Here is a 230686-nt window from a genome sequence, read left to right on the forward strand (position 1 = left end):
TGGTTTCTTTGTGTGGCCCAAACATCACTTTTCCTTCAATATATTGGGGCACCTTTATTCCTGCCAAGTCCATACTAGTAGGCATTATATCGATGAGGCTCACTAACGTATCGTTGCTTTGATTTGCTGGTATTCCTTTACCCCATACGATAAGTGGTACGCGTAAACCGCCATCATATAACCATTGTTTATCGCGCAGCATGGCTCTGCCATGATCACCAAAAATAAATACTATGCTGTTATCAAGTACACCGGCTTCCTCTAGTTCATCAAATAATCGACCTACTTTTTTATCAACCGTTTGCACGGTTTCCAAATAAAGTGCCCAATCACGCCTTGTGATATCGTGATCTGGATAATAGCTTGGTAATTTAACGTCTTTTGGATTGATGGGATCATCAGGGTCGGCTATAAATGTTCGATGTGTCTCACTATAATTAATTTGGGTAAAAAAGGGTTTATCAGCATATTTTTCTTGGTAGGTTTTCCAGGCTGATTTATCTAAAATTTTAGTGTCAATGGGAGCGTGAGTATAAGCTCCTCCCGAATATTTTACCTCACCGTCTTGGGCATCAAATGCGTTCACCGTAGGTGTGAAATTAAAATCTGTTTTTTGCTTTGGTCCCATTAACAAGCTTACATAACCTGCGTCACGCATATATTCGGATACCATTCTCACATCTTTTGGCAAAGTGTAGTTATCGCTTAAGTGACTTCTATGGTGCTGTGCGCCAATACTAGTGGCATGCATACCGGTAAAAATTGCTGAGCGTGCGGTAGAGCAAACAGCCGCGGTGGCAAAGGCGTTGGTATAGCTAACGCCCTCACTAGCTATTCTATCTAGGTTGGGGGTTTTTACTGCCGGGGTGCCGTTGTAGGCTAAATCTAATGAAATATCTTCCAATACCACCCAGATGATATTCGGTTGCGTAGCCGACGGATGAGTCGACTTCATGTTAGAGGCCCCTTCGGTTGCCGAAGAAGTATTTGAGATCAGTAAAGATAATAGGATAAGAACATATTTAGTTGATTTCACTTGTTGCTGCTCCTGATTCTAAGCGGGTCTGGCGTGCTTCTATGCTTCGCATTATTTGCTCCATTTCGTTTACCTGTTGCGGAAGTTTCTTGGCAAGGTTCGTGTTTTCATGAATATCAGATACTAAGTTGAATAGTTGAGGCGTGTTCATTGTACCGGGATCAATGTTTTTCTTTTTTACGACGAAGCCGGCATTTTTATCTGTAGCTCGTATGTATTTATAGCTTCCGTTTCGCAGTGAGAGGGTATGGGGGGTTTCTTCTATTAGCGTTTTTCTTGCGGGTAAGTTCGGGTTAAACATTGCGGCCAAATAGTTTTCGCTATCAATGGCTTCTTTTTCATCAAGCGTTAAACCGAGTAGGTCGGCGATAGAAGCATAAATATCGATTTGGCTTATTAGTGAATCACTCACCCCTGCGCTGATTTTAGATGGATAATGTACAATGAACGGAACGCGTGTTCCCGCTTCATATGCACTGTATTTACCACCTTTAAAAGGACCATTGGCTTTGTGTTCACCGATTAACGCTAATGCGTCGTCATCGTAGCCATCGGTCAGCACCGCACCGTTATCAGAGGTAAATATAATAAGGGTATTATTTAATAGGTTATTCGCTTTTAAATGTTCAACAACTTGGCCGGTAATCCAATCCATTTGCACAATGGCATCACCACGCACGCCCATAGTCGTCGCGCCTTTAAATCTATCATTCGGTAAGCGAGGAACATGAATGTCATGAAATGAAAAGAATAAGAAAAAGGGGCTGTTTTTGTTATCCGAAATAAAGGTATTGGCCTTTTTAGTGGTTACTGTAGAAAAGTCTTCATCTATCCATTCAGCTGACTTTCCTCCCGCCATCCAGCCTATTCGACTCACACCGTTGATAATGGTTTGACTATGTTGAGTATCTGCTTGCTGACGTAATAAGTCAGGGCGCTCATAGCCTGTCGGTCTGTTACCGATTTTCTTGTCGTAATTAACATAAAGAGGATCATTCTCATCTAGGTTCACGACGTTATGATTTTCCAGATATACGGAAGGCACCCGGTCACCCGTTGCAGGGATTAAAAAGCTGTAGTCAAAACCAATTTCTAAAGGACCGGGTTTAACGTCCGTGTTCCAATCCACCGGGGCCGTATCGGCGCCTAAACCAAGATGCCACTTACCTACGACGCCCGTTGTATAGCCGGCTTTTTTTAATAATTTGGGTAAGGTGGGTTGGTCGGGCGAAATGACCATAGCTGCGTCGCCCTTTAATATTCGTATGTTTTTTCTAAAGGCATGTTCACCTGTTAACAGCGAGTATCTAGAAGGTGTGCAAGTCGCTGCTGAACTATGGGCGTCGGTAAACTTGATCCCATTAGCGGCCAACTTGTCGACATGTGGGGTTGTGACACTTTTTGCGCCATAGGCGCTTACGTCTCCGTAGCCTAGATCATCAACATAAAATATGACGATGTTTGGTTTGGGTACTTCCTCAATGTGTGTCAGGATATCTGCAAATGCGTTTGAGCAAACGCTTAGCACTGCAATGCCAGATAGGATAAAAAATAATTTTTTCATTTCGGTAATTCAATCCAGTTAAGTCACCCGTTTTGATTGTGACCAAGGCGAAACATATTTATTCATTCACATTACCACTACTCTTACTTGGGGTAAATCGTTGTCCTCATTGTTAACCATATTTATTTACATCCTAATTTCTATCAAAATACTTCAATTAACTGATTTAAATTGGTTTTATCTATATTTGGAAATTCGACAATAATAAAATGTTAATTATTTTTGTATTCAAACTGGCAGTATGTGATTTTTTATGTGATATTTGGGGTATCGTTGTCCCTTGTCTGTGAACTAGACTCGCCCGCAATTCGTTAAAGAGGAATTATGAACATAAAACGTATTTTATTGGTTGGTGGCGCATTATTCGCGTCTGTTATGGGGTTATCAAGTTGCTCAAATCCTGATAGAGAAATTACGACTGACACTCAAACGAATGATGTGACGAGTGAAAAGCGCCCAAACGTCGTTATTTTCTATGTCGATGACCTAGGGTATGGCGATATAAGTAGTTATGGTATGACTGCCATAGAAACACCAAATGTGGACGCTTTAGCTGCTGAGGGCATTAAATTTACTGATGCTCATAGTACTGCTGCCACATGCACTCCCTCAAGATATTCAATGTTGACGGGGCAGTATGCCTTTAGAAGCAATGCGGCGATTTTACCCGGCGATGCCCCCCTTATCATTGACCATACTAAGCCAACACTCCCTAAAATGTTTCAGCGAGCCGGTTATACAACGGGCGTAGTAGGTAAGTGGCACCTAGGACTTGGCGATGGTTTTGTTGATTGGAACAAAGATGTTAAGCCGGGGCCCATTGAATTAGGGTTTGATTACAGCTTTTTGATGCCTGCTACGGGCGACCGAGTACCTACCGTATTTCTAGAAAATCATAACGTGGTTAACTTAGACCCCAATGATCCCATAACCGTTAGCTATGAAAAAAGAATTGGGCATAGGCCTGTGGGAACAGAATCTCCAGAGACTCTTAAGCAAACCGCTGATCTGCAACATAGTGCAACCGTTGTGAACGGTATTAGTCGTATCGGCTGGATGGCAGGAGGTAAATCGGCCGAGTGGGTAGATGAAGATATTCCGCTGGTGTTTACAGACAAAGCTATTTCGTTTATTCAGGAAAATAAAGACCAGCCCTTTATGTTGTACTTTCCGTTTCATGATATTCATGTTCCTCGAGTGCCAAACAACATGTTTGCCGGTAAATCCGGTATGGGGCCAAGAGGCGACGCGATTTTACAAATGGATTGGATGACAGGGCGTATTGTTGACGAACTTAAAAAACAGGGTCTATACGACAACACGTTGATAGTATTCTCAAGTGATAATGGCCCAGTAATGGATGACGGCTACAATGACCAAGCCGAAGAGTTGCGGGGCGATCATGATCCTGCTGGTGGATTTAAAGGTGGCAAATACAGTGCTTATGAAGCGGGCACACGTGTTCCTATGATTGTTACTTATCCAAACGGCTTGATTCAAAATGGTGAAAGCGATGCGTTGCTCAGTCATATTGATTTATACGCCTCATTTGCTGAGTTAATTGGCGCGAAGTTAGAAAAAGGCGCAGCATTTGACAGTGTCAACGTACTACCGGCGTTACTGGACAGCCGTGCAAGTGCGCGAAAGGAAATGCTCGAGGAGTCCTTTACCTTGGCACTTAGAAACGGTGATTGGAAATACATAGAGCCGTTTAATGGCCAAACACCTGATTGGTTAGTGAACAAAACAGCTATAGCTAATGGTCTGCAAACGTCAGCGCAACTTTTTGATTTATCGAAGGACAAATTTGAACAAAATAATGTAGCCGAGCAATATCCCGAATTGGTGGCTAAATTTCAAGCTCGTTTAAATGCAATCAAAAAGTAATAGAAGACTTAAGCGTACTGGTCTTTGTAATATCTGAAAATCAGCATTTGGATTCGTTACAATGCTTTCACTAGAAGTTCATTGTCGGCACCAAGTGCTGAGATTCGCACTGCTATATTTAAGGTGAAATATTCTATTATCGGTGATGTATAGACAGATGGAACCCTACAAAATAAAAGAAGGTTACACGATCATTTTTAAAAGCAATATTTCCCTGTAGTATCGGCTCTTTAATTTCCCTGACAGTAAAGCGGATAGGTGTAAAGCTATTTGCAATAATGCGTTAGAGAGCGTTTAGGTTCTAGCTAAACAAGACGAATAATTTTGACAAGGATATAAGCAGTTGAACGTGACGACGTGGCATGCAGTACGTACAAAAAAGGTAAAATTTTACGCTTTATTGTTTTCTTTTATGTGGGCTGCACTTTTCAGCGGCTACAGCGCTGCGGCGGATACACGTATTGGCTCTGTTGCTTCGAAAATTGAAGCGCCACATTACGTTGGCGCTCAAGCCTGCCAAAGTTGCCATGAAAGTGAATATGAGCAGTGGCAACAGTCCGATCATTTCAAAGCCATGCAAGAGGCGACCAAAGACAGTGTTTTAGGCGACTTCAAAGATACTGACGTTGAGTTTCACAATATAAAAACGCGCTTTTTTGTCGAAAATGGTCATTACAAAATCACCACCACCAACAAACAAAACAAAGTTGAAAGCTTTGATGTGCCTTACACGTTTGGTTTTTATCCTTTGCAGCAATACTTAGTCGATGTCGGTGAGGGAAAACTGCAAGCGTTTAATATTGCCTGGGACAGTCGTAGCGAAGAAGAGGGCGGTCAGCGCTGGTTTCATTTACAACCGATTGAAAAAATCACCCCAGAGCACCCATTTTTTTGGCAGCGTCATTTTCAAAACTGGAATAGCCGTTGTGCCGATTGCCATACCACAGATTTAAAACGTAATTTTGAACCGAAAACCAATGTATTCAACACCCAATTTAGTGAAGTGAATGTGGCCTGCGAGAGTTGCCACGGCCCCGCAGGGCAGCATATTGAGCTGGCAAAAAGCGATACCTTAACGCCAGAGCGATCGGGGTTTACTCAGGTACTGCCAGCAGTCAAAAATTTTGCCTTTAGTGTGGGCAATCCTATCGCCCATGCCGATGGCAAACCGAATAACAGTGAAATTAACGTCTGTGCTCGCTGTCACTCCTTACGCACACCGCTGAGTCATCCATTTTCTGATGCAGACGCCAAGCGCGCTTCCCACAACCAGAATTATCAAGACAGCCATGATAAAAACGCTGATCATCCGAGCGCTTTGGCTCAAAACGCCAAGCCGCCTCAGCAAAGCTTTGTGGATGACAACCGACTCGAGTGGATCCGCGGCCCGTTTTATCATGCCAACGGCAGCATCAATGAAGAGGTGTTTGTGGCAGGCTCGTTTATGCAAAGCAAGATGCAACATGCCGGCGTAACGTGCTCAAATTGCCATAACGCTCACACAGGGAAAGTGAAAATACAGGGCAACGGCCTGTGCTTGCAATGCCATCAGGCTGAAACCTTTAACAGCCCAAAGCATCATCACCATACCCCGCAAACAGACGGAGCGATGTGCGTGAACTGTCACATGCCTGAAAAAACCTATATGGGCGTAGATGACAGACGGGATCATAGTTTTTTAATTCCTGATCTGAGCTTTAACAACGCAGCAAGTGAGCCGCAAACCTGTTTGGCCTGCCATGACAAAGACGACAAGCATTGGCGAGAAGCCAGTCAAAAAGTATGGGGCAGTAATAGCAAGCACAACGCATGGCAAACTGCTCGTCAACATGTGCAAAATGTTGCACCCCAGGGGTTGGATGAAGCCATAGCGTTTATTCAAAACCCGGATAACAGCCGCTTACGCCAAGCGTCTTTATTGGCTGACTTGAGTCAATATCGCTCCCAGCAAGGGGTAGATATTGCTCTTGAGAGACTTGAAAGTGAAAACACCTTATTGCGCCGAGCAGCCGTTGAGTCTCTTGAAATCCTCAGCCCACAAGCACGTTGGCAGGTGTTGAGTGCAAAACTGAATGAGCCCAGCAAGTCGGTACGTTTCGAAATGGCCAGGTTATTAGTGGATAGCGTGGGGCAGTTGTCACGCGCTGATAAAGCTAAACTGATGCCACTTCTAAATGAATATCGTGACATGCTTGAGCTGAACGCTGATTCCCCTATCACTCAACTGGCCATCGGTCACTTGCATACCAACCTTGGTGATATGGCTTCGGCGGAGCAGGCTTACCAAACCGCTTACAAAATCGAACCCAGTTATATACCGGTGTTAATTCAGATTTCTGAGTTTTACCGCCAGCAAGGTCAAGATGAAAAAGGCGCGGGGTATTTAACGAAGGCACTAAACGTTGAGCCTAACAATGCCCAAGCCAACCATGCACTAGGCTTATTTAAAATTCGCCAGAAACAGTACGGGCAAGCCTTGGCGAACTTAAAAATATCGGCACACAGCGATGAAGCATTGCCGTCTTTTGCTTATATTTATGCGGTTGCCCTTGATCATCAAAGCCACACCAATGTGGCCATCAGTGAATTGGAAAAGGCACATCAGCGCTGGCCAGATGATGCGGATGTGCTAAGTGCACTCATCAGCTATTTAAACAAAACGGGCCAAACGGAAAAAGCGCAGCAATACCAATCTAAGCTGCAAGCGTTGCAACAATAGGGTCAAAGTTGAGCAGAGACGAAGGGATTGATTTATTGTCTTTTAGCGATGCTTTTGACCTCTTTTCGCTTTGCGAGGACAATGGCAAATCACCCCCTAAAATAACGAAGTGGTCATAGTACTAAAAAATATTAGTCAATCTGATGCTAAAACAAATTCGTGTTCTTCTCATTAACACTAAGAAAGCGCACCGTAAGATTATCAACTTTACTCTGTCACAAAAGTCTGTCACATTTGTATTATACGAACTCAACAGTATGGGTTCTGTGGGCTGTAGCGGTGTGGAGGGGATTCTCTCTCCGCCAAATAAAAAAAGCCCCGCTGTTTTTCAGCGGGGCTTTTTTTATTTGCTCAGCGAAGCTGGCAAACCCAACAGACTGAAAGAAGCCTTGATTTTCATCCCTGAATCACGCGGAACCGAGTCATTCTGTTTTAATCTGCGGTGCGATGGGAGCAATGAGTCGAGGGAAAGCAAAACCACGGCTGCGCTGTTTCAAAAAAATGCCAGAGATACACTCCGCAAAAAATTTCATCTAGCCGACTTTATATTCCTAGTTATTTTCCACAGATGCTTATATTACGTGCTCTGTGGAGGCATTGTTGTTATGTTGGCTGTCTTTATAATTGTCTTTGTAATTTCAAGTCAATAGACTGACAGACCTCGCTGGAGCGGGGTCTGTCGTGGTGAGGCTTGTTATCAGACCTGGCGACGACGGCTAAATCCTAACCCCATGAGTCCAAGCCCTAATAGTACCAACGTAGTCGGTTCGGAAACAGTCACCGCATCACCGCCACTACCGCTGAAGCCTTTGCTGCCAAAGTCGTTGCGGCCGGTGTTGTTGTCAAAGGCAGAGCAATCATTGGAGATGGTGTTGGTATCCATAGTCACCGCAGCATTCAGCGCGATGGCCCTGCCGCACAGGATCGATGCAGATGTGTTCAGGGTAACACTCAAATCCGCGATAATGTTTCCTGCAAACACAGTGCTGCTGCCTAGCGTAGCGGAACTACCTACCTGCCAATACACGCCGTAATCTGAGTTACCCGCTCCATTTATCAGATTGACACTGGAAGCACTTGCTGTTGTGAGTGTGCTACCGATCTGAAACACCCAGAGTGCGTCGGCCTTATTTTGGGCATCTAGAAAGAGCTCTCCGGTCAATTGTGCCATTGAGGAAAATGAATAGACCCCTGGGGTCAGCGCATTTGAACTGTCGTAATCGCCCAGATCAATGCCACTCAAGTCGCTGGTGGCAGACAGACCTGAAAGCGCATTATATGCTTTGAGGGCGTCAATCTTAGCCTGCTGGGCGGCGCCGTCCGTTAGGTGCTCTGCTCCAGTTAGTGTGACGCTCTCTCCGCCGGTGTAGGAAGTGCCCGGGTAAAGACCCAGATCACCCCAGAGGGTGGTCGAACCGGTATTGGTTACCGTCGAGTCACCTAAAACGGCAAAGTTCTCTGCCGAACCCAGAATGGGCGCTGCCATTACCGGAGAGGCGACGCAAAACATACCCATTACCGCCAATGCCGCCGCCGACGACTTTATCCGCCCGCTGTCATTACTTCTTGTCAGCATAGTAGTAAGAAGGTGTGCTGTTAACTCTATGGTTTGACTGCAATATTCGTTAATTTTTTTCATTTTTATTCCACTAATTATCACTGCACAAAAATATTGTGCTGTGATTGGTTGGCAACAAAAGACATTCTTTTGCCGAAAGATTAGGCTCTCTTATGCGGACTTAACGGACGATGCTGAGCACGGTGGCGGAGACAAAGGCATTAAGGTTTAACGTAAGTATATGACTAACCTAATTGCATTTTTTATGACCAGCTGTAAAGCTTTCTACTATCTCGCTCAATGCATAATTTAAGCCATAAAATATAACTAACTGTTTATGTTGAAAAATATTTAATTTAATCTAAATTTTAATGGGAGTAGAAAGCGGTGGTGTAAAAAAAACTGACATTTCAATGTTCATGAGTCGGTTACCAGATTCATTATAGGATAAAACCAATATTTCAAGCATAACCTGGGTTCCAAGTTAGATATTGCTTACTGATATTGCAATTAAGCGTTGACTTGATCGCAAACGCCGCCGTTTCCGTACTGATAATTATGCTTAGGCTAAACAAAACGAAGACAGTAAAGTGCAGCATCTAACTAAATACGAACTGGCCAATATGGCAGCCCAATACCGGGCACAATTGATTAACAGCTTATCGGGATCCACAATAGTGCTGGCCAAACCAACTTTGCTATATTCAGCTCAGTTGCCCACCTTGGAGCGAATTTATAATACATATATGGAGGGCCCACTCCCGTTAAGGCAATGTTAAACTGAGCCACCTGCATGAGGCTTTTTTGTTTGCCCTGCGAAGCTGGCAAACCCGTCCACTTGAAAAATAGTGGAGCCACCCTGACTAAGGGAAAGGGTGGCAAGGGCGCCACTGATTAACGGTGGGGTGTTGTATGCCATAGGAAGTTGGCAATACACAGCGAAAGCGAACCTGTTGCGACAGTGTCGGTGGGTTAGCGTGCAAAACAGCGCGATACCCGATACCCAATCAGACCAACATTGTGTTTGAGGGTGGGATGGCCAACAGGGAGTCATTACAAGGTTACCACAACAGTAACTGGGGAAGCCTGGTATTGTTTCCAGTGCGACTGGAATTCTATATTCAAGAAGTGATTTAAGATATAGATTGGTGTGAATTGGCAGATGAGCCGTATACGAGATCCGAACGTACGGCTCTGTGAGAGGGATGAGGCAGTAACGCCTCACTCTACTCGATATTTCCCGAGACGGGAGAACTTGATTTGAACTCTGTAGTTCGACAAAAGTTTCGGGAAAACTTTTGAACATGCGTAGCATGGCTTACGAAATAGGCGAGGGCATGGATAGCCCAAGTACTAAATGTCTGGAACATTTAGCACCGCCGAAGGCGCCCGCAGGGGCATGCACATGTATGCGCTTGAGTGAATCTCTCTCGGGGCATGGCAATCAGCTGTGTCCAATTAGTGCACCAAATCAGCGGGGCTTTTTTATTTCTCTGTATCGTCCTGTTAATCACTGACTCTTGGTATCACACCACTGTTTGGGGTCTAACAAATAACACTGTTTAAATTGTTCGTATAGTTGAGGATGTTGGCGCTCCAGCTGATGTGGTTTCTCAAAAAATGTTTCAGACACTACGGCAAAAAATTCGGCAGGGGAGGTCGCGCCATAGCTGTCAACTACATCGTCAACGCCATCCGCCAGCTTCTGTTGTTGCACGCTAAACTCGGCACCTAATACCTCTGACCACTGTTTATATTGCTCTGCAGTAGGTAATAAGGGCAGACCATCCATTGCCGCATTTTCTTCATCTAATTTATGGGCAAATTCATGCATCACCACATTGTGACCATCACGACTGTCTCTTGCCCCTTGGAGTACGTGATCCCAAGCCAGTACTATTGGACCTCGTTGCCAGGACTCTCCCGCCCTGGCAGTGGTACCGGTAATTTGTAACATGCCTTCCATTCGAGTACTGCTGGCCACATAGGTATCGGGATATACCAATATGCTGCGAAAACCAGGATAATAATTGCCAGGGCGGTTAAGGATCAACAAACAAGCCTGAGCGGCAATTAATATTCTGATTGTGTCGGTTATTTCGAGGCCATTTCGACCAATGATGTCCTTTTCATTTAAAAATACCTGAATATGGCCAGCTAACTTAAGTTGTAACTCATTGGGTAAACGCAAATACAACGGAAATTCAGTTTGCAATATACCCAAGTACTCGGGCGCTAATGGCTGCGCCCTTAATTGACAGCGTTTTAATTCACGCTGTTTTGCCTTGCGTTTATCCAGGTAAAACCAAGTCACCCAGACCAAAATGGGTAAACTCAGTAAAAAATATATCAGGCTTTGGCGCATAGAGGTTCTGGCGGTAATTTAAGGTCAGGCACTAGCTTATCAAGTTATGATATTGGGGGCTTGAAGAAGTTAATTTTATATACGAATGTTCGCGTTACGCAGCGTGCTTGAGTTACAGAAGTTAAATCTACGATTATTTTGGCTGGATGATTACACGACGTGCTTTGTAGGGGCACCGTTCTTAACGCGGCTGTCTTTGACTTGGTATTGCGGGGGTATCATCAGGTAAATAATTTTCTGAAAAGATCGAGGTCGGAGCTAAAGGGTACGGCTCTATCTAGTCGCTCGTTCAAATATTCTTTGAGTATTTTTAGGTTAGTGATGTCATTAACCATTGCCAGGCAGTCTTCTGAAATTTCTTGCCGTTCAGTAATCATAGACTTAATATTTTGTGCGGTGGCTTTTTTACTACGCCCCGATAATTGTTGCCACACCATGCCTTCTGGTGTGATCGGTGATGACATTTGATAGTGTTCACGTTCCAATAACTTTGCACGTTGGTGCAGTAACTTTTCTATGGCTCGCAGCGTAGAATCATCAAAACTGAAGTCGGTGTCGTCGCAATGTTGTTGATACATTAATAATAAGGCAAAGGCATCGTTGGCTTTGCGTGCTGCTGATAGTTGTTGCATCAGTTCATGTTTTTCGGCTTTTTTCTCATTATCGATTTCTTTATCAGGATGGAACTTGGCGGCTAAACGTTTATAAATTTTGTTCAGTTCGCTGCGTTTAAACAGCTTATCCAGTGCTAGCTGTTCACGTTTGCTATGGCCAGTCGGGTCGGCGTGAGCAAAGGGCTCATCCTGCCCATCATAGCCCTCACTGTCTTGGTCAACAAACATCAACTCTTCATCTTCCAACTGTTGATGCATGCGGTCGACGTATTGTTGCAACTCACCGGGATCTTTGGCAACTTTGCTGAGTTCCTCGTCGGTAAGTTTCAGATCGCCACCAAACAAATCTTCTAACATCAGCGCTAGCTGTTGCAGGTTTTCTGCATTTTCTTCAAAGGGATTTCTGTCAGTTAATATTAATAATTGTTGTTGCAACGTGTCTCGCAAGTTTTCTATATCAATATTTTTGGCAAAGGGATTGGATTCAATAAAATTCAGTTCTTGATTGATCCAATCCAATAGCTCCTCGCGGTGCATTTCACTCAAAGATTTACGTGATACAAAAGGTAGCAAAGTGGTGATTAAGGCTTGTACCTGAGTACACATCTCTTGCTCGTAGGGCAGTACCTGCGACTGAAACTCTTGATATAGCTGCGTTAATTTGTTCTTCTTGGTGTTGTTCTTTTTATGGCTCTTTTCAATTTTTAGCCAAAGTTTTTTGATTGAAGTAACAAGTGTTGAGTCGCCAGGGTTGTCTGTTTGTTTGGTTGTTACTAAATGTATAGCCAAAATGCTCCCACCTTTTTAAGAGTAAATAGAAGTGATAATAGTGCGAATAAAAGGTGGCAATGGCAGCTTAGCTGCCTCTTCAAGATGATATTGCCAAGTGTTTTGATATAGTGATTTTACCATCTGAACCTTCTGCTTGGAAGCCAATTGCCCCCGCAGATTCTGCCCCCCAAAGATTCTTAGGCTAGTCCGCCTGCACATCAACCACGATGCGGCCGCGCACTTTACCTGCTAATAGCTGGCTTGCGGTTGCTACTACTGTGTCTAGTTTGATTTCCTTGGCGATGTTGTCAAACACACTTGGCTCAATGATCTCGCCCAAGCGTTGCCATGCTTCTTTTCTGTCGGCAATGGGCCGCATAACACTGTCGATGCCCGCTAGGGTCACACCGCGTAAAATAAAGGGCGCAACCGTTGCAGGGAAATCCATACCCTGGGCTAAACCGCAGGTGGCTACTGTACCGCCATATTTTGTGCTGGCACACACATTGACCAAGGTGTGGCTACCAACAGAATCGATTGCCCCAGCCCAGCGCTCTTTGGCTAATGGTTTGCCGGGCTTTGATAACGTATCCCGGTGAATGACTTCACTGGCACCGAGTGATTGCAAGTAGCTGGCTTCTTCTATTCGTCCGGTTGAGGCAACCACGGTGTAACCCAGTTTAGCGAGTATCGAAATCGCAAAACTGCCAACACCGCCATTGGCGCCCGTAACCAGAATTTCGCCTTTGTCAGGCGTGACGCCGTTTTTCTCAAGTGCGATCACGCATAACATAGCCGTATAACCAGCGGTACCGATGATCATAGATTGTTTTGGCGTGAACGCCGTGGGCAAAGGGATGAGCCAATCACTTTTTAAGCGTGCTTTTTGGGCTAATCCGCCGCAGTGGGTTTCACCTACGCCAAATCCATTTTGGATCACCACATCGCCAATGTGGAACTGACTGCTCTGGCTTTGCTCGACTATGCCTACTAAATCGATCCCTGGGATCATAGGAAACGCGCGAACAACTGGGGCTGTACCGGTTATGGCAAGGCCATCTTTGTAATTCAGCGTACTGTATAAGACGTTTACGGTGACATCGCCCTCAGGCAGAATGTTATCGTTAATGTCTTGCAGCGCAGCGTGATACCCTTGCTCGTCTTTATTAATTAAAATGCCTTTGAACATATCCTCTCCAATTTAGACCGGTCGTCTATTATTAGTTAAAAAATTTTTACTTAGGTAACGTTTGTAAAAAATATTGAATAAAAAGCCGCAATGGCTGGGCGTTTTGAACTAGCTTGGCGCGGCTGACTGCGCCTTCCCAACTGATCCAGAATAACTCGGCTAATTGTCTGCAATCTGCACTGCGTGCCACCTCAGCGCATTCTTGTGCCTCGATTAAGCAGCTTTCGACTCGTTGTTGCCAGCCTACAAATATTGCCGTTAACTGACCACGAAAACCTGATGGCAGCGCATCGACTTCCTGGCCTAAATTACCCACTAAACAGCCACGCTTAAAATCATGTCGTGTCATGCCCTGTCCGGCGTCATCTACAAAGTGCTGGAGTCGCTGAAGAGGGGAGTAGTCAGTATTTAAAAGATGCATATCTAATTTGGCAGAAAAATACGCATCGTAATGAGCAATAACGGTTTCGCCGAAAGCTTCTTTACTGGCAAAGTAATGATAAAAGGAGCCTTTAGGCACACCGACTTTTTTTAAAATTGGCTCGATCCCCGATGAAGCAAAACCGAACTCCGTCAGGTGCTCTAAGCCGCTGCGGATAAGCTCAGCTTTGGTATCGTAGTTTTCGCGAGCCACTTTGGGCGGGCGTCCACGTCTTGGTTTTGTCGCTAAGGTCGTCATGTGATTATATTAGACCGGTCGTCTAGCAAATTGCAATGGTTATTTTTTATGCACCTGATAAATTGCAAAAATCCCACCTTATGCGGCGCGATAAACGCTATATTAAACTAACTAAATGTGATCACCGTTTTACCGCTCTTGATGCTGGGGTGTGCGTCATTGAATGTCGCAGCACTAAAACCGCTAAAGATTTGGGTTGACTTGCTTTTACTGTTTCACAGACCCAGTTGAGCCGTGATTTATGCTCGAACCCTGTTGTAAAATCCGTGCGGTAATAAAGTTGTGTTCTTTTGAGTCTTAAATTTTTAAGCTGGTTGTTTCGATGAATTTACTTGAGTAGCTGATTACTTTGGCTGCCTGTACAGTTATATATAATTCAGCAAATAAAGACTAGGCGCAGCAATGGTAAATCAACACATTGGCGAGTTGATACTGAGCGAGCAACAGATCCAAGATGGTGTATTAAGTGTCGCTCAAAAACTCAACTGCGATTTCCAAAATGCAGTTATTATCACGGTTGTACCCGGTGGTATTATTTTCACGGCGGATTTAGTACGCAAACTCACGTTTGATATTTGCATGGACTACATTTCGTGCCCCCATACACCTGGTGATAGCGTTAATCAATCCGACATTGTGTTCCACGAGAACACTAAGTTAAAGGGGAAGAATGTCATCATGATTGATGATGCTATCGAGTCAGGCGGCACAATGAAACGTCTTGTAGAGTACATATCTAGTCACTATGAGGTTAAGTCGTTATCAATCGCAACGTTGTTTGTTAAGCCTAGTCGCGTTGATATTCCATTCTCTCAATATTATGCATACGAAATGCTTAATGATGATTTATTAGTGGGATATGGTCTTCCTTGGCAAGATAAATATTAGAAATATTTCTTACGTTTCCAAGTTGCTCAAGTAAGTTTGGGTTATTGCCACTGCGCCGAATATGAACGCAGATGTGTAAAATGAAAGTGTGCTGACGAACAATCATATTCACACCGTGTGACGTAGTCGTTCAGGACATTTCGGAGGCAATATGTTGCAGCAATATTATCGTAAATCAGAGCATCAACGGGCACGTAACAAATAGTAGTTACCTAATTTCAGTGAAAGAGGTTCCAGATTGGTTGATTTTACGCATCGAATAGCAACAGTAGCTGATATTGCCGAGATAACCGCACTGATGCGAATCTCAATCCAGGAGAACATGAAGTCATTTCTTTCGCGAGCGGAGATTGAAGCAGCGAAGGACACCATGGGCATTGACTTGACCTTGATTGAAGACCAGACCTATTTCATTATTGAAACGATGCAACATAATCAAAAAATTATAGTGGGTTGCGGAGGCTGGGGAAAACGAAGAACCCTTTATGGCGGTGACCACACCTCTGGACGAGACGATTCTTACAGCGATCCTACGGTTGATGCCGCCCGCGTTCGAGCCATGTATACCCACCCGTCATGGGTTCGCTGCGGGATCGGAACACTTTTGCTTGATATTAGCGAAATGGCTGCCAGGGGGGCCGGATTTAAAACAATTGAACTTGGCGCCACAATACCGGGAGAACCTCTTTATCTTGCTCGAGGGTACAAAGAAGTCGATCGAGATACGCATATCACTACCAACGGTTCCAAAAGTATTGTGATCAAGATGGAAAAGAAGCTGTGATAAAAGGCGTCAACTATACATGTCTTTATATTATTGTTTAGGCCAGCAAAAAACTAACCTGATATAAATAATCGGGGCCAGAGTAAACTTGCTAAGCCATAGCGCTGAACATAAAATACTGACTGTAGATACAAGAGGCACAAGATACAACTGCACCCCCTTTACGCGTTTATTGGTAAGGAGGTGCACCACCAATATTTAATATCTACGCCTTTCTGGCTTCAAGCGTGGCACTGCTTTTGATGTTTTTTCTGGGCGCAAACGCCCGGAATACAAACCATACGAAGGCAAATACACCGACACTGAACACGATATCACCCGGCACCCGCGCCCAAACCAAAGCCTGCATGGTCGGACTTTGAATAAACTCAGCCGAGCGAGCGAAGGAATACCCGTATTCGATGCTCATGTAGGTCTGGAGTACGCCTTGAGGTAACAACGACAGAAATGTCATCATGGCAAGACCGATGTTGAGCGACCAAAATGAAATTTTAAGCAGCTTTTGATTCCACAATCCTGTATTGGTAAGGCCGCGCATGCAGTATAGCGTCAAACCCAATCCGAGCATCCCGTAAACACCAAACAAGGCGGCATGACCATGATTTGCTGTAGTGTTCAGGCCTTGCATATAATACAGCGCAATCGGCGGATTGATCATAAAGCCAAACAGTCCCGCGCCAATCAGGTTCCAAAACAACACGGCGGCAAAGAACATGAAGGGCCAGTGGTAGTTACGCTCCCATTGTACCTCATGTTCGACCTTGTATCGTGTATAGGCCTCAAAGCCGACGACAAGTAAGGGAACCACTTCAAGCGCCGATATCATCGCACCAACAGCAATAACCGAGGTTGGCGTTCCGCTGAAATACAGGTGATGGAACGTGCCGAGTACTCCACCGAACAGGAAGATTATGGTAGCGAATAGCACCATCACCGTCGCCGTTGATGTGCGCAATATGCCCATGCGTACAAATAACAAAGAGATAATGGCAGTGGCAAACACCTCGAAAATGCCTTCAACCCAAAGGTGAACAACCCACCAACGCCAATATTCCATAATCGAAATATGGGTGTGCTGTCCCCACATCAGGCCAGCGGCGTAAAGCAAACCAATTGCAATGGCCGATACAAGCACGAGGTAGATCAGTGACTTTCCGCCTTTTTGCTGCAAGACCGGCCATAATCCTCGAACGACCAGCCCAACCCAGAGAAATAGTCCGATAGTTAGGTAAATCTGCCAGAACCGGCCAAGGTCGACAAATTCATAACCTTGATGCCCAAACCAGAAGTTCATCGTCAGATCGCTAAAGAAACGGTGCACCGCAGCCCATTGTCCCGCAAACGAACCCACGACTATGATCAGCAGGCTGAAAAACAGGAAATTTACACCAAAGCGCTGAAATTTGGGGTCTCGGCCACCCAACATGGGCGCGACATATAGACCTGCGGCAAGCCAAGCGGTTGCGATCCAAAGCACCGCGAGCTGCGTGTGCCATGTGCGCGTAACCGCATAAGGCAGATATTCCGCAAATGGCAGGCCATAAAGACCCTGGCCTTCGACCGCATAATGTGCGGTGACGATACCGAGCAATACCTGGCTCAGAAACATGGCGCAGACGATCCAGAAATATTTTGCAGTTGCCCGCATCGACGGAGTAATAACCGCACTATCTAATATGTCGGCTTTGGCTATGCCCTCTTCGGGCATTATTTGCTGCCGCCAGACATCAAATTGTTTTGCGTAATAAGCGATAAGCGCACCCGCTGCAGCAAGCAGCAGGATAACGGACGCAATACTCCACATTAGAATTTCAGTGGTCGGCTTATTACCCACCAGCGGTTCATGGGGCCAGTTGCTGGTGTAGGTAATGTCCATGCCAGGGCGATTGGTGGTCGCGCCCCACGCGGTCCAAAAATAAAAGGCAGAGAGCTGTTTTGCTTCCGAATTACTGAGCAGACCGTGAAGGGGGAACGCATAATCGCGACGCAGTTCCAGTGACTCATCGTCGCTGCCTTCGTACAGGCTGACATAATGTTTTTGGACTCGCGCTATGGCCTCAGCGCGCAAGTCGCTAACGGTTATCGTGCCCGTTGCAGGATCATAGGTATTGGTGCGCATCTCATTTTGCAGTGCAGCTTTTTGCAAAGCCAAATCCTGCGCCTGTGATAGGCCCGTAATGGGCGTTTGCGTTAGGAGAGCAAGCAGGGTTTCGGCTTCCCGGTGGAGCCAGTCCGCACTCCAGTCGGGGGCGAGATAGCTGCCATGGCCCCAGATAGAGCCTTGTTCCATGCCACCAATGGATTGCCAGACATTTTGGCCTGTTTCGATGTCGTCACGGGTGTAAAGCAACTCGCCGGAAGACGATTTAACGGCTTGTGGTATAGGCGGTGCCTGCTGGTAAATTTCTGCTCCGAGGAACAGCAAAATACCGAACATCACAACCATTCCTGTGATCAGTATTATCCATAAGCGTTTTATGCTAAAAGTCTGTTGATAGGTTTGCATGACATCGTCTTCCTGTGCGTCAAAATAGTTCGTAGGCGTCCACCAAAGAAACCGAAAATTATTGCAATGCTTAAATGCCAGCAAAATCTGGGGTATCCACACTATCTTGCAGAAGACTTGTGCTTGAATTGGAGGGCTGTACCCTAGGGCGATGTAAGTGAGGCGGCTCGATAAAAAAAGCATCAACGCTAATATCGCCCAGGCTACAAGCGGCCCATCAAAAAGCCCTTCACACAGGCAATTATAAAGACCATTCCTGATATAGGCAAAAAATTAACCACCCCCATCGTAATTCCTGGCTAACTTTTATCTTGGAAGACGATAATTCGGTGAACGAATATCGGCCCTAGGTTACCGGAAATATTAAAATGTCAAAGCCAAACCTAAATCAAAAAAGTACGCACTTACATTTTAAATCTGGTAAATATCTTTTAGATAAATGCTTAGTTTAGTTATTATGATCGCTCTTATTTATTTGTCATTTTACCTTTAGGCTATTATGCAACTCATTGAAATTAATAAAGTGCGTTACCGAAAACACTTAAATATTGTAATAGCTGCGTGTGCCGGAGGTTTGGCAATGGCTAGTTTAGCTATTTCACAAACGCTTATTGCTTTATTTCCTGATGAAAGTGGCAGCCATTTCCACTGGAACTTGCTGGGGGTTGTTATTGCAAGTTTGACGATCGGTTGGTTACTTAATCAATACCGTACTCACGATTTTATGACCGAAGTGGTTTACGTTTGGGAGCTCAAACAAACGCTTAATAAAATAAACCGCAGAATGCTTAAACTTAAAGCCGCCGGGCGTGAAGGTAATGCTAATGCTTTATTAGCTATCCAGTACAGTTATGCAGGTTCACGCCTATTATGGCAACTAGACGATAACACTATCCTTATGGATGAGTTAGCTATTGATCAAGCAGAGCTTAATAGCCTGGCCGCACAGTATAATTTAACCCTAAATCCAGATGATTACGACGAGCGTATCTTAAAGCAATTTTAAGGCCTCTAAAAAATGCTAGAAAACTGCGGTAATTAATTGGATAAGAACAAGCTCAAAAGTTAGCTACTCACTCACTGGTTAGTGCGTTACAACAATGAATGCCTAATATGGCGATCGGTGTTGTACCACCCAAACAAATATTGAGTACGGCTTAAAGAATTTATATCTGTAACTATTGCCTAAAATAGGGGGGGTACGCTTAGCCTTTGGCGCCAATAAATCGCAAGTAAATATGTCATTGTCAGGCCTAAAACGCATCCAAAGAAGCCCAGTTAAAAAACTGGGCTGGGTTAAAAAATACTCTGGGTTATTTCTTTGCGCGCTCAGCGAAGGCCTTAATATTGATCTCCGCTACTTTCTCCCAGGCTTCATTAGGCACCAAGACTGACATGGCGTAGTGGGCGATTTTCCAGCTGCCGTTGTCGTTTATCAGCACGCCAGTTCCGCGAAAACGGCCCCGTTTTTTTGACACGGTTATCTCGTCGAACCAGGCTAAGTTTTGCTCCTCTGAGAAATTAACGTTTCGCTCGACGGATCGGTAGGTCCATCCTGTACCACCTGCAAATCGCTCTGCTACGTACTTATCTAAGGATGTGGGCCGCGACCAGCGCTCCCAGTCGTCGGTCCCCATAAATACGCCAGTGTTAGTAAACGAGTTAAGGTATTTATCTAAGTCTGCTTGGTTAGCTGCCTCATGCAACCCATCCAACAGCTGATTTACTTCTATTGTGGCCTGTGTCTTGGTTTGAGCAAACAGGCTCAACGAGCAAAGTAGCCCAATAGCGATGACTACGAGTGAAATTTTCTGCATTATTAACTCCATTTATTCTGTTGAAAAGGCACATGCTATGGCCTGCTGCCCCATGCGTTTAATTGAATAACTTAAAATCCGCCTCTGAATGTCACACCTACGGTGCGCGGCGTGACACGAATGCTCGCGGGTGGGTCAAAGGGTGGGCGGCCAATTGCACGCACAACGCCGTCGTCATCAAACAGGTTATTGGCGAACAGGGATATTTCGTAGTCTGAAAAGCGTACACCTAATCTTAGGTTGGCGATGGTGTACGCATCCATTTTGCGATAATTCGAATTATCTTCACTAAACTCCGTTGAGCGATCGTCTGTGTATTGCACATTCACCCACCCAAACCCTTCTAACTGCGCATTAATTGGTATGGCATACTCTGCAGAAGTTGTGAACGAGGTTTCGGGTACGAAAGGTGCTGCATCCCCTTTTTTCGCATCCAGGTTAGGTACGTCGGCATCAAGGGTGGTATTGATATAGGCGGCACCGGCGGAAAGGGTTAATCCGTCAATGGGTTTTACGGTCACTTCAAGTTCAACGCCCTTGCTGGTGGCATCACCCACATTTTCCTTAAATCCAAAACCACACTCGAAACTACGGCTGGTTTGCATATCACGCCAATCGATATGGAAATAGGTGGCGTTGTAGCTAACCGTACCTTTGGCATCACTGCCTTTTACACCCACTTCGTAGTTCCATATTTCATCTGGGTCGAAGAAGCGGGTATCACCGCCCTCGCGCTCTACTTGGGCCAGCTCGTCAGCACAAACCGATGCCGGAATGGCCCCATTAATCCCACCATAACGAAAGCCTTTGGCGGCCTGGGCATAGACTAAGTTGTCGCGGTTTACATGATAAGCCACATTCAATTTAGGATTGAAGCCATCAACGCTGCCTTTGGGCCGCTCATCGCTATTCGCTTCGCCATTGAATAAGCCCGATTGATAGAACTCGATTTCTTGTTCCCAGTTGAAATAGCGCAGACCGCCGGTAATCGAGAAATCGCCGATATCGTAGTAAAGCTCGCCGAAAAATGCGTAGGTTTTAACGGTTAAATCGTCAAAGCCGTAAAACAAGTGATCATCTGGCGCCCCGAAAGCGGAGGAGGGCACACCTAATATGGCGTCGGCACCTGGCACGGGGAAGGTGTTTTCATAAAACAGGTCTTTTTTGTCGGTATAAGCGCCCACTGTCCATTGTAAATCACTGTCTGTGGTGGAGCTTAAGCGAAGCTCCTGCACAAATACTTCTGAATCGGTTAAATCAACGAGCTCATGGGGCGTGATACCTGGCGGTAGGGCGGTTTCAAACAATAAGTCCAGTGAGCGAGGATTCACGATAGACCGGTCAAAATAAGAGGTGGAGCTGACTAATTCGGCCCATTCTAAATCGTATTTTACGGTTAAGTTTCCCACATCCATTGTGTCGTCATACCCATCGAAAGAAGGGTAATCACGCACGAAAAGAGGCGTTGAATCAATATCTACCGGACGGCCGTTATCCGAGTAGTCATGGTGTAAATAACTCAAGGCAATGCTTAACGCATTGCTTGGAATGTATAAAGCGGATACTTTTGCGCCTTTTGACTTTCCGTCATTAAGATCTTTTTCACCCGTTAGGCTGTTATCTATATAGCCGCCATTATCCAAGTAATAACCACTGACACGCACAGCCAGTTCGTTGTCAATGATAGGTACGTTTACTAACGCCTTGATGGAAGCGTTTTGACTGCCGTGAGCAATGTTTGATGCGCTGGCCTCATATTTACCTTCAAACTCAGACAAATTGGGATCGTTTGACACCATACGTACCGTACCTGTCATTGAGCCCGCTCCAAATAACGTACCCTGTGGGCCGCGAAGCACTTCAACTCGTTTCAGATCAAACAGCGCCAGTTCTGGATTCATGCCACCCATTGAAATAGGTATTTCGTCTAGGTAAATCCCAACCGTTTCTTGGTTTTGGGTGTCGTTATCATTGCCCCCGCCGTTTGCCACGCCGCGAATAGATAAACGTGTGCGCCCAGGGCCATTTTGATAGGCGGTTAGGCTTGGTACCACGCCTAACAAATCAGTGAAATCGCTGGCGCCTAGGTTATTAATCAGATCTTCGCTGACCACATTAATGCTAATTGGCACGTCATTCATTGACTCTGAACGTTTACGAGAGGTAACGATCACCCGTTCATATTGGGTGCTTTGTTCTACTGTAGGGGATGTATTCTGTTGTGCGTTAAGCGCTGTGGAGCTGACAACCGAGGCGACGAGCAGTGCGATACGAGTTCTTGAGAACGTTATGGTGCTGACGGTTTTATGTGGGTGACTCAATGTGTGTGCGTAATCCATGGTGATATGCCCTATTATTGGTCAAGGTTGAGTAACTTTTATTGCTTTTAAAAATGAAAATATCTGAACGAGAGTGGGGTTATACAGAAGCTAATTAGCCAGCAAAAATCGCACAATATCCTAAGTGCCCGGGAGCCGACTAAGCTTTATACTCCTGATCTCAAGTCTTGGAATACTTACTCCTTATACGGTTTTGGTCAATACTAACCTGACACTTTCTTTTCAGATATTTCGTATTTAAAGTTTTAGTGAAGGTAAAATATTTGGGTTCAGAGTCAATATTATACCCCCTGGCCACAAGCGTTAGCATGCTTGCCGCCAGACGTTATTACTTTGGTTCTCTGCAATTATGTTTTTGCTGCATGTAAAGCTGGTCACCGCAGCTTTACAATAACAACAAATCGGGACCAGATTGGGGTGACGCCCAAGTATATCTGGCACAGCTTTGAAAAAACCATATAAAAAACATACATGGGAGTAGTGTGAAAATGTCCTTTGGACAAACTGAGGTGTTTAAACACACCAGTTTGTCGTTAGCTAAATTGTTATGTTTTACAGGGAGTTTTGCGTATGTACTTAAAAATTATTCAATCAATACTTTTAGGGATACTGACTTCACACTTCCGAGTTCTCCTGAAGATAGAAAATGGAACAAAGCTGCGGCTTTGCGCCACTATAAAAAGGTGATATTACAGAACAAGAAGTTGAATACGTGCTCTGAGCCATTGAATACCCATATGCTTTAAAAGAATGGCATGCCGACAAACAGTGGGCTGAAGGGAAAATAAGTACAGCCGAGTTCGAAAAAATAATAAAAGACGCAAAGTATATTGGTAAGGAGAATAATACACCCGGTTCAAGGTAGACGCGCACCACCTTTACTCGACTACTGGTAAGGAGGTGCACCATGAATGTCCATTATTCACATGTGTCTGTTTTCGGGCGTTGGGATGTTTTGCATAGTTTGGTATTAACTATCCAATAGTTACATTTCGTAAAATGCATCCACTAAACCACCTACTTTTACGTCAGAGACTATGGCGTGGCTATTAAGAAGCGCTTCGACAGCGGCTCTGTCTTCTTCTGTGGCATTGCCATAGCGTTCTGATGATGTAACAGAGCCTTCGAATGACTCGCTATCGTTATCCAGACTAATATAGAGTTGTTTTTCATTTACTAATTCTGCAAAGCTGTTAAAGAAAAGCTCGTACTCTTCTTCTGATGCTTCGCTTAACTTACAGCTAAACTCAAAGCCTAAGATAGCCCACTCATCTAAATACAATTTTTTTCGAATACGTCTATTTCTGGTTGTTTTTTCTGACATTATATTACCTGTAAAAGTTAAAAAAGATTAAATCATCACTTCTATCCAGTTTCCAATCATCGAATCTAAGTGGTTTTCGAGCGCATACTAGCAGCTTTTGTAAATTCGTTCTGAAAGAAAAATAACAGGCGTTGGGTGTTGCGCTATAATGCCAAAAATGACCAACTATGTCGTATTAATTTAGCTTTAACTCATCGCCACTTTAACCAAAGATATTCCCATGAATAAAAAAAAGAAATTAACCCAAATACACCAGAAACGAATCAAAGCCGCCAAAGCTAAAGGTAGCGGTAATAAAAAGGCCCCTTACATTTCTAAGGCTGAAAGGGCAAAGCTAGAAGAATCCATAGAGTTGGAAGCTGAAGGTACCCCCAAAGTTTAACTTCATGCCATTTATGCTTTATCCAAGATCAGCGGAGTAGCCAGAGTTGACGTAAATTCTATACTCTCTACACAGGAGCCCACGCTTTAGCATACCAGCCCCAAATACGATGCAATCAACCTGTTATAACCAAGTAACCTTGGTTGCAAAACGTTGCTCGGGTGTTTCCATAGGTATCGGGGGTATTACCCATGTAAACGTGCACGCCGCTTAGATAGAGTCTCATCACACTAGTTTACTCCGTCAGCACCTTTTGCCCTGTTTTCAGGGTTTTTTATGTGTCTGTACACCCCTCATCCGCGCTTTTATTCGAGAATTAATTCATTTTTTAGGGGTAACTACCCATTTCAGATTAAAGCTTCGCCGGTAATAGTGGAGCGGTCTTCATTACTTAGAGTTATTCCCGATGAAATTACTAACTAAAATAAAAACCTTAACCCTAGCCGTATCGTTATCCCTTCCGGCGTCTTACCTTCAGGCAAAAACTTTTGATGCGCAGCTGGCATCTAAAATCGCCCAGGCCGATAGCGAACAACTGCATCAGGTTATCGTTACCTTTGATAATGATGGCGCACCTAATAAAAGCCAATTGCATGCTTTGACTGCCCTGGGGATCAATGCCGGCGTGAGCATGCAAAATCTGCCGATTGTTGGTGTGCTGGCAACTAAATCTCAGGTAGAAGCGGTTTACGCACGCAACGACGTGGTGTCGGTGTGGAACAACGACGAACTAACCTTGGAAAATTTTGAATCAACTAAAATTTCTGGTGCCCGTGACTTACGTGCCGATGGCAATTTGCGCAACAATGGTATTCCCTACTCAGGCCGCGGTGTTGCTGTGGTGGTTAACGACTCAGGCATAGATGGCAATCACGGCGATTTGATGTTTCCTTCTCACGTCAAACAAAATGTGCTTGGCCAAACCAATTTACGCAGTTTCAGCGGTATATTACCGATAACTTATCAAGAAAACGTGTCGAACACCGACATAGGCGGTGGTCACGGTACGCATGTGGCAGGCACGGTAGGCGGCAATGGCGCGATGAGCTCAGGCAAACATACTGGTGTAGCACCAGGCGCGGATATCATTGGCTATGGCTCGGGCGCCGCCCTACTTATACTTGACGCCTTAGGCGGTTTCGATTACGCCTTGACCCATCAGTACCAATATAACATTCGGGTGATTTCGAATTCATTTGGCAATACTGGTGAAATAGGCATGGATTTTAATCCCGATGATCCCACCAATATTGCCACCAAACAATTAGCCGACAACGGCATTATTACCGTGTTTTCCGCCGGCAATTCAGGCTCAGGTGAACATTCGATTACCGGAAACTTTAAAAAAGCCCCATGGGTGATTACCGTTGCCGCAGGAGATAAAAAAGGCCAGTTGGCTGATTTTAGTTCCAGAGGCGTGATTAATGGCCAGCCCAAGGAAGTTGAAATCGATGGTGAAACCTTTATGTGGGAGGACCGCCCAACGATTACTGCCCCTGGCGTAGATGTGATTTCGGCTCGTGCGTCTACCTCCAGTTTAGGCGGGTTAAGTGCGCAAGATGATGCCGACATGATCGAACCGCAAAATCTGGCCTATTATACCGTTTCTAGTGGTACATCCATGGCAGCGCCACATATCTCCGGTGTTGTAGCGTTGATGCTAGAAGCCAATCCCTCACTGCAATGGCAAGACGTTAAACGTATCTTGCAAGAAACCGCTACCCCAATGACCGGCAGAGAAGCCTGGGAAGTAGGCGCTGGGTATGTGAATGTCCATGCTGCGGTCAATGCTATAGTCAATGGCGAGGAGGTGTTTGGCGATACGGTCAAATTGAATCGAGATTTCAACGCTCAAGCGATTGTGGTTGACGGTGATCGTCTAACTTTATCCACCACCTTTATGCCGGTAGGTGATTCACCTGTAACACCCTTTACTGTTGGGGCTGACGTTTCGCTGGTGGTCGCCAAAGCTGTGATTGAAACCGGCTCTGCTTTTGTGTTGGAAGATCCGGCAGGCAATCAGTACGGTTCAGGCATTGGTCTTGAAGGTTTAGGCTCCAGGGTTGGTACAGTGGCACCGGGCATGCCTGGTGAGTGGAAACTATACTCCCGGGGTATTGGTTCTCTCAGTGGACTTTCTGTCGATCCGGCGGGCGTCACCAATGGTGTTGGTGCGCCAAGCACAGTGGATGTTGATATTCGGATGCTGGAAACCATAGGCTATGAGGGACTTGATGATGTTATGGTCCATCCCGCCGGCCCATTTGCCCAGTATGTGGTTAAACGCCAGCTGATGGATTCTACTAAAAGCGGATTTAAACCGGACGCAGATCTTAAACGGGTGCAACTAGCCGATATCCTTACGTTGTCAGCCAGCGTTCGTCAGACCCTCAGTGGTAATCAGTCTGATTATAATGACGTAGATTCCACGCACGCGGCGGCGGTTAATTCCGCCACGTTAGCAGGCGGCATGTTAGCCGATTTAGATAGAACGGATGCGCCGCTGATGTTGGACGATGGTTCATCTATCTTTGGTGGCAACGACAATGTACTCCGTGAGGAACTCGCTTATTCGCTAGTGCAATCAATGGGCTTACAAGCCAATGCCCAATCGTTCGATACCAAACAAGACGTAACCGCCATTGTATTTGGACAAGCGATTAAAGTGATCGATAGCGACACTATCAGTCCTGAATTAAAAGGCTATGTGCAACAAGCGCTGGCGTTAGGATTGCTTAGCGTAACAGTAGAAGTAGAGCAGGGACCTTACGATTTGGAACCTACTTTTGTGGCTTACTTTAATCCGCATTCTGCGATTACCCGTGGTGAAACGGCTGTGGCACTGACCAAGTTAGACTGTCTGCGTTAATCGCCTTAATTTAATCCTAGCAGGTTATTCCAATAGGCCGGCTTTGCCGGCCAATCTTACTAACTCTGCCGAACTGTTGACTTGTAATTTTTTATAGATATTACTGCGATGGTTTTCTGCCGTTTTCAAACTCATGTCTAGTAACTCAGCAATTTTCTTACTGGTATTTCCCGCAGTGACTAAAAAAAACACTTCGCGCTCTCGCCTGGTCAACACGGTGATGGGGTTGACATACTTGGCCTGGGCCAGCGGTGAGTCTTGCTCATTTGTGGGCATCGGAAACACACTTTTACCCGCAGCCACCAACTTGATTGCGGCGATCAATTTTTCGCTCGACGTTTCCTTTAACACATAGCCCAGCGCACCCGCGTCGCGCATCGCCTCAACATATTCCAGTTCATCATGCATGGATAATACTAAGATGCGGCTTTCAGGCCGTTGGGCCAACAGTTTATCAATGGCCACTAAGCCACTCATGCGGGGCATTGAAATATCCATGATCACGAGATCTGGCGCAAGCTTTAACACTTGGTTGATGAGTTCGATCCCGTCACCACATTCACCAATCACGTTGATATCTTTTTCGGCAGTCAATACCTGGATTAACCCCTGACGCATGAGGACATGATCGTCAGCGATCACAATGGAAATACTCATATTGAAACCGTTAAAGTAATTCTCGAACCCTTATCGACCTTAGAATAGATAGTTAAATCCGCATTAAACGCCTGGGCTCTATCTTTCATACTGTTCAGACCAATACCTTTCTCAACCTCTTTATGCGCAAAGCCAAGACCATTGTCAATGATATCCAATCTAATTGTTTGGTGATGGCTGGATAACAGTATGCGTGTTTCTGAAGCCTGGGCATGTTTGATGATGTTTACCAGCGCTTCTTGAGCAATCCTAAAAATCAAGATACTGATATCTTTGGGCAGCACCAGGGTGCAATCAAATTGGCATTCGTAATGGTAATCTTCATGTGCAAATAAGCTTCTGCATAACCATTTAATCGCAGGGATGAGACCTAAGTCGTCCAGGATGGTGGGACTCATTAAACGTGATACCTGTCGAACATCTGACAGGGCCATTTCAGCTAATTGCGCCAGCTCTTGAAATTCGAGTTGAGTAAAGCTGATACTTTGTAAGCGTCTGGTCAAGCCGGTAAGCAGTTGGCCTACGCCATCATGTAATTCACGTGATAGTTTGGCTTTTTCTGATTCTTGCTGCGCCCATAAGCGTTTGGCGAGCAGGTTTAAGTTGTGTTGCTCTTCGTCTAGACGCGCTTGCAACAATGCTTGCTGTCGCTGCACTTGGGCTAATAAATGTTGTGTGTTTTCAGGGTTCAAGGTAAAGCTCCTGATATGACTTGGCCTGCTCCTCAGTCAATTGTTTGATCCACTCTTGCAACAGGTCTTGTTGTTTCAACTGGGCTTTTTGATCTTCGAAAACTTGATAATACAGGTGGTTTCGCCAATATCTTGGATGGGATACAAGTTGTTGGTGCAAAGACGTTCGGGCGCCAACTTGGGATGATTTAATAAACAGTAAATTCATGTATTGTTGGTAGTAAATAGGTTTAACTATTTGCTCTAATCGCCCCATAATTGGGCTGCTGAGCGGCAAGCTCAACCTTTCTTGAATATCCAACAAAATTTTCATTTCGGTGATCACCGGAATATTGGCGGTTTTGATTTTTTCCACAAATTCGATTGGCTCGCTGGATAAAAGCTCAGAGGTCACGACATCATAACTAAACACTAGCCACTTCAATAATGCCTGTTGTTCAATCATAGTGGCCGCTATGGTACTTTGGGCTAAGTCAATCTGTGCACGCAGGCAGGATAAATCTGCTGTTCTCAAACAAATTTCCCCGTGCCACAAATATATCTCCGTCAGGGCTCTGCTGTCGTCAGTCTGTTTGGCAATCTTCTCAGCACTGGCCAGATTTTCCAGGGCATTTTTCAAGGCACCATCGGCAAAGTTCAAAAAGCTATATAACAGTTTATTGATCATCAATTCTTGCTTTTGGCTGGGATCAAGCTGCTGGGAAACTTCGGCTAAATAGCCAGTAGCGGTTAAGCGATCGCCTTTTACCAGACTCAATTGAGCAAGATTCTGCAAGGTCCGTTGCAAGTGAAGTTGTTCATTATTTTTGCTAAATAGCGCTTTTGCCTGCTGCCAATAAATATCCGCCAAAGAATAATCACCGATTAAAAAATGCATATAAGCCACATTGCTCATACTTTGGGCTTGCTCAATGCTCCCCCCTTTGGCCGTGCGGATGTCTAGACCCCGTTTGTAATAGTTCAACGCCCGAGCATACAGCCCTTGCTCCTCATGTAAAAAACCGAGTGTATCGTACACATGTGCTTGTTGAGTCTTATCACCCACGACATCAAGGAGCTGTGATGCCTCCTCCAAGGCAGCTTTGGCCTGAATGAACTGGCCATTTAAAGCATCCAGATTAGCCAAATTGGCTAGGGATTTAACCCGTTCGAGGGGAAATTGTTGTGCGTCGAATATGCCTAGAGCTTCCTGCAAGTACTTTTCGGCGGTGTTATATTCTGCCAGTCGTAAGTAGGCTACGCCAAATGCGTTTAATACCAGGCCTTCTCCGCTCGGATCTTTATTTTTTCTATATAGGACTAAAGCCCGCGTCAACTCATTGTCAATGGCACTTTGGGTTTGTCCTGACAGAATTTTCAGGCGGGCTAACTGAAACCACAATTGCGCATTATTCGGCGTCAATTCAGCTGCTCGGTGATAATCGGCTATGGCTAATTCATAATCGTTTGCCCATTCGTAAATTTCTGCGCGCTTGGCCAATAAATCGGGTCGTTCTGGAAAAGCATCCGTCAATTTTTGTATCGCCTGGCGGGCTAACGGCAGATTGTTACTGATCTCAGCCTCCAGTAGACGACCGCTAAGCAACCAAAAAGGTGACTCGCTGTGCAATGCAAATAGCGTTTGCAGATTATCTTGTGCGGATTGGATGTCACCTTGTTGCCATGCTTGATATGCCGCCCGATACCAGGCCCCGGCTGAGTCGGGAGCGTATCGGGTTAGATTATTATGCATGTTTAGCAAGGCGTCAGGGTCATCAGCATTAAGCCCAGGCGCAAGTGCACTCAATCCTGATAATAGCGATGTGGCTTCAGATTGGTCAAATGGCTGGGATAACTGCAATTCAAATTGCTCAAACATACCTAGGGCAAAGTCAGCTAAATCTTGCTCCAGGGTGTTAGCATTAATGCTGCGGGTTAATTCAACGATGCTGATATCCCCAGGCATTGAATGAATACTCGCGTGGATTAAAAAGTCCTTTGCTTCGATATGATTGATGGTCAGTATTATCATCGCATCCAAGCCAAAAATGGTGGCCAAACTAATCCTGTCTTGAGGCACTGAAACCGGCTGCAAGGCAAGGTTATGGATGATTTCTTGGGTTTGATGACCGCCAATGACGGATAACTGGGGGTTGGTTTGCAGCGGGATTTCAAGTAGTTCAACCAAGCCATTGAGAAGTGGCGAATTACCGTCATGAACGATTGCGATTTGAATCGTGCTGATGGGTAAGGCCCCCGCAGTCGTCGACGACTGCTGCTGTTGCCATAGGATCCACACTATTACACTTAGCAAGATCAACAGCCCTAAGCCAATTACTCCATAGACATGCTTTGGGCTGCTTTTTTGCCCGTGATAAAAGTCATTGGCTTGACTTAAGCTGGGGCGCTTGGCTTGGTTAGGATGGCAAAGCTGGGAGACAAAATTGGCCTGTTTTGCCTGCCACCAACGCCCGCGAAGTGAAAAAGCATCTAGGGGCATATTCGCCAGCATTAATTGAATTATTTTGCCTGCGCTAAACAATTCTGATTGCACACTGGACTGGCCGGCATAGATAACTTCTGGGGCCGAAAAATCGTGGTGACCGCTAGTTTGCAACTTATCGTTTTTAAATTGGCCAATACCAAAATCGATAAGGCGAAGATTATTGTTTTCATCAATTAGAATATTGTCGGGTTTAATGTCCCCATGCTTGATCCCGGATGCCTCACATGCGCTTAACGCACTGAATAATTGCTCGGTCCAAAGACGGTATTCGTTTCTTGAAATCGGTTTTTCGAGTCGCTTGATCAGGGCGACACCCTTAATCAGCTCCATTGTAAAAAAGACCAGCCCTTGATCCTCAAACACATCATGGATACGAATAATATTTTGATGTTGTAAACGACGGGCAATCAGCACTTCATTGCGGATAGAGTCCAGCTTAGACGGATTATCTAGCGAGGTTTCTATTACCTTGATGGCTATATCCGTTTCCAATAATTGATCGTAGGCATGATACACATTACCTTGTGCGCCACTGCCGAGCGGTTCAATTATGTTAAAACGTTGAACCAAAATAGAGTTGTTTGCAAGTTGTGAGGCTGAGCGCAATGGATGGGTTGCCAGATTTATGCTGTTCGCTAGATCTTCTGTGTGATCGGTCAACTAGTCACTCCAGTCGATTTCTCACCAATGTGAGCATTAGTAATTACAAGCTAGAGAGATATTATGTTCTATAGATTGAAATAACAAACGCAATGATAGGATATTGGCAAACGACTCGACAAATTTAATATCAACTTCAGTGAAAAATTGGCGGCCCTGGGTGTTATCAGCATACAAAACACCAATGACATTATGGTCAGACATGATCGGTACACACAAAGCCGCTTGAATGTTGTTGCGCACCACACTGTGTTGCGATGCCAGGCTTGGGTCGTTTTGAATATTGCCGATAGCAAGGGCGCGCTGCTGGTCAATACAACGATGAATAATAGTCTTGCTGCCACTGAAACTGTGATCTGCCATCCATGCTTGAAAGCCCAAACATTGTTGCAGTTGTTTATCTTGGTCGACCAAAATCAGTGCCGCCCGCTCACAACCCAACGTTTGTAGCAAACAATGGCGAGCAGAATCCAGCAACGCGTTACTCGAGGCGCATTGACTAAATTGTTTGGACATTTGCGCAATCTGGTGCTGGCGCCACATCTTCTGATTGTCTAGGGCGGTCAACTGATGGTGGTTAAGCTGCTTAAATTGGCACGATACGGGGCCTAGCTGCAAGATATGCTGAGCCGTTAGCGGCAAACTCGTGATGCGTTTACCTTGGTGGTAACAGCCGGCACTACTGGTATCTTGAAGTGACCAGATGTTGTCGTCGTTAGCGCTCAAGGTGGCATGGGCGCGAGATATTTGTGGATGGTTAATCAATACATCGGCCTGGGTTGACCGGCCAATACTATAGGCATTACCTTCGAATAGAATATGTTCGGCCATCCAACCCGAATCAAGTGAAATGTTAACCTGCATTGGCACGGTAATGTCCTTGTTTAAATTACTACAATAGCAAAATCAAATGACCCTAAGACTGTATCTCAAGGTTTTAAGACGGGTCAGTAACTCACCTTGCATATTGAGTAAATCATTCGAAGAGCGCCACACATTGCTCATCTGGTCGCCTGTTGCGTTTTCGGTGATGTCGATTAAGCTTTCGGTAGCTTCTAGGGCAGCGGTGTAATTGCCCGCCAATAGTGCGTTTTGAAGCGTGTTAAGGCTGGTTTGAATAGACGCCGCTAATATTGGTGTCACCAATTCACTGTGGTCATTAAATAGTTGGTTTAGCTGGGAAAACGTATCCTCTATCATGTCCACATTACTGCGCTCGTCAAGCAAGATCATAAAGTCTGAGAAACTACCAGTGTTACCACGTGCACGGATACTGCCTGCGGAGACCATTGAAGTAATATCTTCGAAACTGTCATTAGCATGGGATCTAAAAAGCCTGGCTGGCATAGAGGCGTTATATGCCACTGACTTGGTATAAATTTCCACCGAGGCTAACCCTTCAAAACCAAATCCACTCATTGCGTTGGGACTGATTGAAATGATCACCGGAAAAGCGGGGATCGCTTTGATACCTGCAGAGGTGAGCCGATTTGTTACCGTGCTCGAGTTTACATCAACCAAGGTGGCGCTAATGTCTATATTGTCAGCGCTTAAGCCGATACTGTTTTCAAATTCCATGATTAAATCAACAGCAATCAACTCGGTGACTTGCAGTTTTGCTTGCAGAATATTGTCATTTATTGAAACTGCAGTAGGAGTAACAGTTTGCGCAATTGATACTTTAGTCAGCATCGCAACAAATAAAAAACCATAAAATTGGCGTAATGTTAGTGGCATAATTTTGCACCTTATTATTGTATACTTTCGAGTCAACTTATCTTATTCAGACCGCTACAGCAATAGCGGCCTGACTTTCGTTACCGACTCCCGGCAACCGGCTACCTATTACTGGTAATAATTAAGATAAAGTCGAGAGGCAAGTTCTGCGTAATGAGCGCGCGACACCGATTGTGCCGGTTCAAAACGTGCTGATAATCTTGGTGCCAAATCAAATGGTCCTTGTTCTATTGAAAACGCCACGTTTATCAGTGATAGATTAATTGCAAGTTGCACATAACCTTTCATCTCATCGGCAATCTGGTCCTGATCGGCCAACACAATCTGCTCACCTTTATAATCAACGATTATGTCGTTAGCCGGGTCAAAGCTGGTTGCTGCATCTTGTACTCCAAGCATTTGCACCAAACTATAGGCCAGGTCTGACTTGCTCATTTTAGCAAATGAGTTCGCCTTGTTATTTGTCGTTAACAGGACCGGGTTTTGATTACGATTGTTATCTTTAAGCGCACCACCTTTAGACGACACCGCCTCTAGGTATGGCTTATCTAATGTGGAAGCGCCGCTCAGTTCTAGTTGGGGTTCATTCAGCAGATCGCGATATTGTCTGACCGCACCACCCATCACCGCATAGCGTGCAAAATCTTTGCGACGTAACACGCTATTCGGAAAGAAGCTATTATTACCCAGTCCGTCCATAAGCCTCTCGCTGACCGCAAATTCAATCGCGCCTTGTTGTGGGTGGCCGCCTATATCGTCTAGTCCGTCGAATCCGTCGCTGACTTCAAACGCGACTGTTACATCAAAAAACTCAGGTGCTCCTGGTCCATTGGTCAAACCAAGGGGATCAGCATCGGTGCCAGATAAAGAGGTTAAGCCATACACATAAATCCCCCAAGTACCCGCCATACCCGGCGCAGAGACTCGCATGTCCTCTGTTAATACTGGAGTGGAAAGGTTACCAAAATACTCGGTACCATCTGGTGCCACTAGGACCAGTTTGGTCAGGTTAGCAAGAGTACTGGTTGAGGCCTTAACAATGACTGTACCTTCAGTAACCTCAAAATACTCCACGGCTGGTTCACCTACTGGTGCATAAAACAACTCTAAGTTTTCTACACGTTCGCTGGTGTAAACACTGGCGTTAGCATTAAACTTTTTATTTTCTAAATTATTAACAGTCACTTTGTGATTCGTATCATAATCTAGCGCCGCGGCCACCGCTGAGCGTGCGTTCGCATAGCCCGCGCCAACCTCCCACCTTTCGTAACCCGGCATGTTGGTGGCAGTTTCTTGCAGTAAACGTTTAATCGTCAGATTGTCGAGACTTGGATTCGCTTCAAGCATTAAAGCGATGATCCCAGACACATGAGGTGTGGCCATAGAAGTACCAGAAATCATGGTGTAAAAGGGCAGATTTTCTGGCTCTATCGCGTCTATATCCGCTTCGCCTCCATTGGCGGCTAAATTGGTCGTCGCGCGGGTAGATACAATATCCACCCCAGGGGCAACGATACTGACTTCATTATTATATTGCCAGGTTGTGCCATCTGGCATAGTAAAATCGCCGCTCTCAGATTTTAAACCGCGAGATGAAAAGTCGGCGAGTTTGCCAAATTTATCCCCAGCACCGACAGATAAACCCCATGGTATTTGTGAGTAGGGATTATTAGTGTCTTCGCCTGAGCCACTGTTGCCCGCAGCAAAAACACTTATTATGCCCAGTTTATGCGCCTTATAGGTAGCCAATGAAACTGGCCCTTTGGGCTCATACTTGCCACTTGATCCCCAAGAGTTGCTAATCACTTTAATTGGGCTGTTGTAGCTATAAACATTGTTAATCGCAAAATCAAAACCGCCAATGGTGTCTAACAGGAATAGTCCGCCGCCAGACCCATAACCGATTATATCTGCGCCAGGTGCTGCACCCACGTACTTTCCGTTGGACATAACACCACTGCCGGCAATCGTGCCAGCCACATGGGTGCCATGGCCTGAGTTGCTGTCGGTGTTAACTTGCCCTTTTAAGCTAGCTCCGTCGGTAATACCAGTTAAGCTAATCACCGATGCGTGGGTCAACCCTTGGACGTTTTCTACCACGGTATCACCAAAAAGCAGATCTTGATGGGCTGCATCAATCCCTGAGTCATTGACCATAACGGTGATGCCTTTACCGGTGAATTTAATCCCGTTGCGTTGTTCGAAATCGGCAGTTTGTAGATCTGCAACACCGGTTATCTGTCTAGCGTCGGCGTTAAAATACTCCATTTTGCGATTCGCAAAAATAGATTGAATATCGGTGAATTTAGCCAGCGCTTCAATTTGTTGTTTAGTGGCTAGCAAACCGATAATGGGCAATGATTTAAATTGCACACCTTGGCTAATCCCAAGAGACAAAATTTGACTTAGCTGTGCCTCTGTTAGCGGGGCTAATTGATTGTAGGTCACCACGGTCATCACCGGTTGAGAATCATTTAACGTGGGTAACGATTGGGCTAATTGATCGCCGATTAACGCGTCGGCATGCGCCGCGCAAGAGAGGCTTAACATGGCGGTAGCAATGGCTGTCAGTGTGCGTTTTTTCATAATAGTGTGCAACCTTGTGAGTTGTTTAAATTAGTTAATGTCACCCTATACTGACCAGTGTTTTGCTGAACGAATATAGGGGGTTCACCCTATATTTCAGTGCAATAACAGAAACTAGTCTAAACCTCTTTTACCTAGGAGAGCCTCAAACCAAAAAATAGACTGGGATATTAAGATTGATAACAATTACTACTTGCTGTGCTCATGCTGTACATTGATTATTTAAACGGATCAATACAGTTCTGGCCACCAAGCGGCTTATGCCGCCAAAGGCCAGAGTCGATACTGCGTGATATATGAAAAGTCACTAAGCTGTGGCCAAATCATTAGTGATTTACGTTTGACGGGGTCCGCGTACCTTTTACTTCAGAGCCTGGGCTGCCTCGATTAGATCCATAGCCCCCTTTGCCTCTCTAGACTCAAGCAACTCGTATGCCTGGCGCAGAGCCTGAATCACTTTTGGGTCTGTGTGTTTAGAGACTGCTAAATAAAAATCTTGCTTCATCTCAGGCAAAGCTATATTAAAGTTAAAGTCTTGCAGAGAACAATTAGCCATAGCGCAATAAGAATCAATCATGATTTTGTTGGCGGGCACTAAGTCCATGCGACCTTTAAATAGATCATCGTAAGTGGCTCATCGTTGGAATTTAGGCGCACCCATCAAGGTATTGATGCCGGTTTAGGGCATTTGAACATTGCGGGTCAAAACATGGCATTTGACGAAGGATTGTTACTTTGGTATGTCGACAATGCGTATAACGATAACTGGGTAGGGGTACATCCAGGTGACAGTTTCTTAGGTGTAGTTGATGCAGACCGCCATACCAATACCTGGAGTGGTAAATCTGCAGCTTCAACCCGTTATCAAATCCATGATGCGGGTCGTAACGTGCCTAACTATGGTTTGAAAATTCGCGTGGTTTCACAAAGTGCGGATAAATCTGTTGGTCAAATCCTTATCTATAAGTAAAAACTCGATGTTTGACTAATACGAGTTAATAAAAAGCGCTGATTATTCAGCGCTTTTTATATGTAACTAACCCCAGCTCTTAGCGCTAAGACGCTTGCGTTGAGCAGGATTACCTCCCTGTTTCCCGCGAGTTTGGCTTGGCAAACCCCCGATTGTTTATTTGCCTATTTTACTTCGGTTTTCTACCATTTATATCCTAGCAAATTAGCATCACTTTGCTTCTGAACCTTGTCTTGCTTTTGTATTTTTAAAGGCCCATAAAACCTCTGTCTTAATTGTTGGGTGACTAGTTAATTAATTGATATGTAGGGATAATAATATATTCTAAATTCTATTTTTGGTGAACTATATACCGCTTTACCCTTCCTTTGATGGTTGACTGCCACAGGGCCAACCCAATGGGCGATTTCTTTGGTTTAGATGACTTGAATACCGAAAATCCTGCCGACGTCTGCGGCATGATAGGCTTCTATAAAGGCTGGATGTCCGATTTCGCCCATTGGTACCAAAATTTGTCTGTGACAAAATCCTTGGCAAATTATTCAGTTGGTTAAGCTGTTTCCTGGATATCCTGAGTTAGGGTGTCCAAAACTTCATATAGTGTAAAACCCACTTCGGCCCTAGATTTACGCTGCATTAATCACTACTTTGGGAAAAGATAATATGAATGTACTGCCCTCTCCCAGGGTTGAGGTAAGTGAGACGCTGCCGTGATGTTTTTCCATCGCGGCTTTAACAATGCTCAAACCAATGCCGGTGCCTTCCCCCCTGCCAACCTTCTGAAATATGTTAAATATTCGTTCAAAGTTGCTTTCTTCTATCCCGATGCCGTTGTCCTGGATACATAACGATACGCTATCATCTCTATCTTGGGTATAAACTCGCAGTATTAATGGGCGCGAAGGGTCTCGATAGCGGACGGCATTGCTAAGTAAATTCATCACACATTGTGACAAGAGCGTTTTATTCGCATTGATTGGGTGTAGCAGTGAGGCAGTGTTGAAGGTCGCTTGAATATTACGATTATGCGGAGCCAGCCTCTGCCATTGATTGTCTATGACGGTCTGGGTATCTATCGCCTCCACATCATGATCCACTTTCATTACGCGGGACAGTGCCAACAAATCATCTAGTAATTCTCCCATGTGTTTGGCGTTATCAGCGATGCGAATAAGACGATGTTGCTGTTTTTCCGAGAGGAGCTGGGAAAGCTCATTATACAAGGTTTGCGAAAACCCGCCTATGGTAACCAGAGGTGCCTTCAAGTCATGGGATACGGTGTACACAAACTGTTCAAGTTGTTCGTTGCGCTCCGTCAATTTGCCTGACAATTCCACTAATTTGGCAAAGGTTTGCTCTCTTTTGCGGTTCGCTTTTTTCAGTTCCAATTGCGCCACAACTTGTTTGGCAATGATTTCAAGCTGCCTCTTTTGCTCATCGGCCAGGTGCGACGGCTTGTTGTCAATGACACAAAGAGTGCCCAGACGTTGCCCTTCCGGTGTGATCAAAGGTGCGCCTGCGTAGAAAATAACCTCGGGCGGACCGGTTACCAGGGGGTTGTCAGAAAAGCGTTCATCATTGCGACTGTCTTCTATTTCAAAGACCGTTTCACTGTGAATGGCATGGGCGCAAAATGCCCATTCCCGTGGTGTCTCGCTAACGGCAAGGCCATGATGTGATTTAAACCATTGTCTTTTGTCATCTATCAACGAAACTAGCGCAATAGGTGTTCCGCATATTGTTGAGGCAAGTTCGGTTAATTGGTCAAATGCTTCCTCCTCCTGGGTATCCAATATTTGATAATCGTAGAGTGCAGCGAGACGCTGAGCTTCATTTGCAGGAATGTCGGAAGAGATCATGTTGGTTTTGTCCTCACTTGGGTAACTAATGGCGCACTTTGGGGGTACTAGCAGCATAGGTTTTGGATTTTAAATATAAAAAACACCGGACTTACAAATTGTCTACATATCGTGGCGCAATGGGGTAAATCGGGTTAAAAGCCAAGGTTTAAAAGAACGCTGACGGAGTTTATGTAACTTCAGGCTTCAGACAAACCCAAAGTGTATTTTAGTGTGCCAAGGCTTGCTCTACTTAGCAATATTTAATACCTAAACGATAAAACATGCAGCCGGGTAGTCTGCGGCTCGTCTATTGCACGAAAACCGTAAATTTCTTTAGCAACTAGATGTAGGTTGCCACCTGCCACAATAAGGTAAGATTCCTTACCTGGCTGCTAAGGCCAGGCATGCATGAAGTTGCAACAATAGGATGTTCGTTTACAATACAGCCACTACAATCAGGTCATTCCCGTTTGTTACTTACTGGTCTGAAGTGACACCATGAATATTTAACACGCATTTTTAGGCAGCAGGATCAGACATTTGAACATTCTTATTATTGAAGATAATCAAGACCATTTTGAGCATATCGAAGATGCTTTGGCTGCCATAAATGAAATTAACGTCAACATTACGCGAGCAGAAACCCTCGCTGTGGGAGTTCACCAGCTTAATAGCGGAAAATTCGATATATGTCTGTTCGATTTACAATTGCCTGATTCGACCGTGGCGCAAACTATTAGCTGGTTAAAGTCTGACAGTCATAATACGCCGATCGTCACCTTAACCTCATTCAACAGCATTGACGTGGCGAGAGATTTGCTGGAGCACGGCATTCAAGACTATTTGCCTAAGAGTGAAATAACCCCGTCGTTGCTCTATCGAACTTGCCGCTATGCCATTGAGCGTTGGAAACACCAACGTGAATTAGAGGATTACAATCAAGATATGCAGGCGTTTTGCGCCAGTTTATCCCATGATTTTAACAACCATTTAAATAGCAACATGATAGTTTCGGAGCTTCTGAAGACCAAGCTTAACCTCAGAGTTGGGCTGGGCGAAGACGAACTAAAATTATTTTCACGCCTGCACAAGAATACTAATACCATCCACCGCTTAGTGACGGATCTGCAGCAATATCTGTCAATTGGTTATTCTGAACGAGAATTTAAAACCGTTGATCTAAACAATACCCTTGCTGAAGTTACCCAGTCATTTCGTGATACAACCCAAAACCATTTTAGTGTGAATATAGAGGGGAAACTTCCAGTTATAAAAGGTAACGCAGCGTTAATTCACCTGTTGTTTCATAATTTGATTGGCAATAGCATTAAATTCAACGAAAAAGCCCCGCAAATTGACCTTTCGGTACAGGAGAGCCAGAGCCATTTTCGTATTATACTGCAAGACAATGGCATCGGCTTTGATCAAAAAGATGTACAAAAAGTGTTTTCACCTTTTGTCAGGCTAGAAAATGAGGATAAATTTAGTGGTTCAGGGTTAGGTTTGAGCATAGTGAAGCGGGTTATCGAACACCATAAAGGCGGCATTCATATTGATTCAGAAATCGGCAAGGGTAGTACATTCACACTTGTTTTCTCTAAGTAGAGAGATATTGAGTTGGAGATAACTACACTAGGAAAACATGTTACCGAGACAAAAAATGAAAAATATTAGACCTATATTTGCCTTAATGGTCGAAGACAATCCGGACCATGCGGAGCTAATGATTGATGCGTTTGAGGAGTTTCATATCAAAAATTGCATCCATCATGTTATGGATGGGGTTGAGGCAATCGCCTACTTGAGAAATGAGGCTCCCTATGAAGATAAAAACAAATATCCACGCCCGGATATAATTTTTATGGATATCAGAATGCCTCGTCAAGATGGTATTGAAACCTTAAGTATCATAAAAGATGATGAAAAAATTAGCGATATCCCGGTTGTAATGGTCACCACGTCAGACACTGCAGCAGAAGTTAAAGAATGTTTCAGTTTAGGGGCCAATGGCTATGTGACCAAGCCATTTCAATTCGAAGAATTTTCAAAAAAAATGAAAGAACTCAATTATTATTGGGTAATAACATCAGAGTTACCTCACTAAGTTTTTCAAGGGCAGCGTAAACTACCTACACGCCCTCTGTCTTGTTTTTACGCTAACATGCGCTGGACATCAGCCACTCGGTGCGCAGCAAATTGATGGGGGAGCAGACCTCGTGCATATTGCGCTGGGTTGGCATACTCAACAGCACTTTGTTCATCTTTTTGGTAAAACTCAAGGTGTCGTTCTAAAAATGCTTTACCGGCGGCGACACCCACACGGTGATCGTGGCGAAGATCCCTGTCGGTACTGCCCAATAACTTACTTTGCAGTTTTTCATCAGCAAAAATTTGTACTATTTCTACATCTGCTGGTGGGTTGGCGATAAATGCTAGCTCCTGCTGATATGCTTGTTCATGGCGCACCAAATAATCAATCGTTTTTGGGCAGTAACCTGATACACAAATCCAGGATCTTAGTTTATGTACCCAAGCTGAGTGTGCTTGAAAGAGGGCATTGACGGTACGGATCACCACTATTTTGCGCGCGCCGCGGTTATAGGCTTCTCGCACGGGTAAGGGCGCGGCAAGACCACCATCAAGATAAAAGTCAGCCTGAGGCTGTGCCTCATCGTGATCGTCAATCTCGTCTGTTTGATTCGCTGCATTGGCGGTTAACCAGGGGGTTAATTTAACCCCATGTTTATATAAAAACGGCAATGCGCTTGACGCTTTTAGCAACTCGCGCCATTGATGGGCATCGCCCGTTGGACTTAAAAAGTACGGGTTGCGGTCTCTGGCATTGGTCGTGGTAATAAGCAACTGGCGCTGCCCCAATGTTTCCTTAGCGATTTTGAAATCGATGGCGCGGTTGGCTTCTGTTGTTTTGTCAAAATACCAATCTAAATCAATGATGTGTTTCCCTACCAAACCTCTGCGTAACTGATAAAAACGTTTATGCCGGGACAAGCCACGAATTAAGCGTTTGGCATAGCCTTTTTGGCGGGATAAAAAACTGGTCAAATTTTGTGAGCCGGCTGAGGTGCCAATAAACATATCAAAGGGATCAAACCCCTCATCTAGCCAAGCATCAAGTACGCCAGCGGTGAATATCCCTCGCTGACCACCACCTTCCGCTATCAGCGCCATGATAGGCTGCGTACCATCGTTAGGGTTAATCTGTAGGGGGGGTACTAGGGACTTCATGGTAAACCTGCTCGTTATGTCTGTTTGAATAAGACCAGTGTAAAGAAGCACGTATGGATTAGATAATTGATAGAACCAATCGCCTTAATAGGAAAACTTCAGCAACTTAGCAAAATACACCAGCTAACTGACGGATCTGTGAAAGAGGTTAATCAAAAACACTTGGCGACAAAATTCCACTGCTAACCATCTGTTTCAAAATCTCGTGGCACTTATCTTTGATAGTGTCGCGTAATAAACGTGCCGCTGGAGTAATTGACTGTCTGCTGGGGAATACCAGCCAAAGCTCATTGGAGGTTGGAGGAAAGTCACTCATCACGGGCACCACTTTGCCCGTCAGTAACTCTGTCGACATATCTAAACAGGATTTAACCGCTAAGCCCTTACCGGCTATACACCAACGGCGCACCAGATCGCCATCGTTGGATGCGTATTTGCCCTTCATCTTAATTTTCAATTCACCATCGTGGTGTGAAAACACCCAGACGTCATGGATGATGTCTTTAAGTTGATAAAAAAGTCCATTGTGCGACGCCAGATCGTGGGGGTGTACAGGTGTACCGTTTGTATCCAGGTAATCTTGGGTAGCACATAAAACCCCAGGTACATTGCAAATTTTAAAGCCATACATGCTTGCGTCTTTGGGCGAACCGTAGCGCAGCGCTAAGTCAACCGAGTCACGATAAAAGTCGATGTTACTGTCGCTGATGTTGGCCCGTAGACTAACCTCGGGATACTTGTCCATAAACTCGTTTATCCAGGGTAAAACCAAGTTACGGCCAAGATCAGACGACAAACCAATACGTAGCTCCCCATCAATAATATCTACGTCGCCTTTAACGTTCTGTTTAGCCAACTCAAGGGTGTGCAAAGCTTGCTGGCAGTGGGGAAGGTAGCGCTCTCCGGCAGTGGAAAGACGCAAATGCCGAGTAGTACGGATAAATAAATCTACACCTAGAGTGGCTTCAACCCGCTTAAGTGCAGCACTGGCGGTCGCTGGCCGCATATCTAAACTTGTCGCTGCAGCGGTAATGCTGCGAAACTCGGCCACTTTGAGCACCACGTATAGATCTTCTAGTAACATATTATCTAATATTTTTTGTTAATGTTTCAATCATTATGCTGTTTAAGGGCAGTAAAACAAGGTCTATGATCTACTCATCAACTTTGAATACTCAAATTTACCCTAACAAGGACACTATTATGAAAGCTATCGGTTATACCCAATCACTGCCTATCAGCAATCCTGAATCATTGATCGATTTAACACTACCTCAACCTATTGCCACGGGCCATGATTTACTGGTCAAGGTTAAAGCCATTGCAGTCAATCCAGCGGATTATAAAGTGCGTTTAAATATGCCGCCCGCACCGGGTGAAAGCAAAGTTATCGGCTGGGATGCCGTTGGCGAAGTGGTCGCTGCTGGTGAGTTGACGAGTGAGTTTGCACCAGGGGATATGGTTTATTACGCCGGTGATATTACGCGCCAAGGTGCAAACGCAGAATACCAATTAGTCGATGAGCGCATTGTGGGGTTTAAACCTAAAAGCTTATCGGATCCACAAGCCGCTGCTTTGCCACTAACGGCCATTACCGCATGGGAAATTTTGTTCGAACATTTGGCCATAAAACAACAGTCTGCGACCCTCAAAGAGAAGTCTGACGAGATCATTCTGGTCGTTGGCGCTGCAGGGGGAGTAGGTTCGATTTTAGTGCAAATTGCCAAAGCAGTAACCGGTGCAACCGTTATTGGTACTGCGTCACGTGAAAGCTCAAACGCCTGGGTGAAAAAATTAGGTGCAGACTACGTTATTGATCACACCAAGCCATTAAAGGCACAAATTGAAGCGTTGAATATTGGTCAGGTAACCCACGTGGCAAGCTTAAACAGCACAGATGCTTACTTTGAAGCCTACACTGACTTACTCGTACCTTTTGGCAAAATCGCTATGATTGACGATCCACAAGCTTTAGATATAACCAGCTTAAAATCAAAGAGCTTGTCGCTACATTGGGAATTTATGTTCGCCCGCTCAATGTTTCAAGCTGCTGATATGCAGGAGCAAGGTGTACTGTTAAATCGTGTTGCAGATTTGGTTGACCAAGGTTATATCCAGACTACGGTAGGTCAACATATGGGAGCGATTAATGCACAAAACTTGCGTGCAGCCCATGAAGCATTAGAGACCGGCCGGTCTATCGGCAAGATAGTGTTAGAAGGTTTTTAATACACTCGGGTTCAGGTTCATTGCTTAATGTATGACAGCGCACGGGGCTTAGCTAAGCCAAACGGGAATTTAACTATTAACCCGGCAACCTAGCGTAAAAACTGAATGTAAGATGGCTTGAGCAGGAAATTAAGCCACCTTATTGTAATTTAACCACATATAAATAACAGTAATGACTAAAGGCACATAACATGACTAAATTAACCATTTTGGCAAACATTATCGCAAAACAAGACTAAGTCGATTTAGTGAAAAGTGAGTTACTCAAACTCATTGACGTGACAAGGGCTGAGAAAGGTTGCCTTGATTATGCGTTACATCAAGACAACGAAAACCCTGCACACTTTATGTTCTTTGAAAATTGGCAAACCCGTGAGTTATGGCAGCACCATATGAACGCCGACTACATGGCCGTTTATGGCGAGGCAGTTGATGGGGCCATTGAGTCATGGACATTAAACGAGATGAGCCACATCGCTTAGTCAGCAAACAGACGTTAATTATTTATTATAGGTACGAGGCGTTTAACGGTCTTGTTCTGATGAACAACAGGCAGTACTGGCCAATTAAATTTAGAGATAATCCCAATGCTCCTTGATACCCCCATTTGTGATTTTGGCTACCAAGCCCCAGATTTTACGCTGAAAACCCCAACAGGTGAATCCTTTACCATGAGCGAGCAATTAGGTGACAAAGGATTATTAATAGCCTTCATTTGTAATCATTGTCCCTATGTTCAGCGCATAGGAGAACGACTCGCTGCTGATACACGCGTGTTAATGAGCGAAGGCATTAACGTATTGGCGATAATGTGCAACGATTATCAAGACCTGGAGGCAGATTCACCGGCAAACATGCAGCGCTTTGCGCAAAAATACGGTTTTCTTTTTCCTTATTTAGTGGATGAAGACCAGTCAGTTGGCAAGCAATACGGTGCTGTATGTACACCGGATTTTTTTGGTTTTAACCCTAAAGGTGAATTACAGTATCGGGGTCGATTAGATGATGCCCGAATGGGTAATGCTGAAGACCGCGTACCTGAGCTACTCAATGCCATGCGCATGATCGCGAAGACTGGTCAAGGGCCAAAGCAACAGACACCCAGTATGGGCTGTTCCATTAAGTGGCGTTCGTGAGGAGGTCTGGGGTAAGAGCAAAACGTTATACCCGCGATATTGGCTACCAAGCTCAAAGATCAGCATTCGAACAAGAAACATCTTTGAATGTAATCAAATCGGCAAAGTGAAAGGATCTGTAATGACAGGGGACTTTGATAGACTGACGTTATCCGGGTTTAACAGGAGGGAATGGCAATGAATCTGAGCAGAAGAAAATTTATAGCAACCAGCGCGGCATCTTTGGCTACCGCTGCCGTAGCGGGTGACGAGTTTAGCGCGATGGCCTCGCAAGTCGGTTCGACGCAGTTGATCCATAGTGTCTATTTTTGGTTGAAAAGACCCCAGTCAGAAGTTGACCGCAACGCCCTGATAGCGGGTTTAAAAACCTTGGAACAGGTGCCTATGGTAAAATCCCTGCATGTGGGCCTGCCAGCTAATACTGAAAAACGCGATGTGGTTGACAATAGCTTTGATGTGTTTGAACTGATGTTTTTCGATGACCTGGCTGGGCAAACTCAATATCAGCAACATCCTGTGCATCTGGCGTTTGTGGAGAATTGCTCACATCTGTGGGATAAAGTTGTAGTACACGATTCACTTACGGTCTGAATTATACTGATTGGCATTAACCCCCTATATCGTGCTACGCCATCTGCATGTTTTAATGCCCGGGTATTGTCTGCTTGGTCAGTAAGGCTGGTTATGAAGCCAGGGCGACAGATTTTGCCATTTATATTTAAATACACCGCTTTTGTACCCGATTATTAAAATTCGAATATGCCACGCAAATAATAAAATCCGCCATTGAGGCCAATGGGTGCTGTAGTCGGGTAGAGTGAGCCTGCAACGCTGGCATACGGGTTAATGTCGGGGCGATTATCAAACAAATTTTTAGCGCCGATTGACAGCCGTAAAGCGCTGGTAAGGGAATAACTCAGATCAACATCCAAAGTAACTTCAGCCCCGGCATTAATGTCATAACCCGCTGCGGCATTGAGGTGGTCTTCGTAATAACCAGAATAATAATTAAGCCGAAAATTACTACTAAAACGTTTAAAACTTTGTTCAAAGCTCAAATTTGCACGATGTTCTGGAAGGTTGTCTTCAATCATCTTGATACGTTGTGGGCTTAAATTACTGGCCATTATTAACCCGCCATTTGGGCCTGTTTGTGGGTATAAGTTAACGTGCACAACCTTGGTATCGGTCCAATTGTAAGTGAGAATAAGGCGGGTACGGGCGTTGAAAACAAACGTGTCGTAGTGCATGACTAAATCCAGCCCTTGGGTGGTGCTGTCAAAATCATTGGTGAAAAATTTGGCACTGCCATAACTGATCGCTTCGTTAACACCTGCATCAAGCAGAGCTTCAATGTCTTGTAAGCTTAGATGGAGGGGGGAAGTGGTACTGATCCGGTCTTTTAATTGAATATTGAAATAGTCCAAGGTGATGTAAAAATTGTCACTGGGTTCGCTGACCAAACCAAAACTCACATTGATGGATTTTTCGGCTTGCAAAGGGCTGGCTCCAAGTTGCACCGAAATGGGGTGGGTAGGTGGCAAGGTGGCTTGGTCCTCTAAACCTTGGGGTGAGAACGCTGACGTCACATTGACGATATTGCTCTGGCCGACTGTAGGGGCCTTAAATCCACTACTGACTGAACCTCTGAATGTTAACTTGTCATTCATGGTTTTTAAGGCTGAAATTTTACCATTAACATTTTCACCAAAGTCACTAAAGTTTTCATAACGAACCGCCAATCCAAATAAAAACGCTTTGCTCAGGTGCATTTCAATATCGCTATAAATTGCCCAATTAGCCCGTTGCCATCTCCCGGCCGATTTGGGGCTGTAACCGGGAAAGCCATTAGAGCCAACACTAAAGCCCTGGGATAAACCCGTAACGGGATCAAAGGCAAATTCACCGATAGCGTAAGAGGCCAGATCTCCGACTTTTTGACGATAGGTTTCCTGTCGCCATTCCATTCCGGTAGCAAAATTCAGAATGAATTCATCACCTAAATCAAAGGGCTTAAATAAATCGAGATTTATATTGTGCTCGTACTGGGCCGCTAAACCGGGAGAAAATGTGGTTGGGGAAAGATTGCCCAGTGATGGATTGACCGTTTGACTGAGGGTATAGTCGATTTCTGAATAGCCCAACCCCAAGCTGAGATCGTAAGACCAGTTTGTTTGGGTTTGCCCTTTTAACCCTGACACCCAGGCGGCATCACTCATGGTGCCACCAAACTGTGGGGTAAAACCACCGGGGAATATTTCATTAAAGGCAAAACAATTTTGACCAACTGGCGTTGAGTTATCGGCGATAAGCCCATAATTAGCATCGTCTAATACATTATCATCAACCAGGCTGACTGGCGGGCAGCTTATGCCTTGGCCTAATCCATCCAGGTCGGCTACCAATAACTGTGGGGGTTGGCTGCTCTCCCCAGCCTCCTTAAATAGCCCCTGTCGGTCGTGGGGGTTACGATAAAAAAAACCCCCTTCGATTTTGCGTTGTGCGAGGTTTGAAAATGTATAAAACTCATTCTGCGGGTTGAGTTGATAAGCTAAATTGGTGGCGAATTTCACATCATAGTCAATGGTCGGAATGCCCCAGATTTGGGCAGGGTCAGCAACGGCAGTATTGCCTGCATTAATTAGCACAAGCGCGTCTTCACGCTGCACACTATTGCTGGTGCCAGCTTGTTGTTTATATTCAACACTGAAATGGGCAAAGCCGCGGTCATTTAATGATAAACCTACATTACTTTGAATTTGCAGTAATTCACCATCACCTTGGCCGTAGGTGCCAAGACGGGTTTCAAGGCTTCCTCCTTTATCGTCATCCTTTAAAACAAAATTAATTACCCCGGCAATGGCATCAGACCCATACTGAGCTGCAGCACCATCGCGCAAAACTTCAATTTGCTTGACCGAAGAGGCTGGGATAGTGGATAAGTCCACACCTTGAGCGCCATCTGACAAACCACCGCCTAAAAACGTAATGGCGGCTGAACGATGGCGCCTTTTACCATTGATCAAAATCAAGGTATGGTCAGACGCCAAACCTCTTAGGTTCGAGGGCCTGACAAGCATAGATGCATCATTAATAGGTTGGTCATTGACATTAAAAGAGGGAATGAGTGTCGCGAGCATCGAATTCATATCCGTCGACCCCTGGCGGGTAAATTCTTCAACGCTTAAAATATCCAGGGGTACGGGAGAATCGATAGTCGAACGTGGCGTAGAACGGCTTCCCACTATGGCAATCTTCTCTAGGCTGTTAGTATTTTCTTCAGTGGTGTCATCATTGTTCAGTCCGGTCTTTGGCTGCTGTGAGGCGAGCAGCCTAATAGCCCTTACACTAACATTGCCATCGTCTTCTTTAACCGGATATAAGTTGGTGCCTTCGAGTAATTTCACTATCCCTAGCTCGAGACTGTAGTTTCCTTGCAGCTCATTGGCCATTTCCAACTCGGCTAATTCGATTGGGAAAAGCAGGGTAGTATTGGCTTGCTGAGCAAAAAGAGTGAGTGCCTTATCGGCCGGTTGCCGTTCAATATTGAATGGGTATAAGATCTCTGCCGATACATAACTTGAAAGGAATAATAATATGATAAAAACAACGCGCATATTTCAGTCAATAATAATCGGGCAGGATGGACAATTTATTGATACTAACATGATTTTGGTTAATTCGAATATGACTGCAAAGTTCGTCCTTGTAACTTTTTGCAGCAGGTAAATTTTACCCTGAAGAGGACAACAGAATCGTCTGCTCGTCTAACTTCTGATAGGTAATATTAAAGTTGTTTTTTAGGGCTGATAAAAGCCCATCGATGTCACCCGCCTTAAAAAAGCCAGCCACACGTTTTTGTTTAACCTCATCATCAGCGAGTTCAAAGTTAACCGGCATATAACGACTTATTTCGGTTAGTGCCTCAACTAAAGGTTCACCGTGGAATACTACTATCCCTTGGCGCCATGCCAAATCATTTTGCATTTGCTCTAATGATATAGCGACCGATTGGGCGGAATGCGAGTCAACCTTGGCTTTTTGCCCCGCGTTTAACAGTGTGCCGCTACCTGCAAGGGGGCTAGACTCACTGCTCAATGTTGTTTCACCATTATTTTGTTGGGCATTTTTGAGCAATACTTTGCCCTCTGTCACCAGCAATTCAAAGCTGTCATTATCGACTAACTGCATATTAAATGCAGTACCTACAGCCGTAACAGTATTCAGGGCCGCCGCTACAATAAAAGGTCGGTTTACATCATGGGCGACATCAAAGTGTGCTTCGCCTTTGATTAATTGTATATTTCTGGCGTTTTCTGAATAGTCAATTTGCACTTCTGAATCGGTATTCAAATAGACCACAGAGCCGTCTGACAAGGTGACGGGTTTTTGTTCACCCACTGCGGTTGTAAGCGTAGTCAAAACATGACCGCTGTTATGAGTCGCGCGTTGATCTAAGGATAACCAACTTACTGTCGTTACCATCAAAAAAGCGATGCTGGCGGCCATGGACCACAGCACCTTATGATTATTGGTGCGCAGAGGTCGTTTGTCGATGCGTTCAAGGGGCATCAGACCACTGAGTTCATTAAGTACGCTGAGGTCATCCCAGGTTTGCGCCATTTCAAGTAAAAACTGGCGGTGCGATTCATTGGCATTGGCCCACTTTTGCAATTCTTGCTTTTCACCTGGTTTCAAACCGCGATCTATCCGGCTGATCCATTCACTGGCTTGTTGCTGGATCAATATTTTACTATTAAATATTTTAATATTGCTCATTATCTTCTTCCCTGACGTCGCGACAATTTTATTGGCGTTTTTGTGCCCGTTTGTTGGCTTGGTTGCTCGTTTAAGTTGTGCAGATAAAGGGAACATTGCAATAGACCTTTTGCCACATGTTTTTCCACAGTACTTTGACTGAGCGCACAGTGCACCGCTATGTCTTTCTGGCTCATGCCATAGACTTTTTTCATCAAAAACACCCGCTTAACTTCAGGTGACAGACTATCCGTGGCGCGGCAAAAGTCTAAAAAACGCTCTTTGCTTTCAACCTGTTTTTCCAGGGTTTGACTGGTTAAATTTGCCGGTAGTGCGTCGATATCGTCCAGTGACTGATTGTGTTTCTCAGAGGCCTTGGAGACATGATTGAGGGCAAGATTACGAGCGGTTTTTAACATGTAAGTGCGTTCGAAGCTGATCTCATGCTGTAACTCAGCCTCATAACTTTTAATAAACGTTTCTTGCACGATATCTTCAATATCATCACGTTTTACAATGCGCCCGATGACCCGCTCTAATTGGCTTTTGCATTGCAGATAGGTGGCTTCCAGGGTCGAGGTTCTGTTCATCTCAGTTTCACTGGGCATCTGAGGTCGAGGGCAAAAATGCTTGTAAATGCGCTTGGTAGGGCATCCAATCTTTTTTAATCGAATTCATGATGGGAGATCTTGCCTCTATGTTGCTTAAGGTGGTGATGGGCGATTGAACATGTTTATCACTTAAGCAGGCATTATCCCAGTCAATACCGCAAAAGGCCAGCACGCTCTGCATCGTTTGCTGTTTGTTATCAATGAGTTGTTCATAACTGATATCCAATATAAAACCGGGAATGGCGCTGTGCCAATGACGCATCAAATCCAGGTAGTATTCTTGGTATTGTTTGAATTGAGCTAACGAACAAAAGTAAGGCTCACTTTCGGCAAAGTAATTACGAAAAACAGAAAAGGCTACGGCAGCAGGATTGCGCTTGATATGTACCACTTTAGCCTTTGGAAATAATTTATAAATCAATCCGATAGACTGAAAATTGGCCGGTAATTTATCAGTTACAAATGGCTTATTACGGGCGTGGCGATTCAGTGCATCTAAGTAGATCAGCGCTGCCTGTTGTAACTGTTGATCTGATAAGTCCAACATGGAATGGGGGTAATGTTTGCCGTTTTGCTGAAATAAATAGTGGTCGACTTCCCGACTTAAATAGGGCAATTCTCCGCCCGCTGAAATTTGAGGGTGCCTGGCTAATATTTGTTCTAACAAGGTTGACCCCGAGCGCGGTAAGCCGACGATAAAAATGGGCGTAATTTCACCTTGAACAACCGGTCTTCGCTGGGCGAGTAGGGCACTTGTGGCCACGGCCTGGGTTTGGGCAAAAAAAGTCGTGAGCTGCACGGTGGTAAATTCACAACTTTGCTGTTGTAAATGGTTCGCCTTGACAAAGTGTTGCCAGGCGGCTGGATAATCTTGGGCAGCATGGCAGACACTACCCAAGGCATAATGTAAAACCGTTTGTTGCGATTGGTCGTTATTTTGGCTGCTCAACCGCTGCTGCAGTATTTTAATATCTTGTTCAGTGTGCCGCTTTAAGCGGACTAATTCGAATAATACCTGGGATGCCATTGGCCCTGAATCTAAGGGCAACGCGAGACGCAATGCGTTTGCTGACGAGTCGAACTCACCTAGTATCAGATGCTGTTGAGCTAATTGATACTGCACCTGGGCAGAATTTGGAAAAGTCGTCTGTGCGTAGTTGAGCACCGTTAAGGCATCTTGTTCAGCGCACTCAGCGTTAAATGCGCTGGCTAGCTGGGTTAATGCCAAGGGCGATTTAGGTAATAAGTGGCATGCTTGGGTTAGTAATGAAACGGCTTTGTCAAATTGATTCACCGCCAGCGCAATATTGCCTAAACCTAAATAAGCGGCGCCGTTAGCCTTATTTTTGGCTAAAAGCGACCGGTAAATAGATTCGGCCTGTAAAAATTGACCTTGAGTGACTAAGGCAGCTGCTTGTTGTAAGGATGACAAAATACCTGACCTGACAAAAGAGAGTATTAGGAGTTGAAAAAATAGCCTTGTCGTGGTGACAAGGCTATGGATTATTTCTAAGCGAGCTTAGAAATTGTAGCTTGCTTTGACATAATAAAAACCACCATTAAAGCCAAATGGAGAGGTTTCGTAATACACCCCCCCCCAGTTGTTTGGCGTTAGACCCTCGGCTGTCAGGCCTGGGGTTTGTTGTATTCTTTCAGCCTCTTGGTCAAAAATATTCTGTGCCCCAACCGATAGCGTGATGGCATCGTTGACAAAGTAGTTGGCTTCTAAATCAACCGTTACTGCTGAATCAGCGGTAATAGCTGTGGCATCATAATCTACGTGTACACCCTGGTATTCGCCATAATAATTAAGACGAGTAAAGAGCGAGAAATTTTCATATGACTGGGCCCAGCTTAGGGTTGCACGGTGATTAGGTAAGTCTTCTTCCAAGCGTTTTACTTTAAAAACACCTGTGATGTCAGAGAATTTAGTGACTTCAGTTTCATTCCAGTTGTAGGCCAGGCTGAATTTTGAACTACCGGCCAGTAAATCGGCCGAGTAACTCGCAACTACATCAATACCTTGAGTAGTGGTATCAAAATCATTGGTAAAGAAACTAACTTGTTGCAAGCTTGCTGCGTTAGCTATGCCTGCCGCAACAAGGATATCTTTATCCTCTTGAGTTAGATTAATTTTATCAGATTGGCTGATACGATCTTCAACTTGGATATTGTAATAATCGAGGGTAAAGAAGAAGTCACCCGTGCGATATACGCCACCAAAGGTGTAACTTTTTGAGTCTTCAGGTTGTAATTCACTACCACCTAGTTGTACCGAAATGGGGTTAGTCGGTGGTAGCAATGCAGAATCTACCAGTTCGCCGCCATCTAAGTTGGTTTGCACGTTACTCACGTTGGCCTGACCTACTGTCGGAGCACGAAAGCCTGTGCTAAGTGAACTACGTACTGAAAAGTCCTCAGTGACATGCCACTGTGCTGTTAACTTATAGTTAGTGGTTGAACCAAAGGAATCGTAGTCTTCAAAACGCAAAGCCGCACCAAACAGCAGGTTTTCAGTAACGGGTGCTTCTAAATCCACATAAGCCGCATAGTTGCGACGGGTAGAGATACCGCCATCAGACGGTTTGAAACCAGGGAAACCATTGGAGCCAATACCAAAACCTTGTGAGGTTAACGGGCCTGCTGTGAATGAAGCTTCGTCACCGACTACCACCTCAAACGACTCTTCATGCCATTCCAGGCCACCTGCGAGGTTTAACGGATTATACATGCCCATTTCAACGCCCTTAACCAAGTCAAAGTTAAAGTTTTTCTCTAGCTGAATATACTTACCCGGTTGAAAATCCCTTGGGCTAGCGGGACCCATAGACGCATTAACCGTATTAAATATTGCAAAAGTAGATTCACTGCGACCCACAGTGCCACTTAAATCATAAAAAACTCCATCTGCAAAGCCGCCTTTAAACTCGCCTTTGGTACCTATATTTAATGAGGTATCGGTGATATTGCCACCAAAATTAGGCGTGAAGCCTTCAGGAATAGTTTGGTTAAAAGCGAAACAGTTTGCTGCAGTTAATGAGCCTAAGGCAGTTTGATCAGGTATTCCATCTGCTCCTATTTCTACAACAGGACAATTCAGTTGTTGATCAAAGCCTTCCAGTGACCCTACGAGAATAGTCGGTGTAGCGTTATTCCATGCTTCTTCTTGAGCTGTTAGAACATCAGGATCTTCGTCTCTTGGTTGGCGAGTAGCAACACCATCAACATTACGAATATTTCCACCGTAAACGCCGCCCCGGGTATTTGGATTACGGTAATAAAATCCCCCTTTTACATCACGTTCAGAATAGTTACCAAACATATAAAATTCTTTGTCGTTGCCTAAATCCAGACCCACGTTGCCAAATATTGAGATATCGTCATTTATTTCGGGCGAGCCCCAGATTTGCGCTGGATTGGCGACATTTAGACCTGCAGCACCAAAAGCAGCTGCGTCAGGGCGCTGCACACTACGGCTCGTGGCATCAGCGTTTTTATACTGGAAGCTTAAATTGGCAAAACCATCTTGCGTCAGTGGCAGACCGATGTTGCCAGCTACTTCTGTGGTGGCACCGTCACCTTCGTAATATTCACCGTGACGGGCCGTTAATGAGCCGCCGTCTGCACTGTCTTTTAATACAAAGTTCATTACGCCGGCAATGGCATCAGAGCCATATTGAGCCGCTGCACCATCGCGCAATACTTCGACTTGTTTCAAGGCAATGCTGGGGATAACTGAAATATCCGGGCCTTGTGCACCATCGTTTATACCACCCCCTAAAAAGGCGATAACCGATGAACGATGTCTTCTTTTGCCGTTTAATAAAATCAAGGTGCTGTCGGCGGGTAAACCACGCAAGTTAGCGGGGCGAACCAATGAGGCTGCATCACTGATAGGGTTAGTGTGTACGTTTAAGGATGGCACGGTGCCTTTGAGAATTTCTAACATATCAGTATTACCTGACTTAGATAATTCTTCTGCACCAATAATATCAATAGGAACAGGAGAGTCAGCAATAGAACGAGGTGCTGCTCGTGAACCCACCACTGCTATTTTTTCTACGTTGGCCTCATCGTTAGTTTGTTGAGCATTGACTGAAGTGACCACTGTGGCGCTTAGTGCGGCCGATGTGGCGATAACAAAACGAATATTTCTCGCTAGTTTGGAAATTTGTGTTTTCATAAGTGTTTCCGATTTTATTTTGTTTTTATTTAATGTATTGATTGCCAATCTATAAATGGGAGACCCGTTGGCTCGCAGTTTAATGGGTTAATTTTATCTGTGCCCTGTACTAAAACTTTTTTAGCAACTACTAGGTATACCTATCTAAATAGTTGTAAACAATAGATTTTTCCAAAATAAAAAATATAATTATTTTGATAGAGGATTTGCCTTTGTCACCTGTCTATATAAGGTTGGCGGGATTTTTCTGCAGATAATTTAAGGGCGGATCACAGCGATCTGTACAAGTCATCATCGTTCATATGGTAACCAGAAAGTTATGGAGTGTGAAACAGGATTTTGGCATTGTGTCACAACTTAAAAACAAAACTGAAATCACGATAGGGATCCTCGATCTGGGTTTATGCTGGATCGGCATAGACAACAAAAACGAGGCTGGCACCATAAGTTCGCAGAGACAGTAGTGATTGAAAAAATTGGCCCAGAATCAGTGCACTTTGAAACTCAGGTTTAACTGCGGCCTCAAGTGTGCATTTCATGGCTGCGGCTTTTTTTTAGAATTCAGCAAGCCGTTTCCTATGGCTTGCCGAGGTTATATTTTTGAATTTCACGGGCAATTTACCCTCAGGTGAAAGCCCGCTTTGGTGTGGGTAGCCGGGCACAGAAGTGGCTCGTTTGTGTGACTTACGACCTTTAATAAACAGCTGTTATCAACTCTCGCTGGTAGTGATCGGGTGCCCTAGCTTGCGCCATTGTTCGATGCCACCTGCTAGGGAAAATACTTTGCTAAAACCCATTTGTTGTAATGAATGGGCAGCCAGGGCAGAGCGGCTACCCGTGTGGCAATATAACAAGATGTTTTGCTCGGCTAGCCAATCAAGTGGCTGGGGCTGCTGTTGACAAATTGTCATATCAGCTAGTTTAGCTTCTAATAACCCCCGGGGGATCATCTGTGCTCCTGGTAGTATACCTGTCTGATATTCTTGAGGCTCCCGCACGTCGATTAACACAGGATAGTTTTTCGTTGTTTGAATATAGGTATCAGGGCTGATCTCAGTGACACCTTGTTTTAGCTGTTGAACGAACTGCTGATAACCCAATACTTTGCTTTGCATAATTTTTACCTCATTATAAATTGATCGACAATTAGCCAAATACTTAACGCGACCAGGATCACAGCAAATCCGCGTTTAAGCTGCTGCTGTGGTAAACGTGCTGCGAGCCTTTGGCCTGCTAACACAGCTATGGCCCCAATGCCCGCCATAGTGAGAATAATTATCCAATCTAAGGTGGGAGACTCATCACTTACGCTTATGGCTAGAAAAGCGGTTATAGCGTTGATAACAATAAGTGCCAAGCTATTGGCGACGGCTGTGGTCATGCTCACACCGGCAAAAACCACCAGAGCGGGTACGATCAAAAACCCGCCCCCCACGCCGACAATACCGGTTATTAAACCCACTGCGGCCGCGGCGGCAAGCAGGGATAATGTGCTGGCCGTCGGCGCAGAAGATGACGTTTTATTGCGCAGCATTTTAAGCGAGACGATCAGCATCACGGCTACCAGTAATAGGGTTTGACCTCCGGCTGGCATCCACATACCTAGCCGCGCACCAAGTGCTGCAAAGGGTAGGCTTACTAAGCCAAAACTAAGGATTAGGCGCTTGTCTAATTCACCTTTACGATAAGCTTGAAAAGTGCCGACTGAGGCAATAAGCCCTACTATCATCAATGAGCTGGTGACAGCCGTTTTCTCATCCATGCCCATGATCAAGGTTAGCGCAGGCACCGTTAATATCGAGCCTCCCGCACCCAATAATCCCAAACTTAAACCGATTATCACGGCACTTAACAGCAACATTAGTAACATAAGGTTGTACAAATCTTTATTAATATCTTATATTGCGAATATACGATACTTTAGGTGAAGTAGGCAAGGAGTTAATCATGGCGGTTCAGGTTAAGGTGTTTTTTCATGAGGATACCGGCACGTTAAGTTACATAGTGGTCGACAGTCTTGGGCAGCATGCTGTGATTATCGATAGCGTATTGGATTTTGATGTGGCGTCAGGGGAGGTAAAACCCGAGTTTGCCGACAGTCAGTTGGCATTTATCCGCGACAAGCAGCTTAAGCTAGTGTGGATCCTCGATACGCACGCTCATGCCGATCATCTTAGTGCTGCGAATTACTTGCGCTCACAAACGGGCGCCAAAACCGTAATTGGCCGTGGGATCACCGAGGTACAGGCACGTTTTGCGCAGACCTTTAATCGAACCAATAGTCAACCTGACGAGCAGCATGATTTTGATTATTTGTTGGAAGAGGGTGAAGAACTTGCTTTTGGTTCGGCGTCATTGTCTGGCATATGTACTCCTGGTCATACTAGTGACAGCCTCAGTTACCTGATTGAAGACAATGTATTTGTTGGCGATACCTTGTTTATGCCAGATGGGGGGACGGCACGTTGTGATTTCCCCGGCGGCGATGCAGAAACGTTATGGGATAGCATTGCCCGCCTGCACGGGCTACCGGATCATTATAAAATTTGGGTATGCCATGATTATCAGCCGGATGGGCGTGAACTGCGTTATCAAACCACGGTGAAAGAAAGCCGTGAATCGAATATTCATGTGCATAACAACAGGCCTAAATCCGAGTATGTCGCATTACGCAATAAGCGTGATGCAACACTTGGCGCACCCAAGCTGTTATATCCGTCTTTGCAAGTGAATTTGTGGGGCGCTTCTTTGCCTGAATGTGAAAGCAATGGTGTTCGATATATTAAAATCCCCCTAACGGATAGGGTGACTTCAAGAGTAGGAAAGTAATCTGATGGAAAGTATTTATCTGCAGGCGTTTATAGGCGGGCTGCTCATAGGTGTCGCATCCTTAATGCTAATGCTATTTAACGGCAGAGTTGCAGGGATATCCGGCATAACCCACAGTGCGATCACTTCATTAGCGTCATCCAATTGGTGGCGTTGGTTGTTTTTGCTCGGTCTAATTTTAGCGCCGTTGTTAACCTCACAATTTGGTTATGGATTACCCACTAGCATCCCGGTTGGTTTAGCGCAGCTGGCCATCGCCGGGTTGTTAGTCGGTGTTGGTACTCATTATGGTTCGGGGTGCACCAGTGGTCACGGAATATGCGGCATAGGCCGGTTATCTAAGCGCTCAGTGGTCGCCACTGTAACCTTTATGCTTAGCGCTATCGTTACTGTCGCGCTTGTCAATCACCTAAGCGGATAGCGGTCATGAAATATAATTTAACTGCGTGCATTGCGGGTTTACTGTTTGGCGCGGGCCTGACGATTTCAACTATGGTCGATCCAGCTAGGGTACTGGGATTTTTAGACATATTCGGGCATTGGGATCCCACTTTAGCTTTTGTCATGTTAGGTGGGGTTACAGTCTACTTGCCCGGTTACCATTTTCTGGTCAAGCCTCGTCAAACCACGCTGTTAGATGGCCCCTGCCATATACCGCAAAAAAAGGCCATAGATAAACCGCTGCTTATCGGCTCGACGTTGTTTGGGCTTGGTTGGGGGCTAAGCGGTATTTGTCCTGGACCTGGATTAGCCAACCTTTCCGGCGGTTTGCTATCCATTTGGGTCTTTGTCTTATGCATGCTGCTTGGTATGCTAGTGGCGTCCAAGTTAAAATAAGCACTATCAATGACAATGCAAGACATGTACGCCAACGCTGAAAAGGCCTCGGTGATGTTAAAGGCCATGGCAAATCAGCGTAGACTGATGATTTTGTGTTTGTTAAACGACGGGGAGCGTTCGGTATCAGAGTTAAACGCACAGATAGCGATCCCGCAATCCAGCCTATCACAGCACCTCGGCCAGTTGCGCCGAGAAAAATTAGTAACGACAAGGCGTGAAGCGCAAACTATCTATTACTCACTGGCCAGCGTGGAAGTGAAAGCGATCATTGCTACACTTTACCACGTGTATTGCGCCCCAGAGTAAACAAGATGAAACTGTGCATCTCTATCGGGCATTAGCGCGTTTTTAGCCGATAAATAAAGCGCCACCAGCCTGGCTTTTCGGTATTTTTTCACATTTTACACATTCCCAACTCCCGTTTTTTTCAATGAACTTTTTGTCTCTTCACATTTGTCACAGGGTATGTTGCGATCCAGTACTGTTTACCTTCTTAGCAAGTTTACATATTAGATTTTCATGGGCTTGCCAAACTGCCTCATAGCTTGGTTTGGCTCCGTCAACTCAAGAAATGCTGTGGTAATGAAGTTTAGAGGCAAGTTGTCTGGTCTCTTGGGAAGGTTGGTTTGCCATTTTTTGGTTATGATGCCTGCCACCCCAGGGAGCAATTTCCCCTGCCTCAGCGTTTTGAAATACCTGCGGCCATTGCCGATCTTTTATTGAAGCAGCGCAATATGCTTAACGTCGTGACGTTTTGCTGATTCAATTGATTGTCGTAGGCCTGAGAGGCAAAAAAAATGCCGCGCTTGTCTCCTTCAAGATTTGCGGCGGTATCGTTCGCGGGAAGGGCTATTTACTGACCGCAAAGGTGTCTTTATTTTGTTCGACTTTGTCGGCTATTTCGTCCAGCCGCTTTTTGTTGGCGGGAGTCATTTGGCGGCGCAAAAGTTCTTGTAAAAAACTGACGGTGGCTATGGTTTTATGATGGGGCTGCTGCGCCTCAACCAGGCTTTGCAGCAGATTCAAACTAAAGGCGACTTCTCGCGGGAACAACAAATAGGCTTGGTAAAAATGCCCCGTGGCTTCCGCATAGGCTTTCTTCACGTAGCGTTCCAGACCTGCTTTATTAAACGCCATGGCTTCAGGCTTGTGTTCACCGATATCTTCTTCACTTTTTGTCACCAGCATGCTGGCCACAGCTGCTTCGTTGCCATCGTCCAGGCTTTCTAACCTGGCTTTACAGGTCTCCAGGATCTCTTGTGCTTTTGCATCATTACCTACACCTTTGTTGGCAAAAATAGCATCAGTCATCATGGTAATATCGGCACCGTCGAAGTCCTCCATGCCGCTCTTGCTGAGCAATTCCCTGGCACGCTCCATGTTGCCGGCCAATACCGCCGCGGCAGAGTACAAATAATCCTTTTTGATGACCAGCTTCTGATCCAGGTTTTTGCGCCCCGCCGAACCAATTAAAAATTTGGCGGTTTGCAGGGTGTTTTCTCTTTCGTTGGGTTTTTGATTCTCGGCTTCTTGCAAATAACAGCGGGCCAAATCTAACGAAAGTTCGTCATAGCGTTCACGAATACTGCGGTTAGATTCGCGTTTTTTCTCGAGTAACTGGATAGCTTCATCGCTGCGCTCTTGGGCTTGATAGATATAGGCCTTGAGTCTGGCCGCAGAAACCGACATTTCGCCTTCTCTTATTTGGTCCATATAATCTTCGGCTTTAGCGTACTGGTTATTGTTGATACTGATCCGAGCCAGCCATTCACTGGCTTTATCACTGGTGAGTTGGGTTTTGGTTAAATCCAGCAATAACTTTTCGCTTTGTCCCAGGCGTCCATCCAGATATAGGCTCTGGATCAGCCCCCATTTGGCCCAAATTATCTTGTCTGAGCCAAGCAACACGTCCCGATAGACCGCTTCAGATTCTTTAAAACGCTTAACCTTGATTAGCAAACGTGCCTGTAATTTGATCATTGAGCTGCGCAATCGTGGTCGGCTGTTGCGCTCTAACATGTGTTCCAGCTCGACTAACGCCCGCTCGAATTCCCCTTCGTCCATCAGCAGAAATATGGGCATCAGAAAATGTCTGAAGTTCAGACAGCCAGAGATGTTTTTTTCGATACTGCGAATGGTGTAAGGCTTAACCACCAGAGCATCGGGGTGAACATCCACAATCTGCCCAACTATCATGGGGAGGCGGTCGGATGTAATAAATATAATGCTGGTAGAGCTTTTCAGCAGCCCTTGTTCCTGTAGCTCTTGTACGACTTCAACGCCATTTTTGTTTGGACCCAGGTGGTAATCCATTAATAACAAATCGACCCTGCGCAGCTTGACATGGGCCTTCAATTCTCGGCCATTGCTGAAACAACCGATTTCGGTGAAACCCATTTCAGTGAGGTGGTTACGTAGGTTGATCCGCGCCATTCCGTTGTCTTCAACGATGGCGACCTTGATGTTACTGTACGACATAGGGAGTGTTAACTAATGCGAAGTTTTTTTGACTCATAGTCAGTAGCATATCAGGGGTCGGCCAAGTTTTATAAAGATTTTGTGTAGGCATGGTCAATCTCACTGCAATAACCTGTTAATTGGCGGTAATGTATACAGAAGTTGTCACAGTAGCGATAATTTTTTTTGCATGACGTTAACGTAAAGGTTAATTTATTTGATAGGCTTGCTAATACATTGTTAACAGCTTTGGTTGGTTGTAAAATCGAAGCGCCACAGTTTAGGTTTCCTTATGCAAAATGTTCCGCTGCTAATTAATGGTGAGTTTGTCACCTCTGAGTCACAACAGTTTATTGATGTAACCAACCCAATAAACAATCAGCCTATCGCTAAGGCTCCCTGTGCCACTGACAGGGAAATAGGTGCTGCCGTTGCCAGTGCCAAAGAGGCTTTTTTAACCTGGCGAGAAGTACCTGTATCTGAACGGGCTCGGGTGATGATGCGTTATCAACAATTGTTGAAAGATCACCATGATGAGCTGGCCACTATTCTCAGTAGTGAAACCGGCAAAACCTTTGCCGATGCCAAAGGAGATGTATGGCGAGGTATCGAAGTGGTCGAACAGGCCATGAATGTGCCTGCTATGATGATGGGCGAAACCGCTGAAAACGTCGCCAGGGGTATAGATACTTACAGTTATATTCAGCCCTTGGGTGTGTGTCTGGGCATTACCCCTTTTAACTTTCCGGCTATGATCCCCTTATGGATGTTCCCCATGGCTATCGCTTGTGGGAACACCTTTATTCTTAAACCTTCGGAACAAGATCCCCTTACCCCTACTCGTTTGGCGGAGCTGTTTATCCAAGCCGGTGCACCAAAAGGGGTACTTAGCGTGATACACGGCGGCAAAGAGCAAGTTAACAAACTGCTTAATGATCCGGATATTCGCGCTGTGTCTTTTGTCGGCTCGGTACCAGTAGGCCAACATGTATATAAAACTGCCACCGATAATATGAAGCGCGCCCAGTGTTTTGCCGGCGCGAAAAATCACTCAGTTATCATGCCCGACGCCAATAAAAATCAGGTCTTAAATAATCTGGTCGGAGCCTCCGTGGGCGCCGCGGGACAGCGCTGCATGGCAATCTCTGTGGCGGTCTTTGTTGGCGCAGCCCAAGATTGGATCGAAGAATTAGCGGGGTTACTTAAAGAAGTTAAACCCGGCCTGTGGGACGATGAGTCAGCAGGTTATGGGCCACTTATCAGTCCACAAGCCAAAGCCAAAGTATTGTCTTTGATCCAGCAAGGTAAAGACGAAGGCGCCACCTGTTTACTCGATGGCAGCGATTTTAGCTTGCCGGGTTACGAGCAGGGTAATTGGGTTGGGCCAACGATGTTTAGCGATGTCACCGAAGAAATGGTGATCTACCAGCAAGAAATTTTTGGGCCGGTGTTGTGTTGTATGCGGGTCGATACCCTCGAAGAAGCGATCGCCCTGGTTAACCGTAATCCTTACGGTAACGGTACCTCTATTTTCACCGCTAGCGGCGCCGCGGCACGTAAATACCAACATGAAATCGAAGTGGGGCAAGTGGGTATCAACGTACCTATACCGGTGCCTTTACCATTTTTCTCTTTTACTGGCTGGAAGAATTCTTTTTACGGGGATTTGCATGCGTACGGCAAACAAGCCATACGTTTTTATTCCGAGACCAAGACTATTACCGCCCGCTGGTTTGAAGACGATATCCCCAGTGGCCCTAATATGACCATTAGTTTGAAATAATACAGGAGCGACCATGAACTTTGATATGACCCAAGACCAGATCGCCTTTGCTGATGCTGCCCGGCAGTTTGCCGAGCAGGAGTTGGCACCTCATGCAGCCAAATGGGATCGCGAGCATTATTTCCCCAAAGAGGTGATCCAAAAAGCCGGCGAGCTGGGCTTTTGTGGTTTGTATACCCCTGAAAGTGAAGGGGGCTTGGGCCTAAGTCGTTTGGATTCATCGATCATTTTTGAACAACTGTCTATGGGGTGTACTGCCACAGCAGCTATGATGACCATTCACAACATGGCCACCTGGATGGTAGCCACCTGGGGAACAACACAAGTCAAGCAGCAATGGTGCCCCAGCCTGGTTACGGGTGAAAAATTGGCATCTTACTGTTTGACTGAACCGGGCTCTGGCTCCGATGCGGCGGCGCTGCGCACCAGTGCTAAGCGCGAAGGGGATGAATATGTCTTAAATGGCTCCAAAATGTTTATCTCCGGTGCCGGTGAAACGGAAGTATTGGTTGTTATGGCCCGCACCGGCGTGGCTGGCCCTAAAGGTATTTCGGCATTTTTAGTCCCCGGGGATGCCAAAGGGGTGATCTATGGCAAAGCGGAAGACAAGATGGGCTGGAATGCCCAGCCAACTCGCCTGATCACCTTTGATGAGGTGCGTATTCCTGCGGCGAATCTTCTGGGGGAAGAAGGGCAGGGATTCAGTTTTGCCATGCAAGGTCTGGATGGCGGGCGCATTAATATCGCCACCTGTTCCATAGGCACGGCACAACAAGCACTGAATACGGCCAAGGTCTATATGCGGGAGCGGACCCAATTTGGTAAACCTTTGGCCGCTTTTCAAGCCTTACAGTTCAAGCTGGCGGATATGGCCACTGAATTAGTTGCCGCCCGGCAAATGGTGCGTCTGGCAGCGTTTAAACTGGATAATAAAGATCCTGAGCGCAGTGCCTATTGTGCCATGGCCAAACGTTTTGCGACCGATGTGGGGTTTGAAGTGTGTAATCAGGCTCTGCAAATTCACGGTGGTTATGGTTATATACGAGAGTACCCCTTGGAGCGCCATGTGCGTGATGTACGGGTGCACCAGATACTTGAAGGAACCAACGAAATCATGCGTATGATTATCGGCCGGCGCCTGTTAGCCGAAGATGCGAACGATATACTCTGATTAACCCGAAGCACCATTAATCAAGGAATGTTGAATGTCAGATTCTGTAACCTTTTTAGAAAGACAAACCAGCTGCAAAAAAAAAATCGGCCATGCCAGCCTTAATCGAACAGAGGCGCTCAATGCGCTGAATCTGGATATGATCCAGTTGTTGATGCCGCAACTGGTTGCCTGGCAAAAAGATCCTGCTATCAGTGTGGTGATCATCGACGGAAGTGGTGAAAAAGCCTTCTGTGCCGGTGGCGATGTGGTCGCCATGCACACTGCCATGAAGCAAAGTCCAGGGACCATGCCAGACTCACTGCAGTCGTTTTTTACCCAGGAATATCAACTGGATCATCTGATCCACACCTACAGCAAACCAGTGGTGGTGTGGGCCAATGGCATCGTAATGGGGGGGGGATTAGGGTTGTTAAGTGGTGCCAGCCACAGAATAGTTACCAATAGCTCGCGCCTGGCCATGCCTGAGATAAGTATAGGTTTATATCCGGACGTGGGGGGCAGCTGGTTTTTGAACAATATGCCCCCGGGCTGTGGACTGTTTTTAGGTTTAACCGGAGCGAGTATCAATGCCGCCGATGCCTTATACGTAAACCTGGCAGACTACTTTGTAACTGACAGTGCCAAAGAGCAGTGGTTAGCTCAACTGGCAAATACCAAATGGAGTGACGACTCACAGACTAACCGGGCCCAGTTGAGCATACTGTGCAGCGAAATTCACCTGCAACACCAAACTGACTTGCCCGATGGTAATATCAGCCGCCACCAAGGGCTTATTACACCCCTGGCAAGCATGCATAGTGCCGCAGAGGTGGCCACGGGTATTCTTAAACTTGATGCCACTGATGACAAATGGTTGTTAAGGGCGCAACAAACCCTCAAAGCCGGATCGCCGATCACCGCCAACCTGGTGTTTGGCCAACTGCAAAAAGGCCAGTCTATGACCTTGGCGGAATGTTTTCAAATGGAGCTGGTGTTGTCCTGTCGCTGCGGTGAATTTGGTGAATTTCAAGAAGGGGTGCGCGCCTTGCTGGTGAACAAAGACAATAACCCTGTTTGGCGTTACCCGTCTATCGAGGCCGTACCTGCAGAAGTCTTGGTTTGGTTTTTTGCTAGCCCATGGCCAGACAGTGAACATCCATTAGCTAATTTGGGGAGATAAGGAATGAGTATGCAAATGTCAGAATATAAAATTGCCTTTATTGGTCTGGGTAATATGGGTGGTCCCATGGCCCTGAATTTGATTAAAGCCGGGAGCCGTGTCACCGTTTTTGACCTTCTCCCCAGTGCCATGACACAACTTGCAGAGCAGGGGGCTACAGTAGCTGAATCCGTTGAGCAAGCCTGCCACGGAGCCGATGTGGTGATTTCCATGTTACCTGCGGGGAAACACGTGCAAAGCCTGTACTTAGGCAATGCGCAAAGCGGCCAAAGCGGTTTGATAGCTCATCTATCGCCAGGCACCTTGGTGATCGATTCTAGCACCATAGACGCCGCCACTGCCGTAACTGTGGCCAAAGCCCTGACCGAAAAAGGCATAGGTTTTGTCGATGCACCGGTGTCCGGTGGGACGGCAGGTGCCGCCGCAGGGACCTTGACCTTTATTGTGGGGGGAACCGAGGACGATTACCAAAAAGCCTTGCCGGTTTTGCAGGTGATGGGGAAAAACATCTTTCATGCCGGACAAAGTGGCGCCGGGCAAATTGCCAAAATTTGCAATAACATGTTGTTGTCGGTGCTGATGGTAGGCACGTCAGAAGCTTTGCAGATGGCCATAGACAATGGCCTGGATGTAAAAGTGATGTCGGACATTATGCTGCAAAGCTCTGGGCGGAATTGGACCTTGGAGCTGTATAACCCTTGTCCAAATGTGATGCCCAACGTGCCATCATCCAATAATTACCAGGGTGGTTTTATGGTGGACCTGATGCGCAAAGACCTGGGGCTGGCCCTGGACACCGCACTTAAGAGTCATTCCAGTACACCCATGGGGGCCATAGCGCAAAACCTGTATAACATGCATAGCATGCAGGGCAATGGTAAACGGGATTTTTCCAGCATTTTTGAAATGTTTTCCCAGCAGAAAACAAAATAACCGTCGTGAAAAATACGAATGTAGATTAAGGGTTAAACACTATGCAGTTAAAAGATAAAGTTATTGCAATTACCGGCGCCGCTCAAGGCTTAGGCCGAGCCATGGCTCAGGAATTCGCTAGCCAGGGGGCACACATTGCCCTGATTGATATGCAAAAAGATGCCCTGGAAACGGCGGCAAGGGAACTTAGAGAATTGGGTGTCAAAGCGGAAGTTTTTGTCCTTAACGTAACTGATGACGCCGCGGTAGAAGAAACCTTTAACCAGATAGCTGCCACATTTGGCCAGCTTAACGGTCTCATCAACAGTGCCGGTATCATGCGCGACGCCATGTTGCTTAAAGTCAAAGACGGCAAGGTTGTCAGCAAGATGTCTCTTGAGCAATTTCAAAGTGTGCTGGATGTCAATGTAACCGGTACTTTCTTGTGTAGCCGGGAAGCGGCAGCGCAAATGATCGCCAGCAAAAGCGAGGGAGTGATCATCAATTTGTCGTCTGTTTCCCGTGGCGGCAATATGGGACAAACTAACTATTCAGCCTCTAAAGCTGCAGTGGCCACTATGACAGTCTCTTGGGGGAAAGAGTTGGCGCGTTTTGGTATTCGCACCGGTTGCATTGCCCCAGGTCTCGTAGAGACCGCCATGGCCGCCCAGATGCGTCCTGAGATGCGCGAAGCGTTTGTCAACACAGTGCCACTCAAACGATTGGCCGAGGTTGAAGAGCTGGCTCATGCGGCAAAATTTATTTTTGAAAATGACTATTTCACCGGCCGTACGTTGGAACTGGACGGTGGCAGCAGGGTGTAATTAATTAGTCAGTCGGGCATGCGCCCGGCTTTATAGCCAAGTTACTTCTCAATACCTATTTTGTAATGGCTTGGCTATACAGCAGATTATTTTAGGGGTTCGCCGAAGCGGAACAGTTGCCCTTCTCCTGGCTTCATCTGCTGCCATTTTTCGTTACAGGTAAGTGGTTCGGTTGCAATGATGGTCACCACATCATGGGCCGTGGTTTCTTTAGTAAAATCGATATCAACGTCAATATCTGACAAAGTGGCGCTGCCAAACGGTGCGCGGCGGGTGATCCACTGCAATTTAGTCGAACAAAATGCCAGCAAGTACTCACCATCACTAATAAGCATGTTGAATACACCAAGCTTGTGTAAGTTCGCCGCTTCGCGGCGCAGAAAATTAAAGGCTGACAGGCGTTTACTGGGGCGATTAGGGTAGCGTTTATCGAGCTGACTTAATAAATAACAAAATGCCCGCTCGCTATCAGTGGTACCGACGGGTGGAAAGCGATCCACCGGCAAACGGGTATACCCTTGCAACTGGCCGTTGTGGGCATAGGTCCAATTGCGTCCCCACAATTCACGGCTAAAAGGATGGGTGTTTTCCATGGCTATGCGCCCACTGTTGGCCTGCCTGACGTGGGCAATCACCGCTTTACTTTTAATGGGATAATCGGAGATGAGCCGGGCAATTTCAGACTCATAACTGGGCAGGGGGTCTTTAAATATACATGAACCTTTGTTTTCATAAAAGGCTATGCCCCAGCCATCCTTGTGTGGCCCGGCCCGTCCGCCGCGCTCCCGTAAGCCTTTAAAACTGAAACAAATGTCAGTGGGTACATTGGCTGACATGCCCAATAATTCACACATAATTAATCCTGAATAACCTCGATGCCAAAGTAGGCACCATATCTAATCTGTGGTCAGTGAAATGATCATCCCTACAGTCTTTGTAAGGGTTAATTAAGAACCCTAAACAGGCCGTGGTCTATTTCCCCAGCGCGACTCTTTTAACCGATGTTTTACAGTAAAATTACTATTTTCGTTAAGATTTTGTTGTTTGTGTTACAGCGGTTTGAGCCACCTGTAAATTATCATATAAAGCAAGCTAACTAACGAATAAGGTTATTGCATAAGTATAATGAACCTGTTTATCTATGCGGGTTTTTGCTCGTAATTCAAAAAATGCTCAGTTCATTCCGTTCCTTTTGGGAGTCGAGCTTAGCCGTTCGCTAGTGATGTAGAGCAAGCTCTTCTCCCCTTATTTACATATTCAGTTAGGACAAAAAATGGATCGTAATTCCGCCACCACTATCGTTTTTATCGGCTTTTTTTTACTGGGTATGGTGTTTATTTTATGGGGAATTTTACTGCCTGATTTAGCACGTAGCCTGAATATGGGGGATTTGGTTAGTGGCATCTTTTTTACCCTCATTTCAGTGGGCATGATAGTGGGCGCTATAATTGGCGGCAAATACGTGCAGAAGTTTGATTTTTTGTCGTTGTTCTCCGGATTACTGGTGTGTGTGGCGGTGTTGCTCTTCGGCCTGTCTTTTGTGCAACATTGGATTTGGCTGGTCTTAGGAGCCTTTGTATTAGGGATCTTCAGTTCCAGCTTGTTCACTATTGGTCATACTCTTATTGCCCGTCTGTATGTCAAAAAACGTTCAACTATGATGGGCCTGATGGATTTTATGTTTAGTCTGGGTACCTTGGCAGCCCCATTTTACATTTCAGGACTTTATCTGATTGAACAAAACTGGCGTTGGCCCTTGCGTTTGTTGTCCGTGGGACTATTAATTCTGGCTGGATATACTTGGTATGCAGCCCATCAAGGCAAGAAGTTGGTAACCGAAGTTGCAGCGGAAAAAAATCGCCAGAGTTTGTCATACCGGGATGTGATCAAACAGCCCGTGTTCCTGTTTCTGGCATTAGCCGCCTTGGGTTACGGTATGGTTGAGTTTGGCAATGGCAACTGGTTTGTCAGTTATGCGCAAATAGGCCACGGTTTTAGCGGGGAGCAGGCCCGTCTGGTATTTGCCTTTTTTAGTGCAGGTATGGTGCTCAGCCGTTTGGGCTTTTCAATCTTGTTATACTGGGTTTCCAGCCACAGATTAATGTTAATTCTCGCTACTGTGATGGCAGTGGGGGCGTTTGTGATTAAATTTGCCAGCGATCCGGTGATGATGTCCTGGGGGAATTTCCTAATTGGTTTGGGTTTGGGGGGGCTATTTCCCCTTATGCTCTCCTGTGCCATGGATATCGACAGTGACAAAGGGCCGTTAATTTCCGGGGTGTGTGTCATAGGATCGTCTATCGGCGTGCAAACCGCCTCTTTTGGCACAGGATTATGGGCGCATTTTGCGCCCATAACGACGGCATTCTGGATGATACCTATTGGGGCTTTGTGGTTGTGGTTGATGACCTGGTATTACAGTCGCCACGTTAAACGGCAACTCGCTGTTAGCGAGGCAGATAAGGCTCATGTCTAACCCGCGTGTGGCGATACATGCTTCAATAATAACTAGCATTCCCCTCGATTTAACTCTGCTACACTAGCGTCTTTTTTGCGTGAGAGAACTTATGTGGACTTGCCCCGCTTGCCAATTACCGTTAAACCTAACGGAGCGCACCTATAGTTGTGTAAACGGGCATAGTTATGACAGGGCGAAAGAGGGTTATGTGAACCTGCTGTTAGCTCAGCACAAACGCAGCAAAGAGCCCGGTGATAATAAACTGATGGTTAATGCGCGGCGGGCTTTTTTAGAGCAGGATTATTACCAGCCCTTGGCCTTGCATTTGGCCCAGCTAATTGACAAATACCCGTTCGCTAGTGAGTTGGCGTTATTTGATGCTGGCTGTGGGGAGGGTTATTATCTTAATGGCATTATTGGCGCATTGCGAACCCTCAAAGCCAGATCAGTCATAAGCGGTGGGTTGGATATCTCCAAGATTGCGGTACAAAAGGCCGCCAAAAAATACCCTGACAGCCACTTCGCTGTCGCCAGTAGCTTCAACTTACCTTTGGCCAGTGCCAGTCAACAGGCGGTGATCCAGATATTTGCGCCCAGCAGTGAAAAGGAGATACATCGGGTGTTGGTCCAAGACGGGATCTGGATACAAGTTAATCCTGGGCCGGATCACCTGCAACAGCTAAAAAAATGCATCTATGACGCCCCTGCCGAACATAAACCCATGGCCTGCATACCAGAGGGGTTTAGTGTGGTGCATGACGGCGAGCTGAGTTTCAATTTTATCCTCAGTAGCTCGCAAATGCGCCTTAATTTATTGATGATGACACCCTACTACTGGACCGCTCCTAAAGACAAGGTAGAGGTGATTTTGGCCACTTTGGAACAGGTCAAAGCCCATTTTTCAGTTAGGGTGTTACAAAAGGTGACGGGTAGCTAATACCCTCAATCCTTGAAACAGCTTGTTTGTTGGCTACACTCATTTGCCGCTGTCATGAAATTTCAATGACTCTGGGTATAAAGGCTATTGCGCACATGAGTTTCAAGTTTGCCCTGAGTCGCCCGAAAATGCGCCTCAATTTACTGATGATGACCCGCTATTCATCTACTGGACCGCTCCTAAAGACAAGGTAGAGGTGATTTTGGCCACTTTGGAACAGGTCAAAGCCCATTTTTCAGTTAGAGTGTTACAAAAGGTGACGGTTAGCTAATACCTATAAAAAAGGCAGCTAACGATTAAGCTGCCTGATGAGGGGGAAAGTAATTTTTATTTGCTAACGGAAAAGCTACTCAAACGTTTAATCGCCTGACTGAGCAATGCCGTCTCGAAAGTAGCAAATTCTTCCTCTCCCGTTTGCACATTAAACACCCTGGTGGTGCCATTATTCAATACTTCAATACGTTGCTGATGTTGCATCACTATGACCTTACGGCCTTGAGTGGTAACTGTCCAATCCTGGGTTGTATTTTGCAGATCCCTCCCGGTACTGTATGCCTTTTCAGATGCACGACACCCCAGCATATTCAACAAGGTCGGGGCGAGATCTTCGGTACTTGAAAATTCGGCGACCAAAGGAGTATTGCTGTATAAACGCCTTTGTATTTGGCTGTCGCCATTTACGTTTTTAACCAATAACACCTGATATTGCTGCAAAGTTTGCGCACTGAGTAAGCTATTGATTTGTTCGGCAGTCGCAAAGGCAATACCAAGTTGGGTTTGCTGCGCGGCTAAATTGGCAGCGAAAGTCTGCCAATCTTGCACGAACCCCCGGATACTGTCTTGTGTAATGGCTTGCTCAGAATACACATGCACGTTTAGCCCCAAGCCTCTAGGTAAATCCAGCAGGACAGGTGTTTTGCTGCTTATAGCGGGATGATATAACTCGGGCAAACCAAATAGCAGACTTAGTTTGGCCGCATCGACAGAGGACTGACCGCCCAAATGAGGGCTGCTATAAACAAAGCGCGAGGCTGTGGCAATGGGCATTGTGTCACTCTGCACCAGCATCAATACCTTACTTGCGGGTGATACCGAGCAATAAATAGGTGACAAGGGGTAACGTATGTTTCCCATGTTTTCGTTAAACTGCAGTTCTTTACGCTGTTCGTAGTTCTCCCGGTCCAGCAAATTGTAGCGTGACATCAGAGTTTTAGCCGTTGCCGGGTATGACAAGGGAAACAAGTCATCCTGCTGCACTATGGGATGGTAAAGGTTAGCATCCGCCCAGATATGTAGGGCATGGCTACTAACAAAACATACAATAAAGAAACTGCTGATGGGCAAGGCCAGTTTATACTTTTGTAAGCGGCCAATACGTTTCCAAATGGCGTTAGCAATGATCAGTTGGGTGGATAACCAGAATACAAACACCAGTAGAAAAAAGCCCCATTTCTGCCAGCCGAAACCGGATATGGCGTTGTTGGCTTCATTGCGGATCAGGTGAGCGGAGCCCAGACTTAGATGCACACCGTATTTATTGTACAACAGCGCATCTAGAGCCAAACACGCCAGGGCTATGGCGGCCAATAACGCGCTCACACCTTTGACCGTTCTGGCACTGGGTACCAGATAACACAAAGGCAAGATAAAAATAATAAAACCAAAGAAGGTCAAAAAGCCAATATGGCTAATCCAGTTAGTAAATAGATAAGTCACACCCAGCAGGGTTTCCGGTGCCGGTGAGTTAAATATGTATATGGTGGCGATAGCAATGGCTAGCAACATATTGATCAGGGCAAACCAATGGCCCCAATTAACCAGCTGAGTAACTAATTTGCGCCTGGGTGTTTCAGTTAATATCATGAATAATTCTATTTAGCATTGATACTTTTAAGCAGCACTTGTGTAAACTTGTCGGCCATTTCACTGCGCTGATTGGCGTTGACTTGCTGCATAAAAATATTGGTTATGACATTGCCTAGGGCCATAAGGGATAAATCGCGGCTGGCCTGGTTTTTTTCCAGCGCGACAATGATGTCATGCATGACGGTTTCAAACTGTGTATCGGAATATTTTGAGTTTTGAGGCATGGTTTTTCTCGTAGCAGTCGTGGCGAGATAGTAACAATGGTCTGGATAAATTGCGAGTATAGCGAAAACTCCTCGGTTAAAAAGCAGTAAATCAATGACAGTCGGTGTAGTGAACAGACGTTTTATCTTATTAAGTGAGGTAAAACCCCAAGTAAGTTATTTTTAAGGAGGCAATGTGAGTGCATTAATTCATCATTTTGTGGTGCATCAACTGGCGATTAACAACCAACAAGAGTTACAGCTGATCCCCCGTCAAACCTGTTTTGACGTGACTCCGGCCATTGAAGATTTGGCCCAGCAAATTAACCATGCCTTTAATACCAAACCCGGTAAAGGGGTGGGAGGATTTGTTGAGGATGAACAGGCTGCCGTTGCACAAGACGATGAGCCGTCAGGTGTGGCCCCTGCTCACTTTAAAACCCGACTAAAAGAAATGCTGGGGGATCCAGAAACCTTCGTGCAGTTCAGTATCGACAGCTGCCAGATGCTAAAAAAATCGCTATTGGAGATGGGCAGCATAGAAACCGGTTTTGTGATTTTCAGTCACTACCAGTTTCTGGCCACAGATTATTTGATGATCGCCATCATCAATACCAAGCAGCACGTAGAAATTAATCGAGAGCTGGAGTTAACCAGCAGTGATCATCTGGATTTGGCCAGGATGCAGTTGGCAGTCAGAATCGATCTCACCCAGCTTGCAGTGAGTCCCGAGCAGCAAAGATACATCAGTTTTATCAAAGGCCGTATGGGGCGCAAAGTGTCAGACTTTTTTATGCACTTTTTGGGCTGTGAAGAGCTGGTGGATGTGAAACAACAGAATAAACAGCTGCTCAGTTCAGTCGACGAGTTTTTAGCTTCGGAACAGCTCGATCCTAATGAAAAAAACGAGTCGCGCAAGATAGTATCCCAATATTACAAAGAAAAGCTCGATCAGGGTGAAGACATTCAACTTAAAGAGTTAGCTGATAAGTTGCCCAAAGAAGACGAAAGTCGTGATTTTTATCAATTTGTTAAAAGCAGCGAACAGCCTATTGAAGATCAGTTTCAGGCGGATCGCAGCGCCCTTAAAACCTTGGCTAAATTCAGCGGCCAGGGGGGCGGCGTATCCCTCAGTTTTGAGCGAAAGTTGCTCGGTGACAGGATCAGTTATGATGCAGGTTCTGATACCCTGATGATCCGAGGAATTCCGCCAAACCTTAAAGATCAGCTGTTAAAGTCCCAAAAATAGCAATCCATATCAGGAAGTTGGCTAAGTGCTTTTCACCGGGATTACGGTTATGTCGATTGGTATTAATACATGATTAAACGTTAGGTCCAAGATATACTAATCAGAGGCGCACTGAGCGCCAATCCTGGGGTTTTGACAGACTCCCCAGGGCAGTGATGACAACCAAGGTAGCTAATTAGTTTTATGCAATTATTTGTTAACGATTTAACCGTAATGGATTTCTCCTATTTATGCCCCAAGCGAGGCATGGTGGGCGAAAGTTGGATAGTCGATGTCATTTTGGACGGTGACTTAAATGAAGAAAGCATGGTGCTGGATTTTTCCAAGGTTAAAAAACAACTGAAGTATTTGATCGATCAATACGTAGATCACAAATTGTTAGTACCTGTTGAACATCCATACAGCCAACTTGTACATGATCAGAAAAACGAGCGAGTAAGTGTCGATTTTATGCGGCCAAACGGCCGTTCTATTCACCTAGATTGTCCGTCTGAAGCATACGCTTTTGTGTATGCCAAACATGTGACCATGTCGTCGGTTAGTCAATATTTGAAACAGGTGATTGCCACCCACCTGCCGGAGAATGTCATAGGACTTGAGCTAACGCTGCGCGCTGAAGTAATCGACACGCCTTATTATCACTATACTCATGGTTTGAAAAAACACGATGGTAATTGCCAGCGGATTGCCCATGGTCATCGCTCAAAAATTACCATTATTGAAAATCAGCACGAAAGTAACGAATGGCAACACTATTGGGCGGACAGATGGTCCGATATCTATATTGGGTCAACTGAAGACGTGGTCAGCCAAGAGCAGGTTAATTTTAACGTGCAGGAAGTAGATTTCGCTGAACATTATTTGTTTGCCTACGGATCGTCCCAGGGCTGGTTTGAATTGGCGATCCCTAAAGCGGAAGCGGAACTGGTGGATACGGATACCACAGTCGAATGTTTAGCCCAGTTTGTAGCCGACGAACAAAAACGTCTGGTACCTGAAAGTGAGTTTAGGGTGCTGGCATTTGAGGGTGTTGGCAAAGGGGCGATAGCCAATGCGTAATGGCTGGTTGGCGCTATTGAGTGTATGGTTGTTGCTGTCGGGTACGGACCTGGCCCTGGCCCAACACACCAGCGATGAGTTGGTTTTGCGTGGGCAACTGACCCAGGGCAGCCTGATCCGCGGTGTTGCCCCCACGGGCAGTCAGTTATGGCTCGATGGCCAGAGTTTAAAAGTAGCACCTGACGGGTTGTTTGTCTTTGGTTTTGGTCGCGATGCGAAACTGAGTCATCGGCTCAGGTGGCTTGATGAACAAGGCGTAAATCACACCCAAAATATTGAACTCAGTCCTCGTAAATACGATATTCAGCGTATTGAAGGTTTGCCCCAAAACATGGTGTCGCCTCCCAAAGAAGTATTGGAACGCATTCGCAGTGACAATGTTCAGGTAGCCCAAGCACGCAGTTTACGTGATGAGCGTACGGATTTTAGCGAAGATTTTATATGGCCAGCAACCGGCCCCATCAGTGGTGTGTATGGTAGCCAGCGGGTGTTAAACGGTCAACCCAAGCGCCCGCATTATGGTGTGGATATAGCCGCCTCAACAGGCACCCCTGTATACGCCCCCGCCAGCGGTGTGATCAGTTTGTTTGTGCCTGATATGTATTATTCCGGAGGCACTATGATCATCGACCACGGTTTTGGTGTGTCTTCTACTTTTTTGCATCTGAGCAAGGGCCACGTTAAAACCGGCGATATTGTCACGCAAGGCCAACTGGTAGCTGAAATTGGAGCCACAGGCCGCGTGACTGGCGCCCATTTGGATTGGCGCATGAACTGGGAGAAGCAGAGACTTGATCCGGCCTTGTTGGTGCCTGAGCGTCACTCGGTGGACGCTGACTAATTAAGTCTCACCCGGGGACGCTAACTACTTGAGCGCCACCCACTGACACTAATTCATTTCCCATTAAAGCTTGGGTCGAATTACGCGATAACCTTAATAACTTAGCCAGTCATTAACGGATCACCTGTTGCTCGACGGACAAAATACTAGCCATAGTACCCACACCTCTCCTGTGAGTAGTCAACTCGACCTGGAATTTTGTGGGTCACTCAACCGTGCATCTTCTCAGGGGGCCAAGTTTGCGCTGCTGCTGAGCATGTTACAGCAAAATTACCTGGAAAGGCCCAGCGTCGCACGACCAAACAATGCCCGGCAAGACGATAGCCCGCCTACAGATGATATTGCTGGCCTATCTTTATATCCTAAAGTGCCCCTCAGTGCCCGTATTCAGGATTGGCAATACGCCGATACTGCCTCAGCGATCATGCACAATGATGGCATTAAAAGTGCCCACCTGTGGTTGGCGATGCATCCCCAGCCCCTGTCTTTACACAATGATGTCTGTGTGATCGATGAAGATGTATTGGCAAACTGTGATATTCATACCCAGCAACGGCATAAAAATGATGTTGAACTGGAGCAGGAAATTGAAGTGGATGAAACTGGCCTATACGATTTACTACAGCAAATCGGTCTGGACATGCAAAATGCGGCCTAATGTAAACAGAATAGAAAAAAATATACGGATTGCCATTGGACAATCCGCTACATTAGGGCAAATTAACCGTCCTGGTTGATTTGGCTAATAAGTTGTTGCAATACAGCGTCTGCCTGGTCTGCGTCAATTTGGCAAGTGCCTGCATTTTCGTGGCCCCCACCATTATATTGCAAACACATTTGGCCGATATTCGAACCTGAGGTCTTATTCAAAATAGATTTGCCGATTGCAAATACGATATTTTGTTTTTGAAAGCCCCACATCTTATGCAGGGATATATTACATTGGGGGAACAACGCATAAATCAGAAAGCGGTTGGCGGCATAAATGGTTTCTTCCTGGGTAAGGTCCAGGACCACCAAGTTGTCTTCAATTTTTGCACAGCGTTGCACTTGATCCACTGCCAACTGGCTATGTTCACGATAGATTTTTATCCTCTCCTGTACATCGGGAAGCTGAATGATTTCCTCTACGCTAAGATCCAAACAGCAATCGATGAGCTTCATCATCAGGTCATAATTAGAAATGCTAAATTCACGGAAACGGCCTAAACCGGTGCGAGCATCCATTAAAAAATTCATTAGATCCCAACCGTGGGGATTTAAAATTTCCTGCTGATTAAAATTAGCCGAATCGCCTTTGTCCACAGCCGCCATTAATTCGGCAGAGATCTTGGGGAACTGTTGTGTGCCACCAAAATGTTCAAACACCACCCTGGCCGCCGAAGGAGCCTTAGGATCGATAATATGGTTGTCGTGACTGTCGTTGCGCAACACTTCGCTATGGTGATGATCAAAACATAAATGGCAACCAGCCACATAAGGCAGGTTGGTGAGGATATCTTTGTCGGTGATCTCAATTTTGCCATCTTGCATGTCTTTGGGATGAACAAATTTGATGTCATCGATCATATTCATGTCTTTGAGTAAGGCGGCGCAAACCAGGCCATCAAAATCACTACGGGTTATCAGTCGAAAACTATTATTAGCCATAAATACTCTTTTTAGGTGGTGCCCAGCCTCCAGCTTAAAGGCATGTTGATTAAGAGTACATGCAACTTTTGCTGCAAATAATATTATTGACCCGGCCACCGGCTTGCATCGTGCGGTGTACCTCGTTTAAAGATAATTATTTCAGAAGATGAAAAATATAAAGTTTTAGCCTAACTAAACTTTTTCAGTACTGGGGGCGACTAATGTAAAGACAGCCTAGTGAACTGTCGTATGTCCCTTTGGGCCGCTCATGATTTTTCATGTCTGCGGCTTTTTTATGTCTGAAAATAATGCGTTTTGGGGCAACATCAGAACCCATAAAACAAGCTCTGCGATATAGTTGTGGTAATTGATGCATTCAAATGTAAACGTATCACCCCTAATATTAGTTCGACATAGGGACAACTAATTGAAAAAAATCCTGAGCTATATCACTATGTTGTTGGTTTTTAGCACTGCGCATTTTGTCCGAGCTGAGAATACTAAACACTATGACGAGTTCATGCAGGTGGTTGAGAATTTCAGATTGGCATTGGTTGAAAAAGACGAGCAAAAATTTGTCGATCTTTTTTACCACAAATCCGTGCCCTGGATTGGAATTACCGGGTTAAAACGAACAGGGAATTTACCGACTAATAACGGTGAGCAACTGGGGAATCACTTGAGTTTTATTGGCTGGGTGGTCAGTACACCACAACAGATAGAAGAGAAATTCTGGGATATCAAGATTCATACCGACGGCGATGTAGCCTCGGTGTATTTTAAATATAGCTTTCATAAAGACAACTACAAATCAAACTGGGGTGATGAAAGCTGGCACCTGATCAACACCATGCAAGGCTGGAAAATCAGTTCGGTTATTTATTCGATAACCGATAATCCCGAGCCCAAAAAAGAAACACAATAAGCAGGGTGCTTAAGCACCCATAATTCTGAAACGGCCAAAGTGTGAAACCGTTAATAAGGAGCAGTTATGTCGGCAGTGATCGTGCATTTTGCATTGGAAAAAGAAACCAAAAACAGCGTACGTTACAAAGAAATTCCAGAAGAGGGCAAGGCACCCATCATGGGCTCTATCTATGTGCAAAAATGGTTTGCTGGTGCCACAAAATCCCTAACCATCACCATTGAGAAAAAAGACTGAACCGTGCTGGATAATCGACATATAATAATATTTGATGGCCTATGTAACTTCTGTAACGGCGCCGTTAATTTTATTATCAAGCGGGATCCCAAGGGCCTGTTTGCCTTTACCCCTATGCAGTGTGAGTTTGCCCGGCAGCTGTTGAGTCAGTACAAGATTGAGACTGTTGATGTAGATACGTTTGTATTGATTAAAAACGGTCAATGTTTGGTTTTTTCCACTGCTGCTTTAGAGATAAGCAAAGATTTAACCGGTCAATGGTATTTGTTAAATGGTTTTCGGCTGGTGCCTGCCTTTATCAGAGACGCAATCTATAAAGTATTTGCCCGTAATCGCTACCGGCTGTTTGGCAGGCAAGCCACCTGTATGCTGCCATCTAATGACGTTAAATCACGATTTATCGGTATCTAGGCATAAGGTTCACCTAAAGTATGGCTATTTAGCTTGCACAAGTATTTTGTTTTGGCTTTAAAATTCGCGGTCAGTTTGTTATATTCTCGCCGCTTTTTTACCCAATCCCATTAACTGCTCTGGATTTACGATCCGGCTCGCATAGGCTGTACTTTATGACAAATGTTTCAACCTCTAACACACAGTATGTAGTATGTGCTTTATATAAATTCACCACCCTTGAAAATTTTCAGGAGATGCGTCAGCCATTGCTAAGCTTTATGCAAGACACTGGCATAAAAGGCACCCTGTTGCTGGCTGAAGAAGGTATTAATGGCACGGTGTCTGGTACCCGTGAAAGCATAGATGCGTTGTTAACATGGCTAAATCAGGATCCCCGCATTTCGCCTATTTCCCATAAAGAATCTGTGGATGAAACCCAGCCATTTCACCGTACTAAAGTAAAACTCAAAAAAGAAATCGTCACCATGGGAGTGGAGGGAATTGATCCGCGTCGTACGGTGGGCACCTATGTTAAACCTGCCCAATGGAACGCTCTAATTTCGGATCCTGATGTGACGGTTATCGATACCCGTAATGAATATGAAATCGAGATCGGTAGCTTTCAAAACGCGATTAATCCTAAGACGGATTCCTTTCGTGAGTTTCCCCAGTACGTAAAAGACAACCTGGATCCCAAGGTAAACAAAAAAGTGGCGATGTTTTGCACAGGCGGTATACGCTGCGAAAAATCTACTGCCTATTTAAAGGAGCAGGGTTTCGATGAGGTGTACCATTTGGAAGGTGGCATTCTTAAGTATTTAGAAGAAGTCCCCAAAGATAATACTCTGTGGCAAGGGGACTGTTTTGTGTTTGATAACCGAGTGGCGGTCGACCACGATCTGCAAAAAAGCGAATATGATCAATGTTATGCCTGTCGCTTGCCGATCACCGAACAAGATAAACTCAGCCCTGTGTTTGAGTCAGGAGTGAGCTGCCCCAAGTGTCACGGCAAGCATTCAGAGGAACAAATTAAACGTTTCAAAGAGCGTGAAAAGCAAGTTAATCTTGCTCGAGGGCGCAATGAAGAACACGTAGGGGAGGAAGCCGCTAAGGCAATTAAATTACGCCGCCAACAAAAGGCTGCTACGCGGCGGGCCCAGCGCACCGCAGCGGGGAAGAGCAACGGCTAACTCAGGCTTTGTAACAGTGATTGGTAGACTAACGTAGACACATAGTTGTAATAAACGTTAAACTCTCTGCAAGTTAACTAATGTGAATTAAGCATGTCAGAACAAGCTCAGTTAGCAGCAGAAAAGGTTGCTGAAATTCGTAAAGAATTTGATTATTTCGATACCGACAGTAATGGTCAAATAGGCATTGCCGAATTTATCGAATTGTTGACCATCTTATCGCCTAAGACCAAAGCCAGTCACGTTCAAGAAGGGTTTGGGCTTATCGATAAAAATAATGATGGTTCTATTGATTTCGACGAATTTTTAGAATGGTGGCAACAATCCTGGTGGGAATATTAGCCCTGATCCAGCAGTTCACGTGCGCTAAAAGCAACGCTGCGTATCATAAAAAAAGCCCAGGCGCCGTGCTGGGCTTTGTTGTATCTGTCTATTTGGGAATTATTCTTGTTTGAAAGTCAGCCCGGCGTATTGGCTTAAACGGGTGATGAGTTTATCACCCATGGCTGGCGCTGTGGTCCAAATACCACCTGGGGTGTCTGTAGCATCCATAAGCAGACATAATGCACTTTGGACAATCATGCGCGAGGTCGAGCCATAACCCGGGTCAAGTTCCCCAGCAACACTGACCTTAAGGCTTTGCCCAGCTGTATTGATGCCCACAAATAAAATATCGTAAAAACCTGCTTCCCGCTCTGCCTGGCTTGGGCCTTCCCCGGGTTGTGGCCCGCCTTCTTTCATCATGCCTTTATCATTAGCCACGGCATTGGCGATCTTTTCGCCTTTGTCACCGGGGCCGGTCATCAGCATTTCGTCATATACAAAATCCTCACCGTATTGATAGCCCAGCAGAGCATTGCTGCGATGAACGTTGCGGGTGTTGATTGCCGCCATCACAAAGGGGGCTACCCAGGTATTGAGTTCTTCTTCAAAGTAGGGTTTGTTCCCAAACGGCTGGGCAGGGCCGGTAAAACCAGGGGTTAACGAAAAGGGATTAAGCAGTAACTGCATCAAAGACGGGTCTTGTTTGGCAGCGGCCAGGGTTGCTTTTAGACTGGCAGCCGTGCCGCCGGAAAAGGTGCCTTGCATCCTGCGGACTCGCCCTTTGACTCGGGTAAATACAGCCCCCAGTTGCTCCTTAGCCAGTTGTTGCAAGTGATACACCCCTAAATCGAAGGGGATAGAATCGAAGCCACAAGAAAACACGACGCGCGCGCCACTTTTTTTAGCTGCGGCTTCGTTGGCATCGATCATCTGGCGCATCCATACCGGTTCGCCACATAAATCCACGTAATCGACTCCTGACGCGGCACACATGGCGACCAGTTCTGAACCGTATAACTGATAGGGCCCGACTGTGGTAAGCACCAGTTTAGTGGCATCTACCATAGCTTGCATAGAGCCTGCGTCACTGGTGTCGGCCACAACCAGCGGTGTAGCTGCAGGAGCGCCAATTTCGTCACGCACCCGAGCCAGTTTATCTGCGCTGCGCCCGGCCATGGCCCAACTAAAACTGGTATCACCCGCATAGTGGTTAACTAAATATTCGGCCACTAAACGCCCGGTAAAACCCGTGGCGCCGTACACTACAATATCGAATTTTTTTGCAGTACTCATTTTATTGCTCTCATGCCATTTGCGAAGCATGAATAGTAAAACCCCGGAAGACACTATTCACTTTATTTGCTTGATGGCTAACTATAGTACTTGTTGATTAAGAGAAGTTTGCATAAGTGCTGTGCGGAAAAATTCTGCTTTGGGCGTATCTCCTGATGATAAAGGCTTGTCCATACACCTTGGAAACGCTAGCCTAAACACACAAGAATGTCATCAGGACGTGGTATGAACGAAAAAACAGGAGTAGCCGATAGATTGTCGTGTAGCCAGTGTATGGAGCAAAAAGAGTTGGGCTTCGATTTTACTATGGCCTTTCAGCCTTTGGTGAACATCAGAAGTCGTGAGGTGTTCGGTTATGAAGCCTTGGTACGGGGGCTAAATAACGAGTCGGCCTTTTCGGTGATTTCCAGGGTTGACCAAAACAACCTGTATTTATTCGATCAGCAGTGCCGAGTAAAAGCTATAGCCTTAGCGGCTGACTTACAGTTAGATACAATATTAAGTATTAATTTTCTGCCTAATGCGGTTTATACACCGGAACGTTGTATTCGCACCACGTTGGAGGCGGCGAAAAAATACAACTTTGCTACCAATAAAATCCTGTTTGAATTTACCGAAGTAGAAAAAATTATCGACAAGCAGCACGTTAAGCGCATTGTCGAATGTTATAAATCACTGGGGTTTCTTACTGCAATTGATGACTTTGGTGCAGGGCATTCAGGGTTAGGCTTGTTGGCTGATTTTCAAACTAATATTATTAAATTGGATATGAACCTGATCCGCAATATCAGCTTGGATAAAATCAGGCAATCGATTGTCATCAACTGTCTAAATATGTTTCGCGATCTGAATATTACCGCCCTTGCCGAGGGAGTAGAAACGCTCGAGGAAGCAAACTGGCTGTTTGAATCAGGGGTTGACCTAATGCAAGGCTATGTTTTTGCCAAGCCAGGTCTTGAATGTTTGCCTGGGGTTGATTTTAGCGATTTTTAACCTAAACATTGAGATTAAAAATGAAAAAGCCGGAACTACTTGTCCCGGCTTTTATGCAACGTAAGCTAAATATGTTTTAGCTCACTGACAATATTTTACACGCGTTGGTGCCACCCACAGTTTCCATTGCATCGCCGTAGGTCATGATAAACAAATCACCGGTTTCCAGCAGACCTTTGTTTTTCATAATGTTGACAACATCATTTTTTAACTGGCCGGGATCGCTTCCGCGAGAATCAAAAAATACCGGTTCTACTCCACGATACAGCGCCATGATATTCAATGTGCTCTCATGACGTGACAAGGCATAAATCGGCAAGGTCGTGGTAATGCGTGACATTAACCGTGGTGTACTGCCACTTTCCGTCAGCGCAACGATGGCTTTAATCGTTCCTAGGTGGTTTGCGGCGTATACAGCGCTAAGGGCCAATGTCTCGCTCACCGAACTGAAGGTCTCATCAATCCGGTGTTTGGATATTTTGATGCTCGGGTGTGTTTCGGCACCGATACATACCCTGGCCATGGCCTCTACCGTTTCTACCGGGAATTCGCCAGCAGCAGTTTCAGCCGATAACATCACCGCGTCTGTGCCATCGAGTACGGCATTGGCCACATCCATGACTTCGGCACGAGTTGGCATAGGGCTGGTGATCATTGATTCCATCATCTGGGTGGCCGTGATCACAACCTTGTTGAGTTGGCGTGAACGGGCGATCAGTTTTTTCTGTACACCCACCAATTCGGCGTCACCAATTTCCACGCCTAAATCCCCACGGGCAACCATGACCGCATCAGACGCTTCAATGATGTCGTCAATGGCTTCGTCTGTCGCCACGGCTTCTGCACGTTCTACCTTGGCACAGATCATGGCATTACAACCTGCCTGTACCGCCAATTTGCGTGCATAGTGCAAATCGTCACCGCAACGGGGGAAAGACACCGCCAGATAATCTACGCCAATAATAGCGGCAGTCTTGATGTCTTCCTTGTCTTTTTCCGTTAACGCTTCAGCAGATAACCCGCCGCCTAAGCGGTTTATACCTTTGTTGTTGGACAATTTACCGGCCACAGTCACCTTAGTGTGCACCTTGTTGCCTTCAACTTCGGTGACCTTAAGCTGAATTCGTCCGTCATCCAGCAATAGCAAATCACCTGCAGATACGTCATGGGGCAGGGCTTTGTAATCTATACCGACCGATTCTTGTCCGCCCTCATTAGTGCCCAAATCAGCATCGAGTATGAACGTATCCCCTATCTTAAGTACGATAGAACCTTCCTTGAACTTGGCGACGCGAATTTTAGGGCCTTGGAGATCACCTAAAATAGCCACGTATTTACCCAGTTTCTTCGCAACCTGACGTACCTTGTTGGCGCGCTCAATGTGATCCTGAGCAGTGCCATGGGAAAAATTCATGCGCACTACATTAGTGCCTGCGCGGATAATAGCTTCAATCTGTTCGAGTGTGTCCGTTGATGGACCGAGGGTGGCTAATATTTTTGTTCGTCTTAACATAGGTTAATCGCTCTGGTTGTGGCACAAACTAATTTAGAATTGCAGGTGGACATTATATTCTTTCGTTTTTGCTAAGTGCGGCCTTATATAAGCCTTTGATGTTTTTTCCAAGAGAAGATTCCCTACTTTGTGCTCAATATCCTGATAAAACCTTTTGGATTCGGGTAAAGGCATCGCTCAAATTCTCATCGGCTTGACATAAAACCGCACTAATTGACTGAATACTTACTGTTTTGTAATTTTATTACAAAAATACTAGCCGAATAAGTCGTTAATGTGAAATTTTTTAACAAAAAAACAGCCTCGAGACTCAATTTTATTTAAGAACGGGTCTATGTCTGAAAAATACTCCCTCAATCGTCGCGTTTATCGAACCGCGAGCCTCGCAACGTATCTTTGACCCGTTTTAAATTTTCCCGGAATTTAGTTCCCCGGCGTAAGGTAAAGCCAGTGGCCAGTATGTCTATCAAGGTGAGCTGGGCGATACGTGATGCCATGGGCATATACATGTCCGTATCTTCAGGCACTTCCAAGGATAAAACCAGGTTGCACTCTTTTCCCAGGGGGCTGTCTTTTGAGGTGATACCCACTACGGTCGCGTCGTTACTTCTGGCGATCTGGGCGATTTCTACCAGACTTTTAGTGCGTCCAGTGTGAGAAATCAGTACCACTACGTCATCTTCACATGAATTCATACAACTCATGCGCTGCATCAGAATATCTTCGAAATACACTATGGGAACATTAAATCGGAAGAACTTGTTCAGCGCGTCATGGGCAACCGAGGCGGAGGCTCCCAAACCAAAAAAGGATATTTTTTGCGCCTGGGTGAGTAAATCGACTACCCGGTTTATGGTATTGATATCTACCGACTGCCTTGCCACCTCTAAAGAGGCCATGGTGGATTCGAAGATCTTTTTGGTGTATTCCTCTGGCCCATCGTCTTCTTCGACATGACGGTTTACATAAGGTGTGCCGTTGGCCAGACTCTGCGCTAAATGCAGTTTAAAGTCAGGATAACCCTTAGTATCCAGACGTCGGCAAAAACGGTTGACTGTGGGTTCACTGACATCGGACATTTTTGCCAGAGTTGCGATACTGCTATGGATCGCCGTTTGCGGGTTAGCCAAAATGACTTCGGCTACTTTGCGTTCTGATTTACTAAACGCGAGCTTATGTTGAGTTATTTTTTCAAGAATATTCATACGGCCACTGAAATCTTAATTATAATCTGCATTTATTTCACTAAGAATAACACTGTCGCTACTAGTGTGGGTACAGTTCTTGTAATTTTTTAACAAAAACACCCACAATTTAAGCAACTTAAGGGGCTTGGGGGGCCAAGATTGTGGTGGTTCGTCGTAAAAAGTTGTAATTTTACTACACTTGTTGTTAACTGTGGGCAAAGATTAGTAATGATTGAAGTGTTATTATTAGCCTAAGTTGAATCAAATATTCTCATTAATAGTAGGTTAAAGACAATGGCGTTAGATAATTCATCCAAACCGTGTGACTTCGTTTTATTTGGTACCAAGGGGGATTTGGCCCGTCGTAAATTGCTGCCGTCTCTGTATCAATTGGAAAAAGCAGAATTAATGCATGCCGAGACCACCATTTTGGGGGTGGCCAGAGATGAAATCAGCCTGCAGGACTACGTTGAGCTGGTCAAAACGAATATTGAGCAATTCTCTGATGAAAAATTGTGTGATGAAACCTGGCAGCGTTTTTCCGCCAAGTTAGATTATGTCTGTGTCGACATGAAAGACATCGACAGTTATAAGGTGTTTGCAGAACATGTGAACACCAGTCGCACTATGGTGTGTTATTTTGCTACCCCGCCATCGATATTTGGTGACATCTGTCGTGGTTTAAAAGCCGCCAATATAATTGACAAGAGCATGCGGGTGGTCCTTGAAAAACCTATTGGGCATGATCTCGCATCTTCCAAAGTCATTAATGACCAAGTGGCGGAGTTTTTTGATGAAACACAAATTTATCGTATCGATCACTATCTGGGCAAAGAAACCGTACTTAATCTGATTGCCTTACGTTTTGCCAATTCGATTTTTGCCACCAATTGGGATCACAACAGTATTGATCACGTGCAAATCAGCGTTGCCGAGTCGGTTGGTATTGAAGGGCGCTGGGGCTATTTTGATACCGCCGGCCAGATGCGTGACATGGTGCAGAATCACTTGTTGCAGATATTGACCCTGATTGCCATGGAACCTCCCACTACTTTAGATGCAGACAGTATTCGCGGCGAAAAACTCAAAGTACTTAAGGCATTGCGTACCATTGACTCCACTAATATTCGGCAAAAGAGTGTGCGTGGGCAATACATAGGCGGTTTTGTCAAAGGTAAAGAAGTCCCCGGCTACCTCGATGAGCCTGATGCTAACCAGCGCAGTGAAACGGAAACCTTTGTCGCCCTTAAAGTGGATATCGATAACTGGCGTTGGGCCGGGGTACCGTTTTATTTGCGTACGGGCAAACGCCTGCCCAACAAAACCAGTGAGGTGGTGATCTATTTCAAACGTCAGCCCCATAACTTGTTTGAAGAAAGTTTTTCCGAGCTCCCACCCAATAAACTGACCATACGTTTACAGCCCGATGAAGGCATTGAAGTCACCGTTATGAATAAGGTGCCTGGGTTAACCGAAACAGGTGCCATGGATTTACAAAAATCCCGTTTGAACTTGAGCTTTTCCGAGGCATTCAAAGATGATCGTATTGCCGATGCATACGAAAAATTGTTGCTAGAAGTTATGCTGGGCAACCAGACCTTATTTGTCAGCCGTGATGAAGTGGAATTTGCCTGGAAATGGGTCGACAGCATCATTGATGCCTGGGATCACAGCAATGAACCCCCTGAGTCTTATCAAGCTGGCACCTGGGGCCCGGTAGCGTCAATTGCATTGTTAGCCCGTGAAGATCGTGCCTGGTACGAAAGCAAGATAGGGAAGAAATAACATGGCTTTAAAAGAAACAAATTTTCAATCCGTAGATGAACTCAATAACACCTTCGCCCAGCGTATTGTCACTATTCTTCAAGACGGTATCGCCCAAAATGGCCGGGCAAGTTTGATTGTTTCAGGTGGACGTACGCCCGCAGCCTTGTTTGATGCTCTGTCCAAAGCTGATCTGGCCTGGGACAAAGTTGATATAAGCCTGGCGGATGAACGTTGGGTGGAGACAAACGACGACGCCAGTAACGAAAAAATGCTGCGCCGGGAGCTGTTGAAAAACAATGCGCAAAAGGCCAACTTTGTTGGACTTAAAACCGCCCATGGCGATGCTAAAGAGGCAGTGGATGAATGCACGGGGAATCTGGCAAAATTGAAAACGCCTTTTGACGTGCTCATTTTAGGTATGGGTGAGGACGGCCATACGGCTTCGTTGTTTCCCTGCTCAGAACAAATCCATCAAGGCCTGGATATGGGCAGTCGTCGCACTTATATTGCCGTGCAGCCCACCACTGCACCTAACCAGCGCATGTCTTTGACCTTACCAGCGTTATTGAACAGCAAAAATATTTTTCTACATCTGACCGGTGTGGCTAAAAAGCAGGTATTGGACACAGCAATCAAGGGTGGCGACGAATTCGAGATGCCCATCCGTGCGGTCATCAATCATGCCCAAGTCGAATTGATGTGGGCGCCCTAGGAGATATTTATGAATTCATTGATCCAAGACGTTACCGAACGAATTATCGAGCGTAGCCTAAATACGCGCAAAGCTTATTTAGCTAAAATTGAACAGGCCCGCCTCAATGGCCCCCACCGCGGTGTGTTGTCGTGTGGCAACCTAGCCCACGGTTTTGCTGCTTGCGGTAGCGAAGATAAAGCCGATTTACGCAGTATGACTAAATCCAATATAGCTATTATCTCGTCCTATAATGATATGTTGTCGGCGCACCAGCCGTATCACGACTATCCACAGATTCTAAAAAAGGCTATCAGCCAGGTGGGCAGTGTGGCCCAGTTTGCCGGTGGCGTTCCGGCCATGTGTGACGGCGTTACTCAAGGTAATCCAGGCATGGATTTAAGCCTGATGAGCCGGGATGTGATCGCGTTGTCTACTGCGGTGGCTTTGTCACACAATATGTTTGATGGCACCTTGATGATGGGTATTTGTGACAAGATCGTCCCGGGTCTGTTGATAGGCGGCTTGAGCTTTGGCCACTTACCTACGATTTTTGTGCCCGCAGGTCCTATGCCTTCAGGTCTTCCTAACAAGGAAAAAGCCCGGGTTCGTCAAGCTTATGCCGAAGGTAAAGTGGGTCGTGCGGAATTGCTTGAAGCCGAGTCTCAGTCCTATCACTCCGCCGGTACCTGTACGTTTTACGGTACGGCCAACAGCAACCAACTGGTGGTGGAAACGATGGGCTTACATTTACCTGGCTCTTCCTTTGTCAATCCAGGTACTCCCTTGCGCGAAGCCTTAACGGATGCTGCCGCCAGACAAGTCACCCGCATCACGGATCTGGGTGAAGACTATCGTCCTATCGGACACATAGTGGACGCCAAGTCGATAGTAAATGGCATAGTCGCTTTGTTGGCGACCGGTGGCTCAACTAACCACACCATGCACTTAGTCGCGGTGGCTAGGGCGGCAGGTTATATAGTCAACTGGGATGATTTCTCAGATATCTCAGATGCGGTTCCCTTGTTGACGCGTATTTACCCCAATGGTTCAGCGGATATTAACCACTTCACCGCTGCAGGCGGCATGGCGTTACTGTTCAGAGAACTACTTAAAGGCGGTTTATTGCACAATGATGTAAAAACCATTTGTGGTGATGGCCTAGAGCGATACACCCAAGAGCCGATGTTGGAGCAGGGCGAACTGGTTTGGCGTGATGGCCCCACTGAGTCTTTTGATCCCCAGGTAGTAGCCAGTGTTGAAAACCCCTTTAAACCTGATGGTGGGTTATCGGTATTAACTGGGAATCTGGGCCGTGCGGTAATGAAAACCTCGGCACTTCGACAGCCCCATTGTTATATCAAGGCGCCTGCGGTGGTATTTGAAGATCAGTTTGAACTGGCCGCAGCGTTTAAAGCCGGTGATTTGGATAAAGACTGTATCGTAGTCGTGCGTTTCCAAGGCCCCTCGGCCATAGGTATGCCAGAATTACACAGCTTAACCCCACCTCTGGGGGTGCTTCAGGATAAAGGTTTCAAAGTGGCACTGGTCACCGACGGACGTATGTCAGGCGCATCCGGTAAAGTGCCCGCAGCCATCCACTTGACTCCGGAAGCCTTGAAAGGTGGACTGATCGCCAAGATACAAAATGGCGATATGATCGAGTTAAATACCAAAAGCGGACATATTACCTTGTGTGTTGACAGCGCTGAACTTGACAAGCGCCAGGCCAAAGTAACAGACGTAGCGTCCCATCAAATTGGCATGGGTCGTGAGATGTTTGCTGGCATGCGCGCTGCGTTAACGGGTGCCGAGCAAGGCGCATGTTCATTGTTCGTTGGACAGGAAGAAAACTAGTGGCTAATAATTTTGTGGCTGATATTGGCGGTACCAATATTCGCCTGGGACAAATTGTTGACGGTCAAGTCTCTGAGATTAAAAAATATTTGTGTGCCGACTTTGCCACTATTGGTGACGCTATCAAACAATATTTTAGCGAGTTCCCTGCTATACAGTTTACCGCGGGTTGCCTGGCGATTGCCTGTCCTGTCAGTGGTGATTTGGTCAAAATGACCAATCATACTTGGGTGTTCTCCACTAAAGCCTTGCAAAACGAACTGGGTTTGCAGTGGATAGGGGTGATCAATGACTTTACCGCGGTGGCCCACTCCCTGCCAAAACTCAGTGCCCACCAAAAGGTTCAAATTGGTCCGGGCCAAGCTGAGCTTACTGCTAACATCGCGGTGTTTGGCCCTGGTACGGGTTTGGGTGTCAAACACTTAACCCATATCGACCAGGGTTGGCAGTCTTTGGATGGTGAAGGTGGTCATGTGGATTTTGCCGCTGTGGATGAAAATGATATTGCCATATTACGTTTTTTGACCGCTAAGTTTGGCCATGCCTCCGCCGAAGAAGTCATGTCAGGGCGCGGCATAGTGCATATCTACCAAGCACTGGCTGCCCATCAAGGGCGACCGATGGAGTTTGACAATGCAGCAGATATCACCACCCGTGCTTTGGCCAACAGTTGTGATTTGTGCGCGGCGACATTGGCGCAATTTTGCCGAATTATGGGCAGTTTCGCCGGTAATTTAGCGTTAAATTTATGTACCCGAGGTGGTGTGTATATTGGCGGCGGCATAGCCTCCCGATTTGTGGACTATCTCAAGCAGAGTGAATTTCGCCAGCGTTTTGAAGCCAAAGGTCGGTTTCAAAACTACGTAGCCACTATACCCACTTACATTATTACCGAGCCCGATCACGGTTTGATTGGCGCTATGGCTTATTTAGAGCAGCATTACAAAGGTTAGATGCAATGACAAAAAATTGGAAAGTTTCTTCAGAAGAGGTTTTTAGCCAAGGCCCTGTGGTCCCTGTATTGGTGATCAAGGATGTGAAACATGCTGTGCCTTTGGCAAAAGCGCTGATTGCTGGCGGTATTCGCGTATTAGAAGTCACCCTTCGCACCCCGGCTGCGTTGGCCGCTATCAGTGCTATCGCTAAGGAAGTGCCTGATGCCTTGATTGGAGCGGGTACAGTGACAAATAGAGAGCAACTTAAACAAGTGCAGGATGCAGGTGCGTTATTTGCAATTAGCCCTGGTATGACTCCGGATTTGTTGGCTGCGGGTAATGAGGGAAACATTGCCCTTATTCCTGGCGTCTCGTCTATCTCAGAGCTTATGAAAGCAGTTGATTTTGGTTATACACATCTTAAGTTTTTCCCTGCCGAGGCCTCGGGTGGCATTAAAGCCTTAAAAGCCATAGGTGGCCCATTCCCAGAAATCGCATTTTGCCCCACAGGCGGCATCAGCCCAACCAACTATCTGGATTACCTCGCTCTGCCAAATGTCCGTTGCGCTGGAGGTTCATGGTTAGCCCCGGATGATGCAGTAGAAGCCGGTGATTGGGCGCGTGTTACCGAGCTCGCTAAGCAAGCCGTAGCGGGTGCTGCTTCCTTGAAGTCTTAAGTGAAATCAGTCTTAAGGAGGTCACCTAAAGGTGGCCTTTTTTATGCCTCAATTTTGTCATATGGTGGGCGGCTGTCCGCCATAAGACGGTCCAGGGCCCGCTGGGCTTTAACTGGCTGTTCCATGTCTGTTTCTTCCAGCATTTCACATTCATCACTGAGCATTTGCTGGATAGTCACGGGGTAAAATTTACAGTCATCTGGGCGGTCAAAATAAATATCGCAGGTATAGATTTCCTGATCAGGCACTTTACGCAAAAATGGGCACAGGGCGAGTTGTTTGCCGTTTTCAGGGCTCATCCAAATGAGTCCATTTTTAACATATTCGGCTATATCAGGGCGGAATAACTGCCACATATCTACTTCGCTATCCGTTGCCGATAAACCGCCATTGCTGTATTTGGTACAGCATTTTCCGCACTGGGTACATTCTTTCATGGCGACCTGAGGCTAATAGAGAGCTGGCCCAGATTACAACAATAAGCCTGTTGAAGTAACCCGGGTGTACTTTCAGTTGGGTTTACAGTTGCAGCATAAATACTTTGGAGTTGCGCTGAAAATTGTACAGTTGTTTTTTCTTGGCGGGTAAATCATCCAGGCTGGCGAGCACAAAACCTTGTTCCTGAAACCAATGTGAAGTGACAGTAGTTAATACAAATATTGAGTCCAGGCCTTGTTCGGCTGCTTGTTCCTTGATGGCAGCCAACAGACGTTCGCCGCGGTTTTTACCTCGGTAATCCGTGTGGGTCGCCACGCAAGCTAGCTCACCACAGCGTTCTTCCACATAAGGGTAAAGCGCCGCACAGGCTATCGCCATACCGTCACGTTCAATCAAGGTAAATTGGCCTATTTCCCGCTCCAATATCTCCCGGGAACGTTTAACTAAAATTCCCTGTTCTTCCAGGGGGTTAATCAAGTTCAAAATGCCACCCACATCATCTATGGTCGCAGTGCGCAGCTGTTCATAATAACTCTGGGATATGAGCGAACCTGCGCCGTCCCGGGTAAACAGTTCCTGTAGCAGTGCACCGTCTTGCTGGTAACTGACACAATGACAACGGCTGATACCGAATTCCAGGCTACTGATTATGGCCTGGAGAGTCTGTTTTTCTTCGTTAAAATGAGTTTGTTCCAGCATGGGGTAAAGTTGATTCAATTGAATGTTTCGTAATAAACGCCCGTCTTCATCCACTATGCCATCCTTTTCGGAGAAAAAAATCACCTTATCGGCATTCAGTGCTTTAGCGGCACTGGTGGCCACATCTTCATGACTTAAATTAAATACCTCTCCGGTAGGGGAGTAGCCCATGGGCGGCAGCAATACGATCGAGCCATCGTCCAGATGATCAGTTATGCCGGTAACATCAATACGCCTGACCAGGCCGGTATGTTCGAAATCGATACCCTCCCGCACGCCAATCGGCATAGCCACCACCAAGTTGCCTGAACAGACCCGTATATGCGAACCGTGCATGGGCGAGTTGGATAAGCCCATAGTCAACAAGGCTTCGATTTGTGATCGCACTGAGCCCGCTGCATCTTTGACACATTCCAGCGTTTGTTTGTCAGTAATACGCAGCCCGTCTTCGAAGCGGCCAACCAGGTTGCGCAGAGCTACCCGTTGATCGATTTGAGGCCGGGCCCCATGTACTAAAACCAGGCGTACCCCGAGGCTGTTAAGCAAGGCGATGTCGTGAATGATATTGGCAAAATTACTGTCTTCAACCGCTTCTCCGCCGAACATCAGAATAAAGGTTTTCCCTCTGTGCGCATTGATATAAGGGGCGGAATTACGAAATAATTTGACACTGTCGTTGTGTGAAAGTACCACCTGGTTTCCTTATGTTTAGCTTTGGCTAATAGCCAGTTCGGCTTGGGCTTTTTTCAAAGCCCCGAGTACAGGTGTTATACCTGTGCCCCCTAGGACACTGCGTTTGTCGACTAAATATTCAAGCTGTAATACGGGGTACACATCTTCTTCAATCAGCTCCGAAAATTCCTTCAGTTGGGGAATAGTCAGCTCTTCAATGGCTTTTTTCTGCGCCAAAGCTGCTAATACAACTTGACCTGAAATATCGTGAGCGGTGCGAAATGGGATCCCTTTGGCCACCAGATAATCTGCCAATTCGGTAGCATTGGCGTAACCTTCCCGGGCCGCTTTAGCACAACGCTCGCTATCGAGCGTGATACTGTCGAGGACTTCACACGCGATGCATAAACAGATATGCCATTGATTGGTAGCATCAAACAGGCCTTCTTTGTCTTCCTGCATATCTTTGTTGTAGGCTAAGGGCAGTCCCTTCATGGTCACTAACATGGCTTGTAAACTGCCAAACACCCGACCACACTTGCCGCGCATGAGCTCCAGGGCATCAGGGTTTTTCTTCTGTGGCATTAAAGATGAGCCAGACGTGACCGCATCACCCAACTGAATAAAGCCGGCTTCGCCGGAGTTATAAAAAATCAGATCTTCGGCCATGCGTGACATATGCATCATGCTGGTACTGGCGACAAATAATAATTCCAGCACATAGTCACGATCCGATACTGCATCCAGACTGTTTAAGCAGGGACTGGTGAACCCTAACTCTTCTGCTATCGCCTGGCGATCGATGGGATAAGTGGTCCCTGCCAGTGCGCCACTGCCCAGTGGACATTGATTTAAACGCACCTGCAGGTCCTGTAAACGGCTGATATCCCGCTTAAACATCTCCACATAGGCTAAACACCAATGGGGGTAACGTACGGGTTGCGCACGTTGCAGATGGGTGTAACCGGGCAAGATAACCTGCTGGTTTTTGTCTGCACTACCGAGTAAGGAGCCAATGACATTTTGTAAATCCAGGATCAACAAATCCACATGTTCCCGAGTCCACAAACGAAAATCTGTGGCGACTTGGTCATTACGGCTGCGGCCTGTGTGTAATTTACGGGCGACGTCACCTAGCTGTTCGATAAGCGTCGCTTCCACAAAGCTGTGAATATCTTCTTCGCTGCTGGCATCGAAATCTAGTTGACCGGTTTCTGCCTTAGCCAGCAAACTCTGCAAGGCCTCTTCCAGTTGTTGTTGTTCATCCTGGGTTAAAACGCCTGCCGTAGCTATCGCCCGCGACCAGGCTATAGAGCCGCGGATATCCTGGCTGGCCAGTACCCGGTCAAAGGGCAGTGAGTCATTAACTGTGCGAAACATGGCACTGCTACCATCTTGAAAACGCCCGCCCCATAAACTCACGAGTTTGACCCTTGGCTGTTTTTTACTGCCTGAGCTTTGGCATTCAATGCGCCAATGCGACTCGATAGGCTATATAAACGGATAAAACCTTCAGCATGACTTTGATCGTATACATCGTCAGCTCCAAACGTGGCGAAGTCTTCCGAATATAGACTGTTAGGCGAACGACGTTGGGTCACGGTGGCCTGGCCTTTATAGAGTTTTATCACTATGTCCCCGGTCACCTTGTCGGCCAGGCTGGCAGCACCGGCTAACAGCGATGCGTTTAACGGCGTAAACCAGCGACCGTCATACATGACATGGGAAAATTCCAAGCCTATTTGTTCACGGTATTTTAGGGCGGCTTTGTCTAATACCAGGCTTTCCAACGCTTTGTAGGCTGCCACCATAACTGTGCCCCCAGGGGTTTCATAACAGCCACGAGATTTCATGCCGACTAAACGGTTTTCGACGATATCAATTCGGCCAACACCGTGGGCGGCGGCTAGGGTATTCAATGTAACCAAACACTGATAGGGGCTAAGGGCTTCACCGTTAACTTCAACCATGCGGCCTTGCTCGAAGCTAACTTCAATACGCTCTGGGGTATTGGGTGCATCTTCTGGGGCTACTGTCATGGTCCATACTTCTTTACTTGGCTCACACCAAGGATCTTCTAACTCACCACCTTCGTGGGAGATATGCCATGCGTTGGCGTCCCGGCTATAAATTTTAGTTGCTGAAGCGGTGGTTTTAATATCGCGCTCAGCCAAGTAGTCCAGCAAGTCTTCACGAGAAACCATGTCCCACTCACGCCAAGGTGCGATCACGGTTAGTTCAGGGGCTAGGGCAGCGAAGGTCCCTTCGAAACGTACTTGGTCGTTACCTTTACCGGTACACCCGTGACATAGAGCATCGGCACCGACTTTGCGCGCAATTTCCACCTGGGCTTTAGCTATGATGGGACGGGCCATTGAGGTACCCAACAGGTATTGGCCTTCATACACCGCGCCCGTGGTGATAGTGGGGTAAATATAGTCTGCAACAAATTCTTCTTTTAAATCGACTATATAACATTCACTGGCGCCGGTTTTGATAGCTTTTTCCCGCAAGCCTTCTAGCTCTTCATCGCCTTGACCTACATCTGCGGCAAAGGCGATGACTTCACAATCATAATTTTCCTTTAACCATGGGATGATGGCAGAGGTGTCGAGACCGCCGGAATAGGCAAGTACTACTTTTTTAATGTTTTTCTTGGTCATGATGATCCCTAACTAATATTTTCAAATTGGGTTAATTGGCATTGCCTAACAGATGCACCAAAATGGCATTTTGGCCGTGCATTCTGTTTTCTGCCTGCTGCATTAACAAAGATTGGGCTGAATCTATCAGGCTGCCACTTATTTCTAAATCCCGGTGGGCGGGTTGGCAATGCATGACGTACTGGGCACCTGTCTTGTGCATCATTTTTTCATCTATCTTGAAGTCACTAAATGCTTCTTTGATCGTCTCAAGTGGCGTGTCATCACCCATTGACAACCAGGTGTCGGTATAAATCGCATGGGCACCTATGGCGGCGTCAACTGACGTGCTAACAACCAATTTACCACCATTTTGGGCCGCTTTTTCTTGGGCTAGCAAGATGATGTCAGCATCAACTTCATAACCTTGTGGGGTAATCACTATTACCTCGCAACCCAGGGTGACCCCCATTATCATCAAGGAATGGGTAACATTGTTACCATCACCCAAGTAGGCCAATTTGACCTGACGTAAATCAGCGAATTGTTCAGACAAGGTCAGATAATCCGCAAGTGCCTGACAAGGATGGTACAGATCACATAATGCATTGATAACCGGGATTTTAGCTGATTCGGCGAGCTCAACCAGAGTTTGATGGGAAAAAACCCGGGCGATTATGGCATCGGCCCAACAGGCTAAGTTTTTACCCATGTCTGCGTTGTCTTCCCGGCCAACGAGTCTACTGGATTGACTATCCAAATACACCATATGTCCACCGAGTTTATGAATGCCGATGTCAAAGCTCACCCGGGTGCGCAGCGACGGTTTTTCAAACAGGGCGACGATAGATTTACCCGCCAGGGCGCTGCTGTATTGATGTGGATTGGCCTTGATGGTTTTGGCCAAATCAAGCAGGGCATACAGCTCTTGGGCTGACCAATCTTTAAAACTAAGAAGATCCTTTTTCATAGGGTTCCTTGGCTAAGGTTAGGGAAAATAGTGGTGCCAACAGGTTCACCAGCGAGTAAACCTAAAAGTTGCTCCGGTACTTGCCAGCTGGCGATGGTAATGGGGCGTTGCAAACTAGTGGCTGCGTCCAATGCCGCTGTCACTTTTACCTGCATGCCGTCGGTAATGATATCCTGATTGATCAAATCTTGTATATCTTGGGCGGTTAACTCCTCGATCAATATTTTATCCCCATCCAGTACCCCGGATACATCTGATAGCAGCATGAGATCTGCTTGCAACAGTTGGGCTATCACAGTAGCGGCCTGATCGGCGTTAACGTTAAGCAGGTTACCTTGTTCGTCTGCACCAATCGAGCTAATGATAGGCAGCATCTGGGCAGCCAGTAACAGGTTCAACATCTTGGCCGAACCGGGCCGGGCAATCCCTACCGCACCTAGCTTAGGGTCGAGTTGCTGACACGAAACCGAGTGTCCATCAGCTAAACACAAACCCACGGGATCGAGTTTGGCCCTAATGGCAAAAGCGCACAACTGCTTGTTGGCCGTACCTGCCAAAGCACCGGTAATATAGGGCATATGTTCAGGTGGTGTAACCCGTAAGCCATCGACTTTCTCACTGTTTAGTTGCAGTGCTTGTAATAACTGTTCAACCATAGGCCCTCCGCCGTGCACTACCACCACAGGACGTTGCTGTTGCAATTGGCCAATAACATCGAGCAACTGCATGGCTGCCTTGGGTGCCTGCATAAAGGCTCCGCCCACTTTTATCACTAATGGGGTCATTGTCTACTCCCGGCGGCTAACCCCAGATGACTGGCAAAACCAAAACGCAAATTTGCGCACTGAATAGCCTGGGAGGCGGCACCTTTTAATAAATTATCTATGGCGCTGCACACCACCAGATAATCGTTGTTTTGAGCAGACTTCCAGTGTAGATCACAAAATGGCGAACCGACAACGTCATCCAGTTTGGGCCAGCCAGGTAACAGCCGGATCAGGGGATTGTTTTGATATGCTTCAGCGTAGGCCTGGTTAACTTGCGCCGCAGTGGTGCCGGACACCAATTTCACGGTAATGGTGGCTAAAATTCCGCGTTTGAAATTGCCCAAATGGGGAGTGAACATCACCTCTGTGCCCAGGCATTGGCTGATTTCCGGCTGATGCCTATGACTATGTACGCCATAAGCTTGCAAACTCACTTCACAAAAACTGTTGGCAAGAGCGGCTTTGCGCCCGGCCCCCGTAACCCCGGATATGGCATTGATGATCGGCTGATGAGCCGGGTCCAGCAAAGCATTTTGCTGCAAGGGTTTAAGGGCAGTTAGTGAGGCCGTTGGGTAACAGCCGGGGACTGCGATCAGATTAGCGTTGGAAATTTGCTTGGGGTACCAGTCGGCTAAACCATAAACTGCTTGCTGAAGACAGGCGGCATGTTGGTGTTCAAAGCCGTAATACTGGGAAAAAGTCTGCGCATCTTTAAGACGAAAGGCCCCGGACAAGTCCAACACTACGGCTTTGCCGCCAGTTAAAACTGGCATCCAGTCATGACTGGCTTCATGGGGCGTGGCCAGGAAAATGAGATCCATTTCGTTGGCCAAGTCAGCCAGGCGCTCATCGGTAAGAGGGAGTAATGGTAGCGATAGTTGGCCAAACAAGTGGCCGTGTAATTCACCAAGGGTTTTACCCGCATCCTGACTTCCCGCCGAGACGTAAAGTGCGGCCAGATCAAACTTCGAATGGCGACTAACAAGAGCGGCTAATTCGGCACCAGTATAGCCACTGGCACCCACAATACAGGTTTTGATCATAAAACGAATATCTCTGCTAATGATAAGTTGCTTAGTTTACTAAACAATAATGACACAAATAAAAAAACACCTTTTGCCTTTACTTGTTAACCAAAGGCAAAAGGTGAGCTATACGCAATCAGACGTCGACTTATCGTCGATACAACATGCTGGCGAAGCTAGGCAGGGAATCAAATTGTGGCGAAACTGAATTCATGTGCGTTATAAAACCAATTTAAGCTAAGATACGGACAATTCAGGTCGTCTTGATAATGCTAAGCACCTAAATCATGTTAGGTTAAAGAATGCCATGTGTTATATATTTATGCAATTAATATGAATAACTATTATTAGGTTTATTATGCCATCTTTGTCTTTTATAGAATGTTTTGAACGTATTATAGCCACCCCTACTATTAGCGCCTTTGACCCGAAATTGGATGAGTCTAATCGTCTGCTTATCGACATGCTTGCGGGCTGGTTTACAGATTTTGGATTTAACATAAGTATTCAGCAAGTTCCTGGGGCGCGAAATAAATACAATATGTTGGCTAAATTAGGCACTGGAGAAGGGGGTTTGTTGTTATCCGGTCACTCGGATACTGTGCCATTTGATCAAGATCGCTGGCAAATGGATCCCTTTAAAGTTCGCCAGGCCGATGAACGTTTATACGGCTTGGGCAGCTGTGATATGAAGGGTTTTTTTGCATTTATTTTAGAGGCGCTGAAGGACTTACCCCTGAATAAGCTTAAAAAACCGCTATACATACTGGCCACCGCTGACGAAGAAACGTCTATGGCGGGTGCGCGATTTTTTGTCGAGCAGCAGTTGATCAAGCCGGATATGGCAATTATCGGTGAGCCCACAGAACTAAAACCCATATACAAACATAAAGGGCATATGGGGCACAGTTTAAATATTACAGGGCAGGCAGGACATTCGAGTGATCCTGCCAAAGGTGTTAATGCCATTGAAATTATGTATCAAGCTATTGGTAAGTTGTTGGCGTTAAAACAGCATTTAGCCGAACGTTATCGAGATGACGACTTTAGCGTGCCGGAAGTGACCATTAATCTCGGACATATTCATGGGGGTGATGGTGAAAACCGCATTTGTGGCCATTGCCAACTGAATTTTGATTTACGCGCCATACCGACCCTTAGTGACGAAGAGGCGATTGCTTTGATTGATGAAACACTTAAGCCTCTGATGAATAACTACCCGAATCGTATTACCCGTGAGCTGATGTATGCTACGGCCCCCTCTTTTGGTTGTAGAAACGAGCAGGGTATTTTGGAACTCGCCAAATCCCTGACTGGATTTGATCCCGTCAGTGCCAACTACGCCACTGAAGCCCCTTTTATCAATCAACTCGGCTGCGACACTATAGTGCTGGGACCCGGCAGCATTGAACAGGCCCATCAACCTGATGAGTTTATCGACTTACACTATATCGACCCCACAACGACCTTGCTGCGTAATTTCATTAAGTCGGTGTGTTTGTAAAGTCGAGGTCTGCGTGCTCAGATTAACCGAGCGTGGGTGAATATGTCATGGAAGTGACATACCAGAAACACTAAATTTGTAATTATAATAAGTAAAGGTCAACAGTATGCAAAAAACCATTGCCTTAGTGGCGCACGATCACATGAAACCTGAGCTGGTCAGGTGGGCTCACGAGCATAAGGTTGAGTTAGCCAAACATAATCTGGTGGCCACAGGCACCACAGGAGGGTTATTGCAGCAAAGTTTGGCTTTGCCAGTGCACTGCTATAAAAGCGGTCCTTTAGGGGGGGATCAACAGATCGGCGCCTTGATTGCTGAACGCAAACTGGATTGTTTGATCTTTTTTTGGGATCCCCTTAATCCAGCACCACATGATCCCGATGTTAAAGCGTTATTGCGTCTGTGTTCAGTATGGAATTTGCCCGTGGCTTGCAATACATGCACTGCAGATATGCTGGTTACCTCGCCCTTATTTATTGGCGAGGTATATCAGCGTGTCGTACCAGACTACTAAGCTGTTTAATGATCTTCGGATTTATGTTTACGCTTTTTCTGCTCAGAGCGTTCTTGCATAAGTTGCCATTTGTTTTGCTGTTCAGGGGTGAGCAAAACCCACAGAGCATGTTCATTTTCGGCTTTGAACATCGCGTGTGTTAGCCAATCTTGCTGATAGTTTTTTTGCAAGACTTGCCAATCATTCTGAGATAATTCATCTGCACCGATAATCTCGGTTAATGCCTGTCTGAAAGTTTGTTCGGCCGCCTTATGTTCAGTCTTATAGGCTTCCATCTTTTGGTGATTATTTTTGACCTCTGCCCATTGTTGCTCCGTTAAATCGAGTTTTTTGAGATGTTTATGCAAATGCCGTTTGCCACCTTGTTTGTCTTCCTGTTGGCCAAGCAATTGCAAAAATTGTGGCTGTTGTTTTGGCGTCAAGGCTAACCAGATTTGATGTTTGTTTTGAATGTTCTGCCACCTACGGTCGCTGTTGGCTGCCTGGTGCTTTTCCAGTGCCGCTTTCACTGCATCTTGATCCCAGCTTGCTGACTGCACTAAGGAGCGTAGATCTTGATGGACGTCCTTTAAGTCCTCGCGATAAAGGGACTTATCTCCGCTATTCTGTTTTAATAACTGGCGGATATCCTGGCGTTGTTGCTCACTCAGATCCAGTTGTTTTAGGATCTGATGTAACTCGCCAGCGGGGCGATGCTGAGGTTTAGCCCATACTTGGGTGCTGAGTATCATGGCCATAGATAAGGCCAGAGGTTTAATCAATGATTTTAAGTTTAACATTTGCGTTTCCTACACAGGGTTGAGGTCACTGGGGTATTTAGAGCTTACGCCTTGCAATGCAAAGAAACGCAAGGCCTATGTAAAGATTATGTAAACCATGGGCTATGGTAATGCACATTGTTTATTATTGCGCTCAATCTAATTGGCTGCAAAGCAGAGTTATCAAGGGTAAACGATATGCAAGAAAAGTCTTTGTTGTTGATTGATGATGATCAGGAACTTACCGTGTTATTGCAGGAATATTTGTCTCCCCAGGGTTATCAAATCAGCATCGCCAGCGACGGTGAATCAGGTTTGGCTTTGGCAAAATCTGGTCAACATTTTGATTTGATTATACTGGATGTGATGCTGCCCAAATTGGATGGTTTCGAAGTACTGAAACAATTACGCACCAGTCACTTCACCCCTGTGTTGATGTTGACCGCTAAAGGTGATGATTTTGACCGGGTGCTCGGCCTGGAATTAGGCGCCGATGACTATTTAGCCAAACCCTTTAATCATCGGGAGTTATCTGCCCGGGTAAAGGCGATAGTGCGGCGCATTGACATGCAGGCTATGAGTCACCAAAATCAACTTCAACAAGTTCATATAGATGATGTAATACTTAATGTCGGCGCTCACCAAGTAACCTGCTCTGGGCAAGTGCTGGAACTGACCGGTACTGAGTTTGCAGTTTTGCATTTATTGATGAGTCATAGCCCCAACTTAGTGCGTAAACAGGTTATCAGCGAACAGGTACTTGGCAGAAAATTAGCGCCGTTCGATCGTAGTATCGATATGCATGTGAGCAATCTACGCAAAAAATTAGGCAAATTTAGTCAACAAGAGAAGATAAAAACCCATAGAGGCGTGGGCTATCTGTATTTGGATCAGCCATGAGCTGGTGGGTTAGGCTCAACCCGATACGCAGCCTGTATGGGCGTATTTTTTTGTGGTTCTGGTTGGTGACGATTATTATGGTAACCGGTGCTGGCTGGATAGTTAAAAACCTTACCACTGCCAATGAATATCAACCCATTGGCCAAAAGCAGTTAAGGTCACTGCAAACAACCCGCCACACTTTGCAACGCATATTGGCCAAACACGAGCCGGACGTGGATATCAAACGTCAGCTTAAACGCTTTGGCCAGCGACATGATATCAACCTGCTCCTGCTCGATACCCAAACCAAAAAGCTGGCATATGCGTTTCCCATGCCTGGCCCCCCGAAAGACAACCCTTTTGTAGAACTAATCGGGCAGGAAAGCCCTCTTAGCATAAAGACTCATTTTGGCGAATTTTCCGGGCCGCTAGCACTGACTATCGATGCACATAGTTATCAATTATTTGTAGGTAAACGCAGACCAGTGGGGTTGGCGGGCAGACTGCGTGGCGAGCCCCCCTTGTTATTAGTGGCAATTGCGCTGTTAATTAGTGGGGTACTGTGTTTTTTAATTGCTTGGTCGCTCATTAAACCCCTGAAACAATTACAGAAAGCGACACGGAAAATGGCTGCGGGGGAACTTGGTTACCGGGTGGGCTCGGCCAGTACTCGCCAAGATGAAATCGGCCAGCTAGGACGTGACTTCAATCACATGTCACAACAGCTAGAGAACCTACTTAAAGGGCAAAAACAGTTATTAGCTGATATATCCCACGAATTACGTTCACCCCTGACCCGCATGCAATTGGCCATAGGCATTGCCCAGCAGCAAAATGCACCCCATTCTCCCAAATTATGCGCCACGACCCTGATCAGGATTGAAAAAGAGGCCCTGCAAATTGAGCACATGGTGTCACAGGTACTGACCTTATCCCGATTAGACACCGAGCTGAGCAAACCCATCAAACAGCAATACGAGTTACATGAGTTACTTGCTGGGGTATTCCAAGATTGCCAGTTTGAAGCCCAAAGTATGGGTAAAGAAGTGCGCATGGATTGTCCCAGTGGGCTGATGTTACAAGCAGACGGTGACTTACTGGCCAGCGCATTTGAAAATATTCTGCGTAATGCAGTCAAATATGCCCAAAAGCAGGTCAATATCTTGGTTAAACCGCTCAACGAGCAAGTAGAAATTGTCTTTAACGATGATGGACCAGGGATCCCTGAACCGGATTTGCGCAAAGTTTTTGTTCCTTTCTACCGGGTATCTAGCGCCAGAGACCGGAAAAGTGGTGGCGTGGGACTGGGGTTGGCCATTGCTAGTCGCGCTGTACAGGCTCATCACGGGCAGATTGTTGCGCTCAACCAAATAACAGGTGGTTTGCAAATTAGCATCACTTTACCTATCACTGCCAACATACTGGGTTAATGTCATGCGAGCGCTAAAATAAGTACTGTTCTCAATGCTCGTTATGGCAGGTTTTTCTGCTAACCTAAGCGCCTATTTTAGCTTTCGTTTGCCCCCACATGACTAACCACTACCTGCTTAGCCAAGAGCGCCAGCTGTTGCAAGATTACCAAGGGCGGATCCTCCCGCTAATGCGTAAATTGCATTACGGTGAATTTATGGGCGCTAAAAAAGTGAAAATAGTTTACGCATTTTTACTGCACCCAAACCCCGTAGGCAGTGTGGCAATTTGCGCGGGCCGGATTGAGTGTCTGCTTAAGTATCAAGAAGTCATTTACGATCTTTATCAAAACGGTTATTCGGTGTTTATTCATGATCACCGTGGTCAGGGGTTATCAGGGCGCATGACCGACAATCCGCATATGGGATATGTGGAGGACTTTGCTGATTACGTAACGGATTTTAAACTCTTTTATGACGCTGTCATTAAGGTCAAGAGCCAATATCAACCACAATTATTATGTCACTCAATGGGGGGAGCCATAGGTGCCTTGTATATATTTGCGTATCCACAAGATTTTCAACAGGTAGTGTTTTCTGCTCCCATGTTTGGCATTCGTCCAGCCATGCCAGCCTGGTTGGCCGTAGGCCTGATCCAACTTAATCAACTGATGAATACCTTTTATGGTAAATCCACAGGTTATTTTTTCGGTCAAGGAGACTACCAGAATATCCAGTTTTCGGATAACCAACTGACACACAGTGAGCTGCGTTATCGCCTATTCAGAGAAGTATATGAAAGTCAGCCCCAGGTTAAACTCGGGGGCGTAACCTACCATTGGTTACAAGCCGCAAATATTGCCATGGATAAAATTGAGTCTCTCGCCGGGACATTTCCCGTCCCGGCTTTGGTCATTCAAGCTGGCGCTGATGAGGTGGTTGATAATAAACGTCAAGACAGAGTGACGGCCCGTATGGCACATTGTCAAAAGACAGTGATTAGGGCAGCCAAACACGAACTGCTGATGGAGGAAGATCAATATAGAACGCCATGCCTAGAAGCGATCCTGGATTTTTTTACCCAAACATCATTAAAGCCTGAAGTTTAAAATAGCGGTAGATCCAGCTATACTACAAAGACACTCAGGTTAGCGTGTAACTCTGTTACCCGTTTTGCTATGTTGCTATTGGCCTCGGCCGTGGCTTCGGCCCCCTCAGCTGTTATCTGAGCTAAGTTGCTAATATTTAACAGGTTTCGGTTGATTTCTTCGGCAACAGCAGATTGTTCTTCAGCTGCGGTGGCGATTTGCATATTGAGATCAGATATTTCCCCTACCGCATGGGATGCTTCCAAAAAGGTTTCACTGGTGTCACTACTTTTAAGCAAACACAGCTCCGCACTTTCGCTACCTTTACGCATACTTTTCACTGCATTGTTGGCTTCAGATTGCAGCCGTTCAACCAAGTTTTGAATATCTACCGTTGAGGTTTGTGTGCGCTGAGCTAGCGAGCGCACTTCATCTGCTACCACGGCAAAACCACGCCCACTTTCACCGGCTCGGGCCGCTTCAATGGCTGCATTTAAGGCTAACAAGTTAGTTTGAGCAGCAATACCCTGAATAGACTCCAGTACACTGCCAATGTTATTGGTTTCTTCCACCAGGTTTTTGAGCACTTGGCCGGCTTCAGTCACTTCGTCAGACAACCTTTTGATAATTTCCTGGGTTTCTTGTGCCCCTTGCTGTCCTTCAGTTACGCGTACTTTTACCCGTTCGGTCACCTCTGCCGCATGGCTGGCACTTCTTGCAACATCCTGAGTGGTGGTACTCATCTCTGTAACTGCCGTGGCCACCATTTCTGTTTCAGCACGCTGTTTATCAACATTACGCACCGTTTCACGCATGATCGTCATGGCGGTTTCTGACGACTCTGCTAACACTTCGGCTTGGGAATTACTATTCGATATCAGCGTTCTTAATACACCCATAAATTTATTAAAGGCTCGCGCGACGTCTCCCGTTTCGTCAGTTGCTTTTTCGCTTAACGAGACCGTTAAATCACCGTCGCCATCCGCAACTTCCCTTAAACGTTTTACCAAGTAATTGATTGGAGAAGTAATGGAGCGGCTGATAATGTAAGGCAAGATAATACCTAACAGCAGTGCGATGGCAAAAGCGCCTATGATCCACTTAATGCCTGATTTTTCGTCATGCTCGGCTTGTAATGAGGCTTCCAGGGTGAATTTCTGAATCTCTGCCAGCAAAGTTACTAGTTTGTTTTCCAGTTCATCTTCCAAGCCTTTGATAAAACTGGCTTGCTCGATCATTTGATCTCTTTGCCCAGTACTGGCGAGTGCCAATACGGTATCAAATTGCCCTATCACCTTGCTGTAAAGTTGTGCGATGTTTTGCAGCTCAGACGCAACATGTTTAAACTTTTTTTTGCCCTTTTCCGAGTGAAGCTTATTGATGGCGCGGGTGACAAAAATTTGGGTTTCTTCAATCTCCTTTTCAATTTTGCCGCTTAGTTCCACTACCTTGGCTTTGCGCTCACTAAAATGGGCACTTGCCCCCTCAAAATTTTGCTCAGCTAACAACGCCTGAAAAAGTGCCCGTTCAAATACTATGGCCTGTTCTAGTTGGTGTTCGGTAATTTTAGTGACGGATCGGCTAAGAGGAATATCTTCTTCGGCGATATCCACTAGTTCCACCCCAATTTTAGCCATCTGGTTAATGGCAATGCCCCCCATGATGATCATTAGTAGAAGTTGACTAAAGCCTAATAGATATACCTTGGACGAAATTTTAATTTTTGAAAGCATATAAATTAATCCTTGTTCGCGTATCGCCAGTTTTTACAACCGGTTACTATTTTTTGGCTAAAACGCCGGTGGTTATTCAAAACGGTCTTATAAAAGTAACACCCAGCACAAAGACTTCGTCACCGTCGACAAAATCGATTGCTAGTGTTGGAGCTACCCCAAAATCGCCCAGGTGAAAATCATAACTGGCACTTACCCGATACAGATCTTCTGAATGCGGGTGAGCCCCACCAATTTTTTCCTCACCAAAACCCAAGCCAAAACGCACTTTGGCGTTTGGGTGATAATATAAAGAGCCCAGTTTTACCGTTACACCATCTTCATGATGGGCTTCATCGGTTTTTTCATAAACTGCCCCCAGGCCCCAATGATGATTGAATTTATATTCATATTCGAATCCGTAGGTAAATTCTGTTTCATCTTGGGCGTTTGTGAAGCCAACAAATATACCGGGGATGTGATGAGCATCACCGGCCGCTAGGACGACGCTGGTTGATGACAACAATAGAGCTGAAAAAAGAAGTGAGTGGGTGGTGTTCATGAATATATCCTTGCCATTGCACGGTTATCACGCAATTTATGGTGAACCAATTTGTTGATATTTATAAATTAATTCAAAGCTACCATGGGTAATGTTGAAGGATATTGTAACAATATATTTAGGGTCCCCAATATTATCCAATAGTCTACAATTCAGTTTCTAATGAATTTGCCGAGAAATTATTAGGCTGCAATCCTGATTAATTCATCATATGTGCAACAGTTTTGGTAAGATCGCCTGATTAAGCCTGATCAAATTAGTTCGTTATGTTAGATATTGTTTTATACCAACCTGAAATCCCACCCAATACCGGCAATATTATTCGTCTGTGTGCTAATACCGGTTTTGCGCTGCATTTAATCGAACCTTTAGGTTTTGACTGGGATGATAAGAAGGTCCGCCGGGCCGGCCTGGATTACCATGAATTTGCCAAAGTTCAGCGTCACGCCTGCCTGGAAGATTACTTAACGTCATGCAATCCCAAACGGGTATTTGCTTGTACGACTAAAGGTACAAATTTTTTTGCTCAGGTGAGTTATCAGGTGGGAGATGCATTATTGTTTGGTCCAGAAACCAGAGGCTTGCCTGCAGAGGTTATTAATAGTTTACCTGTTGAGCAGCGGGTTCGTATTCCCATGTTGGCAGATAGCCGTAGCATGAATCTGTCAAACGCCGTGTCAGTATTTGTTTATGAGGCCTGGCGGCAGTTGGACTTTGCCGGAGCAGTATAGGGGGCGGAACTAACCCCGGATGTTTTATCCAGGGTTTGTGTGGTCGAGCCAAGCTGCCAGCTACAGGTGTGGGAAAAGCGTGATCAGATAAATTCAAACGCATCGCCGTACAGATTATTTAATAACAAGCCTTGTTGATGAAACTCTTCTCTGGCTACTCCAGCCATTTCAAATCGACCTGCAATATATACCTGGTAGGGTTCCAGGCTAACAAAATCTGTTAATACGGCTTTATGTACCCAGCCAGTTCTGCCGGCCCAATTGACTTCGGGGATTTCCACCACCGGAATAAAACGAAAATGACGATGTTGTTTGTCCAGGGCGACCAGCTCTGTATAGGCGTACATGTCGGCCAAGGTGCGGGTTCCCCAATAAAGGAATACGGGCTCTTTTAACGGCTTACTCAGCAGTTGCTGTAATATGGCATAGGTATACGAAAAGCCGGTGCCGCCAGCGAGCAGAATAATGGGTTTGACTTTGTCGGCCCGCAAAAACGCCTTGCCGTGGCCACCATCTATATGCACTTTACCTTCGTCGTGCATTTTTTGCAGGACTTGGGCAGCATAATTATTGCCAGCATCCACACCTATATGCAAATCAAGCCGGCCATCCTCTCTTGGGGCATTGGCGATAGAAAAAGGGCGTTTATCTTCTTCCGTCATGATCACCCGCAGATATTGACCTGCGGCAAATTCTACCGCGTGCTCCGGGTTAAGAATGACGCGGCTGACGGTGTCTGTAAGAGGTTCAATTCTTTCCACCTTACAAAAAGTTTTTTGCATAGTTAATTTCTGCTTATCGCTCAAAGTTTATTAGGTACCATTATATATCTGTGCTTAAAATCAATCTTATTGGTCAAGGACGTGCTCCCACTTAACGCTAAATAACTTTGATATTCAATAACAAGCAATATAGGCTCAACTTATTGATTATAAACATCTGGCCGCCAAGTTACGAGCAGCATAGTCAACCACTGTTGAGTCTTTTTAATAGAAGGCCTATGTGATACATGCTTTTTTCCCAATAGCCAGTCAGCTAAGATTAGATTAATCGTACTCATATTGCTGTGTTGGGGAGCGCAATAGCATAGCTGGCCGGGGTCTGCCGCGTTATAAACAGTTTATTTTGACTGGATGACGGGCAAGTGCACAGCCCAGATGATCAAGTGGCGGGATACAACAGCATTAAAAAAGAGCAAAACGGTTGTGTTTTGGCAAAGAACTATCACACTCCAAAGGGGGGAGTGAGTGACCAAAGCCTGAATATATTGGAGGCCATACGTCAGATACGGCAGCAAACCTGGGTGGATAATAACGCTACTTTGTTGCAATTAGCTGGTGAATTAATAAATTCGGTTATGCTGCTAACCGGCAAAACCCAAACCAGCACCGGCGAAAAGTTACACCATAAAATATTTTGGACTAAAAAAAGGCCAAAAACAGCGTGGGCCAGCATTGGCAAATACGTCAAGATGACGGACAATCTTGATCCACCCTGTTTGACGGTTTTGTACATCAGGCTTGAGCAATACTGCCCTGGCAATAATTTATAAACATTAGGAAATTATATGACTTTTACCCCGGAAATGGCTGCAGAGTTCGAACTTTTAGTAAAATTTCCCACCAAAAGCCTGATGCAAGGCTTAAAAGTACACCAAGATGCTGATCCCGATGTTATTGCCGCCGCCCAGCGACTGTTTGGCAAAGGCATTGTCACCCAACCTGATGGCGGTTACCTCACCGACCTAGGTTATGATCTTATTGAACATGCCCAGATAGTGCACTCGGCTTTGACACAAAAATAGGTCATTGGGTGGCTGTTGCCACGCAAGTAAATTTAATCTTGGCCGATAACTAGATTATTCTATGTTTATATGACATTTATATGAATTCATTACTTCATACTGTGGCACTGCGTGTTATCGCGCTGTTTGGCGTAACCACTTTGTCATTCTCGACCTTGTGTGCAGAAGAAATCAAAGCGGTGCAGTTATACTCCCAAGACGAGTTGTTGCGCCTAATCAACCGCAATGAACATTTGACCCGAGTCGTGTTAGATGATTGTCAGTTGGTGCAGGATATTGAAGCCCGGGCCCAAACTTTGAAAATTCCCGCTTACCAGTTTTTATGGGGAGACATGTTAGCCTGGGGCGTCTGTGTTGAGGCTGAGCCCGAGCGGGGTATTGAGTTTATGCGCCAAGCCGCAGAACAAGGACTTCCCGAAGGTTTGGAGCAACTGGGACGTTATTATGCCCAAGGCAAGCTAGTGCAGCAGGACAAATCCCGTGGGGTGGTGTATTTGCGGGAAGCGGCGATATTGGGTAATCAAAAAGCCCAAATTGAGTTGGCCGAATTATTTATTGCCGGTTATGGCAGTCCCTACGATTACGAAGATGCCTATCATTGGTTATATAACGCCATTAGTGCAGATAAAAAGACCCACGCAAAAATTGCGCATTGCATGACAGAACTTGAAAAACTTATGCATCCCAAAGCGGTACGTAAAGCCCGTCGGCCTCTGGAAAGTTAGTTATCACCCTTAGTAAAAAGCCGATTGTGCACTACCGTTCGTTTTGCCCCCCCAGGCATCATTATCGAATTAAGCGTTTTTAATTGAGCCAGCTTAGTTATACTAGGCGCTGAATTTACTTTACCTGGAAACGCCATCACAAATATGAGCGACGATCCCTTTTACCAACGCGAAAAAGAAAAATACGAAAAGCCAGTAGCGAGTCGAGAATACTTGCTTGAATTGCTGACAAGCACCGACAAACCCCTGTCTTTTCTTGAGTTTTGTCATCTGTTGAACGCCGAAGACGAGGACAGCCGAATTGGTATTCAGCGTCGCTTGCGTGCAATGGAGCGTGAAGGGCAAGTTGAATTTACCCGTGACAAGAAATACGCCAAGCTTAAATTAGCTGAGTTGATAAAAGGCCGGGTAATTGGTCACAGAGACGGTTTCGGTTTTTTAAAACGCGAAGATGGCGAAAAAGACTTGTTTATCCATAACGCGCAGATGTCTACCGTACTGCACGGCGACATAGTGCTGGTTAAAGAAAGCGGAACGGACAATCGGGGGCGGCGCGAAGCGCGTATTGCTAAAATACTTGAACCTCGCACAGAACCCATAGTGGGGCGTTATTTTTTTGAAAATGGTCAAGGTACGGTGATCCCCGATGACAGTCGCATCAATCATGAGATCAATATACTGCCTGAATACACTAATGGTGCCCGTCAGGGGCATATAGTGGTAGTAGAAATCACCCAGCGTCCCAGGCGCAGAGTAAACGCCATTGGTAAAATTATCGAAGTACTGGGTGAGCATATGGCACCGGGTATGGAAATTGATATGGCGTTACGCACCTTTGAACTTCCCCACACTTGGCCCAAAGGTGTGACAAAACAAGTCAAGGATTTAACCGAACAGGTTCCTGAGCAAGCCAAACTCCATCGCATCGATTTACGTCAATTACCCCTGGTGACAATAGATGGAGAAGACGCTCGTGATTTCGATGACGCGGTATTTTGTGAACCCCTGGAAAACGGTGGATGGCAACTATGGGTGGCCATAGCCGATGTCAGTCATTATGTACGTCCCGGCACAGCACTAGATAGCGAAGCCCAAAATAGGGGGAACTCGGTGTATTTTCCCGAGCAGGTGATCCCCATGCTGCCCGAAGTCTTATCCAATGGATTGTGTTCGCTTAATCCCCAGGTAGACCGGCTGTGCCTGGTATGCGAGATGACCATTAATAAGCAAGGCGTGCTGCAGGAACATCAATTTTATGAAGCGGTGATGAACTCCAAAGCGCGGTTAACCTACACTAAGGTTTGGAATATTCTGCAAGGTGACGAAGAGCTGGAAAAACGTTATGCCCAGCAGGTGCCACACCTGAAAAACCTACAAGACATGTACCGTACTTTGAAGCGCCGACGCAACCAGCGGGGGGCCATAGAATTTGAAACTCAGGAATGCAAATTCATATTCAACGCCCAACGCAAAATTGACCATATAGTGCCAGTGACCCGCAATGATGCCCATAAGCTCATCGAGGAATGCATGATTTTGGCCAATGTATCTGCGGCCAAAACGTTGAGCAAACATAAAGCCGAAGCTTTATATCGTATTCATGATGAGCCTGATGCCGACAGACTGAGTGCATTTCTAGCCTATTTGGCTGAAGTTGGCATTAGCCACAAAATTGGCAAAGAAGCCACACCACAAGATTTCACCGAGGTAGTGGAGAAAATTCAGGGCCGAGCGGACCAGGAACTGATCCAGACCATGTTATTGCGCTCTATGAAACAAGCGGTTTATAACCATGAGAATATCGGCCATTTTGGTCTGGCATTAGATGCCTACGCGCATTTTACGTCACCTATTCGACGTTACCCGGATCTTGTGGTTCACCGGGCATTAAAGGCGATCATCGACAAACAAAATCAGCGTAAAAGCCAATCCGGTGGCAAAGCTTATTCGGCAGAAGAAGTGGAGGCACTGGGCGAACAATGCTCAATGACCGAGCGTCGAGCAGATGACGCCACCCGTGACGTGGCGGACTGGTTGAAATGTGAATTTATGCTCGATCATGTGGGTGATACCTTCCAAGGAGTAATAGCCTCAGTCACCAATTTTGGTTTTTTTGTGCGTATTACCGAGTTTCATATAGATGGTCTGGTGCATATTACTGCATTGGATAATGACTATTATCGCTACGACGAAGTGAAACAGCATTTGATTGGTGATGCCAGTGGAGTGGTTTATCGTTTAGGTGATGCATTGGAAGTCAAAGTTGCCTCAGTCAATCTAGATGAGCGGAAAATTGATTTTGTGTTAGCCGCACCGCCACCCAAGGGCAAACGAGCAGCCCAGAAAAAGCCCCCAGCCAAGAAACGCAGTCGCAGTAAGAAAGCTGCAACCGGCGATAGTGACAGCAAAGAAATAGCCCCGGGCAAAGGAGCTCCAGGTAAAGCTGCGCCCGGTCGCAAACCTGCCAGTAAGCCAAGTGGCAAATCCCCTAGTAGAAGGAAGAAGTAAGCATGGCTCAACAACATGAATGGTTGTATGGTATTCATGCCCTTGAGGCGGTGATCCAGCGTGAGCCGGAACGTTTGCTCGAATTGTATATTCTCAAAGGACGTGACGATAAACCGATCAACGATATCGTCAGTCAGGCCAGACGTTTTGGTATAGCTGTACAGTTTTGTCAGCGTAAAACCCTAGATGACAAAGTCAATGGCGAGCAGCATCAGGGCATCGTTGCCAAAGCCAGGCCGGGTAAACAGTTTGATGAAAGTGATTTGGATCGCATCATTAAGGATAGCAAATTGCCTTTTTTGTTGATCCTCGATGGTGTCACGGATCCGCACAATTTGGGTGCCTGTTTACGTACGGCGGACGCCGCTGGCATAGACGCCATAGTGGTACCAAAAGACAATTCTGCCACCCTGACCCCAGTAGTACGTAAAGTCGCCAGCGGTGCGGCAGATCTTGTGCCCTTGGTACAGGTGACAAATCTTGCCCGGACCTTGCGCGAGTTACAAGATGCGGGGGTGTGGATAGTGGGTACGGCAGGCGAGGCAACCCAGAGTCTTTATGATTGTAAGATGAAGGGACCTATCGCCCTGGTAATGGGGGCAGAAGGCAAGGGTATGCGCCGTCTAACCCGAGAACATTGCGATGAACTGATTAAATTACCCATGGCGGGCTCAGTATCAAGTTTGAATGTATCTGTTGCAACCGGCATTTGTTTATATGAGATAGTCAGGCAGCGCGGGTAGAGGACTTATTCTAATCCCACCAATTATATACAGGCCAAAAGGTTGGAGGACGCAGAAGATTTAATTTTACTTTGATAATCCTCTAGCCTGCCTCCTTTTTTAAGTTCCATCTATGTTTCAAGCGTATTTTTCTTTGTTGATCGATCACGATTAATGAATGCGTGTATTGCATGCGCATTCATCCCTATTCATTGTTAAAGACAAGGTTTTCAAAATGCGGATTGGCTTTGATCGCGCGCATTGTTTTTAGCGACAACAAAGGGAGCAACAATGGTCGACGGCCTAGGTTTGCTCTAAATTCAAGGGCTTCGCCTTTATCTTTAGTCACGATAGTGGTTACCGGCACCCCAATATGACGGGTACCATCTTTTAGCATTAGTTCTACTTCGATATGAAATAGACAGGCGATTTCCAGGTAGTCATGCAAATCGCACTTTAGGATAGTTTTATTCATTGCTCTGTGCCCAGTGAATCCTATAAGGGTAATACATAATGCCCCTGGCTTTTTATTATCGACTGAACCTCTGAATTAGCAATTTCGCTGTGGCAGAACTGACAAGAGTTTGTCGTAACTTGGATGGACTCGATCCCAAGGCTTTTTAAATATTGGTTTGCATACACCTTTACGCGCGATTTGTGCTCATCATCAACCAGAATATCGAAGTGCAAGTACTGACCATTAATGGTTTTTACATGTGTATCATAAACGTGTATTTTCATTGTTAACACCTAGATAGAATTTATTTCCAATAATTGTTTGCAACTTGATGGCTACCATATGTCCTGCTTGCATTAGTAGCGCCGGACTTGGACCGTATAGTGGCCTCAATTTTTGACGTATGTCAGCGCTAGGCTGAATGGCGGCAATGGTCTTTTGCGCTAGTTTCATCGCAAGTTCACGGCCCTTAGCAAGGCTTGCCGTTCGTAAGGTTGACATATGCATATCTCCCCAGGGTTAGATAATCCCCCTTAGCACAATTTAGGAAAGAGCTTGGCTGCTTAGTAATCAGTAAGCTGTTTCGACATGACAGAATAAGGCAAACTTAAGTCACCCGACAGCACATCGTATACTTCGTTAACACGTAGTACCGGCCCATCGCCAGACGCATCAACCTGCATACCAGCTGTCACACCATCAAAGTTGAATTCTGTGACTCCATTTACTCTTTGCACTGGCACAATTACTCGTAACAGAGTGCCTTGGGCATAAGCGTGGAAATTAGGCGAGTCCAAATACATCGCCATGGGCGCAGTAGGGGGCAAATCTGTTGCATCGAACGAAGATGGTACTGACAGACCTGCAGCAGAATCATCATCGGCTACTAATGCAACCCAATGTGTATGGTACACAAAGCCATCATCCTGATAATCGCTGTTACCGTTTTCGTCCCATAATGGTGTGTCATCAAAATCGGGGTGGGTAGTCACAGCGAGTGCCAATGTGGCATTGGAGATGTTTTTAAAGCCCACGTTTTGAGGAGAAATAGTGGTAGGAAATACATAGCCCAAAACAGCTGCGCCGTTAACTTGGCCTATTGCTTCCACCGTTTTTGTTGCTGCATCTCCAAGGGTTTGCATTGAAAATATTAGGCTATCTATTTCCGCCAAGTAATCCACGCTTGTACCCACTAGAGCAAGGCTATCAGTCTGTTCACTCATCGTCGCTTCTGGCCAGTTACTTTGTGCAACAAGCTCGCTTTGTTCGACGATAAGGGGAGAAGACATTTGACTATAAAAACGTTCTACTTTTAGCAAAGGTGTGGTGCCACTGGCATCAACTTCTAAATAGGCTGTTAATACTGTGGAAGTGAAATCTGTGCGACGTTTAACTGCATTTGCCGGTACAATTACCAGTAACTTCGTGCCTTTTTCAACGATGGTGAAGCCTGGCGAATCGAGATACATAGGCATCGGTGAGGTGGGGGTTAAAACAGAAGATTCTGTTGCCTGCACCACAGCTAACCCTTCACCCGCGAGTTCGTTTTCTTCCAGTACGACCCAATGCGAATGATAGATAATCCCATCATCATCGTACAACTCGTTATTATCTTCATCCCAAAGGGGCGTATCATCAAAATCGGGATGGCTGGTTATTGCTAAGGCGACCTTACCGTCAACATCGCCATAACCAATGTCGGCTGGGCTTAATTCAGTCACGAAAACGTAAGCCAAGACTGGCGCGCCATCAACTTGCCCTACAGGCATTGGGGCAATGGAAGCCGCATTAGCAATGGTTTCAATGGAAAAAATATAGGCATCAAGCACAGATTCGTATTTTACCTGAGCGTTAACAAGTTCAAATGCCTCACCAGCATAAGCTTCCCCAGGAAGCTTGGAAACGGGGGGGGGATCTCTAAAATCTGAACTGCATGCACTGAGCAACACAATTAAGCTGCTAATAAAGATCGCATATTTAATGTTAGTCATCGCGGGAAACCTCTATATATTGAATTAAATAGTTTCGATTCGAAACAATATAGGAGGTTGAAAGCTACTTGTCAATAAGGTGTTTAGTCGATACTATATTGTTCATGAAAACACATCTTATATATAAAAATGTAGAGCGGCTCGGTGAGTTATTAAAAGTTGGTGCGCGTAAGGCGGGGGCGGAACACGGATTGCAGCCCGTGCAATTAGAAGTATTGCATTACTTGGCGAACTGTAATCGATTCTCAGATACGCCGATGGCAGTCACTGAGTATCTCGGTCAAACCAAAGGTACGGTGTCACAAACGATCAAAATACTGGAAAATAAAGAGCTTGTTGTTAAGGTAGCGGATGGCAAAGATAAACGGATATCCCATTTAAAGGTCACGCAAAAAGGGCGAACTCTGCTTGAAGAAAACATTCCAACCCGGATGTTTACTAAGGCATGTAAATCTTTGACAACCGTGCAACAAGCAGAGATTACCTCTTCACTTCAACAACTCTTGGTTTCCGTAATCCAATCCAACAATATGAAATCTTTCGGGGTTTGTCGCTCCTGTCAGTACAACAGTAAATCCGCCGACGGTGGGTATTTCTGTAATCTGGTCAAAGAACCTTTGACTGACAACGACGTGACACTGATCTGTAGGGAGCATGATAACAAAGACTAAAATATAGGGGACAACGTTAAATAGTAGAGGTGATGCCTTTGGCAATACATTGGGGCGTTCGGTGCCTATTGCACAAGTTCAAGCCAGCAAGCATTTCACTAGGCAGAAGGTCCAAATATTCTCAAAATGATTAGTAGAAATGTTTAACCAAATTCCAAAACAAACGACACCGACTAAGAATTTGGATGAATATTGAGCTGCATTCGCTTAACTTATTGTTATCGATTTAGCAAATAAATGGGTAACCCGCATAGTTGTTTGACCTACAGCCCGGCAATCGTTATAACCTTGTTAGTTAAATGTAGGTTTATTTATATTGGGAGATAATATGTCGTTAGAGACCCCCTTAGAGATGCTTTACCACTGGGAAGATACGGCATCGCAAACCGTGTATTTGCACCAGCCAGTTGATGGGCGAATTGACAGTTTTACCTGGCAACAAACGGCGGATGAAGTACGTCGTGTGGCCGCAAGTCTAAACGCCATGGATCTGCCAACCGGCAGTCATATAGCGTTACTTTCAAAAAATTGCGCACAGTGGTTTATTGCCGATCTGGCTATCATGCTGGCTGGGCATATTTCTGTGCCTATCTATTCTACTGCGGGGGGGGAAACTATTCGTTACGTGCTGGAACATGCCCAGTGTGCAGTGATCTTTGTTGGCAAGTTAGATAATACAGCCGAACAACTGGCCGCAATTCCCGATAATGTAGTGAAATTGGCCTTCCCCTATCCTGACATTATCGCCGATAAGACGTGGTCCGAGCTGCTTGCCAGTGAACCTTACAATGAACGACCAGTGCCGAACCTTGCGTCTGTTATGACAATTATTTATACGTCGGGTAGTACGGGAAACCCCAAAGGGGTGGTGCATACCTACGCCTCGATATGCTGGGCGGCGAAAAACTCATTAGACGAACTAAAAGTGGGTGCGAATGACCGCATACTAAGTTATTTGCCCCTGGCCCATATTACCGAACGGGTATTAGTGGAAATGGCCAGTTTTTATTCAGGCATGCGAATTGACTTTATTCAGTCATTGGAAACGTTTAATCGGGATATTTGCAGTACTAAACCTACCCTATTTATATCTGTTCCCAGATTGTGGACCCGATTCCAAATGGGGGTGTTGAGTAATATGCCCCAGAAAAAGCTCGATTTTTTATTAAAGATCCCCATTCTGAATAAACTGGTTGCACATAAAATTCGCGCTAAACTAGGCTTGGATAAGGCGAGGTTGTGCGCCAGTGGTTCGGCACCCATATCTCCGGCGACCCTAAAATGGTTTTTACAGATCGGCGTGCAAATATCCGAGGGCTGGGGCATGACAGAGAACAGTGCTTACGGCACTTGTTGTGTACCCTTTAGAGTAGATAAAATAGGATCTATTGGGCGTGCCTATGAGGGCGTGGATATTCGCATAGGTGCAGATGGGGAAATTCAGGTCAAAGGCCCATGCAACATGTTGGAATACTATCTTGAACCTGATAAAACCGCTGAGGTATTCACCGAAGACGGTTATTTGAAAACCGGTGATAAGGGCTCAATTGATAGTGATGGTTACATTAGAATCACCGGGCGTTTGAAAGAAATATTCAAAACAGCTAAAGGCAAATATATTGCGCCTGTGCCAATAGAAGCAAAACTGATGGGTAATTCACTGATTGAACAGGTGTGTGTGACTGGCGCCAAGTTGAAACAACCTATAGCTTTGATTGTTTTGTCACCGGATGCTCACAAACAGGATAAAACCCAAACGGAAAAAAGTTTGCTCGAGACTTTGTCGATGGTTAATTCAGAGATGGAAAGTCATGCCATACTCGACCGAATAGTGGTTATGCGTGATGATTGGACGGTGGAAAACGGGCTTCTAACACCGACCTTGAAAATCAAACGTCATCTTGTAGAAGAAAAATACGATGTGTTGATTAACGACTTAAGCGATGGGAAATTGGTCTACCAGTAATCCCCTCAATGCCCCTAACGCCATCTTAGTGTCAAGTTTGTAAAGATAGCGTAAAGGGGCGAACTTCAATTTAATTTCATCTTCATAATGGCTTCCCCACTTAAGCCTGATATGGATGTAAAATGCATAAACAATTAATTCACTCTTCTCTTTTGTCACTTACCTTAATGTTAAGTGCATGTGGAGGATCAAGCTCAGATGATTCCGCAGATAGCGATGCCTATCTACAGTTTTATAATGGTTCGGCAAATAGTGCATCTACTACTATGAGCCAAACCGATGAAAGTGATCTGGGGTCGGCTACCTATAGCGATGCCACTAGTGTATTTACCCTTGACAATGGCTCGACAGATCTGGCCTTTTTTAGAACCGATGCTGATGATCAGGAAGTCTTGATTGAAGAGCAGCAGGTAACATTACGTAACGGTGAAAAGTTGCTGGTGGTACTCAGTGGGGATTATGAATCACCATCTTTTAATGAATACCGGATTATACGTGAGGAGCTGGACGATCATTTCAGACTGTTAGTTACCTCAGTGATACCAGATGGCAAAAGTTACGATCTATATATGAGCGATGCCGGCGCCCCCTTCAGTGCCGCCAAGTTACTAGGGACCGTCAACTACCAAAGCCTGGATGAAGTGGCTTATTGGGATCCTGATCCCGTTAGCACGGATTTCGATGAAGGCGAATATGTAATTTATTTTACCGAAGTCGGGCAACAAACCCCTATTTTTGAAAGTCCTACCATAGACTTTGCCTATGCCACTGAATACGTGCTGGCCTTACGCACAACCACCGGCGCCATTCGGGGTAATCTGGAAATTGATCTGGTAATTAACTCATCCTTGGTCACCAGTTATGCCGACGCGGACGCATCCGCCCAATATCGCGTTTATAACAGCCTGGATAATCTTGGCTCAGTGACCTTATCATTGGAGGGCAACGGCGCGAGCGGCGAAAGCATTAAAATGTTGCCCAATACTATGAGTGAGTTTACGTCTGTGGATTTTGGCGACTACCGGCTGTCGGCGCTAACCAGTGAAGAGCCGACCCTAGCCTTTAATAATCGCCTGGTTACTCTCAATCAAGGGGAAAGTAAAGCCATAGTTATTTATCAAGACACCGAGAATAAACTGACCTCATTGTCCTTTACCGAAAGCTCATTACCCCAGGTGTTTGATCATCAGGTGCAGGTAGCAAATCTGGTATCAGATTTTTTCGATGTAGATTTCTATTTTGTGCGTAAAGACGAAACCATTGAATCAGCTGAATACAGGGTGTTGGGGCTGGATTATACCCAAAGCGGCAGGATCACCCTTCCCAGCGACTATTACGAGCTTATCGCTGTGTATGATGACAATAAGGATACCCAAGTATTGTTGGACAGAACCGAACTGCTGGGTATAAACGAAGAGACAAACTATATCATCACTGTCGAAGCCAGCACTGATTCACCGACCGGATACCGCATTGCGTTGTTGCATTGAGGGCTAACTTTCTAAGGTCTTGAGTCATTCCGGTCAAGCAAAAGGCACTGGGCAAATATTGTCTGGTGCTTTTTGGTATCATACCCCACGTCATTGCTTCGCCATACCAGCACTTTGCGGGGGGTATTCTCGTCTCATCCTGTAGTTAACATCCTGATTAACCGCGTTTATTTATCTAAACGGGGTGTTGGGTCTTGTTGCCAGGCAAGAGTTTTGGTTTTTTTGTAAATGCACCTATCGCAGCCGTGTATTTTCTGTTAGTATTTCGCGCCCTTTTAACTGGGGTATGTATAGAAAAGCAGCAGTATTACTGCTTTTTACAGCTAAACGACTCGTAAGAGTCTTAATTAACCGCGGAGCACTAACATGATCCAAATGCAAACTACCCTGGACGTAGCCGATAACTCGGGTGCTCGCAGGGTTCAGTGTATTAAGGTTCTTGGTGGCTCGCATCGCCGTTATGCACATATTGGCGACATCATTAAAGTTACCGTTAAAGAAGCGATTCCTCGCGGTAAAGTTAAAAAAGGTGATGTGCTAAATGCAGTGGTGGTGCGTACTAGAAAAGGCGTTCGTCGTTCTGATGGATCTTCGATCCGATTTGATGGCAACGCAGCTGTTTTGCTTAATGCAAACAAGCAACCGATTGGTACGCGTATCTTTGGCCCGGTCACTCGTGAGCTTCGTGTTAATAACATGAAGATAGTCTCACTGGCCCCTGAGGTACTATAAGGAGTCACGATAATGGCTAGAAAAATTCGTCGTGATGATGAAATCATCGTATTGGCAGGTAAAGACAAAGGAAAACTAGGCAAAGTGCTTAAAGTTCTTCCGGTAGCTGACCGTCTAATCGTTGAAGGTGTGAATTTGATCAAGAAACATCAGAAACCTAACCCTCAATTGGGTGTTGCTGGTGGGATCATTGAAAAAGAAGCATCAATTCACGTATCAAATGTAGCGATAGTTAACCCTAAAACGGGTAAAGCTGATCGCATAGGTTTCCGTTTTGAAGATGACAAGAAAGTTCGCATTTTCAAATCTGACGGTGAACTGGTTTAATAATTGGAGAGTACGATGGCGAAACTGCATGATTTCTATAAAGAAACAGTAGTAGCGGAACTTGCAAAGCAGTTCAACTACAAAAGCGTCATGCAAGTCCCTCGGATTGATAAAATCACTCTAAACATGGGTTTAGGTGAAGCGGTAGCAGACAAAAAGGTGTTGGAAAATGCAACAGCTGACATGCAAGCAATTGCTGGTCAGAAACCTATTGTAACTGTTGCTCGCAAATCTGTAGCGGGTTTTAAAATCCGTGAAGGTTATCCGATTGGCTGTAAAGTAACCCTACGTGGTGAACGTATGTGGGAATTCTTTGAACGTTTAGTTTCAATTGCAATTCCACGTATCCGTGACTTCCGTGGCTTAAATCCTAAGTCATTCGATGGTCGTGGTAACTTTAGCATGGGCGTTCGTGAGCAAATTATCTTCCCTGAAATCGATTTCGATAAAGTGGATAAGATACGCGGTATGGATATTACTATCACTACTAGCGCTCAAACCGATGCGGAAGCACACGCTTTATTAAGCGCGTTCAGCTTCCCATTTAAAAAGTAAGGTGTAGGGTTATGGCAAAAGAATCAATGAAAGCGCGCGAAGTAAAACGTGCCAAGCTAGTCGCTAAGTTCGCCACTAAACGTGCAGAACTTAAAGCAGCTATCAGCGATGTCAACACGTCTGACGAAGACCGTTGGGACGCTGTTCTTAAGCTACAACAACTACCACGTGATTCATCTGTTAGCCGCAAACGTAATCGTTGCGCGATAACTGGTCGTCCACATGGTTTCCTACGCAAGTTTGGCCTAAGCCGTATCAAGTTGCGTGAAGCAGCGATGCGCGGCGAAGTGCCTGGCTTGAAAAAAGCCAGTTGGTAAGGAGTAGCTGATATGAGCATGCAAGATCCTATCGCGGACATGTTTACACGCGTTCGTAACGGCCAGATGGCCAGCAAAGTTTCTGTCACTATGCCTTCATCTAAATTACGTGTTGCTATTGCGGCCGTATTGAAAGAAGAAGGTTATGTGCAAAGTTTCGCTGTAACTGGTGACGTTAAACCTGTTTTAGAAGTGACTTTAAAGTATTTCGAAGGCAAGAAAGTTATTGAGAGCATTGAGCGCGTAAGTCGCCCTGGCCTTCGCATCTATAAGAAAAAAGATGAGTTGCCAAAAGTATTGGGTGGTTTAGGTGTAGCTATCGTGTCTACCTCTAAAGGTGTGATGACTGACCGTGCAGCGCGTAAAGCGGGCATGGGTGGTGAAATCATCGGCTACGTAGCGTAAGGGGATAGTAATGTCACGTATAGCAAAAGCTCCTGTTGACGTTTTATCTGGTGTAGAAGTATCTATCGCCGGCCAAGAAGTCACAGTAAAAGGTAAAAACGGTACACTAGTCCGTGTCTTTAATGATGCAGTGGAAGTGACCCAGGAAGAGAAACAACTTAAGACTTTACCTCGTGAAGGTAAAGCCAATGGTTGGGCTCAAGCTGGTACAGCTCGCTCACTATTAAATGCCATGATACTTGGTGTATCTCAAGGTTTTGAGAAAAAACTGCAGTTAAATGGTGTTGGTTACCGTGCCCAGGCACAAGGTAACAAACTTAATTTAACCTTAGGTTTCTCACACCCTGTAGCATACGAAATGCCTACTGGTATTTCGGTTGAAACTCCTAGTCAAACTGAAATCGTCGTCAAAGGCGCTGATAAACAGTTGGTAGGTCAGGTTGCAGCTAACATCCGTGGATACCGTCCGCCAGAGCCTTATAAAGGTAAAGGTGTTCGATACGCTGATGAAGTTGTGCGTCGTAAAGAAGCTAAGAAAAAGTAGGTAGGTGATACGATGGATAAGAAATCAGCTCGCTTGCGTCGCGCTACTCGTGCACGCAAAAAAATTAGTGAACTGGCCGCGCATCGCTTGGTTATTAACCGCACACCACGCCATATATATGCCCAGTTAATCGCTCCTTGCGGTTCATTGGTATTGGCGGCGGCTTCTACTGTTGAAGCAGATCTTCGCAAAGCCCTTAAAACTACGGGTAATGCTGAAGCTGCGGTAGCAGTTGGTAAAGCGATTGCAGAACGAGCTATCGAAAAAGGCATTAAGAGTGTTGCTTTCGATCGCAGCGGTTTTAAGTATCACGGTCGAGTTAAGGCATTGGCTGATGCTGCTCGTGAAGCAGGTCTTCAGTTCTAGGAGTTAATTATGGCTAAAGTAGAAGTTCAAAACGGTGAACTGTTAGAAAAGCTAATTGCCGTGAACCGTGTCTCTAAAGTAGTTAAAGGTGGTCGTATCTTTAGCTTTACTGCTTTGACAGTAGTAGGTGACGGTAACGGTCGTGTTGGTTTTGGTTACGGTAAAGCACGTGAAGTGCCAGCTGCAATTCAAAAAGCTATGGAAAAAGCGCGCCGCAATCTTGTGGACGTTGATCTTAATGGCAACACGCTACAGCACGCAATTAAAGGTCGCCATTCTGGCTCAAAAGTATATATGCAGCCTGCATCTGAAGGTACCGGTATTATTGCCGGTGGTGCGATGCGTGCAGTACTTGAAGTCGCTGGCGTACAAAACGTACTTTCAAAATGTTACGGATCAACCAATCCAATTAACGTTGTGCGTGCAACTATCAATGCGTTGACAGAAATGACATCGCCTGAGCAAGTTGCAGCAAAACGTGGATTGTCTGTACATCAGATTTTGGGGTAATTGGACATGACTAAGATGATAAAAGTTAAGCAAACTAAAAGCTCTATCGGTCGCCTTCCTAAGCATAAGGCAACTCTTACAGGTTTGGGTTTACGTCGCATCGGTCATGTTCGTGAATTAGAAGATACCCCTTCTGTTCGTGGCATGATCAACCGTGTATTTTACATGGTTGAAGTAGTGGAGGAGTAAAAGATGCATTTGAATACTCTTGCTCCTGCACCTGGAGCTAAAAAATCTGGTAAACGTGTGGGTCGTGGTATTGGCTCAGGTATCGGCAAAACTGGTGGCCGCGGTCACAAGGGTCAAAAGGCTCGCTCAGGCGGATCTGTTAAGCCTGGTTTTGAAGGTGGGCAAATGCCAATTCAGCGTCGTCTACCGAAGTTCGGTTTCACTTCACGTAAATCTTTGGTTTCTGACCAAGTTACGTTGAGCGAAATTGCCTCTGTAGAGGGTGATGTGGTTTCACTTGAAACTTTAAAAGCAGCAGGTCTTGTCAAAAAAGAAATGCGGTTTGTGAAAGTTATGAAAAGTGGCGACATCTCGCGTGCGGTTACTATAAATGGTTTGAAGGTTACAAAAGGCGCACTTGAAGCAATTCAAGCCGCCGGCGGTAAGGTAGAGGAATAAGCTAGATGGCTAAACCAGGATTGGATTCAAGCGCTAAAGGCGGCTTGAGTGAGCTTAAATCAAGATTGTTGTTCGTACTGGGTGCGATAATTGTGTTTAGACTCGGCTCATATGTGCCTATTCCTGGTATCGATGCAGCTGTGTTGGCCGACTTGTTTGACCAACAGAAGGGTACCATCGTAGAAATGTTCAACATGTTCTCCGGTGGTGCACTTGAGCGTGCATCGGTTCTTGCCCTGGGTATAATGCCTTACATTACGGCTTCTATCATCGTTCAGTTGCTCACAGTGATGCATCCGCCGATGATGGAGCTCAAAAAAGAAGGCGAAGCTGGTCGTCGTAAAATCAGTCAATACACACGTTATTTCACGTTAGTGTTGGCTTCTTTCCAAGCAGTTGGGATTGCGACGAATTTACCTAACCTGATTTCCGGGTTGGTGATAAATCCAGGTTTCGGTTTTTACTTTACCGCTGTAGTGAGTTTGGTTACCGGTACCATGTTTTTGATGTGGTTAGGTGAGCAAATTACAGAGAGAGGTATCGGAAACGGTATATCTATCTTGATCTTCGCTGGTATCGTGTCTGGTCTACCTACTGCCATTGGCAATACGATAGAACAGGCACGGCAAGGTGACTTGAACTTGTTATTCTTGTTGTTAATAGGTGTGATAATTATCGCCATCACGTATTTTGTGGTATTCGTTGAGCGTGGGCAACGACGTATAGTCGTTAACTATGCAAAACGTCAGCAGGGCCGTAAGGTGTTTGCTGCACAAAGTACCCATTTACCATTAAAGGTGAATATGGCTGGGGTTATTCCACCGATTTTTGCATCAAGTATTATTTTGTTCCCAGGCACCATAGCCAACTGGTTTGGTCAAAATGAGTCATTGTCTTGGTTACAAGATGTGGCTTTGATGTTGTCTCCTGGACAACCTCTGTATGTGATGTTTTACGCTGCGGCGATTATCTTCTTTTGTTTCTTCTATACCGCGTTGGTGTTTAACCCTCGTGAAACGGCAGATAACTTGAAGAAGTCAGGGGCTTTTGTGCCTGGTATTCGTCCTGGTGAGCAAACATCTCGCTATATAGATAAAGTAATGACTCGGCTGACACTAGCTGGCGCGCTTTACATAACCTTTATTTGTTTAGTGCCTGAATTCATGTTGATTGCCTGGAACGTGCCGTTTTATTTCGGCGGAACCTCACTACTGATTATGGTAGTGGTAATCATGGATTTCATGGCGCAGGTGCAGACTCACTTGATGTCACATCAATATGAATCTGTTCTTAAGAAAGCCAATCTTAAAGGCTATGGTCGTTAAGATGGCATTTTACGGAGTGATGAAATGAAAGTTCGTGCATCCGTTAAGCGGATTTGCCGCAACTGCAAAGTCATTAAACGTAACGGCGTTGTTCGAGTGATTTGTAGTGAGCCTAAGCATAAGCAAAGGCAAGGCTAATCAGATGGTTTGCGGAAATGCTAAATACCTTGGTATCCGCAAACCTTTATTTGCAATTTAGTCGTTGGGTAAGTATCCTATCGGGCTTTTTAGGCCGACGACAATAACTTAAGAGGAGTACTGTTAATGGCCCGTATCGCTGGCATTAACATCCCTGAGCATAAGCATGCGGTAATTGCTATCCAAGCAATTTACGGCGTAGGCATTACACGTGCACAAAGCATTTGTGAAGCAGCTGGTGTTGCAGAGACAACCAAGATTAAAGATCTTGATGAGACACAAATTGATAAATTGCGTGACGAAGTTGCTAAATTCACTGTAGAAGGTGATCTTCGTCGTGAAGTATCGATGAGTATTAAACGTTTGATGGACCTAGGTTGCTTCCGTGGTATACGCCACCGTCGTAGTCTTCCTCTACGTGGTCAGCGCACTAAAACTAATGCGCGCACCCGTAAAGGTCCTCGCAAAGCAATTAAAAAGTAAGCGGGGAATATTATGGCTAAAGCTCCTACTAAAAGCACGCGCAAGCGCGCAAAACGTCAAGTTGCAGACGGTATGGCTCATATTCATGCCTCTTTCAACAACACAATAGTGACTATAACCGATCGTCAAGGCAATGCTTTGTCATGGGCGACGTCAGGTGGTTCAGGTTTCCGTGGTTCACGTAAATCTACTCCATTTGCTGCTCAAGTAGCAGCTGAACGTGCAGGTACTGCCGCTCAGGATTACGGTTTGAAAAACCTTGAAGTGTTCGTAAAAGGTCCAGGTCCAGGTCGTGAATCTGCGATCCGAGCTTTGAACGCTGCTGGTTACAAAATCACTAATATTACCGATGTGACGCCTATTCCTCACAACGGTTGTCGTCCACCGAAAAAACGTCGCGTTTAATCGACGGACTGTTGGAGAAAGATAATGGCAAGATATTTGGGTCCAAAACTCAAACTTAGCCGCCGTGAAGGAACAGATTTGTTCCTTAAAAGTGGCGTTCGAGCAATCGAATCAAAATGTAAAATAGATAATCCTCCTGGTCAACATGGTGCCCGTCGTGGCCGTTTGTCAGACTATGGTGTTCAGTTGCGTGAAAAGCAAAAAGTACGTCGTATGTACGGTGTATTGGAAAAGCAGTTCCGCAATTATTATAAAGAAGCAGCACGCCTTAAAGGCAACACAGGTGAAAACTTGTTACAGCTTTTAGAGCAGCGTTTGGACAATGTTGTTTACCGCATTGGCTTTGCTAGTACTCGCTCTGAAGCGCGTCAACTAGTTAGCCATAAAGCTATTTTGGTTAACGGTAAAGTTGTTAACGTTCCTTCTTTTAATGTTTCTGCTGATGATGTTGTATCTGTTCGCGAAAAAGCGAAAAAGCAAGCTCGTATTACGGCTGCGCTTGAACTTGCAGATCAACGTGAGAAACCAACTTGGATTGAAGTAGACAACAAAAAAATGGAAGGCACATTTAAACGTGTTCCTGAAAGAACTGATTTGTCTGCTGATATAAACGAACAGTTGATTGTCGAACTTTACTCTAAGTAAAGCTGAAAGAAGAGAGGTAACAATGTCGGGTTCTGTAACTGAATTCTTAAAACCAAGGTTAGTCGAAATTGATAACGTTTCGCCTACACGTGCAAAGGTAACATTAGAACCCTTAGAACGTGGTTTTGGTCATACACTAGGTAATGCTTTACGTCGGATCCTTTTGTCATCTATGCCAGGTTGTGCAGTGACTGAAGTTGAAATCGACGGTGTATTACATGAGTACAGCACCAAAGAAGGCGTACAAGAAGACGTTATTGAGATATTGCTTAACCTTAAAGGTTTAGCGGTACGTCTTGAAGGAAAAACCGAAGCAACACTAACATTAGTGAAGTCCGGTGCGGGCCCAGTATTAGCTGGAGATATCCAGCATGATGGTGATGTTGAAATCGTAAACCCTGAGCATTTACTTTGTACGTTGACTGGCGAAGCTGAACTTAGCATGCGCATCAAGGTAGAAGTGGGTCGTGGTTACGTTCCAGCGTCAACTCGTCGCTCTTCTGAAGAAGATGATCGCCCAATTGGTCGTTTGTTAGTGGATGCCTCATTCAGTCCTGTAGAACGTATTTCGTATAATGTCGAATCAGCCCGTGTTGAACAACGCACTGACTTAGACAAGCTCATTATCGATATGGAAACCAACGGTACAATAGATCCGGAAGAAGCAATTCGTCGTTCAGCTACTATTTTAGCTGAGCAATTAGATGCATTTGTTGAACTTCGTGATATGTCTGAGCCTGTTGAAAAAGAAGAAAAGCCGGAATTTGATCCGATTCTTCTTCGTCCGGTTGATGATTTAGAGCTAACTGTACGTTCAGCTAACTGTTTGAAAGCGGAAGCTATACAGTATATTGGTGACTTGGTACAACGCACCGAAGTTGAGCTGTTGAAAACGCCTAACTTGGGTAAAAAATCTCTAACTGAGATTAAAGACGTACTTGCTTCTCGTGGACTTTCGTTAGGTATGCGCCTAGAAAATTGGCCACCAGAAAGTATCGCAGAAAAAGATTAATCAGGTTTAAATTTAAACTGATTTGTAAAGAAGGATAGAACTATGCGCCATCGTAAGAGTGGTCGTCAGTTAAATCGTAACAGCAGTCACCGTCAAGCGATGTTTCGCAACATGGCTGGCTCTTTGGTAAAGAATGAGTTGATTAAAACAACTTTACCAAAAGCGAAAGAACTGCGTCGCGTGATTGAGCCTCTTATCACACTTGCTAAGCAAGACAGTGTAGCAAACCGCCGTTTGGCTTTTGCCCGTACTGGTGATAAAGAAGTAGTTGGTAAATTGTTTAACGAACTTGGCCCACGCTATGAAGAGCGTCCAGGCGGATACATTCGCATTTTAAAATGTGGTTTCCGTACTGGCGATAATGCTCCTATGGCTTATGTTGAGTTGGTTGACCGTCCAGAAGTTGAAGAAGTCGAAGAGATTGATGAAGCTACTGCGGAATAATTGCTAACGCACAAAAAAGCCGGATTTGATATCCGGCTTTTTTTTATCTTTTTTTTACTAAATGGACAACCGAAAATAACTTAATTGGTTTGACGGTTAGCCAATGCCAGGGTTACTTCCTCTTCGGTCGCGCCGCCCTTCATTGCATATTCATAAATGCTGCTTTGGGGTAGACCAAAATTTTGTGCAGTTTCTATAATACGTTTCACATTCTCACGTTGTGCACCGGATTCTCTAACGGCCGTAGTCACTACAGTTTCTGCATCATTAGGAAATACTGCGAGTAACGCTTCAACCACATATTCGCCAACCAAAGGTACAGCCCCTATCGCAGACGTTAAGATTTCAACGATCTTACTCGGATGATCTTGGGCTAATGATTGCACTATATTGTCCGCTGAATCAGGCTCTGTCATAACCGCGATGCGTACTATCTCAGTTAACTCATCGGGAGTAGAGTTAGCCGCCGCGGTAACTACGAAATCTACATAACTGGGTTCCGCATTGATCGCGGTCTTGACAATATTACTGCAACTGGTGATATTTTTGCTTATGGCGATCCTGACAATATCTTCTGTGAGCATAGGTTGGGCGGAAATCGCTGCATGGATTATTTCTTGGTAATTATCGGGATACAAATCCAGAGCAGTACTGACAATACTCGACGTTTCCTGGGGGTAATTGCTGACGATACTTTTAATCGCCCGCCCGATGGACATATTCTGTTCAACTTGTCTCTTGACAAAACTAGAACCTAAAAAGTCATTTTTAGCTGAACTTGTGTTTTCTTGACAATATGCCAGGGTAGACGTCCCCAACAAACCAGCAATTAGCGCAACATTTATTATTTTTTTCATATACTACTCAGATACCTAACTACCAATAACTATATGCTATGACATCCGTGCCACGAAAGAGTTTAAAGTTAACAACAAATTAACCAAATAGACAGTAAATAAGCGCTTTAGTTTGAAAATCATACAATAAACTGTTTTTTTCTATGTTTTTGCAAATAAGGGTTGCGCTCATCGACGGGGTGTCTATAATGCGCACCTCGCTTCGGGACAGCAGGTTAAACCGCTGAAACGACACCGGCTCAGGCAGGGGGTTCGAGACTCGTAAGAGTCAAGAGATTAGCGGGTTGCAAGGCGGTTTAGTTTGAGATTAAAATTAAATAATACCTTGACAACCAAAACGAACAACGTAATATACGCCTCCCGCTTAAGAGGGTCTTCGGACAACTTAAGCAGAAAGATTAACTAGGCGACGTCATTGAATGGCCGTCACCTTGCGCTGATGAAATCGAAGTACGGTGTTCATCGCCGCGAAACGCTCTTTAACAATTAATAACAAGACAATCTGTGTGGATACTCACTTGATGAGTGTCTACCAACAAAAATTCATGTTCGATAAATATTTAATTGAAGAGTTTGATCATGGCTCAGATTGAACGCTGGCGGCAGGCCTAACACATGCAAGTCGAACGGTAACATTTCAAAGCTTGCTTTGAAGATGACGAGTGGCGGACGGGTGAGTAATACTTAGGGATCTGCCTTTGTGTGGGGGATAACCATTGGAAACGATGGCTAATACCGCATAACGTCTTTGGACCAAAGGGGGCTTTCGGGCTCTCGCGCAAAGAGGAACCTAAGCGAGATTAGCTTGTTGGTGGGGTAAAGGCTCACCAAGGCGACGATCTCTAGCTGTTCTGAGAGGAAGATCAGCCACACTGGAACTGAGACACGGTCCAGACTCCTACGGGAGGCAGCAGTGGGGAATATTGCACAATGGGCGCAAGCCTGATGCAGCCATGCCGCGTGTGTGAAGAAGGCCTTCGGGTTGTAAAGCACTTTCAGTTGTGAGGAAAGGTTGACGGTTAATACCCGTTAGCTGTGACGTTAGCAACAGAAGAAGGACCGGCTAACTCCGTGCCAGCAGCCGCGGTAATACGGAGGGTCCGAGCGTTAATCGGAATTACTGGGCGTAAAGCGCACGCAGGCGGTTTGTTAAGCTAGATGTGAAAGCCCCGGGCTCAACCTGGGAATAGCATTTAGAACTGGCAGGCTAGAGTTTTGGAGAGGGGAGTGGAATTCCAGGTGTAGCGGTGAAATGCGTAGATATCTGGAGGAACATCAGTGGCGAAGGCGACTCCCTGGTCAATAACTGACGCTCATGTGCGAAAGTGTGGGTAGCGAACAGGATTAGATACCCTGGTAGTCCACACCGTAAACGCTGTCTACTAGCTGTTTGTGGATTTAATCCGTGAGTAGCGAAGCTAACGCGATAAGTAGACCGCCTGGGGAGTACGGCCGCAAGGTTAAAACTCAAATGAATTGACGGGGGCCCGCACAAGCGGTGGAGCATGTGGTTTAATTCGATGCAACGCGAAGAACCTTACCTACTCTTGACATACTGGAAATTTAGCAGAGATGCTTTAGTGCCTTCGGGAATCCAGATACAGGTGCTGCATGGCTGTCGTCAGCTCGTGTCGTGAGATGTTGGGTTAAGTCCCGCAACGAGCGCAACCCTTGTCCTTAGTTGCCAGCCTTAAGTTGGGCACTCTAAGGAGACTGCCGGTGACAAACCGGAGGAAGGTGGGGACGACGTCAAGTCATCATGGCCCTTACGAGTAGGGCTACACACGTGCTACAATGGTGAGTACAGAGGGAAGCGAACTTGCGAGAGTAAGCGGATCCCTTAAAGCTCATCGTAGTCCGGATCGGAGTCTGCAACTCGACTCCGTGAAGTCGGAATCGCTAGTAATCGCAAATCAGAATGTTGCGGTGAATACGTTCCCGGGCCTTGTACACACCGCCCGTCACACCATGGGAGTGGGTTGCAAAAGAAGTAGTTAGTCTAACCTTCGGGAGGACGATTACCACTTTGTGATTCATGACTGGGGTGAAGTCGTAACAAGGTAACCCTAGGGGAACCTGGGGTTGGATCACCTCCTTACTATTAGGCAGACCTTGTCAGGTCGAGTGTTCACACAGATTGTTTTGTTGTTAATAAAGAAGAACCGAGAGACTCTTTTGAGGCCCAATGGCCGATAAGAGGGGCTATAGCTCAGCTGGGAGAGCGCCTGCCTTGCACGCAGGAGGTCAGCAGTTCGATCCTGCTTAGCTCCACCAAATTGCTTGCGCAATAATAGGCTTGTAGCTCAGCTGGTTAGAGCGCACCCCTGATAAGGGTGAGGTCGGCAGTTCAAGTCTGCCCAAGCCTACCAAATTCTCGCTTGTGCTGCGTTGGATAGCGCGTCGTTTAGTGGACTAAACGTCCTCCCTATCCGCCTTGCCTAAGCAAGAGTTGTGACTCTTCGGTTTTAAGTGAGTAAGGTTAGCCTTAATCAATGTGTACTTGTTAAGTATCTATTGATTAGGGTTTTTTAAACCCTAAATGTTCTTTAACAATATGGAAAGCTGATAAAGTAATCAAAACGAAGAGAACGCTTTTAAGAGCTTACTCTATCTGATTTGAATGAATACTTGTCACGCATACAACGGCAACGCAAGTTGCACCTAACTTTGGATAAAAGGCCAAAGGGTAGGGCGAGTTATTTCGACGTGCAGACTATGATTGTTTGCTACGAGGAAATAGCGAGTTAGGTTGTTCTAGGCAAAGCCGCAGGAGGAACGAGTGAGGGAATGTACGTCTGTACATGACCGAGTGAGAGACGCCGAAGGTGAAGCATAGGGCAAGCTAAAGAAGCTATTTGGGGTTGTATGGTTAAGTGACTAAGCGTATACGGTGGATGCCTAGGCAGTTAGAGGCGATGAAGGACGTGTAAGTCTGCGAAAAGTTGTGGGGAGCCGACAAAATGCTTTGATCCACAAATATCCGAATGGGGAAACCCACCGCTTCGGCGGTATCATTAAGTGAATACATAGCTTAATGAGGCAAACGAGGGGAACTGAAACATCTAAGTACCCTTAGGAAAAGAAATCAACCGAGATTCCCCTAGTAGCGGCGAGCGAACGGGGACTAGCCCTTAAGCTGATTGTAAGTGAGTGGAACATACTGGAAAGTATGGCGATACCAGGTGATAGCCCTGTACACGAACACGAACTTTAAGTGAAAACGAGTAGGTCGGGACACGTGTTATCCTGACTGAATATGGGGGGACCATCCTCCAAGGCTAAATACTCCTAACTGACCGATAGTGAACTAGTACCGTGAGGGAAAGGCGAAAAGAACCCCTGTGAGGGGAGTGAAATAGAACCTGAAACCGTATACGTACAAGCAGTAGGAGCAGACTTGTTCTGTGACTGCGTACCTTTTGTATAATGGGTCAGCGACTTATATTTTGTAGCGAGGTTAACCGAATAGGGGAGCCGTAGCGAAAGCGAGTGTTAACTGCGCGTTTTAGTTGCAAGGTATAGACCCGAAACCCGGTGATCTAGCCATGGGCAGGTTGAAGGTTGAGTAACATCAACTGGAGGACCGAACCGACTAACGTTGAAAAGTTAGCGGATGACTTGTGGCTGGGGGTGAAAGGCCAATCAAACCGGGAGATAGCTGGTTCTCCCCGAAAGCTATTTAGGTAGCGCCTCGGACGAATACCACTGGGGGTAGAGCACTGTTAAGGCTAGGGGGTCATCCCGACTTACCAACCCTTTGCAAACTCCGAATACCAGTGAGTACTATCCGGGAGACACACGGCGGGTGCTAACGTCCGTCGTGAAGAGGGAAACAACCCAGATCGCCAGCTAAGGTCCCTAAGTTATCACTAAGTGGGAAACGATGTGGAAAGGCTAAGACAGCTAGGAGGTTGGCTTAGAAGCAGCCACCCTTTAAAGAAAGCGTAATAGCTCACTAGTCGAGTCGGTCTGCGCGGAAGATGTAACGGGGCTAAGTGATACACCGAAGCTGCGAACGCATAGCTTGCTATGCGTGGTAGGGGAGCGTTCTGTAAGCCGTTGAAGGTGTGCCGGGAGGCCTGCTGGAGGTATCAGAAGTGCGAATGCTGACATGAGTAACGATAATGGGGGTGAAAAACCCCCACGCCGGAAGACCAAGGTTTCCTGTCCCATGCTAATCAGGGCAGGGTAAGTCGGCCCCTAAGGCGAGGCAGAAATGCGTAGTCGATGGGAAACGGATTAATATTTCCGTACTGTTAATATCAGTGAAGGGGGGACGGAGAAAGTTATGCAAGCCTGGCGTTGGTAGTCCAGGTGAAAGTGCGTAGGGCGTTGGTTTAGGTAAATCCGGACCGACATATAACCTGAGACACGAGACGAGACACCACGGTGTTGAAGTTGCAAATACTATGCTTCCAGGAAAAGCCTCTAAACTTATGATATTAATAACCGTACCCCAAACCGACACAGGTGGTCAGGTAGAGAATACTAAGGCGCTTGAGAGAACTCGGGTGAAGGAACTCGGCAAAATCGTACCGTAACTTCGGGAGAAGGTACGCCGCTGTTTGTGATGAGACTTGCTCTCTAAGCGAATGGCGGCCGCAGTGAAATGGTGGCTGGGACTGTTTATTAAAAACACAGCACTGTGCTAAATCGAAAGATGACGTATACGGTGTGACACCTGCCCGGTGCCGGAAGGTTAATTGATGGGGTTATCTTCGGAGAAGCTCTTGATCGAAGCCCCGGTAAACGGCGGCCGTAACTATAACGGTCCTAAGGTAGCGAAATTCCTTGTCGGGTAAGTTCCGACCTGCACGAATGGTGTAACCATGGCCACGCTGTCTCCACCCGAGACTCAGTGAAATTGAAATCGCAGTGAAGATGCTGTGTACCCGCACCTAGACGGAAAGACCCCGTGAACCTTTACTATAGCTTGGCACTGAACATTGACCCTACATGTGTAGGATAGGTGGGAGACTTTGAAGCGTTGTCGCCAGATGACGTGGAGTCTACCTTGAAATACCACCCTTGTACGTTTGATGTTCTAACGTTGGCCCCTTATCGGGGTTGCGGACAGTGCCTGGTGGGTAGTTTGACTGGGGCGGTCTCCTCCCAAAGAGTAACGGAGGAGCACGAAGGTTGGCTAATCCTGGTCGGACATCAGGAGGTTAGTGCAATGGCATAAGCCAGCTTAACTGCGAGACAGACACGTCGAGCAGGTACGAAAGTAGGTCATAGTGATCCGGTGGTTCTGAATGGAAGGGCCATCGCTCAACGGATAAAAGGTACTCCGGGGATAACAGGCTGATACCGCCCAAGAGTTCATATCGACGGCGGTGTTTGGCACCTCGATGTCGGCTCATCACATCCTGGGGCTGAAGTCGGTCCCAAGGGTATGGCTGTTCGCCATTTAAAGTGGTACGCGAGCTGGGTTTAGAACGTCGTGAGACAGTTCGGTCCCTATCTGGTGTGGGCGTTGGATGATTGAGGGGAGCTGCTCCTAGTACGAGAGGACCGGAGTGGACGAACCGCTGGTGTTCGGGTTGTCATGCCAATGGCATTGCCCGGTAGCTACGTTCGGAATCGATAACCGCTGAAAGCATCTAAGCGGGAAGCGAGCCCCAAGATGAGTCATCCCTGGCAATTTAATTGTCCTAAAGGGTTGTTGAAGACTACGACGTTGATAGGCAGGGTGTGGAAGCGTTGTAAGGCGTTGAGCTAACCTGTACTAATTGCCCGTGAGGCTTAACCATACAACGCCCAAATAGCTTTTTATAAACGCGCTATCGCGCTGTCGTGATAATATGCTTAAGCGCAGGGGTACCCTGCTGACATATTATCTACTCGCTAAAGTAAAAGCGCAGCGACGGTCAAGTGTGTAAATAATAGTAGACGTGTATGAATGACAAGTATTATTAATCGACAGAGTAAGACTAAACGTTTTTTAGCATTGATTACCTCAGCTTTTACATATTGATTTATGCAAGATGAACACGACACGTCATATAGACAGGTCGACTCACCTTGCGCTAATTTACCGCAAAAAGACGCGGATAAATCAGCACGTTTTTTGTCTGGCAGCCATAGCGATACGGCCCCACCTGATCCCATTCCGAACTCAGAAGTGAAACGTATTAGCGGCGATGGTAGTATGGGGTCTCCCCATGCGAGAGTAGCACACTGCCAGACTCCCATTTAGAGAAAGGGCTATCCGTAAGGGTGGCCCTTTTTTATGCCTGAAATAAAGTTAACAATGCACCGTTATCGGCCTTGAGGCCGGTAGCCATTCTTATAAGCGCTGCCGCGCAAGTGCTACTCCCACAGGAAAACTTTCTTTTCTTTATCAGTAGCGACATAAACACGTCCATGATGATAGTCATCCCCCTAACGGAGTTACAGCCACGCCATCCTTGGCGTATCGTTCAAGTGGCAGGAGCAGTGCTCCTGAGAGCCCCGCTTTCACCCTTGCGCAGAATAATCTCTGGGCGAACTGCGAGGTTAACGCCTACATCGGTTGCCAGAAAGTTCTTCTGCACGTTAACCTAATCCATCGGGTGTCATAACTATTAGCGAAATCCCACAGGTGGCTATTTATCGCAGTAAATGAGTCGTTTGTGGCAAGGGCCTACACCAAACCGAGCACTATGCTAACGTGTTGTTAGTGTTCCTTAAGCAATAAAGAATCTTATGCAGCCGATGTTACGCTTTGTGTTTCTATGCGCCACTGTATTAATTACTACTTCAGTTAAAGGCAACGAAGAAAAGATCTCAGATAAACGCTGTTTTGCAGGAGGCTGGAGCAAAGAAAAGTTGCTGGCTCTCAAAGACCATGCGTTTATCACTGATACCGCTGACCGGCAGAAATTAGCGCTTCAGCTCAGGTATTGCCTCGCTTCGGCGGATCCAATACTGCGTGATGAGGTGGCTTATCAGGCTTATTTTACCTGGCTACGGGCCAAAGACATCGATCAAGCGACGATCCTGGTGCTCTTTGACACCTTTTTATCCGATATTACCGAACGACGAAATGATGTGAATCACGTTTACCTGCCATTTGCGGTGTTGGTAATGGCGGAGGTTGCCAGAGTAGATCGCAAAACACCTTATTTATCCGCTAGCCAGCGGCAGCGTTTAGTGGAAACTATCTCCGATTATATGCATTCTATTCAGGATTATCGGGGCTTCGACAAAAAGGTGGGTTGGCGGCATAACATCGCCCACAGCGCCGATTTAATGCTGCAACTAATGCTTAATCCTGAGACCACATCAGAGCAGATTAATACCATGCTCCAGGCCATCCTCACTCAAATTCGGCCCACTGAAGGGCATTTTTATATCTACGCTGAGCCAGAGCGCTTAGCCATGCCGGTGATTTATGCCATGTTACGCCAAAATTTAACTGTTAATGACTGGCAGTTATGGTTTGCAGCGGTCACCAGCCCAGTGCCTTTTGCCAATTGGCAGCAGGTATATCAAAGTCAGCAAGGGTTAGCCCAGCGGCATAATGTTAAGGCTTTTTTGTTGAACATAAATAATGTGGTGTTAACCAGCAAGAATGAAAAACTAAAAGCGTTGGCACCGATGCTCCAAAAAGCAACGCAAAGGGTGGATTAATCCACGGACTTTTAATAGGCATCAATGAGAGTCTCGTGATCGGCTTTTGAGCTCTACCAGCAAGTGGCTTATATCTTGTAGTTTACCAGCGATAATATGAGTCACTCCTTCATCACCTCGCTCGAGAATGCCGCTAACCTTTAACAAGTTTGCGATAAGATATGCTGGTTTTTGTCGTTTGGCCCGGGATTTTGGCTATTAATCATATCTTCGACCTTTGAGTAGCGGGTTGGCAAACAGCACAGGACTGCCATGTTTAATGTTGGCAGTATTTTTGGTAGAGATCGCACCCAAGAAGTAAAAACACTAATACAGGCAGTGATTTGACATTAAAACAAAAACTAGCAAAGTGTGGCGTGTGGCGTTTTTTATGCTAATCCATACCTCATCTGGTCAAGCTAGGCAGGATATTACCCAACTAGGGGTTAAAGATCACAAATTGTTAATTTTTTATTAGCAAATTAGATTACCCTTGGCCAACCTTAATTTACCAAAAGCTAATCTATTCATTATGTCGAGAATTTCCAAACCTCTTGTAGTTGCAGCGGGTTTTTGTTGTTTGGCCCTGGGCACAGTAACAGCCACCGAAGTACAGATCAGAACCGTGATGGGCGATATCAACGTCAACCTATATGATGATGTCACCCCCCAAACCGTGGCCAATTTTTTAAGTTATGTCAATTCTGGGGCTTATGCCAACAATGTAGTACATCGCTCTGAGCCGGGTTTTGTAGTGCAAGCTGGCGGTTTTTGGTATGGCGACACGCTGCCGCTAGTTAGTGTCGCTACCGGTACACCTGTGGCAAATGAAGCTAAGTTGTCGAATGTTCGTGGCACCCTAGCCATGGCAAAATTATCTGGCAATGCCAACAGCGCCACTTCCCAATGGTTTTTCAACCTCGGGAATAACAGTGCCAATCTTGATGCACAAAACGGGGGGTTTACGGTTTTTGGCCAGGTGCTGGGAAGTGGAATGGACGTGGTAGATGCCATTGCGCAGCTGAATCGATTTAATCTAGGTGGCGCGGCAACTAATGCTCCGCTGCGCAATTATGCCCAGGCAGATGCGAACGCAGGGGTGACAGTGACAGATGAACATCTGGTGATTATCACGGACATAGTGGTGACAGACCCAGCCACCCTAACCCACAGCGAACTTAACCCGACTGTTAATACCTTAATCAACAAAAGTGCAGATCCGAGCTCGGGAGGCGGTAGCCTAGGCGGCCTGTCCGCTATTGGGTTGTTGCTGATAGGAATTAGAAAGCGATTTTTTATTCAGCGTAGTTAGACTGAAAAAAGAATAAAAAAAACGGCTCAAAAGAGCCGTTTTTTGTGACTTACATAGAAGTCTATTCTTTACTACGACCGGCGCGTTTGCGGTCGTTCTCGGTAAGCAGTTTCTTACGTAAACGAATGCTTTTTGGTGTTACTTCGACCAGCTCATCATTGTCAATAAACTCTAAAGCTTGTTCAAGTGACATAACAATAGGCGGTACTAAGGTTTGTGCTTCGTCTGTTCCTGAGGAGCGAACGTTAGTTAATTGTTTGCCTTTAAGGGCATTAACGGTCAGGTCGTTTTCACGGGTATGAATACCAATCAACATGCCTTCGTATACTTCAGTAGCATGGCCGATAAACATACGCCCACGCTCTTGCAAGTTAAACAAGGCGTTAGTCAAAGCTTTACCCGTAGCGTTGGCAATCAAGACACCATTTTTACGCTGGCCTATATTGCCACCTTTGTGGGGACCATAATGATCAAATGTATGATAAAGCAAGCCTGAACCTGAAGTCATAGTCAAAAAGTCGGTCTGGAAACCGATCAAGCCACGACTCGGGATGATGAAGTCCATACGGATACGGCCTTTACCATCTGGAGTCATATTGGTTAATTCACCTTTGCGTAAACCAATTTGCTCCATGATTGAACCTTGGTGTTGTTCTTCACTGTCAATGGTAACGGTTTCAAAGGGTTCTTCGAGTTTGCCATCTACTTCACGCAAAATCACTTCAGGACGTGATACAGCCAGTTCGAAACCTTCACGACGCATGTTTTCAATCAATATACCTAAGTGCAACTCACCACGACCCGATACGCGGAATTTATCCGGGTCAGTTGTTTCATCAACACGTAAGGCTACGTTATGAATTAATTCATCTTGTAAACGTTCAAGAATATTGCGTGAGGTAACGTATTTACCTTCTTTACCACAAAACGGCGAGTTGTTTACCTGGAATGTCATGGTTACCGTGGGTTCATCAACAGATAAAGGAGGCAGAGCTTCAACCAGGTTTTGATCGCAAATCGTGTCAGAAATTTTAAGCTCACCTAATCCGGTGACCGCGACGATGTCCCCGACAGTACCTAATTCAATTTCAGTACGGTCAAGACCCATATAACCTAATATCTGGCCTATTTTAGCGTTACGTTTTTTGCCATCGGCACCTATGACGGTAACAGCCTGGTTAGTTTTTACTGAACCACGAGATATCCGGCCAACACCAATTACACCCACATAAGAGTTGTAATCAAGTTGAGAAATTTGCATCTGGAAAGGACTATCAAGGTCGCCACTTGGTGCTTTAACGTGTTTAACGATCGTTTCAAACAAAGGCGTCATATCTTCACTAGGTTGGTCAGCATCGTTTGAAGCCCAACCATTTAGTGCTGAAGCGTAAACAACTTGGAAATCCAGTTGTTCATCTGTGGCGCCTAAATTGTCGAAAAGATCGAAAACCTGATCGATTACCCAATCTGGACGGGCACCAGGCTTGTCAATCTTGTTGAGTACGACTATAGGCTTCAGACCTTGAGCAAAAGCTTTTTGCGTCACAAAGCGAGTTTGAGGCATGGGGCCTTCTTGAGCATCAACTAACAATAAAACCGAATCAACCATAGACATAACGCGTTCTACTTCGCCACCGAAATCGGCGTGTCCAGGGGTGTCTACTATGTTAATGCGGTAGTCGTTCCAGCGGATCGCAGTGTTTTTAGCAAGTATGGTAATACCGCGTTCTTTTTCGATATCGTTGGAATCCATAACCCGTTCTTCAGCAGCGCCTCTGCTTTCAAGCGTACCGGACTGTTGTAGAAGTTTGTCAACTAGGGTAGTTTTCCCGTGGTCAACGTGGGCAATAATTGCTATGTTCCTCAAGTTGTCGGTCGAGGTTTGCGATGCGCTCATGATAGTTTCTCTACTATGGGGTGGAATAAACCACCTTAACTGAATTTATAGGGCGCGGATTGTACAGTTTTAAACTTCGTTTGGCGAACAACAATTAGTGATTATCTGTATTTACAACAGATATAACTGGATTGCACTATTATATTCCGCTACAGAGGGCGAATTGGTTGACAACCCAGCGTCTGCACCAAATTAGTACTGCGTAGCACCTTATTGGTGCGTTAAAACTGGTGGATCCTACTTTTACCGCCATGCAATGGCGCTGGAATAGGCGATACTATTGATTTTGTGCTTGGCACGATAATCGCTTGCTGATCGCTTAGGTCAGAAAATTTTATTAGTTATTAAAACCCTATTGTTTAATCTGGAGTACATAATGTCAGTTGAAAAAGCTTTAAATTTTATACAAGAGAATGAAGCGAAATTTGTTGATTTACGTTTTACCGATACTAAGGGCAAAGAAATGCATATTTCTATTCCCGCTCACCAGATCACAGAAGAATTCTTTGAAGAAGGTAAAATGTTTGACGGTTCGTCAATCGCGGGTTGGAAAGGCATCAGCGAATCCGACATGATCCTCATGCCCGATACCGAAACCTTAGTGCTTGACCCTTTCGCCGAAGAAACTCAAATCAATATTCGCTGTGATATTTTAGAGCCCACTACTATGCAAGGGTATGACCGGGATCCTCGTTCAGTGGCCGCTCGTGCTGAAGAATACCTGAAGTCTACAGGCATTGGTGACAAGGTGTTATTTGGTCCAGAACCCGAATTTTTTCTGTTCGACGATGTACGTTTTCACACCGATATGGCAGGCTCTTTCTTCAAAATTAATTCGTCTGAAGCAAAGTGGAGTTCTGGCTCAGAATACGAAGACGGTAACATGGCTCACCGTCCTGGCGTGAAAGGCGGTTATTTTCCGGTGCCTCCAGTTGATTCGTCACATGATATACGCGCTGCCATGTGTATGGTGATGGAAGAAATGGGTTTGACCGTAGAAGCACACCACCATGAAGTGGCGACAGCCGGTCAAAACGAAATTGCCTGCTTGTTTAATACGCTTGTTAAAAAAGCCGATGAAATTCAAATCTATAAGTATGTTGTGCACAATGTTGCCCACGCTTACGGACAAACCGCCACCTTTATGCCTAAGCCATTAGTTGGCGATAACGGTTCAGGTATGCATTGTCACCAATCAATCAGTAAAGACGGTAAAAACATTTTCGCCGGCGACAAATACGCGGGTTTATCAGAAGATGCCCTGTTCTACATAGGCGGTACAATCAAACATGCACGCGCAATCAACGCGTTTGCTAATGCCTCGACTAACTCTTATAAGCGTTTAGTCCCAGGTTTTGAAGCACCTGTTATGTTGGCCTATTCTGCTCGTAACCGTTCAGCTTCGATTCGTATACCTTTTGTAAACAGTGAAAAAGCCCGGCGCATTGAAGTGCGTTTCCCTGATCCAACCGCTAACCCTTATTTAGCGTTTACCGCTATGTTAATGGCTGGCTTGGACGGGATCAAAAACAAAATCCATCCTGGTGATCCAATGGACAAAGATTTGTATGATCTGCCTCCTGAAGAAGCCGCTGAAATCCCCACCGTTGCCACCACTTTGGAGCAAGCACTGGAAGCACTGGACAATGATCGTGATTTCTTAACTATTGGCGGCGTCATGACTGACGATTCGATAGATGCGTATATCAAGCTTAAACAAGAAGAAGTTCAATTGTTGGCTACCTCGGTTCATCCGGTGGAGTTTGACCTGTATTACAGCGTGTAACACTGGTTTGATTTGGCGTCTTGTTTAGGCGCCATAGTTCTAGCGATATATTAATTAATACCTAGCCTGCTAAAAGTAGGCTTTTTTTTAACCACTAGCTTGTTAGAATGGCCTACTTAAGTAATTAATAGGCTGGTTATGAAATATCCTATTTATCCACTGCTACTTTTACTGTTTGCCCAAGTTAACAGCGCGCAGGTCTATAAAGCTGTCACCCCCACTGGGGAGGTGATTTACAGTGATTCGCCGTCTGAAAATGCCGAGCCTATTGAGCTCAATTCAAACTTGGTCATCGAACCCCTTGGCGCTGCCCAGCTTAAGCCCGTCAACTCCAACCAATCAAAAAGATCTGACATTGATTACCAGCTAAGGATCCTTAGTCCCCAACCAGAACAAACGATCCGCACCAATATAGGGCAGTTGCTTATTCGGGCTGACTTGACACCAGTGGCTAGCGGGCGTTTTAAACTGCATCTTAATGAACGAGAAATCGTACAAAAACAACCGCTATTTCAACTAGATAATTTAGATCGGGGGGAATATCAATTCTACATTGAGTACATAGGTAACTCAGGCAAGATCCTTGCATCTACTAAACAGCAGACATTTTATCTGCATAAAGCTTCGGCTCTGATCAACGCAAACTAGCCTCCTAGCGCTAAGTTTGCGATGAACTAGAGATGGGGAATAAATCTTAAGCACCAACTTGGTGCAACCTGATATAATGAGTCTATGCCTGCTAGTAAGAAATTAGAAACATTGTTGGACCACCTCTCTACAGCCGTATTGTTGCTGGACGGAGATCTTGTCGTCAGGGCGGCGAACCATGCCGCCCAAGCGATGTTAGAACGCAGCTTGAACTTGCTCATCGATCGTCCCATTGAACAGATGATCACCCAGTCCAGTCTCGATTTCATGCGTTTTAAACAGGATATGCAGCATGGCGAAGGATATTCAGACGGGGACGTGCAGCTCACCTTTGCTGATGGGCGCCATACCCATGCTGATGTAACGGTTACCTGTATTAACGATGGTTCAGGTTTGAGTTTGCTGCTCGAAATACGTTTGATTGAACAGCAAAAAAGGATCAGCCAGGAGTCACAGCAATGGGCCCAGCAACAAGCAGCTCGGGAACTTATCCGTGGTCTGGCCCATGAAATAAAAAACCCCTTGGGTGGCATCCGTGGTGCGGCGCAATTGTTGGAAAAAGAGTTGCCGTCTCCCGAGCTGAAAGAATTCACCAGTATGATAATCGAACAGTCTGATCGTTTGCGTAACCTGGTCGACCGCCTGTTAGGGCCCAATTCTCGGCCTGATTTTCAATGGCATAACGTACATCAGGTACTTGAGAAAGTGCTTACTTTAGTGCAGCTCGATTTAAGCCATAACATTTCAATAAGCCGGGATTATGATCCGAGTATCCCTGATGGCTTGCTCGATCAGGACATGTTCCAGCAGGCGGTGTTGAATATTATACGCAATAGTATTCAGGCCATCACGACACAGGAACACGCTCAAGGGGAGATCAGGGTTGTCACCAGAATTGAACGCCAACTGACGATACACGGAATTCGTCATCCTCTTGGGGTGAAAATAACCCTAATAGATAATGGGCCAGGTATACCAAACGATCTCAAAGATACGCTGTTTTACCCGATGGTTACCGGTAAAAAAGACGGGACCGGTTTGGGGTTGTCCATCGCCCAGACGCTTATCGATCATCACAAAGGCAAAATCGAGGTCGAAAGTTGGCCTGGACATACCGAATTTACGCTTTATATACCAATAGACCGAAAGGAACCTAATTCATGAGTGCAGAACCAGTTTGGATAGTGGATGACGATAGTTCCATTCGTTGGGTGTTACAAAAAGCCCTGCAAGCAGCCAGTATTCCGTGTTTTAGCTTCGACAATCCAGAAGATTTACTGCTGCAATTACAGACTGCCCAGCCGCCGGAAGTGATCGTATCAGATATTCGCATGCCGCAAATGGATGGCATGGCCTTACTCGAAGAAGTGCACAAACGTTATCCCAGTATTCCGGTGATTATTATGACCGCCCATTCTGATTTGGACAGCGCAGTAAACGCTTATCAAAATGGTGCATTTGAGTATTTACCCAAACCCTTTGATATAGATGAAGCGGTTGGTTTGGTGCGCAGGGCCCTGACCCATGTGCGGGAACAATCTAAAAGCAGCCAGCGCCCTGTATTAGCCACAGCCACAGAAATCATCGGCGAAGCCCCTGCGATGCAAGAAGTGTTTCGTGCCGTTGGCCGGTTGTCTCGTTCAAGTATCAGTGTCTTAATTAATGGGCAGTCCGGCACAGGCAAAGAGTTGGTCGCTCAAGCCTTGCATCGCCATAGTCCCCGCTCCCAACAGACCTTCATCGCTCTCAATATGGCTGCTATTCCCGCTGACCTGATAGAATCTGAATTGTTTGGTCACGAAAAGGGAGCCTTCACCGGGGCCCAGAACGCCCGGCAAGGAAGATTCGAGCAGGCTAATGGCGGCACATTGTTTTTGGATGAGATAGGGGATATGCCCTTAGATGTTCAAACTCGGTTGCTGCGAGTGTTGGCGGACGGGCAATTTTATCGGGTCGGTGGCCATAACCCTGTAACTGTGGATGTGAGGATCATAGCCGCAACTCACCAAAATCTTGAGCAAAGAGTGGCAGATGGCAAGTTTCGAGAGGATCTGTTTCATCGTCTTAACGTGATCCGGATCCATATCCCACGCTTGACAGAAAGGCGAGAGGATATTCCCTTGTTAGCCGGCCATTTTTTGCAAAAAGCGGCAGTGGAATTATCGGTTGAAGTGAAATCATTGAGCAAAGACACCAAAAAAATCCTTAGCCAGTTACCCTGGCCAGGCAATGTCAGGCAATTGGAGAACGTCTGCCGATGGTTAACTGTAATGGCCAGCGGACAGGAAGTGCTGCCCCATGACTTACCACCAGAAATTCACGAACAACCATTGTCAAAAGAACTTGATACCCAACACGGCGACTGGCGGTTATTGCTGGCAAACTGGGCAGATACTCAGCTACAGTCGGGACACAATAATATTTTGGATGAAGCACAGCTGAGTTTTGAGCGTATTTTATTGGAACGAGCCTTGTTTTATACCCATGGCCATAAACAGGATGCGGCTAAAAGACTAGGTTGGGGCCGTAATACCCTGACCCGCAAACTGAAAGAGCTGAATATGTGAGGTTCGGATACTAGTAGTTCGCTGGACAGTGTTTTGGGGGCCGGCTGCCTACTAGTGTTATCTTGGTCTATTTGGTCAGTAAGGACGCCATGGAATGGTTGAATATTTTTAACCATCTTTTACTCATGTTTCCTTCTTTGATGCGGTTGATTTCAATCACCGCACGTTTTTTAGGATGTACCACATGTTCTAAATGTGCCCGGTTGTGCGTAATGGCATCGAATGTATCCAAAATGCCTAACAACTGCGCACCATCACATATGTCTGCTTCTTTTAATCCCAAAGGGTAACCCGTGCCATCCATGCGTTCATGATGTTGCATAACGATTTTCCTGGCCTCGTTCCAATGATTCAAATGCTCAAGCAAACGTGCGCTTTTATAAACATGGGAACGCATCAGGTTAAACTCAGTATCGGAAATACGCCCTTTTTTATGTAAAACTTCAACCGGCATAAATGCCATGCCAAAATCGTGCATGTAACAGGCAACGGCAAGTTGGTCTTCATCTATTGGGGAGCCAGCAAACTTATTTACATAGGCTGCTAACTTGGCAATTCTGTCACCCCGCCCGTTCCAGAAAGTGGAGCGTTTTTCTATCGGCTTCATCAGCTCTCTGAAAAACAAGATATCTGCATGTTTTTCCACACTGAGATGTTTGGGTATGCCACTGTGGGCCAGACCAACAGGACGCTTTAACTCATTGGAAGAAAGTGATTGATTGTCATCTAAGGATCGGGTGTCCAGGCGGGGGTCTAGCAGTAAGACCGTTTCGGCCAGAATTCTTTCGTGCTGTTCACTGTTACCCGGGATTATTTTAGAAATTTGAGCCACGAGTTGATGAAATAAAACTTCGTCATATTCCGCGTGGCCATTTTTGATGCAACTTTCCACAAAAATTTTCACCCTGTCCATGGTCAGTAATACCAGATCACTCATATTGCTGGTGTAGTTAATCTGGCCTTTACGCAATAAATCCAGCAGATCTTCCACGTGTTGCAAAAGGGGCATCATGGGGCTGAAGTTGACTAAACCCAGATCGCCTTTGATGGTATGGATGGAGCGAAATAGTGAACGTTGCAGTTCGTTATCCTGAGGTTTGATTTCTAGCTCGATTAAGGTCTGTTCACTGGCTTCGTACAGCTCATTAATTTCTTCAAGTAAATCGTTGAGTATGTCGTCGTCTAGATCTTCATGGGTGAAGGTTTGCATGAATGAGGTTGCCTTAATGGTTTTTTATTTTCTCAGCACTGTTGCCTAGGGCTATCGGCTGTTTTATGAAAAAAATTAAAAGTTTTAACGATTATCCAGCTTTGTTGCGGATATAATTATCACTAATCAGACATGCTTGAGGTAAAAACTGGTTATAATCGACGGCCAAGTTCTTCCCAGGATCAAATGTGTTAGCGCTTTTACGAATATTTTGTATTTTCTTTTATTTTCTATTTATCAATATTCTACTTATTTTGATTTGTATAGGACGCCCATTTCATCGGGATAATGTGCATGTGGCAGGCAAACTGTATAGCTCCACCTCCAGGTTGCTTGGCTTGAAGCTTGAAGTGCGTGTTTCCGAAAAAACTCGTGCTCACGGGCCCTTTGTGTTTATCGCCAATCACCAAAATAGCTATGACATCCTGACTATTTGTGCGGCGGCGTTAAAAGGAACGGTGACGGTAGGTAAGAAGAGCTTAAAATGGATCCCCTTATTTGGTCAAGTCTATTGGTTGTCCGGAAACATTATGATCGACCGCAAAAACTCAGGCAAAGCAATAGATACCCTGAATAGTTCTGTGCTAAAAATGCAGCAGCGAAACTTGTCTGTGTGGTTTTTCCCTGAAGGGACGCGCAGTTACGGGCGCGGTTTATTGCCATTTAAATCCGGCGCATTTCGCATCGCAAAAGCGGCAAATAAGGCAATGGTGACCGTATGTGCCAGTAATATGGACAATAAAATCAAGCTAAATCGCTGGAATAACGGCACCTTAATTATAGAAGTGGGTGAGCCTGTGATGCTGGATGACAGTAAATCCGTAAAAGAGTGGACAGAGCACTTTTATCAGCAAATGAAGGTCAGTATTGCAAAATTAGACAGTGAAGTTGCTCAGCGCTCGCGATAAACTTGTTTTAATTACTGGTTATAGGAAAACACATGAGCACAGATCAACAAACTCAGACACAATGGTTTGAATTTAATCAAGAAACGGTCGAGGCCCTAATTGAAGACGGCAGTGATGGCACGAAACCCCATACCATTGAATATCACTTTGCGGGTTCAGACTTCGATGTCTTGGAAAAAGCTGCTGTGGACGTTTTTAAAGCCGGCTTTGAGGTTGGGGATGCCGAAGAGCTTGTATTAGATGATGGCGGAGTCGTATTTTGTTTTGATGCCGTGGTAGAACGTTTACTGGAAACTGAACTGCTAAACCAGGATACCCTGAAATTACTGGTTATCGCCGCCAAATATAAAATCCATTACGACGGTTGGGGCACCTATTTTATCGAATCAGAATAAACTTATGTCCGGGCCATCAACTTGTTGGAGGCAAGTATGAAGTTAACCCAAGCTTAAGGTTATCTTCAGCTTTTATTCATCGTGCAAGTCACACACTTTGCCTATCTAAATAGGAGAGTGTGTGATGAATATTAAAGTGATTATCAGTCTGTTGTGTGTGTTTACGGTTGGCGCTCAGGCAAGCATAGCTACCAAAGATTGGTCTGCTAAATCCACTGACAAGCAGTTTAACCAAGAACTGACTACGCTGGAAAAATCTTCTACAAACTCAATTTCTATTACAGCACCTCAGGCAAAATCGACTGCTGCAGCAAAATCAGGTCAAACAGTTACCGTAAAAAACGCCCAGCTTCAAGGGGCGAAATCACTCAGCCTCAGGCCTCAAACTAAATCTGCTAATACGGATTTTTGGGTATACGATGCACAGGTATTCTTTCACGGCGACCTAGATTACGACGGATATTTCCATCATTTTAGTATCGACTTAGACGTGGACACTTACTTTGGGCATGCGCAAGTGTACGCCAGACTGTATTTAGGCCGGGGCGATGAATTCCGTGAATTTCATACTACCTCTACCTTTGTGGTTGATGGCGAAAGTAGTGACGATATATTTACCGTGGAAAGCGAATTATTGTCAGGTTTCCCCCCCGATGACTACGAAGTGCTGATTGAAATATACGATGCCTACAACGACGAATTAGTTGCTGTCTACGATGGTTATGATGACGCCGATTTGTATTTATTAAGCCTGGAAAGCAGTGACTACGAAACTGTCTATGTTGAACCGGATGTGGTGGTGGTCCAGGCTGGGGGAAGCCTGGGGTTATTGGGTTGGTTATTGTTGCCCTTAGTGGTCGCCAGACGGTTGACTATTGGTCGAGACTAGTCTGTGTCATCAACGACTTCAGTTATGACTTTGTGTACCAGTCTGACTCTTCCTTGCTGGATCAGCGCGTCTCGTAAGACATATTCAATCTGCGCATTAACGCTGCGCAGATCATCTTCTGCCCAGCGTTGTAATGCCGCCAATATATCGCTGCTTATGCGCAGCGGATAGGCTTTTTTAGCCAAAACCTAGCCTCGAATCAGTTGTGTTACTGGTTATCATTAATATAAAGTTCCTGTGTTAATGACCGGTTGAGTATGTTTGTCACTACACAGTACTACCAGCAAATTACTTACCATATTTGCTTTACGTTCTTCGTCCAGTTCAACCACATTTTTTTCACTAAGTCTCGCTAATGCCATCTCTACCATTCCTACAGCACCTTCCACAATTTTACTTCTGGCGGCGATAATAGCAGTGGCTTGCTGACGCTGCAGCATGGCACTGGCGATTTCCTGTGCATAAGCTAGGTGGCTGATCCTGGCTTCATGTACCGTTACCCCGGCTTTACCTAGCCGCTCTTGAATTTCAGCCTTGAGAATATCTGAGATGACCTGGGGGTGGCTGCGCAAGGCAATCTCGCTGTTGTCATCGTCCCGTGGATCATAAGCGTAGCTGCTAGCCATATTGCGCAGTGCCGACTCGCTTTGAATGGTGACATAACTTTCGTAGCTATCGACTTCAAACATGGCTTCTGCGGTATCGGTCACAGACCAAACGACTATGGTGGCGATTTCCACCGGATTGCCCATATTATCATTCACCTTAATTTTAGCAGACTCAAAATTTCGAATACGTAAAGAAATCGCCTGACGCAGAAATAACGGGATAGTCCAGCGCAGGCCACTGCGTTTTTCGGTCCCGACATAGCTGCCAAATAAGGTCATAACCCTGCCCTGATTCGGCTGGACCATAAAAAATCCGGCCCAACATACGGCGACAATAACGGAGGCGATGGCGGCAATTATTTGTAGTGTGCCGGTGAGAAACATTATCAAAAAAGCACTTTGTAGCAGGGGTAAAACTAAACAGAAAACCAGATAGCCATTTAGTGAAAATCCTTGTTTTTCAGTGATCATGTTTTAACTTATATTTTGATATCACAATGATATCAAAATAGTGGGTGTTTTTGCAGCTGTCAATATTTTGCAAACATTTGAGTGAGTAATTTTCTCGCTATAGTGTCACATGGGAAAAAATACCGAAAAAGTGCGGACTAAACGGTCAGGTTTGCTGGAATATTAACCAGTCCTATGCGAATATCCGTAGGCAAAAGTGGTTGTACCTTTGCTTTATGACCGTAATACAGATGTCACAGAAGTATAAGAACATTGCTTTTAAATAAAATTATAACAAGCCAGTTCACTGGCACTTACCAAGTATTTTAGGAGAAACGATGAACCTTAAATATCCAGCGATGTTAGCGTTGTTTTGTGCCTCTACAGCACATGCGACCAGCGTATTTATCAATGAAATTCATTACGACAACACTGATGGTGATGTCGGTGAATTTATCGAGATAGCGGCGCCTCAAGGGACTGACCTAACCGGTTGGTCGGTAGCGCTATACAATGGGTCTTCTACCCAGCGCAGTGTGTACGCAACCGAAACGCTTTCTGGCGTAGTGCCAGACCAGAGTGGCGGCTATGGCTTTGTGACAGTTTATCCCAACAGCATTCAAAACGGCGGTCCCGACGGTATGGCATTGGTTGATGCCGACGGGAACATCGTGCAATTTCTAAGCTACGAAGGCAGCTTTGAAGCGGCCAGTGGCCCAGCGGCGGGACTAACCAGTGTTGATATCGGTGTCGCAGAGTCTGGCGGGACTCTTGTAGGCTTTTCTGTGCAATTATCTGGCAGCGGCAGTGAATATGCAGATTTTAGCTGGCAAACAGAAGCCGCAGAAACCCCGGATAATATCAATAACGACCAGTCTTTTGGCGGCGCAGTAAAGGACAGCGCACCTAACGTTGTCGTTCGCCCAGCAAACGGTGAATCAAACGTGGCGGTTGATGCCAACATCAGCTTAACCTTTAGTGAGGCGGTGGTGATTAGCGGCTATAACACGATTAATTGTGTCAGTGAAGTAGCCATTGCTGTGACAGCCACGGGTGAGGGTACAAGCTATCTGCTTGATCCTGATCAAGATTTCGCATCAGGCGATAGCTGTAGCTTTACCGTCAGCGCCGCCGACGTGACTGACTTAGACGGCGAGCCGGATAATATGGCTGAAGATGTCACTGTTTCGTTCAATGTGATTGATAGCAGCGTAACGGTTAGCCTAGTGATCAATGAATTCCAGGCGGACCCCGCTGGTGATATCAGCGGCGATGCCAATGGCGATGGTGTGCGTGACTCTGGCGACGATGAATTCGTTGAGCTGGTCAATGCCGGCGATACTGACATTGATTTAAGCAACTGGACATTGAGTGATGGATTCGGCGTACGACATACTTTTCCTTCTGGTTCAGTGATTGAAGCCGGTTGTGCGGCAGTAGTGTTTGGTGGCGGTGCACCCCAAGGCATATTTGGTGGCACCCTAGTCCAAACAGCGTCTACTGGTACTGTTGGATTTAATAATGGTGGCGATATCATCACAGTCACCAACGGCGTCAGCACCTTTGAAGTTGTATATGGCTCTGAAGGTGGTAACAACCAATCCCTAACGTTAAATCCTGACGTAACAGGCGATACTTATAGCGCGCACTCACAAATACCCCAAGCCAATGGCACGTTATTCTCACCTGGAACGCAGCTTGATGGCACAGCGTTTGCTGGCTGTACCGTTGCTGATATAGCCCCAACTGTGGTTGATATTACTCCTGCAGATGGTGCGACTGAAGTGGGTCTAGACAGCGTTATCAAACTTACCTTTAGCGAAACAGTCATTGTTTCACAGTGGCCAAGCCTAGTCTGTGAAATAACGGGTGACGTAGCGCTAAATGGTGCGCTAAGTGGTACTGACTTTACCTTATCGCCTACTACGGAGTTTAGCGGCAGCGAAACCTGTACTTTTACCTTACCAGCGGCCTCAGTAGTTGATGTGGATGGTACTCCTGATACATTAGCAAGCGACTTCGTCAGTACCTTCAGCACTGCTGAGTTGTTAGTTTGTGACTCGCCTGAGACTTACACCTATATCTCCGCCGTACAAGGTAACGGCAGTGCTAGCGGCTTTGTTGATCAGACTGTGTTAGTGCAAGCCGCCGTCACTGCGGTATTGCCCGATTCAAATGCCTTCTATATTCAAGAAGAAGCAACTGATAACGACGGTGACAACACCACCTCTGAAGGAGTCTACGTGTTTAACGACAGTGGTGCGTTTAGCATGCCGACAGTAGGCGATGTGGTAGCAATCAAAGGTACGGTATCTGAGTACTTTAATCGTACTCAAATTACCCTCACCTCGGCTCCATTGGTCTGTGGCAACGCAACAATATTGGCAACTGATTTTACTTTACCGGTTGAGTCATTGGACCAGCTTGAATCGTTGGAAGGGATGCTGGTTACCAGCACAGCTGCCTTGACCGTAACAGATAACTTCACTCTAGGGCGTTTTGGGCAAGTTACCTTATCGAATGGGCGCATTTACAACCCAACCAACATCTTTACGCCAGGCTCACCACAAGCCATTGCATTAGCTGCCAGCAACAGCCTGAATCGTGTGTTATTGGATGATGGTAACGACACCAGCAATCCTGAAGTCGTACCTTTCCCCTCAGGCGGTTTATCGACAGACAATACGCTGAGGCTCGGTGACACGGTTTCTGCGTTGACGGGGGTAGTTGGCTTCAGCTTTGGCGATTATCGTATTGTGCCAACCGTAGCACCGACTTTCGCCTCGACTAACCCTCGCACCAGCGAACCGCACTTAACGTTGGGTAACCTCAAAGTAGCTAGCCTCAACGTGTTAAACTTCTTTAATACCATTGATGCTGGTTTGGATATTTGTGGTCCAAATGGCAATGTTGAATGTCGTGGTGCAGATGCTAACGGTACAGATGGTAACGGCTTGACCGAGTTTGACCGTCAAAAAGCTAAAACTGTCGCAGCCATCGTGGCAATGGATGCCGACATAGTAGGTTTGATGGAAATTGAAAATGACGGTTTCGGTGCAGACAGCGCGATTGTTGAGTTGGTTGAAAGTATCAACGTCAAAATGGGCGAAGGTACCTACGCGGTGGTTGATGGTGGCAACACTATTGGCACTGACGCCATTACTGTTGCACTTATCTACAAACCTGAGTCAGTAACACTAAGCGGTGAGTTGCAAATTCTAAATAGCAGCAACTCGATTTCTGACGACAGCGGAGTGTTGTTTGATGACGGCAAAAACCGTCCATCTTTGGCGCAAAAATTCGCCTTAGTTGAAAACGATGAAGAGTTAGTAGTGAGTGTTAACCACCTTAAATCGAAAGGTTCAAGCTGTGGTGAAGGCGATGATGATGTAACCACCGGTCAGGGGAACTGTAACCTCACCCGTACTCGTGCAGCGCAAGCTCTGACTGCCTTTATCACTGAGCAGTTTGGCGAAACACCAGCGCTGATTATCGGTGACTTGAACTCTTACGCGAAGGAAGATCCTATCAGCACCATTATTGGTGCCGGTTACACCGATCTTGCTAACTACTTTGGCGGTGCACAAGCATACTCTTACTCGTTTAACGGTGAGTTAGGTTACTTAGACCACGCGTTAGCCAGCGCCAGCATGCTGGGAAAAGTAGTCGATACCATCGAATGGCACATTAATGCAGACGAACCAATAGTATTGGATTATAACCTTGAATTTCAGTCCGATACTCAGCAAGTAAGTTTGTATGCACCTGACCAATATCGTATGTCTGACCATGATCCTGTGATCATGACATTGCAATTGGACGTTGCCACAGTGTTAGGTGATTTTGATGGTGACGGAGACATAGACAGGTTAGATACCCGTGCATTTATATTAGCAATTGTCCGCAAAAAACCGCTTGATTTGTCGTTGGATTTCAATGACGACGGAAAGGTCACAATCAGAGATGTGTTTTTATTATCTCGCATGTGCACTCGCAGAGGGTGTCGAACCAATTAATAGAATGATTGATCCACAAATAAAAACGATCTAAAAAGGGCGCTCCATGGAGCGCCCTTCTTTATACATTAAAAAATTATTGGGAAGCTTAAAAACGGTGCTAAACGGCAAAGACAAAAATAGCCGTCGCTCAGTGTCGCTTGAAACATTAAAAATGTTTGTTGCGAATTATTAATCTTGTTAGCTTTACACTGATAACGCAATGCAGATCCAGTTTTAGTCGACTAGGAAACTCCTGAAGCAAACAAAAAAGTGAATTTTCTGACCTGATTTAATTATTTTCTAGTGTTTTTTTGTCCTTTATGGGGGACCAGATAATGTCTGGAATTGAGGTTGGGGCAGGTGGTTGCGTTTCCCACTCCATGACAAAAAACATTGGTGTTACGGGGGATTAATTAATACTATTGAATAATCATTAAATGAGGTGGATATGAGCGAAAAAATGGATGATAGCGCCGTGCGGGCGTTAAAGATTGCCTTTAGTTATATGCCCAAAGCCATAGAGGTGACAAAATATGAATATGGTGATCGCTACCAAAAAGTTCTTGAGCATATCGAAGCGGTTAGGGAAGTGTTACTCATCAACGAGGTGGATCCCGAGGAAGTGTCTGGGGAGGTCAATCCTGAAAATACCCCAAACTCTACTTATTAGGAGGAATTCTGACCCTAAAGAGCGCTATGCTTGCCATCAGACTCTTAGCTCAAGTTAAAAACTACGGGTTAGATGGCGTTGAAGTTTATGAGTACTATGGCAATCTGTTTGTGATTATTGGTAATCAAACTGACCGTCGTTAAGGGCCAACAAATCATCGGCACCGCTAAACAGGTTTGTTTTGAAGCTCTCTTTGCGGGGTAATAAGCGTTTCAAGAAAAAGGCACAGGTATTGCGTTTTCCATCTCGAATATTTACAGAATCGACGCGCTGGGCACTGTCGGCCATACTTAACCAAATAACGCCCAGCAAGCTGTACGCACTATAATGCATATAGTCATAAGCCGCCCCAGCCAGATCTGTGGGGCTCAGGGCCATGAGTTTTTCTGAGGTTTCTAACCATTCCATAAGGATACCCGCCGCACGAGTTTTTAAATCCGCTTCCTGAATGTTGTTAACCATTTTCTGGAGCAGGTCATGAGTCTTGGCCAACATCAGCCCCTTGTCTCTGGCTAACTTACGGGAAATTAAATCCAGTGCCTGGATGCCATTAGTACCCTCATATAACAGGGTAATGCGTGCATCGCGAGCTAACTGTTCCATGCCCCATTCGCGAATATAACCATGACCACCAAATATCTGAATGCCCAAATTGCTCACTTCAAGACTCATGTCTGTCATGAAGCCTTTGGCGATAGGGGTTAAAAAAGCGATCACCTGGCCGGCATCCTGCTTTTGTTCACTATTGCCATATTTTTCTATATCCATTTGCTGGGCATATAACATAGCCAGCGCTCGGCAGCCTTCGGTTAAGGCTTTTTGGGTTAATAACATGCGGCTAACATCTGGCTGGTGGATAATAGGATCGGCTTTGCTCTGTGCTTGCTGAATGCCTTGGGGAGCGCGAGACTGTAAACGTTCTCTGGCATAGGCCAGTGCCCCTTGATAAGACGCTTCAGCTATGCCCAAACCTTGTAGGCCTACCTGGAATCGCGCGTCGTTCATCATCGTAAACATACAGGTAAGGCCTTGATTAGCCTCGCCCACTAACCAGCCTTGGGCGCCATCGAAATTCATCACACAGGTAGGGCACGCCTTGATACCCATCTTTTTTTCCAGGCTGCCAACGGACAAACTGTTAGCTTGTCCCGGCTGTCCATTTTCATCGAGTAATAATTTGGGAACCAGGAACAAACTGATCCCTTTAACGCCTTGGGGAGCATCGGGCAGACGCGCCAAAACTAAATGCAGAATGTTACTCGACCAATCCTGATCACCACCGGAAATGAAAATCTTGCTGCCGGTAATATTGAAACTGCCATCTTCATTGGGGGCGGCTTTGGTGGACAGCAAACTCAAGTCGGTACCAGCCTGAGGTTCGGTCAGACACATAGTGCCTGTCCATTCTCCTGAGATTAGCTGCCGCAAATAATTTGTTTTTAACGCATCGCTCCCGTGTTTGTTAACCGCTAAAATAGCGCTTTCGGTTAACATACAGATCAAGCGCCAGCTTAGATTGGCCGAATTGAGCATCTCATGCACAGGTATGGCAACACTATAAGGTAAATCTTGTCCGTCATAATCTGCACTGCCTAACATGGCATTCCAGCCGTTGGCTACATATTCCTGATAGGCTTGGGGGAAACCTTTTGGAGTGATGACCTGACCGTTGACCAGCTTACAGCTTTGTTCGTCACCTTCACGGTTAAGTGGTGCAATAACACCCTCGGCGAACTTTGCCCCCTGACTGAGTATCTCGTTGACCAATTCCTGGTCAAAATCTGCCAGTCCAAGTTGTTGATAGTGTTGTTGTGACTTTAACCAATGATGTAATACAAATTGTAGATCGGTTAGGGGGGCTGTGTATTGGGGCATAGCTAAGACTCTTCTAAAGGCTGGTTATTCGGCGATTATAGCTATATTTACAGGCAATATGCCCATAAATGCTAGATATCCGCTATAAAATGCAATGATGATAGGGCCGTTTTTATTTTCAATATCCCCTCGAGCACATAAAAAGTCCGATTTTGCAGGGAAGTGATAATCGTTAAGGTGACAGTGGCCAGAGATTTTACCGCAAAGGGGCAATAACGACGATTATGCAGGACCAAAAGTTGCGATGAAACGACTGATTTATCAGTTAATTAACCAGATACACCTAAAGTGTAATAAAGCGTTAATATTCAATCACAAATTGTAAAAATTAACGTACTATTCTACTTATTCAACCCCGCTCTCTGGTTGATATCCACCCAGCACAGAACTCAAAAAAAGGTTGTCACCATGTCCAAAGGGCTTAAATTCTCTCCTATCTTGTTGGCCGTTATCATTACCTCTGGGTTGCTGATTTATTTGTATATTCCCAAGCAGGATGAGCAACAAGTTCAAGGTAATAACGTCACCCCCGTTGTTACTCATCAGGTGCGCTCAGAGAAATTTCCGGTCACAGTAGAGGCCCTGGGCACAGCAACGGCGAATGAATCAGTATTATTGACCGCGCAAAAATCAGACATAGTGCAAAGTATAGAATTCGAAGATGGTGACTTGGTTGCCAAAGGTGAATTACTACTCAAATTAAGTGATCGCGAAGAGCGTGCCCGTTTGAACGAGCTGGATATTAATCTCCAAGAAGCTAAACGACAACTGACTAGGGTGGATAACCTGGCGCAGAAAAGCGTTGCCTCCGCTCAGCTACTGGATGAACAACAAGCCCGGGTGAAGGCGTTGAAAGCCCAACAGGAAGTGGCCAAGGCCCAGCTAGACGAGCTCGAATTGCGGGCACCATTTGCTGGTGTCTTGGGGACTCGCCAAGTGAGTGTTGGGGCGCTGGTGATGCCAGGAGACCTGATCGCTACCCTAGACGATTTACATCTTGTGAAAGTTGACTTCAATATCGCCGAGTCACATTTACCTAGCGTCGCCAAGGGGCAGTTGGTCAGGGCGACCTCTGTTGCGTACCCCGGAGAAACATTCGAAGGCAAAATTTCCAATATCAACTCCCGTGTGGATCCAGTCACCCGAGCCATTCAAATACGCGCCATTATCACTAATGATGACCTGAGACTTCGCCCGGGCATGTTGTTACAAATCAATCTGGAAAAACAAATATTAAACACTTTGGTTGTACCTGAAGGTGCCCTGGTACCCATTGAAGACAAGCAATTTGTATTTGTGATCAAGCAGGACAAGGCGAGTCGAAAAGAAGTCCAAGTCGGGCGCAGAAAACCAGGTGTAGCGCAAATTTTATCAGGTATCGAAGCCGGGGATCAGGTGGTGATTGAAGGCTCCTTGCGCCTCAGAGAAGGCTCGGTTGTCAAGGTGTTAGACGCGCCAGAATTGAAGGGTTAGTTATATGTTACTGTCAGATATTTCTATCAAGCGTCCGGTATTTGCCTCAGTGGTGAATTTATTGCTGATCGTCTTTGGCATAGTGGCTGTGAGCTTTTTATCCCTGCGGGAGTATCCAGATATTGACCCGCCTATAGTGTCCATAAACACCAGTTACACCGGCGCATCGGCATCGATCATCGAAACTCGCATCACTCAGCTGCTCGAAGACCGCATCAGCGGCATTGAGGGGATAAAGAATATCGAGTCGACCAGTAGCAATGGTCGATCATCGATAAGCATTGAATTTAACCTGTCACGTGATATCGATGCCGCCTCTAATGATGTGCGAGAGCGTGTCAGTCGTGCCTTGAATAACTTACCTGATCAAGCGGATCCCCCGGAAGTCTCAAAATCCAACTCAGACGAAGACGCCATCGTCTGGTATAACTTGCGTAGCGACAATATGAGTGTCATGGAACTGACTGACTATGCTGATCGTTATATTGTCGACCGACTGTCTGTAGCAGAAGGTGTCGCCAATGTCAGGCTGGGCGGAGGCCGTACCTATGCCATGAAGGTCTGGTTGGACCGGAACGCCATGGCAGCTCGGAAGATCACTGTGGCTGATATCGAACGAGTGATCAAGTCAGAGAATGTCGAATTACCCGCAGGAGAAGTCGAGTCCGAGCAGCGGGACTTTGAAGTCAGGGTAGCCCGAAGCTATTTGACCCCACAAGATTTTGCCAAGTTGACAGTTAAAGCAGGTGCCGATGGTTATTTGGTCAAACTCGGTGAAGTGGCCACAGTGGAATTGGGGGCAGAAGATGATGAAACCGAATTTCGTGGTGACGGTGTAAATATGATTGGTTTGGGGATCACCAAACAATCAAAAGCCAATACATTGGAGGTCGCCCGAGCCGCACAGGAAGCGATAGACGAGATCCAGAAAACCTTACCGGACAACATCTTTATCGTTCCCAGTTATGATTCATCGGTGTTCATCGAGGCATCCATTGATGAAGTGTATCAAACCTTAGCCATTGCTATGTGTATGGTGGTGCTCGTTATTTATGTATTTTTGGGTAATTTCCGTGCCACGCTTATTCCCGCTATTACGGTACCTGTTTCACTGATTGCAGCATTTATCGTGATGTTCGCCCTGGGCTTTTCAATTAACCTTCTGACCTTGCTGGCGTTGGTACTTGCCATTGGTTTGGTGGTGGATGACGCTATCGTAGTATTGGAGAACATATCCAGACGCATAGAACTTGGTGAACCGCCTTTGCTTGCAGCTTATCGGGGGGCCCGAGAGGTTGGATTCGCCGTTATTGCCACCACCTTGGTGTTGATTGCCGTATTTGTTCCGCTGGTATTTCTGCAGGGGAATATCGGCCGCCTGTTTACCGAGTTTGCCTTGGCGATTGCTGCCGCAGTGGCATTTTCCAGTGTCACCGCCTTAACCCTTACTCCCATGCTCAGTTCTAAATTATTAAAGAAAAATCAGCGAACTTCAGGTTTCGGCCACTGGATAGAGGGCCGCTTTCGTAAGATTGAAAGCCATTATTTTAAGACTCTGGGGCGTACCATACATCAACCATTGTTGATGGCGCTATTAATTGTCGTGAGTTTAGCTGGTTTGTATCGTCTGGCAGAAATACTGCCCAGTGAATTTGTGCCCAAGGAAGACAGGGGCAACTTTTTCATTCAAATTCAGGCTGCAGAAGGGGCAAGTTTCGAAAGTAATAGCGTCAACCTGAAAAAAGTCGAAGACATCCTTCTGCCTTATTTGGATACGGGGGACGTAAACAGGGTTTTGGTACGGACTCCCGGATTTGGCGGCAGTGCGGGCATTGCTATAGTCGGGGCTCCCATTGGTGATGATAAGGTACGTTCCACATTTGAGTTGATGGATGAAGTGAGTGAAAAGTTGTCGGCCATTCCGGATATCCGCGCGTTTGCCATCATGCGCAGCAGCATAGGTGGACGAGGGTTAGGCCGGCCGGTAGAGTTTGTATTGCAGGGTAATACCTATGAAGAGCTGGTGGGCTGGCGCGACAAAGTGCTGGAGATTGCCCAGGAAAATCCGAAATTAGTCAGACTGGATTCTGACTACAAAGAGACCTGGCCTCAACTGTTAATCAATATCAATACCGAGCGTGCTGCGGATTTAGGTGTCTCGGTTAGTGATATCGGCGGCACCCTGGAGACTATGTTAGGGCAACGCAGGGTATCAACCTATTTGGACCAGGGGCAGGAATACGATGTGATCATGGAAGGCTGGGAAGCGGATTATCGTAGCCCACAAAGCATCGACAATATCTATGTCCGTTCTGAGCGGACCGGGGAACTTATCCCGATGGACAACCTGTTAACGGTGCAAGAACGAGCTTCGTCTTCCCGGCTTAATCGATATAATCGCATGCGCAGCATCACTATCAGCGCGAATCTGGCCGACGATTATACTGTGGGACAAGCCTTGGCGTACTTGCGCAACATAGTACAGACAGAGTTGCCTGCTGGGGTGTCTATAGACTACAAAGGCGAATCGCAGCTTTATCAGGAGTCGGGCAACTCTATTCTTTTCATCTTTATCATGGCATTGGCTATCGTTTATCTGATCTTGGCGGCCCAGTTTGAAAGTTGGGTGCATCCGCTGGTTATTATGCTGACTGTACCTTTGGCCCTGATTGGGGCCTTTATCGGGTTATATTTCGGCGGGATGACTTTAAATATATACAGTCAGATCGGACTGGTAATGTTGATTGGTCTGGCGGCCAAAAACGGTATATTGATCGTCGAGTTTGCCAATCAGTTGCGGGATTCAGGTATTGAGTTTGAACAGGCGTTAAAAAAGGCAGCCACCCTGCGGCTGCGGCCAATTGTGATGACTGGCTTCACAACCGTCTTTAGTGCCCTGCCGCTGGTTTTTGCCACTGGGGCGGGGGCAGAAAGCCGAACTGTAATAGGCATGGTTATCTTTTCCGGGGTATTGGTCTCAGCCTTTCTGACTTTGTTTATTGTACCGACTGCCTACTATTGGCTGGCCAGAAATACTGGTTCGCCTCAGGAAATCACCCATAAACTCGAAGAGCTAGAAAAGGAAATACCCTACCGTAAAGGGGAAAATTACTGAGCCGAGTAATTGGCTATATATTCACTTGTAAGGGGCAAAAACCAGTGATGATTTTTAGCCATTTTTGACTGATGTAGCTCGTTACCCTGGTTAGCCTATGGCCTAATAAGTCAGGCAATACTAAGTAAAATCACAATAGCCACAAACCAAGCCAACAAGGCCAAGGTCTTCCAGTAAGGGATGATATTGCTGCGCTTGCGTTTGATTGTAAGTTGTACCTTTGTTTGATTAAGGGGGACGCAGACATAAAAAAACCGGATAAAATATCCGGTTTTTTAAAAGGCGTACTACTAGTAGCCAGCGTTATTCATCAAGAAAACTACGCAGCTGTTCAGAACGGCTTGGATGACGTAACTTGCGCAGCGCCTTGGCCTCAATTTGACGAATACGCTCACGTGTTACATCAAATTGCTTGCCCACTTCTTCCAAGGTATGGTCGGTATTCATATCGATACCAAAACGCATTCTTAACACTTTAGCTTCCCGGGCCGTCAGGCCAGCAAGTACTTCTTGAGTCGCGTTCTTCAAACTGCCACCAGTGGCGTGTTCGAGAGGTTGCACTATAGTGCCGTCTTCTATGAAATCCCCTAAGTGTGAATCTTCATCATCACCGATTGGGGTTTCCATGGAGATTGGCTCTTTGGCAATCTTCAACACCTTTCGGATTTTATCTTCTGGCATCAACATGCGTTCGGACAATTCTTCTGGGGTTGGCTCCCGGCCCATTTCCTGTAACATTTGACGGGAAATTCGATTAAGTTTATTGATCGTTTCAATCATATGCACAGGTATACGAATGGTACGCGCCTGATCCGCAATCGAGCGGGTGATCGCCTGACGTATCCACCAGGTTGCATAGGTGGAAAACTTATAACCACGACGGTATTCAAATTTGTCTACAGCTTTCATCAAACCGATATTCCCTTCTTGGATCAAATCCAGGAACTGCAATCCTCGGTTGGTATATTTCTTGGCGATGGAGATAACCAGACGTAAGTTTGCTTCAACCATTTCTTTTTTGGCGCGTCTGGCTTTAGCTTCACCGATAGACATACGACGGTTGATGTCTTTAATGTCGGCAATATCCAAGCCCGTTTCATGTTCTACGGCATTCATCTTGCCGATGCTGCGCTCTAGCTCTTCCTGATGCTCCTTTAACTCAGGCACAAAGGCAGCGTTAGAGTTAAAAATCTTGAACAACCAAGCGGTGCTAGTTTCGTTGCCAGAGAAGGCCTTGATAAAGTCTTTCTTGGGCATCTTTGCATTGACCACACAGTGTTTCATCACAATACGCTCTTGTACACGAATGCGATTCATCATACTGCGCATGTTTTTAACCATACGGTCAAACTGTTTGGGGATCAGGCGGAATTCTTTGAAAACTTCGCTTAGCTCGTTGATTTCTTTACGTGCGCTTTTGTGTGAACGGCCTTTAGATGCAATTACATCTCGGGCTTTTTCATATTGTAAACGTAACGCCGTGAATTTTTCTCGAGCTTGTTCAGGGTCTGGCCCGGTATCTTCTTCTTCTTCATCTTCGGCATCGTCACCGTCGTCGTCCTCATCATCCAGCTCTTCTTGTGATAGCTCAGAGCCAATATGGGTCGCGGTAGGTGCCACGTTTTGTTCATCGGGATCAACGAAGCCAACTATGATATCGCTGAGGCGTATTTCTTCAGCTTCGTAAAGATCCCACTGGTCGAGCAAATATGTGATAGCTTCAGGATATTCAGCTACTGAACATTGGACCTGGTTAATCCCTTCTTCAATACGCTTGGCAATAACTATTTCGCCTTCACGAGTCAACAGTTCCACCGTACCCATTTCGCGCATATACATGCGCACAGGATCCGTGGTCCGGCCAATTTCGCTCTCAACTGTCGCTAGCGCCTGTGCCGCTGCCTCGGCGACTTCCTCATCCGTGGTTGACTCTTGCATCAATAATTCATCGGCGTCTGGTGCGTTTTCAAACACCTTGATACCCATGTCATTGATCATGCGAATAATGTCTTCGATTTGATCGGAATCAACTATATCTTGCGGCAGGTGATCGTTAACTTCTGCAAAGGTCAAGTAGCCTTGTTCTTTACCTTTGGCAATGAGGAGTTTTATCTGCGACTGCTTGCTTTGCACCATATACCTACACTTCTCGAATTGGATTAAAAATGCTCTCTGGAACCGACGTTTGCGTCAGCCAAAGCGCTAAATACTTTGCCTGTACGAGGCGACAGCGAATTAGCCAGTATAGCAGACTTCACCACCTCAGGGCTATATGTTGGGTCATTTTTGTTCTTTTACAAGTAGGTTTAGTTCTTGTTTTTCTTCTGCGCTTAATTTTGTCAACCTGGACTTGGACATAAGTTCGTCCATTCGGCTTTGCAAATGCCAATCCAATAGTTTGGCAAAACTGTCTGTAAAGACTTTGGCTTGGTTTTGTTCCGCATATTCCCATTCCAACAGTTTAGCTAAATGTGCACTCTGGCGGTGGTCTCGAAAATGCTCGAGTACTTGGGCTGTATTCGCATTAGGTTTGGCAAGACAGAATTGAAAAAGTTCGTTAAGAAAATCCAGTCCTGGAATGCGCATCTTGCCAAGCTGTGCTGGGTCGGCTGCCCTGCATTGGTCAGCAATCTCAGGCTGATCTAATAACAATCGGATCATCATCCTGATCGGCGAAATTTTACTCTTATTCAAAGCAGTAAAATCCTGTTTGGCTCCGGCTTTATGCTGATTGGCTTTGGCTACATCTTGCTCTAACCTGTGGCGATTTTGTTCTCCCATATGGTTGCTTAACTCAGAGCTTAAGATTGCACGTTGGTTGTCCCCCTGGATCTGCTCGATTAGGGGCAACGCTTCAGCTTTGAGCGCAGCTTTTCCCTCTGCACTGCCTATGTGGTGACGCTGCAGCAAGTTATCGAAGAAAAATTTGGACAGGGGCACAGAATCACTGAGCAGTTTGTTTTCAAATTCTTCTTTACCGATCTGCCTGACCAACGTGTCTGGGTCTTCACCATCGGGTAAAAACATGAATTTCATCTGCACGCCATCTTTTAAAAAGGGCAAAGCATTTTCTAACGCGCGCCAGGCAGCTTCTCTACCAGCCCGGTCACCGTCGTAGCAACAAATGACTTCGGGGGTGGTGCGAAACAACATCTGGATATGTTCAGCAGTAGTGGCAGTGCCCAGAGAGGCGACGGCATAATCAATACCAAATTGGCCCAAGGCGACTACATCCATATAACCTTCGACTATCATCAAGCGCTTGAGGCTGCGATGGGCTTGCTTGGCCTGGTAAAAGCCGTAGAGTTCGTGTCCCTTGTGAAAGATACGTGTTTCAGGGGAATTGAGGTATTTGGGCGTCCCGTCTGTGAGTACTCGGCCACCAAAACCTACAATTCGCCCGCGTTTATCCCGAATAGGAAACATAATGCGTTCCCGAAAAAAGTCGAAACGTCGTCTGTTGTCGTTTTCTGTAACCAGTTTAAGATCGAGTAACTGTTGCTGGGCCTCAGGCGTGCGACCAAAAAGGCTCAGGACTGAATCCCATTCAGGGGGAGCGAAGCCAATACCAAAGGCTTTAACTATTTCGCCGCTTAACCCGCGATCTTTTAAATAATTAACCGCTGCATCTTTCTCAGGGTGAACTTTTAGCTGCTGGGCAAAAAAGCGTGCCACAGTTTCCATAAGTTCATAATCGTTAGCCTTTTGCTGCTTTTGTTGAGCTGTTGGTGCAGGGGTAGCATTTTTCTCTCTGGGCACTTCGATGCTATGGTATTGAGCCAACTCTTCTATGGCCTCAGGGAATTCAAGGCGATCATATTCCATCATAAATGAAATGACATTACCGTGGGCACCACAGCCGAAACAATGGTAAAACTGCTTATCTTGACTGACCGTAAAAGAGGGACTTTTTTCGTCGTGAAAGGGACAGCAGGCCTGATAGTTTTTGCCTGCTTTTTTCAGGCGTACACGGCTATCGACCAGCTCGACTATATCGGTGCGGGCAATTAAATCATCAATAAATTCGCGAGGAATACGGCCGTTCATGCAAGATCCTCAGAGTGTATAATTAAAACAGCGATGACTGATTTGCAGTGTGCAATGTGATCATGCCTGATGTCCAGAAACAAACAAGCCGCAATATTATGCGGCTTGTTAAAGTTCATTCTATAAGTGTAGTTAATTGAGCAGGTGACGCTAGCTTGATAACTTAGCTTTAATTTGCCCACTCAATTTACCCATGTCTGTTCGACCCAGAACTTTAGGTTTTAGCCAAGCCATCACCTTACCCATATCTTGCATACTGGCTGCAGACGTTTCGACCATTGCCTGATCAATCAAAGCATTGAGCTGTTCATCACTCAAGGCTTGGGGTAAAAAATCTTGCAGAATAACGATTTCAGCAAGTTCAGTATCGACTAAATCCTGACGATTGGCTTGTGCAAACTGACTTGCAGCATCTTTTCTCTGTTTAACCATCTTAGTAAGCAGAGCAATTATATCGTCATCGGTAAGCTCAATGCGCTCATCAATTTCACGTTGCTTAACGGCTGCTAAGGCCATGCGGATAGTGCCAAGACGTAATTTTTGTCTGGCGCGCATGGCGTCTATTTGTGCATTTTTTAAATCATCTAACAAGGACATGGAATTGACTCGAAGAAAAACTAAAAATGAACCTAAGATAAAACTGCAAAGGGCGTTTAACTAATAAACGCCCCAGGAGAGAATTAGTACAATCTGATGCGACGCGCGTTTTCGCGAGATAACTTCTTCAAAAGACGTTTCTTGGCGGCAGCTTTCTTACGCTTACGTTCCCAAGTAGGCTTTTCAAAAAATTCGCGACGACGAACTTCTGAAAGTACACCCGCTTTTTCACATGAACGTTTAAAACGACGCAATGCAACGTCAAATGGTTCGTTTTCTCTAACTTTAACGATTGGCATTAAAATCTCACCTCAAAAATAAAATACTTTGTCTGCCAGCGCAAAATGTATAACCGGCTCTCTTAAAAATGGTGCGGAATTTTAATCATTTACGCGGCAATTGTAAAGACCCGATATCGGAAATATTGCACATGACACCGGATTATCCACACAATAATGGAGAAATCCAAGCTGTGAGGGTAGAATGCGGCCCATTAATTGATTCAGGGCAGTGAACCTACTATGCGCGTTATTGGTATTGAAACCTCATGTGACGAAACCGGCATTGCCGTTTATGACGAAACCCAAGGCTTATTATCGCATCAACTTTACAGTCAGGTAAAGCTGCATGCTGATTATGGTGGCGTCGTGCCCGAATTGGCCTCCCGGGATCACGTACGCAAAATTGTGCCTTTGATTAAACAAGTGTTAAAAGAGGCTCAGTGCGCGCCCAAGGACATTGATGGTATTGCCTTTACCAAGGGCCCCGGATTAGTTGGCGCGTTATTGGTCGGCTCTTGTGTGGCACGCAGTTTGGCGTTTGCCTGGGGCGTTCCTGCTGTGGGGGTGCACCATATGGAAGGTCATTTATTAGCGCCTATGTTAGATGAGCCCGCCCCTGAATTTCCGTTTGTCGCTTTGTTGGTGTCCGGCGGACATTCGATGATGGTGCGCGTGGACGGTATTGGGCAATATGAAATTTTAGGTGAATCCTTAGACGATGCGGCGGGCGAAGCTTTTGATAAAACCGCCAAGTTATTAGGTCTGGATTATCCTGGTGGTCCCTTACTGGCAAAAATGGCCGAACAAGGTGAAGCGGGCCACTACAAATTTCCCCGACCCATGACAGATCGCCCTGGATTGGATTTTAGTTTCAGTGGTTTGAAGACTTTCGCTGCCAATACCATTCGCGCATCGGATCATGCTGCGCAAACCCACGCCAATATAGCCTATGCGTTTCAAGACGCGGTGGTCGATACGTTAGCTATTAAGTGTCGTCGGGCTCTCAAACAAACTGGACTTAAACGGCTGGTGATTGCTGGTGGAGTCAGTGCTAACAAGCAATTACGGGTTGAGTTTGCAGCTATGATGCAAAAGTTGGGAGGAGAGGTGTTTTACCCCCGCCTGGAATTTTGTACAGACAACGGTGCCATGATCGCATACGCCGGACTGCAACGCCTAAAAGCCGGTGAAAGGGAGCCTTTAGGCAGCAAAGCTAAACCTAGATGGGCACTGGATGAGCTCGCGCCAATCTAGGGTTGTAACGCCTATCAGGCGGACTCACCAATAAGTCTTTGGCTGCTGGCGATCTATTCTCGTGTTCTGCCTTTGTCCCAGATTTTACTTTCCTGGCCTGTGAGTAAACGCAGGATATTGTCTTTATGACGAATGATGATCAGTAAGCAGAGCAACGTAACGGGTAGGGTATAGGCTGGTTTGATAAACCAGATAAAAAACGGCGCCAAACTGGCGGAAATGATCGCCCCCAGGGAGGAATAACCGCTAATAAATACAATCGCCAGCCAGCAACCTATTAACATGGCTGAAAGCTCGAAACCTAGGGGTAACATGGCTCCAAAGGCGGTGGCTACACCTTTTCCACCCCGGAAATGGAAATACAAGGGAAATATATGGCCCAGGCATGCCGCGAGGCCAACCAAGCCCAGAGTGATCGGCGGCAAACCCAGGAAATAACCACCCCAGACGGGGATCGTACCTTTCAAAACATCAAAAATAAGCACCAAAGCAGCAGGGAAACGGCCACCTATACGCAATACATTGGTGGCCCCTGGATTGCCTGAGCCAGTGACTCGGGGATCGGGTAGGGCGAACAATTGACAGACTAATACGGCACTTGACACCGAGCCGAGTAAATATGCGCCGCAAAAAATTAAAATGCTAAGTGATGTCATGTACTTGTGTTCTGTAAACGAGGTACAATCTGTCCAGATTACCCTAAAATTTAACGAATAGCAGCGCGGATCTTTCATGGATAAAATTCATATCGAAGGCTTAGAAGTATTTTCGCTGATTGGCGTTTACGATTGGGAGCGGGAGGCAAAACAAAGGCTGTTAGTGGATATGGTGTTATATACGGATTTGAGTCTTGCCGCCAGGAGCGACAAAGTCGCCGATACCCTAAATTACGCAGAGGTTGCCAGTTCGGTTGTCTCCACGGCCAATGACAGTAGTTTTGAGCTAATCGAAGCCCTGGCAGGGGCCATGATTAAACAGTTGTTTGTACAATTCCCCATAACAAAAATCCGCTTGAAATTGAGTAAACCGGGTATTTTGCACAACGCACAAAATGTTGCCGTGCAATTGACTCGTGAGCGCCAACATTAATGCACTCAGCTGAGCCATCCCACTGCATTTTTATCAGTGTCGGTAGTAATGTTAATCGTGAAATACACATCAGAGCTGGATTAGATGCTATGCATCAGGTCTTTGGACCTATGCTGCTCTCTTCTGTGTATGAAAGCGAGTCTGTGGGGTTCAAAGGCAGTAATTTTTATAATCTGGTGGTGCAGACATCAACCCACCTTGGGGTGCTTGAAGTCGTGCACATTCTCAAACAAATAGAACGGAATAATTTGCGTAGTCACGAGGGTAAGAAATTTTCACCTCGCACGCTGGATCTCGATTTACTTTTATATGACCAGGTCGCTACCGAAAAACCTGTTGAACTTCCCAGGGGTGAAATTCTGTATAACGCTTTTGTGTTACAACCCTTGGCAGAAATAGCGCCGCTGTTAACCCATCCCATAAACGGTGAGACCTACCAGGCCTTATGGCATAAATACGACAAAAATCAACAACACCTTTGGCCAATTGACTTTATCTGGAGCGCTATACCGCAATGACACTTACCGAAATTATTATCCTGGCTATTATTCAGGGGATCACCGAGTTTTTACCTATTTCGAGCTCAGCGCACCTGCTTTTACCCTCTATCTTACTGGGCTGGGAAAATCAGGGCTTGGCGTTTGACGTCTCTGTGCACGTGGGCAGTTTACTCGCCGTTATGATTTATTTTCGTAACGACATTGCTCGCATGCTCGTGGCGTGGTTGAGCGCAGGATTCAGTCAAAGTCAAACCGATGACAGCAAACTTGCCTGGTGGGTCATTATTGCCACCATTCCTGCTGTATTAGTCGGTTTCGCCGGCAAAGCCTTTATAGAGGAGTATGCGCGCTCGGCTTTGGTGATCGCTTGTACCACCATAGGTTTCGGTTTGTTGTTATGGTATGCAGACCGGCGGGCGACGTTAACCAAAACGGTCTATCAGCTGAGCTGGAAAAATGCGTTGTTTGTTGGGTTTGCCCAGGCGCTGGCACTGATACCTGGAACCTCACGCTCAGGCATTACCATGACAGCGGGTCTGATGCTAGGTATGGACAGGGAAAGTGCGGCGCGCTTTTCATTCCTGCTGTCCATTCCTGTGATAATAGGCGCAGGTTTGTTGGCAACGTTAGACCTGGTAAGCGCACCGGAGGGGGTTGACTGGAATGCATTACTCTACGGAGCTGTACTATCCTTTGTTAGTGCCTATGCCTGTATTTACCTGTTTTTATCCTGGATCTCACGCATCGGCATGATGCCCTTTGTTATCTACAGGTTATTACTGGGTGCGGTATTGCTGTACTTTGTATTTGCTTAAACGCTTGTTTACCCAAGGAGAACTATTTTGACTGATACTATTTTTGCCAAGATCATTAAACGGGAAATCCCCGCGGATATTCTGTATGAAGATGAGCTTGCCTTGGCTTTTAGTGATACTAATCCCCAGGCCCCGGTGCATTTTCTGGTTATTCCGAAAAAACCTATTCCTACTATCAACGATCTACAATTAGACGATAGGGAGTTGGTGGGGCACCTGTTCTGGATAGCGGCACATATTGCCGAGGAAAAAGGTGTAGCAGAGCAAGGCTATCGTACCGTCATGAACTGTAACGGTTACGGTGGGCAGAGCGTCTATCACATTCATCTGCACGTTTTGGCGGGAACGCCAATGGGCTGGCCACCTTATAGTACAAAAATGAAAATAGAATAATTCAGACCCATTGTCTGGCATCGGGGCTGCGTGTTATTAAATAACGAAGGTACCATTTTGTTCTTCGATATTTTCGCTCTTGGTGCCGGTAAAAGATTGAGTGATGAAATGATCGACATGGCGTTCTTCAATAGGTTTGGAAAAAAAGAAACCCTGAGAGAAATGTACGCCTAACTTTTTTAATGTCTGGGCCTGTTGCTCGGTTTCGACCCCCTCTGCGACCACTAAATAGTCAAAGGCTTTAGCAATATTAATCACTGCTTTGACGATCGCCAAACCGCTGGTATCAATACGGGCTATAAATGATCGGTCTATTTTGACTATATTGACCGCTAAATCCTGCATCACTGAAAGGGAAGAATATTCCGTTCCAAAATCGTCGATTGATACTTTGATGCCTCGACTCTGCAATATTTTTATCCGTGCCACTATGATGTCTTTATCCAACGAAAAGACAGATTCGGTTATCTCCAGATGCAATAAGGTTGCGGGTAGCTCACTTGTTAAAAGGGCTGTATCGACAATTTCAATAAAATCAGCAGCCTGTAACTGATTCACAGACACGTTTACCGTCACCGCTATCTGCTGTGGCCATTTTTTAGCGGCGACACAAGCTTGATTGAGCACCCAAGCACCAATTTTTCGTATGAAGCCATATTGCTCCGCGACCGGGATGAATTCCGAGGGTGCTATGTTTTCGCCGTCCTTCTGCCAGCGCAATAAAGCTTCAAATGCACTGATCTGACCGCTATCAGAGACGATTATGGGTTGAAAGTTTAAGCGTAATTCCCCTGCCTCTATGGCGCGCGCCAAGCCGTCTTTAAGGTACTGTTCTCGATTGAGCTTATCACCTAACGTTTGGGAAAATACCCCCACTGTGGAAATATCCCGTTTCTTTTGATAATACATGGCCATATCGGCCAGCTGGATAAGTTGTAGTTCGTTGTCCGTATGTTGTGGATATAGGGCAATGCCAATGGTCGCTCCCAATGATAGTTGGGTGTTTTGAAAAAGATAAGCCTCAGATATATATTCAATTAATTGTTTGGCCTGGGCGACGGCTTCGGATTCGTGAGTATTGGGTAAAGCCAATAAAAACTCATCTCCTCCCCAGCGACACAGTAATTGCAAATTATCACATTGCTGTTTTAAACGAGCAGCGGTTTGGGTCAAAATTTGATCCCCCGCATCGTGGCCGATTGTGTCATTAATTTTTTTAAATCCATCTAAATCAATAAACAACAGTGCCATGGGCTGAGAATGCTCAATACAGGTCTGTAGACAGGATTTTAAATGGGTTAGAAATGCCGTGCGATTAAATAGACCGGTCAGGGGATCCAGATTAGACAACTCGTATATGGTGCGGGTACGCTTTTCTACCTGCTCTTCCATATGTTGCACCAGCATGGCATTTTCGTTTTTAAATTTAATCGCCTGAGCGGTAAAATCAGCGGTTTTTTGGGCGCTTATTACCATTACTAAGCCAAAGGACAAACCTAATACGCCTAACACTTGACGATAGTCGTCCTCAGACAAGAGCAGGCCAATTGAAAAAGGCACCAGTAATATGAAGGAGTAGGCCATGGCAGTTTTTTTATGAGCTGCCAACACACTTGCCGCCCCACCTGCCATGGCCGACACAATAATAATGGTGCTGGCTAATTCTATGGTGTCGGCAGAGGAATATATGGTTAAACAATAAATACACCACATCAATGCTGTTACATGTGTGCCTAAAACAAAACGTAGGGTGGCACGACGCCCATCGTAAAGGGTGCCTAGTTGTTTGGTGCGCCACCAAAATGAGTCCACTAGACGTAAACTTAGAATTAACAGCATCAGCCCCCACCAAATCTGTTTGAAATTAACTAGAACGAGGCTGTCAAAAGCAAAAACCAATAAGGTGGCTGCAAAAAACGAAACTAATACTCCGCCTAAGCTATGTTGATATAGCAATGCCGCAGCGTCTCGTTCCTCACACCTGATAAGTTCTTGCTCTGGATTGATAATAATGATGCCCAAATTACCCGCATAGCAAGTAATTTAGCATGGCAAATGAAATATTAGCTAGTAGATAATTATTCGGTAGTTACTGGGAGGTTAAACCTAATACCTTCTTGCCCTGAATAAAAGTAATGTCCACGGGAATATTGGCCGCAGTTAAACGTTGTAAATCTTCGGCTAAAGTCTGTTTGATTACCCCTTTGTCACTGACTAAGTCCGCCACGCCTTGATAGTCGCCGTTGCCCTGTAAGGTTAATATCAGTTTGGACAGGGCATCAATAGCTTCGCCCATCTTGGCCATGTCTACTAAATACAAACCGTCTTTGTCGCGACTGAAAGCGCCGTATTGTTCGAAGAAGTTAAAACGGATCATATTCGCTTTACCATGGGCACTGGAAGCACCAAAACGAACCGAACGAAAAATGCCCGCCATAAAGGTGATGTAATAGTCCTCCAGTTTTCCTTCGGTGATCACACCATTTTCAAGTAATTGGCGCACCATATACAGCCCCAATATGTCGGCTTTACCTTCTTCCAAAGCGGAAGCGTGTTCTTTTAAGGCTTGGCGAACGGTATTTTTACCATCTATAGTGTTTTTAACGCCCAGGCCATGAGCCACTTCGTGAAACATAGTGTTGGCAAAAAAGGCATCAAAGGTAATATTCTGCCGTTGGCCAGGGACGATCAACTGCTTCGCTATCGGCACCAGAATATTTTCAAACTTGGCCAACATGGCATTTTTAAGTTGCAGACGTCGGGTTCCCTTTTGTAATTGTACCGTTTCATCGTTGGGTAAGTTTATGGCAATAGTTTTACTGCCGGCATTAGAATGGCCAGCATAATATATGACATCGTAGGCGTTTAAATCTGCATTGGCTCCCGGAATTTCAGCTTTATACCTATCACTAACCGGTAATCCCCGTTGCAATTGTGGCAAGTAAGAGGCGTATTTGCTGAGTTTTTCGCTCCAGGTAAGATCTTTGATTAAGACATAAGCTTCAAAGGCTGCGCGATAACCGAATAGTTGGTCTTCATAGGTTTCAATCGGGCCAATGACCAATTCAATGGGATTAGATTTCATATCCATCCAGGCAAAATCCGATGCCTGATATTGGTTAGTTAACAACGCTTCTGCCCGAAGTTCCAGGTAATGAGCAAAGCTTTTATCGTCAGCCAACTTTGCGGCTCGGCGTAATAATGCGGCAGCCTCAGCCAGGGGCTTGGCAAAATAAACAGAGTAGGGGACAGCCATAAGCTGTCCTTTTTTATCTCTTACGACCATGGAGTAAAGGCCAGTTTTATTGGCAAAGTCAGCGTGTTCAAATTCGGCTTTGGTCATATCCTGAGGGTAAAATTGTGCTCCCAAGGGCTTTTTCGCCACCCCTTGTAAAAACGCTAGGTCGCCGTTGAGACGATCCCAGGGGCCATAGTTAATATCGGCAAAATGGCGGACATCCGGGTCGGCAATACGTGCAAGAAATGTATTTTTATCTTCACCAAAAGCTTGTTGCCAGAATAGCGAATCCATAATTTTAGAGGCATCGACTAATAGACCTAACATGGTCTTTTGATTGCGGGACAAGGAGGAGAGATCCGTACTGAGCTCAACATCCTGGTATATATGCAGGCGGTTTTTGGCAGCGGATACGACCTTATATTCAGGTGTTTCTGCTACAGGATCGCTAACTTGGGCGGTTGCCATGGAACAGCCGCACGCCAGTGTTGTCATACAGATAGCGCCTAAAAAAGATTTTTGCCACATAACCATGCCTTAAATTGTGAATTTTTAAGACGACTTTTTAACATTCTATAGGCCGATAGTAAATCGCTTAAATGTTTCAAGAGGTTGGCCGAAATCTGATAGTGATAGTTTAATGTTATGTTAGGATAAATTTTTTATAGCATGTTCGTTAGTTACCCACTGAAGGTTGGAAAATGTCTACTGAAAACGCATTGTTGACCATTTTGGTTGAAAAAATTAATAACGATACTTTGGTGTTGCCCACGTTGCCAGCCATTGCTCTGAAAGTACGCAAAGCGGCGGATGATCCCAATATTAACCTCAATGCGATGGCGGATGTGATTGGTCAGGATCCGTCTTTGTCGGCGCGTATGATAAAAATATCCAACAGTTCTTATATGGGACGAGCGGTCAAAGTAAGTTCAACTGCTCAAGCGGTCACTCGAATAGGCCTCAGGCAAATCAAAAACATCGCTACTGCACTGGCCATGGAACAGTTGTTTGTTTCCAAAAATGACGTTGTTAAAGAATACCTGGAACGGATATGGGCGGAGAACCTCAAGGTTGTGGCCAATGCGATGGCCGTGATGCAACTGCATGTCAAAGAAACTAAAAACCGTTCCCTCAACCTAGACACCATGACCCTAGCAGCATTGGTGCACAATATAGGCGTTTTACCTATCTTGACGGAAGCTGAACGCCACCCCGATGTGTTTGCCAACCCGACCTTTTTAAATGTGGCCATTGAGAAGTTAGCGGGAAAGATAGCTGCGAGTATCATGAAAGAGTGGGGGTTCGAGGCAGAATTTATTAATGTAGCTGAAAATTGGCGTGACTTAGCCATTCAAACCGAGAATGTCTCCTATTTGGATTTTACCCGTCTCGGTGCAACCCTGGCAGGGCAATTTGAGTCGGAAAAAGATGCGGTCATGAATTTAAGTATGCAAAAAGGCGTAGTCAGTGACCTGAACTTGCTACAGTCCGATGAATTTATCGAACTGCGTGATAGCGCGATGCAGATATTTGTGTAGTTGCCACAACCCCACCGCGCTAAAACCCAAGCCTGTACCCTACAGGCTTGGATTTTCACAGCTACTGAGTTTCTTGCTGTAAGCCAAAAATCTCTATTAAGCGTTTGGCAAATCTGACGATTTCCGCTGACATCAAGGCAAAATCCGCATCCATCTTGGCTAACCTGTCATCTTTGGGAATGTCATCATTTTGTTCAGTTAGTACATCGGTAAATTTCAAACGTTTGACCGCCATGTCTTCTTGCAATAAGGCGCTGAAGGTTTCATCCCATTCGATGGCAATTTTCTGTACTGTTTTGCCAGCGCTCAGGTGATTTAACATTTCTACGCTATTCAAATCCTGATTTTTACAGCGCACTATTGCCCCATCCTCCTCCAGGGAACGCAGTTCCGCTTCTTCAAGAATGATCACATCGCTGGGCACGCTATCGTCTTTGAGCCAGGCGGTTAGCTCTGCCTGCACAGATTGTTTGGCTAGAGGTACTACAGGTAAGGACCCCAGGGCTTTACGTAACATCGCTAGAAATACTTCTGCCTTTCCATCGGCACTGGCATCAACCACCACCAGGTTATCTGCGGTGGAGATAAAACCATGGGTAAAACTATTTTTGGTAAAGGCCTGGGGTAGCAAACGATGAATGATTTCTTGTTTTAAATCTTGCTGGGCTTTTTTGCCAACAGGTGAGCCAGTTTCTGCTTCGATATGGGCTACTTTTTCGGCCAGTTCAGCATTGATGACGGCGGCCGGTAACAGACGATCCTGTTTCTTCAGGGTCACCCAAAATTTACCGTTCGCAGCATGGTATAAACTCTCTCCCTGATTGAAAGGCGATGACCAGCCCATGGTTGACAATTCTTGGCTGCCGCAGGGACGAAAGGGAAACTCTTTTAATTTGGCTTGCAAGTCTTCTTCAGCAAGATCCATCGTTTGAGTGAGGCTGTATAGCTTCAGGTTTTTAAACCACATAAAATAATATCCGTTAATAAATGGGTGATTAGGAAACACGTCCTAGGAAAAAGTTGGCTAGCCTAGCAGCCTTTGCAGTGAACTGCCAAGGCTAGAATTTAAGAATTTACCGGTACGGTCAATACATAACGCAGCCCTTTACCTGGCTGACTAAAGACCTCTATATCTCCTTTTAACGTCTGGGTGACCAGGTTATACATGATATGGGTGCCCAGGCCGCTCCCCCCTCTGCCGCGTTTGGTGGTATAAAAAGCGTCGAAGTGCTTGGCTAATGAATCGGCAGGCAAACCTTTACCGTTATCCCGGTAATCTATGGTTAACACCCCTTTATTTTCGGTGATATTGATGTCTATGGTGCCCTTGGGAATATCCTCAAAACCATGGATCAACGAATTCATCACCATGTTAGTGAAAATTTGCGCCAGCATACCAGGTGCGCAATTGACTATAATATTATCGGGGCAACTGATATTTATCACATGTTGTTTTTTTTTCAAATTTGGGGCCAGGGACTGAATGATCTCATGTAAATATTCTTTGAGGTTGATTTCTCGCTCCGCCTCACTGGCTTGATCCACGGCCACTTGTTTGAAACTGGAAATCAGATCCGACGCCCGGTTTAGATTGTTTACCAATAGGGTAATGGTTTGCTGGGCCTCAGACAGAAATGAGCTCATGGTACTGCCAGTCAGGGTTTTTTCTTCGTAGGCCTTACGTAAATTATTAACTCTTTCCTGTAAAAAACTGGTGGCGGTCACACCCACACCCAAAGGGGTATTTACATCATGGGCTATACCGGCGACCAGTCCCCCCAGAGAAGCCATGCGTTCTGACTCCAGCAATTGATCTTTAGCCAGTTGTAAAGTTTCCATGGATGAGGCGAGTTCAGAATTACGTTTACGTAATTCGTCCTCAATAAACTGCCGGTTTTCATTTTCTTGTCGAAGCTCCCGCTGATTAACTATTAACTCGTCTTTTTGCTGTTCCAAATCCAACATGATCTTGCTCAGGGTGGCAGTTTTTTTTGCTACTTCCTGTTCTAAGGAAATATTTTGATCGTCCAGCAGGCGATTGGCATTTTCCAGCTCGATTTGTGCCCCTTTAAGCCGGCTCTGAAAATCGATCAAGCCATCGACCAGGCTGTTATAGGAATTTTCTAATAATTTGAATTCGTTATCATCATCCACATGCAAATGTAACTTCGAGGATTCCGGCTCATCAATATTAAAATCGCTAATTTGCTGTCTTAGCTCATTAAGGGGATTGGTTAACATGGTGCGAAACGCACTCATAAACAAAAATACCAGAAAGGCGGTTTTGACGACGGCGTTGCCGATCAAAAAGAATATCCCGACTTCTATACGGCCAAAGATAATTTGAATACTGGAATAAAGCGTTACATCACCAACCAGTGAGGTACGACCAGAAAATTCGAAAATTAATGGAAAACTGTAACCAAAAGTTCCGCCATCATGATCTTGCACAATGCCTTTGGTAATCGGGGTGAGCGGTTGTTCGGTCGTCCGCCCCAAGTTGGCAATGTAATTCCCGTTCTCGTCACGGATCTGGACCCCCTCAACTATCGGCAACTCCATCAACCCCGTGGCAATGGATTTGGCTTGGGCCATATTTAATTCCCAGATGGCACGAGTTAGACTGGTGCTAAAAGTATTCTTTAGGGTCTGTAGCTCACCTTCAATGTGACTCTTTGCATTTAAATATTCGGTGAAAATTTGGCCTATGGTAACGGTGAGTGTTAACACAAAATAAACAGACAGAACACGCGTTAATAATTTTTTTGATAACGTGTTTTTTACGTTAGACATAAGCAAATCCGTATGTACAGCGAGCCGTTAGAATAGGTGGAACGGGCAAAATAAACAAGCGGCATGATTATCCCCTAAGCTAGATCTTTGTTCACAAGTAGTTGATCTACAGCTGAATTAAAGGTTTGTAGGGATCCGGGGCATTTTTTAAGGCTTTTTAAGGTTGTTAATCAATTCTTTATGTTAACTTTAATAAAAGTGTCACACACCTAACGAATAATTACGGTCTTTGTCATGAACGGGAATAAGAATATGGCCAAACGAGTATTGTTGGTTGAAGATGAAGCGCCGATCAGAGAGATGTTGAAATTTGTATTGGAACAGTCTGGCTATGAAACCTTGGAAGCAGAAGACTTCGATGTTGCCCTGCAGAAGGTGGTTGAACCTTATCCAGACCTGATTTTACTCGACTGGATGTTACCCGGTGGAAGCGGGGTGCAATTAGCCAAACGTTTGAAACAACATGAATTCACCCGGGATATTCCCATTATTATGGTCACTGCCCGTGGAGAAGAAGAAGATAAAGTCCGAGGGCTTGATTCCGGTGCGGATGACTATGTGACCAAACCCTTTTCACCCAAGGAGTTGCTGGCGAGAATAAAAGCCGTTATACGCCGGGTAACACCCACTTCCAGTGATGAACAAATACAATACAATGGTTTGCTGCTTGACCCGGTTTCCCATCGCGCCACAGCTAATGGCGAACCGTTAGACATGGGGCCCACTGAGTTTAAATTATTGCACTTTTTTATGGCCCATTCTGAGCGTGTCTATAGCCGTGAGCAATTGTTAGACAATGTGTGGGGAACCAATGTATATGTGGAAGACCGTACGGTAGATGTGCATATAAGACGTTTGCGCAAGGCGATTTCACGTTTTGGCCACGACAGTATGATCCAGACTGTGCGTGGCTCAGGCTATCGATTTTCGCCTAAGGTTTAGTTTCCGGCTCGGAACTATTATTAGTTTAAGTTCAGGCTGCAAAGGAGAACAGTTGCTGCCATGTATTATCCTTTTTCGTGGTTTAGAAGCCTCAGCCGTGTGATTAGCTACTTTGTTGTGGTGATCTTGTTTGGCCTATTTTTTTCACACCTCACCTTGGCGATTGCCATCGGGGCTTTGTTGTTGCTTGTCCTACATTATTGGAACCTGTACCGCTTAAATCATTGGCTCTGGCATAGTAAAAAAATGACGCCACCAAAAGTTAATGGCATATGGGAACACATATACGACGGGATATATTCCGTACACAAACGCAACCGCACAAAACGCAAAGAGTTAGGTGTGTTAGTCAAGCGTTTCAGGGAAGGATCGGAAGCGCTGCCAGATGCTGCCGTTGTGGTAGATGCCAATGCGGCCATAATTTGGTGTAACCGGTTAGCGCGTATAGAGCTGGGTCTGCAATGGCCGGATGATATAGGGCGTCGCATCTATAATTTTATTCGGCATCCCCGGTTTATCGAGTTTTATCACAAGGGCAATTATGACAAACCCATTGAAGTACCATCCCCGGTGAATGATCAGCGTATACTTGAATACCGGATCATGCCCTATGGCGATCAGCACTTGTTGCTCCTGATCCGGGATGTCACCAAGTTGACCCAAATCGAGAAAATGCGTAAAGACTTTGTCGCAAATGTGTCACATGAATTGCGTACACCGTTAACTGTGATAAACGGGTATCTTGAAACCCTACCTGAGGCAAACAATCTGCCCGAAGAGTTTTTACAAAAAGCATTCAGCGAGATGCGCTCTCAGTCGACGCGCATGCAATGCTTGATCGAAGAGTTACTGGTGCTATCACGTATTGAAGCCAGTAACGAACGAGCGTCACAAAACATAGTGGATGTGCCGCGTGTATTGCGTATCATTAAAGTGGAAGCTGATACCTTAAATGCCACTAAGCAGCACACGATCAATATGCATATCGATCCTAATATTAAGGTCTACGGCATTGAAACCGAATTACGCAGTGCTTTCTCCAATCTTATTTTTAATGCCATCCATTACACCCAGGACAAAGGGGAGATCACAGTCGAATGGAAAATGACTGATCAACAAGCCGCATTTTCGGTGCGGGACAACGGTTACGGGATTGAATCAAAACATCTGGCCAGGTTAACCGAGCGCTTTTATCGAGTGGACAAAGCCCGTTCCCGCAAAACCGGAGGTTCAGGCTTAGGGCTGTCTATCGTCAAACATGTACTCAATCACCATAACTCACGGTTGCTGATCCGCAGTAAAGTCGGCCAGGGTAGTGAGTTTTCCTTTGCCTTTTCTGCAGAACTCAGTGTGACCGACTCCGCTTCTTCCCCCAAGCTAGTTTCATAGCCAATCAAACCTCCTTAGCGTCGCTATCCTAGCCCTTGGGGCAATCGGCATTCACGATCTAAAACACTTTTTAGACAATTTGCTTGCCAATGGTAATCGTAAACTCTGAATGGGCATCGTTGTGCCTTCACACGCTCTGGTCTTAAGGTGATGATAAGTGAGTAGACCCAATTTAGTGTGCAGACGTTACCTGCCTGGAAGTTGTAACGTACTGTTCTATAGTGTTTTTTTATTTGCAATGTTTCACTTTTGTTAAACTTTTTTGACAGTTTCGGTATGTAACAAAAATGTCACTGAGCTGGGGTAATCTTCGGGAAAATTTAAATTTGTCGTAAAAATTTACTTGTCTATCGGAGAACACAATGGAACTTAAGACCCTTTTTAAAGCATCAGCCATAGCAGCAGCATTAATGCTGGCCGGTTGTGGTGGTGATATTAATATCACTGAAGGCAACATTGATAACAGTACGACTAATAATGGTGGCACCCCAGCTACCCCTACTACTCCCTCAGACGATGCACCCGGTGAAGCCAGCTCATTCCTCTCTTCACAAGTTTCAACTGCATTAGGACAGACTATTGAAGTGCGCACCCTTTCAGGACGCTTGACTTCTGCCGATGCCGATGCAAGCGGCAATGTCACCCTGAGCAACGACAAAGTCTGGGCCTTGGAAGGGCCTTTGTTTGTTGGTGGTGATAATACACTAAGCGTTAACCTGGTCATCGAGCCAGGAACAATAGTCTTTGGACGCAGTGGCAGCGATTATTTAGTCGTCAGCCGAGGGTCAACAATACAAGCTGTGGGTACGGTTGCTGAGCCGATCATCATGACGTCGTTTTCTGATGTCATTGGTGACGAAGTCGGCGCAGGTCAATGGGGTGGATTAGTGCTGCTTGGTAATGCGTCTTCTAATAAATGTCCAACAGATTCAGATTGTGCCTTGCAAGTTGAGGGAGTGGAAGAAGGGGCTGTTTTTGGTGGCACTGATGATGAAGATTCATCTGGCACCATTAACTATCTGGTTGTTAAATATGCCGGATTTGAAATCGCGCCAGACAACGAACTCAATGGTATTACATTTGGTGGGGTAGGGTCAGGCACTGAAGTTGATTATGTTCAGGTTCACTCAAATGCTGATGACGGTGTGGAGTTTTTCGGTGGCACAGTTAACCTTAAACACTTGGTATTAACCAGTAACCAGGATGACAGTGTCGATTGGGACAACGGTTTTCGCGGTAAATTGCAGTATGTATATGTTGAACATGATAAAGCGTCAGGAGATGCCAACCGCGGTATCGAAGGTGATAATGACGGTTCTACGCCTGATATAGCGCCTCAGTCTAATCCTACTATTGCCAACATGACCATCATTGGTAATAACTTCGACGGCACAGAAGATGATTCTGAAGGGATTTACCTGCGCGAAGGTTCCGGTGCGCAGATGTATAACATGCTCATTACTGGCCCTGCGGGCATGGGCGAGTGTCTCGAAGTTGAAAACAGCACTGAATCTCAAGCCAATCTGGCTGACAGCACCATAACGATGACAACCTCTGTGCTGGGTTGCACCAACGGCGAAAACTTCAAAAATGAAGACACCGGCGTTAACCTCGAAGACTGGTTCTTAACTACCCAGACAGGTAATCGGGTTATTGCCCCTATGCTTAATGCTGATGGCACTCCTCAGGCTGACTCTCCGTTATTGACTGGTGCAACTGATGTCTCTGCGGTTGATGGATTTTTTGAGGCAACGGACTTTATCGGTGCGGTTAAATCAGGCTCTGATTGGCGTCAAGGTTGGGCATTTGGTTTTGGTGGTGGAGAGGTTGCGGTCGTGACGTCACAATCTGGCTGTCCTGCTAGCACCACGGCTATCGCTTCTGGTGATGGCACCACTACGACCTGTCAGGTTTCAGGTCACATCACCTCTGATCTGCGTCTTACTGCAGGCAATTTATATGCCTTATCCGGTGCCGTGTTTGTGGGTGGTGATAATGCTGATAGCGCCACCTTGACGGTTGATGCCGGTGTGACCCTTTATGGTGCCTCTGGTAACGATTATTTAGTGGTTAGCCGGGGCTCTAAACTCACTGCTATCGGCACAGTAGCAGACCCCATTACTTTTACGTCCATTGAAGATGTGCAGGGTTTAACGGCACAAGCGGGCCAGTGGGGTGGATTAGTATTGCTAGGCAATGCTCCTTCCAATAAATGCCCAAGTGATGGCAGTGCATGTTCCTTGCAAGTGGAAGGGGTACAAGAGGGGGCAGTATTTGGTGGTACAGCCACTGACGATAGCTCAGGAACCTTAAACTATGTTCGTATTATGCATGCAGGTTTTGAAATTGCACCTGACAATGAATTAAACGGTATTACCTTCGGTGGTGTAGGTTCAGGCACCGTGGTTGATTACGTGCAGGTGCATAAAAATGCCGATGACGGCGTGGAGTTTTTTGGCGGCAACGTTGATGTAAAACACTTGGTATTGACTGATATCCAAGATGACAGCATTGACTGGGATAATGGTTTTCAGGGCCGCATGCAATATGTACTGGTCCGTCAAGCGTTGGATAATACCGATGCTAACCGGGGTATCGAAGCTGATAACGATGGATCTACGCCAGATATCACCCCCCAGTCCAATCCATCGATCGCTAACGTAACCATCATAGGTAACACGTTTGACGGCACGGAAGACGATTCTGAAGGTGTTTATTTACGTGAGGGCACAGGTGCACAATTAGCCAACTTTATCGTAACAGGCCCGGTTGGTATGGGAGAGTGTTTCGAAGTGGAAAACACCCCTGAAAGTCAGGCAAATTTGAGCGATGCGACCATTACCTTCACCAACTCGGTTATTGCATGTGAAAATGGCGAGAACTTCAAAAATGAAACTGGCGCTGTTGACCTGGCAAATTGGTTTAGCACTGTGCAAACCGGGAATTCGATTGAGGCGACTCAAGGGGCAGTATTAACGGGCATATTCTCAAATGCGGTAGGTACGCCAAAAGATTTCTCGACTGATACCTTTTTTGAGAATGCTGACTTTGTCGGTGCGGTCAAAGCTGACAACGACTGGACGGCAGGCTGGACGGTAGGTTTAGAGTAAGTTTGTTATTAACACTAACTATTAGTCATCAGTAACACAGCAGCAACTTTGCATTCGTTGAAAAGTTGCTGCTTTGGTTTATCAGACAGTTAACGAGGTTAATAATGAATACGCCTTTATCAAGGTTTCCTCTAAAAAGCTTAACTTTAGCGATTCTCGGCGGATTGAGCCTGCAGGCGACAGTAGCCATGGCCCAAGAAACCGATGATGAGCAGGTTATCGAAGAAGTAGTGGCCACCGGGACCCGGCTTAAAGGTACCGCTACAGCCGTTTTACAGGAACGCAAAAATCAAGCTTTTGTCGCCGACATCTTAGGCGCAGAGCAAATTTCACGCACCGGTGACACTGACGCTGCCTCGGCTCTTCGCCGGGTGACCGGTTTGACCCTGGTGGATGGTAAATTTATCTACGTGCGTGGTCTGGGAGAGCGTTACTCAAGTACCACCCTAAATGGTGCTGCGGTTCCAAGTCCGGATCCTACTCGCTCGGTTATTCCGCTGGATTTGTTCCCCTCGGATATGATTGAGTCATTGTCAGTGCAAAAATCGTTTTCCCCTTCTATGGGCGCTGCATTTGGTGGCGGTAATGTTGATATACGCCTGAAAACTATCCCCAGTGATTTTGTGTTTAATGTCACGGGTAAAGTCGGCGGAAATACTGACAACTTTAATGATGCCTACCAGTACAAGGGTGGCAGTGATGACTGGTATGGTAAAGATGACGGTACGCGCGCCGCACCCCAAGGCATAGTCGACTTATGGGACAGTAAACAATTTTTGGATGACGTCACGCCTTCCCAAGCACGGGATTTACTTAAAACCCTGAATCGCGATTATGATCCTAAGTTACAACGTGTTGACCCGGATTTCGGTCTTAATATGACATTGGGTAACCGCTTTGATTATAATCAAGATATTCGCTATGGCTTCTTGGTTAGTAGCGGCTATAACAACAACTGGGATGTATCCGAAGAGTTTATTGGCGAAGATCCCCAGCGTAGCGGAGATGATATCAACCTGATCCGTTTTTTTGATGATGTTCAAACCACCGAGCACTCCGTTAAATGGTCTGGTCTTGCTAACTTTGGCATTGATTATAAAAGCAATCATCGTATCGATATCAGCAGTATCGCCCTGAACGATACCCGGGACCAAATTCGCGATAAAATTGGTAACTCCAACAATATACAATTGGTGGATGGCCAGCGAATTCGTGATCTAGAAGTGATTTACGAAGAGCGTAAAATGTTTACCAATCAAATTAAGGGCACCCATACTTTTACCGATTTGGGTTTCTTAGGTTTCGACTGGCGTTACTCACTGGGCCGTTCATTACGTAATGCGCCAGGTAACGTGACGGCCCGCTTTATTTTGCAGGATGCGAACGGGGATGGTGAGTTTGATACACAAAGTGAAAGTACCTTAACGAATGCCACGACTGCGGCGCGTTATCAGTTTCAAACATTACATGACAGGGTCGAGGACTATGGTTGGAACACCAACTACCCAATTTCATTGCAAGAGTGGGAAATTGAACTCAAAGCCGGGGCGGATTTTATTAGTAAATCCCGTACCGCGGATAACCGCCGTTTCGATGTGAATACTCGGGGATTGGTTGATAGTGCTGTTTTGGTTGGCTCACAACTTAATGACATCTTATCCAATGATGTATTAGATAATGCCACCTTAAACTCGACCCCGTTATTATCCGATACCACTATTGCAGGTGATGATTATGTCGCCGCGCAAAAAGTCGATGCATACTATTTTGAAGGGGATTTCTTTTACAACAATAAATGGCGTTTCAGTGGCGGTTTGCGCTGGGAAGATTTCCGTCAGGCCGTGGTTCCATTTGATCCTAAGTCGAATCAAATAGATTTGCCCGATGAGGCGGATCGTAGCCAGTTGGCCTTCCAGGAAGACGATGTTTATATTGCGTTAGCCACGACCTACATTATTGACGAGCAAATGCAATTGCGGGTGGGGTATGGAGAAACCGTGGTTCGTCCGGACTTAAGGGAATTGTCTAGTTCGACTTATATCGACCCGTTAACTGATTTTCCCATTGCAGGCACACCTGGACTGCGCACGACGGCCATTGAAAACTACGACGCCCGTTGGGAATGGTATTTAGAAGATGGCGACAATCTTTCCGTTGGTATTTTTTATAAAGACATGACCGCGCCCATTGAGTCAGTTCAATCACCTTCTCAGGATGGACCGCCATTGGTGCGCATTGCCAATGCACAAACAGGTGAGTTGTATGGAGTGGAGCTCGAGTTCTTAAAAGGACTGGGATTTCTTGGTAAGGATGTGTGGGATAACTTATTTTTGTCGGGAAACCTGACCTTATCTGATTCTGAAATAGTTTTAGATAAACAGCATATCGTCGAGCAGACCGGGGTTTCCGCTGCAATAACTAATCTTAAGCGGCGCCTCACCGGACATTCAAAGTATGTGGCCAACCTGCAATTGGGTTTTGATGCCCCCAATGGTAATCACTCGGCGTCGTTAATTTATAACGTGTTTGGCGACCGTATTTTGATCCCAGGCATTGATGGTTTTGATGATAACTATGAAACGCCATTTCATTCATTGGACCTGGTGTATACCTACTATCCGGACTTCAATTCAACGGTGAAGCTCAAAGTGCAAAACTTGCTTGATGAGTCCAGAAAGCTAGAGTTTGAAAATGTCTTGTTTAGATCTCAAAGTAAAGGTATTGGCTTTACCTTGTCGTATAAAAGGGAATTCTGATTTCCTATCGGTGAAATAAAATTAGCCGCTAAATGCGGCTATTTTTTTTGGAAAAAACCTTAGTGGATCAAAGCATACTGCTTGGCAGCCGTGTCGCTTTGTAATCCAAAATGTCCCAACGCGTAGTTGAAACTGGCGTCTTCCTGCCAAATGCTGCTGCTGTGAATGCCCCCTACAGTGCAGGTACCGGTTGAACACACAATCTGGTCAATATAGCTTTTTATTGAGTAGACCTTGGCACCTAGCGGGGCACCGTATAAGCCATCTAAAAATGGACTTTGGACCGATAAACCCGCACTGCCACAGGTAGAGCTCCATACGTTAAACGGATACACCCCGCAGCTCCATAAACCTCGAAAGGCACCGGCGATACCCACAAAGGTATCGACTGAACCGGCTGCCGCCAATTTATCAATTTGCTGGGCGGCCAGAGTCGCCCCCATAGAATGACCTATGACGTCGATCTTGCCGGTACAGGATGCGGCAAGGGCATTTTGAATGGCTAGGCGCACTGGAATTTCTTCACTGCCACTATGATTATTGCAACTAGCACAGGTTTTTGATCCCCAATCGGGGCGGAATATATCTGCACTGCTATAGCCTTTGCTGCGCAAGTAGTCAGAGGTGTTGTCCCAGCTGGCGGGCGTGGCCGTATTGCCATGGACTAACACCACGGCGTCAACGCATGCCAGGGCCAGGGCCAGGGACGGAAGTACCAATAACAAGCTGGCAACGGTTATTTTAAGACTAAGGACTAGTTTGTTTGGCATTTTTTGGACCCTTTAGTTAAGTGAGCCTCAACTATAGGTGCCCGGTGATAAAGACAACATAGTACTTTAGCACTGGAGCTTGTTAGGCATTGATTATAAAAACGCAAGAAAGTAGAATAATAACTATTCTCATTTGTTATCTGTGATTAGCTTAGTCACATAGCGGATATCGAAGGCATTTTATATTTTTAAGGCAATACTCTTGATTACATTTCCACAACTTTGTTCTCAACTCTTTCTACAACGATTAATACCTTCGTTCGTTTCACGTTATGGTCCGTTGAATTCGAAATTCTTGATATTTGGCGCCTTGCTTATGGTGAATACGTTATTTTCTGTGTCTATATTTGCTCAACAATCCGTAAGTATTGACCTCATTAAAGAAAGCCGCCAAATACTGCAGATGGCCGAATACATAGGCGTTGATTACTCTGCAGCTGTAGTCAGTGGTGAGGTAGCAAATGAAGATGAGTTTGCGGAAATGCAGCAATTCGCCGGCTTAATTTTGCAAAAAGCCACGGCGCTGCAAGAAGCCAAAGAGGCTGATTTTGATTTAAGCCAAACTCCGGTGATGGTTAATGCACAGGCGTTACAACAGGCTATTTTAGCTAAATCCTCGACTGATGAAATTAAGAGTCTGACGCAGAAAATACGCCAGCATTTGTTGGCCATGTCACCTGCGCTTAAATTACCCGCCCAGTTGTTGCCACAGTCCCAAGTACTAACCTTATTCGAGAGTAATTGTTCAGCTTGCCATGGTCCGGCGGGTGAGGGGAATGGCCCATTGGCAAAATCACTTAGCCCTCAACCCACAGATTTTACCGAAAAAGAGCGCGCATTAAATCGTTCGTTACTTGGCTTATATGATGCCATTAGTGCCGGTTTAGACGATACCGCGATGCGTGCTTTTACCGAGCTTAATGATCAGCAGCGTTGGTCGCTGGCTTTCTACGCGGGCAGTTTGGCGTTCACTCAAGCAGCACAGCACACCGACAATAGTATTAAAGCCGAACAACCAAAGATTGCTTTGCAGAGTTGGATTAATGACAACCCATTGCAGGTTTTGGCTCAGCTAGATGATGTCGATTTAGCCCAAATTGAACAATGGCGCGCGCAACCAGATTTGTTTTTTAGTCAGTCTGGTACCCCCATTGCAACCGCCAAAACCAATTTAATCGCAGCGGTAGATGCATACCGTGATGGAAACTTATCCCAGGCGCAAACACTTGCTGTTAGCGCCTATTTAGACGGTTTTGAACTCATTGAAAATAACCTGGATGCCAGAGATGGCGCCCTACGCAAATCCGTTGAAAGTCAGTTGTTGAAATTCCGCAATGTGCTCAGTATTGCATCGAATGACGAGCAAGTGAGCAAAGAGTTACAACTAATTCTGCAACAGCTTGAGCAGGTAGATGCCGCCTTAACCGGCGAAGTGCTGTCGAACAACGCGATGTTTTCCGCATCATTGATTATTTTATTACGTGAAGGTTTAGAAGCACTATTAGTCGTGCTGGCTCTAATCACTGTGCTCATGAAAACCCAGCGCCAGGATGCTATTCGTTATGTGCATTTGGGCTGGTTATCGGCATTAGTTGCTGGTGGCCTGACATGGTGGGCGGCACAAAACCTGATTAATATCAGTGGTGCGTCCCGAGAGGTAATGGAAGGAGGAGCGGCGCTACTGGCGGCGGCTATATTATTCTATGTGGGTTATTGGATGCACAGCAAAACCAAGGCATCTCAATGGCAGCAATATATTCATAACAACGTAGCGCGGCATTTAAGTACCGGAACTCTCTGGGGCTTAACTGGACTGGCATTTATTTCGGTCTATCGTGAAGTTTTTGAAACCATTTTGTTTTACCAATCTTTGCTTACTCAAGCCGTAGGTGATGGCAGCCAGGTGAGTTACGTGTGGTACGGATTAGTCACGGCGGTTGCCATACTCGCGCTTATAACGTGGTTGATGCTCAAGTACTCGCTGAAACTACCCATTGGCCGCTTCTTTGCGCTTAGCTCTTATTTTATGCTTATTCTGGCATTTGTATTGGCCGGCAAAGGAGTCTCAGCATTGCAAGAAGCGGCAGTGATCGGCATTGCACCTTTCCCAATGGATATTTCAGTAAGCTGGTTAGGTATTTCAGCCACTTGGCAAGGGGTGTTGACCCAAGGGGTGATATTAGTTCTTTTTGTGTTACTACTATCACGCAAAGAAGTCACTCCTAGTAACGTCAGTTAGCATTGCGTCAATTTAACGTTGGCGTCTTTTATTATATATTGACGCCGAATTTATTGTTCATAGATCACTGAATCATAAGATACAAAAAAGGCAGATCAGGATCTGCCTTTTTTGTATTTGGTATATGAGCCATCTTCAGCAAGACATCACTTACTATGCCTTACTGATAGAGAATGGGATTTAGTAAAAGCTGACTTTAGCTTCGATACCAAAAATACGCGGTTGGTTAACGATACCGGTCAGGTTGTTAAAGTCGATGGCACCTTTAACATTTTCTTCGTCGGTAATATTACGACCAAATAAGGCGACGGTATAGGCATGTTCGAAGTTTTCATAACCTATGCGCAGGCCACCTTCTACATTGCTGTCAGTTTGAAACTCAACTGATTCGTATAAGAATAAGTTGGTTTCACCCTGGAAGGCCCAATCTGTATAAGCAAAAAACTCACCGTTGTTACCCATAGGCACAGCGTAGCGCGCCGTAAAGGTAAAGATGGTTTCAGGCGCTTGGGGGAAGGGGTTGCCGTCTATGGAAGCTTTTAGGCCATCTGGACGAGGATCCAGTACGGTACAGTTACCGGCAAAAGCAAAACCTGGGTTGGCGCCACAAGGCAAGACCGTAAGTGTGTCGTCCTTGATTTGGGTTTTGTTGTAGCTATAGCCTGCGGTCAGGGTCAGGTAATCGTTGGCGATATACTGGGCGTCGACTTCAAAACCGTAGCCTGTGCCTTTATCCGCATTCACCAGGGCGGTGTTATTGGCGCCCCCCCCTATGGCTGAGAACTGCACATCGTCAATTTGGTAGTAGAAGGTGGCTGCGTTTAAGCGCAGCGTATTATCTAATAAATCGGATTTAAAACCAATTTCAAAGGAGTTGATCGTTTCGGCATCCGCTACAGAAGGATCCCCCTCAAACGCCACATCCCGGCCCTGGATAGTTTGCGCTCTAAAACCATTGGCTAAACGGGTAAACACTGACGTGTCGTTGTCAATTTTGTAATTGGCGCTTAACTCCCAGCTTACTTGGCCATCGTCGACATTGATATCGGCGTAATCTTGAATTTGGGCGGCACCAATAAGAAGAGCGAAGCCGTCAACGTTTTGCTCGCCGACCACCAATGATTTTTTATCATGGGTATAACGCAGACCACCGGTAATATTCAGTTTGTCATTCACATCGTATGAGGTTTGTCCGAATACTGCCCAGGTGGTATTGGCATGGTAAACCGTAGTAGCGCCAAAAAATCCATCTGTGCTAGTTACATTGAAGGATGAATCGTAATAAAACGCGCCGGTCTGCCAGCTAAGGGCGTCACCTGTCTCACTGGCCAGGCGAATTTCCTGGGTGAACTGATCAAGATCGTTAAGTTTATCTTCGGTGACCGCCCCAAAGGCGATATTGCCTGGGAAAGTTAGCTCAACGCTGCCATCACCATTAATATCCGCAGGGGCAAAAAGGAACACCCCACCATCTATGTCACCCAGGCTTGAACCTTCGGCTTTTTCCATGGCGGTGATAGAGGTCAGCGACATATCATCTAAACCCATTTCAAGTTTCAGTGAGCCGCCATAGTTTTCATATTTTTGTGGATTATTGTCGGCACCGTTGCCGTCGATATCCCCATCGTAATAGACTTTATCACGATCGAAATTGGCATTCAGATCGTTACTGCCCTTAGTGAACACATTAGCGCGAAATACCGACGCCGTGCCATCGAGTTCACGGCCGTGCACATTTAACAAGGCTGAGAAGTCTTCACTTGGCGAATACAATAACTGACCGCGCCAGGCTTTTTCATCGAAGCCGCCAAACGCATTGGTTTCGCCGGTGTAGGCATTATCTATCCAATCACCACGTTCTTGTGATAATACAGATAAACGCCCGGACCAATCAGTGGCTAACTCACCCCCCACTGCAGCTTCAAAGCTATAGGAGCCTAAATTAGCCACACTGCTTTTTAAATAGGCATCAAAATCGCTACTGGGTTTAACAGAATCGAACTTAATGATACCGGCTGTGGTATTGCGACCAAACAAGGTGCCTTGTGGCCCACGAATAACCTCAACGCGCTCTACGTCGAATAATGGAAAGCTCTTTAAAATAACATTTTCTTTGACCACATCATCCATCACGATAGAAACAGGCTGTGAAGCAGCTAAATCGAAATCTGTGTTGCCCAAACCACGAATGTAAAAACGTGGGGCAACTCGACCGTTTGAAGATTCTGCATACAAACCAGGCACACGCACCGCTAACGCTAGAATATCGTCGCCACCGGCGAAAATACTTTCAAAACGCTCACCGCTTAACGTCGCGATGGAAATAGGTACGTCTTGAATACTTTGGGTACGTTTTTGCGCCGTAACCGTGATTTTTTCTAAGCCTTTTTCTGTGCCAGGGCTGGCTTCTTGTGCACTAAGTACTTGGCTGAATAAAGCGCTTTGAATGCATAGGGCTAATGCCGCTTTGTTTAAATTTGTCATTGTGTCACCGCTAGTAAGTGTGTGTTGTCTATGTGTATATGAATAGAGTCGATCATATATTCGTGTTTTATGTGTGTAGTCATCTTTATTATGCTAATCAATTGCCTGAAACCATAGGCTAAATAAAACATCCCTTAGGGGGCAATAGCGACCGACTTTTTTTTGCTCAATTGATGGTCACGCATTGTGTCAAATTCAACCGCCAAAGGCTATATATGAAAGGTATAGTTCGGCTGAAAAAATTCAGCCGTAAACAATTCTGGACTACCAGACCGTATCCCCCTGGCACTGATTGATGATTGGGGGATAGTTAACACTGGGTGAATGTAGCAATACTGGATTTACTGGGAAGGAGTGTCGCTATCCCCATCGCCAGAAGTTGGGGCAACATCGCTGGGTGGGGTCTCGGTGGCCGCCAGTTTTAACAAGCGTTTTTCTTCTTTTTTCTTTTTCTTGGCAATTTCTTTCTGGCGCTTCTCGAACGCGTAATTTGGTTTAGCCATTGGGCGTTTCTACCTTTTAAGTGAATCAGAGCCCTAGCATAAGGTATTTTGCAGATAATTGCTGGGCTATCCACATCGAGTTCCAAGGGAAATCGTCAAGGGCGCCAGCTTATTTTACTGCGCCAAACAGATGTTTTACGTTAACCCTAAAGGGAACGAGGTCCCGTTTTAAGGTAAATATTATGGGTGTTCTCCCGTTTCCTGGGTCTGAAGTCATGAGTAGCCATTAAACACTGAGTTGACATATTTAGTCATCTAGTCTGGGTGAAACGGGATAGGAACAGCCGTTCAAATGTGCTGAAACGACCGGCGGGCCCCTATCCAGCGCCCACCCTGGCTGTTATGAGTTTGTGCAATATTAGTGTCATTTATATGTAATATTGCCGTCATAAAAATGCCACGTTTACCCTCTATCCTTGCGCAAATTCTTAATGAAATGGCCTGAATAATAAAGTCAGACCATTTCACCATTTCCTTCATATAGGGTTTGCGTACATGAAGTCAATTAACTCGTTATCAGTCAGGTTACTTAGCGTCACTTTGCTGTTATCTGCATCCGGCTATGCCCAGCAAGATGTTTATCTTCAACCTGCGCTTAAAAAAGCCGCTGAGATCAATGACTCAGCTGCCAACTCCCAGCAGAAAATCAATAAAATTACCGATCAAATTGATAATAAGTTGCTGCAGTTCAAAGGCATAAATAAAGAAACTGAAGGTTTGCAAGTATACAACGCCCAACTTGGTAAGCAGATTGATAACCAAGTTCAGGAAATGACAGATTTAAACGCCGCCATTGATGACGTCAGTGTGATCGAGCGGCAAATCACGCCGCTTATGATGCGAATGGTCAAGGGTTTGGCGCAATTTGTGGCACTTGACGTGCCTTTTTTGCCTGAAGAACGTAGCCAACGGATTGCCGATTTAAAAGACATGATGAACAGCGCACAGATCGCCCCTTCTGAGAAATTTCGCCGGGTCATGGAAGCATACCAGGTCGAAATGGACTATGGACGCACCCTCGAAGCTTATGCGGGGTTACACACCATAGACGCTCAGGAGCGTAATGTTGATTTTTTACGTGTAGGTCGAACCGCTTTTATTTATCAGACCCGGGACGGTGGCATGCAGGGTACCTGGAATACTCAAACCCGTGAATGGGAAGCGTTACCGTCAAGCTATCGTACCCAAGTGACCAAAGGCTTACGTATGGCGAAAAAACAAATGGCACCAGATTTACTGATGCTGCCTGTTGCGATAACTGATTAAGAGCATGATAAAGATGAATCAATTACTAAAAAATATTGCCCTGACCGTACTGGTAACGCTAGGAGCAGGATCAGCCATGGCTGCGGATCCGATGCCAGCACCTAAAGACCGGGCGCTAAATTTGGATACCTTACTCAAGCAGCTTGAAGAAGGGAAATTTGAGCAGGACACGCAAAATACCCAACGTGAAAAAGAATTTATGCAGCAACGCGCAAAGCAGGACCAAATGCTGCGTGAAGCGGGTTTAAGGCGTGATAATGCTCTGGCGACTTCAGAAAATCTGGAAACTGAATTTGAACAAAACGAATTCAAATTAGGGGATTTAAACGAAGCGCTGACCATACGTCTAGGTTCACTTAAAGAACTCTTTGGTGTGTTACAGCAAGTCGCGGGTGACACCAAAAGCAAATTTCAAAACTCAGTTATTTCTGCACAAATTCCAGGCCGCGCCGAGTTTTTGGATAACATGGCCCAGTCCATGGGTTCCAGTTCCCAGTTGGCCTCAATTGCTGAAATAGAACGGGTATGGTTTGAAATCCAGCGTGAGATGACCGAATCGGGCAAGGTGACCCGTTTTACCACTGATGTGGTGGAAGCAAACGGTAATAAAGAAAGTAAAGAAGTGATCCGGGTCGGCTCCTTCGCCCTGATTGCCGATGGCAAGTACCTGGATTACGAAGGGCCAAGCGAATCACTCGGTGAGCTCATTCGCCAACCTGCCTATCGTTATGGCAGCAGTGCCGAAGAACTTCAGGCTTCCAATGGCCAGTTGGTCGAATTTGGCCTGGACCCGACCGGTGGTTCAATTCTCAAATTATTAGTGCAAGCGCCAAGCCTCAAAGAGCGGGTTGAGCAGGGTGGTTTAGTCGGTTATATCATCTTGGTGGTTGGGGCTATTGGATTGTTATTGGCACTGGAGCGCCTTATCACCCTGACGCTCGTTAAAGCTAAAGTTAACAAGCAACTCAAGTCTGATAGCTTTAAAGATAGCAATCCGCTTGGGCGAGTGATGTTGGTGCGTGACAAGTTCCCTCGGGCCGATACCGAAGCATTAGAGTTACACCTGACAGAAGCTATCTTGGGTGAAATACCCAGATTGAGCCGCAACTTGACCATTATCAAAATCATTTCTGTCGTGGCGCCGCTTATGGGCTTACTGGGCACGGTTACGGGCATGATCAATACCTTCCAGGCAATTACCTTGTTTGGCACTGGTGATCCGAAATTGATGGCTGGCGGCATCTCTACCGCGTTGGTAACCACAGTCTTAGGTTTAGTGGTGGCCATTCCGATGACACTGCTATATGCCATGCTTAATACGCGTTCCAAGGACGTGGTGTTTATTTTGCAGGAACAAGCATCAGGCGTTATTGCCGAGCGGGCAGAGCGTATGGGAACTCCCTCCACCCCTAGCGTTTAAAGGTACCAGTTCATGTTGGAATTTTTTGAAGCGATAAGGGATTTTACGGAAACAGGTGGCCAGGTGTTACTGGTTATCGGTTTGCTGATATTTGTGATGTGGTTACTCATTTTAGAGCGGGCGCTGTACGTGTTTATCTGGCACAAGGCCTATAAAAGACAAACCATTGCCAAATGGCAGGCCCGCCAAGATCGCCGTTCATGGAATGCCCAGCAGATCCGTCAGGCGATGATATCCCGGGTGAGTCTGCGTTTAAGTACCGGCATTCCCATTATCCAGGCATTGGTGGCACTGTGCCCCTTGTTAGGGTTAATGGGTACGGTAACTGGCATGATTGAAGTGTTTGATGTCATGGCGATTTCAGGTTCCGGAGATGCTCGCTCCATGGCGTCAGGTGTTTCCAAAGCGACCATACCCACCATGGCGGGTATGGTGGGTGCCTTGTCGGGTGTATTTGCCTCTACTTGGCTCAAAAGGACCACAAAAACCCAAAGAACCCACATAGAAGACGCCTTGCCAATCGAGCGTCAGGTGTAGTCCTGGCGACCCAAGAGAGATACTTATGAAACAACATTTTCAGAATTTGATGGATGAAGAAGAAGCGGTAATCGATATGACACCCATGCTGGACGTGGTTTTTATCATGTTGATATTTTTCATTGTTACCGCTTCATTTGTAAAAGAATCCGGTATAGATGTAAATCGTCCTGAAGCGGCAACGGCGGTAAAAAAAGATCGGGCTAACATTCTGGTCGCGATCAGCGACACAGGCGAAATCTGGATCAACAAGCGGCGTATCGATGTGCGTGCAGTACAAGCCAACATCGAACGTTTACATGCAGAAAATCCCCAAGGAACAGTGGTTATTCAGGCGGATAAAAAATCCACCACTGATACGTTGATCAAGGTCATGGACGCCTCACGATCCGCCGGTATCACCGATGTTTCTATCGCTGCACAAGAGCCTTAAATCATGCCCAGATACCTGATAGCCATCGTCCTGTCAGCCATTGTCACGTTGGGGCTGTTCTATGTGATGCAATCGTTGATTAAAAGCGGCGGCAGCGCATTTACCGATCCCCCCACGGGCAGTGTACTTGACTTCGTGCGCGTGAAAAAAGATGAAACTACCCAGAAAAAGGATCGTAAACCCAAAAAACCACCGAAACCTGAACAACCACCCCCAGCAATGAAGCAACCTCAGTTGGACTCATCTACACCTAATGCCCAAGGTCAGAGTATGGATTTTGGTGCAGATATCAGTGCCGATTTAACCCTTGATGGTGGCTTAGCCCTAGAGTCTGGTGATGGGGAATACCTGCCCATCGTCAAGGTGGCACCGATTTATCCCCGCCGAGCATTGTCTCGGGGTATAGAGGGATATGTGATTGTCGAATTTACGGTATCCAAACAAGGCTCAGTAAAAGATCCCAGTGTGGTAAAAGCCGAGCCCGCGGATCTGTTTGATCAGGCCGCCATCGATGCGGCACTTAAGTTTAAATACAAACCCAGAGTGGTTAATGGTGAAGCTACTGATGTGGCGGGTGTGCAAAACCGCATTACTTTCCAAATTGACGGTTAAGGAGCCAGCAAAAATGAACCTATTTAACAAAACACGTCGCGACCTTTGGCGTGATAGCCTATCTGTCGCCATACTCTCGACTTTGATGCTAGGTGTTAGTGTCTTACCTGTGGTGGTGAACGATGCCGTAGCCCAGGAAGTGGACTTAGGCGAGCGAGAAACCCGGCGCACCCCTGCTTTGAGGGTCAGAGTTTATGATCAACTGGCGCGTGCTCAGGCCCTGGCTGATGAAGGTAAAACCAATGACGCCATAGCAGCATTGGACAACGTAAAGGATAAAGCCGGCTCAATGAACAGTTATGAAATGGCCATGATGTACAACTTTTATGGCTTTATCTATTACAACGAGGAGCGTTTCGATGAGGCCATCAAGGCATTTGAGACAGTGGTTGAACAGCAACCCATTCCAGGATCCTTCGAGCTCAGTACTTTGTTCAGCCTGGCTCAGTTACATATGATGCGAGGCAACTTTAGTCGGGCGGTGGCTTTTCTGGAACGCTGGGAAGGCTTAAACGCCACGGTTAATCCAGGTGCCGACATTCCCCCTAAAAACTACGTATTAAAAGCCCAGGCCATGTATCAGCAAAAATCTTATCAAAAAGCAGCTGATTTTATTGATAAAGCAGTAGAACTTGAAGAAGCCAAGGATAAGGTGCCCCGAGAAAACTGGTATGTGCTGCAGCGGGCGATTTATTATGAATTGAAACAGCCTCAAAAGGTCAAGGATACCTTGCTTAAGCTGGTAAAACACTTTGATGAGCCTAAGTACTGGGTGCAGCTTGGTGGCATGTATGGTGAATTGGGAGAAGAGCGCCAGCAACTGGCTATTCTGGAAAGTGCTTATCAAAAAGGCTTTATCCAAAGCGGTTCGGATATCTTTAACCTGGCGCAACTTTATTATTATCATCAGATGCCCTACAAAGGGGCACGCCTGATTGAAAAGGGTTTTGCAGACGCCGTACTGGATAAAAACCTTAAAAATCTTAAGTTCTTGTCACAGTGTTGGCTGCTAGCCAAAGAAGGCGACAAAGCCGTACCCGTATTACAAGCCGCGGCTAAAATGGCTGACGACGGGGAACTGGATGCCCAGCTAGGGCAAATATTTCTGAATATGGAAAAGTGGCAGCAGGCCATAGGTGCCTCTAGAATAGCTTTGCAAAAAGGCGGGTTACGCAACGCAGGCACCACCTATCTGGTAATGGGCATGGCTTATTTTAATGTGGGAGAATATAACCAGGCACTCAACGAGCTCGCCATCGCTGAGAAATTTAAGACCAGTAAGGGCATGGCGCAGCAGTGGTCCAAATTTGTCGAAAACGAAATGTCTAACGACAACAAACTCACCGCATCACTATCCAAATAAGCCAACTTAAGCATGGTTGGCAGCGTAAAAAAACGGTTGACAGTCGTTGCCAATAATAGTTTGCGAAGAGTAGCAATGTCATTAGATATCGCAAAATACCCGCCAATTCTCACAATGTTCCATCTCATCGCTCTCTATACGTGACCACAACACCATAATCGCATTCGGCTCCTCCCCGTGAAGGCTTGGCGAGTCAAGCATAGGAAACTGGACAGACCTCAAATTGTAAATTAATTGTATTGTTTATGTTGAAAAGTTTGATTTCAGGCCTTACTATGAATGGATGAAAGCGCTTACATTTGATGCTTATTCACTTTGTAAGACCTTTCTTGGGCGTTTTTCTTAAATATCCCACTGGATATGTAGTGGAGCATGTTCGTTGTAGTTGTCTGTTGTTTACAGCGTTAAACGTTCTAGTGAAATCACTTTAGACAGCAACTAATTAACGCCAAATGGTAATCAATATGAAACGTATTAACTCGATAGGCATGTTTATTTTTGGCACAGCCATAACAACCACGGATAACCGGGATCAGGAGCATACACAATGAAACATCTACCCAATAATCTATGTAAGGTATCAGCACTAACCCTTGCCGTACTAATCAGCGTGGTTAGCGTCCAAGCAAGTGCTGCTGGGGCGAACGTGAGTGCCTCGGCTACTAGCGCCAGTTCAACAGAGCAAGATCAAATTGCAGATGCCAAGAAACAAATCGACAAAGCGCAAAAGCAAATCGAAAAACTACGCTCCACGATTGACAAAACACGCGACAAAATAGCCAGAGAACGCGAAGACATAACTCAACAAAGAGAAGAAATCGTCAAGCAACAAACAGTAATCGCCGACGCTGACGGAAAAAACAAAGACAAAGATATTGAGAAAGCCCGGAAAAAAATCACTAAATCCAAGGATAAGATCGCCAAGTCGCAAGTAAAAATTCAGCAATACCAAGACATCATCGCCCAGGCAAAAGCTGAAATTGTTTTACAACGCGAGATCATTGCACTGGCCAAAGCAGCTATCGCCAAAGCAAGAGATCACGACGGCGATGGTGTACTCAACCGCAACGATTTATGTCCTGACACCCCGGTGGGTGACACAGTGGATGCAGATGGCTGCACAGTGGCCCCCGAATCGGATTGGTCATTAGTGTGGAGTGACGAATTTGATGGCACCAGCATTGATACGGCTAAATGGAGCCACGAAATCAACTGCGAGGGAGGTGGCAACAATGAACAACAATGTTATACCGACAATGCCGCAAACGCTTACGTTGAAAATGGCCAGTTAAACATCGTCGCCTTACCCGCCGGAGCGGGTTCGCCACTTCCTTATACATCTGCTCGCCTGCGCACCCTGAATAAAGGTGACTGGACCTATGGACGTTTCGAAATCAGGGCAAAACTTCCCCAGGGCCAAGGTACCTGGCCGGCCATTTGGATGTTACCCACTGACTGGGTCTATGGTGGTTGGGCTGCGTCGGGTGAAATCGACATTATGGAAGCGGTAAACCTTAAAACACAATCCGATGCTGGCGATGCTCAGCCCGGTGAACTCGAATCCCGGACTCACGGTACGTTACATTACGGTAAAGCCTGGCCAGAAAATGTATCATCAGGAACCGACTATAAGTTTGCTGCAGATGCAAATCCAGCGGATGTATTTCATACCTATGCACTGGAATGGGAAGAAGGCGAAATACGCTGGTATGTTGACGGCGAGCATTTCGCCACGCAAAGAGACAGTGGTTGGTATAGCCAATATATGCAAGATGGGCAATTAGTCACTGCTCCTGGTAGCGCTCCTTATGATCAAAATTTCCACATGTTGTTAAATCTGGCTGTGGGTGGCTCATGGGCGGCGAATGTTAACGACAAAGGCATCGATTCATCAGTATTCCCGCAAAGCTTGGAAGTGGACTATGTCAGAGTCTACGAGTGTTCGATTCAGCCGAGTACGGGAGCCGGTTGCGCCACGCTTGGGGATGACGCAGAGTTTGTCGAAGGCCATCCAGCCCCGGAAATAGTCGTCCCTGACGATTCCTTTGCAGCCTTACCTGAGTTCTACCTATACGATGACGACCTAGCCGCAGGCCTAGTGTTTAATAGCTACAATCCGGATGCAGTGGTGAGTTACCAAGAAGTGCCAGAAGATGGTCGAGGCGATGTATTACTTATTAGCAAAACTGGCGCCAACGGCAACGTTTATTTTGAATATGCCCCACATGTGGACTTGTCTGATTGGCTAGCAGCGGGAGAGCTGGTTTTTGACCTGAATATTTTAAGCACCAGTGGTGCCGAATTATTGGTTAAGCTCGATAGTGGCTGGCCAAAGGTGAGTGACTTCGCGGTGCCATTACCCGCAGTAGGAGAGTGGACTGAAGTACGGATTAACATTGCGGCCCTGCTAGCTAATGGCAATCGCTTTTCCCCTGGTAGCAGCGCCAACATTGCGGATATTGTGAATGTGTTAGTGATTGAACCGCTAGGGGCAATGGAGCTGAAACTCGACAATATTCGTTTGGTCGAAAGTGATACGCCTCCGGTAGGTGGCACCGACCAAATTGACTTGCCCATCGATTTTGATCAACCGGGTGTGAATTACACTGTGACTGATTTTGGGGGCGCGGTAACCACATTAGTGGTTAATCCTAGCGGCACTGATATGGTCGCCAAAACCATCAAAACCGCAGGTGCGGCCACTTGGGCCGGCACTACCATGAGCACTCCGTCGGGTTTGGCTTCAGTTATTCCAGTCACCACCAGCGACAGCATAATGAAAGTGTGGGTCTACTCACCCAGCGCAGGGATCCCGGTGCGTCTTAAACTTGAGGACCACAATGATGTGACCCATACGGTGGAAACTGAAACCTTAACGACTATGGCCAATACCTGGGAAGAACTAACCTTTGATTTTAATAATCAGGCCCCAGGCACGGAACCTTTGATCCACCCTGAATGGGTATTTGATAAAGCCTCTATCTTTTTTAATTTTGGAACAGACGGGGCAGATGATATTTATTATTGGGATGATGTGAGTTTTGCCGGTGGTACTTCTGGCGGAGGAAGTGGAGGAGGATCCCAAAGTGCATCTACAGATTTTGAAGCGCCAGCGGATTCATACCTATTTAACGACTTCGATGGTGGAGCGGCATCGATTATTCCTAATCCCGCTGTGATTGGGGGGAACGGGATACAAAATACCAGCGGCCAGGTTGGCCAGATGTTGAAATTTGCCGGTGCATCATGGGGGGGAAGTACTTATGCTCTAGGCGGTGCGATAGAAGTAGCTGCCGGCACGGTATTTACCATGCAAGTCTATGCGCAAAGACCCGTACCCGTGTTATTCAAAATCCTTGAGCCTAATACTGAAGTCACCACCGTACATAACGGCGACGGCTGGCAAGAATTAAGCTTCGACTTCGGCGACACCGCGGTGACGATGACGGCTATCACCCTAATTTTTGATAATGGCGTGGTTGGCGATGCCATGGGTGATCCGGCTAACTGGACCTTTTATTTTGACGACCTGGTGCAGACTTCAAGCACAGGTGGCGGCCCCACCGATCCTACTCAAATGGACTTGCCTCTGACGTTTGAAAGTACCGACATCAACTACGTGTTGCAAGACTTCGGTGGCACCTACTCAGCATTGGTAGGCAATCCTGACGGGGCCGGTACGGTGGCCATGACGACAAAACCTCTAGGCTCGGCAACGTGGGCGGGCACCACTATGGGCACCAATGCAGGTTTTGCTACGGTGATCCCGGTTACTAACAGTAACAGTATAATGAAAGTATGGATTTATTCGCCAGATGCCGGCATACCTGTTCGGCTTAAAATTGAAGATCACACTGACGTGACACACACGGTAGAAACCGAATCTTTAACGACGGTTGCCAATGCCTGGGAGGAGCTAACCTTTGATTTTAATGATCAGGCGCCGGGTACTGAACCGTTGATCCATCCAGATTGGGTATTTGATAAGGCGTCGATTTTCTTTAATTTCGGCACGGAAGGAAATATCGCCGGTGAGAAAGTCTACTACTGGGATAATGTGAGTTTCGGCAACTAAGCCTAAAACAAAGCAAGCATAAAAAGGCCGAACTCAAGTTCGGCTTTTTCACATCTTAACTTAGCCTAATAAGGGTTTTAGTTGATAAAGCTTCTCGTTATTATGGGCATTATAATGCGTACATCCCCTAAGGCCCGGGCGAATCATGTGAGGTAACATTTAACCTTCAATTAATTTACGATATTGTTCATTGTGGGCAAACGCATGGCGACGGCAAATGAGTGAGACCCTATATTACTGCGTAAGGTGATTGGGGCTATTGAGTTAACACGTAAGCAATTTCAAAAAATGAAGGGTATCGATGGATAAATCAATTTTTAGCCTTAATCATGATTGCGATATAAAAACTTATCGTGTTGGGCGCGAGAGTGAACCTGTATTGAGGGCCGAAACATACCTTGCTGGTATTGACCCGATTCGAGACTACGCCATTCGTCAAAATAAATTTGCTCCTGAAGATACCTATTATCCCGGTAGCAGAATGCCAATACCTAACCATTACACCCTGGCGCTGGCTAAAAATTTTCAGGGCTATATCGAAGATTTTTTCGGCCTACAGTTGAGTAAAGTAAAGAAGGCTGTGTCACGTTATTCTATCGTTACCACGGCCCCAGAATATTTGAGCCTGCGACAACGTATCCCACATTTTGATGCGCCTTCACGTAATAGCCTGGCGATGATCCACTATCTGTGTGACGCCCCTGATTCAGGTACCGCGCTGTATAGGCATAAAGAATCGGGTTTTGAATATGTAGACGCTAAGCGTAACGACACTTACATGCAGAGTATTGATCGTCAATTTGCTGATCCGAGCAAACATCCCTGTGGTTATATTTGTGGCGATACTGAGCATTTTGAGATGATCCAATCTTTTACGGCGGTATATAATCGTCTAGTTATGTATCGTGGTTCGAGTCTGCACAGTGGGATTATTCGACCGGATTACAATTTTGACTCTAGCCCGGAAACCGGCCGATTGACGATCACCACATTCTTTGAATTTAAAGATGCTTAATAGCAGTTCAGGTTAGTTATATTTTACTCAAAAATTGTCGATTGCTGGGTAAAGCCCCTAGCAACTTTTCAGTACTGTGCATAGTTTCATTACGTAAGCGTTTTATTAACAAGGCTTCTTTTTGATGTATCTGGGCTGAGTGTTTTTGATCAGTTTTAAATCCCATTCCATAGAGTACATATTGTTTACTGGCAGAGGAAAATAGTTCAAGACGTTGGTTTGTTTCGTAAACACCCGGTGCCTGGGTGCGCCACAATGTCAATGCATCTTGCAGACTGTCTGGAATGGTATCCACACTTTGATGAGCTCGCCAATATTCGCTGTCACTGCGTTTGCTCAACAAATAATGCAACTTCAAAAAATCAATGATTTCCTGCCACCGTTGTAATGTGAGCGAATTAAATCTTTTCGCCAGTACCGCCATTGCGCCACGTTCACGAGGAAGTTGCTGACTGATCCACTCAGCTGACTTTTCAATCAATACCAAAGCGGTCGCTTCTAACGGCTCGACAAAACCCGCCGAGACACCAACGGCGACACAGTTTTGATGCCAAAACGTTTCCCTGTGTCCCGGAGTAAATTTAATGGTGCGGGGCGTTATGTTTTTTGCGGCGAGAAAGGGATCGTTTTGCACATAATTAAACAAGGCTTCTTCTGCCCGCTCTGTACTGGTAAAATCGCTAGAAAATACATGTCCAATTCCCCGTCGGTTTTGCAACGAAATATCCCAAATCCAACCACTTTCCTGCGCTGTTGCTAAGGTGCAAGAGGCTATAGGAACCTCATCTGAAACATGCTCTATCTGCAGCGCTAACGCAGTATCGTTAAACAGAATGTGCTGTTTTGATGTAAACGGGATCTGGTAATGTTTACCAATCAATATGGCGGCAAAGCCACTGCAATCTATGAATAAATCGCCCTCGATATGCGTGCCTCCCGCCAACGCAATGCCTGAAATGTCGCCATTTCCTGCGGGAAGTACCTGTTCTACGTGCCCCTGAATGTATTTTACGCCCAGCTTATCAACACAATGCTGGTGAAGCATCTGCACAAATTTGCCGGCATCCAGATGGTAACCATAATTCAGACTAAACGCATATTCAGGCATTTGCGGTAGTTTAGGGGCCAAATTTTGTTTACAGACTGCGCCTTGTGCACAAACCCAGCTTTCAAAGTCAATGTCGTTGGGTGTCGCTGCCCAGTGCTGGGCCATACTCACAGCTCCGTAGCCTGCAGGGGCGGTGAACGGATGATAATAATGTTCATCATTTCCTTTTGCCCAACCGACAAATTTAGATGCCTGTTTGAAACTGGCATGGCAACAGGAAAGAAAGGTGCGTTCAGATATGCCGATTTGCCGCAGGCTGTCACGCATGGTGGGCCAGGTTCCTTCACCCACACCCAAATTTTTCACCTCTGGAGATTCGACCAGAACAACTTCGGTTTGCTGGGTTGATGAGCTGTCCGCGCAATGCCGGGCAGCAATAATGCCCGCGGTTAACCAGCCTGCTGTGCCGCCACCCACAATTACCACTTTAGTCTTCATTTTTTTGACGCCGTCATGCCATTCCACTTATTTTGGCTATACATTACTTATCCATAGCCGGACAGTAGCTTTGGATAAAGTCTGCGTGCTCTGGTAATTGCGAGACAGAACTGTCTATCATGTTTTTTAGCGTCATCATCTGGTTCTTTAAGCCATCACCAGCTAATACGCGACCGGCGCCATGATGCTGTTTAGGTATCAGGCCCTGTCCCATCATCACTTGCACCCAGGAATCCACTCGGAATAACGCCACATCGTCGGGCCACGCATAGCCATTTTCACGGAACATGGCCATTCTGTGAGCGAGGGAGTCAGGGATTGGCATGGTTTTGTAATGCTGCCAAAATGGGCTGTCATCTCGCTGGGTCAGGTGATAATGCAAAATAATAAAATCGCGAATAGTTTCAAGTTCTAGCTGGGTCTCGCGATTAAAGTGTTCAGCAAGCAAAGTGGTGTTGCCGCCAAAAGGAAACAACTTCATCAGCCGCAACAGCGCAGTGGTGATAAGGTGGATACTGGTCGACTCTAAGGGTTCCAAAAATCCGCTGGATAAGCCAATGGCAATACAGTTTTTATGCCAGGCTTTTTTACGCCGCCCGGTGGTAAATCGAAGTTGTCGTGGCTCGGTAATCATTGGCCCAGTGATATTTCCCAGCAAGGTGCTGCGGGCTTCATCATCTGACAAAAATTGGCTGCTATAGACAATGCCATTGCCGCCCCGATTTTGCAGGGGAATAGACCATTGCCAACCCGCTGGGTGCGCCGTTGCGATAGTGTAGGGACGCGCTGCCTCTACTGTCTGGGTTTGCACCGCAATAGCACTGTCGGCCGCCAGCCAGTGACTCCAGTCTTCAAAATCAACATTCAAATGCTCGCCAATTAGCAATGCACGAAATCCGGTACAATCGATGAATACATCACCCAATACCTTATTGCCGTTATCCAGGGTCAGGGATGCGATATTACCGGTTTCGTCATTTTGTATTTGTGTTATTCGTCCTTCTAGACGTTTAACACCGGCTGTTTCACTTTTTTTGCGCAAGTAAGCGGCATAGGCTGTGGCATTCAAATGATACGCAAAGTTAAGTGGCTTTTTTCCTATCTTGGTGGCAAATTTATTGGCCTTAGCGGCTTTGAGTTCAAGACAATAATCATCCAGACTACCGCCAAAACCCTGGGCTTGCGCCTCTAACCAAAATTCGTGAAATTCAGCCATCCAGGAGCGCTGACCAATTTCGCCAAAAGAATGAAAATAGCTATCCTTTTGCTGGCCCCAGTTGTCAAACCTGATCCCTAATTTAAACGTCGCCCGGGTGGCAGACATAAATTCCTGCTCATCAATACCGACTAAGCGGTGAAAAGTGCGCATGGTGGGAATTGTCGCCTCTCCAACGCCCACGGTGCCAATCTGGTCGGATTCCACCAGGGTAATGTCCAACAAATTACCAAGACGAGTTACCAGGCTATAAGCCGACAGCCAACCGGCCGTTCCGCCTCCTGCCACCACTACTTTGGTCTTTGCGTTCATATTTATAACTTATCCATTTTATTCAGCGGTTGAGATTATTGCGTATCATGGAACGTAAGCGCCTGGCCAGATTATCGTCCATGGTGGCAAACGCACCATGACTTTCTGGCGGCAAATGCCCACGTACCTGTTCGCTATCATTAAAAATGTAATAATCGAATAACGCTCTCCAGGCTTGTTTTTCCTTAGCCGGTCTGTCTCTGACACTCATCATAGCGTGCATCAATACATCCATTGGATTACCCAAATATGGGGGGGCGGTCATCCACCAAAAATTTACCATCGCATTGAAGCGATCAAAGGCCTGTACTTCATGCCACCACATATTGGGATAATACAAACCATCGCCCGGTTCCAGATCCGCAACGTAGGCGTGGTCAATTGCGGTTTTCAAGCGTGGGAAACGTATGAAATCTGGGCTACCCAAATCTGCCAGAGTGACCACCTGACCACCTGGGGTCGGGGTCATGGGCCCCGGGTATAAATTGCACACTTGTTCAGGAGGAAACAGGGTAAAGCGTCGTCTTCCCAGCACACAACAGGCAATGTTCTTGGGCTGATCAAAATGTGCTGCGGCAACAGATTCTGTACCCAACCAAATTTTAGCAACCGGCTGATTATTATTAAATTCCGGGTGTTCAAAGGCTAGCTGGTGGCTTTGACTAAGAGAGGGGAACCCTTCATCGAAACGTAGAGAATTAATATACAGATAATCATGCTCATCTTGAGCCAATTGACTGCGTATCGTGGCAAACACTTCAGGTATGCTCGACCGCTCACTGGTAAAGTTAAAACCAGTACAGGATTTATCATAACCAAAACGGGCTTTAATTGTGGAGGGCCCCTTGTAAACGAGGGTCGACCGCCCACTATCATGCTGCTCTAGTTGTTGCATGACAATGTTTGCAGACTGTTGCCCGGCTTTCACCAAAGGCCAGTCTTTAACCAAACCTTTTAAAATGATCGGCTGATCCTGTGCAAATAAGTCATCAAAAGGTATGGACTGCGGTGTAATGCCATCTAATATCAGAACTTTATTTTTTGCCTTAATCACCTAAGCTCTGCCTTTTTTTTAAGAGGGTTAATACATTGCCGATTTTGCATTTCTTAGTGCTATTAACTGTTGAAAATTCCCCATTGAAGAGAGCACAAAATACAGCAAACTCAACACCCCATACTGATGTAACTTGCTCAGACTCTCACCATCCAGTTGGGCCAGTTTGTCTTGATTAATCGTATAATAATCGCTGAAATTGACTTCATCTACATTGCTGAGTTTAATCACAATGGATATGGGCTCTAATAAGGCCATGGATTCGACTAGGGTAAATAGCGTTTTATCAAACTGTGAACCTTGCTCAATGGTTTGTAGGGCTTTTTTTACATAATTAAGGTAAGGCGCTTCGCCACCAAATTGCAGGAAGATATCCTCTCCGTGTTCTGTATTTACCCGCGGATCTTGCAGGTCAATGCAGATTACCGGATCAACTTGTTTGTTACTTTCTTGTTCGGTTTTTTTATAGCCCAAACTAAAGGGGCCTCGGGCAAGCAGTGCGGGCACAAATCGGGTTGTCCAACCGTTTTTGCCAATAAACAAATTCTCATCCTTTTCAAGTCCAAGAATGGCATGTAATTGGGCCTGTCCAGTGTCTGGATCTTTGTAAAATATCAGGGGAAACTCTTTATGTAGTTCGCTTATTTCAGTGGCGTACACCAAAGAGCGATTAACCTCGTGGTGTTGACTGGATTGGGGCCGGGTATCAACCTTCAAATCTTTATGATCAACATTATTTAAGACAGTTGTCTTACTCATAAGCATACATCGCTTCACTTGTTATATTAAAAAATTGCGCTTTATCCATACTAGCCTGCTAGAAATGACCACGCAACGAACAAGAGTGAAACATGTCTCGATGTTTCACTCTTAGATAAGGTATTGTTGTATATACCCCCGGTCAGAGAACCCGTCGGGGGGAGAACGTCTAATTTGCTTAGAAGTTGTAACTGGCGCTTAATACAAAGCGTCTATCTGCTTCTTGAACAAAGAAAACGTTATTACGACTACGACCAAACTGACGCTGACCTTCTTCAGTTAAGTTGATCACATCTAAACTCACTGATAAATCATCGTTTATTTCATAACTTACGTTAATATCAATTTGCTCGAATGAATCGATAAATAAGGGGTTACGGTTACCAGACCCTCTATTTACTTTACTTAAGAACTCATCGCGCCAGTTATAGGCGATACGGGTTGAGAGTCCGTCTTTTTCATAGATCAACACCAGGTTGGCGGTGTCGCTCAAACCTTCCAGTGCAAATTGATCCGCACTGATAGAACCACCAACATCATAACCAATATCACCATCAACCGTCGTGTAATTTAGTTGATAACCAAAGCCAGTTTCGCCGAAGAAGTGTTGCCAAGCAAATTCAAAGCCATCGATTACCGCACTTTGATTGTTAACAGGAAGCGTTACCTGGAAGTTTAGTTCCGGATCACCCGTCACTGGGGTAACATCAAAAGCACTAAATACCCCGTCAGCAAATGATTGAGTATTTTCAAAATCTGCCGCTCCACCCGGGAAATCAGCCGGGTTTTGCAACATAGCTGTCATCGTAAATAAGTTACGTTCGTTATTATCAAAGCCTAGGTTTGCCAGCTCAACTGCGGCCTGGGCTGATAAGGTGCCGGGAGTATTGGAAGATGCATCTAACAAGCCAAATAATGGACCGGACGTTTGTGCCGTACCCACGAAGTTTTTAACGTCTTTTCTGTAATAACCTAGGGAGATTACGCTGGAGTCGCTGTAGTACCATTCCAAGGATAAATCCACGTTAGTTGATTCCAAAGGATCCAATCTGGCATTACCCGAATTACCCGTTGGTGTGCCGCCTAAAGCAGTAGGGCGTGAGGGGGCAGACACAGTTGTAGAATTAAATAATTGATTATAGGCAGGTCGAGCCAGTGTTTTACTTAAAGAAACTCGGGCCTTAACTTCATCAGATACATCAAGGGTCAAATCAAGACTAGGCAACAAGTTTGAGTAGTCATGCTCAGCCGTTAAATTTTCAGAACTGGCACTGGGTTGAACTAAGAAATCGTTATCAGATTCCCAGATTATTGCTAGGGGTACAATTTGATTCGACGTTGAAGTGACGTCTGTTTGCTCATAGCGTAAACCCGCGACTATGTTTAACGGCATATCACCAATATCATAATCCGTACTGATTTGAACAAAAGCAGAGACGATATCTTCTTCAATAAGATTGTCATCGAAGCCATTAATGGGCAAGGTTTCCAGACTGAGGCCATAAAGAGGTCCAATTTCTCTTAATAGTTCGACCGGGTCTCCACCAAATGAAACGCTACCTAGGGCAATCGTTGTTGAACCAGCGGGTAAGGCGATGGCATCTGCACCTTCTACACCTGACATATCATGATCTTCAAAGGCACAAGCAGTACAGCTTTGCTCAAACAGACCTTCTGGAATGTCGCCAGGAAAGTCCACACCCCAACCACCTAACGCTTCACTGGTGGATTCACGGGTTTGTCGCATTTCTGTGGTCAGATAACCCACTCCAAAATCTACTTTGTAATCATCTTTCACCCATTGGCCTTCAAATCGTAATTGGTCAACATCGGTTACTTGATTAGACTTATCGGTTTGGGTGACTTGAGAGCCGACATCAGGTTTATCAAAGATACCGTTATTATTGCCTTTGACTAAATCATCAATGACGATACTTGCTTGCGGAATAGAGCGGGTAAAATCAACCGCCTGCCACCCAGCGTTTGAGCCGGCCATATTGAAGCGGATCGAGTTCTGACCTAGTGGTCCATTACCACCACTTTTAGCTTGTGACGTTGCAACATCAAAGCTTAGGTTTAAAGAATCATTCACCCAAAAATCGGCGTTAAAACCAAAAGACTTTAATTCATCTTTTGTCGCTAAGGCCAGGTTTTGGAAGAAGAAGTCTTTGCCACCTTCAATGTCCTCAGAAAATTTAACCGGGGTAGAGACCACTGGGTTACCATCAAACTCTACGCTGTTGAATTGCTGCGAAAACCAAATACCATCAATTAATGAACGAGAATTTTGCTCGTTTTTTGCGTAAGTTACATCAGCCGTTAAGGTTAAATTATCCATCGGTTCAAATTGTACCGTTAACATGGCGTTAGTACGTTCACGATCATCCTGGTTGGTACCTAAACCAATGTTAGACGGGATAGCAACAATTTGACCAACGTTTGGCGGGTTTATAACATCAACGCCAGGTGCAGTGAACGTGTCGATATCGCTTTCTGCCCATTCTCGCAATTGAAACTGTTCCACACTCGCATGGCGGCTACCCGAGTCGCGTTCCTGGTAAGAGCCAAAGAGTGAGATACCGAAATTTCCTTCGTCATTTACCCAGTTTGTCAAACCACTTATTTCTGGGGTGACACCATCACCACTTTCATCTTTGACCGCTTTAAGACCAACAGAAGCCCGGTTTTTGCCCGCGGCTAACGGTTTAAGGGTATTGATGTTTACCGTTGCACCTATACCACCTGAAGGAATGGCAGCTTGACCTGTTTTGTACACTTCGATACCGCTAACACCTTCAGACGCAATATTTGAAAAATCAAATGAACGACTCGAACCTGATGATCCTTTATCTTGTGGGTTACCGGTAATGGTGGATACGTTAGCAGCCGGCATTTGACGACCATTTAAGGTGATCAGGTTAAAGTTGCCGCCAAAACCACGCACGGTGACTTCAGAACCCTCACCATTCACACGGTTAATGGATACACCTGTAATACGTTGTAAAGATTCTGCGAGATTAGTATCAGGGAATTTACCCATATCTACTGCAGAAATAGCGTCAACCACACCTGATGATTGACGTTTAATGTTCATTGATTGAGACAAGCTGCCCCGCACGCCCTTAACCTGGATCACCTCTGTGTTATCCGTAGCTTCCTGCGCCATCGCGGGCAGGACAACTGCGCTGCCGAGCAATAATGCGATACTCTGGGTGAGGAGCGATCGAGTAAACTTTTTTTGTGTTTTCATAATCATGTGCCCTTAGTGTGTTTTATGTGTGTTGGAGAAGTTAACAATGATTTGTAACCGTTTACATTGCTAAACAATCAAAAAATATAGGGTTTTGTTTATAATTGCAACATAAACAGGTAACGTATTTAATATAAATCCAACAGGTATGGTTATAATATTTAACAAATAACCCTCGAATTTCGGTTTAAATGAAAGCGCTTACCCACCGTTAAAGAGTTATTTATAAGTGGCATTTGAGTGATTGAGCTTTAACTTCCAAGGGAAGACACTGACGCCAGAGTATGAAAAACAAGGCATTTGCATAAGATCAATCTAACTGTTCGCAGTAAACATAAGTGTTAAAAAGGCGCTGATATTATCCGCACAAACCCCTCGGCTTTATTTCATTTTATACCTTAGACCCAAAAGACAAGTTTGGGTAATTAGACCCACAGTGATAATGATTTTTTTTACCCCCCCTGTCCGTGAAGCGACTGCCCCGTCGGTAGCAGTTTGATTGGCCGTTGGCTTGTGATTGTTAAATACGCATTTAATGGCAGCGATGATTTGGAGAAACAAAAATTGCGTTTTGGTGTGACATGTTCGGTCCTGATATGTTGATGTCACTAGTGGTGTTTTCGATGGGTACACCTTAGCTATCAGGGGATTGGAAGCTAGGCAAAACTTCGATCTGTTAAAATGGTTTCAGCAATTGGGTATCAAAAAGCTAAACACAATGTCCGGATTTTTGGTTTTCAATGTCTCAACAGTTAATAGGCATTGTTGTTGATGAGAAATCATCCGTCATTCCTATTAGTTTTCACAAGTACAAGCAAACTGTAAACCTTACATAGAGATGAGTCATTTCTATTGCTCTTAAGATCATATAAGTGGCTATAGGGATCACCTGCTTTTCATCGATTGTGTCATTTTGCACTTTGCTGTATTAGCAAAAGTAGGTAGGGTGGGGCAAAGGAAAATAATAACAGGTGTGGGAATGGGTATGTTGAGGTGGAGTGCGTTGATTTTTGCAATCATTTTTTGTGTCTGTATTGTTCGGGCCGAGGAGCTGGAGAAACCTAAAAACATTAGCCAGTTTACGCAGGATATGCAGCATACAGCGGGTTTTTTCGATTTTTATTATGATCCCCACCAAGACAAACTTTATTTGCGGGTGGATAGTTTTAACCAGCCATTTTTGTTTCAAAGTAGCTTGCCCCAAGGCATTGGTTCCAATGACATAGGACTCGATCGCGGTCAGCTGGGTGATACCCGACTGGTAAAGTTTGAGCGTTACGGCAACAAGGTGATGCTCAAGCAGTTAAACACCCGCTATCGTGCCAGTTCCAGCAACCTCGCCGAGCAGGCCAGTATAGATGAAGCCTTTGCCGATTCAGTCATTGCTGGTCTGCCGGTGGTGGCAAGCAGCAAAGATAGTGTGCTGGTGGATTACACCGCATTTTTGTTGTCTGATATACATCATATTGCATCGACGTTAAGCGATAGCCAGCAAGGCACAGGGCAATCGCATTAAAATATTTGTAGCAGTTTCAGCAAGTAATCATTATCCCAACCTGCCATTTGCCGCTTAATTTTAATACCTACCTTATTATCCTTATCTGACGTTAATAAATTCAAAGATATGTGGCGTAATATTGCCATGTTTTGATCTGCATATCCTTGACGAATTCGACAATGATCCTCGTCAAATGCCATATCTAATCTCCAGTGAAGATTATTCTCTACCCCCCAATGAGCACGTACATAGTGAGCAAATTTCTCTGCATCGTTATGCTTAACGCTACTAATAAAGTATCGCGTTTCTTCTGACCATTCGTTCGCAAGAAACCTTCTTGATTTAACGCTAACAATACTGGCAAGGTGTGGGTGAGTATGATGCTCAGTAAGCCAGTCAATTCGGTTGCAGGAAGTCACTGTTCTTTCTTCAATACGGCCATGCCCTGAATCAATACTCTTATAAGTATTTAACATGCCCTCATAACTTTTAGGGGTATTTTCAAAGAATAAAATCACATCATCATGTAGGGTGCTTTGATTTCCTTTCAGTGCGGTTAAATAATCAGCGCCTTTACTCACGATCAGTTCAGCCGATTTCTTTTGTGTGTTTAATGCATCGGTTGTGATGATACTGCCTGTGATGTCTAAGTTTTTGAGTAGGGAAGGTAAGGCGGTTATTTCATTCGATTTTTCATCAACTTTCACTTGTCCAAGTGCCAGCTGATTATCATGTGACCATGCGCTAACCATATAAATAGCTGATTTATTAGATGACTTATCATGAGAGCGTCGAAGGCATTTACCGTCAATAGCGATCACATCCCCCGTGACATTTTTTACTATCTCTTTGATCCAGCTAGAAAAACAGGTTTGAAATTGCTCAGGATCAATTAAGGAAAAAATACGCCCCAAAGTATCATGAGACGGAATACCATTTTCTAGGGATAAATATTGTTCAAACCACGTGCGTTTAATGTTGGCAAATTTTTCAATGGCAACCCAGCCATCACAGCCACAGATAACGGCACATAGGGTAATAAAAAAGATATCATCTAATTTATGTAATTGTTTTCTTAGAAGACGAGGATCTTCGATGTCTTTGAAATGTTCGATAAGTGTGGGCTTGTATTTGGTCATATTACGTCGCGTAAAGCGAAGTAATAGATCAAATTAGGGGATCTGTGTCAAGCCATTTTTAATGCGATTGCCCTACAGCAAGGCAGCTATGCTATTGACGCCGGGCGTAGCGGTGTTTATTTAAAAAGAAGCATAGCCTTTACCGACAATACCGAGCTTGAAGCCCTGGTTACCTTTACTGGCAGCAAACCAGGTGAGTTTGTGCGCCAGGTTACCCCGGATCCTCTGGCCATTTCGGTGCATCTGCACCATTCGTTGATCCGTCTGCCTGATAATAACTATCAGCCGAGAAAATTTGTGCCCTACTCAGGGTATTGGGCCGTGGAGTATGAAGATTATTCTGTGCCTTTGGATCAAGACATGACCCAACAGTTTATTCCCCGCCATCGTCTTAACAAACGCGATGCCAAAGCTAAAATTAGCCCGGCGAAACAACCCATAATCTATTACCTGGACCCCGGTATCCCAGAACCTGTATTAAGTGCGTTAAAAGAAGGCGCTTCCTGGTGGAATAACGCATTTAATGCCATTGGTTACCAGAACGCATTTCAGGTTAAGGTGTTGCCGCCGGATGTCGACCCCATGGATGTACGTTACAACGTTATCCAGTGGGTGCATCGCGCTACGCGGGGTTGGTCTTACGGCAGCTCGGTGATCGATCCCCGAAGCGGTGAAATTATAAAAGGGCATGTAACCTTGGGTTCCTTACGGGTGCGCCAGGACTATTTGATTGCCCTAGGTTTAACCAGCCCTTTTACCACTGCCAGCCCCGATACCAGTGCGCAACAAGAGCTGGCCTTGGCACGTATTCGGCAACTGGCGGCCCATGAAGTGGGCCATACCCTGGGAATAGCGCATAACTTTGCCGCCAGTGAGTATGGGCGTGGCTCGGTGATGGATTATCCCCATCCTTTGCTTACCCTTAACCAGGGGGAGATCAATCTGGACCAGGCCTATGCTTCCGGCCTGGGGGCTTGGGATGACTATGTGATTGCTTATGGTTATCAGGATTACCCCAATGAGCAGGACGAAAACCTGGCTATTGACCAGCTGGTTCAGCAAGCTCGTGATAAAGGCCTGAGTTATCAGTCTGACCCTGACGCCCGGCCATTAGATGCAGCCAATCCGTCTGGTAGTTTGTGGGATAACGGCAATGATGCCCTAACCGAGCTGCAACATATCAGCGAAGTACGCCGAGTGGCACTGGCGCAATTTGGTATCAACAGTATTCCCTCAGGCGCGCCATTATCGTCACTGGAGGAACGTTTGGCACCTATTTATCTACTGCATCGCTATCAGTTGGACAGGGTGGCCAAGCTGATTGGTGGTGTTAATTATGAATATGAATTAAAAGGGGATTACCCTAAACCCAAGGGGATTAGACCTGTTAGTGGTGACGATCAGATCAAAGCAATTGATGCCCTGCTGTCGACTTTGCAGGAGGACTATTTGCGTTTGCCAGCCAACATAGTACAACTGATCCCCCCTAAGGTGTATGGCAAAAATCGCAGCCGGGAAAGTTTTAAAGGTCGTACAGGTTTAACTTTTGACCCTGTCAGTGCCGCGGAATCTGCGGCGGGTTATAGTTTAAGTTTGCTGCTTAAAGCCCCGCGTCTCAATCGTATGGCGGAACAAAAAGCACAGAACGAAGCCATGCCCGGGGTCAGCGCCGGGATCGCCCGATTATTCAAGCACACCCTTAAACAGGGTTCCAAGGATAAGTCTCAACTCGCGCTACGAGTGGATTATTTGGTAGTGGATTCGGTAGTGAAAAGCTTGGAACAACCGTTGCTTGGGCCAGAGGTCAGGGGAGAAATTCAGTTACAATTGATTGAATTACAGGATTGGCTAGAAAAGAGCAGGCGTCAGCCCCACTACCAAATTATTGCCCGGCAGCTGAATTTATATTGGCAAACAGGTCAGTGGAAGAGCGCATTTACCGCCGCGCCACTTCCGCCAGGCTCGCCTATCTAATTTCAGGCATTGCATAACATTAAGTTAGAGCGGTTAGCTTGTGTTTATGCCTGGTGGGTTTTAATTTGTTCATGTAACCAGATACGTGCTTCGTCCTGACTATCGAAAAATTGAAAGGGCAGGGTGGTTCGCTCGTATATACCACGCCAAAATTGTTGTGACAGGGTTTTATATTGCACATCTAACATCACCACGGCTGTCGCAATCAGATTCATATTTTGGGCGGTCTTTATCGCCTCGACCATCATGCTGGCTGCTTCTGGAGGAAGCAAAGGTTCCCCGCTTAGGATGGTCAAGCTTGCCCAAGGTCGGGTGCATAATTTCTGGCGGAAGCTATCTATTTCACGTTGGTAGCGCAGCACCATTTCCGTATTCGCCGGTCCACTAGCTTTGATCACCAGTAACCCCTGATCGATAAAGATATTCAAGCTACCATGAGCCGGGAAATTTCTATTAACCATCCTATTTACTACCTTGCGTGATCCGAGCTTACCTGCTCATTATTTTTACCTGGGCTTGTACTTGAAAAAAGACTAGCCAGATCAAGCCGTGCTGTTTTTCAGCATGCAGCCAGCGCCGCACAGATTGATTGAGGCCCAGGATGTTTGGTCGAGAACATACTAAACTATACGCCTAATAATTTACCCTTTAAAGCCAAAAAACTTATGTTTGATGATCTCATCCGCTACCCCTTCTGGCAGGGCCTTTTCCCACTCCCCTCGGCCTTTGGTTAATTGCTTTAAAACATTACGTGAGAATATGTTAAATAAGGAAGGATCACTGCTATCTATTCCTTGGATAAAGCCGTTTTCCAGTAGATGACGATATAAAAAGCGTAGATGATCCTGCACTTTGACCGAGGTGAAGTCATTAATTTCGCCACTTTCATCTAACTCAGGGTAAACAAATAAACGGGTATTGTCGGGAAAGAGCTTACCAAAACCTTCCAGAATGCCCCCTTCAACACCGCGATAGGAGTCTTCGTCAAAGATTTGTTTGATATTAACCATACCGACCACTATGCCAATCTGTAACTTGGTATATTGACGGAAATAGGCTCGCAGAGAAAAATAGCGGGTGTAATCTGACACCATCACGTTATAACCCAAGGAATTGAGCAATTGTACTCGCTCGATAATATCCTGACTCGGGACTTTGGCATCATTGCCCTTAGAGTCATTGAGGGAAATCTCGGCTATGGCTATGATATTATCTTTATTGACCCCATCGAGTTTAGCAAAGGCTAATTGCCCTTGTTCGATCATGTCTACATTGAGTTTGGTCACCGGACGAAACGAGCCGCGAATGGTGAGTACGTTTTTTTTGTAGAGCATTTCTGCCGGTACCGCCACTGTGCCGTCTGGCTTGAACATGATCCCCCGGGTTTTCCAGCTTCTGATCAGGTGGATGTTTTGGGCCCGGTTATCTACATCTTCAAAATAGGGACCTTGGAAATCAATAGAATCTATTTCAATGCGATTGGCCTTCATATTGTCGGTCAACGAATCGATGATTTGTTTTGGATTTTCAAAGTAGTAATAAGCGGCGTAAATAAGATTCACACCCAGTACACCCAAGGCCTGTTGCTGGGCTTCGGCGTTATCGTCGAGCATGCGTACATGCACGGTTATATTTGACGGCTTTGCGCCCGGGTACATTTGCACACGTACCCCACACCAGGCATGGCACTCGTTACTGCGATTAAAACTTTTGGCCGCAACGGTGGCAGCGTAGGCGAAGTAGCGTGACGACTTGGACCGACTACTACCGACCCTATCCACAACCAGATCAAACTCTTGTTCCATCATGGAGTTCACTCTAGCTTCGCTCACATAGCGCCTGTCTTCCTGCACACCGTAGATAGCATCCGAGAATTTCATATCATAAGCAGACATGGTTTTGGCGATAGTGCCCGCGGCCGCGCCAGCTAGAAAGAACTGTCTGGCGACCTCTTGACCAGCGCCTATCTCAACGATAGTGCCATATTTTTTTTCATCTAAATTGAGGCGCAAAGCTTTATTGCTGGTGCTGCGTGAACTGATTTGTTTATCCATGATCGCTCCGGCCGGAATGGCTACTTTATGTGGACATTGTAATCGGTTTTGGCTGTGCTCAATAAAACTTTTTTGAATAACTACTTAATAACTATCATTTTTTATATTATTACTGTTTTTTCTCTCCTTGCAGGCTGCGATCCTGATCGGCCAGACCAGCAAATATTTGGCCCAGACGAGCAGTTTATTGGCCCGTGGGGTTTGTTTTTGGGCATAAATGCATTTAATCTGTCAGGAATTCCCGCCCATAATGCATCTAGGGTCCCCCGCCACGTTTAGAAACCGCAGCAGCGTTCCTTTACGTGATTATCTTGCCAAATGCCACATAGTGAGACTCACCTTTATGTTGATCTTTTTTATTTGCCTAAGTCTGTTGATTATAGGATACAAATTTTACAGTCCATTCGTTGAAAAACAGGCGGGTATAGACCCAAAGGCACTCACACCACAAAGCCGCTTCGCCGAAGGCGTCGACTATGTGCCTATTCATCCCGTTAAAGCTTTTCTGATCCAGTTTTTAAACATTGCCGGGGTGGGGCCTATTTTTGGGCCTATTTTGGGCGCACTTTATGGGCCAGTGGCTTTGGTGTGGATAGTGTTGGGTAATGTGTTAGGTGGGGCCGTGCACGACTACTTCTCCGGTGTGATGAGCATTAAAGAAGACGGCAAAAGCCTACCGGAAATCGCCGGGCATTATTACAATGTGGTGTTTAAAGGTTTTATGTTGATATTTACCGCCATGTTGCTGTTTTTTGTTGGGGTGGTGTTTATCATGAGTCCGGCGGGGTTGTTGAGTAACCTGGATTATTTTAAAGACACGTTTTTGGCCAATAATACCTTTTGGGTACTGGTGATTTTAGGTTATTACTTTTTAGCCACCTTGTTGCCAATAGATAAAATCATCACCAAATTTTACCCGGTTTTTGGTTTGTTGATGATAGTAATGACCTCATTTATTGCCATCTCGCTGTTGATTAACGCACCCCACTTGCCCGTTACGGGAGATTTTTTCGCGTATTTTACTGCTGATCATGCCCACGATTTGTTGCAGCCCAATCCCGATGGATTGCCCACCTGGCCACTATTGTTTATCACTATTACGTGCGGGGCCATCAGTGGTTTTCACTCCACTCAGGCGCCGATCATCGCTCGTTGTTTAACCAATGAAAAATATATCCGCCCGGTGTATTACGGCGCTATGGTGTGTGAAGGAGTGGTGGCCTGTGTATGGGCATTAGCAGGCATTGCTGCATTCCCCGATGGTTATGCGGAACTTAAAGCCATGCTCGATTTAGGCGGGCCAGGGTTAGTGGTAAACCATATTGCCAACAGCTATCTGGGCGTGTTTGGCGGCATTATGGCGATCATAGCAGTGGCGGTATTCCCTATTACCTCGGGGGATACGGCGTTTCGTTCACTGCGTTTGACCATGGTCGATGCATTTAATATTCCGCAAAGTTTACGAAACCGCTTGTTATTAGCTGTGCCTATTCTGACCATTGCATATTTTATGACCAAGCTGGATTTCACCGTAATTTGGCGTTATTTCGCCTTTTCCAATATGTTGTTATCCACCAGTGTGTTGTGGCTGGCCACCAAGTACCTGTTCGACCGGGGTACCTTTCATTGGATCGCCAGTATTCCGGCCGTGATAGCCACAGCCGTGACGGTATCGTACATTATGACTGCCGCCATTGGCTTTAATCTGTCTATTGGTTTGGGTCAACCCATTGGTGCAGTAGTGGCGGTTGTGGGCTTGATCATGCTGGTATTAACCCATAACAAACATAAGTCAGCCACAGCTTAATTATGAGTCAATATAGGTGTCTGTCGGAGTAGGGGGTTAGCCGACAAATTCTTGCTGCAAAGTGACATAAGCTAACCTTGGGGTTAGCTTTTTTCATGAGTAAAATTAATCCACCCATACATAAAACAAGCAAAAAAAGGGAGGCCTATGCATCCCTTTGGGGTATTACGAACGAGCTAACTTGCAGCTTAAAACTGATATTTAACGCCCATGTAGCCTGCTGCACCTGAGGTGTTGTAGGCCGCAATGTCTTGATAATCTGCGTCGAAAGCATTTTCGATACGTGCACTAAGGCTGAAGTCTTGATTAACTGTATAACGAGCGCTGACATCAAATACTTCATAACCTTTTAGCTGCATGCCATCGACCGAGTCATGTGATGAACGCACGGTAGCGGCAAGTTTCCAGGTGTCGTTATCATAATACACACTGACATTAGCTGAATTGCGCGGACGGCGACGACGTTGATCCCCCGCGGTATCTTCGGTGTCGTTATAGGTGTAATTAGTTGTGATACCCACCCTATCTGATACAACCAGGCTGGCGATCAGCTCGATGCCTTTTGAGTTACTTTCACCTAAGTCTTGTAAGTAGCCAGAGAAGGTTGCTAAGTCAAAGTAGATGCTGTCTTCAATTTTTTGCTCGAAGTAGGTAGCCTCAAATTGTGAGCCAGATGCCAAGGTGTACGTTAGGCCAAGTTCATAACCTTTAGTGGTTTCTTCTTTTAGGTCAGTTTCAGAGGCTGGGGCATAGGAAAAGGGCCCGCGATTATATTCTATTTCGTACAAGCTCGGAGCTCTGAAACCCGTACCATATGCACCGCGCAGTTTCAGCGCGTTTTCACCCAAGGCCCAGATGTAAGCACTGCTTAAACGATAGCTAGTATGTTCACCAAAATCCTGATTGTCGTCATGGCGCACCCCGGCAGTGATAAACAGGTTGCTGATAACTTGGCTTTGGTATTCAACATAATAACCCCGTTGAATGCGGCTTTTGTCACTACTGGAGAGGTTTTCTTGTTCCCAGTCAACGCCATACACTAAGCGCGAATTTTGATTTAGCTCGGTATTGCCCAGGTATTCCGCGTGTTCAGTAAAACCTTTAGCGTCAAAGCTGAATTGGCCTTGGTTATAGTTATTACGCTCGATGAACATTTTGGATAGGGCAAATTCATGTTGCGTATCACCGTGGGAATAGTCAACACTGGCGCGCACGTTGGTTTGCTCGAAGTCATCTGTACAGTCGTTGCTCGCTGTTGCGCCAAACCCACAGCCATCGAATTCTCCATTGCTGTTGGTATTACGGGCCACAAAGTTGAGTTTTATATTTTTGTTAGCTTGAAATCCGAGGCGAGTATGTAAGGTAGTATTGTCGTAACCATCCGCGTCTTGGATTTCACTGTCTGCAAGCGATGAGTTAAACCCGTCTGTTGCATAATCAGAAGCCGCCACATAATAGTCAAATTTGTCGTTTGAGCCACCAATATCAGCGGCCAAGTTAGTCGCATTATAACGGCCGTATTCTGCAGATAGATGCCCAGATGGCGCACCCATGCCGGTGGCACTTTCAATATTGATTACACCACCGGCATCTGCGCCGTAAACTAAACCTTGGCTACCGCGCAAGATTTCAATGCGCTCAATATTGCTACTTTGAATTTGCCCAAATTTAGGAGAAACCTGCGTTCCTGTAGGGTCTGATACGTCAATGCCATCAATACGAACTAGAGTACGGTAACCTTCTTCACCACGAATGCGTAAGCTGGTGGCCGAGCCTAGGCTGCCACTGTTGGTTACGCTAATGGACGGTTGGGTGCGCAGCACATCGGCAAGATTGCTGTAACCCCGTGCTTCAATGTCGTCACGGGTCATGACGGATACGGATGTGGCGACTTCGCGAATAGGCATGGGCACGCGGCTTGATACCACGACCATACGTTCGATGTTTTTGTCAGTAGTATTGGCTGAATCGGTTTGCTTTGCTGCAGCCTGCGCAATACCAGGGCTGGCGGCCAGGGCAATAGAAATGGCAATAGCCAAGGGTCGATGTTGCATGTGTGTTCCTCAATCTGAAATAAGTTAACGATCGAAGGAGGGAAAAAATGCGAAAAACCTGGCAAACGCGCACTGTTTGGTTTTCGACTGGCGCCGAAAGTGTACCTAACAGACAATTTGATTGAGTGTGCATTCTAATGAAGCCCTCCGCTTCATTCGTAAATAACTACTTCATAGGCCGGTGTCGGGCTAACATACTAAAGTATGCGTACCGTTGCGGGGGCAGCGATGGATTAGCCCAGACATACCGTAACTTGTCTGGCGATACCACACTTCCCGTTTACCCTGTCCCAGTTGAATTGGCTCACAACCGACAGGCACCTAGAATAGCGGCGCAGACCATACAAATAGTTACTGATAAAGTCAATGCATTCGGTGCACAGCGCCCTTGTTAATGCAGAATAACTAAGACTTTTTTGATTGGCCTTATGCGTCTTTATGTATTGCGTTAAATATTGTCTTGTTTTTACCATTTCACTTAAGGCTTACTGGCCATTATTTTACAGTGCCCCCCTTTTAAACGTTGCTTAATAAAGTTTAAAAGCACCTTAATTCTATTAGGCAGGTAGTGCTTGTCTGGGTACAAAGCCCATATTCCTTCTTTAGTCATCTGGTAACCCTGAAGTACCGCCAGCAACTCACCTGATTCAATGTAGGGCTGCACGTAGTAATCAGGCAGTTGAATCAACCCAATATGTTTAAGGGCCGCTTTGACTAGGCTGTGGCCGCTGTTGCAGCGTAAACGCCCGCTAACCTGTATATTTTCACTCTTACCCTTATGTAAAAAACGCCAGCTATCGGCGCTGCCCACTAAGCAGTTATGCCCGTCTAAATGGTCGAGGCGTAGGGGCTTTGTGTGCAGGGAAAAGTATTCTGGGGTCGCGCAAACGATGAGCTTACGCGAACTGAGTTTTCGGGCAATCAGATTAGAATCCGTTAAATGACCGAGGCGAATGGCAAAATCGTACCCTTCATAGAGTAAATCCGCCCGCTGATTACTTAAATCAACCCGCACATTTATCTCTGGATAGGCCAGTAAAAAGTCATTTACGATAGGCATGATCACTTCTTCACCGTAGGTGATGGGCGCAGTTAAACGCACATCGCCTTTTGGGGTGTCATGAAAGTTAGATACTAATTTCTCAGCGTCGGCCAGGTTGTCTAACACTCTGCGGCACTGCTGATAATACACTTCACCGCTCTCGCTTAAGGCGACTTTGCGGGTACTGCGATGAAAGAGCTTTATTTTCAGGCGGGCTTCAAGGGCGCTAACTTGACGGCTGATATGTGCTACCGAGGTGGAGAGTTGTTTTGAGGCAGCGGTAAAACTTTGGGTTTCGGCCACAGCAACAAATTCAGATACACCTTGCCAAATGCGCATTATTACCTCTGTGTAATTATATTTTTCAAATTAAGCGATTATCACACTCAATGTAAATGTATAACATGGTCCGTACAAATATATTCCACTGAATGTATGCATTCTTAATAACTTAGCGCTCGCGAGCAGCGCCAATGAGGTAACCATGAGCACAGGATTTATCAAATCAAAAGCCGCCGTTGCGTGGGCGGCAAACCAACCTTTATCAATTGAAGAGATTGACGTAATGCTGCCGAAAAAAGGTGAAGTACTGGTGCGCATAGTGGCAACCGGCGTGTGTCACACCGATGCTTTTACTTTGTCCGGTGATGATCCTGAAGGGATCTTCCCTGTGGTGCTCGGTCATGAAGGTGGCGGTATTGTTAAGCAGGTAGGTGAAGGTGTAACCAGCCTTGCCGTGGGCGATCACGTTATTCCTTTGTATACCCCCGAGTGCGGTGAGTGCAAATTTTGTTTGTCGGGCAAGACGAACTTGTGCCAAAAAATCCGCGAAACCCAGGGCAAAGGGTTGATGCCAGATGGCACAACGCGTTTTTACAAAGACGGTCAGCCTATTTTTCACTATATGGGCTGTTCGACCTTTTCTGAATACACGGTATTGCCCGAAATTTCATTGGCAAAAGTGAATCCTCAAGCGCCTCTTGAAGAAGTCTGTTTACTTGGCTGCGGCGTGACCACCGGTATGGGTGCTGTAATGAACACCGCAAAAGTTGAAGCCGGTGCTAGCGTTGCTATATTTGGTTTAGGAGGGATTGGGTTATCGGCCATTATCGGTGCTGTAATGGCAGGGGCCAGTCGTATCATTGCGATTGACATTAACGAAGGTAAATTCGAGCTCGCCAAAAAATTAGGCGCTACCGAATGCATTAATCCAAAAGACTATGACAAGCCGATTCAAGACGTAATTGTCGAGTTAACGGATGGCGGTGTGGATTACTCATTTGAATGTATCGGTAACGTCAACACCATGCGTTCGGCATTAGAGTGCTGCCACAAGGGCTGGGGCGAATCTGTGGTCATCGGTGTTGCTGGGGCAGGGCAAGAAATTTCAACTCGCCCGTTCCAGTTAGTCACCGGTCGCGTATGGCGTGGGTCAGCCTTTGGTGGTGTAAAAGGACGCAGCGAATTGCCTGATTACGTAGAGCGTTACTTAGCCGGAGAATTTGCCTTAAACGACTTTATTACCCACAAAATGCCGTTAGAAGATATCAACAGCGCGTTTGATTTGATGCACAGCGGCGAAAGCATTCGTACCGTGGTGAATTTTAAATAAGCCCTAGCGCCCACGGTTACACTTATAAAAAGCATCGCCTAGCGATGCTTTTTACGTTTTGTGACTGTTGAAAGCTATAAACCTAGTTCTGATAACCCCGGGTGGTCGTCTGGCCGGCGGCCTTGTGGCCAGTGAAACTTGCGCTCCGATTCTTCGATGGGAAGATCGTTGATGCAAGCGAAGCGATTTTTCATCAAACCGTTTTCATCAAATTCCCAATTTTCATTACCATATGAGCGAAACCAGTTGCCGCTGTCGTCATGCCATTCGTAGGCGTAACGCACGGCAATGCGATTGTCGGTGAAGGCCCAAAGCTCTTTTATTAGGCGATATTCTAATTCCTTTTGCCACTTTGCTGCTAAAAAAACTGCGGCTTCTTCGCGGTTAGTAATAAAGGTGCTGCGGTTACGCCACTGGGTATCCACAGTGTAGGCAAGGGATACTTTTTCAGGGTTGCGGCTATTCCAACCATCTTCGGCCAGGCGTACTTTTTCTTTGGCGCTTTGTTCGCTAAAGGGTGGTAATGGTGGACGTGTACTCATGATTAATCCTCTTGATGGTATTCGTTTGCGGAGCAGGGACCGGGGCAGTTCCCGTTTTCCTGTTAATAATGGGTATTACAAGGCAACGCGTATTGTATTGGTATTTTTAGCGGGTACTGCGCAGCAGATCAATACCTCTGAGTCAGCTATAGCTGCACTTGGAGTCGTGCGATAGGTCACCGAGCCCGACTCTAGTTTGACTGCACACGCGCCACATTCGCCACTTCTACAGCTAAATTCTGGAAATAAACCGTGTGCTTCTGCTAACTCAAGAATACTGGCGTCACCTTTATTCCATGATTGTTCAAAATTAGCTTGAGTGAATTTTATAATAGCGTGCTCTGCTTCATTCGCTGCTTGGTTATGAACACTATTTTTTGGGTTCGCCGTTAGTGCGTTTTGTTCTTTCATGGTCTTTTGCGCATCAGATGAAAGGCGCTGTAATGTCGACGGGCCGAATGTTTCAGCATTGATTCTATTATCTGCTACCCCAAGGGCGATAAGTAAGTCGTATATGCTTTGCATAAATCCTTGGGGGCCGCATAGGTAAAAGTCGCAGGTAGTATGCTCGTGCTGTGAATCGAGTATTTGACAAAGGAAGTCTACATCGATGCGTCCTTGGGTCTCATAATCAAACCCCGGTTGAGCCGCTTGTGAAATGCTGCTAAGCACAGAGTAATATTTGATCTGCTGGTTGCTTTTACTTTCCAAAGCTCTGAATGTTTTACTAAAAGCACGTTGCTCAGTATTCTTGGCTGAATGAATAATGGTAATTGGGCGGGTGCGTAGGCCTTCATTGAATGCGTCTTGCGCCATGGCAATCATAGGCGTGATACCCACCCCTGCGCCGATAAGCACAGCAGGGCGCTTGGCACTATTATCGATAAAAAACTCACCCCGTGGTGCTTTGATATCTATCAGACTGCCAGTGAGTATGCTGTCATGTAATGCCCTTGATACTAAGCCCTTGTCTTCACGCTTAACCGATATACGATAGTGATCTGCTCCTGGCGCTGATGAAACCGTGTAGTTGCGTATCTTTTGCTTTCGTTCTGGCTCGGTGGGCAGGCGCAGCGTTAAATACTGCCCGGCTTTAAAGGGCAATACGGAAGCTGTGCTATTGGGTTGTAGGTAAAAAGAGCGGATCGTGCTGCTTTCATCTTCAATTTTACTTACCTTGAATGATTGCCAGCTATTGCGCAAAGCCTCGGCTTTTAGCACAGCATCAGCTTTTGCCCAGGTGCCAGTGTTTGATGTATTGGGAGAATAATCGTTAAAGCTGGCGCGAAACGGCAGAGCGCTCCTAAGACGTATGCCTTGTGTCAGGGTGAATTGCCAGCCTCGCTCGGCCCCTTGAAAGGCACTAACTCGAGGATCGTCTTCCGGTAAAATCGCTACCGTTCCGGTTAGCATAATCACGTCGCCGGTGGTGAAATCAGCAAACATCAATCCTGCTTTTGGGTTTATGACGAAGTTACCCATGGTATTGAAGAAGTTATTACCAGAGAAATCGGGGATCGTCAGTGTATCGCCTGTAGCATTTTCAGTGTTTACAGCAACGAAACCCGGCATGCCGCCGCGATGGGATACATCAACCCCAGATGTTGGCGTCTTGTTTTTAGTAGCAAATTTGCCTGCTGAGCTGGCAACAAAGAACGTATCGGCTTGGCTGATAAGTATTTTGGCCTGCGTATCCAAACGGATAAAGTGCTCCGCTTGTGGTGCATTGAACGCCACTTCTGGCGAGCGGATAAACCTAATATCACGGGTTTGAATATATTGCGGACAGTTACCAAAAGATTGCTCTACATCAAGGGATATCTGTTGTTCTGATATGCCGCTGACTTTGGCATTAACACGATTTCGACGTCGTGTTGGCACTTCGATACCCAGCAAACCAAGGCGTGAGCCAATAGCGAGTGATGTTTGAAGTGGATCGCCCTTTAACATATACGTTTTTATGGTTAATTCGGTTGGGGTGGGTGACTGCACAAAACCCGGCAAACCAGGCAATATAGACGCCCACAGTTGATCGTCTGCATCAGCGCTGCCCACAAGCATAAAAGGTAGCTGATTAAAAAACTTCCGGTGTTGATCTGGCATAAATGAGCGGATCACACGGCGACCAATCATATCCATTTGTTCAAGTTTACCGGCACGAGTTTGCATCTGCCGTTCACCTATATGGAAAGGGGGGTCGTTATCATTGGGGAGCATCATTTTCTCCGGTGCAGTAAAAAGCGGCGTTACACCCTTAGTTGATAAATGTGCGGGCTAAGTTCTTTAGCCCCCAACGGCGGGTCAAAACTATTAAACGCGTTTAAGCAAGCAAACCGGCTTTGGTACTTGCCATGGGTTTAAAGCCATCTAGCGCTTCAATATTGGCTAAAAAGCGACGCACATTTGGGTAAGGTTCCAAGGACACATTGCCCTCTGGTGCGTGGGCCGTGTAGGTATAAATGGCAACATCGGCAATGGAGACACTATCGCCAACCAAGAAGTTGCGACCAGTTAAATGGGCCTCAAGCTTAGCCAATACTTTGGTTGAAATCGCCTGAGCAAAATCGGCATCTAAGGGGGCGTTAAACACGGTTATAAGGCGTGCAGCACAAGGACCAAAAGCAATCTCTCCCGCTGCTAAGCTTAAAAATTTCTGGACTTGCGCTTCTTGCACGGCATCTGTGGGTAAAAATGCCGGGGCATATTTACGAGCGAGGTACACCAAGATGGCATTTGAGTCTGAGATGACAATGTCACCATCTTCAAGCACCGGCACTTGGCCTGCAGGGTTTAATGTCAGAAATGGTGTTTGTTTGTGTTCACCGCCAGGTAAGTCAACATTGATAACTTCATGGGCGATGCCCGCTAAGTTAGCAAAAAGTTCTACACGCTGAGCGTGGCCTGATAATGGGAATGAGTGAATTCGGATGGCATTTGACATGGTATGACCTTTCCATAGTTGTGTTGCACGTTTTGTTGGTTGCCTTGATAGACATGGCTTCATTTTTTGCAGCGGGTTATTTAACTCGCTTACGTTGAACAAATAATAGACGCAGGTTGTTCTATGAACAATATGTTGATTTAAAGAATAACTATGTACACTACGTACATTATAAAATGGTTTGAAACAAACGGGATATATGCATGGACACCCTAGATGGCATGCGCACCTTCGTGGCTGTAGCGCGACAAGAATCCTTTACCGGCGGGGCCAAGCAACTTGGAATAAGCACCAAGTTAGCCAGCAAATACATTGGTCAGTTGGAGAAAAAGCATACGGCGTTATTTTTTCACCGCACCACAAGAAGCGTGACACTTACCGAAACCGGACGTGCCTATTTTGAACGTTGCGTGCCGTTGCTGGAGCAGTTTGATGAATTAGAGGATGTGATCCAGCATCGCCAGGCATCGCTGGCGGGCATAATACGCTTAACGGCGCCCACGGCGTTTGGCAGCACCAAGCTGGTGGACGCTCTTGAGCCATTTTTACATCAGCATGCAAACATTAGTGTAGAGCTAAATTTGTCTGATCAGCGAGTGGCAATTATCGATGAAGGTGTAGATGTAGCAGTGCGTTTCGGTCAGTTGCAAGACTCGACGCTAATTGCCAAAAAGCTCATGAGCATGCCCATAGTGGTGTTCGCTTCACCAGCATATTTGGCGCGCCACGGGAAACCGGCCCATCCAAGTGCGTTGGCTACTCATAACTGCTTATTGCAAAAGTCTCAAATTGATCCTGAAAATTGGAAATTCAAAGTGGATGGTCAACCTTTGGTAGTCAATGTGCATGGGACATTTGCGTCTAACTCCCCAAGAGCTGTGGCGCAAATGGCTGCGCAAGGTTTAGGTATCGGCATGGGGCCAATGTATGTCACCGAACCTTATCTAAAAGATGGCAGTTTGCAGTTGTTGTTTGAAGAGCACGAAGCCAATGAATTCATTTTGAATGCCGTGTATGCATCCAATCGGCATTTACCTGCCCGCATCCGGGCGCTGCTAGATCATTTGGCCATGACCTTTAGTCAGTACCGCAGAGTAAGCGCTTAATTGACAAGGTGTGTAGCGCATTCTCTAGTCGTTTTAACCCTACTTCGTGAGGAATACCAAAGCGCAGGGCGTTTTTCTCATCGCATAAGCGTACGTATATACCTTGGTGGCACAGGGCATCGAATAATGCTGGAGCGTGTGGGGTGAATACGGTTTTAAATAAACTGGTTCCTCGAACGGGATTTTCAAACACCCGAGTTAACACGCCATGCAGGGCGTTACTTAAGCGATTAAGCACGGTACCTTGCTCCTGCTGCCAGTATATATCCGTTAAGGCTTGTATACCCACAAACTGCGCAGGGCCGCTGACTGACCATGGGCCTAGGGCACGTGCAATGGGCGTTAGCCAAAAGTCACTGGCAATGACAAACCCCAGTCGTATGCCGGCTAAACCAAAAAACTTTCCCACTGAGCGTAAGATGATCAGCGAGTCTCTACTGTTATCGTTATTAACCGAGCCGCCTTCACTGCCTAGCAATGGCGCCATTGAATGTTCAGGCGTGGCGTCCATGAAGGCCTCATCAATAATTAATAAGCCTTTTTGGGCGTTAACCTTGGCCAGCAAGACAGAGACTTGCGCTGTTGTGTGTAGTTCGCCTGTAGGGTTATTGGGGTTGATCAGAAGGACAATATCGCCCTGTTCAATCAGGTTCAGGTCGGAGCTGTCTAGGTAATCAAGGGTGCGGTAATGTGCGTTTTTCCATGCTTTTCTATGTTCTTGGTATCCGACAGTGGGTAGCCATACCCGAGCTTGTTTAAAACCCCGTTGTCGGCATAGCTGAGGTAGTAGTTGAATAACACTTTGACTACCTGCGGTGGCGAGCAAGTCTGCCGTCTTGTAATAGTCACGAGCAGCGTCGAGTATGGCAGGGCTTGTTTCGGGTAAACGCTGCCAGCACGCTGACGGTAATATGCCAACAGGATAGCCGACTGGAGCGATGCCGGTTGACAGGTCTAACCAATTTTCCAGTGGAATGGCATAGTGTTTGGCAATCGTGGATAGCTGCCCCCCGTGCGTTAAGGTGTGTGACATAAACTTACCCTTTAAAAATACTTAGAAACTATGATGATAAAGGCATCAAAGATGACTCCCGCGACGATCACGGCCAAAGCAAATAGCCAACTACTGCGTTGTATGAGCTTCACGCTTGATGGAATATCCTGCTGCTGTACTGGGCGACCTTGGCCTAATACCGGGCTATTGATGGTTTTACCCTGGTAACGTGAAGGACCGCCAATGCGAAACCCCAGCACGCTCGCGCCTGTGGCCATGCACAATCCGCCATTTTTGCTTTTATAGCGGCAAGCTTGTTGCCATGAATAGTGCAAAAGGTGATAGAAAAACAATGGCGAGTGTTTGTGCGGCGCCTGCAGCGCGTATAACACTGAGGTGCAATAAGCGCTAAGGCAGCCCAAATAATCATCGGCGCGGGCGGCCCACCAACCAAAATATAGAAAGCGCGGGCTTTTGTAACCCCACATGGCATCAAGTGTATTGACGAGGCGATGCAGTACCACCAAAGGCGCACCGCCAATCACAAAGTAAAATAGGCTGGCAATTACGGCATCGTGGCCGTTTTCTAATACGGACTCTACCGTGGCGCGGCTCATGCCCTGAGGAGATAATTCAGCGGTTTCACGGCTTACCATGTAGCCAGTAAAATACCGAGCACGGCATAAATTGCCTTGCTGCAGCGGGTAATATATTTGCATGGCATGCAGCTTAAGGCTCTGCAGGCCAATGGCTAAATATAGAATGAGGCTATTGAGCAACCACCAAATGGGTGCGCTCCTGTCGATAAAATACAAAGTCAGGGGAAGGGGCAATACCAATATTGCCCAGCAGACACAGCCTGTTATCCGGGCGATTCGGGCCGAGCGAGCTTTTAACGCCAATGGAGTATAACAATTGCTTTTGTGTTCAAGCCAGTTGGCTAAATGGCCAAAGCCAACCAGTGGGTGAAAGCGCCGCGGTTCAGCAAAAACGCGGTCGAGGAGCAGGGCAAACGCCAGTTGTAGACCAATCAGCCAAAGCTCAGTCAAGTAGACCTGCCCATTGTAACTGCTCATTATCAGGCTGGTAATTTAGCTGCATTCCCTGGGCATTACTTAAGGCCAGTGGCGTTATAAATAGACTCATTAAGCAGGCTAGCGCATCACCGTGACTAATAATAAGAATATTCAAGCCAGTGAATTGCTGTGCTAATTGCAATAACCCGTGCAACATACGTTTTTGCACCG

Annotated in this window: 192 protein-coding genes, 2 tRNA genes, 3 rRNA genes, 2 pseudogenes and 1 riboswitch (2 of these 200 running past the window's edge); of the genes and pseudogenes, 115 read left to right on the plus strand and 84 right to left on the minus strand. The window is 45.9% G+C overall.

The window, feature by feature from the left end; translation table 11 throughout:
• Together AC3RV5_RS04475 and AC3RV5_RS04480 are read right to left on the minus strand one after the other, a co-directional pair.
• Positions 1 to 1036 carry the 5' portion of a sulfatase family protein gene (locus tag AC3RV5_RS04475; protein WP_489730769.1) on the minus strand. The gene continues 521 nt to the left of window position 1, outside the view, so the window shows 1036 of its 1557 coding nt (coding positions 1-1036); the start codon lies at positions 1034 to 1036; its stop codon lies off the left edge, out of view.
• Positions 1023 to 2600, minus strand: coding sequence for a sulfatase family protein (locus AC3RV5_RS04480; protein ID WP_489730770.1), 1578 nt, complete (start codon positions 2598 to 2600; stop codon positions 1023 to 1025). The genes AC3RV5_RS04475 and AC3RV5_RS04480 overlap by 14 nt, the downstream gene beginning before the upstream one ends.
• A gap of 324 nt (positions 2601 to 2924) precedes the next feature.
• Between AC3RV5_RS04480 and AC3RV5_RS04485 the strand changes: the two genes are divergently transcribed.
• The 3 genes from AC3RV5_RS04485 to AC3RV5_RS04495 all read left to right on the plus strand — a co-directional run bounded on the left by AC3RV5_RS04485 (position 2925) and on the right by AC3RV5_RS04495 (position 7856).
• Positions 2925 to 4487 carry a sulfatase family protein gene (locus AC3RV5_RS04485; RefSeq protein ID WP_489730771.1) on the plus strand — a complete coding sequence of 521 codons (1563 nt, stop codon included), beginning with the start codon at positions 2925 to 2927 and terminating at the stop codon, positions 4485 to 4487.
• A 412-nt stretch (positions 4488 to 4899) separates the two neighbouring features.
• A complete protein-coding gene (locus AC3RV5_RS04490) occupies positions 4900 to 7206 on the plus strand; it encodes a multiheme c-type cytochrome (protein WP_489732095.1) in 2307 nt (768 codons plus the stop codon).
• A 143-nt stretch (positions 7207 to 7349) separates the two neighbouring features.
• On the plus strand, positions 7350 to 7856 hold the full coding sequence (locus tag AC3RV5_RS04495) for a hypothetical protein (RefSeq protein ID WP_489730772.1): 507 nt from the start codon (positions 7350 to 7352) through the stop codon (positions 7854 to 7856).
• A 47-nt stretch (positions 7857 to 7903) separates the two neighbouring features.
• On the opposite strand, the gene AC3RV5_RS04500 is transcribed toward AC3RV5_RS04495, so the two are convergent.
• From AC3RV5_RS04500 to acuR, 5 genes are all read right to left on the minus strand, one after another.
• A complete protein-coding gene (locus AC3RV5_RS04500; protein ID WP_489730773.1) occupies positions 7904 to 8866 on the minus strand; it encodes an ice-binding family protein in 963 nt (320 codons plus the stop codon).
• 1408 nt (positions 8867 to 10274) lie between these two features.
• Positions 10275 to 11129: a M90 family metallopeptidase gene (locus AC3RV5_RS04505; RefSeq protein WP_489730774.1), complete on the minus strand. Its 855-nt coding sequence runs from the start codon at positions 11127 to 11129 to the stop codon at positions 10275 to 10277.
• 221 nt (positions 11130 to 11350) lie between these two features.
• Positions 11351 to 12532: a J domain-containing protein gene (locus tag AC3RV5_RS04510; RefSeq protein ID WP_489730775.1), complete on the minus strand. Its 1182-nt coding sequence runs from the start codon at positions 12530 to 12532 to the stop codon at positions 11351 to 11353.
• 184 nt (positions 12533 to 12716) lie between these two features.
• Positions 12717 to 13703 carry an acrylyl-CoA reductase (NADPH) gene (acuI, locus tag AC3RV5_RS04515; RefSeq protein WP_489730776.1) on the minus strand — a complete coding sequence of 329 codons (987 nt, stop codon included), beginning with the start codon at positions 13701 to 13703 and terminating at the stop codon, positions 12717 to 12719.
• A 46-nt stretch (positions 13704 to 13749) separates the two neighbouring features.
• Positions 13750 to 14382 (minus strand): acrylate utilization transcriptional regulator AcuR, encoded by a 633-nt coding sequence (acuR, locus tag AC3RV5_RS04520; RefSeq protein WP_489730777.1) that lies wholly within the window; start codon positions 14380 to 14382, stop codon positions 13750 to 13752.
• Positions 14383 to 14784: 402 nt separating this feature from the next.
• Here acuR and AC3RV5_RS04525 point away from each other — a divergent pair, with 402 nt between their 5' ends.
• Together AC3RV5_RS04525 and AC3RV5_RS04530 are read left to right on the plus strand one after the other, a co-directional pair.
• The gene (locus tag AC3RV5_RS04525; RefSeq protein WP_489730778.1) at positions 14785 to 15270 is read left to right on the plus strand and encodes a phosphoribosyltransferase; all 486 of its coding nucleotides are present in this window, start codon (positions 14785 to 14787) and stop codon (positions 15268 to 15270) included.
• 238 nt (positions 15271 to 15508) lie between these two features.
• Entirely contained in the window at positions 15509 to 16054 is a 546-nt protein-coding gene (locus AC3RV5_RS04530) for a GNAT family N-acetyltransferase (RefSeq protein WP_489730779.1), read from the plus strand.
• Positions 16055 to 16259: 205 nt separating this feature from the next.
• Here AC3RV5_RS04530 and AC3RV5_RS04535 read toward each other — a convergent pair whose 3' ends face one another.
• On the minus strand, positions 16260 to 18560 hold the full coding sequence (locus AC3RV5_RS04535) for a nitric-oxide reductase large subunit (protein WP_489730780.1): 2301 nt from the start codon (positions 18558 to 18560) through the stop codon (positions 16260 to 16262).
• Positions 18561 to 19059: 499 nt separating this feature from the next.
• On the opposite strand from AC3RV5_RS04535, the gene AC3RV5_RS04540 reads away from it, so the two are divergent.
• A complete protein-coding gene (locus AC3RV5_RS04540) occupies positions 19060 to 19566 on the plus strand; it encodes a DUF3087 domain-containing protein (protein WP_489730781.1) in 507 nt (168 codons plus the stop codon).
• 307 nt (positions 19567 to 19873) lie between these two features.
• Here the strand turns inward: AC3RV5_RS04540 and AC3RV5_RS04545 are convergent, their stop codons facing one another.
• The 3 genes from AC3RV5_RS04545 to AC3RV5_RS04555 form a co-directional block, all read right to left on the minus strand.
• A complete protein-coding gene (locus AC3RV5_RS04545; RefSeq protein ID WP_489730782.1) occupies positions 19874 to 20377 on the minus strand; it encodes a nuclear transport factor 2 family protein in 504 nt (167 codons plus the stop codon).
• Between the two features lie 71 nt (positions 20378 to 20448).
• The gene (locus AC3RV5_RS04550; protein ID WP_489730783.1) at positions 20449 to 22716 is read right to left on the minus strand and encodes a TonB-dependent receptor; all 2268 of its coding nucleotides are present in this window, start codon (positions 22714 to 22716) and stop codon (positions 20449 to 20451) included.
• 985 nt (positions 22717 to 23701) lie between these two features.
• Positions 23702 to 24040: a YggL 50S ribosome-binding family protein gene (locus AC3RV5_RS04555; protein WP_489730784.1), complete on the minus strand. Its 339-nt coding sequence runs from the start codon at positions 24038 to 24040 to the stop codon at positions 23702 to 23704.
• A gap of 220 nt (positions 24041 to 24260) precedes the next feature.
• Between AC3RV5_RS04555 and AC3RV5_RS04560 the strand changes: the two genes are divergently transcribed.
• Both AC3RV5_RS04560 and AC3RV5_RS04565 read left to right on the plus strand, forming a co-directional pair.
• Positions 24261 to 24422 (plus strand): DUF2986 domain-containing protein, encoded by a 162-nt coding sequence (locus tag AC3RV5_RS04560; protein ID WP_489730785.1) that lies wholly within the window; start codon positions 24261 to 24263, stop codon positions 24420 to 24422.
• 406 nt (positions 24423 to 24828) lie between these two features.
• Complete coding sequence (locus AC3RV5_RS04565; protein ID WP_489730786.1) at positions 24829 to 27291, plus strand: S8 family serine peptidase; 2463 nt, start codon at positions 24829 to 24831, stop codon at positions 27289 to 27291.
• 24 nt (positions 27292 to 27315) lie between these two features.
• Here the strand turns inward: AC3RV5_RS04565 and AC3RV5_RS04570 are convergent, their stop codons facing one another.
• The 6 genes from AC3RV5_RS04570 to AC3RV5_RS04595 form a co-directional block, all read right to left on the minus strand.
• Positions 27316 to 27948, minus strand: a complete 633-nt coding sequence (locus AC3RV5_RS04570) for a response regulator (protein ID WP_489730787.1) — start codon at positions 27946 to 27948, stop codon at positions 27316 to 27318.
• Positions 27945 to 28640: a sensor histidine kinase gene (locus AC3RV5_RS04575; protein WP_489730788.1), complete on the minus strand. Its 696-nt coding sequence runs from the start codon at positions 28638 to 28640 to the stop codon at positions 27945 to 27947. Before AC3RV5_RS04575 ends, AC3RV5_RS04570 begins: the two co-directional genes overlap by 4 nt.
• Positions 28630 to 31785: a protein kinase domain-containing protein gene (locus AC3RV5_RS04580; protein ID WP_489730789.1), complete on the minus strand. Its 3156-nt coding sequence runs from the start codon at positions 31783 to 31785 to the stop codon at positions 28630 to 28632. The genes AC3RV5_RS04575 and AC3RV5_RS04580 overlap by 11 nt, the downstream gene beginning before the upstream one ends.
• A 36-nt stretch (positions 31786 to 31821) precedes the next feature.
• Positions 31822 to 32649, minus strand: a complete 828-nt coding sequence (locus AC3RV5_RS04585) for a GAF domain-containing protein (protein ID WP_489730790.1) — start codon at positions 32647 to 32649, stop codon at positions 31822 to 31824.
• A gap of 42 nt (positions 32650 to 32691) precedes the next feature.
• Positions 32692 to 33522 (minus strand): DUF6689 family protein, encoded by an 831-nt coding sequence (locus AC3RV5_RS04590; protein WP_489730791.1) that lies wholly within the window; start codon positions 33520 to 33522, stop codon positions 32692 to 32694.
• Between the two features lie 108 nt (positions 33523 to 33630).
• Positions 33631 to 36108: a S8 family peptidase gene (locus AC3RV5_RS04595; protein WP_489730792.1), complete on the minus strand. Its 2478-nt coding sequence runs from the start codon at positions 36106 to 36108 to the stop codon at positions 33631 to 33633.
• A 640-nt stretch (positions 36109 to 36748) separates the two neighbouring features.
• Between AC3RV5_RS04595 and AC3RV5_RS04600 the strand changes: the two genes are divergently transcribed.
• Both AC3RV5_RS04600 and AC3RV5_RS04605 read left to right on the plus strand, forming a co-directional pair.
• Positions 36749 to 37078 (plus strand): hypothetical protein, encoded by a 330-nt coding sequence (locus AC3RV5_RS04600; protein WP_489730793.1) that lies wholly within the window; start codon positions 36749 to 36751, stop codon positions 37076 to 37078.
• Positions 37079 to 37476: 398 nt separating this feature from the next.
• Entirely contained in the window at positions 37477 to 37632 is a 156-nt protein-coding gene (locus AC3RV5_RS04605) for a hypothetical protein (protein ID WP_489730794.1), read from the plus strand.
• Positions 37633 to 37704: 72 nt separating this feature from the next.
• Here AC3RV5_RS04605 and AC3RV5_RS04610 read toward each other — a convergent pair whose 3' ends face one another.
• On the minus strand, positions 37705 to 38937 hold the full coding sequence (locus AC3RV5_RS04610; protein WP_489730795.1) for a sensor histidine kinase: 1233 nt from the start codon (positions 38935 to 38937) through the stop codon (positions 37705 to 37707).
• Between the two features lie 522 nt (positions 38938 to 39459).
• Between AC3RV5_RS04610 and AC3RV5_RS04615 the strand changes: the two genes are divergently transcribed.
• Both AC3RV5_RS04615 and AC3RV5_RS04620 read left to right on the plus strand, forming a co-directional pair.
• A complete protein-coding gene (locus AC3RV5_RS04615; RefSeq protein WP_489730796.1) occupies positions 39460 to 40524 on the plus strand; it encodes a sensor histidine kinase in 1065 nt (354 codons plus the stop codon).
• A gap of 55 nt (positions 40525 to 40579) precedes the next feature.
• On the plus strand, positions 40580 to 41023 hold the full coding sequence (locus tag AC3RV5_RS04620) for a response regulator (protein ID WP_489730797.1): 444 nt from the start codon (positions 40580 to 40582) through the stop codon (positions 41021 to 41023).
• Positions 41024 to 41070: 47 nt separating this feature from the next.
• On the opposite strand, the gene AC3RV5_RS04625 is transcribed toward AC3RV5_RS04620, so the two are convergent.
• Complete coding sequence (locus tag AC3RV5_RS04625; RefSeq protein WP_489730798.1) at positions 41071 to 42165, minus strand: patatin-like phospholipase family protein; 1095 nt, start codon at positions 42163 to 42165, stop codon at positions 41071 to 41073.
• 148 nt (positions 42166 to 42313) lie between these two features.
• Positions 42314 to 43249, minus strand: a complete 936-nt coding sequence (locus AC3RV5_RS04630; RefSeq protein ID WP_489730799.1) for a LysR family transcriptional regulator — start codon at positions 43247 to 43249, stop codon at positions 42314 to 42316.
• Between the two features lie 119 nt (positions 43250 to 43368).
• Between AC3RV5_RS04630 and AC3RV5_RS04635 the strand changes: the two genes are divergently transcribed.
• From AC3RV5_RS04635 to AC3RV5_RS04650, 4 genes are all read left to right on the plus strand, one after another.
• Positions 43369 to 44394, plus strand: coding sequence for a zinc-binding alcohol dehydrogenase family protein (locus tag AC3RV5_RS04635; RefSeq protein ID WP_489730800.1), 1026 nt, complete (start codon positions 43369 to 43371; stop codon positions 44392 to 44394).
• Positions 44395 to 44642: 248 nt separating this feature from the next.
• Positions 44643 to 44876, plus strand: a complete 234-nt coding sequence (locus AC3RV5_RS04640; protein WP_489730801.1) for a putative quinol monooxygenase — start codon at positions 44643 to 44645, stop codon at positions 44874 to 44876.
• A gap of 105 nt (positions 44877 to 44981) precedes the next feature.
• On the plus strand, positions 44982 to 45530 hold the full coding sequence (locus AC3RV5_RS04645; protein WP_489730802.1) for a thioredoxin family protein: 549 nt from the start codon (positions 44982 to 44984) through the stop codon (positions 45528 to 45530).
• Between the two features lie 177 nt (positions 45531 to 45707).
• Positions 45708 to 46121 carry a Dabb family protein gene (locus tag AC3RV5_RS04650; RefSeq protein WP_489730803.1) on the plus strand — a complete coding sequence of 138 codons (414 nt, stop codon included), beginning with the start codon at positions 45708 to 45710 and terminating at the stop codon, positions 46119 to 46121.
• Positions 46122 to 46276: 155 nt separating this feature from the next.
• Here the strand turns inward: AC3RV5_RS04650 and AC3RV5_RS04655 are convergent, their stop codons facing one another.
• The 7 genes from AC3RV5_RS04655 to AC3RV5_RS04685 form a co-directional block, all read right to left on the minus strand.
• On the minus strand, positions 46277 to 49147 hold the full coding sequence (locus AC3RV5_RS04655) for a TonB-dependent receptor plug domain-containing protein (RefSeq protein WP_489730804.1): 2871 nt from the start codon (positions 49145 to 49147) through the stop codon (positions 46277 to 46279).
• Positions 49148 to 49262: 115 nt separating this feature from the next.
• On the minus strand, positions 49263 to 50309 hold the full coding sequence (locus AC3RV5_RS04660; protein WP_489730805.1) for a FecR family protein: 1047 nt from the start codon (positions 50307 to 50309) through the stop codon (positions 49263 to 49265).
• Positions 50309 to 50878, minus strand: a complete 570-nt coding sequence (locus tag AC3RV5_RS04665; protein ID WP_489730806.1) for an RNA polymerase sigma factor — start codon at positions 50876 to 50878, stop codon at positions 50309 to 50311. Before AC3RV5_RS04665 ends, AC3RV5_RS04660 begins: the two co-directional genes overlap by 1 nt.
• A 7-nt stretch (positions 50879 to 50885) precedes the next feature.
• Positions 50886 to 52331 carry a tetratricopeptide repeat-containing sulfotransferase family protein gene (locus AC3RV5_RS04670; protein ID WP_489730807.1) on the minus strand — a complete coding sequence of 482 codons (1446 nt, stop codon included), beginning with the start codon at positions 52329 to 52331 and terminating at the stop codon, positions 50886 to 50888.
• Positions 52332 to 52418: 87 nt separating this feature from the next.
• Positions 52419 to 55082, minus strand: a complete 2664-nt coding sequence (locus AC3RV5_RS04675; protein ID WP_489730808.1) for a TonB-dependent receptor plug domain-containing protein — start codon at positions 55080 to 55082, stop codon at positions 52419 to 52421.
• Between the two features lie 710 nt (positions 55083 to 55792).
• The gene (locus AC3RV5_RS04680; protein WP_489730809.1) at positions 55793 to 56197 is read right to left on the minus strand and encodes a rhodanese-like domain-containing protein; all 405 of its coding nucleotides are present in this window, start codon (positions 56195 to 56197) and stop codon (positions 55793 to 55795) included.
• A 5-nt stretch (positions 56198 to 56202) separates the two neighbouring features.
• On the minus strand, positions 56203 to 56952 hold the full coding sequence (locus AC3RV5_RS04685) for a sulfite exporter TauE/SafE family protein (protein ID WP_489730810.1): 750 nt from the start codon (positions 56950 to 56952) through the stop codon (positions 56203 to 56205).
• A 77-nt stretch (positions 56953 to 57029) separates the two neighbouring features.
• On the opposite strand from AC3RV5_RS04685, the gene AC3RV5_RS04690 reads away from it, so the two are divergent.
• From AC3RV5_RS04690 to AC3RV5_RS04705, 4 genes are read left to right on the plus strand one after another with little or no spacing between them, the layout of a single operon-like run.
• Positions 57030 to 57911, plus strand: coding sequence for an MBL fold metallo-hydrolase (locus AC3RV5_RS04690; RefSeq protein WP_489730811.1), 882 nt, complete (start codon positions 57030 to 57032; stop codon positions 57909 to 57911).
• A gap of 4 nt (positions 57912 to 57915) precedes the next feature.
• Complete coding sequence (locus AC3RV5_RS04695) at positions 57916 to 58332, plus strand: YeeE/YedE family protein (protein ID WP_489730812.1); 417 nt, start codon at positions 57916 to 57918, stop codon at positions 58330 to 58332.
• A gap of 5 nt (positions 58333 to 58337) precedes the next feature.
• Positions 58338 to 58748: a DUF6691 family protein gene (locus AC3RV5_RS04700; RefSeq protein ID WP_489730813.1), complete on the plus strand. Its 411-nt coding sequence runs from the start codon at positions 58338 to 58340 to the stop codon at positions 58746 to 58748.
• Between the two features lie 9 nt (positions 58749 to 58757).
• On the plus strand, positions 58758 to 59057 hold the full coding sequence (locus AC3RV5_RS04705; RefSeq protein ID WP_489730814.1) for an ArsR/SmtB family transcription factor: 300 nt from the start codon (positions 58758 to 58760) through the stop codon (positions 59055 to 59057).
• A 543-nt stretch (positions 59058 to 59600) separates the two neighbouring features.
• Here AC3RV5_RS04705 and AC3RV5_RS04710 read toward each other — a convergent pair.
• The gene (locus tag AC3RV5_RS04710) at positions 59601 to 61229 is read right to left on the minus strand and encodes a response regulator (RefSeq protein WP_489730815.1); all 1629 of its coding nucleotides are present in this window, start codon (positions 61227 to 61229) and stop codon (positions 59601 to 59603) included.
• 271 nt (positions 61230 to 61500) lie between these two features.
• Between AC3RV5_RS04710 and AC3RV5_RS04715 the strand changes: the two genes are divergently transcribed.
• From AC3RV5_RS04715 to AC3RV5_RS04735, 5 genes are read left to right on the plus strand one after another with little or no spacing between them, the layout of a single operon-like run.
• Positions 61501 to 62991: a CoA-acylating methylmalonate-semialdehyde dehydrogenase gene (locus AC3RV5_RS04715; protein WP_489730816.1), complete on the plus strand. Its 1491-nt coding sequence runs from the start codon at positions 61501 to 61503 to the stop codon at positions 62989 to 62991.
• A 13-nt stretch (positions 62992 to 63004) separates the two neighbouring features.
• Positions 63005 to 64162, plus strand: coding sequence for an acyl-CoA dehydrogenase family protein (locus AC3RV5_RS04720; protein ID WP_489730817.1), 1158 nt, complete (start codon positions 63005 to 63007; stop codon positions 64160 to 64162).
• A 34-nt stretch (positions 64163 to 64196) separates the two neighbouring features.
• The gene (locus AC3RV5_RS04725) at positions 64197 to 65324 is read left to right on the plus strand and encodes an enoyl-CoA hydratase/isomerase family protein (protein WP_489730818.1); all 1128 of its coding nucleotides are present in this window, start codon (positions 64197 to 64199) and stop codon (positions 65322 to 65324) included.
• 9 nt (positions 65325 to 65333) lie between these two features.
• Entirely contained in the window at positions 65334 to 66257 is a 924-nt protein-coding gene (gene mmsB / locus AC3RV5_RS04730; RefSeq protein WP_489730819.1) for a 3-hydroxyisobutyrate dehydrogenase, read from the plus strand.
• Between the two features lie 41 nt (positions 66258 to 66298).
• Positions 66299 to 67060 carry an SDR family oxidoreductase gene (locus tag AC3RV5_RS04735; RefSeq protein WP_489730820.1) on the plus strand — a complete coding sequence of 254 codons (762 nt, stop codon included), beginning with the start codon at positions 66299 to 66301 and terminating at the stop codon, positions 67058 to 67060.
• Between the two features lie 86 nt (positions 67061 to 67146).
• Here the strand turns inward: AC3RV5_RS04735 and AC3RV5_RS04740 are convergent, their stop codons facing one another.
• Positions 67147 to 67914 (minus strand): class II glutamine amidotransferase, encoded by a 768-nt coding sequence (locus AC3RV5_RS04740; protein ID WP_489730821.1) that lies wholly within the window; start codon positions 67912 to 67914, stop codon positions 67147 to 67149.
• A gap of 419 nt (positions 67915 to 68333) precedes the next feature.
• On the opposite strand from AC3RV5_RS04740, the gene AC3RV5_RS04745 reads away from it, so the two are divergent.
• Together AC3RV5_RS04745 and AC3RV5_RS04750 are read left to right on the plus strand one after the other, a co-directional pair.
• Positions 68334 to 69536, plus strand: a complete 1203-nt coding sequence (locus AC3RV5_RS04745; RefSeq protein WP_489730822.1) for an MFS transporter — start codon at positions 68334 to 68336, stop codon at positions 69534 to 69536.
• Between the two features lie 91 nt (positions 69537 to 69627).
• Positions 69628 to 70455 (plus strand): putative RNA methyltransferase, encoded by an 828-nt coding sequence (locus AC3RV5_RS04750; RefSeq protein WP_489730823.1) that lies wholly within the window; start codon positions 69628 to 69630, stop codon positions 70453 to 70455.
• Between the two features lie 327 nt (positions 70456 to 70782).
• Here the strand turns inward: AC3RV5_RS04750 and AC3RV5_RS04755 are convergent, their stop codons facing one another.
• Positions 70783 to 72318, minus strand: coding sequence for a DUF3413 domain-containing protein (locus AC3RV5_RS04755; RefSeq protein WP_489730824.1), 1536 nt, complete (start codon positions 72316 to 72318; stop codon positions 70783 to 70785).
• A gap of 8 nt (positions 72319 to 72326) precedes the next feature.
• Positions 72327 to 72545, minus strand: coding sequence for a YejL family protein (locus AC3RV5_RS04760; protein WP_489730825.1), 219 nt, complete (start codon positions 72543 to 72545; stop codon positions 72327 to 72329).
• Between the two features lie 175 nt (positions 72546 to 72720).
• Between AC3RV5_RS04760 and yejK the strand changes: the two genes are divergently transcribed.
• The 4 genes from yejK (at position 72721) to AC3RV5_RS04780 (ending at position 76331) form a co-directional block, all read left to right on the plus strand.
• Positions 72721 to 73773: a nucleoid-associated protein YejK gene (yejK, locus tag AC3RV5_RS04765; protein ID WP_489730826.1), complete on the plus strand. Its 1053-nt coding sequence runs from the start codon at positions 72721 to 72723 to the stop codon at positions 73771 to 73773.
• A gap of 183 nt (positions 73774 to 73956) precedes the next feature.
• Positions 73957 to 74832, plus strand: a complete 876-nt coding sequence (locus tag AC3RV5_RS04770; RefSeq protein ID WP_489730827.1) for a 6-carboxytetrahydropterin synthase — start codon at positions 73957 to 73959, stop codon at positions 74830 to 74832.
• On the plus strand, positions 74825 to 75673 hold the full coding sequence (locus AC3RV5_RS04775) for a M23 family metallopeptidase (protein ID WP_489730828.1): 849 nt from the start codon (positions 74825 to 74827) through the stop codon (positions 75671 to 75673). The genes AC3RV5_RS04770 and AC3RV5_RS04775 overlap by 8 nt, the downstream gene beginning before the upstream one ends.
• A 127-nt stretch (positions 75674 to 75800) precedes the next feature.
• Positions 75801 to 76331 (plus strand): VC2046/SO_2500 family protein, encoded by a 531-nt coding sequence (locus AC3RV5_RS04780; protein ID WP_489730829.1) that lies wholly within the window; start codon positions 75801 to 75803, stop codon positions 76329 to 76331.
• A 62-nt stretch (positions 76332 to 76393) separates the two neighbouring features.
• On the opposite strand, the gene AC3RV5_RS04785 is transcribed toward AC3RV5_RS04780, so the two are convergent.
• A complete protein-coding gene (locus AC3RV5_RS04785; RefSeq protein ID WP_489730830.1) occupies positions 76394 to 77323 on the minus strand; it encodes an exopolyphosphatase in 930 nt (309 codons plus the stop codon).
• Positions 77324 to 77732: 409 nt separating this feature from the next.
• Between AC3RV5_RS04785 and AC3RV5_RS04790 the strand changes: the two genes are divergently transcribed.
• From AC3RV5_RS04790 to AC3RV5_RS04810, 5 genes are all read left to right on the plus strand, one after another.
• A complete protein-coding gene (locus tag AC3RV5_RS04790) occupies positions 77733 to 78230 on the plus strand; it encodes a hypothetical protein (RefSeq protein ID WP_489730831.1) in 498 nt (165 codons plus the stop codon).
• Between the two features lie 66 nt (positions 78231 to 78296).
• Positions 78297 to 78467: a hypothetical protein gene (locus tag AC3RV5_RS04795; RefSeq protein ID WP_489730832.1), complete on the plus strand. Its 171-nt coding sequence runs from the start codon at positions 78297 to 78299 to the stop codon at positions 78465 to 78467.
• 3 nt (positions 78468 to 78470) lie between these two features.
• The gene (locus AC3RV5_RS04800; protein ID WP_489730833.1) at positions 78471 to 78878 is read left to right on the plus strand and encodes a thiol-disulfide oxidoreductase DCC family protein; all 408 of its coding nucleotides are present in this window, start codon (positions 78471 to 78473) and stop codon (positions 78876 to 78878) included.
• Between the two features lie 155 nt (positions 78879 to 79033).
• Entirely contained in the window at positions 79034 to 80050 is a 1017-nt protein-coding gene (gene trhO, locus AC3RV5_RS04805; protein ID WP_489730834.1) for an oxygen-dependent tRNA uridine(34) hydroxylase TrhO, read from the plus strand.
• Between the two features lie 93 nt (positions 80051 to 80143).
• Positions 80144 to 80392, plus strand: a complete 249-nt coding sequence (locus AC3RV5_RS04810; RefSeq protein WP_489730835.1) for an EF-hand domain-containing protein — start codon at positions 80144 to 80146, stop codon at positions 80390 to 80392.
• Positions 80393 to 80491: 99 nt separating this feature from the next.
• On the opposite strand, the gene AC3RV5_RS04815 is transcribed toward AC3RV5_RS04810, so the two are convergent.
• Complete coding sequence (locus tag AC3RV5_RS04815) at positions 80492 to 81667, minus strand: saccharopine dehydrogenase family protein (protein WP_489730836.1); 1176 nt, start codon at positions 81665 to 81667, stop codon at positions 80492 to 80494.
• Positions 81668 to 81892: 225 nt separating this feature from the next.
• On the opposite strand from AC3RV5_RS04815, the gene AC3RV5_RS04820 reads away from it, so the two are divergent.
• Entirely contained in the window at positions 81893 to 82660 is a 768-nt protein-coding gene (locus AC3RV5_RS04820; protein WP_489730837.1) for an EAL domain-containing protein, read from the plus strand.
• Between the two features lie 76 nt (positions 82661 to 82736).
• Here AC3RV5_RS04820 and pyk read toward each other — a convergent pair whose 3' ends face one another.
• The gene (gene pyk / locus AC3RV5_RS04825) at positions 82737 to 84173 is read right to left on the minus strand and encodes a pyruvate kinase (RefSeq protein ID WP_489730838.1); all 1437 of its coding nucleotides are present in this window, start codon (positions 84171 to 84173) and stop codon (positions 82737 to 82739) included.
• Between the two features lie 353 nt (positions 84174 to 84526).
• Positions 84527 to 85378, minus strand: a complete 852-nt coding sequence (locus tag AC3RV5_RS04830) for a MurR/RpiR family transcriptional regulator (RefSeq protein ID WP_489730839.1) — start codon at positions 85376 to 85378, stop codon at positions 84527 to 84529.
• Positions 85379 to 85654: 276 nt separating this feature from the next.
• Between AC3RV5_RS04830 and zwf the strand changes: the two genes are divergently transcribed.
• Genes zwf through AC3RV5_RS04855 form a run of 5 tightly spaced genes read left to right on the plus strand, consistent with a single transcriptional unit; the run spans position 85655 to position 91287 of the window.
• On the plus strand, positions 85655 to 87145 hold the full coding sequence (zwf, locus tag AC3RV5_RS04835; protein WP_489730840.1) for a glucose-6-phosphate dehydrogenase: 1491 nt from the start codon (positions 85655 to 85657) through the stop codon (positions 87143 to 87145).
• Position 87146: 1 nt separating this feature from the next.
• Positions 87147 to 87839: a 6-phosphogluconolactonase gene (gene pgl / locus AC3RV5_RS04840; protein ID WP_489730841.1), complete on the plus strand. Its 693-nt coding sequence runs from the start codon at positions 87147 to 87149 to the stop codon at positions 87837 to 87839.
• A 9-nt stretch (positions 87840 to 87848) separates the two neighbouring features.
• Positions 87849 to 89675, plus strand: coding sequence for a phosphogluconate dehydratase (edd, locus tag AC3RV5_RS04845; protein WP_489730842.1), 1827 nt, complete (start codon positions 87849 to 87851; stop codon positions 89673 to 89675).
• Positions 89675 to 90628 (plus strand): glucokinase, encoded by a 954-nt coding sequence (locus AC3RV5_RS04850; RefSeq protein WP_489730843.1) that lies wholly within the window; start codon positions 89675 to 89677, stop codon positions 90626 to 90628. The genes edd and AC3RV5_RS04850 overlap by 1 nt, the downstream gene beginning before the upstream one ends.
• 5 nt (positions 90629 to 90633) lie before the next feature.
• Entirely contained in the window at positions 90634 to 91287 is a 654-nt protein-coding gene (locus AC3RV5_RS04855; protein WP_489730844.1) for a bifunctional 4-hydroxy-2-oxoglutarate aldolase/2-dehydro-3-deoxy-phosphogluconate aldolase, read from the plus strand.
• 41 nt (positions 91288 to 91328) lie between these two features.
• On the opposite strand, the gene AC3RV5_RS04860 is transcribed toward AC3RV5_RS04855, so the two are convergent.
• The 7 genes from AC3RV5_RS04860 to argC all read right to left on the minus strand — a co-directional run bounded on the left by AC3RV5_RS04860 (position 91329) and on the right by argC (position 98518).
• On the minus strand, positions 91329 to 91724 hold the full coding sequence (locus tag AC3RV5_RS04860; RefSeq protein WP_489730845.1) for a YkgJ family cysteine cluster protein: 396 nt from the start codon (positions 91722 to 91724) through the stop codon (positions 91329 to 91331).
• Positions 91725 to 91806: 82 nt separating this feature from the next.
• Positions 91807 to 93117, minus strand: a complete 1311-nt coding sequence (gene argA, locus AC3RV5_RS04865; protein ID WP_489730846.1) for an amino-acid N-acetyltransferase — start codon at positions 93115 to 93117, stop codon at positions 91807 to 91809.
• Between the two features lie 15 nt (positions 93118 to 93132).
• Entirely contained in the window at positions 93133 to 94518 is a 1386-nt protein-coding gene (argH, locus tag AC3RV5_RS04870; RefSeq protein ID WP_489730847.1) for an argininosuccinate lyase, read from the minus strand.
• The gene (locus AC3RV5_RS04875; RefSeq protein WP_489730848.1) at positions 94515 to 95759 is read right to left on the minus strand and encodes an argininosuccinate synthase; all 1245 of its coding nucleotides are present in this window, start codon (positions 95757 to 95759) and stop codon (positions 94515 to 94517) included. The genes argH and AC3RV5_RS04875 overlap by 4 nt, the downstream gene beginning before the upstream one ends.
• A 31-nt stretch (positions 95760 to 95790) precedes the next feature.
• Positions 95791 to 96708 carry an ornithine carbamoyltransferase gene (locus AC3RV5_RS04880; RefSeq protein ID WP_489730849.1) on the minus strand — a complete coding sequence of 306 codons (918 nt, stop codon included), beginning with the start codon at positions 96706 to 96708 and terminating at the stop codon, positions 95791 to 95793.
• Complete coding sequence (gene argB / locus AC3RV5_RS04885) at positions 96705 to 97493, minus strand: acetylglutamate kinase (protein ID WP_489730850.1); 789 nt, start codon at positions 97491 to 97493, stop codon at positions 96705 to 96707. Before argB ends, AC3RV5_RS04880 begins: the two co-directional genes overlap by 4 nt.
• Positions 97490 to 98518 carry an N-acetyl-gamma-glutamyl-phosphate reductase gene (argC, locus tag AC3RV5_RS04890; protein ID WP_489730851.1) on the minus strand — a complete coding sequence of 343 codons (1029 nt, stop codon included), beginning with the start codon at positions 98516 to 98518 and terminating at the stop codon, positions 97490 to 97492. Before argC ends, argB begins: the two co-directional genes overlap by 4 nt.
• Before the next feature lie 340 nt (positions 98519 to 98858).
• Here argC and argE point away from each other — a divergent pair, with 340 nt between their 5' ends.
• Together argE and AC3RV5_RS04900 are read left to right on the plus strand one after the other, a co-directional pair.
• The gene (gene argE / locus AC3RV5_RS04895) at positions 98859 to 100004 is read left to right on the plus strand and encodes an acetylornithine deacetylase (RefSeq protein WP_489730852.1); all 1146 of its coding nucleotides are present in this window, start codon (positions 98859 to 98861) and stop codon (positions 100002 to 100004) included.
• Positions 100005 to 100110: 106 nt separating this feature from the next.
• Positions 100111 to 100518, plus strand: a complete 408-nt coding sequence (locus AC3RV5_RS04900) for a methylglyoxal synthase (RefSeq protein ID WP_489730853.1) — start codon at positions 100111 to 100113, stop codon at positions 100516 to 100518.
• A gap of 5 nt (positions 100519 to 100523) precedes the next feature.
• Here the strand turns inward: AC3RV5_RS04900 and AC3RV5_RS04905 are convergent, their stop codons facing one another.
• Positions 100524 to 101297 carry a hypothetical protein gene (locus tag AC3RV5_RS04905; RefSeq protein ID WP_489730854.1) on the minus strand — a complete coding sequence of 258 codons (774 nt, stop codon included), beginning with the start codon at positions 101295 to 101297 and terminating at the stop codon, positions 100524 to 100526.
• 177 nt (positions 101298 to 101474) lie between these two features.
• On the opposite strand from AC3RV5_RS04905, the gene AC3RV5_RS04910 reads away from it, so the two are divergent.
• From AC3RV5_RS04910 to AC3RV5_RS04920, 3 genes are all read left to right on the plus strand, one after another.
• The gene (locus AC3RV5_RS04910; RefSeq protein WP_489730855.1) at positions 101475 to 102176 is read left to right on the plus strand and encodes a response regulator; all 702 of its coding nucleotides are present in this window, start codon (positions 101475 to 101477) and stop codon (positions 102174 to 102176) included.
• On the plus strand, positions 102173 to 103588 hold the full coding sequence (locus AC3RV5_RS04915; protein ID WP_489730856.1) for an ATP-binding protein: 1416 nt from the start codon (positions 102173 to 102175) through the stop codon (positions 103586 to 103588). Before AC3RV5_RS04910 ends, AC3RV5_RS04915 begins: the two co-directional genes overlap by 4 nt.
• Positions 103589 to 103686: 98 nt before the next feature.
• Positions 103687 to 104676, plus strand: coding sequence for an alpha/beta fold hydrolase (locus tag AC3RV5_RS04920; protein WP_489730857.1), 990 nt, complete (start codon positions 103687 to 103689; stop codon positions 104674 to 104676).
• Between the two features lie 17 nt (positions 104677 to 104693).
• On the opposite strand, the gene AC3RV5_RS04925 is transcribed toward AC3RV5_RS04920, so the two are convergent.
• A complete protein-coding gene (locus AC3RV5_RS04925; protein WP_489730858.1) occupies positions 104694 to 106388 on the minus strand; it encodes a methyl-accepting chemotaxis protein in 1695 nt (564 codons plus the stop codon).
• 76 nt (positions 106389 to 106464) lie between these two features.
• The gene (locus tag AC3RV5_RS04930; protein WP_489730859.1) at positions 106465 to 106929 is read right to left on the minus strand and encodes an outer membrane beta-barrel protein; all 465 of its coding nucleotides are present in this window, start codon (positions 106927 to 106929) and stop codon (positions 106465 to 106467) included.
• 266 nt (positions 106930 to 107195) lie between these two features.
• Here AC3RV5_RS04930 and trmL point away from each other — a divergent pair, with 266 nt between their 5' ends.
• Positions 107196 to 107660, plus strand: a complete 465-nt coding sequence (gene trmL / locus AC3RV5_RS04935; RefSeq protein ID WP_489730860.1) for a tRNA (uridine(34)/cytosine(34)/5-carboxymethylaminomethyluridine(34)-2'-O)-methyltransferase TrmL — start codon at positions 107196 to 107198, stop codon at positions 107658 to 107660.
• Between the two features lie 83 nt (positions 107661 to 107743).
• Here the strand turns inward: trmL and fre are convergent, their stop codons facing one another.
• A complete protein-coding gene (gene fre, locus AC3RV5_RS04940; RefSeq protein WP_489730861.1) occupies positions 107744 to 108442 on the minus strand; it encodes an NAD(P)H-flavin reductase in 699 nt (232 codons plus the stop codon).
• A gap of 362 nt (positions 108443 to 108804) precedes the next feature.
• Here fre and AC3RV5_RS04945 point away from each other — a divergent pair, with 362 nt between their 5' ends.
• The 5 genes from AC3RV5_RS04945 (at position 108805) to rlmB (ending at position 113440) form a co-directional block, all read left to right on the plus strand.
• Positions 108805 to 109212 (plus strand): hypothetical protein, encoded by a 408-nt coding sequence (locus tag AC3RV5_RS04945; RefSeq protein WP_489730862.1) that lies wholly within the window; start codon positions 108805 to 108807, stop codon positions 109210 to 109212.
• A 15-nt stretch (positions 109213 to 109227) separates the two neighbouring features.
• On the plus strand, positions 109228 to 109464 hold the full coding sequence (locus AC3RV5_RS04950; RefSeq protein WP_489730863.1) for a TIGR02647 family protein: 237 nt from the start codon (positions 109228 to 109230) through the stop codon (positions 109462 to 109464).
• Between the two features lie 80 nt (positions 109465 to 109544).
• Entirely contained in the window at positions 109545 to 110189 is a 645-nt protein-coding gene (locus AC3RV5_RS04955) for a tetratricopeptide repeat protein (RefSeq protein WP_489730864.1), read from the plus strand.
• A 144-nt stretch (positions 110190 to 110333) separates the two neighbouring features.
• Entirely contained in the window at positions 110334 to 112697 is a 2364-nt protein-coding gene (gene rnr, locus AC3RV5_RS04960; RefSeq protein ID WP_489730865.1) for a ribonuclease R, read from the plus strand.
• A gap of 2 nt (positions 112698 to 112699) precedes the next feature.
• Positions 112700 to 113440 (plus strand): 23S rRNA (guanosine(2251)-2'-O)-methyltransferase RlmB, encoded by a 741-nt coding sequence (gene rlmB, locus AC3RV5_RS04965; RefSeq protein WP_489730866.1) that lies wholly within the window; start codon positions 112700 to 112702, stop codon positions 113438 to 113440.
• A 184-nt stretch (positions 113441 to 113624) separates the two neighbouring features.
• Here rlmB and AC3RV5_RS04970 read toward each other — a convergent pair whose 3' ends face one another.
• The 4 genes from AC3RV5_RS04970 to AC3RV5_RS04985 form a co-directional block, all read right to left on the minus strand.
• Positions 113625 to 113894, minus strand: a complete 270-nt coding sequence (locus tag AC3RV5_RS04970; RefSeq protein WP_489730867.1) for a Rho-binding antiterminator — start codon at positions 113892 to 113894, stop codon at positions 113625 to 113627.
• Positions 113895 to 113914: 20 nt separating this feature from the next.
• Positions 113915 to 114160: a DUF2024 family protein gene (locus tag AC3RV5_RS04975; RefSeq protein ID WP_489730868.1), complete on the minus strand. Its 246-nt coding sequence runs from the start codon at positions 114158 to 114160 to the stop codon at positions 113915 to 113917.
• Positions 114141 to 114377, minus strand: a complete 237-nt coding sequence (locus AC3RV5_RS04980) for a hexameric tyrosine-coordinated heme protein (RefSeq protein ID WP_489730869.1) — start codon at positions 114375 to 114377, stop codon at positions 114141 to 114143. The genes AC3RV5_RS04975 and AC3RV5_RS04980 overlap by 20 nt, the downstream gene beginning before the upstream one ends.
• Positions 114378 to 114439: 62 nt before the next feature.
• Positions 114440 to 115867 carry a hypothetical protein gene (locus AC3RV5_RS04985; protein ID WP_489730870.1) on the minus strand — a complete coding sequence of 476 codons (1428 nt, stop codon included), beginning with the start codon at positions 115865 to 115867 and terminating at the stop codon, positions 114440 to 114442.
• 104 nt (positions 115868 to 115971) lie between these two features.
• On the opposite strand from AC3RV5_RS04985, the gene AC3RV5_RS04990 reads away from it, so the two are divergent.
• The 20 genes from AC3RV5_RS04990 to rplQ all read left to right on the plus strand — a co-directional run bounded on the left by AC3RV5_RS04990 (position 115972) and on the right by rplQ (position 128829).
• A complete protein-coding gene (locus AC3RV5_RS04990; protein WP_489730871.1) occupies positions 115972 to 116538 on the plus strand; it encodes a MarR family winged helix-turn-helix transcriptional regulator in 567 nt (188 codons plus the stop codon).
• A gap of 328 nt (positions 116539 to 116866) precedes the next feature.
• Positions 116867 to 118504, plus strand: a complete 1638-nt coding sequence (locus AC3RV5_RS04995) for an AMP-binding protein (protein WP_489730872.1) — start codon at positions 116867 to 116869, stop codon at positions 118502 to 118504.
• Positions 118505 to 118626: 122 nt separating this feature from the next.
• Positions 118627 to 119994, plus strand: coding sequence for a DUF4397 domain-containing protein (locus AC3RV5_RS05000; RefSeq protein ID WP_489730873.1), 1368 nt, complete (start codon positions 118627 to 118629; stop codon positions 119992 to 119994).
• Positions 119995 to 120360: 366 nt separating this feature from the next.
• The gene (rplN, locus tag AC3RV5_RS05005) at positions 120361 to 120726 is read left to right on the plus strand and encodes a 50S ribosomal protein L14 (protein WP_489730874.1); all 366 of its coding nucleotides are present in this window, start codon (positions 120361 to 120363) and stop codon (positions 120724 to 120726) included.
• Between the two features lie 12 nt (positions 120727 to 120738).
• Positions 120739 to 121053, plus strand: a complete 315-nt coding sequence (gene rplX, locus AC3RV5_RS05010) for a 50S ribosomal protein L24 (protein WP_489730875.1) — start codon at positions 120739 to 120741, stop codon at positions 121051 to 121053.
• A gap of 15 nt (positions 121054 to 121068) precedes the next feature.
• The gene (rplE, locus tag AC3RV5_RS05015; protein WP_489730876.1) at positions 121069 to 121608 is read left to right on the plus strand and encodes a 50S ribosomal protein L5; all 540 of its coding nucleotides are present in this window, start codon (positions 121069 to 121071) and stop codon (positions 121606 to 121608) included.
• An 11-nt stretch (positions 121609 to 121619) separates the two neighbouring features.
• Positions 121620 to 121925 carry a 30S ribosomal protein S14 gene (gene rpsN / locus AC3RV5_RS05020; protein WP_489730877.1) on the plus strand — a complete coding sequence of 102 codons (306 nt, stop codon included), beginning with the start codon at positions 121620 to 121622 and terminating at the stop codon, positions 121923 to 121925.
• Positions 121926 to 121937: 12 nt separating this feature from the next.
• Positions 121938 to 122330 carry a 30S ribosomal protein S8 gene (rpsH, locus tag AC3RV5_RS05025; protein ID WP_489730878.1) on the plus strand — a complete coding sequence of 131 codons (393 nt, stop codon included), beginning with the start codon at positions 121938 to 121940 and terminating at the stop codon, positions 122328 to 122330.
• Between the two features lie 10 nt (positions 122331 to 122340).
• Entirely contained in the window at positions 122341 to 122874 is a 534-nt protein-coding gene (gene rplF, locus AC3RV5_RS05030) for a 50S ribosomal protein L6 (protein WP_489730879.1), read from the plus strand.
• Positions 122875 to 122886: 12 nt separating this feature from the next.
• A complete protein-coding gene (gene rplR / locus AC3RV5_RS05035; RefSeq protein ID WP_489730880.1) occupies positions 122887 to 123240 on the plus strand; it encodes a 50S ribosomal protein L18 in 354 nt (117 codons plus the stop codon).
• 9 nt (positions 123241 to 123249) lie between these two features.
• A complete protein-coding gene (rpsE, locus tag AC3RV5_RS05040; RefSeq protein WP_489730881.1) occupies positions 123250 to 123750 on the plus strand; it encodes a 30S ribosomal protein S5 in 501 nt (166 codons plus the stop codon).
• A 6-nt stretch (positions 123751 to 123756) separates the two neighbouring features.
• A complete protein-coding gene (rpmD, locus tag AC3RV5_RS05045) occupies positions 123757 to 123939 on the plus strand; it encodes a 50S ribosomal protein L30 (protein WP_158971301.1) in 183 nt (60 codons plus the stop codon).
• Positions 123940 to 123942: 3 nt separating this feature from the next.
• Positions 123943 to 124377 carry a 50S ribosomal protein L15 gene (gene rplO, locus AC3RV5_RS05050; RefSeq protein WP_489730882.1) on the plus strand — a complete coding sequence of 145 codons (435 nt, stop codon included), beginning with the start codon at positions 123943 to 123945 and terminating at the stop codon, positions 124375 to 124377.
• A 5-nt stretch (positions 124378 to 124382) separates the two neighbouring features.
• Positions 124383 to 125702: a preprotein translocase subunit SecY gene (secY, locus tag AC3RV5_RS05055; protein WP_489730883.1), complete on the plus strand. Its 1320-nt coding sequence runs from the start codon at positions 124383 to 124385 to the stop codon at positions 125700 to 125702.
• A 24-nt stretch (positions 125703 to 125726) separates the two neighbouring features.
• On the plus strand, positions 125727 to 125840 hold the full coding sequence (gene rpmJ, locus AC3RV5_RS05060) for a 50S ribosomal protein L36 (RefSeq protein WP_082768678.1): 114 nt from the start codon (positions 125727 to 125729) through the stop codon (positions 125838 to 125840).
• Between the two features lie 126 nt (positions 125841 to 125966).
• Positions 125967 to 126323: a 30S ribosomal protein S13 gene (rpsM, locus tag AC3RV5_RS05065; protein ID WP_489730884.1), complete on the plus strand. Its 357-nt coding sequence runs from the start codon at positions 125967 to 125969 to the stop codon at positions 126321 to 126323.
• Between the two features lie 12 nt (positions 126324 to 126335).
• Positions 126336 to 126728 (plus strand): 30S ribosomal protein S11, encoded by a 393-nt coding sequence (gene rpsK / locus AC3RV5_RS05070; protein ID WP_006990560.1) that lies wholly within the window; start codon positions 126336 to 126338, stop codon positions 126726 to 126728.
• A 24-nt stretch (positions 126729 to 126752) separates the two neighbouring features.
• Positions 126753 to 127373 (plus strand): 30S ribosomal protein S4, encoded by a 621-nt coding sequence (gene rpsD, locus AC3RV5_RS05075; RefSeq protein WP_489730885.1) that lies wholly within the window; start codon positions 126753 to 126755, stop codon positions 127371 to 127373.
• Between the two features lie 22 nt (positions 127374 to 127395).
• Entirely contained in the window at positions 127396 to 128385 is a 990-nt protein-coding gene (locus tag AC3RV5_RS05080; protein ID WP_489730886.1) for a DNA-directed RNA polymerase subunit alpha, read from the plus strand.
• 42 nt (positions 128386 to 128427) lie between these two features.
• A complete protein-coding gene (rplQ, locus tag AC3RV5_RS05085) occupies positions 128428 to 128829 on the plus strand; it encodes a 50S ribosomal protein L17 (protein ID WP_489730887.1) in 402 nt (133 codons plus the stop codon).
• 80 nt (positions 128830 to 128909) lie between these two features.
• Here the strand turns inward: rplQ and AC3RV5_RS05090 are convergent, their stop codons facing one another.
• Positions 128910 to 129686: a hypothetical protein gene (locus AC3RV5_RS05090; protein WP_489730888.1), complete on the minus strand. Its 777-nt coding sequence runs from the start codon at positions 129684 to 129686 to the stop codon at positions 128910 to 128912.
• Positions 129687 to 130247: 561 nt separating this feature from the next.
• On the opposite strand from AC3RV5_RS05090, the gene AC3RV5_RS05095 reads away from it, so the two are divergent.
• The 7 genes from AC3RV5_RS05095 to AC3RV5_RS05125 all read left to right on the plus strand — a co-directional run bounded on the left by AC3RV5_RS05095 (position 130248) and on the right by AC3RV5_RS05125 (position 138591).
• Positions 130248 to 131784: ribosomal RNA gene (locus tag AC3RV5_RS05095) — 16S ribosomal RNA — on the plus strand.
• A gap of 100 nt (positions 131785 to 131884) precedes the next feature.
• A tRNA-Ala gene (locus AC3RV5_RS05100) sits at positions 131885 to 131960 on the plus strand.
• Positions 131961 to 131978: 18 nt separating this feature from the next.
• Positions 131979 to 132055 (plus strand) — tRNA-Ile (locus AC3RV5_RS05105).
• A 498-nt stretch (positions 132056 to 132553) separates the two neighbouring features.
• Positions 132554 to 135439, plus strand: a 23S ribosomal RNA gene (locus AC3RV5_RS05110).
• A 320-nt stretch (positions 135440 to 135759) separates the two neighbouring features.
• Positions 135760 to 135875 (plus strand): 5S ribosomal RNA (gene rrf / locus AC3RV5_RS05115).
• The 16S, 23S and 5S rRNA genes sit together here with 2 tRNA genes alongside, the layout of an rRNA operon.
• Before the next feature lie 498 nt (positions 135876 to 136373).
• Positions 136374 to 137300, plus strand: coding sequence for a DUF2785 domain-containing protein (locus AC3RV5_RS05120; protein ID WP_489730889.1), 927 nt, complete (start codon positions 136374 to 136376; stop codon positions 137298 to 137300).
• A gap of 511 nt (positions 137301 to 137811) precedes the next feature.
• Positions 137812 to 138591, plus strand: coding sequence for a peptidylprolyl isomerase (locus AC3RV5_RS05125; RefSeq protein ID WP_489730890.1), 780 nt, complete (start codon positions 137812 to 137814; stop codon positions 138589 to 138591).
• A 61-nt stretch (positions 138592 to 138652) separates the two neighbouring features.
• On the opposite strand, the gene typA is transcribed toward AC3RV5_RS05125, so the two are convergent.
• Positions 138653 to 140488 (minus strand): translational GTPase TypA, encoded by a 1836-nt coding sequence (gene typA, locus AC3RV5_RS05130; RefSeq protein ID WP_489730891.1) that lies wholly within the window; start codon positions 140486 to 140488, stop codon positions 138653 to 138655.
• Between the two features lie 376 nt (positions 140489 to 140864).
• Between typA and glnA the strand changes: the two genes are divergently transcribed.
• From glnA to glnG, 4 genes are all read left to right on the plus strand, one after another.
• Positions 140865 to 142274, plus strand: a complete 1410-nt coding sequence (glnA, locus tag AC3RV5_RS05135; protein WP_489730892.1) for a glutamate--ammonia ligase — start codon at positions 140865 to 140867, stop codon at positions 142272 to 142274.
• A 138-nt stretch (positions 142275 to 142412) separates the two neighbouring features.
• Positions 142413 to 142922 (plus strand): DUF4124 domain-containing protein, encoded by a 510-nt coding sequence (locus AC3RV5_RS05140; protein WP_489730893.1) that lies wholly within the window; start codon positions 142413 to 142415, stop codon positions 142920 to 142922.
• 84 nt (positions 142923 to 143006) lie between these two features.
• The gene (gene glnL, locus AC3RV5_RS05145) at positions 143007 to 144086 is read left to right on the plus strand and encodes a nitrogen regulation protein NR(II) (protein WP_489730894.1); all 1080 of its coding nucleotides are present in this window, start codon (positions 143007 to 143009) and stop codon (positions 144084 to 144086) included.
• The gene (glnG, locus tag AC3RV5_RS05150) at positions 144083 to 145489 is read left to right on the plus strand and encodes a nitrogen regulation protein NR(I) (protein ID WP_489730895.1); all 1407 of its coding nucleotides are present in this window, start codon (positions 144083 to 144085) and stop codon (positions 145487 to 145489) included. The genes glnL and glnG overlap by 4 nt, the downstream gene beginning before the upstream one ends.
• A gap of 67 nt (positions 145490 to 145556) precedes the next feature.
• On the opposite strand, the gene AC3RV5_RS05155 is transcribed toward glnG, so the two are convergent.
• Complete coding sequence (locus tag AC3RV5_RS05155) at positions 145557 to 146699, minus strand: HD domain-containing phosphohydrolase (protein WP_489730896.1); 1143 nt, start codon at positions 146697 to 146699, stop codon at positions 145557 to 145559.
• Between the two features lie 188 nt (positions 146700 to 146887).
• Here AC3RV5_RS05155 and AC3RV5_RS05160 point away from each other — a divergent pair, with 188 nt between their 5' ends.
• From AC3RV5_RS05160 to AC3RV5_RS05170, 3 genes are all read left to right on the plus strand, one after another.
• On the plus strand, positions 146888 to 147607 hold the full coding sequence (locus tag AC3RV5_RS05160) for a 1-acylglycerol-3-phosphate O-acyltransferase (protein WP_489730897.1): 720 nt from the start codon (positions 146888 to 146890) through the stop codon (positions 147605 to 147607).
• Between the two features lie 32 nt (positions 147608 to 147639).
• Positions 147640 to 148002: a ribonuclease E inhibitor RraB gene (gene rraB / locus AC3RV5_RS05165; RefSeq protein ID WP_489730898.1), complete on the plus strand. Its 363-nt coding sequence runs from the start codon at positions 147640 to 147642 to the stop codon at positions 148000 to 148002.
• A 124-nt stretch (positions 148003 to 148126) separates the two neighbouring features.
• Positions 148127 to 148891: a choice-of-anchor H family protein gene (locus AC3RV5_RS05170; protein ID WP_489730899.1), complete on the plus strand. Its 765-nt coding sequence runs from the start codon at positions 148127 to 148129 to the stop codon at positions 148889 to 148891.
• Here the strand turns inward: AC3RV5_RS05170 and AC3RV5_RS05175 are convergent.
• Together AC3RV5_RS05175 and AC3RV5_RS05180 are read right to left on the minus strand one after the other, a co-directional pair.
• Entirely contained in the window at positions 148888 to 149076 is a 189-nt protein-coding gene (locus AC3RV5_RS05175; RefSeq protein ID WP_489730900.1) for a type II toxin-antitoxin system antitoxin, read from the minus strand. The two genes, AC3RV5_RS05170 and AC3RV5_RS05175, sit on opposite strands and share 4 nt — an antisense overlap.
• Positions 149077 to 149112: 36 nt before the next feature.
• Complete coding sequence (locus tag AC3RV5_RS05180; RefSeq protein ID WP_489730901.1) at positions 149113 to 149970, minus strand: SPFH domain-containing protein; 858 nt, start codon at positions 149968 to 149970, stop codon at positions 149113 to 149115.
• A gap of 317 nt (positions 149971 to 150287) precedes the next feature.
• Between AC3RV5_RS05180 and AC3RV5_RS05185 the strand changes: the two genes are divergently transcribed.
• Complete coding sequence (locus AC3RV5_RS05185; RefSeq protein ID WP_489730902.1) at positions 150288 to 153965, plus strand: ExeM/NucH family extracellular endonuclease; 3678 nt, start codon at positions 150288 to 150290, stop codon at positions 153963 to 153965.
• A 430-nt stretch (positions 153966 to 154395) separates the two neighbouring features.
• A complete protein-coding gene (locus AC3RV5_RS05190; protein ID WP_489730903.1) occupies positions 154396 to 154617 on the plus strand; it encodes a penicillin-binding protein in 222 nt (73 codons plus the stop codon).
• A gap of 114 nt (positions 154618 to 154731) precedes the next feature.
• Here AC3RV5_RS05190 and AC3RV5_RS05195 read toward each other — a convergent pair whose 3' ends face one another.
• The gene (locus AC3RV5_RS05195) at positions 154732 to 156492 is read right to left on the minus strand and encodes an acyl-CoA dehydrogenase family protein (protein WP_489730904.1); all 1761 of its coding nucleotides are present in this window, start codon (positions 156490 to 156492) and stop codon (positions 154732 to 154734) included.
• Positions 156493 to 156900: 408 nt separating this feature from the next.
• Here AC3RV5_RS05195 and AC3RV5_RS05200 point away from each other — a divergent pair, with 408 nt between their 5' ends.
• Positions 156901 to 157965: an efflux RND transporter periplasmic adaptor subunit gene (locus tag AC3RV5_RS05200; RefSeq protein ID WP_489730905.1), complete on the plus strand. Its 1065-nt coding sequence runs from the start codon at positions 156901 to 156903 to the stop codon at positions 157963 to 157965.
• A gap of 4 nt (positions 157966 to 157969) precedes the next feature.
• Positions 157970 to 161080 carry an efflux RND transporter permease subunit gene (locus tag AC3RV5_RS05205; RefSeq protein WP_489730906.1) on the plus strand — a complete coding sequence of 1037 codons (3111 nt, stop codon included), beginning with the start codon at positions 157970 to 157972 and terminating at the stop codon, positions 161078 to 161080.
• Between the two features lie 303 nt (positions 161081 to 161383).
• Here the strand turns inward: AC3RV5_RS05205 and rpoD are convergent, their stop codons facing one another.
• The 4 genes from rpoD to rpsU form a co-directional block, all read right to left on the minus strand.
• Positions 161384 to 163216 (minus strand): RNA polymerase sigma factor RpoD, encoded by a 1833-nt coding sequence (gene rpoD, locus AC3RV5_RS05210; RefSeq protein ID WP_489730907.1) that lies wholly within the window; start codon positions 163214 to 163216, stop codon positions 161384 to 161386.
• A gap of 144 nt (positions 163217 to 163360) precedes the next feature.
• Positions 163361 to 165127 (minus strand): DNA primase, encoded by a 1767-nt coding sequence (dnaG, locus tag AC3RV5_RS05215; RefSeq protein ID WP_489730908.1) that lies wholly within the window; start codon positions 165125 to 165127, stop codon positions 163361 to 163363.
• Between the two features lie 150 nt (positions 165128 to 165277).
• The gene (locus AC3RV5_RS05220; RefSeq protein ID WP_489730909.1) at positions 165278 to 165724 is read right to left on the minus strand and encodes a GatB/YqeY domain-containing protein; all 447 of its coding nucleotides are present in this window, start codon (positions 165722 to 165724) and stop codon (positions 165278 to 165280) included.
• Positions 165725 to 165807: 83 nt separating this feature from the next.
• Positions 165808 to 166023, minus strand: a complete 216-nt coding sequence (rpsU, locus tag AC3RV5_RS05225) for a 30S ribosomal protein S21 (RefSeq protein ID WP_006991319.1) — start codon at positions 166021 to 166023, stop codon at positions 165808 to 165810.
• A gap of 222 nt (positions 166024 to 166245) precedes the next feature.
• Here rpsU and tsaD point away from each other — a divergent pair, with 222 nt between their 5' ends.
• Complete coding sequence (gene tsaD, locus AC3RV5_RS05230; protein ID WP_489730910.1) at positions 166246 to 167259, plus strand: tRNA (adenosine(37)-N6)-threonylcarbamoyltransferase complex transferase subunit TsaD; 1014 nt, start codon at positions 166246 to 166248, stop codon at positions 167257 to 167259.
• A 53-nt stretch (positions 167260 to 167312) separates the two neighbouring features.
• Here tsaD and plsY read toward each other — a convergent pair whose 3' ends face one another.
• Positions 167313 to 167915, minus strand: coding sequence for a glycerol-3-phosphate 1-O-acyltransferase PlsY (gene plsY / locus AC3RV5_RS05235; protein ID WP_489730911.1), 603 nt, complete (start codon positions 167913 to 167915; stop codon positions 167313 to 167315).
• 76 nt (positions 167916 to 167991) lie between these two features.
• On the opposite strand from plsY, the gene folB reads away from it, so the two are divergent.
• The 4 genes from folB to AC3RV5_RS05255 are packed head-to-tail and all read left to right on the plus strand — an operon-like array spanning position 167992 to position 170056.
• Positions 167992 to 168348: a dihydroneopterin aldolase gene (gene folB, locus AC3RV5_RS05240; protein WP_489730912.1), complete on the plus strand. Its 357-nt coding sequence runs from the start codon at positions 167992 to 167994 to the stop codon at positions 168346 to 168348.
• The gene (gene folK, locus AC3RV5_RS05245; RefSeq protein WP_489730913.1) at positions 168348 to 168866 is read left to right on the plus strand and encodes a 2-amino-4-hydroxy-6-hydroxymethyldihydropteridine diphosphokinase; all 519 of its coding nucleotides are present in this window, start codon (positions 168348 to 168350) and stop codon (positions 168864 to 168866) included. Before folB ends, folK begins: the two co-directional genes overlap by 1 nt.
• Positions 168863 to 169663 carry an undecaprenyl-diphosphate phosphatase gene (locus AC3RV5_RS05250; protein WP_489730914.1) on the plus strand — a complete coding sequence of 267 codons (801 nt, stop codon included), beginning with the start codon at positions 168863 to 168865 and terminating at the stop codon, positions 169661 to 169663. Before folK ends, AC3RV5_RS05250 begins: the two co-directional genes overlap by 4 nt.
• Positions 169664 to 169690: 27 nt before the next feature.
• Positions 169691 to 170056 carry a histidine triad nucleotide-binding protein gene (locus tag AC3RV5_RS05255; RefSeq protein WP_489730915.1) on the plus strand — a complete coding sequence of 122 codons (366 nt, stop codon included), beginning with the start codon at positions 169691 to 169693 and terminating at the stop codon, positions 170054 to 170056.
• A 36-nt stretch (positions 170057 to 170092) separates the two neighbouring features.
• Here the strand turns inward: AC3RV5_RS05255 and AC3RV5_RS05260 are convergent, their stop codons facing one another.
• Together AC3RV5_RS05260 and AC3RV5_RS05265 are read right to left on the minus strand one after the other, a co-directional pair.
• A complete protein-coding gene (locus tag AC3RV5_RS05260; protein ID WP_489730916.1) occupies positions 170093 to 172078 on the minus strand; it encodes a putative bifunctional diguanylate cyclase/phosphodiesterase in 1986 nt (661 codons plus the stop codon).
• 67 nt (positions 172079 to 172145) lie between these two features.
• Positions 172146 to 173828 carry a dipeptidyl-peptidase 3 family protein gene (locus AC3RV5_RS05265; RefSeq protein ID WP_489730917.1) on the minus strand — a complete coding sequence of 561 codons (1683 nt, stop codon included), beginning with the start codon at positions 173826 to 173828 and terminating at the stop codon, positions 172146 to 172148.
• A 167-nt stretch (positions 173829 to 173995) separates the two neighbouring features.
• Between AC3RV5_RS05265 and AC3RV5_RS05270 the strand changes: the two genes are divergently transcribed.
• Positions 173996 to 174832, plus strand: coding sequence for an HDOD domain-containing protein (locus tag AC3RV5_RS05270; RefSeq protein WP_489730918.1), 837 nt, complete (start codon positions 173996 to 173998; stop codon positions 174830 to 174832).
• Between the two features lie 61 nt (positions 174833 to 174893).
• On the opposite strand, the gene rdgC is transcribed toward AC3RV5_RS05270, so the two are convergent.
• Positions 174894 to 175799, minus strand: coding sequence for a recombination-associated protein RdgC (gene rdgC, locus AC3RV5_RS05275; protein WP_489730919.1), 906 nt, complete (start codon positions 175797 to 175799; stop codon positions 174894 to 174896).
• 98 nt (positions 175800 to 175897) lie between these two features.
• On the minus strand, positions 175898 to 177625 hold the full coding sequence (locus AC3RV5_RS05280) for a sensor histidine kinase (protein ID WP_489730920.1): 1728 nt from the start codon (positions 177623 to 177625) through the stop codon (positions 175898 to 175900).
• Positions 177626 to 177877: 252 nt separating this feature from the next.
• On the opposite strand from AC3RV5_RS05280, the gene phoB reads away from it, so the two are divergent.
• The 4 genes from phoB to AC3RV5_RS05300 all read left to right on the plus strand — a co-directional run bounded on the left by phoB (position 177878) and on the right by AC3RV5_RS05300 (position 185822).
• Positions 177878 to 178567 carry a phosphate regulon transcriptional regulator PhoB gene (gene phoB, locus AC3RV5_RS05285; protein WP_489732096.1) on the plus strand — a complete coding sequence of 230 codons (690 nt, stop codon included), beginning with the start codon at positions 177878 to 177880 and terminating at the stop codon, positions 178565 to 178567.
• A 60-nt stretch (positions 178568 to 178627) separates the two neighbouring features.
• Positions 178628 to 179956: a phosphate regulon sensor histidine kinase PhoR gene (gene phoR / locus AC3RV5_RS05290; protein WP_489730921.1), complete on the plus strand. Its 1329-nt coding sequence runs from the start codon at positions 178628 to 178630 to the stop codon at positions 179954 to 179956.
• 362 nt (positions 179957 to 180318) lie between these two features.
• Entirely contained in the window at positions 180319 to 183066 is a 2748-nt protein-coding gene (locus AC3RV5_RS05295) for a hypothetical protein (RefSeq protein WP_489730922.1), read from the plus strand.
• Positions 183067 to 183170: 104 nt separating this feature from the next.
• The gene (locus AC3RV5_RS05300) at positions 183171 to 185822 is read left to right on the plus strand and encodes a TonB-dependent receptor domain-containing protein (protein ID WP_489730923.1); all 2652 of its coding nucleotides are present in this window, start codon (positions 183171 to 183173) and stop codon (positions 185820 to 185822) included.
• A gap of 59 nt (positions 185823 to 185881) precedes the next feature.
• Here AC3RV5_RS05300 and AC3RV5_RS05305 read toward each other — a convergent pair whose 3' ends face one another.
• Positions 185882 to 186592 carry an alpha/beta fold hydrolase gene (locus tag AC3RV5_RS05305; protein WP_489730924.1) on the minus strand — a complete coding sequence of 237 codons (711 nt, stop codon included), beginning with the start codon at positions 186590 to 186592 and terminating at the stop codon, positions 185882 to 185884.
• A 316-nt stretch (positions 186593 to 186908) separates the two neighbouring features.
• Here AC3RV5_RS05305 and AC3RV5_RS05310 point away from each other — a divergent pair, with 316 nt between their 5' ends.
• Entirely contained in the window at positions 186909 to 188831 is a 1923-nt protein-coding gene (locus AC3RV5_RS05310; protein ID WP_489730925.1) for a cytochrome c/FTR1 family iron permease, read from the plus strand.
• A gap of 180 nt (positions 188832 to 189011) precedes the next feature.
• On the opposite strand, the gene AC3RV5_RS05315 is transcribed toward AC3RV5_RS05310, so the two are convergent.
• Both AC3RV5_RS05315 and AC3RV5_RS05320 read right to left on the minus strand, forming a co-directional pair.
• A complete protein-coding gene (locus tag AC3RV5_RS05315) occupies positions 189012 to 191315 on the minus strand; it encodes a TonB-dependent receptor (protein ID WP_489730926.1) in 2304 nt (767 codons plus the stop codon).
• 341 nt (positions 191316 to 191656) lie between these two features.
• Positions 191657 to 191818: a hypothetical protein gene (locus AC3RV5_RS05320; protein WP_489730927.1), complete on the minus strand. Its 162-nt coding sequence runs from the start codon at positions 191816 to 191818 to the stop codon at positions 191657 to 191659.
• Positions 191819 to 192313: 495 nt separating this feature from the next.
• On the opposite strand from AC3RV5_RS05320, the gene AC3RV5_RS05325 reads away from it, so the two are divergent.
• The 8 genes from AC3RV5_RS05325 (at position 192314) to AC3RV5_RS05360 (ending at position 202539) form a co-directional block, all read left to right on the plus strand.
• Positions 192314 to 193084: a DUF3450 domain-containing protein gene (locus tag AC3RV5_RS05325; protein ID WP_489730928.1), complete on the plus strand. Its 771-nt coding sequence runs from the start codon at positions 192314 to 192316 to the stop codon at positions 193082 to 193084.
• A gap of 13 nt (positions 193085 to 193097) precedes the next feature.
• Positions 193098 to 194504: a MotA/TolQ/ExbB proton channel family protein gene (locus AC3RV5_RS05330; protein WP_489730929.1), complete on the plus strand. Its 1407-nt coding sequence runs from the start codon at positions 193098 to 193100 to the stop codon at positions 194502 to 194504.
• 12 nt (positions 194505 to 194516) lie between these two features.
• The gene (locus AC3RV5_RS05335) at positions 194517 to 195041 is read left to right on the plus strand and encodes a MotA/TolQ/ExbB proton channel family protein (protein WP_489730930.1); all 525 of its coding nucleotides are present in this window, start codon (positions 194517 to 194519) and stop codon (positions 195039 to 195041) included.
• A gap of 25 nt (positions 195042 to 195066) precedes the next feature.
• The gene (locus AC3RV5_RS05340) at positions 195067 to 195474 is read left to right on the plus strand and encodes an ExbD/TolR family protein (protein ID WP_489730931.1); all 408 of its coding nucleotides are present in this window, start codon (positions 195067 to 195069) and stop codon (positions 195472 to 195474) included.
• A gap of 3 nt (positions 195475 to 195477) precedes the next feature.
• Positions 195478 to 196086: an energy transducer TonB gene (locus AC3RV5_RS05345; RefSeq protein WP_489730932.1), complete on the plus strand. Its 609-nt coding sequence runs from the start codon at positions 195478 to 195480 to the stop codon at positions 196084 to 196086.
• Between the two features lie 13 nt (positions 196087 to 196099).
• Positions 196100 to 197449 (plus strand): tetratricopeptide repeat protein, encoded by a 1350-nt coding sequence (locus AC3RV5_RS05350; protein WP_489730933.1) that lies wholly within the window; start codon positions 196100 to 196102, stop codon positions 197447 to 197449.
• A 547-nt stretch (positions 197450 to 197996) separates the two neighbouring features.
• Positions 197997 to 201524, plus strand: a complete 3528-nt coding sequence (locus AC3RV5_RS05355) for a family 16 glycosylhydrolase (RefSeq protein ID WP_489730934.1) — start codon at positions 197997 to 197999, stop codon at positions 201522 to 201524.
• A 301-nt stretch (positions 201525 to 201825) separates the two neighbouring features.
• The gene (locus AC3RV5_RS05360; RefSeq protein ID WP_489730935.1) at positions 201826 to 202539 is read left to right on the plus strand and encodes a DUF6445 family protein; all 714 of its coding nucleotides are present in this window, start codon (positions 201826 to 201828) and stop codon (positions 202537 to 202539) included.
• A 16-nt stretch (positions 202540 to 202555) separates the two neighbouring features.
• Here the strand turns inward: AC3RV5_RS05360 and AC3RV5_RS05365 are convergent, their stop codons facing one another.
• The 5 genes from AC3RV5_RS05365 to AC3RV5_RS05385 all read right to left on the minus strand — a co-directional run bounded on the left by AC3RV5_RS05365 (position 202556) and on the right by AC3RV5_RS05385 (position 210676).
• Positions 202556 to 204085 carry a tryptophan halogenase family protein gene (locus tag AC3RV5_RS05365; protein ID WP_489730936.1) on the minus strand — a complete coding sequence of 510 codons (1530 nt, stop codon included), beginning with the start codon at positions 204083 to 204085 and terminating at the stop codon, positions 202556 to 202558.
• 43 nt (positions 204086 to 204128) lie between these two features.
• Entirely contained in the window at positions 204129 to 205613 is a 1485-nt protein-coding gene (locus AC3RV5_RS05370; protein ID WP_489730937.1) for a tryptophan halogenase family protein, read from the minus strand.
• 22 nt (positions 205614 to 205635) lie between these two features.
• The gene (locus AC3RV5_RS05375; RefSeq protein WP_489730938.1) at positions 205636 to 206667 is read right to left on the minus strand and encodes a cupin-like domain-containing protein; all 1032 of its coding nucleotides are present in this window, start codon (positions 206665 to 206667) and stop codon (positions 205636 to 205638) included.
• Between the two features lie 27 nt (positions 206668 to 206694).
• The gene (locus tag AC3RV5_RS05380) at positions 206695 to 207426 is read right to left on the minus strand and encodes a SapC family protein (RefSeq protein ID WP_489730939.1); all 732 of its coding nucleotides are present in this window, start codon (positions 207424 to 207426) and stop codon (positions 206695 to 206697) included.
• 178 nt (positions 207427 to 207604) lie between these two features.
• Complete coding sequence (locus AC3RV5_RS05385) at positions 207605 to 210676, minus strand: TonB-dependent receptor (protein ID WP_489730940.1); 3072 nt, start codon at positions 210674 to 210676, stop codon at positions 207605 to 207607.
• A gap of 979 nt (positions 210677 to 211655) precedes the next feature.
• Here AC3RV5_RS05385 and AC3RV5_RS05390 point away from each other — a divergent pair.
• Positions 211656 to 212177, plus strand: a pseudogene (locus tag AC3RV5_RS05390) (DUF5117 domain-containing protein); the annotation flags it as partial.
• An 11-nt stretch (positions 212178 to 212188) separates the two neighbouring features.
• Here the strand turns inward: AC3RV5_RS05390 and AC3RV5_RS05395 are convergent.
• Complete coding sequence (locus AC3RV5_RS05395; RefSeq protein WP_489728476.1) at positions 212189 to 213313, minus strand: ISAs1 family transposase; 1125 nt, start codon at positions 213311 to 213313, stop codon at positions 212189 to 212191.
• Positions 213314 to 213346: 33 nt separating this feature from the next.
• Here AC3RV5_RS05395 and AC3RV5_RS05400 point away from each other — a divergent pair.
• Positions 213347 to 215287, plus strand: a pseudogene (locus tag AC3RV5_RS05400) (zinc-dependent metalloprotease); the annotation flags it as partial.
• A gap of 44 nt (positions 215288 to 215331) precedes the next feature.
• On the opposite strand, the gene AC3RV5_RS05405 reads toward AC3RV5_RS05400, so the two are convergent.
• Both AC3RV5_RS05405 and AC3RV5_RS05410 read right to left on the minus strand, forming a co-directional pair.
• Positions 215332 to 215748 carry a hypothetical protein gene (locus tag AC3RV5_RS05405; RefSeq protein ID WP_489730941.1) on the minus strand — a complete coding sequence of 139 codons (417 nt, stop codon included), beginning with the start codon at positions 215746 to 215748 and terminating at the stop codon, positions 215332 to 215334.
• A gap of 180 nt (positions 215749 to 215928) precedes the next feature.
• Positions 215929 to 217341: a TonB-dependent receptor gene (locus AC3RV5_RS05410; protein WP_489730942.1), complete on the minus strand. Its 1413-nt coding sequence runs from the start codon at positions 217339 to 217341 to the stop codon at positions 215929 to 215931.
• Between the two features lie 343 nt (positions 217342 to 217684).
• On the opposite strand from AC3RV5_RS05410, the gene AC3RV5_RS05415 reads away from it, so the two are divergent.
• Positions 217685 to 219148, plus strand: a complete 1464-nt coding sequence (locus AC3RV5_RS05415; RefSeq protein ID WP_489732097.1) for a carbon starvation CstA family protein — start codon at positions 217685 to 217687, stop codon at positions 219146 to 219148.
• Positions 219149 to 219336: 188 nt separating this feature from the next.
• Here AC3RV5_RS05415 and AC3RV5_RS05420 read toward each other — a convergent pair whose 3' ends face one another.
• On the minus strand, positions 219337 to 221202 hold the full coding sequence (locus AC3RV5_RS05420) for a TonB-dependent receptor plug domain-containing protein (RefSeq protein ID WP_489730943.1): 1866 nt from the start codon (positions 221200 to 221202) through the stop codon (positions 219337 to 219339).
• Between the two features lie 159 nt (positions 221203 to 221361).
• A riboswitch (cobalamin riboswitch) is annotated at positions 221362 to 221542 on the minus strand.
• A gap of 138 nt (positions 221543 to 221680) precedes the next feature.
• On the minus strand, positions 221681 to 222583 hold the full coding sequence (locus AC3RV5_RS05425) for a LysR family transcriptional regulator (RefSeq protein ID WP_489730944.1): 903 nt from the start codon (positions 222581 to 222583) through the stop codon (positions 221681 to 221683).
• A gap of 145 nt (positions 222584 to 222728) precedes the next feature.
• On the opposite strand from AC3RV5_RS05425, the gene AC3RV5_RS05430 reads away from it, so the two are divergent.
• Positions 222729 to 223856: an S-(hydroxymethyl)glutathione dehydrogenase/class III alcohol dehydrogenase gene (locus AC3RV5_RS05430; RefSeq protein ID WP_489730945.1), complete on the plus strand. Its 1128-nt coding sequence runs from the start codon at positions 222729 to 222731 to the stop codon at positions 223854 to 223856.
• A gap of 74 nt (positions 223857 to 223930) precedes the next feature.
• On the opposite strand, the gene AC3RV5_RS05435 is transcribed toward AC3RV5_RS05430, so the two are convergent.
• The 3 genes from AC3RV5_RS05435 to AC3RV5_RS05445 form a co-directional block, all read right to left on the minus strand.
• On the minus strand, positions 223931 to 224398 hold the full coding sequence (locus tag AC3RV5_RS05435) for a nuclear transport factor 2 family protein (RefSeq protein WP_489730946.1): 468 nt from the start codon (positions 224396 to 224398) through the stop codon (positions 223931 to 223933).
• Between the two features lie 75 nt (positions 224399 to 224473).
• Positions 224474 to 226567 (minus strand): FAD-binding oxidoreductase, encoded by a 2094-nt coding sequence (locus tag AC3RV5_RS05440; protein WP_489730947.1) that lies wholly within the window; start codon positions 226565 to 226567, stop codon positions 224474 to 224476.
• Between the two features lie 151 nt (positions 226568 to 226718).
• The gene (locus AC3RV5_RS05445; protein ID WP_489730948.1) at positions 226719 to 227339 is read right to left on the minus strand and encodes a glutathione S-transferase family protein; all 621 of its coding nucleotides are present in this window, start codon (positions 227337 to 227339) and stop codon (positions 226719 to 226721) included.
• Positions 227340 to 227542: 203 nt separating this feature from the next.
• Between AC3RV5_RS05445 and AC3RV5_RS05450 the strand changes: the two genes are divergently transcribed.
• Entirely contained in the window at positions 227543 to 228445 is a 903-nt protein-coding gene (locus AC3RV5_RS05450; protein ID WP_489730949.1) for a LysR family transcriptional regulator, read from the plus strand.
• Here the strand turns inward: AC3RV5_RS05450 and cobD are convergent.
• The 3 genes in view from cobD to AC3RV5_RS05465 are tightly spaced (at most 11 nt apart) and all read right to left on the minus strand, a layout consistent with a single transcriptional unit that may run on beyond the window.
• The gene (cobD, locus tag AC3RV5_RS05455) at positions 228417 to 229478 is read right to left on the minus strand and encodes a threonine-phosphate decarboxylase CobD (RefSeq protein WP_489730950.1); all 1062 of its coding nucleotides are present in this window, start codon (positions 229476 to 229478) and stop codon (positions 228417 to 228419) included. The two genes, AC3RV5_RS05450 and cobD, sit on opposite strands and share 29 nt — an antisense overlap.
• 11 nt (positions 229479 to 229489) lie before the next feature.
• The gene (locus AC3RV5_RS05460) at positions 229490 to 230488 is read right to left on the minus strand and encodes a cobalamin biosynthesis protein CobD/CbiB (RefSeq protein WP_489730951.1); all 999 of its coding nucleotides are present in this window, start codon (positions 230486 to 230488) and stop codon (positions 229490 to 229492) included.
• A protein-coding gene (locus AC3RV5_RS05465; RefSeq protein ID WP_489730952.1) for a histidine phosphatase family protein crosses the window boundary here: on the minus strand, positions 230481 to 230686 show its 3' end. Its footprint extends 385 nt past the window's final position; the window shows 206 of its 591 coding nt (coding positions 386-591); its start codon lies beyond the right edge, outside the window — the gene reads right to left on this strand; it ends in the stop codon at positions 230481 to 230483. Before AC3RV5_RS05465 ends, AC3RV5_RS05460 begins: the two co-directional genes overlap by 8 nt.

This window comes from Paraglaciecola sp. IT1134, assembly GCF_058068185.1.

What these genes read in the sequence shown, in the direction of transcription:
- AC3RV5_RS04480 (WP_489730770.1), bottom strand. Translation starts at nt 2,600, where the DNA reads ATGAAAAAATTATTTTTTATCCTATCTGGCATTGCAGTGCTAAGCGTT.
- AC3RV5_RS04485 (WP_489730771.1), top strand. Translation starts at nt 2,925, where the DNA reads ATGAACATAAAACGTATTTTATTGGTTGGTGGCGCATTATTCGCGTCT.
- AC3RV5_RS04490 (WP_489732095.1), top strand. Translation starts at nt 4,900, where the DNA reads ATGTGGGCTGCACTTTTCAGCGGCTACAGCGCTGCGGCGGATACACGT.
- AC3RV5_RS04495 (WP_489730772.1), top strand. Translation starts at nt 7,350, where the DNA reads ATGCTAAAACAAATTCGTGTTCTTCTCATTAACACTAAGAAAGCGCAC.
- AC3RV5_RS04505 (WP_489730774.1), bottom strand. Translation starts at nt 11,129, where the DNA reads ATGCGCCAAAGCCTGATATATTTTTTACTGAGTTTACCCATTTTGGTC.
- acuI (WP_489730776.1), bottom strand. Translation starts at nt 13,703, where the DNA reads ATGTTCAAAGGCATTTTAATTAATAAAGACGAGCAAGGGTATCACGCT.
- acuR (WP_489730777.1), bottom strand. Translation starts at nt 14,382, where the DNA reads ATGACGACCTTAGCGACAAAACCAAGACGTGGACGCCCGCCCAAAGTG.
- AC3RV5_RS04525 (WP_489730778.1), top strand. Translation starts at nt 14,785, where the DNA reads ATGGTAAATCAACACATTGGCGAGTTGATACTGAGCGAGCAACAGATC.
- AC3RV5_RS04535 (WP_489730780.1), bottom strand. Translation starts at nt 18,560, where the DNA reads ATGCAAACCTATCAACAGACTTTTAGCATAAAACGCTTATGGATAATA.
- AC3RV5_RS04540 (WP_489730781.1), top strand. Translation starts at nt 19,060, where the DNA reads ATGCAACTCATTGAAATTAATAAAGTGCGTTACCGAAAACACTTAAAT.
- AC3RV5_RS04545 (WP_489730782.1), bottom strand. Translation starts at nt 20,377, where the DNA reads ATGCAGAAAATTTCACTCGTAGTCATCGCTATTGGGCTACTTTGCTCG.
- AC3RV5_RS04550 (WP_489730783.1), bottom strand. Translation starts at nt 22,716, where the DNA reads ATGGATTACGCACACACATTGAGTCACCCACATAAAACCGTCAGCACC.
- AC3RV5_RS04555 (WP_489730784.1), bottom strand. Translation starts at nt 24,040, where the DNA reads ATGTCAGAAAAAACAACCAGAAATAGACGTATTCGAAAAAAATTGTAT.
- AC3RV5_RS04560 (WP_489730785.1), top strand. Translation starts at nt 24,261, where the DNA reads ATGAATAAAAAAAAGAAATTAACCCAAATACACCAGAAACGAATCAAA.
- AC3RV5_RS04565 (WP_489730786.1), top strand. Translation starts at nt 24,829, where the DNA reads ATGAAATTACTAACTAAAATAAAAACCTTAACCCTAGCCGTATCGTTA.
- AC3RV5_RS04570 (WP_489730787.1), bottom strand. Translation starts at nt 27,948, where the DNA reads ATGAGTATTTCCATTGTGATCGCTGACGATCATGTCCTCATGCGTCAG.
- AC3RV5_RS04585 (WP_489730790.1), bottom strand. Translation starts at nt 32,649, where the DNA reads ATGCAGGTTAACATTTCACTTGATTCGGGTTGGATGGCCGAACATATT.
- AC3RV5_RS04590 (WP_489730791.1), bottom strand. Translation starts at nt 33,522, where the DNA reads ATGCCACTAACATTACGCCAATTTTATGGTTTTTTATTTGTTGCGATG.
- AC3RV5_RS04595 (WP_489730792.1), bottom strand. Translation starts at nt 36,108, where the DNA reads ATGAAAAAACGCACACTGACAGCCATTGCTACCGCCATGTTAAGCCTC.
- AC3RV5_RS04605 (WP_489730794.1), top strand. Translation starts at nt 37,477, where the DNA reads ATGGGCGATTTCTTTGGTTTAGATGACTTGAATACCGAAAATCCTGCC.
- AC3RV5_RS04610 (WP_489730795.1), bottom strand. Translation starts at nt 38,937, where the DNA reads ATGATCTCTTCCGACATTCCTGCAAATGAAGCTCAGCGTCTCGCTGCA.
- AC3RV5_RS04620 (WP_489730797.1), top strand. Translation starts at nt 40,580, where the DNA reads ATGAAAAATATTAGACCTATATTTGCCTTAATGGTCGAAGACAATCCG.
- AC3RV5_RS04625 (WP_489730798.1), bottom strand. Translation starts at nt 42,165, where the DNA reads ATGAAGTCCCTAGTACCCCCCCTACAGATTAACCCTAACGATGGTACG.
- AC3RV5_RS04630 (WP_489730799.1), bottom strand. Translation starts at nt 43,249, where the DNA reads ATGTTACTAGAAGATCTATACGTGGTGCTCAAAGTGGCCGAGTTTCGC.
- AC3RV5_RS04635 (WP_489730800.1), top strand. Translation starts at nt 43,369, where the DNA reads ATGAAAGCTATCGGTTATACCCAATCACTGCCTATCAGCAATCCTGAA.
- AC3RV5_RS04645 (WP_489730802.1), top strand. Translation starts at nt 44,982, where the DNA reads ATGCTCCTTGATACCCCCATTTGTGATTTTGGCTACCAAGCCCCAGAT.
- AC3RV5_RS04650 (WP_489730803.1), top strand. Translation starts at nt 45,708, where the DNA reads ATGAATCTGAGCAGAAGAAAATTTATAGCAACCAGCGCGGCATCTTTG.
- AC3RV5_RS04655 (WP_489730804.1), bottom strand. Translation starts at nt 49,147, where the DNA reads ATGCGCGTTGTTTTTATCATATTATTATTCCTTTCAAGTTATGTATCG.
- AC3RV5_RS04660 (WP_489730805.1), bottom strand. Translation starts at nt 50,309, where the DNA reads ATGAGCAATATTAAAATATTTAATAGTAAAATATTGATCCAGCAACAA.
- AC3RV5_RS04665 (WP_489730806.1), bottom strand. Translation starts at nt 50,878, where the DNA reads ATGAACAGAACCTCGACCCTGGAAGCCACCTATCTGCAATGCAAAAGC.
- AC3RV5_RS04675 (WP_489730808.1), bottom strand. Translation starts at nt 55,082, where the DNA reads ATGAAAACACAAATTTCCAAACTAGCGAGAAATATTCGTTTTGTTATC.
- AC3RV5_RS04680 (WP_489730809.1), bottom strand. Translation starts at nt 56,197, where the DNA reads ATGCAAAGCAAAGTATTGGGTTATCAGCAGTTCGTTCAACAGCTAAAA.
- AC3RV5_RS04685 (WP_489730810.1), bottom strand. Translation starts at nt 56,952, where the DNA reads ATGTTACTAATGTTGCTGTTAAGTGCCGTGATAATCGGTTTAAGTTTG.
- AC3RV5_RS04690 (WP_489730811.1), top strand. Translation starts at nt 57,030, where the DNA reads ATGGCGGTTCAGGTTAAGGTGTTTTTTCATGAGGATACCGGCACGTTA.
- AC3RV5_RS04695 (WP_489730812.1), top strand. Translation starts at nt 57,916, where the DNA reads ATGGAAAGTATTTATCTGCAGGCGTTTATAGGCGGGCTGCTCATAGGT.
- AC3RV5_RS04700 (WP_489730813.1), top strand. Translation starts at nt 58,338, where the DNA reads ATGAAATATAATTTAACTGCGTGCATTGCGGGTTTACTGTTTGGCGCG.
- AC3RV5_RS04705 (WP_489730814.1), top strand. Translation starts at nt 58,758, where the DNA reads ATGACAATGCAAGACATGTACGCCAACGCTGAAAAGGCCTCGGTGATG.
- AC3RV5_RS04710 (WP_489730815.1), bottom strand. Translation starts at nt 61,229, where the DNA reads ATGTCGTACAGTAACATCAAGGTCGCCATCGTTGAAGACAACGGAATG.
- AC3RV5_RS04715 (WP_489730816.1), top strand. Translation starts at nt 61,501, where the DNA reads ATGCAAAATGTTCCGCTGCTAATTAATGGTGAGTTTGTCACCTCTGAG.
- AC3RV5_RS04720 (WP_489730817.1), top strand. Translation starts at nt 63,005, where the DNA reads ATGAACTTTGATATGACCCAAGACCAGATCGCCTTTGCTGATGCTGCC.
- AC3RV5_RS04725 (WP_489730818.1), top strand. Translation starts at nt 64,197, where the DNA reads ATGTCAGATTCTGTAACCTTTTTAGAAAGACAAACCAGCTGCAAAAAA.
- mmsB (WP_489730819.1), top strand. Translation starts at nt 65,334, where the DNA reads ATGCAAATGTCAGAATATAAAATTGCCTTTATTGGTCTGGGTAATATG.
- AC3RV5_RS04735 (WP_489730820.1), top strand. Translation starts at nt 66,299, where the DNA reads ATGCAGTTAAAAGATAAAGTTATTGCAATTACCGGCGCCGCTCAAGGC.
- AC3RV5_RS04740 (WP_489730821.1), bottom strand. Translation starts at nt 67,914, where the DNA reads ATGTGTGAATTATTGGGCATGTCAGCCAATGTACCCACTGACATTTGT.
- AC3RV5_RS04745 (WP_489730822.1), top strand. Translation starts at nt 68,334, where the DNA reads ATGGATCGTAATTCCGCCACCACTATCGTTTTTATCGGCTTTTTTTTA.
- AC3RV5_RS04750 (WP_489730823.1), top strand. Translation starts at nt 69,628, where the DNA reads ATGTGGACTTGCCCCGCTTGCCAATTACCGTTAAACCTAACGGAGCGC.
- AC3RV5_RS04755 (WP_489730824.1), bottom strand. Translation starts at nt 72,318, where the DNA reads ATGATATTAACTGAAACACCCAGGCGCAAATTAGTTACTCAGCTGGTT.
- AC3RV5_RS04760 (WP_489730825.1), bottom strand. Translation starts at nt 72,545, where the DNA reads ATGCCTCAAAACTCAAAATATTCCGATACACAGTTTGAAACCGTCATG.
- AC3RV5_RS04770 (WP_489730827.1), top strand. Translation starts at nt 73,957, where the DNA reads ATGCAATTATTTGTTAACGATTTAACCGTAATGGATTTCTCCTATTTA.
- AC3RV5_RS04775 (WP_489730828.1), top strand. Translation starts at nt 74,825, where the DNA reads ATGCGTAATGGCTGGTTGGCGCTATTGAGTGTATGGTTGTTGCTGTCG.
- AC3RV5_RS04785 (WP_489730830.1), bottom strand. Translation starts at nt 77,323, where the DNA reads ATGGCTAATAATAGTTTTCGACTGATAACCCGTAGTGATTTTGATGGC.
- AC3RV5_RS04795 (WP_489730832.1), top strand. Translation starts at nt 78,297, where the DNA reads ATGTCGGCAGTGATCGTGCATTTTGCATTGGAAAAAGAAACCAAAAAC.
- trhO (WP_489730834.1), top strand. Translation starts at nt 79,034, where the DNA reads ATGACAAATGTTTCAACCTCTAACACACAGTATGTAGTATGTGCTTTA.
- AC3RV5_RS04810 (WP_489730835.1), top strand. Translation starts at nt 80,144, where the DNA reads ATGTCAGAACAAGCTCAGTTAGCAGCAGAAAAGGTTGCTGAAATTCGT.
- AC3RV5_RS04815 (WP_489730836.1), bottom strand. Translation starts at nt 81,667, where the DNA reads ATGAGTACTGCAAAAAAATTCGATATTGTAGTGTACGGCGCCACGGGT.
- AC3RV5_RS04820 (WP_489730837.1), top strand. Translation starts at nt 81,893, where the DNA reads ATGAACGAAAAAACAGGAGTAGCCGATAGATTGTCGTGTAGCCAGTGT.
- pyk (WP_489730838.1), bottom strand. Translation starts at nt 84,173, where the DNA reads ATGTTAAGACGAACAAAAATATTAGCCACCCTCGGTCCATCAACGGAC.
- AC3RV5_RS04830 (WP_489730839.1), bottom strand. Translation starts at nt 85,378, where the DNA reads ATGAATATTCTTGAAAAAATAACTCAACATAAGCTCGCGTTTAGTAAA.
- zwf (WP_489730840.1), top strand. Translation starts at nt 85,655, where the DNA reads ATGGCGTTAGATAATTCATCCAAACCGTGTGACTTCGTTTTATTTGGT.
- pgl (WP_489730841.1), top strand. Translation starts at nt 87,147, where the DNA reads ATGGCTTTAAAAGAAACAAATTTTCAATCCGTAGATGAACTCAATAAC.
- edd (WP_489730842.1), top strand. Translation starts at nt 87,849, where the DNA reads ATGAATTCATTGATCCAAGACGTTACCGAACGAATTATCGAGCGTAGC.
- AC3RV5_RS04855 (WP_489730844.1), top strand. Translation starts at nt 90,634, where the DNA reads ATGACAAAAAATTGGAAAGTTTCTTCAGAAGAGGTTTTTAGCCAAGGC.
- AC3RV5_RS04860 (WP_489730845.1), bottom strand. Translation starts at nt 91,724, where the DNA reads ATGAAAGAATGTACCCAGTGCGGAAAATGCTGTACCAAATACAGCAAT.
- AC3RV5_RS04875 (WP_489730848.1), bottom strand. Translation starts at nt 95,759, where the DNA reads ATGACCAAGAAAAACATTAAAAAAGTAGTACTTGCCTATTCCGGCGGT.
- AC3RV5_RS04880 (WP_489730849.1), bottom strand. Translation starts at nt 96,708, where the DNA reads ATGAAAAAGGATCTTCTTAGTTTTAAAGATTGGTCAGCCCAAGAGCTG.
- argB (WP_489730850.1), bottom strand. Translation starts at nt 97,493, where the DNA reads ATGACCCCATTAGTGATAAAAGTGGGCGGAGCCTTTATGCAGGCACCC.
- argC (WP_489730851.1), bottom strand. Translation starts at nt 98,518, where the DNA reads ATGATCAAAACCTGTATTGTGGGTGCCAGTGGCTATACTGGTGCCGAA.
- argE (WP_489730852.1), top strand. Translation starts at nt 98,859, where the DNA reads ATGCCATCTTTGTCTTTTATAGAATGTTTTGAACGTATTATAGCCACC.
- AC3RV5_RS04900 (WP_489730853.1), top strand. Translation starts at nt 100,111, where the DNA reads ATGCAAAAAACCATTGCCTTAGTGGCGCACGATCACATGAAACCTGAG.
- AC3RV5_RS04905 (WP_489730854.1), bottom strand. Translation starts at nt 101,297, where the DNA reads ATGTTAAACTTAAAATCATTGATTAAACCTCTGGCCTTATCTATGGCC.
- AC3RV5_RS04910 (WP_489730855.1), top strand. Translation starts at nt 101,475, where the DNA reads ATGCAAGAAAAGTCTTTGTTGTTGATTGATGATGATCAGGAACTTACC.
- AC3RV5_RS04915 (WP_489730856.1), top strand. Translation starts at nt 102,173, where the DNA reads ATGAGCTGGTGGGTTAGGCTCAACCCGATACGCAGCCTGTATGGGCGT.
- AC3RV5_RS04920 (WP_489730857.1), top strand. Translation starts at nt 103,687, where the DNA reads ATGACTAACCACTACCTGCTTAGCCAAGAGCGCCAGCTGTTGCAAGAT.
- AC3RV5_RS04925 (WP_489730858.1), bottom strand. Translation starts at nt 106,388, where the DNA reads ATGCTTTCAAAAATTAAAATTTCGTCCAAGGTATATCTATTAGGCTTT.
- AC3RV5_RS04930 (WP_489730859.1), bottom strand. Translation starts at nt 106,929, where the DNA reads ATGAACACCACCCACTCACTTCTTTTTTCAGCTCTATTGTTGTCATCA.
- trmL (WP_489730860.1), top strand. Translation starts at nt 107,196, where the DNA reads ATGTTAGATATTGTTTTATACCAACCTGAAATCCCACCCAATACCGGC.
- fre (WP_489730861.1), bottom strand. Translation starts at nt 108,442, where the DNA reads ATGCAAAAAACTTTTTGTAAGGTGGAAAGAATTGAACCTCTTACAGAC.
- AC3RV5_RS04950 (WP_489730863.1), top strand. Translation starts at nt 109,228, where the DNA reads ATGACTTTTACCCCGGAAATGGCTGCAGAGTTCGAACTTTTAGTAAAA.
- AC3RV5_RS04955 (WP_489730864.1), top strand. Translation starts at nt 109,545, where the DNA reads ATGAATTCATTACTTCATACTGTGGCACTGCGTGTTATCGCGCTGTTT.
- rnr (WP_489730865.1), top strand. Translation starts at nt 110,334, where the DNA reads ATGAGCGACGATCCCTTTTACCAACGCGAAAAAGAAAAATACGAAAAG.
- rlmB (WP_489730866.1), top strand. Translation starts at nt 112,700, where the DNA reads ATGGCTCAACAACATGAATGGTTGTATGGTATTCATGCCCTTGAGGCG.
- AC3RV5_RS04970 (WP_489730867.1), bottom strand. Translation starts at nt 113,894, where the DNA reads ATGAATAAAACTATCCTAAAGTGCGATTTGCATGACTACCTGGAAATC.
- AC3RV5_RS04975 (WP_489730868.1), bottom strand. Translation starts at nt 114,160, where the DNA reads ATGAAAATACACGTTTATGATACACATGTAAAAACCATTAATGGTCAG.
- AC3RV5_RS04980 (WP_489730869.1), bottom strand. Translation starts at nt 114,377, where the DNA reads ATGTCAACCTTACGAACGGCAAGCCTTGCTAAGGGCCGTGAACTTGCG.
- AC3RV5_RS04985 (WP_489730870.1), bottom strand. Translation starts at nt 115,867, where the DNA reads ATGACTAACATTAAATATGCGATCTTTATTAGCAGCTTAATTGTGTTG.
- AC3RV5_RS04990 (WP_489730871.1), top strand. Translation starts at nt 115,972, where the DNA reads ATGAAAACACATCTTATATATAAAAATGTAGAGCGGCTCGGTGAGTTA.
- AC3RV5_RS04995 (WP_489730872.1), top strand. Translation starts at nt 116,867, where the DNA reads ATGTCGTTAGAGACCCCCTTAGAGATGCTTTACCACTGGGAAGATACG.
- AC3RV5_RS05000 (WP_489730873.1), top strand. Translation starts at nt 118,627, where the DNA reads ATGCATAAACAATTAATTCACTCTTCTCTTTTGTCACTTACCTTAATG.
- rplN (WP_489730874.1), top strand. Translation starts at nt 120,361, where the DNA reads ATGATCCAAATGCAAACTACCCTGGACGTAGCCGATAACTCGGGTGCT.
- rplX (WP_489730875.1), top strand. Translation starts at nt 120,739, where the DNA reads ATGGCTAGAAAAATTCGTCGTGATGATGAAATCATCGTATTGGCAGGT.
- rplE (WP_489730876.1), top strand. Translation starts at nt 121,069, where the DNA reads ATGGCGAAACTGCATGATTTCTATAAAGAAACAGTAGTAGCGGAACTT.
- rpsN (WP_489730877.1), top strand. Translation starts at nt 121,620, where the DNA reads ATGGCAAAAGAATCAATGAAAGCGCGCGAAGTAAAACGTGCCAAGCTA.
- rpsH (WP_489730878.1), top strand. Translation starts at nt 121,938, where the DNA reads ATGAGCATGCAAGATCCTATCGCGGACATGTTTACACGCGTTCGTAAC.
- rplF (WP_489730879.1), top strand. Translation starts at nt 122,341, where the DNA reads ATGTCACGTATAGCAAAAGCTCCTGTTGACGTTTTATCTGGTGTAGAA.
- rplR (WP_489730880.1), top strand. Translation starts at nt 122,887, where the DNA reads ATGGATAAGAAATCAGCTCGCTTGCGTCGCGCTACTCGTGCACGCAAA.
- rpsE (WP_489730881.1), top strand. Translation starts at nt 123,250, where the DNA reads ATGGCTAAAGTAGAAGTTCAAAACGGTGAACTGTTAGAAAAGCTAATT.
- rpmD (WP_158971301.1), top strand. Translation starts at nt 123,757, where the DNA reads ATGACTAAGATGATAAAAGTTAAGCAAACTAAAAGCTCTATCGGTCGC.
- rplO (WP_489730882.1), top strand. Translation starts at nt 123,943, where the DNA reads ATGCATTTGAATACTCTTGCTCCTGCACCTGGAGCTAAAAAATCTGGT.
- secY (WP_489730883.1), top strand. Translation starts at nt 124,383, where the DNA reads ATGGCTAAACCAGGATTGGATTCAAGCGCTAAAGGCGGCTTGAGTGAG.
- rpmJ (WP_082768678.1), top strand. Translation starts at nt 125,727, where the DNA reads ATGAAAGTTCGTGCATCCGTTAAGCGGATTTGCCGCAACTGCAAAGTC.
- rpsM (WP_489730884.1), top strand. Translation starts at nt 125,967, where the DNA reads ATGGCCCGTATCGCTGGCATTAACATCCCTGAGCATAAGCATGCGGTA.
- rpsK (WP_006990560.1), top strand. Translation starts at nt 126,336, where the DNA reads ATGGCTAAAGCTCCTACTAAAAGCACGCGCAAGCGCGCAAAACGTCAA.
- rpsD (WP_489730885.1), top strand. Translation starts at nt 126,753, where the DNA reads ATGGCAAGATATTTGGGTCCAAAACTCAAACTTAGCCGCCGTGAAGGA.
- AC3RV5_RS05080 (WP_489730886.1), top strand. Translation starts at nt 127,396, where the DNA reads ATGTCGGGTTCTGTAACTGAATTCTTAAAACCAAGGTTAGTCGAAATT.
- rplQ (WP_489730887.1), top strand. Translation starts at nt 128,428, where the DNA reads ATGCGCCATCGTAAGAGTGGTCGTCAGTTAAATCGTAACAGCAGTCAC.
- AC3RV5_RS05090 (WP_489730888.1), bottom strand. Translation starts at nt 129,686, where the DNA reads ATGAAAAAAATAATAAATGTTGCGCTAATTGCTGGTTTGTTGGGGACG.
- AC3RV5_RS05120 (WP_489730889.1), top strand. Translation starts at nt 136,374, where the DNA reads ATGCAGCCGATGTTACGCTTTGTGTTTCTATGCGCCACTGTATTAATT.
- AC3RV5_RS05125 (WP_489730890.1), top strand. Translation starts at nt 137,812, where the DNA reads ATGTCGAGAATTTCCAAACCTCTTGTAGTTGCAGCGGGTTTTTGTTGT.
- typA (WP_489730891.1), bottom strand. Translation starts at nt 140,488, where the DNA reads ATGAGCGCATCGCAAACCTCGACCGACAACTTGAGGAACATAGCAATT.
- glnA (WP_489730892.1), top strand. Translation starts at nt 140,865, where the DNA reads ATGTCAGTTGAAAAAGCTTTAAATTTTATACAAGAGAATGAAGCGAAA.
- AC3RV5_RS05140 (WP_489730893.1), top strand. Translation starts at nt 142,413, where the DNA reads ATGAAATATCCTATTTATCCACTGCTACTTTTACTGTTTGCCCAAGTT.
- glnL (WP_489730894.1), top strand. Translation starts at nt 143,007, where the DNA reads ATGCCTGCTAGTAAGAAATTAGAAACATTGTTGGACCACCTCTCTACA.
- glnG (WP_489730895.1), top strand. Translation starts at nt 144,083, where the DNA reads ATGAGTGCAGAACCAGTTTGGATAGTGGATGACGATAGTTCCATTCGT.
- AC3RV5_RS05155 (WP_489730896.1), bottom strand. Translation starts at nt 146,699, where the DNA reads ATGCAAACCTTCACCCATGAAGATCTAGACGACGACATACTCAACGAT.
- rraB (WP_489730898.1), top strand. Translation starts at nt 147,640, where the DNA reads ATGAGCACAGATCAACAAACTCAGACACAATGGTTTGAATTTAATCAA.
- AC3RV5_RS05170 (WP_489730899.1), top strand. Translation starts at nt 148,127, where the DNA reads ATGAATATTAAAGTGATTATCAGTCTGTTGTGTGTGTTTACGGTTGGC.
- AC3RV5_RS05180 (WP_489730901.1), bottom strand. Translation starts at nt 149,970, where the DNA reads ATGATCACTGAAAAACAAGGATTTTCACTAAATGGCTATCTGGTTTTC.
- AC3RV5_RS05185 (WP_489730902.1), top strand. Translation starts at nt 150,288, where the DNA reads ATGAACCTTAAATATCCAGCGATGTTAGCGTTGTTTTGTGCCTCTACA.
- AC3RV5_RS05190 (WP_489730903.1), top strand. Translation starts at nt 154,396, where the DNA reads ATGAGCGAAAAAATGGATGATAGCGCCGTGCGGGCGTTAAAGATTGCC.
- AC3RV5_RS05195 (WP_489730904.1), bottom strand. Translation starts at nt 156,492, where the DNA reads ATGCCCCAATACACAGCCCCCCTAACCGATCTACAATTTGTATTACAT.
- AC3RV5_RS05200 (WP_489730905.1), top strand. Translation starts at nt 156,901, where the DNA reads ATGTCCAAAGGGCTTAAATTCTCTCCTATCTTGTTGGCCGTTATCATT.
- AC3RV5_RS05205 (WP_489730906.1), top strand. Translation starts at nt 157,970, where the DNA reads ATGTTACTGTCAGATATTTCTATCAAGCGTCCGGTATTTGCCTCAGTG.
- rpoD (WP_489730907.1), bottom strand. Translation starts at nt 163,216, where the DNA reads ATGGTGCAAAGCAAGCAGTCGCAGATAAAACTCCTCATTGCCAAAGGT.
- dnaG (WP_489730908.1), bottom strand. Translation starts at nt 165,127, where the DNA reads ATGAACGGCCGTATTCCTCGCGAATTTATTGATGATTTAATTGCCCGC.
- AC3RV5_RS05220 (WP_489730909.1), bottom strand. Translation starts at nt 165,724, where the DNA reads ATGTCCTTGTTAGATGATTTAAAAAATGCACAAATAGACGCCATGCGC.
- rpsU (WP_006991319.1), bottom strand. Translation starts at nt 166,023, where the DNA reads ATGCCAATCGTTAAAGTTAGAGAAAACGAACCATTTGACGTTGCATTG.
- tsaD (WP_489730910.1), top strand. Translation starts at nt 166,246, where the DNA reads ATGCGCGTTATTGGTATTGAAACCTCATGTGACGAAACCGGCATTGCC.
- plsY (WP_489730911.1), bottom strand. Translation starts at nt 167,915, where the DNA reads ATGACATCACTTAGCATTTTAATTTTTTGCGGCGCATATTTACTCGGC.
- folB (WP_489730912.1), top strand. Translation starts at nt 167,992, where the DNA reads ATGGATAAAATTCATATCGAAGGCTTAGAAGTATTTTCGCTGATTGGC.
- folK (WP_489730913.1), top strand. Translation starts at nt 168,348, where the DNA reads ATGCACTCAGCTGAGCCATCCCACTGCATTTTTATCAGTGTCGGTAGT.
- AC3RV5_RS05250 (WP_489730914.1), top strand. Translation starts at nt 168,863, where the DNA reads ATGACACTTACCGAAATTATTATCCTGGCTATTATTCAGGGGATCACC.
- AC3RV5_RS05265 (WP_489730917.1), bottom strand. Translation starts at nt 173,828, where the DNA reads ATGGTTATGTGGCAAAAATCTTTTTTAGGCGCTATCTGTATGACAACA.
- AC3RV5_RS05270 (WP_489730918.1), top strand. Translation starts at nt 173,996, where the DNA reads ATGTCTACTGAAAACGCATTGTTGACCATTTTGGTTGAAAAAATTAAT.
- rdgC (WP_489730919.1), bottom strand. Translation starts at nt 175,799, where the DNA reads ATGTGGTTTAAAAACCTGAAGCTATACAGCCTCACTCAAACGATGGAT.
- AC3RV5_RS05280 (WP_489730920.1), bottom strand. Translation starts at nt 177,625, where the DNA reads ATGTCTAACGTAAAAAACACGTTATCAAAAAAATTATTAACGCGTGTT.
- phoB (WP_489732096.1), top strand. Translation starts at nt 177,878, where the DNA reads ATGGCCAAACGAGTATTGTTGGTTGAAGATGAAGCGCCGATCAGAGAG.
- phoR (WP_489730921.1), top strand. Translation starts at nt 178,628, where the DNA reads ATGTATTATCCTTTTTCGTGGTTTAGAAGCCTCAGCCGTGTGATTAGC.
- AC3RV5_RS05295 (WP_489730922.1), top strand. Translation starts at nt 180,319, where the DNA reads ATGGAACTTAAGACCCTTTTTAAAGCATCAGCCATAGCAGCAGCATTA.
- AC3RV5_RS05300 (WP_489730923.1), top strand. Translation starts at nt 183,171, where the DNA reads ATGAATACGCCTTTATCAAGGTTTCCTCTAAAAAGCTTAACTTTAGCG.
- AC3RV5_RS05305 (WP_489730924.1), bottom strand. Translation starts at nt 186,592, where the DNA reads ATGCCAAACAAACTAGTCCTTAGTCTTAAAATAACCGTTGCCAGCTTG.
- AC3RV5_RS05310 (WP_489730925.1), top strand. Translation starts at nt 186,909, where the DNA reads ATGGTGAATACGTTATTTTCTGTGTCTATATTTGCTCAACAATCCGTA.
- AC3RV5_RS05315 (WP_489730926.1), bottom strand. Translation starts at nt 191,315, where the DNA reads ATGACAAATTTAAACAAAGCGGCATTAGCCCTATGCATTCAAAGCGCT.
- AC3RV5_RS05320 (WP_489730927.1), bottom strand. Translation starts at nt 191,818, where the DNA reads ATGGCTAAACCAAATTACGCGTTCGAGAAGCGCCAGAAAGAAATTGCC.
- AC3RV5_RS05325 (WP_489730928.1), top strand. Translation starts at nt 192,314, where the DNA reads ATGAAGTCAATTAACTCGTTATCAGTCAGGTTACTTAGCGTCACTTTG.
- AC3RV5_RS05330 (WP_489730929.1), top strand. Translation starts at nt 193,098, where the DNA reads ATGAATCAATTACTAAAAAATATTGCCCTGACCGTACTGGTAACGCTA.
- AC3RV5_RS05335 (WP_489730930.1), top strand. Translation starts at nt 194,517, where the DNA reads ATGTTGGAATTTTTTGAAGCGATAAGGGATTTTACGGAAACAGGTGGC.
- AC3RV5_RS05340 (WP_489730931.1), top strand. Translation starts at nt 195,067, where the DNA reads ATGAAACAACATTTTCAGAATTTGATGGATGAAGAAGAAGCGGTAATC.
- AC3RV5_RS05345 (WP_489730932.1), top strand. Translation starts at nt 195,478, where the DNA reads ATGCCCAGATACCTGATAGCCATCGTCCTGTCAGCCATTGTCACGTTG.
- AC3RV5_RS05350 (WP_489730933.1), top strand. Translation starts at nt 196,100, where the DNA reads ATGAACCTATTTAACAAAACACGTCGCGACCTTTGGCGTGATAGCCTA.
- AC3RV5_RS05355 (WP_489730934.1), top strand. Translation starts at nt 197,997, where the DNA reads ATGAAACATCTACCCAATAATCTATGTAAGGTATCAGCACTAACCCTT.
- AC3RV5_RS05360 (WP_489730935.1), top strand. Translation starts at nt 201,826, where the DNA reads ATGGATAAATCAATTTTTAGCCTTAATCATGATTGCGATATAAAAACT.
- AC3RV5_RS05365 (WP_489730936.1), bottom strand. Translation starts at nt 204,085, where the DNA reads ATGAAGACTAAAGTGGTAATTGTGGGTGGCGGCACAGCAGGCTGGTTA.
- AC3RV5_RS05370 (WP_489730937.1), bottom strand. Translation starts at nt 205,613, where the DNA reads ATGAACGCAAAGACCAAAGTAGTGGTGGCAGGAGGCGGAACGGCCGGT.
- AC3RV5_RS05380 (WP_489730939.1), bottom strand. Translation starts at nt 207,426, where the DNA reads ATGAGTAAGACAACTGTCTTAAATAATGTTGATCATAAAGATTTGAAG.
- AC3RV5_RS05385 (WP_489730940.1), bottom strand. Translation starts at nt 210,676, where the DNA reads ATGAAAACACAAAAAAAGTTTACTCGATCGCTCCTCACCCAGAGTATC.
- AC3RV5_RS05395 (WP_489728476.1), bottom strand. Translation starts at nt 213,313, where the DNA reads ATGACCAAATACAAGCCCACACTTATCGAACATTTCAAAGACATCGAA.
- AC3RV5_RS05405 (WP_489730941.1), bottom strand. Translation starts at nt 215,748, where the DNA reads ATGGTTAATAGAAATTTCCCGGCTCATGGTAGCTTGAATATCTTTATC.
- AC3RV5_RS05410 (WP_489730942.1), bottom strand. Translation starts at nt 217,341, where the DNA reads ATGGATAAACAAATCAGTTCACGCAGCACCAGCAATAAAGCTTTGCGC.
- AC3RV5_RS05415 (WP_489732097.1), top strand. Translation starts at nt 217,685, where the DNA reads ATGTTGATCTTTTTTATTTGCCTAAGTCTGTTGATTATAGGATACAAA.
- AC3RV5_RS05420 (WP_489730943.1), bottom strand. Translation starts at nt 221,202, where the DNA reads ATGCAACATCGACCCTTGGCTATTGCCATTTCTATTGCCCTGGCCGCC.
- AC3RV5_RS05425 (WP_489730944.1), bottom strand. Translation starts at nt 222,583, where the DNA reads ATGCGCATTTGGCAAGGTGTATCTGAATTTGTTGCTGTGGCCGAAACC.
- AC3RV5_RS05430 (WP_489730945.1), top strand. Translation starts at nt 222,729, where the DNA reads ATGAGCACAGGATTTATCAAATCAAAAGCCGCCGTTGCGTGGGCGGCA.
- AC3RV5_RS05435 (WP_489730946.1), bottom strand. Translation starts at nt 224,398, where the DNA reads ATGAGTACACGTCCACCATTACCACCCTTTAGCGAACAAAGCGCCAAA.
- AC3RV5_RS05440 (WP_489730947.1), bottom strand. Translation starts at nt 226,567, where the DNA reads ATGCAAACTCGTGCCGGTAAACTTGAACAAATGGATATGATTGGTCGC.
- AC3RV5_RS05445 (WP_489730948.1), bottom strand. Translation starts at nt 227,339, where the DNA reads ATGTCAAATGCCATCCGAATTCACTCATTCCCATTATCAGGCCACGCT.
- AC3RV5_RS05450 (WP_489730949.1), top strand. Translation starts at nt 227,543, where the DNA reads ATGGACACCCTAGATGGCATGCGCACCTTCGTGGCTGTAGCGCGACAA.
- cobD (WP_489730950.1), bottom strand. Translation starts at nt 229,478, where the DNA reads ATGTCACACACCTTAACGCACGGGGGGCAGCTATCCACGATTGCCAAA.